The sequence below is a fragment of the Pseudomonas sp. Marseille-P9899 genome (assembly GCF_903166565.1).
GTDB lineage: Bacteria > Pseudomonadota > Gammaproteobacteria > Pseudomonadales > Pseudomonadaceae > Aquipseudomonas > Aquipseudomonas huaxiensis.
Window position 1 is genome coordinate 1,138,084 of sequence record NZ_CAESCG010000002.1, and the last position, 230,686, is coordinate 1,368,769.

A 230,686-nucleotide genomic window follows, 5' to 3' on the forward strand; every position below is an offset into this window, starting at 1 on the left:
CACGGTGAAGGCCTGGGTCAAACGCAGCCTGGCTGCCTTGCGCGAGTGCATGGGATGACGACCGGCGACCTCGACGACAGCAGCGAATCAAGCCCCGACGACAGTGACGCCCTGGCCGCTGAATATGTCCTCGGCACGCTGCCGTTCGACCAGCGTCAGGCCGTCGCCCGACGCCTGGAACACGATGTGCCGTTGCGCGAAGCGGTCGATGCCTGGGAGCACCGCTTGCAGGCGCTGCAGGTGCAGGCCCCGGCGCAGACACCGTCTTCATACCTGTGGCAACGCATTGAGCGCAGCGTTGGCGATCTGCCGTCGTCGCTGTCTGCCGCCCGTCCCGAGCGCTGGTGGCAGCGCCCGACACCCTGGCGCTGGGCGTCGGTGGCGGGTCTGGCGGCCAGCCTGTTGCTGGCGGTGTTGCTGGTGCGCGAACCACCCGCGGCAACGCCGACCTACCTGGTGGTGTTGGTCGCGCCGCAGGACAAATCGCCCGGCTGGGTCGTGCAGGCGAGCAATCACCGCACCGTGCAATTGATTCCGTTGGGCATGGCCGAAGTGCCGGCGGACAAGGCGCTGGAGTTCTGGACCAAGGCCGATGGCTGGAGCGGCCCGGTGTCGCTGGGCCTGATCGCGCCGGGGCAGACCGTGGAAGTGCCGCTGGATGCCTTGCCGCCGCTGCAGGACAACCAGCTTTTCGAGTTGACCCTGGAAAGCCCGACCGGCTCGGCCAGCGGCAAGCCTAGCGGGCCGGTTCAGTTCATCGGTCGTGCAGTGAAGGTGCTCTGAATTTGCACCACTTTGTGACACTGCAAAAAAAATGCACTGAAACAGCACTTTTTTGAATTTGAGCTGACGGTCAGATTTCCTCAGACTGCCGGGCAATCTTTCCATCTCCAAGGAAGGAGCCCTTTGCGTATTGCCCCCTCGCGATACAAAGTCCGTCCGCTGTTGGACGGGCTTCTTTTCTTCAAACAGGTGCCTGGTCCGTCACATGTCTAACCGTGGTCTCAACTGGTTCGATCGCTTCATTCCGGCCGCTTTGCATATTCCCCCTCAAGAATGGTTCCGCGCCGCGATCGGTGCGCTGCTGGCGCTGGTCGTAGCGGGTAGCGTCTGTAGCTACCTGTTCGGTAGCGCAGCGACGCTGCACCTGATGGCGCCGCTGGCGGCCTCGACGGTGTTGTTGTTTGCCGTGCACTCCGGCGCGCTGTCGCAGCCCTGGCCGTTTCTGGGCAGTTACGTGTGCGCGGCGGCGGTGGGGATCAGCCTGCATCACTGGTTCGGTCCGGGCCTGATGGTGGCGAGTGCGGCGCTGCTGCTGGTGATTTTGCTGATGTGCCTGCTGCGCTGCCTGCATCCGCCGGGCGCGGCGCTGGCGGTGAGCCTGGCGCTGGCCGATCCGTCGCTGGCAGCGATGGGCGTCAAGGTGATCGAGCCAGTGATGCTCAATGCCCTGATCGTGCTGGCGCTGGCCGTGCTGTACAACCGCCTGACCGGCGTGCGCTACCCGAAAATCAACGCGCCACGCAAAGCCACTCATGCCACCGCTGACCAGCCGGCCAGCGAGCGCGTCGGGGTCAGCCCGAGCGATCTGGACCAGGCACTGGAAGACATCGGCGAGTTCGTCGACGTGACCCGCAACGACCTCGAACGGATCATCCTCGCCACCCAGCGCCACGCGGTGCAGCGCAGCCTCGGCGGGATCACCGCGGCGCAGGTGATGTCCCGCGACGTGCAGTTCGCCACGCCCGACACCACGCTGGAACGAGCCTGGAAACAACTCGCCAGTCACCACCTGAAAAACCTGCCGGTGCTGGATGACAGCGGGAAACTGGCGGGCATCATCAGCCTCAGCGATCTGGTCGCGCCGGCCATGGCCGCGACCCGTTTCAGCTGGCGCGCGCTGTTTGGCCGGCAGAAACCGGTGCGCCTGGCGCAGATCATGAGCGAGCCGGTGATCACCGTCGACAGCGAGCGTCAGGCCGTCGAACTGATCCCGCTGCTCTGTGACCAGGGCTTGCATTGCCTGCCGGTGTTGGAGAACGGCAAGGTGGTGGGCGTGGTCACCCAGACCGACCTGATCGCCGCGCTGAGCCAGCACCTGCTGGCGCAGGAGCGGCTGGCCGAGGCGGCCTGAGTCAGATCAGCGGATCCCAGCGCTGCGACCAGTCGCTATCACCTGCCACCACCTGGCGCAGCAGTTCGAACGCCTGCTGCAGCACTTGCGAGTCCCGCTCCCGTGGATAGACCAGCCAGGTGGGGTAGGGGAACTCCGGCGCCTGCGGCACCCGTTCCAGCACCCCGCGGTCCAGGTAACTCTGCACCACCCGCGTGCGGAAATAGCCGCTGCCACCGTGTTCCAGAATGAACTGCAAAGCCAGCGGGCCGAGGTTGAAACTCAGGGCCGGGCGGGTCAGTTCCGGCAGGGCTTCATCATGCAGGCGGCGGAAGGTATCGCCCCAGTCGATGTAGACGTAGGGCTCCGGCTTTCTCCGCAGTTGGATGCGGATCAGCTTTTCTTCCAGCAACTGTTCGACTTGCAGGCCGGGGCTGTAGATCGGCTGGTAGAGCAGCGCCGCGTCGAGCGTGCCCATCTCCAGTTTGCGCAGCAGGGCGGCGCTTTCGCCGACTTCACTGCGGATGGCGTGGCTGGGTAGCTGTTCGTGCAGCACCCGCACCCAGTCCAGCACCAGCGGGTTGCACAGGCTGACTTCGCCGCCGATACGCAGCACCTCGCGGCAACCGTCCGGCAGCGGCAGGTCGCGGCGGGCCGATTCCCAGGTTTGCAGCAGTTGATTGGCATAGGGCACGAAGGCCTCGCCATTGCTGGTCAGGCTGGCGCCGTTGCGGCTGCGGATGAAGAGCTGGCAGTCCAGTTGCTGTTCGAGTTTCTGCACTCGCGCGCTGATGGCGGTCTGGGTGACGTGCAGGTGTTCGGCGGCAGCGACGAGGCTGCCGCTGCGCACGATTTCGAGGAAGGTTCGGGCCAGCTCGATGTCCATGGGGCACCAGATTGGGGGCGAGCTGGCCATTCTACCCTGTGGGAGCGAGCTTGCTCGCGAACGGCGGCGAAGCCGTCGTAAATCCTGTTAATTCTGGTGCCCCGCGACGGTTCGGCGCCCCGGCAAGTGCGCCCCCAGACTCAAGGCTGGGCGGCGTGGATCAGTAGCGAATCATCACCGACTTCAGCTCGGTGTAATCCTCGATGAACGCGCCACCGAATTCACGCCCGACACCCGAGGCCTTGATCCCGCCAAACGGCACCGCCGGGTCCAGCAGGGTGTGCATGTTCACCCACAAGGTGCCGGCCTGGACCCGTGGAATCAGGCGCATCGCCTTGCCCAGGTCGTTGGTCCAGAGGCTGGCACTGAGACCGTAGGGGCTGTCGTTCATCAGCGCGATCAGTTCCTCTTCGTCGTCGTAGGCGAGGAAGGTCGCCACCGGGCCGAAGGTTTCTTCGGTCATCAGGCTGTCCTTCGCCGAGTTGGCCAGAATCACGGTCGGCTCGACATAGCAGCCCGGGCCGTCGATCAGCTTGCCGCCATGGAGAATGGTGCTGCCTTCGGCGCGGGCCTTGGCGAACAGCTGGCCGAGCTTGGCCTGGTGCTGCTTGTTGGTCACCGGGCCGAACTCGCTGGCTTCATCCAGCGGCGAGCCGATCTTCAACTGGCTCAGGCGCTCGCTCAGGCGGCGGGTGACCGCGTCGATCTGCGAGCGGTGCACGTAGAAGCGCTCGGCAGCGGCGCAGATCTGCCCGGAGTGCAGGAAGCCCGCTTCGATGATGCCGTTGACCGCGGTTTCCACATCCACGTCCGGCAGGAAGCCCGCAGCGTTCTTGCCGCCCAGCTCCAGGGTGGCGCGGGTCAGGTTGGCGGCCATGGCGGTCTGGCCCACGGCGAGGCCAGTGGGTACCGAGCCGGTGAAGGAGACTTTGTCGGTGTGCGGGTGCTCGATCAGCGCCTTGCCGACGCCGCCGGCACCGGTCACCACGTTGAGCACGCCCGCCGGCAGGCCGGCGTCGATCGCCAGTTCAGCGATGCGCAGGATGGTCAGCGGGGTGAATTCGCTGGGTTTGATGATCACGCTGCAGCCGGTGACCAGCGCCGAGGCCAGTTTCCAGATGGCGATCATGGTGGAGAAGTTCCACGGCACGATGCCCACCACCACGCCGATCGGCTCGCGCAGGGTGAAGGCGGTGTAGCGTTCGCCGTTGAACGAGGGCAGCGACGGGGTGATGGTCTGGCCGCTGATCTTGGTTGCCCAGCCGGCGTAGTAGCGCAGGAAGTGGGCGGCCTGGGCGACTTCGAAGTGGCGCGAAATCTGGATCAGCTTGCCGGACTGGCAGGTTTCGATCTGGGCCAGTTCTTCAGCGTTCTGTTCGATCAGGTCGGCCAGTTTCAGCAGCACGCTGCCGCGCACCGCCGGTGCGGCCTGCGACCACTGGGCGAAGCCCGCGCGGGAAGAGGCTACGGCGCTGTCGATGTCGTGCTGGTTGGCTTCGCCGACGCGGCTGATGACTTCGCCGCTGGACGGGTCGATCACGTCCAGGTGACGGCCGCTGCCGGAGGCCTGCGCGCGGCCATCGATGAACAGGCCGTGGTCACGCTGGAAGAACGCCTGGACGGCAGGCAGGAGAGAAATGGTCATGAGGTGTACCTGTGCAAATAGGCAAAGCCGGCACCCTAGCGCAGGCTCGCGCGGGTGACTTGACTGAGCCTGCCAGCCCTACATGACCGGGTCTGCCAGCGCGTTCTGCGGTTGTCCGACGGCGGGGCATGGTTGGCCATGGAAAGTACAATTTTGTCTCTGGAAGGTGCATTTTCAGCGTGGCGGACGCCTCCCATACTGGCCCCGAATCCGCAGCGGCCTGTGTAGTCACCAGGCCCGATGGACATCCAATAATAAGCAGGGCCACTCATGAAAAAGCCAAACCCGCTGCTCGAAGACCTCAAGTCGGTACTGCCGACCATCGCCGCCAATGCCTCCCGTGCCGAAAAAGACCGCATGGTCCCCGCCGAGAACATCGCCCTGCTCAAGGGGATCGGCCTGCACCGCGCGTTCCTGCCTAAGCCTTACGGCGGCATGGAGATCTCCCTGCCGGAATTCACCGATTGCATCGCACTGCTGGCCGGCGCCTGTGCCAGCACTGCCTGGGCCATGAGCCTGCTGTGCACCCATAACCATCAACTGGCGACGTTCCCTGCCAAGCTGCAGGAAGAAATCTGGGGCGTGAACCCGGACCACACCGCCAGCAGCAGCATCGCGCCGTTCGGTCGCGTCGAAGAGGTCGAAGGCGGCCTGCTGTTCAGCGGCGAAATGGGCTGGAGCAGCGGTTGCGACCACGCCGAGTGGGCCATCGTCGGCTGCCGCCGCGCCAATGCCGAAGGCACCCAGGACTACTGCTTCGCTGTGCTGCCGCGCAGCGACTACGAAATCCGTGACGACTGGTTCGCCGCCGGCATGAAAGGCAGCGGCACCAAGACCCTGATCATCGACAAAGCCTTCGTCCCCGAGCATCGCATCCAGAAAGCCAAGGACATGATGGAAGGCAAGTCCGCAGGCTTCGGTCTGTACCCGGACAGCAAGATTTTCTACTCCCCGTACCGCCCGTACTTTGCCGTGGGCTTCGCCACCATCAGCCTGGGCATCGCCGAGCGCATGCTCGAAGCTTTCCGCGAGAAGACCAAGAACCGCGTGCGCGCCTACACCGGTGTCAGCGTCGGTGCCGCGACCCCGGCGCTGATGCGCCTGGCCGAGTCGACCCACCAGGTCGCCGCCGCCCGTGCCTTCCTCGCAAAAACCTGGCAGGACCACGCCGACCACGGCGCCCGCAAGCAATACCCGGACCGCGAGACCCTGGCGTTCTGGCGTACCAATCAGGCTTACGCGGTGAAGATGTGCATCCAGGCCGTGGATCGTCTGTACGAAGCTGCCGGCGGCACCTCGTGGTTCGAGAGCAACGAGCTGCAGCGCCTGTGGCGTGACTCGCACATGACCGGTGCGCATGCCTACACCGACTACGACGTCTGCGCGCAGATTCTGGGTCGCGAGTTGATGGGCCTTGAGCCTGATCCGAGCATGGTCTGACGCTCGATCTTCTCTCTCACATAAAAACAAATCACGGTTGCCCGTTGCGGGCAGCCGGGGAGTCTTGCATGTCCAATGAAACCGTTGCGGCCTTCGACAGCCGTGCCTTCCGCCGCGCCCTGGGCAACTTCGCCACCGGCGTTACCGTGGTCACCGCCGATGATGGCGCCGGCAACAAGGTCGGCGTTACCGCCAACAGCTTCAACTCGGTGTCCCTCGATCCGGCGCTGATCCTCTGGAGCCTCGACAAGCGTTCCACGAGCCTTGCGACCTTCGAGGCGGCCAGCCATTTCGCGGTGAATATTCTCGCCGCTGACCAGATCGACCTGTCCAACAACTTCGCCAAGCCGCGGGATGATCGTTTCGCCGGCATTGCACACGAAGCGGGTGCGGGCGGGGCGCCGATCCTGCTGGACTGCTCGGCCAACTTTCAGTGCGAGAAGTACCAGATCCTCGACGGTGGCGATCACTGGATCATGATCGGCAAGGTGGTGGCGTTCGAAGATTGCGGGCGTTCGCCGTTGCTGTATCACCAGGGCGCGTATTCCATGGTCCTCCCGCACCCCCGCATGACCCGCCGCGAAGAAGGCCAGCCACCGAGCAGCAACTTCCAGGGGCGCCTGAGCCACAACCTGTACTACCTGATGACCCAGGCCCTGCGTGCTTATCAGACCAGCTACCAGCCACGACAACTGTCCAGCGGCCTGCGCACCAGCGAAGCGCGGATGCTGATGGTGTTGGAGAACGATGCCGGTTTGAGCCTCACTGACCTGCAACGCGAAGTGGCGATGCCCGCGCGGGAAATCGATGAAGCCGTGGCCAACCTGACCCGCAAGGGCCTGGTCAGCGGTAGCGAGGAGGGCGGCAATGTGCGCCTGACCGTAGGCGGCATCGACCAGACCGAAGCGCTGTGGACCATCGCTCGCGAGCAGCAGGACACGGTGTTTGGCGAGTTCAGCGAAGAGCAGATCGAGACGTTCAAGACGGTGCTCAAGGCTGTGATTCGCGGTTGAATCTTGAGGGTCTTATCGCTGGTTTTCCCAGCGATAAGACCCTCAAGTGAGTTACTGAAACCCAATCCCTCACAAACCCGAGGGTGTCATTTCGCTTCTGAATTGTTATGTTATTACATCAATAATTCAGGAGCCCCCATGAACTACCCCATTGGAAGGTTGTACCTCGGCCTGTCTGCCGGCCTGCTGAGCCTGCCTGCGACGGCGCAGGACACGGTGTTGCTCGACGCCGTCAGCGTCACCGAGCGCCGCATCGAAGAGCGCGCCGACGGCCCGGTGCAAGGCTATCGCGCTACCCGCTCGGCCACCGCGACCAAGACCGACACCGATATCCGCGACACCCCGCAAGCCATTAGCGTGGTGCCGGCGCAGGTGCTCGAAGACCTCAACAGCACCCGCATCGACCGCGCCCTGGATTTCGCCGGTGGTGTTTCGCGGCAGAACAACTTCGGCGGCCTGACCTTCCTCAACTACAGCGTGCGCGGCTTCACCACGGGCGAGTTGTACAAGAACGGCTTCGCCATCAACCGCGGCAGCTACAGCGCGCCAGACACCTCGACCATCGAGCGCATCGAAGTGCTCAAGGGCCCGGCCGCCAGTCTCTACGGCCGTGGCGATCCGGGCGGGCTGGTGAATATCGTCAGCAAGAAGCCCCAGGCCGATGCCTTCACCACCTTCAAGGCCAGCGCCGGCAGTTGGGATCGCTACCGCAGCAGCCTGGACGTGAACACCCCGCTGAGCGACGACGGCAGTCTGCTGTCGCGGGTCAACCTGGCGGTTGAAGACAACGGCAGCTTCCGTGACCACGTGGACGGCCGCCGCAAGATCGTCAGCCCGTCGCTGAGCTGGCAACTGAGTCCCGACACCCTGTTGTCCCTCGACAGCGAATTCTCTCGCACCGAATCCGTGTTCGACCGTGGCATTCCGGCGGTGAACAACGAGCTGGGCCCGGTCGCCCGTTCCACCTTCATCGGCGAGCCCAGCGACGGTCGCATCCGCAACGACAACCAGACCCTCGACCTGGCGCTGGAGCATCACCTCAACGACAGTTGGAAGCTGCGTCTGGCCAACCACTACACCCAGGGCACGCTGCGCGGAAACAGCTCGGAGCCGTCGCGGGTGGTGGGCAGCCAGATCAGCCGCTTCTACCGCGAACGCAATTTCGAGTGGAACGACAACATCACCCAGGCCGAGCTGCACGGCCAGTTCGACCTTGCCGGCTGGCAGCACCAAAGCCTGATCGGCCTGGAGTACGAGAACTACCGCAACAGCCAGAAATACCCGCAGAGCGTCACCGGCTTCGGCTATGGCCTGGATATTTTCAATCCGGTCTATGGCCAGCCGAAGCCTGCGCTGGTCAACCCCAACGACTTCTTCGAGCGCACGGAAAGCTATGCGTTGAACCTGCAAGACCAGATCGCCTTCACCGAGCGCCTGCGCGGGCTGGTGGGTGTGCGCCTGGAGCGGATCGAGCAGACCGCACAGAACCGCGCCACTGGCGTCAGCAACCGTCAGGAAAAGGACGTCGCCACGCCGCGCCTGGGCCTGCTCTACCAGCTCACGCCCGAGGTCGGCGTTTTCGCCAACGCCTCCACATCGTTCAAGCCCAATAGCATGGGCACCCGGGGCCAGGTCTACAAACCGGAGAAGGGCATCGGCTACGAGACCGGGCTCAAGCTGGATCTGTTCGACAGCCGGCTCGGCGCCACGCTGGCGCTGTTCCATATCGACAAGGAAAACGTCATCACCACCGACGCCTTTGGCGACAGCATCGCCGCCGGCAAGGCCCGCAGCCAGGGTGTGGACCTGCAGTTCAGCGGCCAACTCAGCGATGCAGTACGGGTGATTGGCGCTTACGCCTACATCGACGCCGAAGTGACCAAGGGCGACGCGGCCCTGCCCAAGGGCAGCGACTTGCTCGGCATTCCCCGGCACAGTGGCAGTCTGATGGCGGTGTATGAGTTTCAGGATGGGGCGCTGCGGGGCTCGGATGTCGGCGCTTCGGCCAATTATGTCGGCGAACGTTCTGGTCAGGCGGGTAGCAGCTTCCGTCTGCCGGCCTACAGCACCGTTGACCTGCTGGCCCATTACAAGGCGAGCGAGCAGCTCACCTTGGGCTTGAACTTGAACAACCTGTTTGACCGCAAGTATTACGAGCGGGGGTATAACGCGGCGTGGAACATGCCGGGGGACCCGCGCAACCTCAGCCTGAGCCTGGCGTTCAGTCTTTGAGGTGAGGCTGAGGGCCCCAAAACCATCCAGCACGAGATGGCTGTCCAAGCCCGGCATTTCTGTCGACCTTGAGGATGCCTGAATGTGAGATTCAGGCCAGCCAGAAACAAGGTGCTGGATGGATCTGGGGCCGCTGTGCGGCCCATCGCGGCTAACGGCCGCTACACGGTTCTGCGTCATGGCTGTGGGATGTGTAAATGCCTATGCAGCGATAGGGCTCGCGGAATCACCCCACCGGCGTACACAACTCCACCAGAATCCCCGCCGGGCAACGCACCCAGGACACGGTCTGGCCCCACGGCTTGGTCTGCGGTGCCTTCAGCTCCACCGCTCCGGCAGACAACGCCCTGGCATGCGCCGCCGCCACATCATCGGTCAGCAGGGCAATCTCCATTCCCAGTGGCCGCTGGCTTTCGCTGGCGGCCAGCACGCCGCCGTCGAAATTCGCCTTGCCCAGTTCCAGCGAGGCGAACGCCAGAGTGGTCGGCCCGGTGTCCAGTTCGCCGTAGTCGCCACCTTCATGCAGAAAGCGCCGGGTCAGGCCGAAGGCGGTTTCGAAGAAGGCCAGCGAGGCCGGTACGTCAGCCACATAGGCGATGGTGTAGCCGAGTTTCATAAGGATCTTCCTTGAGTCGGTAAGAAGGGATCAGGCCTTTTTTGCCCGAGGTTTTCGTGGCCGCTTGGGTGTTGCGGCAGTGCTGCTGCTCTTGCGCTTCTTCTTCCACGGCGAACCGCCACGGCCCGCCGGCGTCGCCGGGCCGGAGATGGTCAGGCTCATGCCGGCACATCGTTCCACCTGCTTGCTCATCCACGCCGACTGTTTGGCGACGAAGGTTTCCAGAGTCATTTCGCCGCTCTGCACCATGTCCAGTGCCTGCTCCCAGATCGCGGTGGTGCCCGGGTCGGCAATCGCGCGGGGCACCGCGTCGATCAGGCTGAAGGCGGCAGGGGTGGCATTGAGCGCCTTGCCGTTCTTCACCATGTAGCCACGGTCCAGCAGGCCCTGGATGATTCCGGCGCGGGTCGCTTCGGTGCCTATGCCGGTGGTGTCCTTGAGTTTCTGCTTGAGCCGCGGATCGTCCACCAGCTTAGCGACGTTCTTCATCGCCTTGATCAGGTCGCCCTCGGTGAAGGGTTTGGGCGGCTGGGTCCAGAGGTCTTTCAGGTTGACCTCGCGCACCTCGCACCATTGCCCCTTGTTCAATGTCGGCAACACCTGCGGCGCCGGCGCCTCGCGGCCTTTTGGCGGGGTCAGGGCCTCGGGCAGGGCGCGGCGCCAGCCCGGTTCGACGATCTGCTTGCCCACCGCCCGCAGGGCCTGGCCGCCACAATCGAAGTCGGCCTGGGTGCGGTCGTATTCATGGTTGGGCAGGAACTGCGCCAGGTAGCGGGCGCGGATCAGGGTGTAGACCGCCTTGTGCTTGCCCGGCAGGCGGTTCGGGTCGATGGCCGCGGCGGTGGGGATGATGCCGTGGTGGGCGCTGACTTTCGCGTCGTTCCAGGCCCGCGAACGGCGTTGCGGCTCCAGGTACGGCTGCAGCGGCGCCAGCGATGAGTCGGCGCGAGCCAGGGCGGCGAGGATTGCCGGGGCTTCGCAGTGTTGGCTCAGGGGCAGGTAGCCGCAGTCGCTGCGCGGGTAGGTGATGACCTTGTGGGTTTCATACAGCGCCTGGGCGATGTCCAGGGTTTCCTGGGCGCCAAGGCCGAGTTTCTTCGAGCAGACTTCCTGCAGGGTGCCAAGGTCGAAGGCCAGCGGCGCCGCTTCGCGCACACGCTCGGTCTTGATCGCCACCACCTGCGCCGAACCCGCGCCATTGATTGCAGCAGCGGCCTGTTGCGCCAGTTCCTGCTTGAGACAGCGGCCCTGGTCGTCGCAGGCATCGTCCGGCGCGCGCCACTGCGCGGTGAAGACGGTTCCGGCGCTGTCCAGTTGCACGTCGATGGCCCAGAACGGTACCGGCACGAAGTCGGCGATGCTGCGGTCGCGGTCCACCACCAGGCGCAGGGTCGGGGTCTGCACCCGGCCCACTGGCAATACGCCCTGGTAGCCGGACTGGCGGCCGAGCAGGGTGAACAGCCGGCTCATGTTCATGCCGATCAGCCAGTCGGCGCGCGAACGGCCGAGAGCCGAGTGGTACAGGCTGAAGGTTTCGGCGCCGGGCTTGAGGCTGGCCAGGGCCTTGCGGATCGAGGCGTCGTCCAGCGCCGACAGCCACAAGCGGCGGATTGGTCCGCGGTAGCGGCAGTGTTCCACCAGTTCCCGGGCGATCATCTCGCCTTCACGGTCGGCGTCGGTGGCGATCACCAGTTCCGCGGCCTCGCCCAGCAGGCGCTTGACTGCCTTGTACTGGCTGGCGGTCTTGGGTTTGACCTGCATTTTCCACTGGCTCGGGACGATCGGCAGGTCGGCCAGCACCCAGCGTTTATAGCGGGCGTCGTAGGCGTCGGGCGGGGCGGTTTCCAGGAGATGGCCGATGCACCAGGTCACGGTGACGCCGGTGCCGACCCAGCAGCCATCGCCGCGGCGGTTGGCGCCGAGGACCTTGGCAATATCCTTGGCCTGGGAAGGCTTTTCACAGAGGAACAGGCGCATGTGCCGGGGCGGAGTCCTGGGGGAAAGAAGGCCCTAGGATGCTCAGGAAGTGCGGTTGAGGCAAGTTTTATCTGTATGGATGTACAGCCATCGCTGGCAAGCCAGCTCCCACAGGGGAGCTGGTTTTGCCGGCGACAAGGTTTCAGGGCGCCGCGTTCACCGTCGCATTGCGCCATGCATTCTGCAGCTTCTGCTCCAGCTCCAGGCTGACGCTCTTGCCCTTCTGCGCCTGCAACGCCAGCTTCAGGCCATTCAGCGAACGCCCGCTCAAGCGGTTTTCACTGAGGTCTTCGCTGAACACCTGCTCCGCGTCCGCCGCCATACCCTGCGCCAGCAGCGCATAGCCGAGGGATTCGCGGACGGTGTAGTACCAGTCTGGCGGCTCGTTGTACCAGAGCCCGTCCTGCACCTCGACCGCCTTGCGCCAGGCCGCGATGATCTGCGCCTTGTTGTCGTCCTGCAGCGCACCGAGGTCATCGGCCAGCACTTTGCCGTGCTCGCCAAGCGCCTTGGCGCTGGCCTGCTGGACGTCCTTGAGCACCAACTTGCCACCTGTGCTGTCCTGGGCCTTGGTGAACAGGATCAGGTTGGCCAGGCGCAGCAGTTGAATGGCGTCGTTGTTGCCGTATTTCAGTGCTGCGTTCCCGTCTTCTTGCAGGACGCTGCCGACCTTGCCCCAGAAATCGCCCAACGCCTCGACGGCCTTGCCGCTGTCCAGGTTGGCGCCGAGCTTCTGGTACGCCGCAGCATAGCTTTCCATGATCCGGGTGTACGGCATGGTCAGCGCCACCCACTTCGGATCGGCCTTGGCGCAGGTCTCGTTGATCTTCGCCAGGCCGCTGCTGATGTTCGGTTTGATCCGCTCCAGCGCGTCCCAGTCCTGGAAGCGCACGGCGTAGTAGTAGGGCACCGCGTAGAAGTAGTCGGACTTGGTTTTCAGCTCCTGCGGGTACTGCTTGCAGAGGAATTCCGACGAGGCATTCAGCGTGGTGTTGTCCACCAGTTCGCTGGCCATGTTCATGGCTTCGTTCTTGCGCCCTTCGATGGACAGGGTCCAGGTCAGGAAGTGGATGTTGTGCCCCAGGTAGTGCAGCAGGTACGGGCTTTGCGGCTGAACCTGATTGGCATAGGCCCGGTCCACCGACACCGCCGCGTAGTTGGTGGCGCTGGACAGCGCGTTGTTGCCGGTGCGCTGGTAGATGTGCGAGGCCATGTGGATCAGGTGACCCACCGCCGGGTTGAGGGTACGGAAGCGGTCGGCCATGGGCAGGCCGCTGTCGGGGAACGGCGACTCTTCAATGGCGTGGATGTAGAAATGGTTTGCGCCGGAGTGGTTCTCGTCCGCCACGAGGATGCGGTTCAGCACCTGCAGCGCCTCGTAGGCCTCGTTGGTCGGGTCGACCTTGTCGGAGGTCGCCTCGACGCCTTTCCACCATTTCCACGGGGCGATGTTGAGCAAGGCGTCGGCGTACAGGGCGGAAGCGTCGAGGTCGTCGAAGTATTTCTCGGACAACGCTTTCATCTTCGCCGCGTAGCGTTTCTTGCCTTCGAGGGACAAGCCGATCTGCTCGCCTTTCTCGTCGTACTGGCTGAGGAAGGCCTCGGCGTAAGCCACTTCGCGTTGCAACTGGTCGTCGGTGAAGCCGGCGGGCTTTTTGGTCAGGCGGGCTTGCGCGTTTTGCAACGCCAGCCGGGCGCTCAGGTTGGCGAGTTGGTCGCAGCCCTGGGTGGCGTCGGTGTTGATGTTGGAGCTGGCCGACAGGGCCACGCCCCACAGCGGCATCGCCGAGCTGTCGTCGAGCTGGTAGGCCTGATAGAAGGCGCGGATCGCTTCGCCAAAGTTGAAGCCGTATTGCAGGGCCATGCCCTGGCTGTAGAAGGCTTGGACCTGTTCGGCGTCTTTCACGGCCACCAGGTCATAGCGGGCGCCGCCGAGGCCGGAGAGCAGATGGTCCTTGTCGGTGTCCGCAGCGCTGACGCATTGCTGCAGGGCTTGCTTGAGGTCGGTGTCGATGGGCAGTTTGGGGAAGAACACTTCTTGTACTTCGGACTGGCTGTCGTTGCCATGCATGCCGTGACCCTTGGCATTGAGCGGCAACGCAGCCAGCAGTGCGCAGGCGATCGCCGTACGCACGCTGGTGTTTCGATCCATGAAACGAACTCCTTACTTGCTCGGTTTTTTCGGCGGCCTTGCCAGCCGGTCGATCTGGATGGCGAGGTCTTTCTCGCTGATTTTCACTTCCACGAGGGCCGGACGGTCCTCCAGCGCCAGCAGTGTCGGCAGCAACGCCTGCAATTCGGCGACGGTGTCGACGCGATAACCCAGCGCGCCATAGCCTTCGGCGAGCGCCGGGTAGTTCAGGCTCGGCAGGATGTCGAACGGCGCGAACTGGCCATCCGGGTCGAACGCGTCGATGTCGACGAAGGCCTGCTCGATGGCATACACCTGGTTGCTCATGACGAACACCAGCGCATTGATCTTGTTGCGCGTCAGCGCCGCCAGCGACTGGGTGACCATCATGAAACCGCCATCGCCCGCCACCACGATCGGCCGCCGCCCGCTGCCCAAGGCCACGCCCAGTGCGCAGCCGGTTTCATGGCCGAGGGAGCCCCAGATGGCGTCGGAAAGGAAGCTGTCGCGGGGCATGCCCTGGATGTTGCTGGACACGTACAACGACGAGCTCTCGCCGAGGATCAGCGTGCTGTTTTCCCAGACGCGGTGTTCCTGGGCGAACTCCACCAGGGTGTCGAAGAAGCTCGCGTAGCTCAGCGCGTCATCCGGGCTGCTCGCGCCCAAGCGGTTTTGCAGGGCAGCCAGCGGAACGTCGTGGCGCGGGAAGCGCCCGTCCAGGTCCAGCGCCTTGAGCAGCGCGTCGACGTAGTCGGGCAGGCGCACGTTGGGGTAGTAGTCCGGGCCGGTGCGGGCCAAGTCGCAGTTGACCTGGATGATCTGGTCGAAGCGGGTGTTGAGCAGGTCCAGGTAGTCGTCGGTGAAGATCACCCCGATCGCCAGGATGCAGTCGCTCTCGGCCACCGCCCGCGAGGTTTCCAGGCGCGAGGCCGGGCCGGCGAAAGTGCCGATGAAGGCGTGCTGGCTTTCGTCGAGCACGGTCTTGGCGTCCAGGGTGCTGCTGAACGGCAGGCCGAGGCCGTCGATCAGCCATTGCACCTGGCCCTGCAGGTCGTAGCGCATGACTTCCACGCCCAGTAGCACCAGTGGTTTTTTCGCCTGACCCAGGCGCTGCACAGTGTTGTCCACCAGCGCCTGCAAGGCGTCCGCGTTGGAAGGCCGCGGCTCCGGGCACAACTGGCCGTGGGGGCGGGCGCATTCCAGGCTCCAGACATCCTGCCAGGCTTCCAGGTAGACCGGCTGGCGATGGGTGATGGCGGCGATCAGCGCGCTGTCGATCTGCCACGGCGCCTGGCGGGCGTCGGAGAGGATCTCGCAGGCCACGGTGACCTGTTCCAGCACATTGCGGTCGGCTTCGAAGTTGCCGGTGGAGTGGTGGAACAGCACGTTCTGGGTTTTCGCCAGTTCGCGGTTTTTGGTGGACGGGCTGGCGGAAATCACCACCACCGGGTTGCGTTCGACGAACGCACCGGCAATGGCGTTGACCGCACTGAAGGTGCCCACGCCGTACTGCAGCGACACCGCGCCGAGGCCGTGAACCCGCGCGTAGCCATCGGCGGCATAGGCGGCGCCCATTTCGAAGACTTCACCGACGGCATCGACGCCTTCGAACGCTTCGAGGGCATCCATGAAGCCGGACACATAGTCACCCGGCACCTGGAACACCTTGGCCAGGCCCAGCTCCTTGAGCCGGGTCAGCAGGTAGTCGGCAACGCTGAACTCGACGCTCATGGCTTGATCCCCGTGTAGGCGAACTCGGTGACGGCTTCCAGGGTGCCCGCGCAGTCTTTGCACGCCAGTGGCGCTGGGTCGGCGATATCGGTCGGGCCGGGCTCCGGCAGCAATTGATAGGCCGCTGGCAGCCAGCTTGGCCGGGCCAGGCCGAAGAAGTCCTGCAGGGTCGATTCGGCGGTGGTCAGCGCGCCTTCGACCCAGCCCTGGCCGTAGGAATAGGCTTCACCGACGATGTACACCGCCTGCTCCTGCACCGGATGGCGCATGTTCTGGATGATCAGGTCGAGGCGGAAGTTGGCCTTCCATTCGTGCCAGCCGCCGCCGTAAGGATCGGCGTCCCAGGCGTGGTAGACGGCGGAGTACGGCGCCGGCAGCTCGACCTGGTCGTGTAGCGAGGTGACCTGGCGCTGAGCGATGCGGACCATCTCTTCGCTGACCTGGTTCTGGGTTTTCGGCACGATTTCGTTGGCATCGACCTCGCCGCGCAAGCTCTTGGGCTGGTAGCCCTGGAACGGCAGGCCGCCTTCCAGGCCTTTCCAGAACGGCACGGTGCCGATGTCGTTGTACGAGGCCATCAGCAGCGAGTTGAGGCTTGGTTTGCCGCCTTCCTGTTCGCACTCGGTGCCCATGTAGTAGCACTGGCGGATCGGCAGGTCGGTGACCGAACGGCCGGCCACCAGGCCGAGGCTGCGCCACCAGGGTTGTTCGTAGGCGAGGAACAGTTTGAACGCCGACTGCACCAGCACCGAGCCGAGGTTTTCTTTCAGCCACGGGTCCTGGAACAGCGGCGACTCGATCAGCTCCAGCGAACGGCGCGGCATGGCCAGGATCACCTGGCGGGCGTGGACGATGACTTCCGGAGCGTCGACGATATCGGTGGTGGTGCCGTCGATGGTCTGGGTCGGCTGGAAGTGCAGGCGGTACGGGTACTCGGTGTCATCGCTGTATTGCAGCGAGGCCAGACGGCGGTTCAACTGCACGCGCTGGTCACTCGGGACCAGACCACCGGGGACGGCCTTGAAGCGCTCGTTCAGGGTCAGCGGCAGGGTCTGGAAACCGGTTTTCAGGGTCAGGAACTTGGTATCGTCACTGTATTCAGTGGCGGGCAACTGGGGCACGGCGCTGGCGTTGGCGACGTTGGCCTCGTAGCCACCCGCGTCCTTCATGAACTGGTAGCCCTCGTTGCTCAGCACGCGGGAGAGCAGGTCCCAGAAGCCATAGCGCCAGATTTCCTTGCCGAACACCTTGACCTGCATCTGGTCGGCCAGGCTGAGCTGGTCGAAGCCGGGATAGATGCTGTTCATCACTTTGACTTGCAGGTCTTCGGGGCCGAAACCGCGTTCGGACCACGCCAGGGCGTAGGGGATCTTGTCCGGTGACTCGGTGAAGTCACGGAAGCGGAAGCGCTGGCCGCGCAGGTAGAACAGGTTGTTCTTGGCGCCGACCGGATCGCCCTCGGGCTGCTCGTTGCCCATCGGGAAGTCTTTCTTGGGCAGTTCGAGGTAATCGACCAGCTTGTCGACCATGACATGGCCACCGGTATCGTCTTCGGTGGCCGGCATCCAGCGCATGCCGCCGACTTCAGCGACGACATTGGGCAGACCGGGGAGGGTGATGCTGAAGAGCCGGCCACCGATGCGGTCGCCGTATTCGAACAACTGGATTCGCTGATGATCGCCTTGCGCCTCTTGCAGGCGCCACGCGCTGTAGGTTCCCGATACACCGCCGCCGATGATGGCGACATCCAATGGCTGGGTCTGACTCATCGCCTATATCCCTATGTTGTGTGGGCAAGGATTTCCATGCGGGAGGCAGTATTGACGAGCCAAGTGACAATGCCAATCTGCTATCACTGATTTTTTTGCAGGTGATCGCGGATGCGGCGAAGGCCAATGAAACCGGGGCTTTGATGGGAAAATTGGTATGCGCGCAAGGTAACGCGAATGAACCGCTCAAGCTCGCGCCCGCCGTCATTATTGGGAGGGGCGCAGCCTGGGGTCGCGTAGGCTTACAGGCGGCTGGCGTCGAGGGCCTGTTGCAGGTCGGCGATGATGTCGTCGCTGTGTTCGATACCGATGGACAGCCGCACCATGTCACGCGGCACGCCGGCTTTTTCCAGTTCTTCGTCGTTCAACTGGCGGTGGGTGGTGGAGGCCGGATGGCAGGCCAGGGACTTGGCGTCGCCGATGTTGACCAGGCGCACCACCAGTTTCAGCGCATCGATAAAGCGTGCGCCGGCTTCCTGGCCGCCCTTGATGCCGAACGACAGGATCGACGCGGGCTTGCCCTCGGTGTAGCGCTTGGCCAGTTCGTGTTCCGGATGGTCCGGCAGGCCGGCGTATTTCACCCAGGCCACCTGATCGTGCTGTTGCAGGTAATGGGCGACCTTCAGCGCGTTCTCGGTGTGGCGTTCCATGCGCAGCGCCAGGGTTTCCAGGCCTTGCAGGATCAGGAAGGCGTTGAACGGCGACAGCGCGGCGCCGGTGTTGCGCAGCGGCACTACGCGGCAGCGACCGATGAATGCGGCGGGGCCGAAGGCTTCGGTGTAGGTCACGCCGTGGTAGGAAGCGTCCGGGGGATTGAGCAGGGCAAAGCGCTGTTTGTGATCGGCCCAGGGGAATTTGCCCGAGTCGATGACGATGCCCCCGATGCTGGTGCCGTGGCCGCCGATGTACTTGGTCAGCGAGTGCACGACGATATCGGCGCCGTGTTCGAACGGCCGGCACAGGATCGGCGTGGCCACGGTGTTGTCGACGATCAGCGGCACGCCATGACGGTGCGCGGCGTCGGCCAGGGCCTGGAGGTCGACGATATTGCCCGCCGGGTTGCCGATGGACTCGCAGAACACCGCCTTGGTGCGCTCGTCGATCAGCGCTTCGAGGGCGGCGATGTCGTCGTGCGGGGCGAAGCGGGTCTGGATGCCGATCCGTGGCAGGGTGTGGGCCAGCAGGTTGTAGGTGCCGCCGTAGAGCTTGGCGACCGAGACGATGTTGTCACCGACTTCGGCCACGGTCTGGATGGCGTAGGTGATGGCAGCCATGCCCGACGCCACCGCCAGCGCGCCGACCCCGCCTTCGAGGGCGGCCATGCGCTGTTCCAGCACATCGTTGGTGGGGTTCATGATCCGCGAATAGATATTGCCGGCCACCTTCAGGTCGAACAGATCGGCACCGTGCTGGGTGTCATCGAAGGCGAAGGAGGTGGTCTGGTAGATCGGTACGGCGACGGCCTTCGTGGTCGGGTCCGGGCTGAAACCCGCGTGAATGGCCAGTGTTTCCAGCTTCATTGCAGTCATTCCTTGAGCGTGGGTGGAGCGGGCGAGCATGGGGTGGCGGGTTTGAATGGTCAATAGCCGCAGGCGGTGTAGGGGATTGAGTGGCGCCTGCAGGGTTCGCGGCGCTGTTGTGAATCCGGTAAGCTCGCCAGCGCTTTTTCCTCGCCTCACCCCACGGAATCCCCGATGTCTCAAACACACCCCAAATCCCGGGCCCTGCGCGTGCGCAGTGATGTCCTGGCTGGCCTGACCACTTCGTTTGCGCTGGTGCCCGAGTGCATCGCCTTTGCCCTGGTCGCCCACCTCAATCCGCTGATGGGCCTGTACGGCGCGTTTATTATCTGCACCCTGACCGCGCTGTTCGGCGGCCGCCCGGGCATGGTCTCGGGCGCGGCCGGCTCGATGGCGGTGGTGATCGTCGCGCTGGTGGTGCAGCAGGGCGTGCAGTACCTGCTGGCGACGGTGTTGCTGGGCGGACTGTTGATGATCGCCTTCGGCCTGTTGCGCCTGGGCAAGCTGGTGCGGCTGGTGCCGTACCCGGTGATGCTCGGCTTCGTCAACGGCCTGGCGATCGTCATTGCCATGGCTCAACTGGAGCACTTCAAGAGCGGTGAAACCTGGCTGCAAGGCCCGTCGTTGTGGCTGATGCTCGGCCTGGTCGGGCTGACCATGGCGGTGGTGTACGTGTTGCCGCGCCTGACCCGCGCCGTGCCGCCTGCGCTGGTGGCGATCCTCGGCGTCGGCATGCTGGTCTACCTGTTCGACCTGCCGACCCGCACCCTCGGCGACATGGCCCATATCGCCGGCGGGCTGCCGTCGCTGGCTCTGCCGCAAGTGCCGTGGAACCTGGAGACGCTGCGGATCATTGCGCCCTATGCGGTGCTGATGGCCCTGGTCGGCCTGCTGGAAACCCTGCTGACGTTGAACCTCACCGACGAAATCACCGAAAGCCGCGGCCATCCGGACCGCGAATGCGTGGCCCTCGGCGCCGCCAATATCGCCTCGGGGCTGTGCGGCGGCATGGGCGGCTGCGCGATGATCGGCCAGACCGTGATCAACCTCAGTTCCGGTGGTCGTGGTCGGCTGTCCGGGGTGGTGGCGGGGGTGATGATCCTGTTGTTCGTGCTGTTCCTCTCGCCGCTGATCGAGCGCATTCCGTTGGCGGCGCTGGTGGGCGTGATGTTCGTGGTGGCCCAGCAGACCTTTGCCTGGGCCTCGTTGCGGGTGCTGCACAAAGTGCCGCTGAGCGATGTGCTGGCGATCATCGCGGTGACGGTGGTCACGGTGTTCACCGATCTGGCCATGGCGGTGATGTTCGGCATTGTCATCGCCGCGATCAATTTCGCCTGGCAGCAAGCGCGGGAGCTTTATGCCGACAGCCATCTGGAGGCCGACGGCAGCAAGCTGTACCGGATTCACGGGACGCTGTTTTTCGCCTCCAGCACGCCGTTTCTCAACCAGTTCGACCCGGCCAATGACCCGGCGCTGGTGACGCTGGATTGTCAGCATTTGAGCTTTGTCGATTATTCGGCGATCGCCGCGTTGAAGACCTTGCGCGAGCGCTATGCCAAGGCTGGGAAGCATTTGCGGGTGGTGCATTTATCGGAGCGGTGCAAGCAACTGCTGAAGCGGGCGGGGGCGGATCACTGAGGTTTATGGAGTGATCGAAGGGCCTCATCGCTGGCTTGTCGGCGCGCCGAACCGCAGCGATGAGGCCCCGGAAAACTACCCCTGCTTCTTGATAATCGCATCGGCAATACTCGCCGGCGCCTCTGCATACCGGATGAACTCCATCGAATAGCTGGCCCGACCCTGGGTCATCGAGCGCATTTCGGTGGAGTAGCCGAACATCTCGCCCAGCGGTACTTCAGCCCGCACCACCTTGCCCGCCGGGGTATCTTCGCCGCCCTGGATCAGGCCGCGACGGCGACTCAGGTCGCCCATGATGTCGCCCATGAACTCTTCGGGCGTCACCACTTCCACCTTCATCACCGGCTCCAGCAGCACCGCGCCGCCTTTCTGCGCCAGTTGCTTGGTGGCCATGGATGCAGCGACCTTGAAGGCCATTTCGTTGGAGTCGACGTCATGGTACGAACCGTCGAATACCGCGGCCTTGAGGCTGATCAGCGGATAACCGGCGACGACGCCGTTGCGCATCTGTTCCTCGATGCCTTTCTGGATCGCCGGAATGTACTCCCGCGGCACCACGCCGCCGACCACTTCGTTGATGAACTCCAGCCCTTCCTTGCCTTCCTCGCCGGGGGCAAAGCGGATCCAGCAATGACCGTACTGGCCACGCCCGCCGGACTGGCGGACGAACTTGCCTTCGATTTCGCAGGTGTTGCGGATCTTCTCGCGGTAGGCCACCTGCGGCTTGCCGATATTGGCCTCGACGCCAAACTCGCGGCGCATGCGGTCGACGATGATGTCCAGGTGCAACTCGCCCATGCCGGAAATGATGGTCTGCCCGGTTTCCTCATCGGTCTTGACCCGGAATGACGGGTCTTCCTGGGCCAGCTTGCCGAGGGCGACGCCCATTTTTTCCTGGTCGGCCTTGGTTTTCGGCTCCACCGCCACCGAGATCACCGGGTCGGGGAAGTCCATGCGTTCGAGGATAATCGGCTTGTTGATGTCGCACAGGGTGTCGCCGGTGGTGACATCCTTCATGCCGATCAGCGCGGCGATATCGCCGGCGCACACAGCCTTGATTTCAGCGCGCTGGTTGGCGTGCATCTGCACCATCCGACCGACCCGTTCCTTCTTGCCCTTGACCGAATTGAGCACCGCGTCGCCGGAACTGAGCACGCCGGAATAGACGCGGGCGAAGGTGAGGGTGCCGACAAAGGGATCCGTGGCGATCTTGAAGGCCAGCGCCGAAAACGGTTCGTTGTCGTCGGCGTGGCGTTCCAGGTGCTTGTCTTCGTGATCCGGGTCGGTGCCGTGGATCGCCGGGATTTCCGAGGGCGCTGGCAGGTAGTCGATCACCGCGTCGAGCATCAGCGGCACGCCCTTGTTCTTGAACGACGAGCCGAGGATTGCCGGGACGATTTCGTTGGCCAGGGTGCGCTGGCGCAGGCCGGCCTTGATCTGTTCGTTGGTCAGTTCGGTGCCGTCGAGGTAGAGGGTCATGAACTCGTCATTGGCTTCGGCGGCGGCCTCGATCATATGGGCCCGCCACTCCAGGGCCTGGTCCAGCAATTCGGCGGGGATCTCCTGCTCGCGGTAGCTGGTGCCGTTATCGTCTTCGTTCCAGTAGATGGCCTTCATCTTCACCAGATCGATCTGACCGAGAAAGTTCTCCTCGGCGCCGATGGCCAACTGGATCGGCACCGGATGGTGGCCCAGGCGCTGGTCGATCTGCTTGACCACTCGCAGGAAGTCCGCGCCCTGGCGGTCCATCTTGTTCACATAGGCCAGGCGCGGCACATGGTACTTGTTGGCCTGGCGCCAGACGGTTTCGGACTGCGGCTCGACGCCGTCGGCGCCGCTGAACACCACCACCGCACCGTCCAGCACCCGCAGCGAGCGCTCCACCTCGATGGTGAAATCGACGTGGCCGGGGGTGTCGATGATGTTGAAGCGGTACTTGTCCGGGAACTGCTTGGTCGAGCCTTGCCAGAACGCCGTGGTCGCCGCGGAAGTGATGGTGATGCCGCGTTCTTGCTCCTGGGCCATCCAGTCCATGGTCGCGGCGCCATCATGCACCTCGCCCATTTTGTGGTTGACCCCGGTGTAGAAGAGGATGCGTTCGGTGGTGGTGGTCTTGCCCGCGTCGACGTGGGCAACGATGCCGATATTGCGGTAAAGCTCGATGGGAGTGGTGCGCGCCATGAGGGGTCACCCGTGCTTCATGCAAGTAGGAAAGACGGGCCGAGAGATGTGGCCCGGGTCTTTCCACGGTAGCAGAGGCTGGGGGTTGTGCTTGGGCGGGCGCCGGGTGGTGGTGTCATCAGCGTCCGGCGTCTTCGATGGACTTGGGGAAGCGTGGCTCGTAGCACAGCAACAAGGACAACCAGTGGCCGGTGGCGTGGATCAGGATGACGGGCCATAGCAGCAGGTTGAGCAGTACGAATACCCGCAATTCGCGGTTGCGCACGAAACTGGTGTCCAGTCCCCAGGCGGCTTTGAGCGAGAGCCATGGCCAGGGGAATTTGCAGATGAGCTTTTCCGGTGCTGGGGCAGCGGCGGGGCCATCTTCCATGTAGCGGCGGATGTATTCCCAGAAGGCCAGCAGTTCTCTGGCGTTGCGGGTGGGTTTGCCGATGAAGGTGACTTCGATGTTATCGGTGGGCGTGCCCCCAAGATCCACGCCGTCACCCTTGTCCCAGACCAGGATGACAAAGCCGCCGGTGCCTTCCAACTCGCTCATCTTCTTGTCGATCAGTATCTCGGTTTTGTCCCAGTCCATGATGCGGATGCCGCCGAGGTGCTTGGGACGGAGCAGGTAAACTTTACGGGTGATGCGGTTGAAACGGACGATAATGCGGCGGGCGGTGAAGGATTCCAGGCGAATGAAACGAGAAGTATATTTCAAAAATATAAAAAGTATTATTGGCCAGAATAACGGAAATAAGGTCAGGATCAAATAGTCAGAGCTATTTAGCTCGGCTCCATTGTGGCCGTATCCAGCGATGATTTTTTCCGCAGAGATGACTCCCATCGCTATAAACATATAAGTGATGAATCCATATGTCCAGCCTAGGAATATCGTAATTACACCTCTTTTTTCATCGCCGGGTGTGCGGAGATCAATGTACTTGTCATTGTGAGAGTAGAGTGACGAATTATCGTGAGTTTGCTCTGATACGGACTCCCTTACGCTTTCCGGCGCATGAAGCTCAGGTTGCCCCGGTTGGCGCTGTTGATTGTTGAAGTCGGTCTTGGCCTCCTCGTAAGTAATTAGCGTCTTGGACCATTGGAGGCCACGCTCCAGATAATACATTAGAACGTTCCCTGTAGTGCGCTCTGCATGATTTGAATTTCTTTCTCTTCAGTTTCGAGAGGGGTATTGGTGCGTTCCTTGCGAAACGTGCAGTTGTCGAGATAGCGCTGTAGTCGGTTAGGGAGTAAAAATATTTCAATTAACATTAGCGCTATGAGCACGACATTTAAACCGAAGAGCATCTGAAGCATTAGAGCCATGCGTAAGGCCAACGCAGTAGATGCTTGCAGGCCTGATCTAACTGCTAAACCTAGAATTGGACGAGATCCGTATTTTTTGAACAGGTATTCCAAGTACGGTTTTGCATACGCCAAGCCGACCGTAATTGACAGGGTTGCTGCGCCCATTTGTGTAGCTGCGCGCAAAGCGTAGACACCAGCAAGCGAGTACCTATCGATACGCCAGTTATCAAGAGCATCCTGACCGTCATACCACGCCCCCACCAACCCCGCCGCCCCTGCCAGAATCCCAGCCCCCAACCGCAACTTCCCCAAACACCTTGGCCCCCTGCCGAAGCGCGGCATTCTCACTGCGCGCACCAAACGCCACCGCCGCAGCAGCTATTTCGAGCCCCGCAGCGGTGAGAGCCACCACCGCAGACACCGCCTCGATGTACTGCCTGCTGTTCTTGTCCTCGACAGAGAGCCGGTTGTACAGGTTCCACAGTTCCAACACCGTCAGGACACTGCCCAGGCGCATCTCGGTCATCGGCCCCTGGCTGCCGCCGCGCAGGGCGTTGTCGAAACTGCGGGTCGCGGCGCGGTCGATGCGCGCCGCCGCGCCTCGGCTCAGTGGCTTGCCTCCGCGTGTTTCGAAATGGATGGTTTTGGCGTAGCGCCCCAGTTGGGCATGCAGGAGGGTCATGGCGACCCGGTTGGCCGACTTGTCCAGCACGGTCGCGGGCTTGTTCTGGAACAGCGAGTTGCCCAGGGTGTTGATCAGCATCGCGCCGCCTACCAGATAGCCGGATGGCGGGCCGCCGGTCCCCTCGGCCAGTGCGTCCATCAGGGCATGACCCCTGTCGTAGAGCACGGCCAGCTTTTTCATCCGGTCCTGCAAGGCCGCGGAGTCGAGGTCTTCGAGGAGGCCGCGCTCGTTGAACAGGGTGCCGACTTCGTCCTCGGCGGCCTGCTGGTTCTGCGCCAGCGACCGCCAGTACAGGTTTTCTCGGGAAACGTCCGCTTCACGCCAGCGCTCGAGCAGGGCCTGGCCGGCCTCGGTGCCGTTCATTCCGGTCATGGCCTTGCCCATCTGGTCTTCGAACAGCAGGGCCTGTTCCGTGTCGTTGCGGTCGAACAGGTCGAGGGCTTGAAGCAATTGCTCACTTTGTAGCCAGAGCAGGTGATCCTCGGTGCGGGCATCGCGAGCCGTATCGGCCTTGTCGACCTCGGCTCGGTAGCGCTTCAGGAAGTCCTGACGCATGTGCTCGTCAATGTAGGGGGCGTACTTGTCCCAGCTCTCGGCGCGCTGGCTCTTGAGTTCGGTTCTGTAGACCTCTTGCTGGTGCGCGGGATTATGGAAGGTCCGGTAGTTGCCCGATGACTGCACCAACACGTGGCGATTGCCCGCCTGATACTCAGGGTCTGTGTAACGTACACCGATGTGCTTCTGGAGCTTCTTATTCTTGTGGTAAGTGACCTCGGCCTCGTCTTCCAGCAGCTTCCTGATGTTGTCGATGGCGAACGCGATGGTGAATTTGCGGTGGTTGTCGACCTTTTCCTCGTCCTCCTGCGCCATGAAGGCTTCGAGCGAATCGCTGCTCGCGTTGCGCCAGGCATTGAGCTCCTGGACGATACCGAGCGCGTCGTTCAAGACGACGGCTACCCCGCGCTGAGCCTTGCGATTGGCATCGGGCCGCATTTCAGCGAGCAACGCCTGGCGTGGCGGCGGGAACAGGGGGGCGAAGGCTTGGGACTTCAGGTGTTCCTTGAGCGCCGGCTTGCTGTCGGAGGCGTATTCCGCGATGAGTTCGAGCTCGTCATGGGAGAGCACGTTATCCATGCGCGGCGGCTCTGCCGATATCAGCCCGGCGACGTCCACCGAGGTCATGGTGCTGCGGTACTTTTGCTGTTGCCGGTATTTGTCGCGCACGTTCCTGGTCAACGGCACAGGGCTGTAGAGAAAGCGCAGGTCTTCGATGCTGTCCATGTCCTGGATCCGCAGCATCCAGCTCAGCCCCTTGACGCCACCGTCCCCGGTAAAGGGCGGTTTAGCCGGTGCCCAGGGCTGGTCGGCATCGATGAACTCGAGGCTGGCGAGGTCGGACACGCGGTACTGGCTATGCCAGGCGTAGTTGGCCTCCTTGCGCCTGATGAGGACATACAGAAAGCCTTCGCGCAGGGGGCGCAGGGCATAGCCGGATTCGCTGAGCCGGCCGACCTTTGACGGTTGGCTGAAATACGCCGACAGGAATGGCAGTTGTCCTCTCTGGCTGGCAGTACCTCCAACCGCGCCATAACGCAGGGGCAGGAAGGAAAAGGTTCGGGTGCAGGAGACGACCGGGCCCGGGTTCAGGTTCGCCACAAACGTGTTGCTTTTGTCGCAGAGTTCGAAGGTTTCCTTCCAGCTGTACATGATGGGAACCACTCAGGAATGTTGGAAAAGGCGTTGTTTGAGCGCTTGTGCGAGGGGCTTGGCATCGTCCCGAGCGTCTGTCAGGGCGGCTTGCCACGTAGCGTTTTGGCGCAGGTCCGGGCCATGTCGGGTCAGGAAGATGGCGTAATCCTTTAGGTCTGCCGGCCGGTGCAAGCCGCACTCCCGTGCCTCGACCAGCAACTGGTGCACCCGTGCCAGCCGGATTGCGTGGCCGTTTTCAGTCTCCCCAGGGGCCAACGCTTGCTGAAGCAGATCGCACAACTGAAAGCGCAGCGGATTTCCCGTCAACGCATCCCAACAGGCTTGGTCCAGCCGGATCGGTGGGATGCCGTAATGATCCGGTCGGTTGTGGCCCCCGTAGTGCCGCCAGGCATTGCGTTCATCGTGAGGCTCCAATGCCCACCATGAATGGATGGGCGCCAGCAATTCGGCGATACCGGACAGGTCCTGGCGAGCGTGCAGCACGGGAAATGCTTGCTCGCTGTAAAAGCGCAACAGGAATGAAGCGCCATCCGGTCCTCGGACGGTGGCGGCCTGGCCGAGATGATTGGCGAGCCTGGACGGCTCCAGAGCGCTCACCAGCCAGGCGCAGGGCATATCGCCTGCGATTTCGACCAAGGTGCAGTGGAAGTCGTACTGGCTATCGAGGCTCAGGTGTTCACCGGAGGAGAACAACCAAGGGCCGATATCCCGAAGATTGGCAAAGCATTGCTGGTAGAGGATCGGGTAGGCCGTTTGCGAGAATCGCTCGATCAAGCGTTGACGCGCCGGGAGCGGTACGCGAGCCATTTCCACGATGGCCGTCAAGCGAAGGTTCGATGCTTTACGGAGCTGGTCCATCAATTCTTCTGCAAAAGGCGACATCAGGCGGTCTCTCCTTCCATGGAAATCAGGCTGCGCCCTTCGGCCATGGCCTTGAGCAGGCATCCCACGCAGACGGGTTCGCCCGTCACGGGAACACCGGTCATGACGATACTGTTGCTGCTCCCGGCTGCACTCATCGTCATGGGGGCAAGCTCGCGGATCGAGATGCCATCGAGGGTTATTCCCGCGCCATCGATACGCAGCGTGCCGCCCGGGGCCTTGATGATCACGGCTTCGGACGCATGGATTTCGTGCACCTTGGTGTGCTGCGTAATGCTCTGGCCGGCTCTCACCGTGACATCCCCTTGCACCTGCTGGCCCAGATGCCCGCCGATTTCAATCCGCTGATTGGCAGCGGTCTTGTCCAGGCGGTCATTGCCAACCTGTTCGGTACGATCCTCGCCGGTGGTAATGGTGTGATGGCGGCCAATGCTCAGCTCGTCGTCCTGGCCGATCTGATGCCGCCGGTTTACGCCAATGACCACCTGTTCGTGATTGCCCACGGTGTCCTTGCGGTCGTGGCCGATGGTCAGGGTTTCGTCGTTTTCAACCTGCTCGCTGCGGTCATGGCCGACGAAGGTGGTTTCGTCATTCTTGACGACGTTGTTCTGGTCCTTCTGGGCATGGATGAAGACTTCTTCCTGTCCCGCTTCATCCTCGAAACGCAGCTCGTTGAAGCCGTCGCCCTTATGGGTCTGGCTCTTGAGGGTCATCCGTGTCTTGTGCGCCGGCAGTTCGTAGGGCTGTCGCTGCAGGGCATTGAAGCCCCGGCCGGTGATGACAGGTTGGTCCGGGTCGCCGTCGAAGTTGCTGACGATGACTTCCTGACCAATACGCGGAATCGCCATATGGCCCCAAAGTGCGCCGGCGATGTTCTGTGACACGCGGATCCAGCAGGAGCTGTGTTCGTCCTCGTTACCTTCGCGGTCCCACGGAAACTGCACCTTCACCCGGCCGAATTCGTCGCAGTAGATTTCCTCTCCAGGCGGGCCAACCACTTTCGCCGGCTGCGGGCCGTCAATACGTGGTTTGGGCAACGCCTCGGCGCGCCATTCGGCATCGTCCGGTACCAGGGTGGCAACGCAGTTGTAGTGAGTGCCTTGGCTGGCGTCGGCGCTGTCCTCGCCCTGGCTGACGTATTGCTTGCCGCGGTGCTCCAGGCGGATTGGGCGCCAGCCGCGGTTCAGGTCTTCGCGTGGGTGGCCGACGAGGTCGAAGTAGATGCCAGGCACCAGCCGCGCGTCGTCACCTTCGGCGATGACCTGACAGGCATCGCCGCGCAGTCCACGCAGGCGATCGCGGGTGAAGGCTTCGCCTGATTCACCTTTGTAACGGCCGGGATAATCGTAGCGCTCGTAGCTCTCGGCCTGGTGCTCCAGGTCGGTGGCTTCGCGCCGGGTTTGCTGGTTGTACAGCGGGTTCTTGAAGCTGTAGTCGCGCTGGGTCTGGCGGGCGCTGCGCACGTTTTCGGTGTAGGCGAAGTTATGCAGCGCCGGGCCCGGCCGGTCGCCGCCGGGTTTGGGGTTGTATTCCCCCGGCAGGCCGGGCTGCTTGCCGAAGATCCACAGGCGGTCGCAATGGACCAGGCGATGGCCTTCGGCGCTGTGCAGGAAGCCGTAGAAAAAACCTTCTTCGCGCATGATGCGTTCGACGAAGTGATAGTCGGTGTCACCCGCCTGCACGCAGTATTCCCGCGTTTCATGGGGGTTGGTGATGCGTTGTTCGTAGTCCAGATTGAGGGCGTGCTTCTTGAGCATCGCGGTGGCGATATCAGGCACGGTAAGGGTCTGGAAAATGCGCCAGTCCGAGGCCAATCGCAGGCGGGCCAGGCGCGGCTCTACGATGGCGCGATAGCGGGTGCGACGAAAACCGGTTTCGCCTTGCTGGAACGAGCTGACCGAGCCGTGCACATAGCGAACGGGCTGGCCGCCTTGCCAGAGCGTAAGCAGCGCAGGGCGATCAAGGACCTGACCAAAGTCGACGGCGGGGTTGGTGCAGCTCAGGTCGACTTCGAGGCGGAAGGTCTCAGAGAGGCCTTCGGTGAGGTGAAACTCGACGACTTCGAAGTCATCGGCGCCGGCGGTGAAGGTGAAACGCAGGTCGGATTGGGCGGGCATGCAGTGCTCCCTGCAACTGCGCCCCCAATGCCAGTTTCAGCGTGGGGGCGCATGTGGATAGGTATCCACCAGGGCGCCAGCCAGGTACTTGCTGGCCGCTGACCGCAGGGGATTGCGTGAGGAATGAATTCCGCAGAAATCCTGAATGCCGGTCAGCGGCGGGTATATAGGAAAAATCCCAATTAAACGGATGAAATAGCTGCGCTTTGGAAACGCGACCTGCATTGCGGGTCAGCGGCAGAGACAATCCTCGCGCAACACTCAGGCGACCTCAGTCCAGCGCCCTTCTGCCCGATCCGACTTCACGCAGGCATCGATAAAGCTCATCCCGCGCAATCCATCCTCGGCCGTCGGGCACAGCAGCGATTGCGCGCTCGGCGCCCGTTGCTCGCGACGGGCGCGAATGCGCTCGGCCGCTTCGCTGTAGATATTGGCGAACGCCTCCAGCAAGCCCTCGGGCTGGCCCGCCTTGATCCGCGTCGACAACCGCGCCGATTCGCTCAACCAGGCTTCGCCACGGCGCAGGATCTGGTGCGGCTGGTCCTGGTAGCGCACTTCCAGACGCTCCGGGTCTTCCTGGTGCCAGTACAGCGAGCCCTTGGAACCGAACACTCGCAGTTGCAGACCATGGCGATGCCCGGCCGCGACGAAGCTGGCCCAGAGCATGCCGCGCGCGCCGTTGCCCAGGCGCAGTTTGACGTGGGCGTTGTCGTCGCTGACGCGGCCCGGCACCAGGGTGCTCAGTTCCGCCGACACTTCGCTGATTTCCTCGCCGGTGACGAAGCGCAGCAGTTGATGGGCGTGAACGCCGACGTCGGCCAGCACCGAGGACGCGCCGGACTGCGCCGGGTCGGTGCGCCACATCAGGGCCTTGGCGCCTTGCTGTTCCAGCGGGTGGGTGCCGAAGGCGCTGGCGTGTTCGACCTGGACCAGGCGCACGTCGCCAATCACACCGCTGGCGATCAGTTCGCGGGCTTCGCGGATCAGCGGATAGCCGCTGTAGTTGTGGGTCAGCAGGTGCAGCGCCGGGCCACGGCGGACCCGCTCCAGCAGGGTCTCGGCTTCAGCGAGGTTAGCCGCCAGCGGCTTGTCGCTGATGACGTCGATGCCCTGGTCGAGGAAGGCCAGGCTGGCGGGTACGTGCACCGCGTTCGGCGCCATGATCGCTACGGCGTGGACGCCGTCTTCGCGGGCCGCTTCGGCCACGGCCATGCTCTGGAAGTCCGGGTAGATGCGGTTTTCGGCGATGCCGTAGGCCTCGGCAGCGGCGCGGTTGCGCGCCGGGTCGCGGGCGAAGACGCCGGCCACCAGTTCGAACTGCCCGTCCAGGTGCGCAGCGTAGCGGTGGGTGGAACCGATGGACGATTCCAGTCCACCACCGACGAAGCCCAGACGCAGGCGTTGAGTGGGATTGCCGAGGGGTTTCATGCTTGGCTTCCTTGGAGTTGACGGGCGAAATGGGTGATGGCCAGCGCGTAGCCGTGGGTGCCGAAACCGGCCAGCACCGACTGCGCGATTAGCGATACATACGAGTGATGACGGAACGACTCGCGGCGATGCACATTGGAGATGTGCACCTCGATCACCGGCACTTCAGCGGCGATCAGCGCGTCGTGGATGGCCACCGAGGTGTGGGTCCAGGCGCCAGGGTTGATGACGATGCCGGCGACTCGGCCGCGCGCCTGGTGGATCCAGTCGATCATCTGGCCTTCATGGTTGGTCTGCTGGAACTCGATGTTCAGGTCGTGGCTGGCGCCGGTCGCGCGGCACAGCGCTTCGACATCGGCGAGGGTTTCGCGGCCGTAGACCTCGGGCTGGCGCAGGCCGAGCATGTTCAGGTTGGGGCCGTTGAGTACGAGTAGGGTTTGCATGGAGAGCATTTCCGGTCAGGGGGTGGTGCGCAGGGCCTGGGCCCGTTGCGCGTCATAAGTGGTTTTGTCGAGGGCCACGGCGTCGTGTTTGCCGAGCTGGTCCAGCGGCGTGCGGAAGGTTTCCGGCGCACTCCAGGCGGCGATCGCCGAGATGGCGGTGACCACACAAGTGATGGCGCCGATCAGCAGCGGCACGTTGTCCGAGCCCGGCGGCGCCACGGCGGTGAACAGCGCCGGGAGCAGGGCGGTGATCATGTAGCCGATGTTCTGCGCCACGGCCATGGCCGACACGCGGTAGTGGGTCTGGAACTGTTCGGGGAAGAAGCTCGGGAAGATCGCGTTGTAGCCCTGGTAGATCGTGCCCCACATCAGCAGCGACGCGGCGAAGGCCAGCGGCACGCTGTGGATGCTGATGGCGTACAGGTAGGCGAAGGACATCAGCCCGCAACCGATGGCCGCGCCGATGATCAGCGGGCGCCGGCCGATGCGGTCGGAGAGGTTGCCGACGAAGGGGATCACCATGACCGCGACGATATTGCCGACCACCGGGATCCACAGGTACACGCTCTTGTCGAAGCCGACGCCGTAGGCCGGCTGTACCGCATAGGCGGCGCCGAACACCGTGGTCACCACTGGGATCACGTTCATCAGCGACACGCCGAACACCACCAGCATGCCGTGCCAGCTGTATTTGAAAGCTTCACGGATCGGCGAGCGGCTGCGAGTGACGTTTTCCACTTTCTGTACGAAGGCTTCCGGTTCCTTGACCTCGCGACGAATGATGAACGCGGCGATCAGCACCGCGGCGCTGAGCAGGAACGGGATGCGCCAGCCCCAGCTATTGAAGGCTTCTTCGGGCATGAAGTAGGCCAGCGGCAGGAAGATCGCCGCCGCCAGCACCTGGCCGGCCTGGACGCCCTGCAGGGTGAAGCTGGCGAAGAATCCTCGGCGTCCGGGCGGCGCGTGTTCGAGGATCATCGAACTGGCGCCGGCGATTTCGCCTGCCACCGCGAAGCCCTGGATCAGCCGCAGCACCACCAGCAGCGCCGGGGCCCAGTAGCCGATCTGGTTGAAGGTGGGCAGCAGGCCGACGGCGAAGGTGGCGATGCCCATCAGGAACATGCACAGCAGCAGGACATTCTTGCGCCCGCGGGTGTCGCCCCAGTGGCCGAGCACGAAGGCGCCCACCGGGCGAGCCAGGTAGCCGACGCCGTAGGTGGCGAGCGAGGCGATGATTGCCAGTTTCGGGTCGCCGGCGGGGAAGAAGATCTGCGGGAAAATCAGCGCCGCAGCCTGGGCGTAGATGAAGAAGTCGTAGTACTCCAGGGCGGAGCCGACCCAGCCGCTGGCGGTGGCTTTTTTGGTTTGGTGGGTGTTGTGGGCCATTTGGGGTCCCTTTCTTGTTGTTATTAGATGGTCTTCAGGGCCTCATCACCGGCAAGCCAGCGATGAGGTCGCCAAGTTGTTACAACTGCTCGGTTGAAACGATCTGCCCCGTCCGGGCCGCTTCACTGATCGCATCGACAATCTGCAGATTACGCAAACCATCCCGCACGCCCACCAGCGGCTCGGCTTCGCCACGGATCACCTGGCAGAAATGCGCCAACTGACGCTCCAGCGGATCCGCTTCATCAAGGCTCGCGACAGCCGTCTCGAACGGCTTCCACCATGAACGGTCTTCGCGTTTGTCGTAGTACTTCAGGCGCATGGTCGGGATCGACAGCGAGCCCTGGGTGCCGGCCAGCACGTAGCAGTCTTCGTCGTCGTAGCTCGGGTAGTCGCGGTTTTCCCGCGAGGTCTGCTCCCAACTGCGGGCGCAGCCAGCAGTGTCGGAGAGCATGAAGGTGCCGAGGGCGCCGCTGGCGAAGCGCAGGCTGATGGAAACCGTGTCCTCCACCGCGAAACCCCGGGTGGCGCTTGAGGCCTGGGCCTGCACGGCGACGATCTCGCCGCACAGCGAACGCAGGTTTCCGATCTCGTGGATCATGTTGATCAGCACCGGACCGCCGCCGGCCTGGCGGCGCCAGGGTGCGGCGTCGAAATAGTCGTCGGGCTTGTAGAACAGCGCGCTGCCCATCACCGCCACCAGATTGCCAAGGACGCCTTCGGCGATCACTTCACGGGCCTTCTGCAGGATTGCGCTGTGGGCGCGGTGATGGCCGACCAGCAGTTTCGCCCCGGCCTGCTCGGCAATGGCCAGCAGACGCTTGCCTTCTTCCAGGGTGTGCGCCACCGGTTTTTCGATCAGTGCGGGAATGCCGTGGGCAACGCAGGTCAGGGCGCCGTCGACGTGTAATTGATTGGGGGTGGCGAGGATCACGCCGTCCGGGCGTTGCGCGGCCAGCAGGCTGTCGAGGTCACTGTACAGCGGCACGCCGAGGTTGTCGGCGAAGGGCGCGGTGGCGGGCAGCGGATCGACGATGGCGGCCAGCTCGCAGGCGTTGCTGGCCTGGATCAGTTCGATATGACGGCGACCGATCAGGCCGGCGCCGGCGACGGCAATGCGAATCTTCTTCATAGGTCTCTCTTGTTGTTCTGGCTTGTGCGACAAGGCAGGTTTTGTGAGAGGCTAAATAAAAAGTCCCAGGAGATAATCGGGCGTAATGAAGAATCAGAATGTGCTCACAGCGAATAATGAGCCGCTGCTGCGGGACCTGCAGTTGTTCTGCGAAGTGGCCCGGCGCTCCAGTTTCATCGCCGCCGCCAGCGAGACCGGGCTATCGCCGGCCCATGTCAGCAAGCGCATCGCGACTCTGGAGGAGCAACTCGGGGTCAAGCTGTTCAATCGCACCACCCGGCGGGTCAACATCACCAGCGATGGCGAGGCGGCGTTTGTCTGGGCGCAGAAGATTCTCGAGGACGTCGGGGCGATGGTCGATGCGCTGTCCGGTGGCCAGCGCGAACCGCAAGGCACGTTGCGGCTGTGCACCAGCCTGCGCCTGGGCCGCGAGCACATCGCGCCGATTCTGTCGCTGTTGCGGCGACAGTACCCGGCGCTTGAGGTGTGGGTGGAGTTGCTGGACCGGCGGGTGGACCTGATCGCCGACAATTTCGACATCGATATCCGCGTCGGCGAAGTGCAGGAAAAGCACCTGATCGCCCACCGCATCGCCGAGAGCACCCGGGTGTTGGCGGCATCGCCGGAGTATCTGGCGCGAAGGGGCATGCCCAAGGTGGCGGCGGACCTGGCCCAGCACGATTGCCTGCTGTTTCGCAGTCGCGATGACCGTTTCGGCGTGTGGCGGCTGATGGGCCCGAACGGCGCGGAGACGGTGAAGGTCACCGGGCCGATGGCCTCGAACCACAGCGACATCGTCCGCCAGTGGGCCCACGACGGCCACGGCATCATCATGGCCTCGCGCTGGGACGTGGCCGGCAGCCTGGCCAGCGGCGCCCTTGTGCGGGTGCTGCCGGCCTGGCATCAGCCGGCGGATATCTGGGCGGTGACGGCGGTGCGCTCGTCCAGTTCGGCGAAGGTGCGGGCGTGTGTGGCGTTTTTGCGGGAGCAGTTGGCGAACGGGCCCTATGCGTTGGAGCGCAAAGAGGCATGATCAGTTGTCTGGTCTTTTCATTCCGGGCGTAAGTCTGTTCCACCGTTCAATGCTGTGGCTCGTCGGGATTGTGGCTTTTTGATATCGTGGTGGGCTGGTTCCACGGAAGGTTACCGTCCCTTATGAAACGATCACTTCATACACTGCTTGGGCTGATGTTCTGCTTTTCTGTCAGCGCTGCCCATGGCGAAGAAACTCAGGTCCTGATCGCCAATGGTCAATGGCGTCAGTTGGCTGACAGCCTCTACCAACAGGCCCTGGAAGTTGGAAGCGCCAAGGCGATGACTGTGGCTTCTATGGCCCGCTATGGCCGTTACGAGCAGGCGTTGGCTCTGGCTCGTGAAGGGTCCTTTCCCGTCACCCAACTGCGCGTGGTACAGGTTGCCGACGATGTGCCGCAGGCTCAGCGCCTGGAGGTTGTCAGCGGCATCAAGTGCGACGATGGCTACCAGACCAATATTCAGTTGGCCAGTACCTACCTGACGTTGAACCGCCAGGATCAGGCGGTGGAGGTCTACAAGCGAATGCTCCAGCGGGGCCGAGACCAGCCACTGCTGGTTAGGATGTTGGCCGGTGAGATCCGCGAGACGGATGACCTGCAGGTTATGCGAGCCATGGCGCCGCTGCTCGAGGTTGCGGCCAAGGACCTATCCAATGACTGGCACGCAGCCGGAACTATGGCTCATCTGGCGTATGTATACGCGAGGCTGGGGCAGATGGAGCGGGCGGAAAATGCCTTGCGTGCGGCCTACAAGACGGCGAGTTGGGGTGATCGTGAACGTATCAGGCCGGAGATCGTCGAGGCAGCCCTAACCATCGGAAGGCCGGACCTGGCAGAAAAGTACGATGGTAACGCCGACTACAGTTGGATGAACTACAAGGTGCGCCAGGGCGATTATCTAGGAGCCATGCAGCGTGCTGAGCGGGTGCCAGACAATGTAGAGGCTGCCGTGCAGCACGTTGAGAACTATGCTGTGCGGCACGGCGCAACATCGCCGAACCTGCCGGCGCTGGTGAGCTTCCTTGAAAGCTTCAAAGCCAAACGGTCCATTTCCTATACGGTGGGGCAGCTTGTTCTGGCTGGCGTGTACGCCGAGCGCGGGGAGGCGGCCTTGGCACACGAGGCGTTACGGCGCGGGGCTGACAGCTTGCCGAAGGACGGCACCGAAACTGGGGCGGATCACATTCAGGCGGCCGTCAAGCTGGGCCTGACGGCCCGCAAGCTGGGTTTCGATGATTTGTCCCGGTCGCTGACCTCCCGTGTCCCGGGGATGCTGGCCACGTTGCAGGGCGACGCCAAAGGGCACGTGCAAGCCTGGTTGAATGCCAGCTATATGTTTTACCACGTCGATGATGAGGTGGCGGCCCGTGAGGATTTTGCGCGTGCCTATCAGGCGATGTCGACCCTCCCCAAAGGCAAGGATGGTGGCAGCCGTTACGAAGCTTCACGGACCCGGGTTGAATTGCTCCTGTCCATGGCCCAGGTCGCCCAGACCATGGCCGATGGGGACAAGCCCGAAAGTCTCTGAATGCGAGCGTAGCGCGTCAGACCCAGCCGCTGTTGCGCTTACGACCGCGGCTCAGCATCGGCAGGATCAACCCCGCCAACAAGCCGGCCCCGGCGATGCCGCCGCCGTAGACCATGTAGCGCATCAGCACCTGTTTGTTCTCGTCACCGAGCCGGGCCTGGGTGTCGCGCAGTTGCGACTGGGCCTCGGTCAGTTCCTCGTTGAGCGACTGGTTGCGGGCCTGCAGTTCGTCGATCAGCGCTTTGCGCGAATCCAGGGTTTCCTGCATGCCCTGGACCCGGGTTTTCCAACTGTCGTCGATGGTCTTGAGTTGTTCATCCAGTTGCGCGACCCGGGCGGTGAGTTGCGGCAGGTGTTCGGCCTGGCCGGGGACGTTCTGCAGGTCGCTGCTGGCGATCCACACGACATCGCCGGATTCGCCACGGACCTGGCTGAAGTTGCCTTGGGTGGTGAGCAATTTGACCTTTTGTCCGGATTTGAGCGTGCCGACCAGCCGATGACCCTCGGTCGGGCCGCTGCGCACGTAGGTGCTGAGGCTGTCGCTGACCCAGCGATCATCGCCGGCAGGCTCTTCGGCGTGGGCGAGAGCACTCATGAACACGCCGGCGAACAGCGCGGGTAGCACGGCAGAGCGTGCGCGGAGAGGGCGAAGCAGGCGCATGGTTATCTTCCCCGAGAAGAAAAAAATGAAAACCGCCAGCCGCATGCCTGCCGCCAGCGCAACGAAGGGTGAGAAAGGGGATAACCGTTGGACGTCCCCGGGGCTTGTCTTTGTAGGAAATCTCGACAAGCCACCAGCGCAAAGACAGTTTTTATCGCATCAGGTTCACTGACCGGCCTGCCATTGGGCGAATCGCAGGTCCAAGCGCGGCTTGAGCAGATCGTAGTGGTCCCAGCTCGCCGCGGGTTCGACGTCGCTATCCAGCAGCTCCTGCAGGTCGCAGGACAGGGACGGAGCTTGCAGGCTCAGGTAGTAGGCGGCGAAGGCATTGCCCTGGCGGTTGAGGTCTTCATCGACCAGAAAACCGTCGCAGCACAACTGGAAAAAGCGCGCGGGGGTCATCAGGCGTTCGCCCAGGGCCTGGATCTCGGCGTCGTAGTCGGCGTTGAAATCGCGGCTGAGCAGGTTGCGGGTCGCGCTCCAGGCGAGGAACAGCCCGGCGTACGGCGCCCGGCGCGGATAAGCGCAAGGCGAACCGTCATCGGCGTGGTGCCTGCAAGCATCAGTAGCAATCATCACAGCGGTCCTTGTTCGGATGGTTGGCTTGGCTGGGGGCTAGCTTACTCCTTCCGGCGATGGCGGGTCGCCATGTGAGACCTAATGACGCATCGAGGTGGACTTTGGTGGGTGTGTTGGAAAGGTAGGACGAGAGCGTTAACATCTGAACTTTCCTACAAAAACAAATCAGGAAACCCATGAACTCCCACGCTCTATCCCTTCAGGACCTGGCTGCGCCGGATGGTGTTTGCTACGGCTGCGGTTCGGCCCATCCCAGCGGGCTGCATCTGAAAAGCCACTGGGCCGATGACGGCATCCACTTGATCTGCACGCATGCGCCCGACAGCACGTTCTGCGGCTGGCCCGGCCTGGTCTACGGCGGCCTGCTGGCGATGCTGGTGGATTGCCATTCCAACTGGGCGGCCATGGCCTATCACTACCGCGCCGAAGGGCGTGAGCCGGGTTCGCTGCCGCGTATCGACTGCGTGACCGGGCACCTTGGCCTGACCTACCTGAAGCCGACGCCGATGGGCGTGGAACTGACGCTCAAGGCCCGGGTCGAGGGCGAGGTGGGGCGCAAGAGCCGGGTGATCTGCGAGGTCTGGGCCGGCGATGTGCTGACCGTTACCGCGGATTCGGTGTTCGTGCGGGTGGATACCGAGCGGTTGAAGCAGAAGGCGCATGGGGAGGGCTGACTGACGCAGTCTCAAAGACATTTGCTCTCAAAGGAAGGACCTGGCAGCCAGCAACAAAACCCCCGGCAGTCTGGGGCAAGACGTGGCATGGAGTGCGGCGCACAGTGACGCACAACCATAACAACGGCTCTTGAGGTCCTTCACCATGTCGCTCAACGACACGCTCAGCGCGCACCTGAACCGGGGCACGATCGGGTTCCCCACCGCCCTCGCCAGTACCATCGGCCTGATCATGGCCAGCCCCGTCATCCTGACCGCGACCATGGGTTTCGGCATCGGCGGTAGTGCCTTCGCCATGGCGATGTTGATCGCGGTGCTGCTGATGCTGGCGCAATCCACCACCTTCGCCGAAGCAGCGTCGATCCTGCCGACCACCGGTTCGGTCTACGACTACATCAATTGCGGCATGGGCCGTTTCTTCGCGATCACCGGCACGCTGTCGGCGTATCTGATCGTCCACGTCTTTGCCGGCACTGCGGAAACCATCCTCGCCGGGGTGATGGCGCTGGTGAACTTCGAACACCTCAATACCCTGGCCGAATCGGCCGGCGGCTCCTGGCTGCTGGGCGTGGGCTTCGTGGTGATGTTCGCGGTGCTCAACGCCTTTGGCGTCAGCGCCTTCGGCAAGGCGGAAATCATCCTCACGTTCGGCATGTGGACCACGCTGATGGTGTTCGGCGTGCTCGGCCTGATCGCTGCGCCGGCGGTGGAACTGGACGGCTGGTTCGGTGAGTCGATGGTCGGCACCGACCTGATCACCGTGCTTTCGCTGGTGGGCATGGCGATGTTCATGTTCGTCGGCTGTGAGTTCGTCACGCCGCTGGCCCCGGACCTGCGTCGCTCGGCGCGGACCATGCCGCGGGCGATGGCGCTGGGCCTGCTGGGCGTGGCGTCCTGCATGTTCATCTATGGCGCGGCAATGAAGCGTCAGGTGGAGAACGTGGTGCTCGACGCCGCCAGCGGTGTGCACCTGCTGGACACGCCGATGGCGATCCCGAAATTCGCCGAACAGGTGATGGGTGATATCGGCCCGCTGTGGCTGGGCATTGGCTTCCTGTTCGCCGGCGCTGCCACCATCAACACGCTGATGGCCGGTGTGCCGCGGATTCTCTACGGCATGGCCGTGGACGGCGCGCTGCCGAAGGTCTTCACCTACCTGCACCCGCGCTTCAAGACGCCGCTGCTGTGCATCCTGGTGGCGATGTTGATCCCGTGCCTGCATGCCCTGTACCTGGGCGGCAACACCGACAACATCATGCACCTAGTGCTGGCGGCGGTGTGCGCCTGGAGTACCGCGTACCTGCTGGTGACAGTGTCGGTAGTGATCCTGCGTATTCGTCGCCCGGACCTGCCGCGTGCCTACCGCTCGCCGTTCTTCCCGCTGCCGCAAATCCTCTCCAGCGTCGGCATCATCATCGGCATGTGGTTCATCACTCCGCCCGGCATGAACCCTGCGGACGTTTACGTGCCGTTCGCCTGGATGCTCGGCGGCCCTGCGGTCTACGCGCTGTTCTGGACGCTGGTGGTGCAGAAGGTCAACCCGTTCAAACCGGCGGTGGTCGAAGAAGTCCTGGCCAAGGAATTCGCCAACGAACCTGGAGCGCATCATGGCGACTACTACGCCGAACCTGTGGCAAAGACTGTTTGATCGTGCACCCTCGGGCTATCGCCCGGGGGTAACCCTGGAGCACCTGCGGCGCAACCTTGGCGTCAAGGAGTGCCAGGTCCTGGAAGTCGGCCGGGCGCGTTTCGCCCTGGCCGGCGGCCTCGAATTCGAAGTGCGCGAGCGCGCCGAAGCGCAACTGCTCATGCACCTCGTGCTCTGCGAGTTTCGCCTGCAATGCCGTGCCAGCTCCGAGGGCACGGTCCGCCTGGATGCGCATCATCGTGGTGCGATTCGCCGCACCGGGATCGGCTGGAAACAGAAGGGCGGGGAAGCGGGGCTGGCGGACAGGATCCGTCAGCGGCTGGAGCAGGACCCGATCCTGTTCCAGGCGCTGATGCCGCTGGATTTCAAACGCCTGCGGCTGGAGCGGGCGGAGGGACAGTGGACTGTTACCCTGGAACACATGGGCGGTAGTGAAGTTGTTAACAGGATGCCGGCTTTTCGGCGGTATATCCGCATCAGTCCGCAGCAGCGGGACCTGCTGCTAACGGCATTGATTGGGTTGAAAAAGCTGCTGGAATCGCTCTGATCTTCAAGTTGGCACTCAATGTGCTTTCACATACAGGCTTACAGAATTGTTGCGTGCATATAGATAACATGTTAACTATTGCGTGACAAAAACAAGATGCCACTGTGGAGGTACGTATGAGTATCCATCAGGCTACCGGCTCGGCCCTGGATCGCTGGAACGCGGCGATGCAGGCTACTTGCGGGTATTTTGAAACCGAACTTGCGTTCAACCGCTCGTTGTTCATCGGCGAGATTTCCACCTGGTCGCGGGGTGGGCTGGGAATGGCCAATCTGCGCACCAATGCCGGCGTCATTCGCCGCAACGGCCTCAAGGCCGACCGCGACAACGACCAGAGCTGTTTCCTGGTCAGCCAGCGCACCGGTTTTTCCCAGGTCACCCAGAACGGCATCAGCCTGCAACTCGCGCCCGGCGAGATGTTGCTGATGGACGCGGTCGGCGCCTGCGAGATCATGCCGTTCGGCCTCATCGAACACGCTTCGCTGTCGCTCTCCCGTGATCAGGTTTGCCGGCAACTGGGCAGCGATCAGCGGATCTTCGGCAAGATCTCCCAGAGCAAGGCTTGCGGACGCATGCTGCACCTGCTGATGGATCAGCTCTGCAAGGAAACCCCGGCCGGCGAAAGCGAGCATGCCGAAGGTGAAGCGCTGCACAGTGCCTTCCTGTCGTTGCTCGGCTCGGCCATCGAGGGCAGCGACCAGGCCAGTCACCTGCCGGCTTCGCTGCAGGGCGCGGACTTGCGCAGTTATGTGCAGAAGGTTATCGATGAGTCCCTCGGCCAACCCGGCCTGACGCCGGTCAGTCTGGCCAGTCGCCTGAATATTTCGGTGCGTCACCTGTACCGCCTGTTCGAAGAGCAGGGCGACAGTGTCTGCCGTTACATCCAGCGGGTGCGCCTGCAGCGCAGCGCGGACGACCTGGCCAACCCGATCCACAAGACCGAATCCATCACCACGATTGCCTACAAGTGGGGCTTCACCGATTCGGCGCACTTCAGCCGCTCGTTCAAGAAACAGTTCGAGCAGTCGCCGAAGGACTTCCGCAGCACCAGCCTGGCCGGCCTGGCCCTGGCGTAAAAAGGACTTTCCAGCACTGACTGACTTGACCCTGAGCAGGGTTGCCTTTAGGCTCGCCCCTGTTGTCTACCTACCGGTCGTTAGGTTGATTTTTAAAATCAACCTGGCGACTGGCGTCGTTGTCACTGCAACCTGGAATGAGCCTTATGCAGACCCTGGAATCAACCCCGACCCCTCACGTCAAATTCGCTGTCGCCCTGGCCCTGATCGGTGCCTTGGGGCCGTCGGCGGTGGACATGTATCTGGCGAGCATGCCGGGTATCGCCGAGGAGTACGGGGTTTCCTATGCCAGGGTGCAGTTGACCTTGACCGTGTTCCTGCTGGCGATGGGCGCGGGGCAGTTGCTGTTTGGCCCGGTGGTGGATGCGCTGGGCCGGCGTCGGCCGATGTTGGCGGGGTTGCTGGTGTTTATCAGCAGTTCCCTGGCCGCGGCGCAGGCCGATTCGCTGGACGCGCTGTTGCTGGCGCGCTTCGTCCAGGGCCTGGGCAGTGCCCTGACCCTGGTGGTGATCATGAGCATGGTCCGCGATGTCGCCGAAGGTGCGCGGGCAGCGCAGATTTTCGCCTTGCTGATGACCATCGAGGGCCTTGCTCCGGTGATCGCTCCGGCGCTGGGCGGTTTCATCGGCGCTCACTTTGGCTGGCGGGCGATCATGCTCACTCTCGCCGGGCTGGGCGTGCTGGTGCTGTTGAATTCGGCCTGGGTGCTCAAGGAAACCCTGCCGCAGGACAAGCGCATGGCGTGGCATCCGGCGGATTTTCTGCGCACCTATGCCCGTATCGCGTGGGATGGTGCGTTTCTGCGTCCGGCGCTGGCGCTGTCGGCGGTGTTCTTCTTCCTGTTCGCCTACATCGGCGGCGCGTCGTTCGTCTACCAGACGCACTTCGGCCTGTCGGTGGAAGCCTTCGGTGCGCTGTTCGGCGCCACCGGCGTGGCCATCCTGCTGGGGGCGATCACCGCCGGCCGGCTGGTGGCGCGCAAGGGCCTGGCGCGCCTGGCGCAGTGGGGCGCGGCGAGCATGCTGGTGGGTGCCGTCATCGCCTTGCTGGGGACTCTGGCCGGTGCTGGCTTGTGGGGCATCGTCGCCGGACTTGCGCTGGCGATGTTCGGACTGGGCGTGGCCGAGGCCACGCTGATGTCTTTGGTGATGTCCTCGCAGAGCCGTGCGCTGGGTTCCACCGCGGCGCTGCTGGGCGCCATGCAGTTGATCATTTCGTCGTCGGCCACGCCGTTGTCAGGCATCATGGCGCCCCTGGGCGCGGCCCACTGGGCCCTGTTGCTGGCATTGGCGGCATTGCTGGTTGCGATATTGGTGCGGGCCAGCACCCGCAACGTCACGGCGACGCTGAACAGCCTCGCCGGTCATTGAATGCCTGTTGATTGGAGACGTGTTGCATGAGAACCCTTTCGCCTTCGGCGGAGAAGATTTGCGGGGTGGCGGTCGAGCAGTTCGCCGAGTCCGGCTATGACGCCGCCTCGCTCAACGACATCGCGGTGGCGGTGGGCATGCGCAAGCCATCGCTGTACGCCCACTTCAGCAGCAAGGACGACCTCTTCGAAGCAGTCTTCGAGCGGGCGCTTGAAGCGGAGCGCTTGTATGTGGAAGGCTGCTTCGCTGCGGATAAAGGGCTGCCGGGCGCGCTGTACGCCCGCTGCCTGTCCGAGCGCTACCTGGAATCGGCGCACCTGCGCTTTCTGTTGCGGGCGGCGTTCTTTCCGCCGGTGGAACTGCGCTCGATGATCTCGGCGGGTTTCGAAGGCTATCTGGAGCGCATGGGCGAGGTGTTCGGCAAGGCTCTGCAGCGGCAGTTGCCGAAGCTGGATGACGAGCGTCAGGAACTGTTCGTCGATGCCTATCTGGGCGTGGTGGACAGCCTGATCGTCGAGCTGATCTATGCCGGGCAGGCGGCGTATGAGCGCCGGTTGAGGGCGATGTGGACGATCTTTGCGGGGTCGTTGCAGGGGGCGGTGTAGGTCTTCAGGAACTCATCGCCGGCAAGCGGGCCGCCCGGCCGGCTTGCCAGCGATGACTGTTCAGGCTACTGCGAAGTAATGCTTCACGAAGCTCTCGCTCAGAATCTCCCACAGCACCGGCGTGCCCTTGGTCACGAACCAGCTGTCACCGGCCTTGTATTCGGTGACCTGGCCGGTGCTTTCGTCGGTCAGGCGCACGGCGCCGGTCACGACCACGGCCTGTTCGTTGAACGGGTAGACCATGCGGAATTTGCCCTGGGTGGTGCCGAAGTAGGCGCTGCTGATGGCGTCGGTCGGCGCGCCGAAGGTCATTTTGCCGAAGGCGCGGACTTCACCTTCGAGGATTTCCGAACCCAGGTCGGCAACGGTGCCCCAGGCGTCCAGTTCGCTCAATTGGATGTTCAGTTGGTTGGCGGTCAGGGTCATGGCAGGTGTTCCTTGAACAATGGAAGAAAGGGTGCTGCGGCGGCCGTGTGTCGGGCGCGTTATGTCGCTCATTAACGCTTCTGGCCGCAGCAATGTCTTGATCGTCTGTGCCGGCCCATTTGATCTACGGTGCCAGGTGCGGTGCGGCACTGTTGTGCGGCATGGTTTTTGTTAAAGTGTTAACAAAATAACCTGAGCAACCTGAATTACCATGTCCAGCCGTCCTCGTCAGTCCCTGACACTGACCCTGCTGCAAGCCCGTGAAGCCGCCATGCGCTTCTTCCGACCTTCCCTCAACGAACACGGCCTGACCGAGCAGCAGTGGCGGGTGATCCGCATATTGCGCCAGCAGGGTGAAATGGAGATTTATCGTCTGGCCGACCTGGCCTGCATTCTCAAGCCGAGCATGACCGGGGTGCTGGTGCGCATGGAAGCGGCCGGTCTGGTCAACCGCCGCCGCGCCGAAACCGACCAGCGCCGGGTGCTGGTGGAACTGGCGGAGAAGGGCGAGGAGATATTCGGCTCGATGAGCCAGTGCATGGAGGCCAACTACCAGCGCTTGCAGGGGCAGTTTGGTGAGGAGAAGTTGCAGCAGTTGTTGGGGTTGCTGGATGAGTTGAAGCAAGTAAGGCGGTAGCTGGCTTTGGGACCGCTGCGCGGTCCTTCGCGAGCAAGCTCGCTCCTACGAGGGCCAGTGAAACCTGTAGGAGCGAGCTTGCTCGCGAAGGGCTGCAACGCAGCCCCCAAAAACTAGTAAACGCCGCCGGAAGTGGGCTGTGCCACCTGCCCATCCTTGAACTTCGCCGCCAACCCTTGCAACCCGCGCATCAGCACGGTGGTATCCACACCCACCGCAACGAATTTCGCGCCCAGTTCGATATAGCGCCGCGCGAGCTTTTCATCCGCGCTGAGAATCCCCGCCGCCTTGCCGGCCTTGTTGATCCGCGCAATGGCGTCTTCGATCGCGGCCTGCACGTCCGGGTGCCCCGGGTTGCCCCGATGGCCCATGGACGCGCTGAGGTCAGCCGGACCAATGAACACACCATCAACACCGTCCACCGCAGCGATCTCGTCCAGGTTGGCCAGGCCTTCCTGGTTCTCGATCTGCACCAGCAGGCACATCTGCGCGTCGGCATGATCGAGGTAGCCGGGGATGCTGTTCCAGCGCGAAGCCCGCGCCAGGGCGCTGCCGACGCCTCGCACACCCTGCGGCGGGTAGTGGATGGCGCGTACAAGCTGGCGGGCCTGCTCGGCGCTTTCCACCATCGGCACCAGCAGTGTCTGCGCGCCGATGTCGAGCACCTGTTTGATCAGCGCGGTATCGCCGATCACCGGGCGGATGATTGCCTCGCTGGCGTACGGCGCCACGGCTTGCAACTGCGCGAGCATGCCGCGCAGGTCGTTCGGCGCGTGTTCGCCGTCGATCAGCAGCCAGTCGAAGCCGGCGTTGGCCGCCAGCTCCGCGCAGTAGGCATCGGCCAGGCCGAGCCACAGGCCGATCTGCGCCGAGCCCTCGCTCAGGCGTTGTTTGAAGCGGTTGACGGGCATGTCCATGGGACTCTCCTGATCAGACGAAACGGCAGGCGATGGAGCCGAGCATGTCGTAGTCGACATGGAAGGTGTCGCCCGGACGCGCCGCCACCGGACGGGTGAACGAACCGCCGAGGATGATCTGCCCGGCTTCCAGGGTGACGTCGTACGGCGCCAGTTTGTTGGCCAGCCACGCCACGCCCTTGGCCGGGTGGTTGAGCACCGCGGCGGAGACGCCGGACTCTTCGATCACGCCGTTACGGTAGAGCACCGCTGGCACTTTGCGCAGGTCGATATCGGTCGGCCGCACGGGGCGGCCGCCCATGACCACGCCGGCGTTGGCGGCGTTGTCCGAGATGGTGTCGAAGACCTTGCGGGTGGCCTGGGTCTGCGGGTCGACCTGCTGGATGCGCGCGTCGATGATTTCCAGTGCCGGGATGACCCACTCGGTGGCGTCGAGCACGTCGAACACGGTGACGTTCGGGCCTTTCAGCGGTTTGCCGAGGATGAACGCCAGCTCCACTTCCACCCGCGGCACGATGAAGCGCTCGAAGGGGATGTCGGTGCCTTCTTCGAACAGCATGTCGTCGAGCAGCGCGCCGTAGTCCGGCTCGGTGATGTTCGACGACACCTGCATGGCGCGGGAGGTCAGGCCGATCTTGTGACCGACCAGCTTGCGCCCGTCCTTGATCTTCTGCGCGACCCAGGCGCGCTGGATGGCGTAGGCGTCCTCGATGGTGATGGCGGGGTGCTCCAGGGAGAACTGGCGCACCTGTTCGCGGTTGCGTTCGGCCCGGTCCAGTTGGGCCGCGGCGCTGAGGATCTGGCTGTGGTCGAGCATGATCGAATCTCTTACTGAGGGTTGACGGTGGCGGCGTTGGTGCGCAGCACCAGCAGGCCGCCGAGTGTGATGAAAACGGCCAGCACGTACAGGGCGAGGCTGGCGCTGTGGGTGGTGTCGCGCATCCAGCCGATCAGGTACGGCGCTGCGAACGAGGCGATGCTACCCAGCGAGCTGATCAGGCCGATGCCCGCCGCCTGGGTGGTGTTGGACAGGAAGGCCGGCGGCAATTGCCAGAACATCGGCAGTGCGGCGCTGGCGCCCATGCCGGCGATGATCAGGCCGCCCATCACCAGGATGGCGTTGTCCGGCGCGATACCGGCCACGGCGATCCCGAAGGCGGACATCAGCAGCGGCACGCAGAGGTGCCAGCGGCGCTCGCGGCGGCGGTCCGAGGAGCGGCCGCAGGCGATCATGAAGAAGCAGCCCGCCAGATACGGCACGGCGCTGAGCAGGCCGACGCGGCCGTCACTGCCGATGCCGGCGCCGTGGATCAGGGTCGGCATCCAGAAGGCCAGGGTGTTCACCGCCAGCATCACTGCGCAATACACAGCGACCAGCAGCCAGACCCGCAGATCGCTGAAAAGGCCGCCGAAGGAGGTGATCGACTTGCGTTGTTCTTCCTGGTTGAGCTCTTCGCGTAGGCCGCGTTTCTGCTCGTCGCTCAGCCAGCTGACGCTGTTGAAGTTGTCCGGCAGGCATTTGAGCACCACCAGGCCGAGCAGGATGACGGGAGCACCTTCAAGCAGGAACATCCACTGCCAGCCGCGCAGGCCGGCGGCGTCATGGAACAGTTCGAGGATGCCGCCGGACAGCGGGCCGCCGACCACACCGGCCATGGGCACGGCGATGGCGAACAGCGCGGTGATCTGCGCGCGGCGACGGGCCGGGTACCAACGGTTGAGGTAGACCAGAATGCCCGGGAAGAAACCGGCCTCGGCCACGCCCAGGAGGAAGCGCAGCACATAGAAACCGGTGGAGGTTTCCACCAGCAGCATGCTGGTGGACAGGGCGCCCCAGACCACCATCAGCGTGGCGATCCAGCGGCGCGGGCCGACACGGTCCAGGGCCATATTGCTCGGCACGCCGAACATTGCGTAGGCGATGAAAAACAGGCCGGCGCCGAAGCCATACACCGTGTCGCTGAAGTGCAGGTCGGTGCTCATCTGCATCTTGGCGAAGCCGATGTTGATGCGGTCCAGGTGGGCGAACAGGTAACACACCAGCAGCAACGGCATCAGCCGCCAGGTGATGGTGGAGTGGGTCGAGTCTTGACACCCGAGTGCTACGGTATCTGCGGTATTGGCTGTGCTCATGATTTTTTCTTTTTTGTCAGAGTGGCCGTGGGTGTTACAGGCGGGAGGGTTCAGCCCGCCTGGTTGTTGAGAAACGCGTGGACGTTGTTCTGCTTGAAGTTCAGTTGCGGGTGCAGCTCGATCATTTCGAACGACAGCGCAAGCAGACGCTCGGCCTGCAGTGCGGCGAAGTGCTCGGTGATGACCGCGAACAGTTGCTCGGCGACCTGGGTACGGGTTTCCAGATCACGGCCGTGGCCGACTTTCAGGGTCATGTGGACGAAGGCGTAATCGTGCTTGCCGTCGGCCATGCGCCAGGTGTCCAGGCGCACCGCGCGGCTGCGGATACCGCCCAGCGGAAACACGCCGCTGGCGCCGAGGGTGGCGTGGACTTTTTCGAACAGGGCGGGCAGGTCGGCCTGCTGTTCGATGTTGTCGGTGATTTCAGCGATGAAGTGCGGCATGGGAACTCCTTGAAAAATCAGACCGGGAAGATTGCGTTGATCTGGCCGGTGCCGGAGCTGCCAAAGGCTTCGGTCAGGACTTCCACCGGTTTGTCGTAGTCGGCGCCGCCGAGCAGGCCGAGCAGCATCGCGGTGTCGTGCATGCCGCCTTCGCCGTAGCAGTGCGCGGCGTAGTCGGGGAGCATTGCGCAGAATTCCTTGAAGCGACCTTGCTTCCACAGCTCCACCACGCGCATGTCGACTTGCTTGTCGAATTCGCGGGTCCAGTTGTGGATGTTGGCTTCGGCGTTGCGGTCGTCGGAGAAGCGGTGGGACAGAGAGCCGGAGGCCAGCACCAGCACCTTGCGGTCACTCTTTTCGATGGCGCGGCGTACGGCGGCGCCGAAGGCGAGGCTGTCTTCGAGGCGGTGCCAGGCGCACCAGGCGGCGATGGAAACCACTTTCAGGCGCTCGTTTTCCGGTACGCCCATGTGCATGTAGCGCATCGGTACCAGGGTGCCGTATTCCAGCTCCAGGCTCGGGATGTTGTGGGCCTGGGTACGCACGCCGGCGGCGTTGGCCTCGACGGCGATCAGCTCGCCCAGTTCGGGGCAGCCGGGGTATTCGAATTCCATGTCCTTGATGAAATGCGGCAGCTCGTTGCTGGTGTAGACGCCTTTGAAGTGCTCGCCACAGTTGATGTGGTAGGCGCTGTTGACCAGCCAGTGCACATCGAACACCACCGCGGTGTCGGCGCCCAGTTCGCGGGCCCGGCGACCGATTTCCTTGTGCCCGGCGATGGCCGCTTCACGGCAGCCGTGGTGCTTGCCCGGCAGTTCGGACAGGTACATCGAGGGGACGTGGCAGACTTTGGCTGCCAGGACGACTTCGCCCATGATGGAACTCCTGATTCTGTTGTTCTTCTTTTGTTCTCGCGCTGCAGTTCCCCTGTGGGAGCGAGCTTGCTCGCGAACGACCGCAAAGCGGTCGCAAATCCAACACCGATTTGGGGCTGCTGCGCAGCCCTTCGCGAGCAAGCTCGCTCCCACAGGTACAGCTCACAGATCCTGTTTCAGCCCAAGGGCCGAAGCGGAATCACACACCCCAACGCGGAATGTGGTGGCTCCCCATCGAGATGCACACGTTCTTGATCTCGGCGAACACTTCGAAGCTGTACTGACCGCCTTCGCGACCAGTACCCGAGCCCTTCACTCCGCCGAACGGCTGGCGCAGGTCGCGCACGTTCTGGCTGTTGATGAACACCATGCCGGCTTCGATGCCGCGGGCCAGGCGGTGGGCCTTGCCGATGTCCTGAGTCCAGATGTACGAAGCCAGGCCGTATTCGGTGTCGTTGGCCAGTTGCAGCGCTTCGGCTTCGTCCTTGAACGGGATCAGGCAGACCACCGGGCCGAAGATTTCTTCCTGGGCGATGCGCATCTTGTTGTTCACGTCAGCGAACACGGTCGGCTGGATGAACTGACCTTTGGCCAGGTGCGCCGGCAGGTTGGCCGGACGCTCCAGACCACCGGCGAGCAGGGTGGCGCCTTCCTCGATACCGATGCGGATGTAACCGGTCACTTTGTCGTAGTGAGCCTGGGTGATCATCGAGCCGACCTGGGTTTTCGGGTCGGTCGGGTCACCGACGATCAGGCGCTTGGCGCGGGCGGCGAATTCAGCGACGAACTGCGGGTACACGCTTTCCTGGATGAAGATCCGGCTGCCGGCGGTGCAGCGTTCGCCGTTCAGCGAGAAGATGGTGAACAGGGCGGCGTCCAGCGCGCGCTCCAGGTCGGCATCTTCGAAGATCAGCACCGGCGACTTGCCGCCCAGTTCCATCGAGTACTTTTTCAGGCCAGCGGTCTGCATGATTTTTTTGCCGGTGGCGGTGCCGCCGGTGAAGGAAATCGCCCGCACGTCCGGGTGACGGACCAGCGCGTCGCCGGCAGTGGCGCCGTAGCCCTGGATCACGTTCAGCACGCCGTTAGGGATGCCGGCTTCAACGGCCAGGCGACCCAGTTCGTTGGCGGTCAGTGGCGACAGTTCGCTCATCTTCAAAACCGCGGTGTTGCCCAGTGCCAGGCACGGCGCGGTCTTCCAGGTGGCGGTCATGAACGGCACGTTCCACGGCGATACCAGGCCACACACACCCACCGGCTGGTACAGGGTGTAGTTGAGCATCTGGTCGTCGACCGGGTAGGTGTGGCCGTCCATGCGGGTGCAGACTTCGGCGAAGAAATCGAAGTTGTGCGAGGCACGCGGGATCAGCACGTTCTTGGTCTGGTGGATCGGCAGACCGGTGTCGAGGGTTTCCAGCTCGGCCAGTTTCGGCACGTTCTGCTCGATCAGCTCGCCCAGCTTGCGCATCAGGCGGGCGCGTTCCTTGGCCGGGGTATTGGCCCATTTCGGGAAGGCTTCTTTCGCCGCGGCAACGGCCTGGGCGACTTCCTCGGCACCGCCGCTGGCGACTTCGCCGATGGCTTCGCCGGTGGCCGGGTTGTAGTTGACGAAGGTGTCTTTGCTTTCGACCTCACGGCCGTTGATCCAGTGCTTGATCATGTCGCTCATGCCTCTTTGTTGTACTGAGCGAAGAACTCGGCTTCGCTGACGATTCGGTTGACCAGACGGCCCACGCCTTCCACTTCCACGACTACTTCATCGCCCGGCACCACGTCGGCCAGGCCTTCCGGCGTGCCGGTGGCGATCATGTCGCCCGGTTGCAGGGTCATGAAGCTGGACAGGTATTCGATCAGGTAAGGGATGTCGAAAATCATGTCCGCAGTGGTGCCTTCCTGCTTCAGCTCACCGTTGATCCAGGTGCGCAGGGTCAGCTTCGTCGGGTCAGGCACGTCGGCCACATCGACGATCCACGGGCCGACCGGGGTGGTGGCGTCACGGTTCTTCACCCGCAGGTTGGGGCGGTAGTAGTTCTCGAGGTAATCGCGGATGGCGTAGTCGTTGCACACGGTGTAGCCGGCCAGGTACTCGAGGGCGTCCTCGCGCTTGACGTTGCGCGCCGGCTTGCCGATCACGGCCACCAGTTCGCACTCGTAGTGCATGTACTTGATGTTGTCCGGGCGCCAGGTGATCTGGTTGTGGCCGGTGTAGGTGCCTGGCGATTTGACGAACGCCAGCGGCTCGGTCGGCGGCGCGAAGGCGAGCTCGGCGGCGTGGTCGGCGTAGTTCAGGCCCAGGGCGAACATGCTGCCGGTGGCAGGCGGCAGCCACTCCACCTGGTCTTCGGCGATCAGGCGGCCATCGGCCAGGCGCACAGCGTTGTCGGCTTCGACGGTGACCGCGTGGACATCGCCCTGGAAACGGATACGAGCGTGTTTCATCAGTGCGACTCCTCCTCGGCAACGATGGGGTTGGCCAGGCGGCCCAATCCGGTGATCTCGATTTCGACGTGGTCGCCCGGCTTGACGTCGGCGCGGCCTTCAGGGGTGCCGGTGATCAGCACGTCACCTTCATGCAGGGTCATGAATTCGGTGATTTCCGCGATCAGTTGCGGGATACCGCGCACCAGGTTGGCGGTGCTGTTCTGCTGGCGGACTTCGCCGTTGATGAACAGGCGGATGTCCAGGCTGTGCGGGTCGGCGATCTGCTCGACGGGCACCAGTTCCGGGCCGATCACGCAGAAACCGTCGCGGCATTTGGCCTTGACCGCCGGGCGGTAGTAGCTCTCTTCCGGCAGGCTGAATTCGTTGACGATGGTGAAACCGGCAACGTGTTCCAGGGCCTGCTCGGCGCTGACGCGGCTGGCGCGCTTGCCGATGACCACGCCCAGTGCCGGACCGGCCTGCAGGTGTTCGACGCCCTTTGGATAGATGACCGGCTGGCCGTGACCATTGCGGGTGTTAGGGGTCTTGATGAACAGCACCGGCTTGACCGGTGGCTTCTGGTACGGCGCCTGTTCGAATTCGGCGAGACGCTGTTCCAGCAGACCCTTGTAGTTCAGCGCAACGCCGAACAGGGTGCCGGTGGCAGCGTCATGCAGGGCACGGCTCATGCTCTTCTCCTGGCAAGGGCAGGGCATCGGGCGCCCCGCGGGAATAATTGTTAATGTGTTAACGTTATAATTAAGATGTTAATGAAATGCAAGCTGCCGTTTCATCCGTGCAGCGGTAAGCTGCGCGCAGAACAACAAGCGGTACGGGTACAGAGCCATGAGCGATCGCACGCCGATCCCCAACATCAACATCGGTCAGGTCTACGACCAGCGCTACAGCGATTCGGAAGTGCACTACGACAAGCTCGGCAACCTGGCGGGCTTCTTCGGTCGCAATATGCCGGTGCACCGGCACGACCGTTTTTTCCAGGTGCACTACGTCAAGTCGGGCACGGTGCGGGTCTATCTGGATGACCGGCAGTACGTCGAATCCGGGCCGATGTTCTTCCTGACGCCGCCGACCATTCCCCATTCGTTCGTCACCGAGCCGGACGCCGACGGCCACGTGCTGACCGTGCGCCAGCAGCTTGTGTGGCAGTTACTCGAAGCCGACCCGGCGCTCGCGCCGGGACCGCAAGTGGCGCCGGCGTGTGTGGCATTGACGGGGCTGGAGGGTAATTTCGCCGTGGAGGCGCAGCGACTGGAACGGCTGTTCGAATTGCTGCATGGCGAAGTGAATGGCGACGAAGCGGGTCGCGGCGCGGCGCTGCACAGCCTGACGCGGCTGATCATGATCAGCCTGTTGCGCCTGTGTGCCCGCTCACTGCCGGCGCGCTCCACGCGGCATGAGGACTTGTTGATTTTCCATCGCTTCAACGAACTGATCGAAGCGCATTATCTGGAGCACTGGCCGTTGTCGCGTTATGCCGAAGGGATTGGCGTGACCGAGGCGCGGCTCAACGACATCTGCCGGCGCATCGCCGACCTGCCGTCCAAGCGTCTGGTACTGGAGCGGTTGATGCAGGAAGCCAAGCGGCTGCTGTTGTTCACCGGTAGTTCGGCGAACGAGATCTGCTACAGCCTGGGGTTCAAGGACCCGGCGTATTTCAGCCGGTTTTTTCTGCGGTATGCGCAGATGACGCCGGGGGAGTATCGGCAGCGGCAGGGTGGGTTGCGTTGAGGTGATGGTGTTGGCCTCATCGCCGCAGTTTGGCGATGAGGCCGGAAAAGCCAGACAGATTTCTCAGCCAGCCACTTTCAGCTCAGGCACCGCCACCCGCCGCAGCTTTTCCCGCTCCCCGCGGAAGTGCGGAAGAATGTGTTCCCCCAACCGATACGCCTCTTCCAGATGCGGATACCCCGCCAGGAAGAACACATCGATCCCCAGTTCGTTGTACTCGCGAATCCGCGCCACCACGTTTTCGTAGCTGCCCACCAGCGCCAGCCCCGGCGGAATCCCGATGTAGCCGAACCCGGCCCAGACATTGGGGTAGATGAAGAAGTCATCGAACTGACGGCTTTCCTCGCGGCTGCCGTATTCCTCTTCATAGCTCAGCTTTCGCGCGCTGCGCAGTCCGGCGTGCGCGGCCGCGGCCTTGATGGTGTTCTTGGCAACGCCTTCATCGAAGAAGCGCTTGGCTTCGACATGCGCCAGTTCCTCGGTCTCGCGGGTGATGACGTCGATGGACAAACCGAAGCGGATATCACTGCGCCCGTACTTCAAGGCCCGCGCGCGGATATCGGCGATCAGCTTGCGAATTTCGTCCGGATGCTCGGCGCGCATCAGGTAGAAGTCCGCGTGCTTGGCGGCGAACTCGCGGCCGGCGTTCGATGAGCCGGCGGTGCAGATCAGCGGCAACTCGGCTTTCTTCTGCGGGCCGCGCAGGCCGCCGCCCTGGGCTTTGTAGAAGTCGCCGTCATAGTGGAAGTCTTCCGAGTGCCAGTAGCCCTTGACCACATCCATGAACTCGGTGGCGCGGGCGTAGCGCTCGTCGTGGTCGCTGAAATCGCCGACCTGGCGCTGCACGGTGTCGGAACCACCGTTGATGATGTTCCAGATCAGCCGGTTGCCGGTGGCGCGCTGGTAGGTGGCGGCCTGTTGCGCGGCCACCCACGGCGTGTAGTGGTACGGCTGGAACGCCGCCACGTAGTTCAGCGTGCGGGTTTCCCGGGCCAGCAGCGAGCACACCGTCCACGGCTCTTCGCCGTAGGGCGCGTTGACCATCAGCACACCGCCGAAGTTGTTGATCTCGGCGGCCCGGGCGATCTGTCCGAGGTAATCGATGTAGGTGAAGTGGTCGCCGACACTGAAGCCGGACACCGCGCCGGTGCTGTCGCTGCCGGCATGCCAGTCGCCGCGGTTGCGCGGGTCGCCGGGGAGGAACTGGGTTTCGCCGTGAAGGGGCAGGCGGGTGAAGAATTCGATACTCATGGCGAAGTCCTTATTGCACGGTGGGGTTGCAGACGGGGGCGACAGGCTGGCCGCTGAACACCTTGCGGGCGAACGGCAGCGAGTCCTTGAGCGAGGCGTTCACCGTCTCGCTGTGGCCCAGGCCCTTGTACAGATGGCCCTCGACCACCGAGCCGGCGTTGCAGGCGTCCTGCATCAGCGCCACCTGGGTGGAGGCGGCGGGCGTCTTGTCCTCGGCTCCGGTACCGATGAAGATCGGCTGCGCCAGTTTCAGCGTCGGGTAGCTGACCTGCGCCTGCCAGGCTTTCAGTTGTGCGCCGTCGTTGACCTTGCGGCTGTTGGCCGGGGTCAGGCCGGTGCCAATGACGTCCGAGACCAGCGACGACAGGCAACTGGTGCGCGCCTGTTCGAACAGCGGCAGGGCCTTGTCGGTGTAGAAGTCACGCGGGTTGATGTCCGGGTTGTACTGCTGCGCCGCGAGCAGGGTGTAGAAGCCGTAGGCGAGGGCGGCGTCGACCTTGTTCGGGTCCTGCTCGCCGACGTTTTTCTCGCCCACGGTGTAGATCACGCCCGTGCCGACACTGCCTTTCAGGCCCAGGTCCGGGGCGTAGGTCGGCGCGTAGGCGGCCGAGGCGAAGGCGCCGGCGCCACCCTGGGACTGTCCGAGCACCAGCACCTTGTTGGCCAGCCCCGGCACGCCGCCGATCACCGCCCGCGCTGCATCGAGGATGCCGTAGGCGGCCATGCGGTTGTTCAGCAGCGGATGTCCGCCGGGGACGCCGAGGCCCTGATAGTCGGTGGCGACGATGGCGTAGCCCTCGCTCAGCCAGCGCGCCAGGTACTGCACGTCACGGTACGAACGCCCGGCCCAGGACGGCGCGCAGATGTCCGCCACGCCAACGGTGCCGTGGCCCCAGGTGACCACCGGCCAGCCGCCTTCCGGCGCCTTGCCCTGCGGAATGAACAGCGCGCCGGACACCGCCACCGGGGTCTTGCCGTCGATGCCGTCGGTGGAGCTGTAGAGAATGCGCAGTTGCTTCGCCGAGCCGGGCAGGGCGAGGGTGTTTTCCAGAGGCTCGCTGCGCAGCAGCTTGCCCGGTGTCGCCGGAATGGCCTTTTCCCAGGTGTAGAACGCCGAGACACGACCATCGCCTTGCTGCGGGTCGGGTTTTGGCGCGTAGGTGTCGGCGGCGAAGGCGCTGAGGGAGAGGGTCAGCAGACTCAGCCCGTAGGCCAGCTTGTGCGGGAGTTTCATGAAGGGTCCTTGAAGAAAAGGCAGTCCCCAGCCCTAGAGCGAAACCCATGCCAATTGTCTGGAAATAGGCTGTAAGCCACGGATCGCAGGGCTTTCAGAAGAAATACGGAAGCGCCACTGTTGCCTGGCGTGCTGGCCGTTGAGCAACGGGTGTTGCCCGGTTGCTGCTGGAGCAGCAGTTTGATCGGTTAGCTTTTTTTAGAATATTCAAATGCAAATTAATAATTATTTGTTCTAATTTGTTTCGTGCACTATGAAGGCGCGCCACCCATGCCAGGAATGCCTTTATGTCGCTGCTTACCCATCCCAACGCTCGCGAGCTGACCAAATCCGTTCGCGCCACCGTACTGGTGTTCAAGGACCCTCGGTCCCAGGAACTGCTCAGCCGCATCGAGCGCCTGGCGCCCAGCGAAGCCAACACGCTGATCATCGGCGAGACCGGTACCGGCAAGGAGCTGGTGGCGCGCCATATTCATCAATTGAGCCGACGCGGTCGCGAGCCGTTCGTCGCGGTCAACTGCGGGGCCTTCGCCGAAAGCCTGGTGGAGAGCGAACTGTTCGGCCACGAGAAGGGCGCCTTCACCGGCGCCACCAACGCCAAGGCCGGCTGGTTCGAGGCGGCCAACGGCGGCACTTTGTTCCTCGATGAGATCGGCGATCTGCCGTTGAACATGCAGGTCAAGTTGCTGCGGGTGCTGCAGGAGCGCGAAGTGGTGCGCCTCGGCTCGCGCACACCGGTGCCGATCAATGTGCGGCTGGTGGCGGCAACCAACGTCAACCTGGCCGACGCCGTGGTGGCGGGCAATTTCCGAGAAGACCTGTTCTACCGCCTGCACGTCGCGACCATCCGCCTGCCGCCTCTGCGCGAGCGGCCGGGCGATATCCTGCCGCTGGCGGAATTCTTCGTCGAAGAGCACTGCCAGCGCCTCGGCTACAGCCGCGCCAGCCTGAGTCTGGAAAGCGAACGCAAGCTGCTGGCGCACAGTTGGCCAGGCAACATCCGCGAACTGGAAAACGCCATTCACCACGCCTTGCTGGTCTGCCGTCAGCAGGTGGTGCAACCGGGCGACCTGCACCTGGTGGACATGCGTCCGATGGGTGTGCGCGTCGAGGAACACGCCTTGCCGCTGCGCCTGCCGGCTGCACCGCCGGATCTGGAAGCGGCGTTGACCGCGCTGTTCGAACAGAACATTCCGGACCTCTACGAGCACATCGAAGAAACCGTGTTCCGCACCGCCTACCGGTTCTGCCACGGCAACCAGTTGCAGACCGGGCGGCTGCTGAACATCAGCCGCAATATCGTCCGGGCACGCTTGGAGAAAATCGGTGAACTGCGCCGCAGCGACACGGCGCAGATCTGATCAGATCAGGCGGGTCAGCAGCCAGTACAGGCTGCCCGACAGCAGGATCGAAATCGGCAGGGTCAGCACCCAGGCCATCGCCAGGTTGAGGATGGTCCGACCCTGCAGGCCCGAACCGTTAGCCACCATGCACCCGGCGACCCCCGACGACAACACGTGGGTGGTCGAGACCGGCAGACCGAAATGGTCCGCCGCGCCAATGGTGCACATCGCCACCAGCTCGGCGGAGGCTCCCTGGGCGTAGGTCAAATGGGTCTTGCCGATCTTCTCGCCCACCGTCACCACGATGCGCTTCCAACCGACCATGGTGCCCAGCCCGAGGGCGATGGCCACGGCCACCTTGACCCACAGCGGAATGAAGCGGGTGGCGTCGTCCACTTGCTTCTGGAACAGGTGCACGGTGCGCCGTGTGTCGGGATCGACATCCAGCAGCTTGTGCTTGTCCATCAGGCGGATCGCCTCGCTGGTCAGGTACATGTCGTTGCGCACGTTTCCCATGGCCTCGGCCGGAATGCCGGCCAGCGAACCGTAGCTGCCCACCTGGCGGCCGATCGTGCCAGCCAGTTCGGCCAGCGCGGGGATCAGTTCCGGGCTCGGAGCGGGGCTGCGGATGAACGCGGTCAGGGTCTGTCGCGCATCGGCGGGCGCTGCTTGCCTGGCATGGCTGGCCAACGCCACGCTAGTGGTCTCGGCCATCGCCACGAACTGCTGCGATTGCTCCTCCGGCATGGTGCGGTTCAGCGCGTAGGCCATCGGCAGGGTGCCGACCAGGATCAGCATGATCAGGCCCATGCCTTTCTGCCCGTCATTGGAACCGTGGGCAAAGGACACCCCGGTGCAGGTGACGATCAGCAGGCCGCGAATCCACCACGGCGGTGGCGTGTTGCCCACTGGTGCCTGGTACAGCGCCTTGTGCTTGACCAGCTTGCGCAAGGCCAGCAACAACAGCGCGGCGCAGGCGAAGCCGATCAGTGGCGAAAACAGCAGCGAATAGCCGACTTTGCTGGCTTGGGTCCAGTCGACGCCACTGGTGCCGTCGCGACTGTGCATCAGCGCATTCGCCACGCCGACGCCGATGATCGATCCGATCAGGGTGTGGGACGAAGACGCCGGCAAACCCAGCCACCAGGTGCTCAGGTTCCAGATGATCGCCGCCAGCAGCAGGGCGAAAACCATGGCAAAGCCGGCCGAGGAGCCGACCTGCAGGATCAGCTCAACCGGCAGCAGGGCGATGATGCCGAACGCCACGGCGCCGCTGGAAAACAGCACGCCGAGGAAATTCCAGCAGCCCGACCAGACCACCGCGAAACGCGCCGGCAGCGAGTGGGTGTAGATCACCGTGGCGACGGCGTTGGCGGTGTCGTGAAAGCCGTTGACGAACTCGAAGCCCAGGGCGATCAACAACGCCAGGCCGAGCAGCAGGAACGGGGTCCAGGTGGTGATCACCGTGCCGCTGGCATCGATGTCGCGAAACAGGCTCCAGGCGGTGTAGAGCAGGGCGCCGATCAACAGGCTGAAGAACAGGACGGTAGGGGTACGGCTCGAACGCGTCTTGAGAGGGGATGCAACGTGCGCGTCCACGGGGGGGATAGCGCTGGTCTGGGTCGTCATGAGAGGGTCCGGGGTGGAATTTCAGGCTCATGCCTGGCACAAAGCCAGCATACAATTGCCTTCAGCAGCCACCCTGACGGGGATCAACGAAACCCCATGGGCAATCGCTAAGCTCAGCGGCAACCAGAAGGACGCCCCGTGAATCTTCGCCTCACTCCCGCCAGCGCTGAACACCTGCCTTTCGCCCGTGACCTGACCCGGCGCGGGATGCTGCGCTACTACTGCCAGTACGACCTGCTGTGGCTGGATGAGGCATTCGACCAGGCCTGGAACTGGCGTGAGCAATGGCGGGTGATGGACGGCGAGGTGCTGGTGGGTTTTTGCAGCCTGAGCCAGGACAGCAAGGCGCTGTATATCCGCGAATTGCATATAGTCGAGTCGGCGCGGGGCCAAGGTATTGGCGCTTGGGTGTTGCGGGAACTTGACGCCTGGGCTGCGCAGCGGCGGTTGCAGTGTCTGCGCTTGACCGTGTTCAAGAGCAATCCGGCCCGCCACCTCTATCTGCGCGAAGGCTTTGTAGAGCAGGGCGAGGACGAATGTTTCGTGCGCATGCAACTAACGTCGCATTGACCCGCATCGAAAGGGGCAGGGCGTCTTGTGCTGCAAATCGCATCCCGTGCATAGTTCAAGATTGTTGACGGCGCAGCGGATGTGCCGGGTTTCCTACCCTTTAGTGGGTGTATTGCAAAGGAATATGTATTCAAATGAAGGGTATAGGATTACGTCTCAGGGCAGAGCGCGAGCGGTTGGGTCTCACCCAGCGAGCTTTCGGTGACATCGGTGGCGTGGAGCCCAACGCTCAAGGCAAGTATGAAAGCGGCGAACGTACGCCGCGGGCTGATTACCTGGCCGCAGTGGCGGCCAACGGCGTCGATGCCCTCTATGTGCTGAGCGGGGTGCCGACCCCGGCAGTGCTGGACAATCTGCGTCCCGGCGAGAATCACCTGTTGGACTGTTATCGGCGGCTACAGCCCGCGGATCAGCAGGCTGTAAGACATTTGCTTGAGAGTCTGGCAGGAACAATTCCAAAGCCTGTAGGCAAAGTAGTATCTGCCTGATCAGACAAGTGGCGTTTTCGTAGTCGAATTTATGTAATTTGACGTCATATTTGTGACGCATTCTGTTAGGTCCACCACGCAATTTTTTGATAAGGTGGCGGGATCCAATTCAGACCGTAAGGCGAGGTGTCTGCTTGATTAGGGTTCTGGTGGTCGATGATCACGATCTGGTTCGTACCGGTATTACCCGCATGCTGGCCGACATCGACGGTCTGCAGGTAGTGGGCGAGGCCGATTCCGGTGAAACGGCACTGAAGGTCACCCGCGAGCTCAAGCCCGATGTGGTCCTGATGGACGTGAAAATGCCCGGTATCGGCGGCCTTGAAGCGACCCGCAAACTGTTGCGCAGCCACCCGGATATAAAGGTGGTGGCGGTGACCGTCTGCGAGGAAGATCCGTTTCCCACGCGCCTGCTCCAGGCCGGCGCTGCGGGTTACCTGACCAAGGGCGCGGGCCTCGACGAAATGGTCCAGGCCATTCGTCTGGTTTTCGCTGGCCAGCGCTACATCAGTCCACAGATCGCCCAGCAACTGGCGCTCAAATCCTTCGAGCCCAAGAACGCCTCGCCGTTCGATAGCCTGTCGGAACGGGAAATCCAGATCGCACTGATGATCGTCGGTTGTCAGAAGGTCCAGATCATTTCCGACAAGCTGTGCTTGTCGCCGAAAACCGTGAACACGTACCGTTACCGGATCTTCGAGAAACTTTCGGTCACCAGCGATGTGGAGCTCACCTTGCTGGCCGTCCGCCACGGCATGGTTGACGCCAACCTCTGAACATGACCCCCGCGTTTGATCCAAGTGCTTTTCTAGCGACCTGCAGCGGCCGTCCGGGTGTCTACCGGATGTTCGACGCTGACGGCCGCCTGTTGTATGTCGGCAAGGCCAAGAACCTCAAGAAGCGCCTGGCCAGCTACTTCCGCAAGACCGGCCTGGCGCCGAAGACGGCGGCGCTGGTTGGTCATATCGCTCAGGTCGAGACCACCATCGTCGCCAGCGAGACCGAGGCCCTGCTGCTTGAGCAGAACCTCATCAAGGAATGGCGCCCGCCCTATAACATCCTGCTGCGCGACGATAAGTCCTATCCCTATGTGTTCCTGTCTGACGGCGCTTTCCCACGTCTGGGTATCCACCGTGGCGCCAAGAAACAGAAGGGCAGGTACTTCGGGCCTTACCCCAGCGCTGGGGCGATCCGTGAAAGCCTTAGCCTGCTGCAGAAAGCGTTTCATGTTCGTCAGTGCGAGGACAGCTACTACGCCAACCGCACCCGGCCTTGCCTGCAATACCAGATCAAGCGTTGCAAGGCGCCTTGCGTCGGTTTTGTCGAGCCAGAAGAGTACGCCGAGGACATACGTCACTCGGTGATGTTCCTTGAGGGGCGAAGCCACCAACTGACCAACGAACTCAATGCCGACATGGAAAAGGCCGCGATGAGCCTGGCCTTCGAAAAGGCCGCCGAGCTGCGCGACCAGATCGCCCTGCTGCGCCGCGTCCAGGACCAGCAAAGCATGGAGGGCGGCAGTGGCGACGTGGACGTGGTGGCGGCGTTCGTCAACCCGGGCGGCGCCTGCGTCCACCTGATCAGCGTGCGTGGCGGGCGCGTGCTGGGCAGCAAGAATTTCTTTCCCCAGGTGGGTATCGAGGAGGAGGTGGCCGAAGTCATGTCGGCCTTCCTTGCCCAGTACTACCTGGGCAACGCCGAGCGCGAACTGCCGTCGGAATTGATCGTCAACGTGGTGCACGAGGACTTCGACGCCCTGCGCTCGGCGCTGGAAACCCTGCGCGGCCGCGAACTGTCCATCAGCCACCGGGTTCGCGGAACCCGCGCCCGCTGGCAGCAACTGGCCGTGACCAACGCCGAACAGGCACTGGGCGCGCGCCTGGCCAACCGCCAGCACATGGCTGCGCGCTTTGAAGCGTTGGCCGAGGTGCTGGGCTTGCCGGAAGTCCCGCAACGCCTGGAATGCTATGACATCAGCCACTCCAGCGGCGAAGCCACCGTAGCCTCCTGCGTGGTGTTCGGCCCGGAAGGTCCGCTGAAGTCCGACTACCGCCGCTACAACATCGAGGGCGTGACTGCCGGCGATGACTACGCCGCCATGCAGCAGGCCCTGACCCGGCGTTTCGGGCGCATCAAGGATGGCGAAGGCAAGCTGCCGGACGTGTTGCTGGTGGACGGCGGCAAGGGTCAACTGAACATGGCCCGCGATGTCATGCAGGCGCTGGCCGTGCCGGACCTGACCCTGCTCGGCGTGGCCAAGGGCGTGACCCGCAAGGCCGGCTTCGAGACGCTGTACCTCAATGACGTCCAGCACGAATTCACCCTGCGCGGCGACTCGCCGGCGCTGCACCTGATCCAGCAGATTCGCGACGAAGCCCACCGCTTCGCCATCACCGGCCACCGTGCCCGGCGTGGCAAAGCGCGGCGCACCTCGAGTCTGGAAGATGTGGCGGGCGTCGGACCAAAACGCCGTCGCGACCTGCTCAAACACTTCGGCGGCTTGCAGGAATTATCCCGCGCTAGCGCGGAAGAAATCGCCAAGGCACCGGGAATCAGCAAAAAGCTCGCCGAGTCGATTTATGACAGCCTGCATAGCGAGTAGAATGCCCGCTCACCTCGCAGCCAGTTGTCCCGATGAATATTCCGAATCTGCTTACCGTTCTTCGTGTCCTGCTCATCCCGATCTTCATTCTGCTGTTCTACGTGCCGTACCACTGGAGCTATGTAGCTGCCAGTAGTGTCTTCGCCATTGCCGCCGCCACTGACTGGCTCGACGGTTATCTGGCCAGGCGTCTGGAGCAGAGCACGCCGTTCGGCGCTTTCCTTGATCCGGTAGCGGATAAACTGATGGTCGCGGTGGCGTTGGTGCTGCTGGTGCAGGTCCACGCCAATCTGTGGCTGACCTTGCCGGCGGCGGTGATCATCGGTCGCGAGATCGTCGTTTCCGCGTTGCGCGAGTGGATGGCGGAGATCGGCGCGAGGGCGCATGTGGCGGTGTCGAACCTGGGCAAATGGAAGACCGCCGCGCAGATGCTCGCGCTGGTAATCCTGCTGGCCAACCCGGCGACGCTCAGCACTTGGGTGGTGTTGGGATATGCCTTGTTGATCATCGCTGCGGGCCTGACCTTGTGGTCGATGGTGCAGTACCTGCGGGCCGCCTGGCCGCACCTGCGGGAAGGTTCAGAAAAAAAATAAAACTTTTTTGAATCAAGGGGTTGACGAAATATTTCAAAACTATAAAATGGCCACCATCAAGACGACGCGGGAATAGCTCAGTTGGTAGAGCACGACCTTGCCAAGGTCGGGGTCGCGAGTTCGAGTCTCGTTTCCCGCTCCAAATATGGCGCTACAGAGTTCTGCAAAGGACTTTGTAGCCAAAGAAAAAGGCCCTTCGGGGCCTTTTTTCGTTTCCGCCGAAAACTGCTGAAAACCACCAGTATCCAGTCATTTTAAGTACACGATTAAGTACACGGATTTTGTGCCTAATCCGGTGGGATGGCCAAGTGATGGCTGGCTACACCTTTGCATCCGTTTATTCGCAGTTGCTGGCGTTTCGTGCGCTTGAGTTGAAGGAGGGGCGGCAAAGCACGCTCTCCCAGATTCGCCGGATCTTCAGGAAAGATGTTCGTCCGCACCTGGGTGGGCGATCAATCTTCGGGATCACCCGGCATGACCTTCTCGATGTGCTCAGTCGAGTCGAACTGCGTGATGCACTGACCACTGCCGAGAAATGCCGCCCCTGGTTCAACCAGCTTTTCCGGTATGCATTGGTCAGAGTGCCCGGGCTCGAAATCAATCCTGCGTTCGACCTGGATGTCGTCGCCATCCCCAAACCTCCCGTGGATCACAACCCCTTCCTGGAAATGCATGAACTCTCGGTGCTGCTGCCCAAGATGCGCGCCTACGGTGGCGCTGTCTCGACGGTGATGGGGTTGTGCCTGTTGCTGCTGACGGGGGGCGAACGGGTGAGCTTCGGTTGGCAACGCCGGACCAGTTCGATTTGAAAAAGCGCTTATGGGTCATACCGCCAGAAGTGGTGAAGCAGTTTCAGGTCCATATGCGCAAGACGCGCAGAAAACCCGCGGCTATCCCTCCCTACATCGTCCCGTTGTCGCACCAGGCGGTTGAGATCGTCCGCCTGATGCTGAGTCTGGTGCGCCCTGGGCAGCGGTATCTTTTCTCGCATCGTTCCAGGCTCAATGAGCGTATCAGCGAGAACACGCTGAACAATGCCTTGCATCGACTTGGGTATGCAGATCGACTCACGGGGCATGGTATGAGAGCAACCATCACCACGGCGCTCACAGAGCTTGGCTACCCTCAGCAATGGATAGACGCTCAGCTCTCGCACAGTGAGCCTAACAAGGTGCGAGCCGCGTATACGCACGCTCAGTACGTTGAGCAGCGCCGAGCAATGATGCAGGACTGGGCTAACCGGCTGGATCAATTGGAGCAGGGCAGGGTAGCGTTAGCGTGTGAGCGATTGACCACCAGCTTGGAAGGGGCGGTTCTGGACTCGTTGAAAGCACGTGTGCTTGAGGCGGTCGGGTCGGAGCCCGGCGAACTGGGAGGCAAGCCACTTCAGGCTCAAGTCGAAAAAATTGCCCGAAAGCCGTCATCTCACCCCCTTGTGCGTGACGCCGCTGAGGTGCGAGGCCCAAAGCCGGTATCCGAGATTCAACGCCAGCGTGCCGAGATGCTTGCAATCTATGAGTCTCCGACAAATTTGACGGTTCCAGCTTTCGCGAAGCTTGCTGGGAAATCTCGTGATCAAGTCAATCGTGATCTGAAAGCTAAGCGGTTGTTGGCGATTGATTTGGGTAATCGGGGAAGGCGGATACCTGAGTGGCAGCTGGATCCGATGCGCCATGAGCTTGTGTTGGCGGTTTTAAAGCATAACCCGGTTGCTGGCTCTTGGGCGGTTTACCGTGCCTTGACAATGGCGGATGCAGATATGGGTGGAGTCGGCGCTATTACCTTCGTGACGTCGGCTAATTTCGAGCGCGTGTTGTCAGCGACTATCAATCGCCTGTGAAGACCATGAAGCTGGCGGAGGCTTTGTCTTCTTTCGTACGAGGTGGGTCTCAGAGCCAGCCTCTTTCCTTACAGTACGAGTTTCTAGGCTCTGTACGAAATCCCGAGAAACCCAATCGGCGCCCTTTGGAAGCTGAGCTTGCGTGGGCGACCTCGTTGGCCTGATGGAATGCTGACGTCGTCCAGCAGTGGTTGGGCGTAACTCATGTCACTGGCTTGACCGCCAGAGAGAAGGAAGCGCAACCGTGTCCCGTTGGCGTCGCAGAGCATGTGAATCTTGGTTGTCAGGCCGCCGCGACTACGGCCTAGAGCGTGATCGGCAGGCTCGTCAGGCCCCCTTTTTTCCCGGCGCCAGAAGAGGCTCGGGTTGCACGTACTGCGGTTGAGTCGATCATCCAGGTTTGCACATCGATCAAGCCTTGCTCATTCAATCTCAGGTGCAAGCGTTTGAGCATCTGATCGAAGGTGCCCTGGTTTCGCCAACCCCGGAACCGTTGATACACCGTTGACCATGGGCCGAAGCGTTCCGGCATATCTCGCCACGCAGCGCCCGAACAGAGTACCCAGAGTACGCCATCGAGCATCAGCCGGTCGCTCAGGCGGGGCCGCCCCCGACCATGGGTTTCAGTGAAGAGATCGGCGACCACTGTCCAGGCCTCATCCGAGAGTTCGTAACGCTTTGCCATCACAGGATTCCTTTCCGTAGATGGCCGGGAATCCTAGTGAATTTCAGCTTCCAAAGGGCGCCGATTGGGTTTCTCGGGATTTCGTACAGAGCCTAGCACTTGGCTCGATTGCAGGCGCGGCTATTGGCGACCATGGTGATTTGGCCGGATGTCCACCGGTAACCCGTAGGCGCTGCAATTGCGTGTGCGCCTCGCCACAGTCCGAAAATGTCGGCCAGCACTTCGTCATGAGACGGCCTGCACGCACCACTTCCGACGTAAGCAGGACTTCGAAAGCAGACAATGCCTACAAGCAGCAGCGAGAACGGGCACCCCCGGCTTTCGCCGCCACGCCAGCCTTAACGGACCTTCTTCACTGAGCAATCCTTGGCGGTCCCCCAGCGGGGGTATACGAAGACTCTGGTCGTACTGCGGGTGCTGAGCCTTGGTCAGCGGGAGTATATGGTGTTGTCGCGCAACGTCGCCTGCACCTCGCGGAGTGTTTCCTCTTTCTCAGCCTGCTGTTTAGCCAGAGAGCTTTTAGGGCCGGTGAATGTGAGGATTACAGGTGTACTTGCTCCGTCGGTGGCATCGCGGGGCAGGTAGGACACCGTCCACTCGCCGTTCGCGACCGCGAGGATTTGGGTGTCGCCTTCGACCTGGACCAAGGGTGGATAGCCTTGGGCAGCCCGCATTTCGTCCGTACGTGAGGTGATCGCGGCACCCCACTGGGCTGGTAACTTCTGCATGTCGCCGAAAGCGTCTTTCATGTGGCTTATCTGCAGCTCGACTTCATCCGGGTCGCCGTCGAATATTTTCATGTAGTAAAGCTTCCCGGCGTCGCTCGCTTCCTGCCGAAGCGCAACAGCCAGTTGTTCGACTTCGTCCTGGACGAGGATCTGTCCACTAGCAGCAACCGCATCAAGAACTGCACGTTCGTTGCCTCCTGACGCTGCGACGGTCAGTGCCGTGATGGCGGCCACGGTCGCTGCCTTCTTAACCTGGCGCATCTGCTCGGTGGGCAGTTGCTCGGTGATGTTGTTGGTAACGCTGGTGATCAGCGAGGCGCGGATGGCGCTTTCTGCGGATTGCTTGTCGTAGGTAGTTACCATCGCCTTGGCACCGGCTATGGACGCATCTGCGAGGGCTTTCTTGAGTGGCGCGTCTTTGAAATTCGGGGGCAGATCGATTAGGCCCTGGGCTGTTTGGGCGCTGATCTCCTGGAAGATCGCTCCCCGGATTGCTTCTTCGCTTCCCGCGCCGGAGGCGGAAGCCTGCGCCGCAGCGAATGCGGCTGAGGCGCTGACCTTCTTTGCGACTTCTGTGGCCGTGCCGCTGGGCATATCGGCGATGCCGCTACCGACAGCCGACACCACCCCACTCAGCACGCCCTGTTTAAGAGCGAGCTCGGCGTCGCCAGTGGCCTTGTAGGTCAGCCAGGCTGTATATGCAGCGCTGCCCGCCGGACCTCCATAGGTCGTGGCGGCGAGTTGTCCCGCGGATGCGATATATTTGTTTTCCAACGCGGCCTGTGCGGCGTTATTGTCGGTGTTCTGGTATTGCTCGATGTTGAGGCCCCAGATAGCATCGACCACCTTGCCTTCGCGAAGTCTGCGCTCGGCGCTTCCAATTGAGTCGCCGATCCCGCTGATCTGCCGGCGGTTGAATCGTTCGATGGCCTTGGCGACATCCAATGCTTCGGACGCCGTTTGCTGGACGAGTGATACCTGCTGGTTAAGCAGGTCCTGCTGGAGCTTAAGAGTAGCCAGATAGGTCTTGCTGGCTTCGGACAGCACTTCTGTGACGGTGCGCGTGCCGTCCTTCAGGATCTGCGTGACGACCTTGTTCCCGTTCGCAAACACTTGGGTGAAGATTTTTGTGCCGTTGGCGGTCTCATCGAAGACGCGAACATAACCATCGCGCAGCGTCTCGGTTATCGTCTTGCTTCCATCGGCCAGCAACTTTGTGATTCGCTTTTCGCCTTCCGGGAACGTTTCCGTGATCAACTTGACACCTAAATCCAGGTCTTGTGTGACTTGAATCACCCCGTTCGGAAACATCACAGTAACCAAAGGCGCGGCACCAGGGATCTGTTCGGTCACTACCTTAACGCCGTTTGTGAGCTCCTGCGTGATCCGTTTGTGACCGTTGGTAAGGATTTCGGTCGAAGTATTGACGACATTCTGAAGCGTATCTCCCGCATCTCCGAGTGGTTTACGGAAGAAAGAGTTACTGCCTCCAAACAGATCGCTTTTGGCCGGCAGCGCGCAGGTCAATGTAGCCAGCAAGATCGAAATTTGAATTCGGTTCATGGCTATGCACTTGTCATGTTGAAGAACATTAGTGTTTATAGAGCTTGGCCGGAGGAATTACAATCCGATGGGTATTTATGTACAGCCACGGGTCGTACAGAGATAGCGGGCCTGCTGCGCCTGGGCGCGCGGGGTGGCGACGCCGGCCGGTGAGATCGAGGAAATGTTACCCGCATCAGTGGGTTCCGGCCTGCCTTGAGCGAGTCTGGCGAACGCTTCGCAGGTTCGAATGAGAATCTGCTAAGGAATAGATTTTGGACCACCATGTGGTCTTTATAGAATGGACGCAGGATTTAAGCTAAATGAAAAACCTTTCGGCATTGGCCAAGCGACTAGGCTCTTTGCGCTTCTGGATCAGCACGTTGGCTCTTGGGGGGCTTGCCTTTTGGTGTGGGCGCAAACTGGTCGATCTGAAACTGACGGATAAGTACCAAGCTCTCGACCCTTCGATACAAGAGTTGCTGTCTGTGCCGGAGTGGTGGCTCGAAACGCTTGCCGGCGCGTGCATCCCCATGTTCGTGATTTTCGCGTTTCAGTTTTACACATTGAAGTTGTTCACTGACAGCGACCTCAAGGAAAAGTTAATAGCCGTGCTGCCGTTCTTGCCGAAGCTTGGCTGGCTGGCCGGAAAGCCGATCATGTTCATGCTGATGACCGGCACATTTCTCATGGGCATGGCATCCCGCCTTAACGGTCTGGCATTAACCTTATCCGGGGGCGCGGGGCTGCTCATCGTGATGCTGGGGTTCGTAGTCAAGTACAACTACAATTTATTGCTTAGTGGCCGTAACTTTGGCAAGTGCACATTCTCCTTGGCTATTTGGCTTGGCCATCTATGTCTACTCATAGCCATCGGCTGTTGGCTATACGCAGATGCTTGGGCACCGTTTAAACAAGTGCTCTGGCTGGCGAAGAAGCTCGCAGTCTGAATGCGCAGTCGGAGGGTCCCATACCCCGCGCGTCCGCTCAGATCAGGAGCCGGCAAGGTCTTGAAGTGATACAGCGCAAAATCATGTAACTGAGTGGAAAGTTTTCTGTGAAAGCCCCAACGAAACCCTTGGCCCTATTGTCCAGCGGGTAACGAGCTCGGACCTCTTAAACCCGCCCCGACGCGCGGAGCAGAGCGTCCACGAGCCGATGACCGACTGGTGCTAAATGGCGTTTTTGGGTGCTGTGCTCCGGTGCGACCTAGCGAGACATGCCTGAGCGATACGGCCTTAGGTCTACGGTTTATCAACGGTTTTGAGACTGGTGAAACCGAGAGCGTAATGTCATCAAACGACTGGCTGGCTGAAGGAGCATCGTCGCCTGGCAACCGGTTACTGCAAGCTTGCAACAAGTTATGCGGCGATGGTCACTTTGGCCTGCTCGCGGAGGTGCTCACGATACTACTTTCCGTACGGTGCCTAGTTTGCCTTTCTAGAATGTCCTGGCCGAAATAGGCCCAGCATCAGCCGGGCCTATTGAACTACTGCTTATCCCAGCACGCTTTGAAGCGCCTGCTCCAGCTGTGCTGCGGCCTCATCGGCTGACCACACCGCGTCGCGTTGACGCCACGCCACATAGCCGTCTGGGCGAACCAGAATCGCACCGGCTTCGTGGACTTCGCGGGCCGTTTGCCAGTCGCAGTACAGATCGGCAGTGTCTCTGGCACCGGTGACCACAGTCTTCAGGAATGGTTTGTCCAGACGCTGTGCCGCCTCGACCCAGGCTTGTCCTGCCAGACCAGTCACCAGCGTCATGCTGCCCTTGCCGACCACATCCAGCGTGGAGACGCGCAGACCACTCTCATTCACCAGCCAAGCGTGAGGGATCTTCGCGCCAGGTCGGGTGGTTGCTTGCAGGTGCAGTTCCTTGTCTTTGGCCCAGACCTCATCACCGTCGTGCTCATCGCGAACGACAGCAGATGACTCATAACGCTGGTTCAACTCCACGCCCTGTCCATTGAACTCGAAGTTTTTGATCTCGAGTGCTTTCTGCAAATTGAGGCGGACCTCAACGCCCGCAGGGCTAGGGTCCCGCATCCGATCCAGAAGCTTGGCAACGGTGTCGACGCCATTGCCGAAGTTGAAACATTCTTTCAGCAAGGCGTAGTCCTTACGGGACTGGTTGGCACGTGCGACGATTTGCTTGCCTACCGGAGCACGCTCAGGGGTGTAGGTTTCCAGCAAGCTAGGGCTCGCAAAGCCCTTGACCACATAGGCCAGTTTCCACGCCAGGTTGAAGCTGTCCTGCATGCAGGTGTTGGAACCCAGTCCGCTAGACGGTGGATGACGGTGTACAGCATCGCCGGCGCAGAACACGCGACCGCGAGAATACTCAGTGGCATGAGCCTGGTTCACATACCAGGTGGACATGCGCTCAACGTCAACCACCAGTTCCGGGTCACCGACGAGGAGGCGAATCTTCTGTAGCACGGTTTCAGGAGAGAGATCAGGTGCACCTTTGGCCATGTCGAAGCCCCAGCCAGCGATCCATTGATCCCATGGGTGAATTGCTCGTAGCAGGCCCATACCGATTTCACCGAAGCCAGCTTCAGGAGTGGCAATCCACTGAAGAATGCTAGGGCGGTGTGCAACGTACTTGGAGAGATCTGCATTGAAGATGACATAGGCGGTACCCGCACGAGCCATTTCGCCAACGATGGGAACATCGATTTCTTTCACGACCTTGGAGTTCGCCCCGTCAGCACCGACAAGATACTTGGCTCGTACGGTGTATTCCTGACCGGTCGACACGTCCTTCATGTATGCAGTAACACCTTCAGCATCCTGCTCATGGCGCAGGTACTCGGTATTGAAGCTCACCTGTGCGCCGCGGGCGGCGGCATGCTTGAGTAGGATGGACTCCATCTCTGGCTGGATCAGGTCGAGCATGGTGCAAGGGCTGCCTTGTACGTAGTCACCCTTGCGTTTGTCACCGGTGCCCCAGGTGCGCAGGCGTGCAATTTCTTCACCGCCCAGGCTGGTGGTGAAGAGCGTGTCGCCCATTTGCTCCCATGGAGTGGCTGCCCGAATGACTTCTTCCTCCAGGCCCAGATCACGCAACACTTCCATGGCTCGTTGATTGGTGATGTGGGCGCGGGGCGAATTAGCCAACCAGTTGAACATGGTCACCATCTTGACCCTTACACCATAGGTGGCAAGCGCTACGGCAGCAGTAGCACCAGCAGGACCAGTACCGATCACCAGCACGTCAGTATCGAAGTTGTTGGAGGTGGTCATTTCTTATTCTCCAGGCATTACATATTGATGCTCTGAACCTGTGTGCAAACTCGGAGCATGGATGGAAACCAGAACACCGACGCAGAAGCAGTCGCTACTGATGAGGTATTCGGGAAAGGGAAATATTCAGGGAGGTGCAGCGTTCAGTCAGAGCTCAGTAGAGCGCCGGACTCAACGGTGGTGGGGGTGGTAATCATGAAACCTCCTGATTTTGTATTTGTTTTCAGGCTATCGATTGAGGGGCTAGCAAGACTGCCTTGACGGATCGAGCATTTTTCCAATTTGTGCTTGCATGCTAGCATGCAAGAATTCGACTCGCAATCATCCGAAATTGCCTTTCGTCCCGCCAAAAAAGCCACGGATAAACCGTGGCCAAGGAGCGCGTCACAACCGAGGAGCAGTGAGACTAAAAATCACCAGAGCGCGAATGAATAGTCGATATTCACTCGAAGCTCGTTGTCATCACGATGAGTTGCACCAGGGCCAAAGTCATTTCGGTACCAGGCATGTCTCACCCGAAAAGCCACGTCCTTGAACGTGCCGCTCTGGACAACGTAGGACAGCTCCAGATCTTTCTCGCTTTCCTTCAGATCGTTGCCACCAAGCTTTGGCAGGTCGATATTGTCGCCGCTCACGTAACGCAGCATTCCCTTTAGACCTGGGACGCCAACGCCCGCGAAGTCGTAGTCATACTTGACCTGCCAGCTTCTCTCTTTTGGATTGAGAAATTCAGAACTCAAGGTCCCCTCGGTAATGACCAAAGGCTCCGTACCGAAGAGATAGGGCATGGCTGTGTCGCCGGTCAGTTGCATGTAGCCTGCGCCAAGGCGGTGAGAGTCCAGTTGATAGCTCAGCATCAGAGCGGTGTTACGGTTGTCCACCTTGCCGGCCTTGGCTGCGCCATGCTCTCTGGAGTCATAGAAGCGGAAGTCGGCAGTCAGTTTTCCTGGGCCGACTTGGCGGCTATCCACGAACCCGAGGTAATTCTTGTGGTAGATGTCCTCCAGCTCGGCGTAGTAGTACTTCAACGTCAGGTTCTTCGACCATGCGTAATCGCCCCCCAGGAAGTAGAACCCATCCGATTCAGCCGCGCCGTTGAAGCGACCGTTAGGCGCTGAAACTCGCATCTTCTGGTAATCGGTCGAGTCCCGAAGGTTGATCCGATCCAGCCAGCCGGCGTGCAGCGAGAGATCCTCAATGTCCTGAGACCTGAGGTACGTGCCGCGGAAGGTTTGAGGCAGCAGTCGGGTGGGGCTCGCAAACGCGATGGGCAAGAAGGTGCTGACGGTACCGAGCTGCAGCTCAGTCTTCGATACTTTGACCTTGCCTGTCAGTCCTACCTCGGAATACTCGTCAGCAGGTTCTCTGGTACGTGCTGAATAGGGCAACAGTCCGGTACCGACGCGGTCACTGGAAGAGTCCAGGCGCACCCCCAGCATCGCTTGGGCATCCAGCCCGAATCCAACGACGCCCCCAGTGAACCCAGACGTGAAGTTCACGATGAAACCCTGGGCCCATTCTCTGGCTGCGGCCTGGGGTGTTTCGTTGATGTAGTTTCGGTCGAAGTAGTAGTTGCGCACGGTGACCTTGGCCTTTGAGTCTTCGATGAAGCCGGCAGCCTGGAGAGAAGCCGCGTGCGCAGCCAGCAGGCCCGCAAAGGCCACTTTCTTGGAGTGTTTCATGTCGATGTCTTCTTTGTTGTTTTTATCGTTGAAGTAGCGCGTCAGTCAGGCGACCGACGTGGTGGGCGCCGGGCCTTTCTTGATCGAAGAGAGGTAAAGCAGAGACATGGCTGCCAACACCAAACCCGGCGCCGATGCGAGCATGACGCCACTTGTCCCAGCTCCGAGTGCCATCATCTTTCCGATGACAAGCGGACCGGTCATTGCACCAATGCGGCCGACAGCCACAGCGGCACCTGTGCCTGTTGCACGGCCATTTGCGGGATAGAACTGAGGCGCCAGCGCGTACAACACGCATTGGCCGCCGGTGGTGAAGATACCTGCCAGGAAGCCCGCAGCCATCATCGCGGGCAACGCGGTAGCCGAGGTCAGGCACGCGAGTGAAATCAGGGTGCCGCCGTACACCAGTAACGACATTACCCAGATTGGCAGACGGTCGGTGGCGACTCCCAGCATCAGGGTGCCAATGGCTGCGCCCAGCTGCATGCTCAGTACCACCATGCTGGCTTCATTTGGCTTGAAGCCTTGCCCGATAAGGATGCTGGGCAACCAGTTGATCAGGATGTAGGTCACCATCAGGGTAAAGAAGAAGCTCACCCACAGAAGCAATGTGATTTTAAGCGAGCCATTCTCAACGAGGATGCTTTTGGTCGAAGGCAGTTCAACAGTGGCGCCGCCTGTTTGTGCTGGCTTGTAGAGGTCTGGGAGATAGAACGCCAGTAGGGGAACGATAACCAGGGGAACAATACCACCCACATAGAAAACGAGCTTCCAACCGACGCCCAGATTCAGAAGGCCGATCGCCGCAGCAAGTGCCGCGCCCAGAGGCACGCCGCAATACATCATGCTCACAGCGGTACCACGCATCCGTTCCCCGGCGGCTTCGGATGCAAGCGCGATGAGGTTTGGCAGTGATGCACCAAGTCCAACGCCAGTGAGGAAGCGCGCAAACAGCAACGCACTGAAACTCCAGGCAACGGTGGTTACCAGCGAGAAGACGCCGAATAACGCGACAGAGGCAATGAGCACTTTCTTCCGACCGTATCGGTCCGCCAGCCGGCCACCTACGAACGCTCCGGGCAACATGCCCAGGACGCCGACGCTGAACACCCAGCCCATATCCACTTTGTCCAAGCCGTAGTCGGCAGACATGCCGTGTGCAGCGATGCCCGGCGCTTGCAGATCCAGGCCTTCCATCAGTGCTACGAGGAAGCACAGCATGATGGTAATTAGAAGTTTGGTTTTATCTGTTTTGACAGTCATAGAGACCCCTTTCCAAAGTCTTCAAGAGCTTCGGAAAACACGTGATTGAGTTACTTCATGCGCTTGGTTGTGCCTGGCGGCGTCGATACCAGCGCTTACAGATTCAGGTGCTTGAAGCGGGGGCGATATGTTCGAGTTGAAGCTATGGGATTCGACAAGGCATACATAGTGGGCAGCTCTTATTGTTGTGATAGATCCCCCTCTCGGAGAAAGGGGGGTAGTACAGCGAACAGCTTGCGTGGAGCTGTAAGCGAACTTCAGCGTTTCAGCAGATCAAGGGCGACATCGACAATCATGTCTTCCTGGCCGCCAACCATTCGGCGCTTGCCAAGCTCGACCAGGATGTCGACAGCCTTGATGCCGTAACGAGCAGCGGCGACTTCTGCATGACGCAGGAAACTGGAGTAGACGCCGGCGTAGCCCAGGGCGAGGGTTTCACGATCAACGCGTACCGGACGGTCTTGAAGCGGCCGCACCAGATCATCCGCAGCGTCCATCAGTGCATACAGATCCGTGCCGTGATCCCAGCCGAGTTTTTCGGCAGCTGCAATGAACACTTCCAGTGGAGCATTACCGGCTCCGGCACCCATGCCGGCGAGGCTGGCGTCAATGCGGTCGCAGCCTTCTTCGACAGCGGCGATCGAGTTCGCAACGCCGAGACTGAGGTTGTGGTGAGCGTGGATACCGGTATGGGTTGCGGGATCAAGTACCGCCTTGACCGCGCGGAAACGGGCTCGGATGTCATCCATGTTCATCGCTCCACCGGAGTCGACGACGTAGATGCAAGTAGCGCCGTAGTTCTCCATCAGCTTCGCCTGTTGTGCGAGACCTTCCGGGGTCTGCATATGGCTCATCATCAGGAAGCCAACGGTGTCCATGCCCAGCTTGCGCGCATACTCGATGTGCTGCTGGGAGACGTCCGCTTCGGTGCAATGGGTCGCGACACGTACCACACGAGCACCGGCGTCATAGGCCGCTTTGAGATCATGGAGCGTACCGATACCCGGCAGTAGTAGCGTGGCGATCTTTGCGTGCTTCACCACATCGGCAGCGGCTGCGATCCACTCGAGGTCGGTATGGGCGCCGAATCCGTAATTGAAGCTGGAGCCCTGCAGGCCATCACCGTGAGCCACTTCGATCGAGTCGACCTTTGCCGCATCCAGTGCTCGTGCAATCGCTTGAACCTGGTCGAGCGAGTACTGATGGCGGACGGCATGCATACCGTCACGCAACGTCACGTCGGAGATATAGAGCTTTTTACCATTCATGTCTGCGCTCCTCAGGCCTTGCTCATCGACTGTGCCATGCGCTCGGCAGTGGCCAATGCGGCAGAGGTCATGATGTCGAGATTGCCGGCGTAAGCAGGCAGGTAGTGGGCGGCGCCCTCAACTTCCAGGAACACGGAAGTCTTCAGTCCACTGAATTTGCCTTGTCCTGGGATGTTCAGCGGAGCAGATTCAGGAATGACCTCGAACTGCACCTCTTGCTTGAGGCGATAACCCGGGACGTAGGCATGAACCGCGGCAACCATCTCAGCGATGGACGCTTCGATCTTGGCTTGGTCGGCGCTCTCGGAGAGTACGTAAACCGTGTCGCGCATCATCAATGGTGGTTCGGCAGGGTTCATGATGATGATGGCTTTGCCTTTAGCCGCACCGCCGATGACTTCGATTGCCTTGGAGGTGGTCTCGGTGAATTCGTCGATGTTGGCCCGGGTGCCGGGACCTGCTGATTTGGAAGCGATCGACGCCACGATCTCGGCGTAGTGCACTTTGGCCACACGAGACACGGCTGCGACCATTGGAATAGTCGCCTGGCCACCACAGGTCACCATGTTGAGGTTTTGTGCCTGAACATGTTCCTCCAGGTTCACCACTGGCACGCAGTAAGGACCGATAGCAGCTGGTGTCAGATCGATAACCCGGATGCCTGGCTTGTGCTGACGCAGGAGAGCATCGTTCTTGACGTGCGCCCCCGCACTGGTCGCGTCGAATACGAAATCGATACCTGCAAATTCAGGCATTTTGACCAAGCCGGCCACGCCCTCATGGGTAGTGCCTACTCCCATGCGAGCGGCACGCGCCAGGCCATCGGAGGCAGGGTCGATACCCACCATTACCGACATTTCCAGGTGCTTGGCATTACGCAGGATCTTGATCATCAAGTCGGTGCCGATGTTGCCGGAGCCAACGATGGCGACTTTACGTTTGGTAGTCATTTTTGAAACTCCATCATTCGACACTGAACGACACACCGACCCGGCCAAGACCTTCGATCTCGGCCTCGAAATGGTCACCTGGGTTAACACCAACCATCGGGCCCAATGCCCCGGTCAGGATGATGTCGCCGGCCTTTAGCGGCTCACCAAATTCCGCCATGGTTCGAGCCAGCCATACGGCAGCATTGAGTGGATGGCCCAGGCATTCGGCGCCACTACCTGAACTCACTACCTCACCATTTTTCGACAGATTCATCGTTGCACCTCGCAGGTCCAGGCCATCGATGCGACGAGCAGGACCGCCCAGCACGAAACAGCCACTGGAGGCGTTGTCTGCTACGGTGTCGGCAAACTTGATGTTCCATCCGGCAATACGGCTGCCCACGATTTCCAGCGCTGGAAGAACCCAGTCGATAGCTGCAACGACATCTGCAAATGTGGTCGATGCGCTTGGCAGGTCGTGTTTGAGAAAAAGCGCGATTTCTGCCTCGATCTTCGGCTGAAGCACACGCTCGAACGGCACAACTTCGTTGTCGCCGTAAGCCATGTCAGCGAACAAACAACCGAAGTCCGGTTGCTCGACGCCCAGTTGGGCTGGGACCTTAGGGTTGGTCAGACCGATCTTGCGACCAACAAGGCGCTGGCCATGGGCGATTGCGTACGCTTGGTTCAAACGCTGGATCGCATAGGCATGTTCCACATTGGTGGCACCGATAGCGTCACGCAGCGGCCCGATGGGTTCGCCCTTTCCTTCTGCCCGGCGTAAATCAGCGGCCAGGCGTTCAAGGGTCTCTTGTGTGGTATCCATGGATGACCTCGATCAGTGGGTGAGGAAATCAACAACCATGCGGTTGAACTTGTCGGCATGCTCCCACTGTGCCCAGTGACCGCATTTGTTGAAGACGTGCAGCTGGGAGTTCGGAATGCCGGAGACCAAGCGAAGGCCTGTATCGAGAGGAACGAAGCGATCGTTGCGGCCCCAGATAACCAGGGTCTCAGCTTGGATTTCGCCGAGGCGATGGCCAAAGTCAGGGAATTGCTTGAGGTTGGCTGCGAGGCTGGCGGTGAAGTTTTCCAGGTGGTCCTTGCGAGCAAGCATGTTGTTGAGACGTGCCTGGAACAGCTCTTCGGTGAGGTCGCTGGTGTCGAACACGAAGATGCTCATCATCTTCTTCAGGTTTTCGATCGTGGGTTCACGGTACAAGCCATTGAGCAGCTTGATACCCTCGCTCGGCATGGGTACGAACGGACTGACACCACCGGTACCGCCGCCCATGAGAACGAGTTTCCCCACGTGCTCTGGCCAGTTCAGGGCGAACGCAACCGCGGTGTGGCCACCCATGGAGTTACCCAGGATGTGGATCTTGTTCAGATCCAGTTGGTCGACCAGACCTTTCAGAACGCGTGCGTTCAGGTCAGAGCGGGAGCCGGTACTGATGATCGAGTCGCTTTTGCTCCAGCCCGGGCAGTCCATCAGAATTACGCGGTAACCGGCATCGACCAGAGGTTCGATGTTGCGGTTGAAGTTTGCCCAGCCGCTTGCACCCGGGCCCGAGCCATGAAGCATGACGACGGTCTCTTTGCCCTGACCGCAGTCGTTGTAATGAATGCTCAAGTCCAGTTCGCCATCTTGGATGCGAACGAATTTGCTGGTGGCTGATTCGGTAATGGCAGTCATGATTCTCTCTCCGTAAAAAGGGTTAGCGCTGGGAGCGCGCACTGATGGATCCGAAGCCTGCAATCCATTCAGGGATCGGCCGGTAGTAGCGGTCGGTTGTTGAGTAAGGACCGTGAGCGGAAAGCGCCGCGAAGGCGGCAACCCAGGCCTTGACCTCATGAGTTGATTTGCCGGCGATTGCCGAAAGGGACGCTGCGGTCACACCGTCGAGTTGGGCCAGATTGTTCTGCTCGACGATGTCCAAGAACTGCTGGTCCCATTCGGGGTTCAGCGGATGAAGGCTGTTTTGGTCTTCAACGAAGCGCTCAGCTGCACTGATAACTCGCTGGGTACGAGCTTCACGCTCATCTACAGGAAGGTTGCGTCCGCTACCCATCAGGCGATCCGCCATGCGGGCATCAACCTTGGCCAGCTCTGGTACTGGTGGTTGGTGCGAAAGCCCACCTGACCCCAGGAACAACACTCGCTTGTCGAGCTGTTGTGTGAAGTGTCCGACCGCTTCGCCCAGCTTGCGCACGCGCTCGAAGGTGGGCAGCGGAGGGGCCACGCAGTTCACGAAGACAGGGAGCACAGGATAGGTATCCAGTCCACCCAGCAGAAACTCCAACGGTTGGGCGAAGCCGTGATCGACCTGCATGCGATAGGAGACAGCGATGTCGATTCCAGAGGTCAGGAGGGATTCGGCCAAGGCCTCCGCGATTGGCTTCGGCACCGGCAAGGTGCCGGCCAAAGAGCCAAAGTCACCGATCGCTTCTGCCGCCATACCCAGGCAGAACGGTGGCATCACGTCGTAGAAGAAGCCGTTGTAGTGGTCGGGCGCGAAAAGTACGACGAGCTCCGGGGCGAATTCAGCGATTCGAGATCGGGCGGCTTGGACGATTCCACTCACCTCATCCAGCACGTCTTGAGGTGGGTCTAAATGACCGATCAGAGGGGTGTGCGACAGGCAATGCAAGAAAGCGCTCATGGATAAGGAACCTTTGCGTCGATGCCGAGTGCAGGCCGTCTCGCACTGGGCGGCATGTGCGTTCTCGGTGCGGCCTTCGGGCTGTCGAGAACGCCATGCAGGTAGATTTGTTGTTGTCTGCCGGATCATCATGCACGCTAGAATGCTAGCATGCAAGTTCATCTCTCGCCGCTCATCACCAAAGGCTTGCAAGGCTATCCAGGGCCAGCGCCGCTGCTCTGAACATTTCGCCGATTTCGAGAAGCCTCGATATTTCAGAATCAAGACAGATGACCACACAAGCGGCACCGCAGTTTTGGTTTACTATGAGAAATTCTAGAATGTAAGCCTCATAATCAGATCCACCGTGCGTAGCCCTAGGGAATGAAATTCAATGCAAGTGGCAAACAAAAAGACCGCTATTTACCAGCATATCCTTGAGCTATTGCTCTCCCGCCGTTATGCGTTTGGCCAGAAGATATTGGTAAAAGAAATTGGTGAAGAAACGGGGGTGAGTCGGCAGCCAATCATGACGGCGCTGAACAGCCTGCAAGAGCGCGGCTTTGTGGTTATCACTGCACAGGTGGGCTGTGAAGTAGTACATCCTACCCATTCCGACGTGGAAGATTTCTACGAGATGTTTGCCAACAATGAAGCACTGATCGCTGGGCTCGCTGCTGATCGTGGCTTGCCGGAAGAGGCTCTTCGGATGGCAGAGATCAACGACAAGATCAGGAATATCAATCCTCAACACAGCGATGCTTCTGAAAGCTACAGAACGCTGAACGTTGAGTTCCACCGGATGCTGCATTCGATGGCCAGGTCTCCCATTCTGTCGGCGCGCCAAATCGCTAACTTCGAGCTGTCCGATTTCTTCATCGTCCAGACCTGCGGCTTCCAGTCTCACCTTGGGGCTGCCACCGATGAGCACGACGAGATTGTGACTGCTCTTCGTACTCGCAATAAAAAGGCCGCGGCCAAAGCGGCGGCGGCCCATATCCATAGCATCGCCAAGGACGTGGCAGCGAAGATGTCCTCGGACGCAGAGCTGGCCCTATAACGGGAACGCGAACTCCAGCCACAGCGAGTCGCCCTTAGGCCCGTTTTTGACCGAGGTCTCATGCATCCACTTGAGGACTACTCCGGATGTCTGGTCAAAGGCATAAAAGACCTGCGGGCCTACCGCAAACTTGCGTAAGCGATTGCCATCTTCCAGCTCCACAAGATCAGAGCGGTCATCGGTTACCTGGTGGGTGTAGTACCCCACAAGACCCAGTTGCACTTTCGGATTGGACTCCAGGCGGTAGCCCAGTAGGTAGTCGATGTTGAAGATGTTGCCAGAGCGATAGTCAGTGTCATCGCTCTTGGCATTCACCGTGAAGGTGGGAGCAATCGACACTTCCCAATTGGGGCTAGGGAACCAGGTAAGGTCGAACTCCTGGGTGTAGCTGGCGTTCGGTGTGGGGCTGTTGGCCAGCTTGCTGCCGTCATAACTGCCCAAGGGCACAAACGCACTGAAACCGGTTAACAGGTGAAGGTTCTCGGAGGGTGAGTACCCGACGTAGAGTGGCGTCAGGTACAACTGCCGGAAGCCGGTATCTGTGTCGCTGTTCCCGAACGCTTCAACCTTGATCTTGTTAGCGGAGCCGATGACGCCGCTGCTAAGGGTAATTCCACTGTCGAGCTTTACATCCCACGTATGGACCACCCGCACAGCCTGGATAAAGTTTTCCAGCTTGAAGTCAGGGATGGCGGAGTCCCCGTGGTTATCACGATAGCTGTTGGCTTTATAGAATGCCGTGTAGCTGTACAGTGATGTCTGCCCTGGTTGGGGCAGAATTGCAGGAAGCACGGTTTGTACGCCCAATGGCCAAACCGTGTCGCCGTTTTCGCTTGAGTAGCTGGTCTCGGGCGCGAGCAAAGCCGATCCAATCGAGCTGACTAACGCAGCCCGAATTACATAACTTTTCATTATTGTTTTCCTATGTAGGTTTCAGCCGTTCAAGCACGCGCCCCGATCAAAACAAAGCAGACAAGCGCAGGCTCTGAACCGGGGTTTCTCCAGGCGTGTGTGTTTCCTTGTTGCACCACCACGTCGCCAGGGTTCAATTCTCTCGATTGCCCATCGTCAAGTTCGAGAATGACCGGTCCTTTGACGACAACCCCGTAATCGACAGTTGGGGTCGCGTGCATGCCCGGGCGCTGAGGGTCAAAGCACTCATAAAGGCCGATCAGATGACGCTGCTGCTCAATGTTGGCCTGCTCTGGATCGAAGGCGGTTGACTGGAAAATGCTGTCTGGGGGAAAACTGACCATCAGCAGCTTCGTTTCGCCCGGTCCAGGCAGTAGCGAGGTGGACGACTGCACCGGGTCGCTGAATCCCTCCGGGATAGACGGCTCCTGCGAAGTGCCCCAGACAAGTGATGTAGCGAAACCTGGTACATGTTTGTATTCGTAGGGGTGAGGGGCATTGCCATCAGCGAGGAATACCGACTTCCCGTTTTGTGTGCCTGCAACTACTCGTCTTGTTTTCATGCTCGAGCTCCAGATGCATGCGCCGCTCGCGAGGAACGGCGCTTCAGATCAGACCAGGCTTGGGTCGATTACGACGTTCGTGAAGCCACCTTTTCGGTCTTCCAACGAGTCCATCGCCTGATTGACCTGCTCGATCGGGAACACTTCCTGATCGAACACTGAAAGGTCGAGCGTTCCTGCAGCAGCCATTTCCGCCATGTCCTGCCCCTCAGCCACGGTGAACCACAGAGAGCCGATCACGCTGATTTGGAAGCACATCAGTTTGAACATCGGCACCGGAAGATCTTCGGACATACCGCCGATATCCACCATGCGGCCACCGCGGCGCAGTGCTCCAATGGCTTCCACAGTGATTGTATGGGGGGCTCCCGGGCCTACCGCATCAATGAAGACGTCAGCGCCCAGTTCTTCGGTGTGCTCACGAACCCAGTCACCTAGCGGCTGATCACCGTGCGACAGCGTGAAGATGCGGTCCGGGGCGATCGCCCGCACGCGTTCCAGAAGTTGCCGGTTACGCGCCAGAGCAAAAATCTTTGTGGCTCCCATCGCCAGAGCCAGCAAGACGGCGCCCAGGCCCAAGGTGCCTGTTGCCCCGCTAATGAGAACCGATTGGCCAGAGCACACGCCGGCTTTACGGAGGGCCGAGTAAGCGGTGCCCAGATAGCCAAAACGGCATCCTTGTTCAAAAGAAATCGCCTCAGGCAGTTTCACCAGGCCAGATGAGGGTGCAGTCATGTATTGGCAGAGACCGCCGTAGGGATATTCCTCAAACACTTCTTGTGAACCTGGCCCGAAGCCGAAGTAGCCCTGGAAGGTGTACGCAGTGCAGTTGATGTGTTGTCCGCGCAGGCACGCGTGGCAGGACCCGCAACTGCGGCCGGGGTTCACATAAACGCGATCACCGACCTTTATCCCGTGAACGTGCGGCCCAACGGCTTTGACGATGCCGGCAGCGTCCAGCCCGTAGATGACAGGCAGCTTTGGCAGCGGCAGGTAGGGGAACCAGGTTGGATAGCTTTCGATCACGTTACGAAGGTTCGGTACCAGATTGCACGCTTTGACCTCCACCAGAACGTCATGGACGCCGGGTGTTGGTACTTCGATCGAGTCGATCTGGAACGTTTTGCCTACCTGATGGAGGCGGGCAGCTTTCATCATGCTCATTTCTTGTTTTCCTTCTTATTGGGCTTCAAGCCATAACGCGGGTCTACTGTTCAAAGGGGGCGTGCGCACCTGCAGGCGCGTTCCGGAACTCTTTGATCGGTATGGGGATAAGCAGGGATTCGCTGGAAGCTAGGGCCAGCTGGGCCGCGGACCTGAGCAGGGGCCGCGCCAATGGAGAGGGTTTCACGCACGCAATGCTGACCATGATGGGCACCGCTTGATTTGTAGTTATGCTCAGATCATGCACTCTAGGATGCTAGCATGCAAGAGGTTCTCTGACGGCCAAAGAGCTTGGTCGTCCTTGACCCGTCCGGTTGCGTTACAGGGTTCATTGGTTATCGATTTGAGGTGTCTAGCACCAATAAATTCGGGGGATGGCTTGAGGCGGTGAGGGACCTACCGCTCATTCACCCCGACGAACACCGTCCGGCACGCCCGGGTCACCGGTACCGCTTACTCCCTCGCTGATGCCTGGGCCGCCTCGCGACGTCTCTTCAGGCTTCCGCTACTAATGGTTTGGCAGGCAGCAACGCATGTCGCTTGGTAGCAATCCGTATGTCGACCCATATGATGATGACTACACCTTCGCATGCGTTTATGCGCAGTGGCTGGCTTTCCATATGCTTGGGTGAATTGGAAGAAACAAGTCTGGCAGATTATTACGATTTCTTTGCATTTTTATGACAAATGCCAGCCTATTGACGCCATTTTCATCGCTATTTAATATCTCGCCGCCATTGATGGCATAGTGATATTGGAGTGGGATTTCGGATCATGTCTGTTCACCACCTCGCGATGAGGTTGTGCGTTGTGGCTTTGAGCCTTGGCGCCGCTGTATCGGCTCTTGCGGCCACCCCGGGCGAGCAAGACCTGATTCGTGATCGCCAGGACCGTCTGTTGCAGGAGCAGCAACGGCGTCTTGAAGAACTGCGCGAACTGCCCGGCAACCAAGCCCCGCCCGTTGCCCCCGAATCTGCGCCCGACACCCGCTGCTTCCCCATCGACAGCATCGAAATAAAAGGTGCCGACCGCCTGTCCCAGGCCGATCGCGAGCGCCTGGCCCAGCCTTATATCGGCCAGTGCCTCGGCGTGCAGCAACTCAACGAACTGCTCAAGGCCATCACCGATCACTACCTCGCCATGGGCCTGGTCACCAGCCGCGCCTACCTGCCGCAGCAGGACCTGAGCAGCCGGCACCTGGAAGTGCAGGTGGTGGAAGGGCGCCTGGAAGGCATCAAGAGCGGCGCCGACAGCGGCCTGTCGTCCCGGGAGCTGGCGATGGCCTTCCCCGGCGCGGTCGGTGAATTGCTCAACCTGCGCGATATCGAGCAGATGGTCGACCAGCTCAACCGCCTGCCGTCCAACCAGGCCAAGATGGAGCTGGTGCCCGGCACGACGGTGGGCGGCAGCACCGTGGAGGTCGGCAACACCCTGAAAAAGCCCTGGCGCGCCAACCTGTCGCGTAACAACGACGGCCAGCTTTCCACGGGCGAACAGCAATGGGGTTACGGCCTGGAATGGGACAGCCCATTGGGCCTGGCCGACCAGTTGATGCTGCGCGGCGGTCGTGACGCGGTCAGCGATCACCAGCGCACCTCGCACAGCGAAATGCTTTTCTACAACCTGCCCTGGGGATGGTGGAACTTCAGCTATTCCTACAGCCAGAGTGCCTACCGCTCACAGGCCGAGGCCAACACCTTCACCTTCAAGCAGACCGGCGACACCCAGAACCACCAACTGCGCGCCGAGCGGGTGATCCACCGCGACAGCCTGTCGAAAACCTCGCTGAGTACCGGCCTGGCCTACCTGCGCTCGAACAACTACATCGAAGACAGCCGCCTGGAAAACAGCAGCAACCGCCTGAGCGAGGCTCAGTTCGGCATCAACCACGGGCGCAGGATCGGCGGCGCGTTCGTCAACCTGGACCTGGGCGTGCAGCAGGGCATCGGCGCCTTCGATGCCCAGGCCGACCGCACCGCCAGCCCCGGCGACCCCGACGCCCGCTACCGCAAATACAGCCTGACCATCAGCTACCTGCAGCCGTTCCAGATCGGCGAAGAGACCTTCAGTTTCAGCAGCCTCGCCACCGGCCAGCGCAGCGAAGACCCGCTGTTCAGCCCGCAGCGCCTGAGCCTGGGCGGGCTGTCTTCGGTGCGCGGCTACAAGGACCAGTCCCTGACCGGCGACAGCGGCGCCTATTGGCGCAACGACCTGCGCTGGACCCGCCCGGTGGCGCTGGAATGGTTGCGCCCGGTGCTGGCCGAGTACGGCGCCAGCGTCGGCTACGACCAGGGCGTGATCCGCGGCGACCGCTACAACGGCGACCAGCACGGGCGTGTCTCCAGCAACGCGCTGGAACTGTTTGCCCGCGGCCAGCACCTGAGCGCCAGCGTGACCTTCGCCCATTCGCTGGAACGCCCCGACGTCATTACCGAGCGCGAAGCGCCCATTTATTTCCGCGTGGAGTTGCTGCTGTAACTCCAGCTTTAGCTGAATCGAGACCACGACATGGATGTCCGTCAATTCGCTTTTCTCCTTCGCCAGCCCTCGGCGACCCTGCACCCGCGCGAGACTTTCTGCGGCCTGCCGAAACGCGCCCTGGCGTTTCTGCTGGCCAACGTCATGTTCTGGCAGCCGCTGTGGGCCCAGGCCGAAGGTATTGCGGTCAGCGCGGCGGGCACCCGCCTGGCGCCGGCGGGCAATGGCGTGCCGATCATCAACATCGCCACACCCAATGCCAATGGCCTGTCACATAACCAGTTCAAGGACTACAACGTCGATGCCCAGGGCCTGATCCTCAACAACACTACCAGTCGCACCCAGAGCACCCAACTGGGTGGAATCATCGTCGGCAACCCCAACTTCAGCGGCCGCGCCGCCGACATCATCCTCAACGAGGTCAACGGCGGCAGCGCCAGCCAGTTGCGCGGCTACACCGAAGTGGCGGGCAAGTCCGCCCACGTCATCGTCGCCAACCCGCACGGCATCAGTTGCGACGGCTGCGGCTTCATCAACACCCCGAAAGTCACCCTCAGCACCGGCAAGGCAGTGATCGAAAACGGTCAGATCAACCGCTACCAGGTCGACCAGGGCAACGTCTCCATCAACGGCGCCGGCCTCAATGCCAGCAACGTCGACCAATTCGAAATCATCACCCGCGCCACCCAGATCAACGCCCAGATCCAGGCCAACAAACTCGACATCGTCGCCGGCCGCAACGACGTCGATGCCCGCACCCTTGCCGCCACCGCACGCGCTGCCGATGGCAGCCAGGCGCCGGCCCTGGCGATCGACTCCTCGGCGCTGGGCGGCATGTACGTCAACACCATCCGCCTGGTCGGTACCGAGGCAGGAGTCGGGGTGAAGCTGGCGGGCAATATGGTTGCTGGCGGCGATATCCAGATCGATGCCAATGGCAAGCTGAACCTGGGCCAGGTGTCGGCGGGCGGTTCGGCGACGGTCAAGGCGCAGGGGATTGATGCGCAGGGGGCGGTGTATGCCGGTAAGGATCTGGCGGTCAGTAGTCAGGGGGATTTGAACAGCCGGCAGAGTCTGGCGGCGCGGGAGAGTGTGGCGCTGGACAGCAGCGGGACGCTCAGCAACCACGGCGTCATCGAAGCGGGCGTCAATGCCGACAACAGCCGTAACAGCGTGGGGGACGTGCGCCTCTCGGCAGCGCGCATCGACAACACTGGTACTACTGTTGTCGCCAGCCGCGACCTTACTGTCAGCACGGCCGAACTGGCGAACCAGGGCGGCACCCTGAATGCCGGGCGCCTCGCACAGATCGACGCCACGCGACTGGATAACCAGAACCGTGGCCGGGTCGTGGCGGGCAGCGTGGTGGGCAATGCCGATCAAGTCTTCAACAGCCAGGGCGGCCTGCTGCTCGGCAACGAAGCGCTGACCCTCAGCGCCGGGCATCTGGTCAACCGCAACGGCGAAGTGTCGGGGCAGGGTGATGTGACCCTGCGGCTGGCGACGCTGGACAACATCACCGGCCTGGTGACTGCTGGCCGCTCCCTGAGCCTGGACGTGAGCGGCGCGGTGAACAACAGCGCCGGTCAGATCGGCGCGGCCCGCAGCCTGAGTGCGCGTGTGGGCAGCCTCGACCAGCACGACGGTGGTCGTTTGCACAGCGACGGCGACCTCAGCCTGGACCTCAACCGTGGCCACCTGGACAACCGCAACGCAGTACTCAACGCCAGCGGCCAGTTGACCCTCAACAACCTGAACACCGTCGATAACCGCCAGGGCGAAATCTCCAGCAGCCGCGCCTTCATCGTTGCTGCAAACAGCCTCGACAACGGCGCCGGCAAGCTGTTGAGCGATCAGGGGCTGACCCTGCGCATCGCCGGGGCGCTGAACAACGGCGCCGGGATGATCGCCGCCAACGGCGTGCAAATCGACGTCGCCAGCCTGCTCGACAACACCAAGGGCGTGTTGTCCAGCCGCGGCGAGCTGGACGCGCGGGTAGGTGGGGCGCTGGCCAATACCAGCGGCACTATCACCGCGCAGGGCGACAGCCGGCTGGCGGTTGGCAGCCTGAATAACAACGCCGGGCGCCTGCTGGGTCAGGCGGCCGTCAATCTCGACCTCAATCGCGGCCATCTGGATAACCAGGGTGGTTTGATCAACGCGCCGGGCCGTCTGTTGCTGAGCAACCTGTCCAGCGTCGACAACCGCACGGGGGAAATCTCCAGCACGCTGGGCTTCGAGCTACGCAGCGACAGCCTCGACAACCGCGACGGCAAGCTGCTCAGCCAACAAGCCCTTGCCCTTGCCATCGCGGGCCTGATCGATAACGGCAGGGGCCGTATCGACGGCGCTTCCTTGTTGATGCGCGCTGGCACCTTCGTCAATGGCGGCGGCCGGATCACGGCGCGGGAGGGTCTGGGACTGACGGTCACCAGCAATCTGGACAACCGTAGTGGCGAGCTACTCGCTGGCAATATTGACCTGGTGCTCGGCGCGCTGGACAACGGCGGCGGCCGTGTCCAGGCAGACAATCTGCTGAGGGTTTCCGGCGGCGCGATCGATAACCGTAGCGGCACCCTAGCCAGTCAACGCGATCTGGAACTGAGCGTAACGAGCCTGGACAACCGCACCGGCGAATTGACCAGCAATGCGGCGCTGACGGCGACGCTGGCCGGCCAGTTGCTGAACCAGAGTGGTCTTTTCAGCGCCGGTGGCGATCTGCGCCTGGTCAGTGGCGACCTGAACAATCAGCAAGGCCGACTGCTGGCCGGCAACGCTCTGGAATTACGTGCTGGCCTGCTCGATAACAGCTCCGGGGGGCGCGTTCATGGGCAGAGTCTTGATGTTAGTGTCAGCGGTCTGGACCAGCGCAATGACGGTCGTCTGTACAGCCGCAGCAGCCTGAGCCTCGATCTCAATCATGGTTATCTGAACAACCAGGGCGGCCTGATTAATGCGCCGGGCCAACTGCTGCTGAACAACCTTGCACAGGTAGACAATCGCCTTGGCGAGCTGTCCAGCAACCAGTCGTTCCTGCTCCGGGCCAGCACCCTCGACAACCGTAGCGGCAAGCTGCTCAGCGAACAGGCACTGACGCTGCGCATCGCCCAAGCGCTGGACAACGCCGCTGGGCAAATCTCTGCATTGCGGCTCGATGCCCAGGCTGGAGGCCTGGCCAATGGCGGCGGCAGCATTGGTGCGACCCAGAACGCCATTCTGCGGGTCGATGGCCTGCTCGATAACCATACCGGCGTGCTGTTGGCACGCAATCTTGAACTGAGCGCCGCTTCGCTGGACAACCGTAGCGGCAAGATCCAGGGCGACCAGACCCTGGCGATCACCAATGGCGGGGCACTGTTCAATAGCGCTGGCAGCCTGAGCGCAGGGGATCAACTGACCCTCGCTACCGGCAGCCTGGACAACAGCGGCGGTAACTGGTCCAGCAAGGGTAGCCTCACGGCCGTGATCGCCGGGCACTTGTCCAACCAGGCCGGGCTGGTGGCGACCAGTGGTGACCTCGACCTGACGCTCGGCAGCTTGGACAACCGGCAGCAGGGCCGGATCGCCAGCCAGGCCAATCTACTGATCCACAGCGGCGACCTTGATAACCGCAACGGCAACCTGACAGCGGATGGCCGGACACAGATCACGGCCAGCCAACTGCTCAACCAGGCTGGCCTGTTGAATAGCACGGGCGACCTGAGCCTGAATGCCACCGCGCTGGACAATAGCGAAAGCGGTCGCCTGTACAGCCAGGCGGGTGTCAGTCTCGACCTGAACGGTGGTCACCTGAACAACCAGACCGGCCTGGTCAATGCCCCGGGTCAACTGCTGCTCGCCAATATTGGCTCGATGGACAATCGCCACGGCGAGCTCTCCAGCAGCCTGGGCTTTGCCCTGGCGACTGCTTCGTTGGACAACCGAGGCGGCAAGCTGCTCAGCCAGCAGTTGTTGACACTGCGTATCGCTCGCGCGCTGGACAACAGCCTGGGACTGATATCTGCCGCGCGGCTGGATGCCCATACGGGCACCCTCGGCAATCTGCGCGGCACCCTGAGCGTCAGCAAGGACCTGGCACTGGGTGTCGATGGCTTGTTCGACAACAGCTTCGGCGAACTGCTGGCCGAAGACATGACGCTGACCCTCGGCTCGCTGGACAACCGTCACGGTCGCATCCAGGTCGATCGCAACCTGACGCTGAGCAGCGGCGGGGCAGTGCTCAACAACGCCGGGCAACTGATTGCCGGCAGCCGCCTGAGCCTGGCTGCCGCCAGCCTGGACAACAGTGGCGGCACCTTGACGAGTAATGGCTACCTGGAAGGCCGGGTCGTCGCGCAGCTACTCAACCAGGCTGGTCTGCTGGCCGCTAATGGCGATCTGGTGCTCGGCCTGGGTAGCCTGGATAACCAACAGCAAGGCCGCATCACCAGCAAGGCCAACCTGCTGATCGAGGGCGGAGTGCTGGATAACCGCAGCGGCTACCTCGCCGCCGACGCGGACGTACACCTGACCGCCAGCAGCTTCGACAACCGCCAGGGCGACCTTTACGCCCGACAGCAACTCGACCTGCGAGCACACGGCGAACTGAACAACGCCAAAGGCACCTTGCGCAGCGACGGCACCTTTGACCTGAAAGCTGGGCAGGTGGATAACAGCGGCGGCGGCCGCATCAGCAGCGCCGGTCAACTGACCGCCAGCCTCAGTGGGCTCGACCAGCACAGTGACGGACAGTTGCTCAGCCAGTCGGCCATCACGCTCGATCTCAACAATGGCCATCTGAACAACCAGGGCGGACGCCTAAATGCTCCTGGCCAACTGCTGCTGAATAACCTGGGCAGCGTCGACAACCGTAGCGGTGAGATTTCCAGCAACCTGGCCTTTACCTTGGCTGCCGAAAGGCTGGGCAACAGCAGCGGCAAGCTTCTGAGCGAACAAGGCCTGACGCTGCGGATCGCGCATGCTCTGGACAACGCGGTGGGTCTGATTTCCGCCCCCGTGCTGGATATTCGCGCGGGCAGTCTGGGCAACCAATCCGGCAGCTTCAGCACCAGTGGTGCGATCAGCCTGGTGGTGGACGGTGCGCTGGACAATCAGGGCGGCAAGCTTCTGGCCCGCAGCGCGACTGTTACCAGCCGCTCAATGGATAACCGTCAGGGCTTGGTGCAAAGCGATACCACCCTCGACCTGAGCAGCCTCGATGGCCTCGATAACCGTCAGGGCACGTTATTCGCGGCGCTGGGTTTCGACCTGAAGGCCGGCAGTGCCGACAACAGCGGCGGCAAACTGAGCAGCGACACCCTTCTGACCGCGCGGATTGCTGGGCAGTTGCTCAACCAGACCGGCCTGTTCAGCAGTGCCGGGACCCTGAGCCTCGCCGCTGGCGCGGTGAACAATAGCGATGGCGGACGTATCAACAGCGTCGGCCAACTGGACGTCTCGGTCTCCGCACTGGACCAACATGCCGATGGCCGTCTGTACAGTCTCGCCGGCGTTACCCTCGACCTGAACAACGGTCATCTGAACAACCAGCGCGGCCTGATCAACGCACCCGGCGCGCTGCTATTGCGTAACCTTGCCAGCGTCGACAACCAGGGCGGCGAAATATCCAGCAGCCAGACTTTCGAGTTGCTGGCCGCGAGCCTGGACAACCGCGCCGGCAAGATACTCAGCCAGCAGACGCTGACTTTTGGCATTGGCCAACTGCTGGACAACGGCAACGGTCAGGTATCAGCGGCGAAGCTGAGCCTGAGCGCCGGCACGTTGAGCAACCGGCTCGGCACTCTTGAGGCTCGCGACAGTCTGCGCGGCCAAGTCAGTGGCGAACTGGACAACCGTGAAGGTCGCATCCTGGCTGCCAGCGCCGTGCTCGCTAGCGCCTCGTTGAACAACGACAAAGGACTGATCCAGGGCGATGCATCGCTGGAGTTGCGTCAGCAGGGCGCTGTGGTCAACCGGGAAGGGCGACTGGTGAGTGGTCAGAGCCTGACCCTGAGCGCCGCCGCCTTCGACAATAGCCAGGGCAGCTTCTCCAGTGATGGCGTCCTGAATGTGACGCTTGTTGGACAGTTGCTCAACCTTGGCGGGGTGCTGGCCTCAGGGAGCAATCTGAGCTTATCGCTGGGCAGCCTGAACAACGGCCAGCAGGGGCGGATCGACAGCAAGGCCAATTTGCTTGTCGACGGCGGTGCGCTGGACAACAGCAGCGGCGGTCGCATCAGCAGTGTTGGGCAACTGACCGCCCGTGTCAGTGGTCTTGATCAGCATGGTGCCGGTCAAGTACTCAGCCAGTCGGCGATCGCGCTCGATCTCAACGACGGTCACCTGAACAATCAGGGCGGGCGTATCAATGCTCCGGGCCAATTGCTGCTGAACAACCTCGGCAGCGTCGACAATCGGGACGGTGAAATTTCCAGCAACCAGGCCTTTACTCTGTCTGCCGGCAGCCTGGACAACGGTGGCGGCAAGTTGCTCAGCGAGCAGGCCCTGACCCTGCGCATCGCCCGTATTCTGGAAAACACCAAAGGCCTGATTTCCGCGCCGGCGCTGAATATCAGCGCCGGCAGCCTGGGCAACCAGTTCGGTAGCCTCAGCACCGCCGGTGCGCTCGTTCTCAACGTGGGCAGCTCACTGGACAACCAAGGCGGTAAGCTCCTGGCCCACAGCGCGACAGTGACCACTGGTTTGCTGGATAACCGTCAGGGTCTGCTGCAAAGCGACACAACCCTGAACCTGACCAGCACCGGCGTTCTCGACAATCGTCAGGGCACCGTGTTCGCCGCGCAGGGCTTCGACCTGAACGCCGGCAGTGCCAACAACGGCGGCGGCAGACTGAGCAGCGATACACGCCTTACCGCCCAAATCGCCGGCCCCCTGCTCAACCAGTCCGGCCTGTTCAGCGCTAGCGAACTGCGCCTGACCGCCAGCAGCCTGGACAACAGTGGCAAGGGCACCGTGCATGCCGGTCAGCAAGTGGTCCTGCAGGTTGACGGTGCGCTGAACAACGCACAAGGCAGCATCGACAGCGACGGCACCCTGATCGTGGCAGCGGGTGAAACCGACAACAGCAACGGTGGGCGCATCAACAGCGACGGCCAGTTGGATGTTTCCGTCGCTGCACTGGATCAGCACGACGATGGCCGTCTCTATAGCCTCGCCGGCGTTACTCTCGACCTGAGAAACGGTCACCTGAACAACAAGGGTGGCCTGATCAACGCACCGGGCGTGCTGTTGCTGCGCAACCTCGCCAGCGTCGATAACCGGGGCGGTGAGATTTCCAGTGCCCAAGCCTTCGAGCTGGCTGCGACCAGTCTCGACAATCAGAACGGCAAGCTGCTCAGCCAGCAGGCCCTGACGTTGCGCATTGCCCAACTGCTGGAAAACGGCAAGGGCACGATTTCCTCCGATGCCGTGGATGTTCGCGCGGGGCTGTTCAACAACCTGGCGGGCAGCCTCGAGGCTCGCAATGGCCTGGCCCTGCAGGTCGCCGGCGCGCTGGACAATCGTCAGGGCAAGCTGCTTGGGATCAGTACTCACCTCGCGAGTGCGAGCCTGAACAACGATGCAGGCCTGATTCAGGGCGACAAGGACCTGACCCTTACCCAGACCGACGCCATCAGCAACCGCGGCGGTCGCGTGTTGGCCGGGCAGAACCTCACCGTGAGCGCTGATCGCCTCGATAACGGCCAGGGACGCTTCGCCAGTGATGACCGCCTGGCGCTGACACTGAGCAGCAGCGCGCTCAATCAGGGCGGTGTGCTGACCGCGGCCGGCGAACTGCAACTGACCGCTAGCAGCCTCGACAATCAATTCGCAGGGCAGATCTCCGGCAAGAGCAACCTGACACTGACCACAAATCGCTTCGATAACCGTGGCGGTCATGTGGTGGCTGTGGAGCAGTTGACGATCGACAGCCTCAGTCTGGATAACCGTCAGGCTGGTTTGCTCAACTCCGGCAAGGCCATGACCCTGCGGGTGGGCACATTGGACAACCGCGCGGGCGAGGTCGCCAGCGTCGGCAACCTCACTGTCAGTGGCAGCCGGTTTGACAACAGCGGCGCCGGTCGCCTGATCGCCAATGGTGATCTGCAACTGAACCTGGCGTACCTGGGTAATCAGTCCAAAGGCGTGATTTCCGCACAGAAGGCCCTCAGCTTCAGCGGCGGCGAACTGGACAACAGCGATCAGGGCAGCCTCTACGCCAAGACCGGCTTGAGTCTGATCTTGCGCGCAGACAACGGTACAAGCGGTCTGCTGAAGAACCGCGTCGGCATCCTGCGTAGCGATGCTGCACTGAGTGTTGAAAGCGTCACCCTGAACAACGACGGCGGTCGTGCCAGCGCTGCGGGTGCCTTGACTCTGGCCGTGGCGGACGCCATCAGCAACCTTGGCGGCGAATTGCTCGGCAGCAGCAACCTGACCCTGTCCGGCGCCAGTCTCGACAACAGCCGAGGTCGCCTTGCCGCCGATGGCCTGCTGCGGGTTACAACCGGCACCCTGATCAACCAGCAGGGCCGCCTGACCAGCGCCGACCGCCTGGAACTGACCGCTGAACAGACTGACAACCGCGCCGGTCGTATCGCCAGCGCGAAGGCCCTGAGTGCCAGCTTCATTGGTCTCGACCAGAGCAACGGCGGTGAACTGTTCAGCAACAGCGCCCTGACTCTGGACATGCACGGTGGCCTGCTCAACAACAATGGTGGCCTGATCAATGCGCCGGGCCCGTTGGTGTTCCGCAACCTGGCCAGCGTGCTTAATCAGCGCGGTGAAATCTCCAGCGAGCAAAGCTTCATCCTGGCAGCGCGCAGCTTCGACAACAGCGGCGGCGCGTTGCTCGGTGACGCGGCATTGGAGCTGCTGATCGAACAGGCCCTGACTAACGTAGGCGGCGAGATTTCCGCTACCGGCCTGACTACCCGCGCCGCCTCGCTGGATAACCGTAACGGCCTGTTCAGCAGCACCGCCGGCCTGACACTCAACCTCACCGGCAACCTGCTCAATGCTGGCGGTGAAGTCTCTGCCGCCACGCTGGCAGTGGTCACCGCTGCAGCGCTGGGTAACGGCAATGGTCAGGTCATGAGCGACAATCGCCTCGACCTTAACCTGAGCGGGGTGCTGTTCAACCAGGCCGGAACCCTTGGCGCCGGTCGCGCTCTGCAGGTAACTGCCGCCAGCCTGGACAACCGCAACAACGGCAGTCTGGTCAGCGACGGCAGCCTGGATCTGACAGTCAATGGCCTGCTGGACAACCAGGCGGGCGGCAACCTGCTGGCCAAGGGCGCCATGCAGTTGCTGATCATGACGCTGGACAACCGGGGCGGTCGCGTTTCCGGCCAGAGCACCCTGACCCTGCGCGGCACCTCGGCTGACAATCGTGGCGGTGTGATCCGCGCGAGCCAGGCCACTACTGTGGGTCTGGCCCAGTTGAACAACCGCGACGGCCTGCTGGGCAGCGCCCAGGTGCTGGAACTCAATGCGCGTCAGCTGGATAACCAGAGCGGCCTGATCAGCGCCACCGGCCTGTTGCGGCTGAGCGCCGACAACGTGACCAACGCCAAGGGCCGTATCGCCAGCCAGAGTGATCTGGAGGCCACGGTGGGTGTGCTGGAGCAGCAGGGCGGTGAGCTGGTGGCCCAAGGCGACCTGAGGCTGAGTGGCAACGAACTGGACAACCGCAATGGCGGTCTGGTCGGCAGCACAAAAGCGCTGAAACTTGAGGTCGCCTCCATCGCCAACGGCGCCGGGGAACTCTCCAGTCAGCGCGAACTTGTCCTCAGCGGCCAGCTACTCGACAACAGCGCCGGCAAAGTGTTGGCCGGGACCCGTCTGGAGCTGACGGTCGCCCGGGTCGTCAACCAGGCGCGCGGCTTGCTCTTTGCTCAACACCTGAGCCTGATGGGCAATCGGCTAGACAATGGTCAAGGCACCCTGGCGGCGCAGGACTCGGTGACTGTGCAACTGAGCGCCACGGCCGCGCCATTGCTCGACGGTGCACTTCGCAACCGCGAAGGTCGTATTACCAGCGAGGGCAGCCTGAGTCTCAGTGCGGAGCAACTGGATAACGCGACCGGTAGCCTGTCCAGTGCCGGCGCGCTGGAGGTACGCAGCGGCACCGCGCTGCTCAATCAAAGTGGCACCGTCGAAAGCGCGCAGACGCTCAGCCTTGTCAGCGGGAGTCTGAATAACAGCGAGCAAGGCCTGATCAAGAGCCAGGGCGCCGCCACCGTCACCACCGGTGCGTTCGACAACAGCCAGGGTGGACGCCTGATCAGCAGCGCCGGGCTCGATCTGACGGCCGGGCAGGTCAACAACGACGGGCGCATTGCCAGCGGCGGCATTCTCAATGCCAGCCTGAGCGGGCTGACGCAGCAGGGCGGGGAGTTGTTCAGCAACACCCAGCTGACCCTCGACCTCAACCATGGCAACCTGAGCAACGCCGGCCTGATCAACGCGCCAGTGCTGCTTCTGAATAACCTCGGCGAGGTGAGCAATCAGGGGGGCGAAATCTCCAGCCAGAACGCCTTCACCCTGGCTGCCCGCGGCCTCGACAACGGCAACGGCAAATTGGTCAGCAACCTCGGCCTGACCCTGCGTCTGGAGCAACTGCTGGGCAACGTCAGCGGCCGTATCAGCGCCGCTAGCCTGGATATCGCCAGTCTCGGCCTGACCAATACCGACGGCCTGCTCAGCAGCCGCGGCATCCTGACCCTGGCAGTGGGCGGTGCTCTAAGCAACCAGCGCGGTACCTTGGTCGCTGACGGCAAACTGCTGGTCAACGCTGCCAGTCTGGACAACCAGTCCGGCGAGATTGCCGCTAAGGCCGCGCTTGAACTGGATGTCGGTCGCATCGATAACCGTGCTGGCCAACTGATCGGTACCCAGACCGTGCGTGTGGGTGCGACCAGCATGGACAACCGCGGCGGCCTGCTCGGTGCCACAAAAGCGCTGAAACTCGAGATCGGCGAGATCGATAACCGGGGTGGCGAACTGACCGGCAATGGTGACGTCAGCGTCAGCGGCCAGACCCTGAAAAACAGCGACAACGGCGTAGTGTTCTCCGGAGCCAGCCTGACCCTGCTGATCCAGCAACTGATCAACCAGACAGGCGGGCAGCTCAGCGGCCAGCGTGTTTCTCTGACCGGTGATGGCCTGGACAACACCGGTGGCGCCATCCTTGCCCAGCAATCGTTGGAGTTGGGCCTCAGTGGTGGCCTCAACAACCTTCGCGGTCTGCTCAGCAGCGAATCCAACCTCAAGGTCAAGGCGCGCAACCTCGACAACAGCCATGGTTCCCTGAACAGCGCCAATGGTCTGACCCTGGAGGTGAGCGAGGCGGTCAGCAACCTCAAGGGCGAACTGCTCACCGATGGCGCGCTGGTACTGGGCAGTGGCACTTTCAACAACGAAGAGGGCAAGCTCAGCGCCAAGGGCGCAGTCAGCCTGTCCACCGGCACCTTGAGCAACCTCAAGGGCCAGCTCAACAGTGGCGCCACACTCGATCTGAGTGCCAATCAGGTCAGCAATGCCGGCGGCCGTATTGGCAGCGTCGATGCCTTGACTGCCAGCATTGGCGGCCTCGATCAGCAGGGCGGCAGGCTGTCCAGCAACACCCATCTGACCCTCGACCTCAACGGTGGCTTGCTGAACAACGACGGCGGCTTGATCAACACCCCTGGCACACTGCTGCTGCGTAACCTCGATAGCGTGCTCAATCATGGTGGTGAGATCTCCAGCAACCGTGCCTTTACTCTTGCGGCGCATAGTCTGGATAACGGCGGCGGGAATCTGCTGAGCAGCCAGGCCCTTGGGTTGGTGATCGCCCAGGCCTTGGGCAACGACAAGGGCCTGATCGGCGCTGCCAGCCTGGATATGGGGGTTGGCTCTTTGAGTAACCTCGACGGTGTCCTGAGCAGCCGTGGCAACCTCGGGCTCACCAGCAACGGCTTGTTGGACAACCGTCAGGGCGGCCTGATCAGCGCCGCTGGTATCTTGAACGTCAACAGCGGCAGCCTGCACAACCAGGGCGGCAACCTGCTCGGCGTTACTGGCGTGACCCTTGGCAGCGGCGTACTGAACAACAGCGATGGCGGTTTGATCAACAGCCGCAGTGGCCTGACCTTGGCTGTTAGCGATCTCGCCAGCGGCAATGGCGGCGAAATCTCGGCCAGAGGCGACCTGGGTCTGACCCTCGGTTCGTTGCTGCTCGGCAACGGTCGTATCGTTGGCGATCAGGCCGTCCGCTTCGATCTCAACAACGGCAACCTCGATAACAGCGGTGGTCTGATCGCGGCCAAAGGTGCCTTGAGCTTCTTGCGGGTTGGTACCTTCACCAATCAGGCAGGGGAGTTCTCCAGCCAACAGAACATCAGCGTCGACGCCAATCGTTTCGACAATAGCAATGGCCGGTTGATTACCAGTCAGGTACTGACGTTGAACGTCGGGACACTGATCAACCAGAACGGCCTGCTGTCCGGCTGGCAGGGTTTGGCCCTCACCGGTGGCAGCCTCGATAACCGTAGCAAGGGCACCTTGTCCAGCCGCAACGGTGCACTGACCCTCGCCCTCAGCGGTGCCGTGCTCAATGGTAACGACGGCGCCCTGGTCAGTCAGGGCCGGATGGACGTCAGTGCCGCCAGCTTCGACAACACCGGTGGCATCGTCTCCAGCAGTGCTGCGCAGACCCTGACGATCAGTGGCCTGCTCGACAACAGCGTTGGCGGACAGATCGACAGCGGCGCTGGGCTCGAGCTGACGGTCGGCAACCTCGACAACCGCAGTGGCCTTGTCACCGGCAGTGCCCAACTGACTCTCGACCTTGCCGGTGTGCTTTACAACCAGAGCGGGACGCTGCTCAGCGCCGGTGCTCTTTGGCTCAAGCGCGCGCTGCAAGTGCACAACAGCGGCGGGCAGATCGTCAGCCAGAACGGCATGAATCTGTCGCTGGGCACACTGGACAACAGCGGAGCGGGCACTATTGCCGCCAGGGGCAATCTGCAGGTCAACGCCGCCAGCGTGATCGACAACAGTGCGGATGGCCGGATCTACAGCCAGGACGCCGATGTCAGCCTTGGCGCCGTTCAACTGCTCAACGAACAGGGCAAGGTGCAAGGGCAGGGCAGCCTGACCCTTCATGCATCGGGAACCCTGAACAATCGCAGCGGCGGGTTACTGTCGCGTACAGGCAACCTGCTACTCGACGCGGGCAGTTTCGATAACGCTGGCGGTACCCTGGCGAGCCTTGCGGGTGCGGTGGACGGCAATGTCACCAACGAACTGCACAACAACGGTGGCGTGATCCAGGGCCAGCAACTCACCCTGTTCGGCGGTTCCCTCGATAACAGCGACGGTCGCATGGCCGCCCAGACCGGTGATGCACGCGTCAGCGGCGGCAATCTCACCAACACCCGAGGTGGGCTGTACGCCAAGGGCCTGGTGCGGGTGGACGGATTGGCCTTGGACAATGGCAGCGGTCAAGTCGCAGGCAATCGTGTCGAACTGGCGCTGCGGGATGACCTGAGCAACCGATCAGGCGTGATCGAGAGCGACAGTCATTTGTTGGTAACGGCGACCGGCGTAGACAACCAGAGCGGTGTGCTGCGCGCGCTTGGCGAGGCAGGGAAGAGCGACTTCCAGGTTGCTGGCGTGTTCAACAACCAGAGCGGCAGGCTGGAGGTCAGCAGCGCCGATCTGATCCTGAAGGCCGCAGGGCTGCGCAACCTGGGCGGCAGCGTTCTGCACGCCGGGCTTGGGACGTTCGACATCTCCACCGCCAATGTCACCAACAGCGGCGGCACCTTGGTCACGCGTGGCGGGCTGACGCTGACTGCAGATAGCTGGATCAACAGCAGTGAGATTCAGGCGGGGCGGTTGACCGTCAATGTGGGCGAATTGACCCAGACGGAAAACGGGAAATTGCTCGCGGTCGAGAGTTTCACCGGCAGTGGTGGCAACTGGAGCAGCGCGGGACGGATCGAGAGCGATGGCACCCTTTCCCTGGACCTGAGCGGCAGCTTCAACAGCACTGGCCGGCTGAGCAGCGTGGGTAACCTGAGCCTCGCTGCGGCCAGCTTGTCACTGTCCGCGGCCGGTCGTCTCATGGCAGGTGGAACCGGTGTCTTGACCCTTGGCGGGCAACTGACCAACAGTGGTCGCCTCACCGCTGCCGGCGATCTGACCCTGAATGCCGCGACCATGAACAATCATGGCACGTTGGGGAGCACCCAGCGCCTGACCTTGAGCGCGTCGAACCTGCTCAACGAGCAAGGCCTGATCTTCAGCGGTGGTGATATGGCGTTGTATGCGGGCGCTTTCACCAACCGGTATGCGGATGTTTACAGTCTGGGCGCGTTGAGCATTGGCAAGGATGCCGCCGGTGGTCGGGCGCTTTCGGTTTTGAATCGGTCGGCGACTATCGAGTCTGTTGGTAATCTGCGGATTGCGGCGGATGTGGTGGAGAATGCCAAGGATCAGTTTGCTCTTGAGTCGAAGTTGCTTTCTGGAAAATTGAGTGCGATTTGTCTGTTCAACTGCTATGTGGACGACGGGTCATACAGGGGGTGGGGGCAATATGTCCTCACTGAAAAATTTAAGTCTGTTGCAGTAATTGATAGTGCGAGCTCTTCCATTTTATCTGGAGGTGATCTCCGGGTGTCCGGAGGAAGGTTTTCCAACCTCTATAGTACGGTTTCCGCTGCCGGTAATATCAATGTTGAGGTTTCGAACTTTCAGAATGAGGGCTCGCAGGTTGGTAACTACAGTGTTCGCAAATATTATGAGCCAGCTCGGGATGCTAATGATGTAAAGAACGGTGCTCAATTCGGGTATGTAGTTACTAACATTTTTTATGATTACAATCGTAGAAATAATCCTGACTTCCCTGTCTTGGAATATACGACTGCAGGCACCAAGGGGCGAGTTGTATCTCTTGAGGAGTATGTGGCCACTGGCTCCATGGATGGGCATGGAGCTGAGGATAAAACCTACCGACTTGTGCCTTACGCGAAAAGTAATACGGACACCGGTGTTATGGCAATCTGGTATCCGGAAGGTTTCGAGCTTGACTCTGATAGAAATATAGCCTCTCAGGGTTATGTAATGGTTAGCAGTGCGCCAGATGAATATTATTTCGGTGGGAAAGGGCTGATATCTCAGTTTGATCCCAATAACCTGATCGCCGCACCAACAGAAATTACGTCGCTTGCATTGAAGAAGACGGAGGTAATTGGCGAGTTTTCAAATTACATGTCCACTGTCCAAGCCGGCGGTGCTGTATCCATTACCGCCAGCAACTCTATCAGCAACGGTTCTGTCACTCCTTTTGCATCCATTACAAAGGGCGCAAACCGGGTACAAACCACATCTGTCAGTTCGGCAAATCCGTCCGTCAATATTCCCGGCAGTCAATTTCCGCCCGACCTGGCCCAACAGCAAGTCAATCCATTGACCCTTCCCGGCTTCAGCCTGCCTGAGGGCAAGAATGGGCTGTTCCGCCTGAGTCAGCAGGCCAATACCGTCGGCCAGATCACGCAGGCCGATAGCGGCTTGCAAAACTGGACGCTGAGCGGAGCCACCATCGATCTGACCCAGCGTGAGCGAGCACTGCCGGAAAGCCAGGGCCGCAACCTCCAGCTCGATGACATCGATCAGCTGTCTGCCAACACCCGACAGCTCACCATTGCTGCACGTACAGCCGAAACCATTGGCGCCACCGCCACCTCCATCAGTGTTTCCAATGTTGGTGCCGTGGACAACGGCACTTGGCAGTCCGGTCGTAGCAATGGCGGCGACATTACCCGCAGCGACGGCATCGGCAGTCAGGGCGCAACTGGTGCTGCTGGCGGCGCGGTCAGCGCTTCGGGCCCGAACGTAAACGCCGGTCTGGCAGCGACCGACCGTGATACCCGAATCACCTTGACGACCCCTGGTGGGCAGTCGGGCAACGGTGGCCTCCAACTGAGTGTTCCAGGCCTGTCGACTGGGGATCGCAGCACAACGGTGGGTCAGGTTGGAGGCAACCCTGCCGATCCGCAGACGCCTGGTCTGACGCCGGGTAGCCGCGATACACAGATCACACTCACCACTCCGGGTGGTGCCGGGCAGCCAGGCTTGAATGTGCCCGGCCTCTCCACTGGTAGCCGCGATACTTCAGTCATCTCCGGCCAGCCTTCAGGCACTCGCCCAGACCTGCAACTGCCGGGGCTGAGCCCGGGCGAGCGTAATACTCAAGTGGCTGTGACCACCCCCGAGGCCTCCGGCACCAATCTGCCTGGTATGACGTTGCCTGAACTGACGCCGCAGGCAGCACAGGTCAGTGTGACCGCGCCAAAAGTCGCCAACGCTGCCACCGTTGCGTCGCTGGTGCGCGAGCCTCTGGCGGCTACCGCGAACGTGCAGCAGCCCGCTGTCCCGGCAGTCGATAGCCATGCCACTACTCAACCGACCACTGCCCAGACCATCGAGCGCGTACAGGGTCTGCCAGACCGCAGTGGCGTATCGCAGCCGCATAAATACCTGATCGAAACCAACCCGGTACTCACCGAACTCAAACAGTTCATGAGCTCCGACTACCTGCTCTCCGGCCTCGGCTACAACCCAGATGACAGCGCCAAACGTCTGGGCGACGGCCTCTACGAGCAGCGGCTGATCCAGCAGGCGATCGTTGCAAGGACCGGCGAGCGCTTCATCGGCGGCCTGAAAACCGACGACACGATGTTCAAGTACCTGATGGACAACGCCATCGCCAGCAAGCAGCAGCTCAACCTGGCGATCGGTGTGGGACTGACGGCAGAGCAGGTTGCGGCGCTGACCCACGACATCGTCTGGCTGGAAGAAATGGAGGTGAACGGCGAAAAGGTGCTGGTGCCGGTGCTGTACCTGGCCAACGCCAACAACCGTCTGGCACCCAATGGTGCACTCATCGCCGGCAATGACGTCACCCTGATCGCAGGCCAGGACCTGCTCAACGCAGGCACTTTGCGCGCGACCAACAACCTCTCGGCGATGGCTGGCAACGACATCATCAACAGTGGCCTGATCGAAGCAGGTAATCGTCTCGACCTGCTGGCCGGCAACAATATCGTCAACAAGGCCGGGGGCATCATCAGTGGGCGCGACGTCAACCTGACCACCGTGCTGGGCGATGTGATCAATGAGCGTTCGATCACCAGCGTCGATCGCAATACCAACCTGGTGAACCAGCGCACCGACTATGTCGGCAACGCTGCGCGAATCGAGGCGGCCAACGACATGAGCATCAACGCCGGTCGCGACATCCTCAACGTCGGTGGTGTGCTGCAAAGCGGTCGTGACATGGGCCTGCAGGCCGGTCGCGACGTGCAACTCATTTCTGCCGAAGCCACCAGCAGCACCAGCTATGGACGCACCACTACCCAGGTCATAACCCAGAACGGCTCGACGGTTTTAGCTGGTCGTGACTTCAGCGCCGTTGCAGGTCGCGACTTCACTGCCATTGCCAGCCAAATCGATGCACAGCGTGATATCGACATCTCGGCGACCGGCGACATGACCATTGCCTCGGCGGCCAATGAAGATCACTACGCCTACACCTCTAAAACCATCAAGAAACAGGAAGACCAGATCAGTCAGGTCTCCAGCACCCTCAAAGCGGGTAGCGACCTCGCTCTGAGTGCTGGTCAGGATCTCATCCTGAGCGCCAGCCGGGTCACGGCGGGTGATGAAGCCTACCTGGTAGCGGGCGGGAATCTTGCCCTGCTCGCGGCCGAAGACAGCGACTATTCGCTGTACGACATGAAGAAAAAGGGGAGCTTCGGCAGCAAAAAGACCAAGCGCGATGAAGTCACTCAGATCACCAATATCGGCAGCGAGATCACCACGGTTGGTGATCTGGTTCTGAAGAGTGGTAACGACCAGTTGTATCAGGCCGCCAAGCTCACCAGCGGTGGCGACCTGACCATAGGCAGCGGCGGCGATCTGACATTCGAAGCAGTCAAAGACCTGCATCAGGAAAGTCACGAGAAGAGCAGCTCTGATGTCGGCTGGTTCAGCATGAAGGGCAAGGGTAGCACCGATGAAACCGTGCGCCAGAGCGAGATGGTGGCCCAGGGTGAACTGGTCATCAAGGCGGTTGGCACCATCCACACGGACGTGTTGCAGGTCAACCAACAGACCGTGCACGAATCCATCGACGCCATGGTCAAGGCCGATCCGAAACTGGCATGGCTGAAAGAGCTGGAGGCGCAGGGCGGAGTCGACTGGCGGCAGGTGCAGGAGATTCATACCAGCTTCAAGTATTCGAACTCGGGGTTGGGGCCGGCGGCGCAGATCATTATTGCGATCATTCTGGCGGCGGTTGCCGGGCCGATGTTCAGCGGGCTCATCGGTACCGGCGCAACAGCGGGTACGGCCATGGCGTCTGCAGGCTTCACTGCGACTGGAACTGCCGTTAGTGCCGGCTGGGCGAACGTCGCACTCTCTGCCGTGGCTACCTCCGCAGCTACGAATGCAACTGTTAGCACTATCAACAACCGAGGCAATCTCGGGGCGGTATTCAAGGATGTGACTTCTACAGATGCCATGAAGGGATATGTGGTTTCTGGAGTTACGGCCGGGCTGACGGCTGCGTATTTCGATGGCTGGACCGGTACCAAGACGGACCTGGCAACTTCGAAGGTCATCGGACCCAAGCTCTATACCCTAGAGGGCATCGGTCAGTTCGCCGCTAACCAGACGTTGCAGAGCGGTACGTCGATGCTGCTCGGCAAGGCGCTGGGACAGGACGTTAGCGCAAGCGATGCACTCAGAAGTGCGATGTTCAACACCTTGGCAGCGGCCAGCTTCAATGCCATCGGCGACTACACCAAGCAGTTCGGGATAGAAAACGGCTCGATGGAGAAAATTGCCATTCACGCCTTGGCGGGGGGGCTGTTGTCCAAGGCAACAGGTGGTGATTTCCGGACCGGGGCGCTGGCGGCAGGGGCCAACGAAGCTCTGGTTGTGCAACTCAATAAATGGGTGAACGGCGACGAAAACCTGTTGACGATGAGTTCACAAATTGTCGGTGTGCTGGCGGCGGCTACTCAGGGTGATGCTGATGCTACGAGCCTGGAAAAAGGCGCATGGATTGCGAAGAACGGCACGCAATACAACTTTCTCGGAGACCACTCGGCCAAGCAACGTGACGAGGCTCGGGACAGTTACTCCAAGGATGGGAACCTTGCGGCTGCAAAAAAACTGTTCGGCTTGGAAGGTAGCGATCAGCGCAGTAATGGTTTACTGGATGCCTACAAGAAAAACCCTGCTTCGCTGAGCAACGCCGAGAGGGTGGAGCTCCAGGCTTATTTACAGGTATTTATCTACGAGCAGACTCAAGCGTTGGGGGTGGCGGGAGCGAAGGCGAGTCTTGATAAGTTGCTTTACGGAGATGTGGCTCGTGGTTACGACTATGCGTATGCCGGCCGGAAGGAAGAGCAGACGGCCTGGGCCAACGAAGCCCGTAGTCAGATGGGACTTTGGGAGAACCTTGTCTGGCAGCGCGACAGGACGGAAAACGAGCAAATCTACTTTGATGCGCGCAGCACGTTGCTTCTTGCACAGCAACAGTCGGGACTGAGCTCTATTGGTGAGCCAGTAATTTACTTCTTGCCTGGTGGTCTCGGTAAAGCGATCACTTCTATTGCAGCGTTGAATGGTGCGGGTCAGGTTGGCTATGGCGTAGGACAGGCGTCGGATGGCGACCTCTGGAATGCTGCGGGAAATATCGCGCTTGGTGCTTTGCAGATGCTGCCTTATGGGGTTGGCAAGGGTGGTTCGAGCAGCGCAGGGGCTAAAGGGGAGGTCGCTGGACTAGAGAAGCCCGGAGCTGTTCTGGTTGGTGGCAATGATAATAAATCTCCGGTATCTTCTATCGATACATTGCTAGTTGATGGTAGTAAGGCAACTGTATTTGATACAGCTTCGCTGGCTCAAAGAATCGCTGATATTCGAACGTCGTTGCCTTCAAAGCTGAAAGGGGAGGGGAATATGGCTGTTGCTGAAATTAATATCGACGGATTGCCATCTCAACTGGCGGCCCATAGCCGGATTAACAATCCTACCGCTGCTCAACAAGCACAGGGTATTGTCGGTGAAGGGAGTGGTTTATTTCAGACTCAGAGTGTGCCTAATAATTCTGGAGTCTTGGTGCCAAGGGCTGGCGACTCAGAGGCGAAAATACTGGATAGTATCGCGCAAAAGCTTGGTGAGAATTATAGTGCGGTAGGTGCCGTCACTATATTTACAGAGCGTCCAGCGTGTAGTAGCTGTTTGGGCGTGGTTGAGCAATTCAAAGTTAAGTATCCTCTGGTTACAGTCGATGTTCTAGATAATAATGGAGTGGTTATGCGCCCTCTTAAGGTAAGGCAGTGATATGGGACAGGATCGAGTTTCTTATTCGGAAATTAAAGCATGGGTCCTAGAGAATTTTTGGGATGGATGCAGGGATCATGGCCCTCTGGCAAAAGCAAAGGGCGGTAATGTTTGGAGCTTGGAGCAAATATCCTCAGACGTTTATGATGGATATGCTGGTGGTGTTGGAAGCTTTAACTCGCCGCTTGAATATTTGATGTTGGAAGTGGTTAGTTTGGTTTTGTCGTGTTGGTATCCGAGCCAAGTCAACTATCATGAAGCGCGCATTAAGACTTTGCTTTCGGAAAATAATTTAACTCAAATGCTTCAGGGTATTCCCACTGCTGAGGTTGAGGAATTTATGCAGGATCTTAAGATTCTGAATATTTCTTTGGGTAATTGACAATGTGTTTCATCTGTCGTGCACGGGACAGTTTCAGGTCTATGAGTTGGCGGTTGATGACTTGCTCAGGTTCGGGATTTGGTATTTTCCAATGGATGGTTTGGTCGAGTATGAACTGACTGTTCGGCCTGTTTTCAAAGAGAATGAGGTCCGTGATTTTCAAGTCGTTGTACGTGCTCGTTTTTCAGGCGAAGATGGATCGGAGTACCTTGGTTGTCTGTATTGGAGTAATGATGAAATTGTGGAATATTTGAAGCCAGTTGTGTTACTCGACGATGGGGCGGCGGTTTTTTTTGGAATGGAATGGTAGATCCGAGCTGGGGCGACGGTTCTCTACATTCTCAGCGTGTTTGATTGGCATTTCCTATCTCTTACAGTTCTGAGTCGGCGTTTGGGCTTCCATCGATAGCTGGCGAGCTTGAGGGGCTTTACTATTTACATGGGAATGACGTTCTTTTTATTCCATAACGGTCGCATGTTCTGCGGAGTGCTTGCCGATTTTGGTAGAGAAGAGGTGGACATATATTTCTCCTGCAATACCAGAAAGTTAATGGTTGCCAGTTCTACTGAGCGTTCAGGGGTTTGAGAATATTTTTCGAGTACAGGATGTCTCATGAAGAAAATAATGTTGGCTGCATGTCTATTATTATTGGTCGGCTGCAACACTACACCTCGTGACAGGGCCACCATCTACTACGATCGAACGCAGTTCCCGTCTCAGGTTCGTAGCGACTTTCCGGATATCAAAGGGCCGATCGTGCAGCATGGTCGATGCTCATTGCTGATTTCAACGCCGGGCTCCACCACCGGGGCTTACCATTTCTGCACCTTCGCGCTAACTCAAGATGAGCTTTATGTTCAGACGTGGGACGCCAAGGCGTTGAAGTACACCGAATTGTTGAGGGTTGATTTCTCGACCTTGAGCAAGGTCGCCATCGATTCGTTTTTTCGCACCAACCAGGTACAACTGATCGAGCCGCGCCGCCAGAGCGCGTTGACCGTGGTGATCGATGAGGGCGGTTACAACGACTCGGCAGCGACTGAGCGGGTGTACGAAACCATCAGGAAGCGAGGAGTAAGCGTGGTGAAAAGTGAAGGGATGATGATGCCGCCCGCGCCACCGACGCCCATGATCATTCCAGTCATCGTTCCTCGATGACCATGGAAAGGAGGTCACGATAAGAGCCGGTCGGGTGCTCAGCTAGCAGTTCCGGTCCAGCTTCTGAGGAGGAGTGGTTGCCTCAGCTTGACGGTTACCCGTGTAGCGGATCACGGGGGGAGGCGCGGTGCAGGTCCATCCGTTTGCACAATGTCAACGGGCCCGGACCAGCAACAGCTTGTAAAACGCCAAACCCTCACTGAACGTTGATGCCACACGTGAACAAGTACACAATTAAGGCCATCCCTCGCTGAGGGAGTTGAATAAAACCTTATTTTTCAACGGGTAGGACACCGGATGTGAGTCTCGTTTCCCGCTCCAAATATGGCGCTACAGAGTTCTGAAAAGGACTTTGTAGCCAAAGAAAAAAGGCCCTTCGGGGCCTTTTTTCGTTTCCGCCGAAAACCGCTGAAAACCACCAGTATCCAGTCATTTTAAGTACACGATTAAATACACGAATTTGGTGCCTGATCCGGTGGAGTGCTGAAGCGGATCTACGCTGGAGCTGCTTGGGCGATATGACAGGCATCTGGTTCCTGACCCAGTTCAGGAGCTTGTCATGGCACTTTCTGATATGGCCGTCCGGCATCCCCGTGCAACCGGCACCGCTTACAGACATCAAGAAGTGTCAAAAAGCAGCTCCAGAATCAGGTAGCCGTTGTGTCTTCCCTGTCCAGACTATCCCTAGCACGAACGCCACCATCTGCTCGCGCGCCGTGCCGAGGGTTCCCCATTGTCCTTGCCCGCACAACAGGCTCAGCACCGCCTGAGCGATCAGCCGCGCCTGCGGCACGGACGCCGGTCCGCATTCCGCCACGACGATTTCACTGAGCAGGGCGCTGTAGTCCGCCTTTAGCTGTTCCACGTGTTGCGTCTGCTCGTCACTGAGGTTGACCGCTTCGCGGGTCAGCAGGGTGAGCTTGTCGGGGTGCGCCTGGCTGAAAGAGATGAACGCCTGTACGAAGCGCTGCAGCCGTTCACTGGTGCAGCGACTGCCCTTGAGGCACTGCCGCGTCTCGTACAGAAGATCGGTCAAGCTCGACTCGATCAGCTCGAACAGCAACCCCTGCTTGCTTTCGATATGGTGATAGAGCGATCCGGCGCGCAGCCCCAGGTGGCTGGCCAGGTCGCGCAAGCCGATGGCCTGGTAGCCGTGACTGGCAAACAGGCTGCTGGCCGCCTCCAGCAGGCGATCGCGGGCATCGGGTGAAGGCACGGACAAGCGGCTGGAGGTGGGCATTGGAGTGACCTGTGAACGATTTGATGTTTGACCAAATGTAAGACAACAGGCATCTTACGTAAAGACTCAATCGCGGAGGTGGTTCATGGAAAATCAAACGGTGGTGGTGGTCGGTGGTGCGTCGGGCCTTGGCCTGGAAACCGCACGCCTGATGGTCAAGCGCGGGGCGCGGAAAATCGGCCTGATCGACCGCAACGAGCAGTTGCTGGTTCAGGCCGCGCAAGAGCTGCGCGAGCTGGGCGCGGAGGTCGCGCTGGCGGTAGGTGATATCGCCCGCAAGGACACCGCCCACGGTGCGTTCGAGGAAATCGTCGGGGCGCTGGGGCGCGTGCATTGCCTGGTCAACAGCGCGGCAATCTACCCGCGCAAGGATATCTTCGAGATCACCGACGAGGAGTGGGACCTGGAGAACGCGGTGAACATCAAGGGCACCTACCACATGATGGTGGCGGCCGTACGGCACATGCAGCAGTACGTGGCGGCGCCGGCGGTGACCGGGCGTATCGTCAATGTTACCTCGGTGGATGCCTTCAAGGCTCATCCGCAGAACGCCCACTACGCCGCCACCAAGGCTGCGGTGGTCAGCCTGACCAAATCCTTCGCCCAGGCCTGTGCCAAGGACCAGATTCTGGTCAACTCGGTCGCTCCGGCCGGGTTTGCCACCGAGCGCGCCCGGCAACTGGGCTTCCTCGGCGAGCTGGCCGCTGCCAACCCGCTGGGCCGGGCCGCTGAACCTGCGGAAATCGCCGAATGGATCGTCATGATGGGCAGCAGCCGCAACAGCTACGCCACCGGCGAGAACGTCATCGTCAGCGGAGGTTACATCTATGCCTGAGGTCGCATTTCCTGCCGGTTACCAGCGGGCGCTGGTCACTGGTGCTACCAGCGGCATCGGCAAGGCCATCGTGCTGGCACTGCGCGATGCTGGTCTGCAGGTGGTCGCGGTCGGGCGCAGCCCCGAAGCGCTGGCCGAGCTGGCCAGTGAGCCGGCTGTGGTCACGCTGCAGGCGGATGTCCGGGATTTCCGCGCGCTGAATGCGGCGCTGGAAGGCCAGGCGGTGGATGTGCTGGTGAATAACGCCGGCATTCTCTCGACCCGTGCCGCCTTCCAGGAGATCGACGAGGCGGAGATCGACAACATGCTCGACATCAACCTCAAGGCGCCGCTGCATCTGGCCCGGCATGTGCTGCCAGGGATGGTCGGTCGGGGCAGGGGGCATCTGTTCTTCATCGGCTCAAGCGCCGGACGGGCGCCTCATCCCGGAGCGGCGGTGTATGGTGCTTCGAAGGCCGGCGTCAGTCTGTTCTGCGATGCCTTGCGTTGCGATCTGCTTGGCACTGGCGTGCGGGTGACCGAGATTGCGCCGGGGCGGGTGCAGACCCAGTTGTACAAGACGGCGATGGGGATGCAGGCGGCGGGCAGTGAGTTGTACGAAGGTTACGAATCGATCCAGCCGGGCGATATCGCCGAGCTGTTGCTGGCAGCATTGAAGATGCCGGCGGCGGTGGATGTGTCGCGGCTGGAGGTGTTCCCCACGGCGCAGGCGGTGGGTGGGTCGCGGATGGTCAAGACGTTGGAGTGACAGGTCCGACGCCATCGCCGGCTTCCGCAGGGTTTGGGCTGGGCTCGGATCCTGTGGGAGCTGGCGTTGCCAGCGATGAGGTCGGCAAAGGCAGTAGATTTCTCTCCACAGGTGCTTGACCACCTGTAAGACAACATATAACTTACATTAAAACCGCTCGCCAGGGCGGAGTCGTACAACTACAAAGCATTGCAGGGGATATGACGATGACTGCGACATCATGCCGGGTCGGCGTGGACATAGGCGGAACCTTCACCGATATCGCGCTGGACGTGGACGGGGTTCTGCATTCGACCAAGATACTGACCGACTACGAGCTGCCCGAGCGGGCGATCCTCACTGGCGTCCGCCAGGTGGTGGAGCAGGCCGGCCTGCAGCTGTCGGATATCCACCAGCTGATCCACGGCACCACCCTGGCGACCAACGCCTTGATCGAGCGACGAGGTGCCCGCACCGCCTTCATCACAACCGAAGGCTTTCGTGACACCCTGGAAATGCGTACCGAGAACCGCTTCGAGCAGTACGACATCAACATCGCGCTGCCGCCGCCGCTGATCGACCGCGAACACCGCTTCACCCTGCGCGAGCGCCTGGATGTCAAAGGCCGCGTTCTGATCGCTCCGGTCCAGTCCGAGATCGATGCGCTGGTCGAGCGCATCGCCAATGGCAACTACGAAAGCGTCGCCATCGGCTTCATCCACAGCTATGTCAACGGTGCCCACGAGCGTCTGCTGCGCGATGCCCTGCAGGCGCGCCTGCCGCAAGTGTCGATCTCGATCTCCAGCGAAGTCTCGCCGCAGATGCGCGAGTTCGAACGCTTCAACACCGTGTGCGCCAACGCCTACGTCAAGCCGCTGATCAAGTCCTATCTTGATCGTCTGGTCGTCACCTTGAAGCAGTCCGGCGCCGATTGCCCGGTGTTTATGATCCACTCCGGCGGCGGCATCATCTCGGTCGAGAGCGCCGCCGAATTCCCGGTGCGCCTGGTGGAGTCAGGCCCGGCCGGTGGGGCGATATTCGCCGCTGATATCGCCCGCCGTTACCAGCTGGAAAACGTGCTGTCCTTCGACATGGGTGGCACCACGGCGAAAATCTGCCTGATCGAAGACCAAGTGCCCAAGACCGCCAAAACCTTCGAAGTTGCCCGCACCTACCGCTTCAAGAAGGGCAGCGGCATGCCGATCTCCATCCCGGTGGTGGAGATGGTCGAGATCGGTGCAGGCGGTGGCTCCATCGCCAGCATCGACAGCATGCGCCAGATCCGTGTCGGCCCGCACAGCGCTGCCTCCGAGCCGGGCCCTGCCTGCTATGGCCGTGGCGGTCTGGAGCCGACCATCACCGACGCCAACCTGCTGCTGGGCCGGCTCGACGCCGACAACTTCGCCGGTGGCGCCCTGCGCCTGTCCAGCGATAACGCTGCCAGCGCCATGAGCCGGGTCATCGGTCAGCCGCTGAACCTGCCGGCCGATACCGCCGCCTTCGGTGTCTGCGAAGTGGTTGACGAGAACATGGCCAACGCCGGTCGCGTGCATGCCGTGGAAAGCGGCAAGGACATCGCCGACTACACCATGATCACCTTCGGCGGTGGTGGCCCGCTGCACGCTGCACGGCTCTGCGAAAAAATGGGCGTCTCGCGCTTCTTGGTGCCGGCGGGCGCGGGCGTGGGGTCGGCCATCGGCTTCCTGCGGGCGCCCTTCGGCTACGAGGCGGTGCGCAGTGCCTTCGTGCGGCTGTCCGAGTTCGACGCCAATGCGGTCAACGCGCTGATCGAAGAAATGAAGGCCGAGTCCCTGGGCTTCCTGCGTCAGGGCATGACGGAGGGCGAGCCGGAAATGGACTGCACGGCCTTTATGCGCTACGTCGGTCAGGGCTGGGAAATCCCCGTGGCGCTGCCGTTCAAGGCCTTCAGTGCAGCGGACACCGTCGAGTTCAAGGCGCGCTTCGAAGAGGCCTACACGCGCTTCTTCGGTCGCCCGATCGAGGGGCCGGACATCGAGATCGTCAGTTGGTCGGTCAGGGCCAGTTCGCCGCTGCCGCCCGTGGAGCAGGTGGAGGAAGTCGCGGCTTCGTACCGTGCCCGTGAAGTCGCCACCCGTCAGGTGTTCGACGTGGCTGCAGGCGGCTTCGTCGAGGCCGGCATCCATCCTCGTGAAGAGCTGCAGGTCGGCGCCCGCGTCGATGGCCCGGCGGTCATCGTCGAGCGGGAAACCTCGACCTTCGTCACTTCGAACTTCACCGCCACGGTCCAGCCTGACGGCTGCCTGCTGGTCGCCCGTCGCTAATCCCAGATTCGGAAGCATTCACCATGAGCGAAACCTTGATCGACATTCATATGCAGGTGATGTGGAACCGCCTGGTCTCGGTGGTCGAAGAGCAGGCCCTGACCCTGATCCGCACCGCCTTCTCCACCAGCGTGCGTGAGGCGGGCGACCTGTCCGCCGGGGTGTTCGACCGCGCCGGCAACATGCTCGCCCAAGCGGTCACCGGCACGCCGGGGCACGTCAACACCATGGCCGAGGCGGTGGTGCACTTCATCAACGATATCGGTGAAGACAACATCTTCGAAGGCGATGTCTACGTGACCAACGACCCGTGGAAGGGCACCGGTCACCTGCACGACATCACCATCGTCTCGCCGTCGTTCTACAAAGGCCGGCTGATCGGCTACTTCGCCAGTACCGCCCACGTGGTGGACATCGGCGGCCGCGGCTTTGGCCCCGATGCCCGCGAGGTGTACGAGGAAGGCCTGTTCATCCCGATCATGAAGCTGTTCGAGCGCGGCAAGGTCAATCGTGACTTGATCAACATCCTGCGCAACAACGTGCGCGAGAACGATCGTGTGGTCGGCGACTTCTATGCCCTGTCGGCGTGCAACGAGACCGGGCACAAGCGCCTGCTGGACATGCTTGAAGAGTTCCAGCTGGACGACCTGGAGCACATCGGCGGCTTCATTCTCGAGCACAGCCGTCGCGCCACCCTGGAGTGCTTCAAGTCGCTGCCCTATGGCACCTACAGCAACAGCATGACCCTGGACGGCTACGACGTGCCGGTCACCCTGGCGGTGACCCTGACCGTCGGCCCGGACGGCATCAAGAGCGACTTCACCGGCACCTCGGGCATGAGCCAGTTCGGTATCAACGTGCCGCTGGGCTACGCCAAGGCATACGCCTGCTATGGCCTGAAATGCATCGTTGCACCGGAGATCCCCAACAACTCGGCGTCCCTGGCGCCGTTCGAAGTGACCGCGCCGGAAGGTTGCATCCTCAATGCCAAGCACCCGGCGCCGGTGTCGGTGCGCCATGTGCTGGGGCACTTCGTCCCGGACCTGGTGCTGGGGGCGCTGCACAAGTGCCTGCCGGGCAAGGTGCCGGCCGAAGGCGCCAGTGCCCTGTGGAACCTGCACCTGAGCGTGCGTCCGCTGGAGAGCAATCCGAACGGCCGCAATGCCGAGATGCTGATGTTCAACAGTGGTGGCATGGGCGCCCGTTCGGCGATGGACGGCCTGAGCGCCACGGCTTTCCCGAGCGGCGTGCACACCATGCCGGTGGAAGCCACCGAGCATGCCGGGCCGGTGGTGGTCTGGCGCAAGGAGCTGCGTGAAGGCTCCGGCGGTGCGGGCTTGCTGCGCGGCGGCCTGGGCCAGGAGATCGAGGTCTCGGCGGCCGAGGGCTACAGTTTCCGTTTCAGCGCCATGTTCGACCGTATCCAGTACGCCGCCCGCGGCCTGGAAGGCGGTCAGCCGGGCGCGGTCGGCTATGTCGGTCTGGATGACGGCAGCCTGCTGCGCGGCAAGGGCCAGCAGTTCGTGCCGGCGGAGCGGCGCCTGGTGCTGCGCCTGCCCGGTGGTGGTGGTTATGGCGATCCGCGTCAGCGGGATCACCAGCAGGTCGAGCGCGACCTGCGTTTCGGCTACATCAGCGCCGAACAGGCGCGGGACGACTACGGCTTCGAAGCCGGCGGGGAGCGTTGAGATGGAGATCCAGAGCAGCCGCGTGCGCGCGGTGAAGAGCTCGCCAAGCATGGCGGTATCGGTCCTGGCCAAGCAGATGCTGGCCCAGGGCGAATCGGTGATCAACCTGGCGCTCGGCGAGCCGGACTATAACGTCCCGGCCCATGTGATCGAGGCGGCCCATCAGGCGATGCTCGCCGGCAACAACCACTACACCGGGCCCAACGGTCTGGAGTCGCTGCGCCAGGCCATCGTCGACAAGTTCGCCCGCGAGAACGACCTGGTCTACGGTCTCGACGAGATCTGCGTGGGCAACGGTGCCAAACAACTGCTGTTCAACGCCTTTCTCGCCACACTGGAGCCAGGCGACGAAGTCATTACTCCGGCGCCGTACTGGGTGTCCTACACCGACATGGCGATCCTCAACGGCGGCGTGCCCAGGGTGATTCCGTGTGATGCCGACCAGGGCTTCAAGCTCAGGCCGGAGCAACTGGAGGCGGCCATCACCCCGTGCACCCGCTGGGTCATGCTCAACTCGCCGAACAACCCGAGCGGGGCGATCTTCACCCGTGAAGAGCTGGCCGCCCTCGGCGCGGTGCTGGAGCGTCACCCCCACGTGCTGGTGATCTCCGACGAGATCTATGAACACATCGTGCTGGGCGATCAGCCCTTCGTGTCCTTCGTCACCGCGTGCCCACAACTGCGCGATCGCACCCTGCTGATCAACGGCGTGTCCAAGGCCTATGCCATGACCGGCTACCGCCTGGGCTACGCGGCCGGGCCGAAGAACCTGATCGTGGCGATGAACAAGACCCAGTCGCAGACCACCACCTGCCCGTCGAGCATCTCGCAGCTGGCGGCCGTGGCCGCGCTGAACGGCCCTCAGGATTTCGTCCGCGAAGCCAATCGCGAGTACCAGGCGCGAGGTGAGCTGGTGGTGCGTGGGCTGGCGCAGATTCCCGGACTGCAACTGCAGATGCCGCAAGGCGCCTTCTATGCCTTCCCCAACGTCGCCGCCTTCATCGGCAAGCGTACGCCGGACGGCGAGCTGATCAGCAATGACGCCGACCTTTCGGCCTACCTGCTGCGGGTCGGCAAGGTGGCCACGGTGCCAGGTTCGGCATTCGGCCTGGAACCTTATGTACGGCTGTCGTTCGCTACATCGCGGCAGGAACTGGAACAGGCCCTGGGGCAGTTGCGCGATGCCTTCGCGGCCCTGGTCTGACTAATCGGAATTCGAGGTAACCATGAGCAAACCCTTCAAACGCCTGCTGATCACCGGCGCCGCCGGGCGCCTGGGCTCCGTGCTGCGCAAGCATCTGGCGGCCTTCGCCGACGAGCTGCGCCTGACCGATATCGCCGACCTGGGCCAGGCTGCGCCCCATGAAGAGCTGATCCGCTGCGACCTGGGCAACTTCGACGACGTGCTGCCGCTGACCGAAGGCGTCGACGCCATCGTGCATGCCGGTGGCGTACCGGTGGAGGACACCTTCGCCAAGATCCTCAACGGCAATATCGTCGGCACCTACAACATCTACGAAGCGGCGCGGCGCAATGGCGTCAAGCGCGTGGTGTACACCAGCTCCAACCACGCCATCGGCTTCTACGACCGCACCGAAACCATCGATGCCACCGCCGCGCATCGCCCGGACAGCCTGTATGGCGTGAGCAAATGCTTCGCCGAAGACCTGGGTCGCTACTACTGGGACAAGTTCGGCATCGAGTCGGTCAACCTGCGGATCGGCTCGTCGTTCCCCGAGCCGCTGGACCGGCGCATGCTCGCTACCTGGCTGTCGTTCGACGACTTCGCCCAGCTCACCGAGCGCTCGCTGCTGGCGCCGCGGGTCGGCCACATGATCGTCTACGGCATGTCCGCCAACCGCGAAAGCCTGTGGGACAACCGCCTGGCCTCGTCCATCGGTTACGTGCCGCAGGACAGCGCCGACGCCTTCCGCGAAAAGGTCCTGGCCGAGCATCCGCCCCTGGACCCCAATGAGCCGGCAGCGCGCTTCCATGGCGGCAACTTCGCCGGCGCCGGCCACTTCGAAGACCCGAAATGACCTCCACATCCCAAGAGTGCTGAGCCATGGCTTCTACGGCAAAACAACAGAATTACGATGTGGTGATCGTCGGCGGCGCGGTAAATGGCAGCTCCACCGCTTACTTCCTCGCCAATAACCCGGACTTCAAGGGCTCGGTGCTGGTCATCGAGCGCGACTGGACCTACAACAAGTCGGCCACTGCGCTGTCCAGCAGTTCGATCCGCCAGCAGTTCTCCAATCCGATCAATATCGAGATCTCGAAGTTCGGTGCCGAGTTCGTGCGCAACTTCCCCGAGGTCATGGAAGTGGACGGTGACAAGCCGAACCTGGCCTTCCACGAGAACGGCTACCTGTTCCTCGGCGACGACAAGGGCTACGAGGTGCTGCGCCGCCTGCACGATACCCAGGTGTCCCACGGCGCCGATGTGCACCTGCTCGACCCCGAGCAACTGGCCCGGCAGTTCCCCTGGGTCAATATCGACTCCCTGGCCGGTGCCAGCTACGGCAAGACCGGCGAGGGATGGTTCGACAGCCTCGGTATGCTCAACGGTTTCCGGCGCAAGGCGCGTTCGATGGGCATCGAGTACATCGAGAATGACGTGGTCGGCATCCAGCGCGAGGGCGATCGCATCACCGGCGTGCAACTGGCCAGTGGCGAGCGCATTGGTTGCGGCGTGCTGGTCAACTGCGCCGGTACCCGGGGCACCCAGGTGGCCCGTCTGGCCGGCCTGGATATCCCGGTGGAGCCACGCCGCCGCTCGCTGTTCGTCTTCGATTGCCGCACCCCGCTGCAAGGCACGGTGCCGCTGACCATCGACCCGACCGGCGTGTTCTTCCGTCCCGAGGGGCAGTTCTACCTCGGCGGCACCTACCCGAAGAACGATCCGGAAGTGGATTTTGACGACTTCGACGTGATGCACGACGAGTTCGACGAAGAGGTCTGGCCGATCCTCGCCGAGCGCGTGCCGGCGTTCGAAGGCATCAAGGTGGTGAACTTCTGGGCCGGGCACTACGACTTCTGCGTGCTCGACCACAACGCCATCGTCGGCCCGCACAACGAAGTGAGCAACTTCCTGTTCTGCAACGGCTTCAGCGGCCATGGCCTGCAGCAGGCGCCGGCCATCGGGCGTGGCCTGTCCGAGCTGATCACCTACGGCGGCTATCGCTCGCTGGACCTGGGCGCGCTGTCCTATCAGCGGGTCATCGACAACAAGCCATTCCTCGAAGACTCGGTTATCTGAGCGCGCTGCCTGAAGGAGAACAACAATGAGCGACAACACAGCGGTACGCAGCGGCGGCCAGGTTCTGGTGGATGCCTTGCGGGTCAACGGGGTCGAGCGCGCGTTTTGCGTGCCCGGAGAAAGCTACCTGGCGGTGCTCGATGCGCTGCATGACGTGCAGGATGAAATCGACCTGATCGTCTGCCGCCAGGAGGGCGGGGCGGCCTACATGGCCGAGGCCTATGGCAAGCTCACCGGCAAGCCGGGGATCTGCATGGTCACCCGCGGGCCGGGGGCGACCAATGCCTCGGTCGGCGTGCACACCGCGTTCCAGGACTCCACGCCGATGATTCTGTTCATCGGCCAGGTGGCCCGCGACCAGATCGAGCGCGAAGCCTTCCAGGAAGTGGATTACCGACGCATGTTCGGCCAGATGGCCAAGTGGGTGGTGCAGATCGATGACGCGGCGCGGATTCCCGAGTTGGTCAACCAGGCCTTCCAGCGCGCCATCAGCGGTCGTCCGGGGCCGGTGGTGGTGGCGCTGCCGGAAGACATGCTGACCGACTTGGTAGAGGTCGCGGATGCCCGTCCGGCGCAGCGTGTCGAAGCGGCGCCGGCACCGGCCGCGCTCGCCGAGTTGCAGACACTGATCGGCAAGGCCGCCAAGCCGCTGGTGATCGCCGGTGGCGGTGGCTGGAATGCGCAAGCCGTGGCCGATCTCAAGCGTTTCGTCGAGGTGCATAACCTGCCGCTGGCAGCCTCGTTCCGCTGCCAGGACCTATTCGACAACACCGACCCGCACTATGCCGGCGACCTCGGCCTGGCGGCGGGCCCGGCGCTGGTGGAGGCGGTGAAAGCCTGCGACCTGTTGATCGTGGTCGGTGCCCGTCTCGGCGAAATGACTACCGGTGGCTACGCCCTGGTGGATATTCCGACGCCGAAACAGGCGCTGGTCCATGTGCACGCCAGTGCCGAGGAAATCGGCCGGGTCTATCAGCCGACCCTGGGCATCAATGCCGGCCCGGCGAGCTTCCTGGCCCAGGCGGCGGCGTTGCCGGCGGTGGCGCCCGCAGCCTTCGAAGACTGGGTCGCCAGCCTCAATCGCGGTTATCGCGGCAACTTCGAGACCCCGCGTTCGCCTGGTGATGTGCAGATGAGCGAAGTGATCGCCTGGCTGAACAAGACCCTGCCGGCCGACAGCATCCTCACCTGTGGCGCCGGCAACTACACCGGCTGGGTACACCGTGGCTACCAGCACCGGGTGTTCCGCACGCTGCTGGGACCGACCAACGGCTCCATGGGCTACGGTGTGCCGGCGGCGGTGGCGGCCAAGCTCACTTATCCGCAGCGCACCGTGATTGCCTTCGCCGGCGACGGCTGTTTCATGATGAACGGCCAGGAACTGGCCACGGCGGCGCACTACGATGCGCGGCTGATCACCATCGTGATCAACAACGGCATGTACGGCACCATCCGCATGCACCAGGAGCGCAGCTATCCCGGGCGGGTTTCCGGCACAGAGCTGCACAACCCTGACTTCGCCGCCCTGGCCCGGGCCTATGGCCTGCATGGCGAGACGGTCACCCGCACCGAAGACTTCGCCGGCGCCTTCGAGCGCTGCCAGGCCTCGGGCAAGGCGGCGCTGATCGAGATCCAGGTGGATCCGGAGGCCCTGACCCCGCGCATGACCCTCAGCCAGATCCGCGAGAAGGCGTTGCAGTCCGCGCGCTGATTGACCTCGGGTGGGGCGCGGTACGGCCCCACCTTTTTCCCTTCTTCGAACGAGCCAATCGACATGAAACTTGCCGATCACGATCTGCTGCGTGAGAGTTGCTACATCGACGGGCAATGGCTGGCGGCCGACAGCGGCCAGCGCATTGCCGTGACCAATCCGGCCAATGGCGAGGTGCTGGGGCACGTGCCACGCATGGGCGCGCAAGATACCTGCCGCGCCATCGCAGCCGCCGAACGCGCCCTGCCGGCCTGGCGTGCGCTGACCGCCAAGGAACGGGCCGCGCGCCTGCAAGCCTGGTTCCGCGAAATCCTCGCCCACCAGGAAGACCTAGCGCGCATCATGACCGCCGAACAGGGTAAGCCCCTGGCCGAATCCCGTGGTGAGATCGCCTTTGCGGCGGCCTATCTGGAGTTCTATGCCGAAGAGGGCAAGCGCATCTACGGCGATGTGATCCCATCGCCGAGTGCCGATCGCCGCCTGCTGGTGACCAAGGAGCCGATCGGTGTCTGCGCGGCCATCACGCCGTGGAACTTCCCCTCGGCGATGATCACCCGCAAGGCTGCGCCGGCCCTGGCGGCGGGCTGCACCCTGGTGCTCAAGCCGGCTTCGCAGACGCCGTTCAGTGCCCTGGCGCTTTGCGTGCTGGCGGAGCGGGCGGGAATTCCGGCCGGTGTGATCAGCGTGGTGACCGGGGATTCCGCCGCCATCGGTGGCGAGCTGACTGCAAGTCCTGTAGTGCGCAAGCTGTCCTTTACCGGCTCCACGCCTATCGGCATCCAGTTGCTGCAGCAGTGCGCGGCGACGGTGAAGAAAGTCACCATGGAGCTGGGAGGCAACGCTCCCTTTATCGTCTTCGACGATGCCGATCTGGAAAAGGCGGTGGACGGTGCGCTGATCGCCAAGTTCCGCAATAGCGGGCAGACCTGTGTCTGCGCCAACCGCTTCTACATCCAGGACGGGATCTACGAGCGCTTCGTGCAGCGCTTTGCCGAACGGGTGAAGACGCTTGTGGTGGGCGAGGGCGATCAGCCGGGAACGCAGGTCGGGCCGATGATCGACGGGCGAGCGGCCACTGGCGTCGAGCGCATGGTCAGCGAGGCAGTGGAGGCGGGTGCCCGGGTGGTGGCGGGCGGGCGTCGGCATACCCTTGGCGAAGCGTTCTTCGAGCCGACCCTGCTGGCGGATGTCACCGCTGAAATGCGCGTTGCTCGGGAGGAGATCTTCGGGCCGGTGGCGCCGATCTTCCGCTTCGGCAGCGAGGAGGAGGTGATCGCGGCGGCCAACGCTACCGAATTCGGCCTGGCCTGCTACCTGTATGCGCGGGACGTGGGGCGGATCTGGCGGGTGTCGGAGGCGCTGGAGTACGGAATGGTCGGGGTCAACGTCGGCGTGGTGGCGACCGAGGTGGCGCCGTTTGGCGGGGTCAAGGCGTCGGGGCTGGGTCGTGAAGGCTCGCGGTACGGGATCGAGGATTATCTGGAGATCAAGTACGTCTGCCTGGGGCTATGAGGGCAGATTGCCTGCACTGTTGAAACCCCGTAGGAGCAGGCTGTGCCAGCTCCTACACAGGCGGTTGCGGGGAATCCTCAATTCTTGCTATCAAGCACCCGCTGATACCGCGACAAACTCTCTTCCAGATGCTTGCGCAGCGCGGACCGTGCGCTGTTCACATCGCCCATGGTGATCGCCGACAAAATCGCCCCGTGCTCGCGCCCGATCTTCTTGATGTGGGTCTGGCGGTTCTTGCCGGTCACCTGGCCGTGCTTGAGGTTCAGGTCGAGGATGATGTCCGGCCCCAGGGCTTCGAGCAGTTGAGTGAAGTGCGGGTTGTTGGTGGCTCGGGCAATCGCCAGGTGGAATTCGAAGTCGGCCTTGGCTTCTTCTTCCAGGCTGGCGCCGTCCAGGGCATTGAAGCGGTCAAAGGCTTCGGTGATCTGCGCCATGCTGGTCGGGCTGCGCCGTTCCGCGGCACGGGCCACCGACTCGGTCTCGATGCCCAGGCGCAGTTCGAGAATGTGCGCCGCTGCGCGGACGTCATCCACCACGCTGTCGATGGCAAAGCCGATGCGCTTCACATCCTGCTCGACCACGAACACGCCGACACCCTGGCGGGCGATCAGGCGTCCGCCCAGGCGCAACGACGCAACCGCCTCGCGGATCACCGGGCGGCTCACCCCGAACTCCTTGCACAGCTCCTGCTCGGACGGCAGTTTGTCGCCCGGCCGGTAAGTGCCATTGTCGATCCGGTTGGAGAGCTCCTGGATCACGGTTTCCGCCAGATTGGCGCGGCGCGTACCTAACGACGCATTCATCGAATTGCTCCTGAAACTGATTGGCTCATCACGGTTGATTCTCCGCCAGGTCATGCGCAGCCCGTAAGCCCCATGCGGTCGGGATCCGTAGCCAACCAGCGGTAATTGTGTGGCCATATGTTATCAAACATCTGGCCGGGCAGGTGGCGACAGCCGATTTGCGGCCCGGTCCGCTTCGTCTGCTCGCCAGGCTTTTTTACATTTTTCCCAAGCATACACCCATTGACAGTTGCCTGCTGACTGTTATCTTACAAGTGCGATGGCGATCTGGCCAATCGCAAGCGGTAAGCAATGACGAGATGCTCGCTCTGCTTGCGTGCATCCCCGTGGCTTGCCCTGTATTTCGCTGGTTCGTCCGACCACTACTGGGAGCAAAAAATGAAAAAGAATAAGGGCGGGCGTACAGCCCTCGCGACCGCGGTAACGTTGTTCATGGCCATGGGGGCCGCGCAGGCGGAGGTGGTCAAGATCGGTTTTGCCGGCCCCCTCACCGGGCCTTCGGCGCATCAGGGGCAGGATGTCGAGCACGGCATCCAGATCGCCATCGATGAGGCCAACCAGCAGCAACTGAAGATCGGCGGCCAGGTGGCCGAGTTCAAGCTGCTCTCCGAGGACGATGTCGCCGACCCCCGTACCGGCACCGCCGTGGCCCAGCGCCTGGTGGACTCGAAAGTGGCGGTGGTGATCGGTCACTACAACTCCGGTACCAGCATCCCGGCGTCGAAAATCTACGCCGCCGCCGGCATCCCGCAGATCTCTCCGTCGGCCACCAACCCGACACTCACCCAGCAAGGCATCCCGTCGGTGTTCCGCGTGGTCAACGACGACGCCACCCTCGGCCGCTATGCCGGCAATTACCTGGTCAGCAAGCTGGAAGCCAAGCGCATCGCCATCTTCGACGACCGCACCGCCTACGGCCAGGGGCTGGCCGATGAAGTGACCAAGGCGGTCAAGGCGGCCGGCGGCAACGTGGTGGTGCGCGAGTACACCAACGACAAGTCCACCGACTTCAACGCCATCCTCACCACGGCCAAAGCGCAGAAGGCCGACGCGGTGTTCTTCGCCGCCCTCGACTACCAGGCCGCGCCCATGGCCAAGCAGATGAAGAACCTGGGCCTGAAAGCGCGCTTCATGAACATCGGCAACCTGCCCAACGATTCCTTCAAGCAGATGGCCGGCAGCGCCGCTGACGGCGTCTACGCCTGGAACTACGGCACGCCGTTGCTGGACATGCCCAAGGGTGCGGCGTTCGAACAGAAGCTCAAGGACAAGTTCGGCGTCGGCGTGGTGCAGTCCTCGCCTGCGGCCTACGACGCCACCTGGGCAGCGATCAACGCCATGGTCAAGGCCGGTTCCGCCGACCCCAAAACCTACCTGCCGGTGCTCAAGAGCGAGAGCTACGAAGGCGTCACCGGCACCATTGCCTTCGATGACAAGGGCAACCTGAAAAGCCCTGCCGCCACGGTGTTCCAGTTCGCCGACGGCGGCTGGAAAACCCTGTCGGTCGAACGCAACTGAGTTTCACCCCAATAACAAGCGGGCCCGCGAGGCCCGCCGCATAACAAGAAGATTTTTTCCCACCTGCCAGGCCAGTCGCGCGTGCGGTCAATCCACCGCCGTGGCGACCTCAATGCAGTTTCGAGGATTCAGCTCGTGGACGGTACTTTCGATATTTTGTTGCAACAGGTCCTCAACGGCCTGGTGCTGGGCAGCATCTACGCCCTGGTCGCGCTGGGCTACACCATGGTCTACGGGATCATCGGCCTGATCAACTTCGCCCATGGTGAGGTAGTGATGGTCGGCGCCATGGTCACCATCTCGGTCCTTTCCATGCTCGCTGGCGCCGGCTTCGCCCCGGGCATCGTCACCTTGCTCCTGGCGATCATGGTCGCGGCAGTGGTGTGCATGCTGCTGGCCCAGGGCATGGAGAAATACGCCTACCGGCCGCTGCGCAAGGCGCCGCGGCTGACCCCGCTGATCCTCGCCATCGGTATCTCCATCGCCCTGCAGAACCTGGCGATGATGATCTGGGGCCGTGGCTACAAGACCTTCCCTGAAGTGGTCGAGACCCGGCCGGTGGAGGTGTTCGGCGCGACCCTGACCAACGTGCAGATCGCGATCATGCTGATTGCCGTCGTAATCATGCTCGGCCTCTGGCTGCTGGTGGACAAGACCCGCATGGGCAAGGCCATGCGCGCCACCGCGCAGAACCAGGAAGTGGCCGGGCTGATGGGCATCAATATCAACCGGGTGATTTCCGCGACCTTCCTGATCGGCGCGAGCCTCGGCGCGATCGCCGGGGTGATGCGTGCCATCAACTACGGCCAGGCCGACGCCTACATGGGCCTGCTGCTGGGGCTCAAAGCCTTCTCCGCGGCCGTGCTCGGCGGCATCGGCAACCTCTTCGGGGCCATGGCCGGCGGTCTGCTGCTGGGCCTGATCGAGTCCCTGGCGGCGGGTTACACCGGGCAGATCACCGGTGGCTTCCTCGGTGCCAACTACCAGGACATCTTCGCCTTCGCGGTACTGATCCTGGTCCTGCTGTTTCGTCCCAACGGCCTGCTTGGCGAACGCCAGGCCGACCGTGCCTGAAGGGGGCGTCATGAACAATCACAAGACCCAATACCTGTTGCTGATCCTCGGCTTCATCGCCTTGCCGTTCTTGGTCGAAGCCATCCCCATGCTCGGCCCGACCTGGGTGCGCATCCTCGGTTTCGCCATGCTCTACGTGCTGCTCGCACTGGGGCTGAACATCGTGATCGGCTACGCCGGCCTGCTGGACATGGGCTATATCGGCTTCTATGCCATCGGTGCCTATCTGTATGCCTTGCTGGCCTCACCCCATCTGAACATGGCGGGGCTGGTCGGTGGCGTCCTGGACTGGCCGTTGTGGGTGATCATTCCGCTGGCGGCGGTGGCCGCGGCGATCTGCGGGGTGCTGATCGGTGCCCCGGTGCTCAAGCTGCGCGGCGACTACCTGGCGATCGTCACCCTCGGCTTCGGCGAGATCATCCGCATCTTCATGAACAACCTGGACCAGCCGGTGAACCTCACCAATGGCCCGCAGGGCATCAGCAACATCGCCCCGCTGCACCTGGACTTCGGTGCCTGGAGCCATGCGCCAGGCGCGGGCTCGACGCCGGTGCTGTCGCTGCAGGAAAGCTGGAGCCTGTTCGGGCTGAACGTCTCGCCGGTGATCAGCTACTACCTGTTCTTCCTGTTTATCGTGATTCTCTGCATCGTCCTGTCCAAGCGCCTCGAAGTGTCGCGTATCGGCCGCGCCTGGATGGCCTTGCGCGAAGACGAAGTGGCCGCCGAGGCCATGGGCCTGAACAAGCGCAATCTCAAGCTGCTGGCATTTGCCATGGGTGCGACGTTCGGTGGTGTGTCCGGCGTGCTGTTCTCCAGTTACCAGGGCTTCGTCAGCCCCGAGTCGTTCACCCTGATGGAGTCGATCATGGTCCTGGCCATGGTGGTGCTCGGCGGCATGGGCTCGATTCGTGGCGTGGTGCTGGGGGCGCTGATCCTGTCGGTCATGCCCGAGCTGTTCCGCGACCTGGTCAACTGGATCCAGCCCTGGGTCATGGACAACGTCACCTTCGTCAGCCGCGACATCCTGCGCAACGTGCTGGATGCCTCGACCCTGCGCATGCTGGTGTTCGGCCTGGCACTGATCCTGGTCATGCGTTTCCGCCCCGAAGGCCTGTGGCCGTCCGACCGCCGTCGTGCCGAACTGCATGACGCCGACCCCGAACCCGCGCCCGTCCCGGCCGCGCTGAGCACCGCCGTGCACGCGCCGGCCAGCGAAGCGTCCTTCGAATACCCGGCCAAAGAGGCGAACAAGGCATGAGCGATATCCTTCTCGAACTGCATCAGGTGAGCAAGTTCTTCGGCGGCCTGCAGGCGTTGCACGGTATCGACCTGAAGATCCGGCGTGGCGAGATCCGCGGCCTGCTCGGCCCCAATGGCGCCGGCAAGACCACCCTGTTCAACGTGCTCACCGGCCTGTACCAGGCCGAGCAGGGCAGGGTGATGTTCGACGGCAAGCCGCTACGCATCAGCAAGCCGGACAAGGTGGTGGAAGCCGGCATCTCGCGGACCTTCCAGAACATCCGCCTGTTCCACAACATGACCGCGCTGGAGAACGTGATGATCGGCCGGCATGTGCGCACCCGCAGCGGGGTGTTCGGCGCCATTCTGCGCACCGCCGCCTGCGTGCGTGAAGAGCGCGAGATCCGCCAGGCCGCGCGTCACTGGCTGGACTACGTCGGCATTGCCCACCTGGGCAGCGAGCTGGCGAAGAACCTGTCCTACGGCGACCAGCGCCGTCTGGAAATCGCCCGTGCCCTGGCCACCGAGCCTAAGTTGATCGCCCTCGACGAGCCGGCGGCCGGCATGAACGCCTCGGAAACCGAAGGGCTGCGCAAGCTGATGTGCAAGATGCAGGCGGACGGCAAGACGGTGCTGCTGATCGAGCACGATGTGAAGCTGGTGATGGGGCTGTGCGACCACGTCACCGTGCTGGAATTCGGACGCAAGATCGCCGACGGCCTGCCGGCCGACGTGCAGAAGGATCCCAAGGTCATCGAGGCCTATCTCGGTGCGGAGGTAGTGGCATGAAGAACATTCTCGAAGTGAACGACCTCAAGGTGGCCTACGGCGCCATCCAGGCGATCAAGGGCATCGACCTCAAGGTGCGCGAGGGTGAGATGGTTGCCCTGGTCGGTGCCAACGGCGCAGGCAAGACCACCACCCTCAAGACCCTCGCCGGCCTGCTCACCCCGAGCGCGGGACAGATCACCTTCGATGGCAAGGCCCACTCGACGATCAAGGCCTATGACCTGATTCGCGAAGGGCTGGCGCTGGTGCCGGAAGGTCGGGGCATTTTCCCCAAGCTGACGGTGCACGAGAACCTGGAGATGGGCGCCTTTTCCCGGCGCGACGGCAAGGATGCGATCAACGCCGATATCGAGCGCATGTACGGCATCTTCCCGCGCCTCAAGGAGCGCGCCTTTCAACTGGCCGGGACCATGTCCGGCGGCGAGCAGCAGATGCTCGCCATCTCCCGCGCGTTGATGGGGCGCCCCAAGTTGCTGCTGCTCGACGAGCCGTCCATGGGCCTGGCGCCGATCATCGTGCAGAAGATCTTTGAAACCATCCGCGAGGTGGTGAAGGGCGGCGTGACCTTGCTGCTGGTCGAGCAGAACGCCCGCCTGGCCCTGCAGACCTGCGACCGGGCCTACGTGATCGACTCCGGGCGCATCGCCCTGACCGGCAATTGCCATGACCTGCTGCACGACGAGCAGGTGCAGAAGGCCTACCTCGGCGAATGAGGGGGCGTAAATCCAATGAAGAGGGTGTGTTGTGAGTGACATTGAACGCTACGGATTCGATACCCGGATCCACCACGGGGTGAAGCACAACGGCGTGGTCTACCTGACCGGGCAGGTGGGCACGCCGGGCACCTCGGCCGCGGCGCAGACCCGCGAAGTGCTGGGCAAGATCGACGAACTTCTGGCCCAGGCCGGCACCGACAAAAGCCGGGTTCTCAACGTGATGCTGTGGCTGGACGACCTGCGCGACTTCGACGAGGTCAACCAGGTCTGGGATGCCTGGGTCGACAAGGCGCATGCCCCGGCGCGCTCCACCGGCCAGGTGCGCATGACCCGCCCCGGCATGCTGGTGGAAATCATCGTTACCGCCGCGACCTGACGGGACGGTATTGGCTTGATTTCGCCGCCGCGCGTGCGGCGGCGATCCAGCATCAAATCCGCCTCAGCTCAGATGCCCACGTCGAACGGTCAGATGGAGGTCAGGTCGTTGTGAGATTGACCGGTTCAAGCTACACAACTTTGTGACGAAGCTTCCAGTCTCCTGGATAAACCACATAACCGAACAGTGCATGTCCTCCGTAGATCAGCTCAGTCCCTTCGGGAATCCACAGAACCTGACCAGGTTCGACCCGGTACATCTCTCCATTCGCCCGCAACTCAAAGCAGCCTTCGATCACGAAAATCACTTCGTCATAGAGCACGGTCCAAGGAACCTCAGCCCCGCTCCATCGGGCAAAGCCGACACCCAGATTCGGTGACACCTCGTTGCTGAGCGCTCTGGCAACGCTCGAACTGCCAGGTGGCCCTCCGCGGTGGGTGAACGCGAGGTCACGATGATCAATCCGTAATACGGGACCTTTGCCGGTGACTCTGCTCTTGCTCATAGCTCGCTCCGACTGTTCCAGGCTGCCCAACGGATTCGCGTGCGAACCCCAAGGCCAAGAAACGGCTCTGGCGGATTCAGCGAGGGCATACCCGTTACTGACTGGATGTCGTCAAGTTGTTGTGAGCCGGCCCCCACTGCGAGGTCAGCCAGCAAGCGTCCCGAAATCGTTCCCCACGCCGCACCCACACCGTTGTCGCAGGCGCTGGCATACACCCCCTCACTGATCTCGCCAAAGAAGTTGGTGAAGTTGCGCGAGATCGCGTACGTCCCGCCCCAGGTGTGAGTGAAGGCCACGTCGGCAAGCTGCGGATAGCGCGCCAGAAACGCCTTGCGATGGTCTTGCTGGATCTTGCGTCTCACGGTTTCGCTGACACTGCTGCCGTAACGTGGCACGTGCTTGTAGGTGTTGCGAATGATCAAGCGACGGTCCTGAGTCATGCGCACGGTGGTGCCGGCGTGGTCGGCGGGGGTTAATCCCCAATCTGCCTGGATACCGGTCCGGGACATCTCTTCGTCGGACAGCGGGCGAGTCCAGCTGGCAAAGGTCATGACCGGCAGCAGGCGGTTGCGCAAATAGCCGAACTCTCGGGTGAAGATGCTGGTACCCAGCAGCAATTTCGGCGTGCGAATCACACCGTTGTTGCCTTGCAGCAACCAGTTCCCGGCGCTGTCTCGCTCCAGCCCGGAGATGGGCGACTCCTCCAGCACTTCGACATTTTCCGGCAGCGAGGCGCCGAGGCCGCGTACCAGCGCGGCCGGCTGCATCAGGTAGCAACCAGGGGTGAAGATCGCCCGGCTGTAGTGATTGGTGCCGAGCACGCCGTTCAACTCATCCCGTTCCACCACGCGATAGGGCTCGCCGAGGTTGTCCAGCAAGCCGCGGAAATGGTCGAGATAGGCCAGGCCGCGTTCTCCTACCGCGCCTTGGTACTTACCGGCGTGGGACCACTGGCACTCGATGCCGTGGCGTTCTATCAGGCCTTGCAACTGGTCGATGGCCGAGCGGTTGAGGCCCAGCAGGCGCTGTTTGTGGCGAGGATCCGGGTGTTCAAGGGCGAACTTGTGCGGCAGGTCGATGACAAAGCCGGAGTTGCGGCCTGACGCGCCGTACGCGATGCGCTGGGCGTCCACCAGCAGAATGCGCGCTTGGGGGTAATGCTCGGCCAGGCGCCGGGCAGCGGAGAGTCCGGCGAAGCCGGCACCTATGACCGCGTAATCGGCGCTCTGCTCACCTTGCAAGCGGCGTGGTTCAGGCGGGTTGGGCAGAGCGGCGTACCAGCCGCAGTTGGTGTCGTCGTTGGGCAGATTTACAAGACTGGTCATGGTTCGGCCCTCAGGCCACGTTCTGTTGATTGGCCTGGCAGCTTTGTAGCCAGGCGGAGCGTTGGGTCTGGGCCTGACGGCCGAGCAGGACGAAGCCGTGAATCGCGCCGCGGGCATCCTCGAACACGGCACTCATGCCATCGTCGGTGGCCGTGCAGTTCCAACGACCCTCTACACCATTGGGCGGTGGCAGCAGGCAAAGCGGCGCGACCGGTGTCTTCACGGTGACCGGCATCAGCGGATAGCTCACTGCTGCACGCTGGCCCAGCAGGGTTTTCGCCAGGGCCTGAATGCCTTGGTTGATCGGCGCCAGATACGGCAGCAGCTGGCCGTCGATCTCGATGCAGTCGCCGATGGCATAGATATGCGGGCTGGACGTCTGCAGGTGGCTGTCCACAAGGATGCCCCGGGCGCAATCCAGTCCGGCATCCCGTGCCAGCTCCAGATTGGGGCGCAGACCGATGGCGGACAGCACCATGTCGACTTGCAGGCGCTCGCCATTGGCCAGTTCCAGGTGGTAGCCCTGCGCTGTGCGCTCGAAGCGTTCCAGGGTGGTGCCGAGGTGCCAGCGCACGCCGAGACCTGAAAGGCTGTCCTGCAGTTGCTGGCCGACGGCTTGTGGCAGCAAACGCTCCATCGGCCAGTTGCCGAGGCCGATCACGCTGACCTCGAAACCGCTGGCTGCCAGGTCGTTGGCGAATTCGCAGCCGATCAGCCCGTCACCGAGGATCGCGACTCGTCTCGCGCCCGTGAGGCGTTCGCGGAAGGTGTGATAGTCATGGAGGTTGTTGACGCTCAGCAGCGCATCGTCCGCGCCTGCGATCGGCAGGCGCACGGGGGAGGCGCCACTCGCTAGTACGAGTTGGCCGTAGCTCATTTCACCGAAGTTGGTGTAGAGCCGACGCTGCTGGCTGTCGATTCTTTCCACGTGACAGTGGCTGTAGACACGGATGCCCAGCCGTTGCTCTACCGCCAGTGGCGATTCGCTTGCCAGCGCTGCGGGCTCACGGCCTTGGGCGAGAGCGATGGACAGGGCCGGTTTGGAGTAATTACGACCGTCTTCCCGCGTCAGCACGCGGATGTCCAGTTGCGGATCAGCGTTGCGCAGGGCCTGGGCAAGACCGTAGCCAGCGTAACCGCTGCCGATGATGACCACCGGGCCTTGCGGGAAGGCCTGGGCCAGTGGTTGCAGGGCGGCGGCGGGGGTAGCGACTGCCACCACCGGTTCGCTGATTTCGAGCATTTCGAAATCGGATTTGCCGACTTTGCACTCCGGGCACAGCCAGTCTTCGGGCACCTCTTCCCAGCGTGTGCCGGCTGCGATGCCGTCATCCGGCCAGCCGAGGGCTTCGTCATAGATCAGGCCGCAGATGATGCAGAGCCACTTTTTCATGACGCGCTCCCTTCTTCGCCCTTGATGCGCACGGCCAGGTTCTTGGTGCGCACGTAGCTGTACAGCGCTTCCTGACCCTTTTCCCGGCCATAGCCGGAGAGGCCGACGCCACCGAATGGCGTCTCGATACCACCGGCGTACCACTCGTTGACGAACACTTGGCCAGCACGCAGGCGTCGGGCACACCGCAGCGCGCGGTTGAGGTCCTGGGTAAAGACACCCGCCACCAGGCCGAAGTCGGTGCCATTGGCGATGGCGATGGCCTCTTCCTCGGTATCGAAGACGATCGCCGCGAGCACTGGACCAAAGACCTCCTGCTGGGCGATGGTCATGTGCGAGGTGACATCGCGAAACACCGTGGGGCGCATGAAGTGACCGGCTACGCCACTCAGCGCTTCGCCGCCGGTTGCGACCACTGCGCCTTCCGCTTGCGCGGTACGGCACAGTGCTTCGATACCGGCGAGCTGCCCGGCAGAAATCACCGGCGTCAGATCGGCGTTGTCTTCGCCTGCCCCAAGGTGCAGGCCCTCGGCCAGTTGCACGATGGACTCGACCACTTCGTCATAGATCGAGCGATGGATCAGGATCCGCGAAAGCGCCGAACAGACCTGGCCGGCATTGAAGAAGATCCCGTCGCGCACGCTGCTCAGCACCTGCTCGCGGTCAGCATCGGCGAACACCAGGGCTGCGGACTTGCCACCCAGCTCCATCACGCTGGGTACGGCATTTTCTGCCGCCGCGCGCAGGATGCTCTGGCCGGTCGGCACCGAACCGGTGAAGACGATCTGGTCCACCTGCTTGCTGGCGGCCATGTGCGCACCCACTTCACGGCCGCGGCCGCACAGCAGGTTGACCGCGCCTTGCGGCAGGCCGGCGCGCTCGATGGCCTCGACCAGCACGCACAGACCCAGCGGCGACAGCTCCGGCGACTTGATCACAACCGCATTGCCGCCGGCGAGGGCCGGGGCCAGGGAGCGGGCGCAAATGGACACCGGGAAGTTCCACGGCACGATCTGCAGCGAAACACCCATCGGGTCATAGACGGTGAAGTCCATGTAGCCGTTGCCCAGCGGAATCGAGCGGCCCTCGATCTTGTCGGCCATCCCCGCGTAGTACTCGAAGTAGCGCGCGGCTTCGACGAACTCGGTCCTGGCGTCACGCAGGGTCTTGCCGTTTTCCGCACAGAGGATGCGCGCGCCTTCGTCGGCGATAGCGCGGATCTCCTCGGCGATGCGCAGTAGCCAGGTCACCCGTTGCGCCGGCCGGGGCCGTGTCAGCGCGCCGCTGTCGGCACAGCGCCGGGCTGCGGCCAGGGCCAGGTCAGCCTGGGCCACGGTGGCCTGGGCGATGGTTGCCATTGGCTGGTTGGTGGCGGGGGCAAGGATGGTCAGGCGCTGTTCGCTGTCCAGCCATTGCCCGTCGATGTAGTTGAGCCAGTTACGAATATTCATTGTGTGCTCCCCGCCTCAGGCTTTCTTGGCGCTGTCGAGCAGCTGTTGCGCGGCCCACTTGTGGAAGTAGTGGGTGGGCAAGTCCATCTCCGGCGAGAATGCGCCGCCGTTGTAGCCAGGCGAGCTGCGACCCTGTTGCATGCCTTCAACCGAGGCGATGTCTTCAGCGAACACCACCCGCCACGACTCCATCACCGCCTTGCGCGCGGCGTCGTAGTGCGGTTCGAGGGCCTGGTCACCGACATAGAACAGGCGAAGGTGCTCGACGGTTTTTCCTGGAGCGATGGGTTCGAGCATCATCGCGAAGGCGTGGTCAGCCTGGATGCCCAGCAGCACGTTGGGGAAGAACGACACGTATTCGGCGTTGCGCATGCGGTCCGCCGGCCAGGACGGGAAGGTCGGCAGGTGAGTACCGGCTACGTCCGACAGGTTGTAGGCATAGCTGCCTTGCCCGGCAAACTGGTCGAACATGATGTTGTAGTGGTCTTCCAGACGCGAATAGCTGTTCAGGCTCGGGTGTACCCACGGCAGGTGGTACGCCTCGCAGTAGTTCTCCACTGCCAGCTTCCAGTTGCACTTGACCTCGATGGCCATGGCGCCGCCGTTGGCCTCACGGCGCATCAGGCCCATGCCGTCATTGCCGAGGAACTGGGCCCAGCGTTCGGTCAGCGGAGCAAGCATCTCGCTCAGCGCCGGGGCATCGCCGGAGAGGTTGATGAACACCATGTCCATCCAGATTTCACTGCGCAGCGGCTTCAGACCGTGCTTCTCGCAGGCGAAGCGCTCGTCTTTGTGCTGGTTGATCCCGCCAACGTGGGGAGTGCCGCGCAGGGCACCGTTCAGGTCGTAGGTCCAGGAGTGGTAGGGGCAACGAATCACGCCTTGGACTTCGCCGGCTTCCTGCACCAGCTTGACCCCGCGGTGGCTGCAGACGTTGTGGAACACTTGCACCAGGCCTTCTCGGTTGCGCATCAGCAGCAGCGGCAGGCCCATGAAGTCGACCGGTTTGACGTAGGACTTGGCCGGCAGGTCCGAGGCAAAACCAATGCAGGCCCAGTTACGACCCAGGACGTGGTCACGGTCCAGTTCGAAGTAGCTCTGCTCGGTGTAGAAGGGGTTGGTCAAACCGTGGGCCTGCTCGATGGGGGCCAGGACGGTTTCGAGGGTATTCACGGGAATGAGGTTCGCGGTGCCCATTATTGTTATCTCCGAATCGCACGTTGATGGCCTTTGCGGCCTTTTTGGCTGTGCAATTCTTTCGATCCGGGCGTAGCGCAGACAAACGATTTATCCGGGCCAATTAATGAGAAAAACTCATTTATGAGTTGCCGTGACAGGCCTCATTTTGCTCATGCGAAATTCTCATCAATCGTCGAAATTAAATGATTTGTCGCCCTTGGGCACCCCCCGCATTGTTGAGGCCGCGATTCCTTTCGGAGCGCGCTCCGGCGCCGTGGACGCCGTACTACAACAACAAAGGGAGAAACCCTCCATGCGTGCATCCAGTGGCCTGTTCAAAGGCCTCAATCCAACCGTGACCGTCGTTTCCGTCACCATCGTCCTGGCTTTCGTGATGTTCTGCGCCACCTTGGGCGATCAGGCGACGCCAGCGTTCAAGTCCGCTTCGGACGCTATTCTCGACAACTTCAAATGGTTCTACCTGGCCCTGGTCAGTGGCCTGCTTGGCGTCCTGGCACTAATCGCCATGAGCCGTTACGGCACACTGAAACTTGGCCGAGAAAACGACCAGCCAGAGTTCAGCTTTCCGGCCTGGATCGCCATGCTGTTCAGTGCCGGCATGGGTATCGGTCTGATTTTCTGGTCAGTGGCCGAGCCCGTCTTGCACTATGCCAGTAACCCTTTCAGCGCCGGTCTCAGCGACGAAGCCGCAACCGTGGCCATGCGCCTGACCCTGTTCCATTGGGGGCTGCACCCTTGGGCGATCTTCACCATGATCGGCCTGGGCCTGGCTTACTTCGCCTATTGCAAGGGCCTTCCCCTGGCGCTGCGCTCGATTCTCTATCCGCTTATTGGCGAACGCATCTACGGTCCCATCGGGCATGTCATCGACATTCTGGGCGTGTGCATCACTGCGTTCGGTGTTTCGCAATCCTTGGGGCTGGGCGTAGTGCAGATCAATACCGGGCTACACCAGGTGTTCCAGGTCCCGGTGAACATCGGTCTGCAGTTGTCGATCATTGCCGTGGTCAGCGTGATCGCCGCCGTATCGCTGGTGGCCGGGGTATCCCGGGGCATGAAGCGCCTGTCCACCTTCAACATGTGGCTGTCGTTCGGCTTGATGCTCGTGGTATTGCTGCTCGGGCCTACCCGCTACATCCTCGATTTCCTCTTCGAGTCCACGGGTGACTACGTCCAGCATCTGGTCGGTCTGAGCCTGTGGACTGACACTCAGGCCAACAGCCCGTGGCAGAAAAGCTGGACCGCGTTCTACTGGCCGTGGTGGATGACCTGGGGGCCATTCGTAGGCCTGTTCATCGCGCGGATTTCAAAAGGCCGAACCATCCGTGAGCTGGTGATTGGCGCGCTGGTGGTGCCGACGCTGGTGACCATTCTGTGGATGTCCGTCTTCGGCGGCGCCGCGCTGAAGGATGAGCAAGACGCACGTAAAGCACATGCCGCTCAGGCAGTGGCGGAGCAACGCATCGATAACGAAGCGTTCAAGGGTGGTCCGTTGTTGCAATCCACTCAGAAAGAAACCACGGCGGCAATGTTCACCTTGCTCGAGCGTCTGGACGGCCCGCTGATGGGGGGCATTCTTTGTGTGGTGGTCTGCCTGCTGCTGGCAGTGCACTTTGTCACTGCCGCCGATGCTGGAACTCAGGTGCTATGCATGCTCAATTCGGTGGGCAGCATCAACCCGCCGAACTGGATACGAGTGCTTTGGTGCTTCCTGGAAGGTGCGATTGCCGCTGGGTTGCTGCTGGCCGGCGGGTTGATCGCCATCCAGATGGCAAGCATCGTTGTCGGCTTGCCGATCGCCTTGTTCCTGCTGGTCACCGCTTACAGCCTGCTTCGCAGTCTGCGGGCCGACACGGTGTGGCCTGCGCAGGCGTTGCTGATGCGCCCTACGGCGAACGACACGTTGATCGATCCTCTGCGGGTGCACGAGCAGGGCGGATTTGGCGCGGTGCGAGAGCGCGCGTGATTTCTGCCAATGATCGTCGCTATCGGCAACTTGAGTGCGCGAAGTGGCAACCGTTGAGTATCGATGGTCAAGTGCTGGAGGGTGTCGAATGGTCGACACTCGCCGGCACTGCCAGTTGGGTCTGCTACTGGATGCGCATGGCACCTGGTAGTCGCTCTCCCTCGCATCAGCACACCGGGTTGGAGTTGGTAGTGGTACTGGAAGGCGAGGTTCAGGACAGTGATGGGGTTTGTTTCAGCGAGGGTGCTAGCCTTGTATATGACGCGGGCTCGCAGCACTGGCTGACCTCTCTTTCTGGTTGTGTCCTGTTGGTTATCGAGACAGGGCCGGCAACGCTGGCTAGCTCGATCGAGGCAGTCGAGAATCACTTACCTGCGACAGCAACCACTCGCGAAAGCGATTGACACTTTGTCGGTTGCCAGCACGACCGGCAGGTTCCAGAAGACAGAAATTCGCCGTCGTACGAAGCACCTGATCCACCGGGCGTACCAGCGCACCTGTCTCCAGGTGGTCATTCACCAGGTTCGACCAGGCCAGGGCAATACCCTGGCTTGCCAGAGCTGACTGGATCAGCATCGAATAGCTATTGATATTGATTCGGTGCCGTGGCTCGGGTGCGCGGTGCCCCGTCCGTTGAAACCACTCTTGCCAGCCTACCCAGTCGCTTTGAGGGTCTTCGAGCCACAGCCAGGTGCAGTCCCCCAGTTGCTCTGGATCGCGCAATTGGGGATGGCGCTCCACGTAAGAAGGGCTGCAGACGGGGAATATTTCCTCGGAAAACAGGGGCGTGGCCTTGATGTTTTTCGGTTGAGCGCTGCAGTAATAAAGCGCCAGATCACAATCGAGTCGTGAGAAATCATTGGTTTGGTCAGTGGCGATAATACGCAGGTCCACCTCTTCGTTTTCCTGCTTGAATGCTGATACCCGCGGCAGCAACCAGAGCGACGCCATGGCGGTACTCGTGAGCACAGTCACCTGTTGTGTTCCATGCCAATGGCGGATATCGCCGGTAGCGTTTGCCACCTGTAGCAGCGAGTCCCTCACGACAAGGTGATACTGCTTGCCTACCGAGGTCAGATTGATTTCTCGGGTGGTACGAGTGAAGAGAGCCTTTCCTAGATAATCCTCCAAAATCCGAATTTGCCGGCTGATAGCGCCTTGAGTGACATTCAGCTCGTTAGCGGCCAAGGTAAAGCTCAGATGTCTGGCGGCAGCTTCGAAGGCAACGAGGCTGTTCAACGGAGGGAGCGGCTGGAGTTTCATTGGGCACGGTCATCATTGTTTTTCTTCTTGGGCCTGAGTCTGTCGCAGGTTGTGCTTTCAAGCTCAGGGATGCATCTAGGATAGCGAGGTTGGTGGCTGCTTTCCCAGTGCCCGCTGTCAAACGGTCAAACTCGCTGGGAGAAGAGGCAGCGGCTGATGGCTATCGATTTGCGTTGGCTCAACCCCACGCGTTGAAACTCAGTGCCTGGGTGATCTTGTGAGCTGCCGTGTGGAGCAGCGGGATGAAATCGAGAATGTCGCTTGAACTATGCCGAACGCTCGGCGCATGAAAAGGGGGCCATGAAAAAGTGAAAAGGGGACGGACTGAAAAGGGGACAAATTTATTTTTCTGGGACTGAAAAGGGGACAAATTTATTTTTCTGAGATGGCAAAACGTTACGAACGCATTGTCCCGTCCCGGTGGAGACACGGGAAAAATCATGTTATTGCTAGCCCCCTCCACGGTCCTCCCGGATCGTCTGGACCGCGCCTGAAAACCATAAAAAAGGGGGCTGCAATCCATGGCTCAGCATGGCCACTCCCTGGACATCGTCCAGGCCCGACGTTCCTTCTTCGATGGGCAACTGCCGCCCGGGCTGGTTCCGCAGCCGCTGCTGCGCTCGTGGGAGCGCACCTTCGCCACCGGGCTGCGGCCCGCGGACCGCATGCTGTTCGGCCAGGCGGTGAGCCGCGCCGAAGCCCGCCGGGTCGGCGAGGAGCACCGAAGTTTCGTCGACCTGGCGACACCCGACATCCTCAACCTGTGGCAGTCGATGCAATCTCCCGCCTGGGTGGTGCTGCTGACTAATGCCGATGGCACCATCGTCCACAGCGTCGGCAACCATGACCTGGCCCCGCGTGAATTGCGCCTGCCGCTGCAATGCGGCCGCCGCTTGCCCGAGTGCGAACTGGGCACCAACGCCCCGGCAGTGGTGTTGAGCGAAGGCGAAGCATCAGTCGTGCTGGGGGGCGAGCACTTTCTCGACGAACTGAGCCATTTCAGTTGTGTCGCCGCGCCGGTGTTCGGCATCGATGGTGCGCTGGTCGGCGTGCTCGATGCGACGGGGTTCGACGCGATGCTCGACCCACGGGCGTTGCAGCGGGTCAATCTGGCGGCCCGCTCCATCGAGAATCGCCTGTTTGCCGACTGCAAGGACGGCCTGCTGGTCGGCCTTCACGAAGACCCGCGGATGCTCGGCACACCGCTCCAGGGTCTGCTTCGGTTGCGTGACGACGGTCGTGTGCTGGGCGCGAACCGCTGCGCCCGGCAGATGCTCGGGCTTGATCGAACCGTCATGGCGAACGGGCTGGGTCCTACCGTCGACGAACTGCTGCAACAGCCATTCCAGAGGCATTCGGGCTCCACGACGGTCCAGGCCGTGCGTACCCGCACGGGGGCGATGCTCTACCTGTCGGTGCTGCAGTCGCCACCTTCGGGCGCGGCGCAAACGAAGCAGGTCGTAACTTCGCCGGCCGCCAGGCCGCAGGACCCTGCGGACACCTTGCTCAGCCGGGCGTCGCGGGTGCTCCAGCGCCGGATTCCGGTGCTGCTGCAGGGCGAGACGGGTACCGGCAAGGAATGGTTTGCGCGCCGGCTGCATGAGGCGACCCGGCCGGGCAAACCCTTCGTCGCAATCAACTGCTCGGCCATCGCCGAAAGCCTCGTCGAAGCGGAGCTGTTCGGCTACGAGGACGGCGCCTACACCGGCAGCCGCAAGGGCGGCGCTGCCGGCAAGATCGAGCAGGCCAATGGCGGCACGCTGTTCCTCGACGAGATCGGCGACATGCCGCTGCACCTGCAGACACGCTTGCTCAGAAGTCTGCAGGAGCGCAGCAATGTGCGCCTGGGCGGGAGCAAGGAGATCAGGGTCGATATCCAGGTGGTGTCGGCGACGCACCGTGACCTCGCCGGGATGATCGCGACCGGCGCGTTTCGCGAGGATCTCTATTATCGGTTGAGCGGCTTCCGGGTCGAACTGCCGCCGCTGCGTGAGCGCGGCGACCTGCAGCAGATGATCCATGCCGTGCTGGCTGAGGTGCAGGAAGGCCAGCAGCCGTGCCACCTGCCCGAGGACGTGGAAGCGCTGCTGCTGGGGTATCGCTGGCCCGGCAATATCCGCCAGTTGCGCCACGTCATCGAAGTCGCCTGCGCGTTGAGCGAGCCTTGCGGGGAGATCCGGCTGGAGAACCTGCCCGACGATATTTCAAGGCCGCGAGCGCCGGTTGATTGCCTGCCCGAAGCGGTTTCGCCCGCGTCGGGCACATCGCTGTCCCACCTCAAGGAAGAATGGGTGGCAAGCAGCCTGGCCGCACACAACGGCAATGTCAGCGCGGCGGCCAAGGCCCTTGGCGTGTCCCGGTCGACCCTCTATCGCAACCTGCAGCGCCTGTCCAAGTCCTGAAACGCGACAGTCGCGAACGCTGCCCCGTCCCGCTCTGCGACAGCCGCGGGGCGCAGGTTTTTCCCTGACAAGGCCGCAGAGCACCGGAATCCGTGCCCTGCGGCCTTTTTGTCGATATTGGCGCAGCGCTTGCTATCTCCGAATCTCTAACAAGAACAACGGCCAAAGGCCCGGGAGATCTCGATGAAAGCCCTGGATTTCGCACTGTCCATCAACGGACGCCTGGTTCGCAGCGCTGAAACGGGCACTGCGATCAACCCTGCCACCGAAACCGTCATCTGCGCTTTCCCGCTGGCGACCAGAGCGCACCTGGACGAGGCCGTGCAGGCCGCACAGGCGGCGTTTGCACGCTGGCGCGACACGCCGCTGGCCGAGCGCCAACGCCGGGTCAGCGCGTTGGGCGATGCCCTGGAAAAGCACCATGACCGTTTCGTCGAGCTGTTGATCACTGAGCAGGGCAAGGCCCGCAGCGGCGCCGAATGGGAGATCGGCGGGGCGATCCACTGGTGCCGGGAGATCGCCACCCAGTCCCTCGAAGATCAGGTGATCCATCAGGACGGTGACGAGCAAGTGGTATCGCGCCATGTGCCCATCGGCGTGATCGGTGCCATCACGCCGTGGAACTTCCCTATCCTCCTGGCCATCTGGAAGATCGCTCCCGCGCTGGTTGCCGGCAACACCATGGTGCTCAAGCCGTCGCCGTTCACGCCGCTGTGCACGCTGCTGCTGGGTGAACTGGCCAATGACATCCTGCCGCCGGGTGTGCTCAACGTGCTGTCCGGCGGCAACGAGCTGGGGCAGTGGATCACCGAGCACCCGGGCATCGGCAAGATCTCCTTCACCGGTTCCACCGCCACCGGCCAGCGAGTGATGCAGAGTGCCTCGGTGAACATCAAGCGCCTGACCCTGGAACTGGGTGGCAACGATCCCGCTATCGTGCTGGCCGATGTCGACGCCAAAGCCATCGCCAAGGACCTGTTCTGGGCGGCGTTCTCCAACAGTGCCCAGTTCTGTGTGGCGTGCAAGCGCCTGTATGTCCATGAGGCCGTGTACGACGACGTCGCCCGTGAACTGGTGGCGTATGCCCGCACAGTGAAAATGGGTAACGGCACCGAGCCCGGTGTCGAGCTCGGCCCCCTGCAGAACCGCATGCAGTTCGAAAAAGTCAAAGGCCTGCTGCGCGACTGCCAGGCCAACGAGCAGCACTTCCTGATTGGCGGCGAGGTCACTGCCGAGCGCGGCTACTTCATCCCGGTCACCCTTGTCGACAACCCACCTGAAGACGCGCGCTGCGTCACCGAAGAAGCCTTCGGCCCGGTGCTGCCGCTGCTGAAATTCAACGACACCGAGGACGTGATCCGCCGCGCCAATGGCACGGAGTACGGCCTGGCCGCCACTGTCTGGTCACGGGATCTGGAACAGGCCCAGCGGATTGCCAGGCGCCTGGAGGCGGGCACCGTGTGGATCAACCATGCCCATCAGTTTTCCCCGCACATCGCGTTCGGCGGTCACAAGACTTCGGGGCTGGGCATCGAGAACTCGCTGCACGGGCTGGCGGAGTACACCAATGTGCAGACCGTTCTGCAGAAAGCCGGCCACTGAGGGAGGCGCACCATGCAAGCATCCATTGGCGCGCTGATCGCTCAGGCAGCGCGGCGTTTCGGCGACAAGACCGCACTGGTGTTCGAGGGCCGAACCTGGAGTTTTGCCCAGCTCGATCACCGGTCGAGTCTCGTTGCCCAGGCATTGATCGACAGGGGCGTGAGCAGGGGAGCGGTGGTCTCGCTGTACTCGCCGAACTGCCCGGAGTGGATCATCGCCTACTTCGGCATTCTCAAGGCCGGTGCGGTGGTCAATCCGCTCAACCTCATGCTGACGCCGTCCGAGGCCGCGTTTGCCATCGCCGACTGTGGCGCGGTGGCGGTGTTCGGCAGCGCCGAGAAGATCGCCGGGCTCCAGGCGCAGGCTGGCGCGACCGGCGTGCGCGATTACATCCAGTTCGACGGCGTGCCGCTGGGCGGTGCGCTCCACCTGGAGCGGTTGCTGGAGCAGACCTCGGGCCTGGGCGACTATCCGCGTGCCGGGATCGGTCCTGACGACGTCTCGACCATCGGCTACACCTCAGGCACCACGGGACATCCCAAGGGAGCGGTGCTCAGCCACCGGTCGATCCTGATGAACGTGGCCATGACGGCGACTTTGCATGTGCGCAACCCGGGCGACGTGGTGGTCAGCGCGCTGCCGCTGTCCCACGTCTATGGCAACGTCGTGATGAATGCCGCCATGGGCTACGGCATGACGCTCGTCCTGCATCGGCAGTTCGACGCCGAGGCCATCCTGCACAGCATCCAGACCTGGCGCGCCACCCTGTTCGACGGCGTGCCTACCATGTACCACTACCTGCTCGACCACCCGCGCTTGGCGGACTTCGACCTGTCATCCCTGACCCGTTGCACCGTCGGTGGCCAGACCATGCCCGAGGCGAAGATGGAGCAGGTCGAAGCCCGCTTCGGCTGCCGCCTGCTCGAACTCTGGGGCATGACCGAACTGGGCGGCCTGGGCGCGACCCATTCGCTGTATGGGCCGCGGCGCCTGGGTTCCATTGGCATTCCCTTGCCCCACCAGCAGGCCCGGATCGTCGACCCAGCAACCGGAGAGACAGTGGCCGCGCCCGGAGTCGTTGGTGAGTTGCAGATGCGCGGCCCCATCGTGATGACGGGATACCACAGCCGCCCCGAAGCGACCCGCGAAGTGCTCGGTACGCAGGGCTGGCTGCATACCGGAGACCTCGCCCGCATCGACGAAGACGGGTTCATCTTCGTTGTCGACCGGCTCAAGGACATGATCATCACCGCCGGCTTCAACATCTACCCCGCCGAACTGGAACGGGTCATCAGCGAGCATCCGGGGGTGGCGATGGTGGCGGTCGGGAGCGTCCCCGATGCGAGCAAGGGGGAGTTGGCGAAGGCCTATATCGTCAGGCGCCAAGGCATTGAGGTCGAACCGGGGACGTTGGAGCAGCATTGCCGCGAGCGGCTGGCGGCGTACAAGGTCCCACGGAGTTTCATGTTTGTGGACGATTTGCCCAAGACCGCGAGCGGGAAGGTGATGAGGCGCAGGCTCAGGGAGTGTTTCGAGCAAGGGGAATAGCGCGGGGGGCTGACGGACGTCGATGAGCGACGTGTTCTTTCTGATTGAAATGAATCAGGTGTTGCCGTGGCTGGGGCTCGGTCGCTTTGATCGAGCCGCGCATAAGATCGACGCTGCAAGACATACCAACCTTTTCAGTCGCCCCCTAGTTTCTTTCGCACACAGCAGGTGATAATAGGAAATATTATCATTAAAGACTTGCATCGGAAGGATCAGCATGCCCGGCGCTAATTCAATTGAAGACATCTACGTCAGCCATCACGGCTGGCTGCAAGGCTGGCTTCGTCATCGCCTGAAAAATGCGGAAGATGCTGCGGATCTCGCCCAAGACACCTTCGTCCGTGTGATGCAGCGTCGCCAATTGCAAGCAATATGTGAGCCGCGCCCCTACCTGCGCACCATCGCCAGGGGCCTGGTCATCGACCTTTGGCGTCATCGCGATATCGAGCGTGCATGGTTGGAAACCTTGGCCCAATTGCCCGAGGCACATGTACCGTCGCCGGAGATCAGCTCGCTGGCCATTGAGGCGCTGGTGGCGATTGACCGGCTTCTGGATGAACTGCCTGAGCGCGCCCGCACTGCGTTTCTCATGGCAAAACTGGATGGCATGTCTTGTCCGCAGATTGCCGAACGGCTCGCCGTTTCGCTGGCCACCGTGGAGCGCGATATCGCCAAGGCACTGCGCCATTGCTACCGGCTGGAATTCGAGGATAGCCAATGACCGAGGCCGCGTTGACGTCGTTACCGGCCAAGGTGGTGGATCAGGCAATCGAGTGGTCGATACGGGTGACGTACAGCCAGGCGGATGACGCAACCCTCCAGGCATTTGAGCGCTGGCTGGCCGCTGCTGAAACACATCGTCTGGCATGGGCCCGCATGCAGAGCCTGGGCGGGCGGTTCGACGCAGTGCCTGCCAGCCTTACCCGCAAGACTCTGGAAAAGCTGCCAGAGACCCGCCTGCAGCGGCGTCAGATGATAAAGCTGCTGTCGTTGCTCAGTGCGACGGGGATAACGGCCTGGACCACTCACGCAACCAAGCCGTGGCAACGTCTGATGGCCGATTTCGACACGCAGGTCGGAGAGCGCCGTCAGTGGACGCTGGCGGATGGCAGTCTTCTCGAGCTCAATACCGACAGCGCCGTGCGGGTGCGCTTTGACACGCAGGTTCGCGATATCGAACTGCTGCGCGGCGAGCTCTATCTCATCAGCGGCAAAGATCCCGCCGCCCCTCACCATCGCCCCCTGCGCGTGACCACCTCCCTTGGCCAATTCGAGGCATTGGGTACGCGTTTCAACGTGCGTCTTTATGAGCTGACCTGCCGCCTCGGTGTCACCGAAGGCGCGGTGCGCATGCAACCGGAAACAGGTGACGCTGCCACCGCCCATGTGGGGGAAATCTGGGAACTGAGCAGATTCGACGTTCAGCGACGACCCGGCACTGCGCAAGAGGCCGCCACGTGGAGAGACGATTTACTGGTCGCACGCGACATGCCCCTGGCCGATGTGCTGAGTGAACTCGGCCGCTATCGCGCAGGGTATTTGGGGTGTGAGCCAAACATTGCCCAACGCTCCATCAGCGGCAACTTCAACTTGAAAAATACCGATGCCACCTTGGCATTCCTGGCACAGGCCCACGGTTTGCAGCTTCATTCGATGACACGCTATTGGGTGCGCCTAAGCGCCTGACCCAAGCCAGCAAAAAAGTCTCGGACCGTGAGGGGAATTCAGATCTGGCCCGGCATACAGATCAGACCCCTCCATCTTTCCTTGAGATTTATCGTGACCCACCACTCATCTTTGCGTATCGCTGTTCGCCAGGCAGTCATCTGTCTGGGGCTTGGTCTCGCCACTCTGTCGAGCGCCAATGCTGCCGATCCCTCTCCGACCGGCTCGGCTTATGATCTATACGTTCCTGCCGGTTCGATGGATGCTGCCTTGACCGAACTCAGTCGGGTCACCGGCCTGAATATCGTCTTCAACCCAGCCGATCTGGCCGCAAAGCACAGCCAGGGGTTGCGCGGCCATTACCGTATCGACCAGGCATTGAACCTGATACTCCTCGGCACCGGCTTGCAGGCCCAAGCCCTGAGCGATGGTGGGTATCAGTTGGTGCCGGTTCCTGAACATGTCGAGGGTGGCGGTATCGCCCTGTCGCCAACTAACGTGGTGGGTGTAGCCACGCTGGGCGAGATGACCGAGAACAATGGCTCATACACCACGGGTGCGGCGCAGGTCGGCGGCAAGACCGAGCAAAGCCTGCGTGAGATTCCGCAGTCCGTCACCGTCATGACCCAACAGCGCCTCAAGGACCAGCGTCTGGATACCCTTCGGGACACTCTGGATCAAATCACCGGCATCACGCTGACGGGCGGCAACGACGCAAACACCAGCATTTTCTCCCGCGGTTTCGCACTGACCAACGTGCAGACCGACGGCGGTGCCGCCGGCCTTCGCCAACAAAGCTACGACAGCCTGCCGGACATGCTGCCCTATGACCACGTCGAGGTGTTGCGCGGCTCCGATGGCCTGTACGGCGGCACCGGTGATCCGGGTGGCACCATCAATCTGGTCCGCAAGCGCGCGCTGGACCACAACCAGGTCATCGTGCAGAGCTCCGCCGGGAGCTGGGACAACTATCGCCAGGAAGTCGATGTCACCGGCCCCATGGGCTTTGACGGCAAACTGCGCGGTCGCTTGGCAATGGCGTATGAGGACAAGAAAGCGTTCTACGACAACTACGGCAGCGAAAAGCACGTGGTTTTCGGGACCGTAGAAGCCGACGTCACGCCGGACACACTGGTGACCGTGGGTGGCAGCTACGAATGGCGCGACATCGACGGTTACTGGGACGAAGGCCTGCCACGCTATGTCACCGGTGATCCGCTGAAGCTGAGCCGCCACACCTCCACCAGCGCAGACTGGTCCACCGGCAACTTCAAAAAGACCGAAGGCTTCTTCAAGCTGCAACACCAGATCAACGACGACTGGAAGTTCAACACCAGCTACACCAAGAGCAAATTCGACAGCCATGCGGACCTCGGTCAACTGGAAGGGCCGATCGACCCGACCGTGACCAACGGCGGTACGTTCCAGCACTTCGTGCGTGACTACTCCAACAATCAGGACCTGCTGGACGTCAACTTCGACGGCAAGTTCGATGCGTTTGGCCGCACTCATGAATGGATCGTGGGCAGCGACTACACCCAGAGCCGCCGCACCTACACCGACCACAGCGACTTCGCTTCGGCGCCTGCGGTCGATCCCTACTCGGACATCACATCGATGCCCAAAGGCGCGACCCCGCCGCTGTACTACGACACCCCGTCGTGGGTGGCGCGTAAAACCGGCGTCTACACGACACTCAAGGCGCAATTGGCTGATCCGTTGAAACTGATCATTGGTGCGCGTTACACCGACTACAACGGCTTCAACCAGGTTCTCGTACCGTCAGTCGATGGCGACACGACACGTGGCGGCAAGGAAAGCGGGATTATCACGCCTTACGGTGGCTTGGTTTACGACCTGGGCAACGAATGGTCGCTGTACACCAGCTATGCGGAAATCTACAAGCCACAGACCGAGTTCATCGACAACACCTTCACCCCACTCAAGGCCATCACCGGCAACACCTACGAATTCGGTACCAAGGGTGAGTTGTTCAATGGTCGTCTGAACATCTCTTCCGCGCTGTACTACATCAAGCGCGAGAACGAAGCCATCGTGGACTTCTATGGTTCAGGCCCTGCCGGCAACCAGAACAACTGCTGCTACAGCGCTTCCGGCGAGATCATCAGCAAGGGTGTCGATACCGAAGTCAGTGGTGAGCTGTTGCCGGGGTGGATGATCAGTGCAGGCTATACGTTCAACATCAACCGTCAGACCAACGCCGCCAACTCTGCCAACCAGAACAAGCCGGCCAGCACCCAGACGCCAAAGCACCTGTTCAAGTTCTTCACCACGTACCAACTGCCAGGCGAGCTGGAGCGCTTCAAGGTCGGACTTGGCGCCACCATTCAGAGCGCCAACTACGTCAGTGGCTCGGTGCAGCGTCGCCTGGCCGACGGCTCGCTCAGCGATGCGGTCGACGACTACAACTACATCCAGCCTGGCTACGCGGTCTGGAACAGTCTGGTCGAGTACCGTATCGACAAGAACTGGACGGCTGCCGTCAATGCCAACAACCTCTTCGACAAGAAGTACTACCAGACCGTAGAGTCCAGTTCGTACGGCAACTGGTACGGCGCGCCACGCAACTTTGCCCTTACCCTGCGCGGTACTTTCTGATTCGCCGCTAATCACGCCACAGAAAAAAACTGGACCGGTTAACCGGTCCAGTTTTTTCGTTCGACAGTGGCCCTTGGGGAACAACCGCCATAGGGCCATAGTGGAGCCACTGCTTACTCACTCACTGACGCCAGTGAGCTAGTCCCTCAATCATGCTCAAGCTGGACGTACTCCAGCATTTTCTGACTTCCATCCAGAATGTCACTACAGATTGCTTCTCTCGCGGCCACACCATCCTTTTTCTTCAGCGCCGAAAGCACATCCCAGTGGTGATCAATGGCCATGCGCTCGTTGAAGCTCCCGTAGGCACTGGCAATCAACGGTCCCGTACGCATCCACAAACCATCCAGCAGACCGGACAGCACTGGCATGTCAGCGATCTGCGTCAGGGCGTAGTGGAATTCATGATTGTGGGTGAGGGCTGAGGCCAGATTGTTGTCCTGGATGGCCGCGAGATTACTTTGAATACAGGTTTCCAATTGCTCCAGTTGCTGCGGCGTAACAAGTGACGCCGCAGTTTCTGCCGCCAATCCTTCCAGCGACAGGCGGATGCTTCGAATCTCCAGGTATTGCCTGGAGGTCAGCATTGGCACCCGTATGTCTCTCGGGGTTTTGAGAATCAAAGCCTGTTCTTTGGCGAGCTGCAGGATTGCGTCGCGGACAGGTGTGACACTGGTGCCCAGTTGCTCGGCCAGATCGCGAATGCGCAATCTGTCATTGGGTTTGAAGCGACCAGTGATCAAAGCCTCTCGCAGCAGGCCATAGATACCGCTGCCCAGATAGGAGTGCTTCAGATTCTCGATGGGGTAATTCATTGCTTACTCGTGTGCGACACGTGCCCGAATGGGGTGGGAGACCTTCCCGGACAGAGTATCGGATAACTCAAACATGTTGCCCACCATTCACGTGTATCTCGGCGCCATTCACATAAGAGGCGCCATGGGTACACAGGAAGTGAATCAGAGCCGCGACTTCCTCCGGTTTGCCCATTCGTTTCATCGGGATGGATCGCTCAACGATAAGCTCCGTGCCGGCAGACAGGATCGAGGTGTCAATCTCCCCTGGCGCGATAGCGTTCACCCGGACGCCATGAGCGCCGAAGTCATGCGCCATTTCCCGCGTCAGCGCCGACAGAGCAGCCTTTGAGCAGGCGTACGCGACGCCAGCGAAAGGGTGGACGCGGGAACCGGCGATGGAGGTGACGTTGATCACCGAGCCTTTCGCCGCTTTCAATTCTGCGAAAAGGCCCTGAGCCAGCAGGGCCGTCGAGAACAGGTTGACGTTGAACACATTCAGCCAGGTGGCGTAGTCGGACTCCAGAACGCCAAGGCGTTCGCCATTCGCGCCTTTTGGAGAGATCCCGGCATTGTTGACGAGCGCATCCAGTCTGCCGCCGAGCTTCTCGCGAATCTCGGGAAGCATTCTCTGGACGTCCTCAACACTCCCCAAATCAAGATGGATGTGATTGGCCAGACCCTCCGCCCAGGGACAACCTTCGCCCAGGTCCTGTCTGGAGGCTGTGAACACCCGCCATCCCGCAGCATTGAAATGCTTCACGGTGGCGTGGCCAATACCGCGGCTTGCGCCGGTGAGAAGCAAGGTACGTTGGTCGGTCATGGTGCGATCCCTTTGGCTGGTAGGGCCAAGCGTAGCTTAAAAATATGATGCATCATATTTTTATTGTGGTTTAATGGCTCACCCCTATAGCCGGGGGGAGACGTATTTCCATCAATAAGGAAGCGTCTTGCTCGACCTGTTGCTGCCACTACAAAAAAACTGCCATCCCTTGATGCTGCCCACGACCCCGTAGCTCACCTGGAGAGACGCATGAACATAAAAATCGCAGCTGTACTGGTGCTTGGAGCACTCGCAGGACCGTTGAACGCCGCTGAAAAACTCACCGTGGTTTCGTTTGGTGGCAACAACCGCCAGGCCCAGGAAAAAACCTTCTATCAACCCTTCACCGCGAAAAACGGCGTGACCATCACGGCCGATGACTACAACGGTGAGATGGCAAAAATCAAAGTGATGGCCGACACCGGCACAACCACTTGGGATGTCATCGAGGTTGAATCACCGGAGCTTATTCGCGGCTGTAGTGAGGGGCTGTTCGAGCCTTTGGACTGGGATCGAATTGGAAAGAAAGAAGACTTCATACCGGCGGCAGTCAGTGACTGTGGCGTGGGCATTTTCATCTGGTCGACCGTACTGACGTACGATCCCAAGAAAGTTGCCTCTGTCCCGCAGAGTTGGGCTGATTTCTGGGATGTGAAAAAAATTCCAGGAAAGCGTGGCCTGCGGCGCGGCGCCAAGTTCACCATGGAATTTGCCTTGCTTGCCGATGGCGTTGCCAACCAGGATCTGTACAAAGTGCTTGGCACTGAAGAGGGAATCAAGCGCGCGTTCAAGAAGCTGGATGAGATCAAATCCAACATTCAATGGTGGGATTCTGGCGCCCAGCCCTTGCAGTGGCTGGCGGCTGGCGATGTGGTCATGACATCGGCCTATAACGGTCGCGTTACCTCTGCACAGGACGAAGGCCAGTCGTTCGCAATGCAATGGAACGGCAGCCTCTACGACCTCGACCACTGGGCGATTGTCAAAGGCACCAAGAAAAAGGAACTGGCAGAGAACTTCATCGCCTTTGCCAGCCAGCCTGTTCAGCAGAAAAACTTCGTCGAAGCGATTCCCTATGGTCCCAGCAACAAAAATGCGATGGATCTGGTGGACAAGAAGATTGGTGAAAAGCTTCCAACGGCTCCCGACAATCTGAAGAATGCCCGTGCGACCGACGCGGAGTTCTGGATTGATCACGGTGAAGACCTGGAAGAGCGTTTCAACGCTTGGGTTAATAAGTGATTGATGGCGCCTGCCTGGTTGGGGGCGCCAATTGTAAGTCGGAAGAGGGTGTGAGTTATGCCGCTTGAGAATTTATCTATTGATGACAGCTTGCTGGAAATCGCTCCTGCTCACGTTAGCGATGCGCAGGCGTGCGAAATACTCGAGCGACATTATGGTTTAAGCGGCAGACTCGAAAAGTTGGGCGGCGAGCGCGACCTGAATTTCCGCGTAATGCTCGACGATGGCTCTTCCCGCCTGTTCAAGCTTTCTCACCCGCTTGAGAATCCCGACGTCGTCGACTTCCAAAACCAGGCAATGAGACGGATTGAGCTGCGTGATCCCGAGTTGCCGGTGCAGCGGGTGCAGCGGTCGTTAACCGGCGAGTACGCCACCGCCGTTGAGGTGGATGGCCAACGCATGCTGGCCCGTCTCCTGTCCTTCGTGGATGGCATTCCGCTTCATAAGGTAGAGAGCACGACCACGGCGTTCAGAAAGGTGATTGGGCAGTCCCTTGCCCGGCTCGACCTGGCGCTGGAGGGCTTCAATCACCCCGCGGCCGGACATGCTTTGCTGTGGGACATGCAACATGCCGAGCATCTTCGACCGCTGCTGGTTCACATCGAGGACCAGGGAGGGCGAAGCATCGTCGAGCGAAGTCTCGATCAATTCGAGACGCTCGTGTTGCCAAGGCTATCTCGCCTTCGCAAGCAGGTTATTCACAATGACATGAACCCGCACAACATTATTGTCGATGCCGAGAACCCCGATATCCTGCGAAATATCCTGGATTTCGGCGACATGGTTTTTGCGCCGCTCGTTAATGAAATCGCCGTCGCTGCTTCTTATCACCTGGGTCAACGAGGTGATGTTCTGGATCCTGCCCTTGATGTGATCGCCTCGTATCATCAGCTTAATCCACTGACCAATGAAGAGTTGACGCTACTTCCCGAGCTGCTGAGCACGCGTCTGGCGTTGGCGCTCTGCATCAATTCGTGGCGTGCTCAATTGCACCCTGATAACCGTGCGTATATTCACCGCAACTCTCAGCGTGCATGGGCGAATATAAAAGCGCTGTCGGCTCTATCCCGATCGGAAATTGAAGATCGAATTTCTTTGGCATGTGTCCGGACGATTAAAGCATGAGCATGATCAATGGATTTACTTCAGAAGATGCAACCCGACTGTCAGAAACCGAACGGCGCCTTATCGAGCGCAGAGAGCGCTTGCTAGGTCCGGCCTATCGCCTGTTCTACGAGCGGCCGCTGCACACCGTTCGCGGCGAAGGTGTCTGGCTCTTCGATGAACAAGGGCGTCGATACCTCGATGCCTACAACAACGTTGCCTCCATCGGTCACTGCCACCCGCAGGTAGTGGAGGCCATGTACCGCCAGTCGCTGCAACTCAACACCCATACCCGTTACCTGCAGGAAGGCATTCTCGATTATGCCGAGCAACTGCTGGGGACCTTCTCCGATGATCTGGATCGGGTCATGTTCACCTGCACGGGCAGCGAAGCGAATGACCTCGCACTTCGCATCGCCAGACAGTACACCGGCGGTACCGGCGTAATCATCACCCGGTTTGCCTATCACGGTGTGACCGGGGATATCGCTGAACTCTCGCCATCGCTTGGACCTTGCATCGTGTTGCCCGAGCATGTGCGCACAGTACGTGCGCCAGATGCATACCGTCTGGGCGCCGACAATGTTGCCTCGATATTCGCCGCTGATGTGCGAGCAGCGATCGATGACATGAAAAAGCACGGCATCCGACCGGCCGCAATCATGCTCGATGGCATCTTCTCCAGCGACGGCGTTCTGACCGGGCCCGAGGGCTTTCTTGCCGAGGGCATTGCATTGGCCCAAGCCGAAGGCATGTTGTACATCGCCGACGAAGTACAGCCTGGCTTTGCTCGTACCGGCCTGAATATGTGGGGCTTCACTCGACATGATGTGCGGCCGGATATCGTCACGCTTGGCAAGCCAATGGGTAATGGTCAGCCGATTGCCGGTATCGTCGGGCGATCCGAGGTGGTCGATCACTTCGGGAAGAACATGCGGTATTTCAATACATTCGGCGGTAACCCGGTGTCGTGTGCCGCCGGTAAAGCGGTATTGGATGTCATCCAGCAGGACCAGTTGCAGCAGCGCTCGCATGACATCGGCAAGTACTTGCTGGAGGGGCTGACCAGGCTTTCGGCGCGGCACGAGATTATCGGCGATGTCAGAGGAGCCGGACTCTTTATCGGTATAGAGCTTGTCACCGACCGCAGCAGCAAACGACCGGCAGCCGAACAGGCTCGACGGGTTGTCAACCACATGCGCGAGAACGGCGTGCTGATCAGCGCAGCCGGCCCGCTTGAAAACGTCCTCAAGGTTCGACCGCTTTTGACGTTTACGACTGAGCATGCAGACATACTCATCGAGGCGGTCGATTCGGCAATGCAACACGCAACTTGAGAGGCGGCGGGGGCTGAACGTCAGTGCGCTGCAGTCCTTAGCCAGACCGAAACATACAGCCCACGCTGCTGCTGTTCATCCGAGAAACCGATTTCGATCCGGGCTCCGCTGCGGTCGGTGATGGCCTTGACGATTGCAAGTCCGAGCCCCGAGCCGGTTTCAGCCGACTCCAGGCTGCGATAGAACGGGTCGAATACACGTTCTTGTTCGGCCACTGCGATGCCTGGACCGGAGTCCTTGATTTGCAGCCGTGCGGTTGCCTGTGTCCGTTGCACCGAAAGATCGATTCGTCCGCCGTCAGGGGTATGGCGGATTGCGTTGTCCAGCAGGTTCTTGACCAGCGTCAGCAGGTCCATTTCATTGATGAGGACGTGCACGTCCTCGGCCCCCTCGACCCCTACATCCAGGTGTTTGCGCTCGGCGAGCGGCCAGAGGTCCTCCAGGGCGCGGCGATAGATGTCATGCACTGAAACAGCGACTACCGGGTGGTTCAAGGCCGATTGCGCCGCCGCCAGGGTCAACAGTTGGTCGATCAGTTTCCTTGCGCGCTCAATGCCTCGGGACAGCGGCAACAACCGTTCCCGGGCCGCTTCCGGCATCTCGGCGGCGTCCAGGCGCTCGGCCTGCAACGACAGCGCCGTCATGGGCGAGCGCAGTTCGTGCGCCGCATCGGCAACGAAGCGCCGCTGGGTCTCCATGGATTGCGCAACCCGTTCCAGCAGGCGGTTGATAGCGATCACGAAGGGCCTGATTTCAGTGGGCAGGTGCTGTTCGTCCAGTGGGTGGAGTTCTTGCTCGGCACGCTGGTCGACTTCTGCGGCAAGGGCTGCGATGGGACGAAAAAGCTTGCGCACCAGATCGCCGACCACCAGCAGCAGAACGGGTAACAAGATCAGAAAAGGCAGCAAACTGCGCCAGGCGCTTTCGCGGGCCTCTTTGTTACGGGCATCGATTTCCTGGGCTACGGCAATCCGCTCGCCGCGTGCGGTGGTCCTGACCAGCACGCGAAAGGCCTCGCCGGCGACGTCCACCGTGGAGAGACCATCGGCGAGGGTGGTGGGGAACGGTAACGGCATGAGCTCATCCGTGGTGGCGCTGGATTGCTTGCCATCGGCCAGGTACTGGATGATCACCCGGGATTCTTCATCATCACCTTCGATGGCCTTGCCCTCGGGGTACTGCAGCGTCATGTGCTGGCGGTCAAACAGTACGGCGACCTGACGCAGGGTCTCGTCTTGCTGTTCGTGGGCTTCGTCCAGGGCGGAAACGAACGCAAAAATGCTGGCGACCACCGCCACCAGCAGGATCGCCAGTGACAGCACCAGCGACAGCCTGAGCTGAACCGACTCCCTCAAACGCTTTTTGAAACCATCCATCCCAGACCCCTGACGTTCTTGATTACCTGACTCCCCAGCTTGCGTCGCAGCGAGTGAATCAGGAATTCGATGGCGTTGCTCTCCACCTCATTGCCCCAGCCATAGAGACGCTCTTCGAGGTCGCTGCGCGAGAGAATGGCGCCCGGGCGGATCAACAACGCTTGCAGCAGGGCGAACTCGCGATTGGAGAGGGGCACCGCGGGCTGTTCGTTGGTGCTGGCCTCTTTTGACACCAGGTCCAGGGACACCACGCCGTTGCCAAGCACGGGGACTGCGCTTCCACCCTTGCGCCGCAGGACCGCGCGCATGCGCGCCAGCAACTCGGCCATGGCGAAGGGCTTGAGCAGGTAGTCGTCGGCGCCGCCATCGAGTCCGCGCAGCCGGTCATCAAGGCTGTCTCGCGCAGTGATGATGAGCAACGGCACGGGGTTGTCGCGCGCGCGGATACTGCTCAGTACCTCCAGGCCATCCTTGCCGGGCAGCCCCAGGTCCAGCAGCACCAGGTCGTAATGATGAGTGTCGAGCGAGGCCAGGCCGGTGAGACCGTTCTTCACCCAGTCGGCGGCATAGCTCGCATCGGTGAGTGCGCGCTGGATGGCGTCGCCAATCATCGGGTCGTCCTCGACCAGCAATATCCGCATGACCCGCTCCGATAGAAATGAGGCGCGAGGGGGAGACCGTCGCGCCTGTAGTGAAGCACCTTGGCAGCGGTTTGTCCGCTGTCGGCGTCAGGGTTTGCCGTTCATCGAGTCAAAGGCTTGCATCAGGTTATCCATGGCCGCCTTGCAGTCGCTGAGGTTCGGGTTGCTGCTGCGCAACGCATCAAGGGCGTGGTCGATGGCTTTGTCCAGCACATGCCAGTCGCTCGCTGCGCGTGGCTTGATCCCGGCTTCGGCGGAGTCCCAGGTGGTTTCCAGATCCTTGATCCGGGTTTTCGCACCTGGCAGGTCGTTGTTATTGACCAAGGCGCTGACGTCGGCGGCGATGCTGCGGAACGCCGACAGATCGCCCAGTTTTGAGCCCGTCTGGTGCTGGGTCGTTACTGAATCCCCAGCAGTTGCGGCCTGTTTGTCGGCAGGTTTCGAACAGCCGGCGGCGATGCTCAGCAACACGATCGACGAGACGATGGCAACGTGACGAACAAGCTTGTGTACGTGGTTCATGGTGATGTCCCTTGATGATTTATTACGCAATGGATTTGCGATTGCCAACGCTGATCTGGGCGACGGTCACCAGCAGCACAATGACGCAGAGGAAGATTGCACTGGTCCAGGTGGCCCCCATGCCCAGGCCGCCATAGGTCTTGGCCTGGGTCAGCAAGTCGCCGAGAGAGGCGCCGAAAGGGCGGGTAAGGATGTAGGCGATCCAGAACATCAGCACGGTATTGGCGCCCAGACGCCAGGCGATCAGCGTGCCCGCGATCAATGCAGCGAAGATCATTGCGCCGAGGGTGAAGCCCAGGCCCAGAGCCTCGGTGGCCAGATCACCGGCGGCGGTGCCCAATGCGAAGGTGCAGAGCACCGTGGCCCAATAGAACAGCTCACGTCGCGGGGTGACGATTTCGCGAATCGACAGGCTGTGCTCCATCCGGTACCAGACCAGGAAGTTGATCACCAGCAGTACGGAAAAGACGGCGGTACTGATGTACAGACTGACGTCCAGGTTGTCGGTGAGAATGTCCGTTATCTGCGTGCCGACAATGCTCACTAGCACCACGGTCAACCAATAGATCCAGGGCGTGTAGGCCTTGGTACGCAGTTGGCAGAACAGGGCGATTGCAAGCAGCGTCGCCATGCCAATGCTGGTTGGCCCGGCGCCGAAGCCGGCATCGACCGCAAGAAAGTCGGCGCCGGTTTCGCCGACGGTCGTGGACAAGATCTTGATGACCCAAAATGACAGCGTCACCTCGGGCACTTTGTTCAGCCAACGGGCTGCTGTGGCATTCATCTGGGGCACCTCTCCTGACTGCGCGCTGATCGGCGCAGGAGAAAAGGTACGGCACGAAACTTAGCTGGGACTGAGGGCGGCGTTATCCGTCATGAGGAGTGGATAACGCCCTCGGCTGCACCGGATGCGAACCTGGCAATCAGCCCTGCAGCGCCTGATGAGTGAGCACATTGCGCGTGGTGGTCTGGTAATGCTCGGCGAGCAGCGCGCACGCCTTGTCGACATCGCGGGCCAGGGCGGCCTCCAGCAAGGCGCGGTGTTCGCCCGGGACATCGCGTTTGTCGCCACTTTCGTAATGCACCGAGAGCATGCGGTAGCGTGCGGTCTGGTCGCGCAGCATGTGCGACAGGCGCAGCAGCCAGGGCGAACGGCAGTTCGCAATCAGCGTCTGGTGAAAGACTTCATGGGCCTTTTCCCACTCCGGCTTCATCAACCGCTCGGGGCCTTCGATGATGGGCAGGCGGTCGAGGCGGTGATGGGCAGCGATCAATTGGCTTTCCCATTCCAGGTCACCCTGGCGAATGGACTCCGCCAGCGCCTGGCACTCGATGAGCAGGCGGGTGCGGGTGATATCGAGGATTTCTTCGGCGGATATACGCCCGACACTGAATCCTTTCTGGTCTTCCGAGGCGACGAAACCGCTGGTGGCAAGACGCGACAGTGCCTCGCGCAGAGGGATGACGCCGGCGTCATAGTGTTCGGCCAATTCCTTCAGGCGCAAACGACTGCCCGGCGCGAGGCGGCCATTGATGATGTCTTCGCGTACCTGGGCCTCCAATTGCGAGGCCATGGTGCGTTTTTCCGAGGCTACGGGCTGCTGTGCCCAGCGTTCGGCTTGGTTCATGGGCCATACCACCGTTGATAGCTGATGGGCAAGATCATACACAATCGGGGTATTTATCAATAATTCGATAAAAATATATTTTTCGATTGACGATATATTTTCTCGGGATTAGCTTAGCCGTCATGCCGCGCTGCCTGGCGGTCGTCACGAATTACAACAAGAGGTGAGGTCCATGCGTTACGTTCGTTTCCATCATCAAGGCCGCCCGGTACTGGGCGTTCGCACTACCGAAGGTGTCCGGGTTCTGGGCGAGGAGTCGCTGGAGTCGTTGCTGGCTCGCGGCGTGGACCTGGCAACCTACGGCGCCGAGGCGCAAGGTGCGCTGGTGGTGATCGGTGAGCAGGATTACCTGTCGCTGATGAGCCGGCCCGGCAAGATCGTCTGCGTAGGCTTGAACTACGCCGACCACACCAAGGAATCGCCGTACGCCCAGCCGGACTACCCGACCCTGTTCCCGCGCTTCAACAGCAGCCTAACCGCGCACAACAAACCGCTGATCCGCCCACGCGTTTCCGACACCCTCGACTATGAGGGCGAGATGGCCGTGGTGCTCAAGAGCGGCGGGCGTCATATCGCGAAAGACGAGGCGTTGCAGCATGTCGCCGGCTATGCGCTGTTCAACGAAGGTTCGGTTCGCGAGTATCAGTTCAAGTCGCCACAGTGGACCGTCGGCAAGAACTTCGATGACACCGGCGCCTTCGGCCCCGATCTGGTGACGGCGGACGAACTGCCGGCCGGTGGCAAAGGCCTGTTGCTGGAGACCCGGGTCAACGGCAAGGTGGTGCAGTCGGCCAATACCGATGACATGCTGTTCGACGTGGCCACGATCATTTCCACCCTCAGCGAGGCGGTGACCCTGGAAGCGGGGGACGTGATCGTCAGCGGCACGCCGGCAGGCGTCGGTTTCGGCATGAACCCCAAGGTTTATCTGAAAGCCGGCGATGTCGTGGAAGTGTCCATCGAAGGCATCGGCACCCTGGTCAACCCCATCGTCGACGAAGCCTGACTGATTCCGGGCATTCCCGGCCAGATCGAAGCCTCTCGCTCCGAGGCTTCGACGAAAGAACAAGAACGGGAGGCGATCATGACTATCACGACCCGTGGTGTGCATTCGATCGATCATTACGCGCTGTTTGTGCCCTCGCTGGCCGAGGCGCGCGCTTTCTTTACCTGCTTCGGTCTGGATGTTGACCAGACCCCGGACGGCCTCGAACTGCGGGCCGCCGATCAACACCGCTGGGCGCGGATGCTGCCCGGCCAGGGCAAGAGCCTGGCCTACCTGAGCCTGAACTGCTTCGCCGAAGACTACGCCGCCCTGCGCGAGCAGGTCGAGGCCGCTGGTGGCCGGTTCGAAGAGGGCAACGGCGAGGGCTTCTGGTTCCGCGATCCTGACGGCAATCTGCTGCAAGTGAAGGTCGGCGCCAAGTCCATGCCCGATGGCAAGCGCCCACTGACCTCGTCGGAAGCTGCCGTACGCGGCGTTTCCACCCGCGACGCGGTGAGCCAGGTCCGCCCACGGCGCCTGTCCCATGTGCTGTTGTTCAGCCCCGACGTTCCCCGTGCTGTCGAATTCTATGGCCGCGGCCTGGGGCTGCGGCTGTCCGATCATTCCCAGGACATCATCGCCTTCACTCACGCCCCGCATGGCTGCGATCACCACCTGGTGGCGTTCTGCAAGAGCACCGCCAAGGGCTTCCACCATGCTGCCTGGGAAGTCGACAGCGTCGACGATGTCGGCAACGGTGCCGAGCAGATGGCCGGCGCCGGTTACCGGGAAGGGTGGGGCACCGGGCGGCATTGCCTGGGCTCGAACTACTTCCACTACATCCGCGATCCCTGGGGATCGTTCTGCGAGTACTCGGCGGACATGGACTACATCGACGCCGGCAGCCAGTGGCCGGCGGGTGATTTCCCTCCCGAGAACTCGTTGTACCTGTGGGGCCCCAGTGTCCCCGAGTACTTCATCCTCAACACCGATACGGACAGCGCGCCAGTAGAACGCTAGCGCTCCAGCGACGCACGCAGCTCTTCGCCCCGGCACTTCCCTGGTTTTTCAGGGAGGCGGGGAGCGGCTTGCCCAAACCAACCCGGTTCAGGTCAGAACAGATGAACGAAAACAACAAGATTCATGACGTCGCCATCGTCGGCTACGGTCCTGTCGGACAGACCCTCGCCATCCTCCTCGGCCGCATGGGCTACAGCGTTGCCGTGTACGAGCGCTGGCAATCCCTGTACCCGCTGCCGCGCGCGGTGTTCCACGATCACGAGATTCGCCGCGTGTTTCGCATGATGGGCCTGGAGGACGAGCTCAAGAACATTTCCCAGCCGTCGGCCTGCTATCAGTGGTTCAACGCCGACTGGAAAGTGCTGGTGGAGATCGACTGGTCCGCCGAATCGATCAGTGACGGTCCCTTCGGCTACCTGTTCAACCAGCCGGCGCTGGAAGAGATTCTCGACCGCCGGGCCAAGGCCATCGCTGACGTCGAGATCCATCAGGGCTGGGAACTGCTGGCGCTGAGTCAGGATGCCCAAGGCTGCGACCTCCACGTTCAGCGCACCCCGCGCAGCGGCGAGACCGAGTCGGGCGAACAGCGCCAGGTGCGGGCCCGCTACGTGATCGGCGCCGACGGCGCCAACAGCCTGGTCCGCCGCCAGTGCGGCATCGGCTGGCAGGACCTGGGTTTCCAGGAAGACTGGCTGGTGGTCGACCTGCAACCCAAACCGGGCGTCGAACTGGAGGTGCCGGACATCGGTCAGTGGTGCAATCCGGCGCGGCCGACCACCATGGTCCCCGGTGGGCCGGGTTACCGCCGTTGGGAGTTCATGCGTCTGCCCCACGAAACCCTGGAAGAGCTGCAAAACCTGGACAAGGTTTGGGAACTGCTGGCGCCCTGGGTCACCCCGGACACCGCCACGCTGGTGCGCCATGCCGTCTATCAGTTCCGCTCGCGCATCGCCGAGACCTGGCGCCATGGCCGGGTGTTGCTGGCCGGCGATGCCGCGCACCTGATGCCACCGTTCATGGGCCAGGGCATGTGCTCGGGGATCCGCGATGCCTGGAACCTGTCCTGGCGCCTGGACCTGATCTTCAAGGGTTTGTGCGCCGACACCTTGCTGGACAGTTACACCCTGGAGCGCAAGCCGCAGATCCGCGCGGTGATCGACGCTTCGGTGGAAATGGGCAAAGTGGTCTGCGTGGCCGATCCGCAAAAGGCCGCCGAGCGCGACGCCGCATTCCTCGCCGGGGAAGTGCCGCCATTGCCGCCATTCCCGGGCCTGGTTGAGGGCGCGGTGTTCAAGGATCCGCGCACGGGCAGCGCACTGGGCATTGCCGGCACGTTGGGCGTGCATGGCGAAATCGAGCATCAGGGGCGCAAGCAGCGCTTCGACGATGTCTTCGGCCACGGTTTCCACCTGCTGAGCATTGGCGACGATCCGTTGGCCGGCTTGAGCCCGGCACACCTGGCCGTGCTCGAACATCTGCAGGTCCAGAGCGTGCGCCTCAGCCTCGACGGCGCGCCGGGCACCTGTCGCGACCTGTCCGGCAAGTACCACCGCTTCCTCGCCGAGGCCGGGTTGCAGTGCGTGGTGGTCCGCCCGGACTTTTACCTCTATGGCGGCGTGAGTGATCAGGCCGCGTTGCCGCAGTTGCTGGAGGCGCTGGGGCGCGATCTGCAGATCCAGCACGCCCGAGGCGCAGCCCCGCGGCCGAACCAGCCGCTCGCCGCGCAGGTGTAGGTCCCGCTGCCGCAGGGGCGTGGCCCCTGCGGCAACTTTCTGAAAACAACAACAAGAGACAGATCGATGCACAACATCAAGGTGAAAGCGCTTGGTGCGGTTCTGGCCGCCCTCGCGATGGTGGAATGTCATGCGGCCGAGGCGCCGGCTGCCGGAGAAGGTGCCCTGTTCAAGGGGCTGTTCGGGGACAGTCTGGAGCGTGACTACGGCATCACCGTTTCCGGCCTGCTGGACATTGCCTACGTGCGCAACAACCGCTCCAGCCATGACGAACGCAAGGATGGCCTGAGCAACCTGCCCCTCACTGGCATGTCCGACGAAGGCCTGGAGTGGGGCAGCCTGCACCTGTTCGTCGACAAGACGCTCAACGGCACCTTCGTGCCGCGCATCACCCCGCTGCCCGGCCCCAAGCCCGAGGCGTTCGCCTTCGGGTTTACCTTCGAGGCCAACTACGGGCGCAATGCGCAGTTCGCCCGCACCTTTGGCTGGGACATGCACTGGGGCATGAACGAGGACGACAACGGCAAAGCGCAGAGGGACAAGGAGCGCTTCCTGGCGATCCCCAACATCGCCGCCACCGCCTATGTCCCCTATGGCCCGGGTTTCAACTTCATGGTCGGGGTGTTCGGCCCGGCGCTCGGCTACGAAATTCCCCCGAACGTCCGCCAGGCCCGCAACCCCTTTGCCAGCAAGACCTACGCCTTCGTCAGCGAACCGGGGACGGTCTCCGGGGTGCTGGTCGGCACCCGTCTGCTTGACGGCGACCCCGGCATCCTTGGCCTGGAGCTGGGCGTGGTGCAGGGCTGGAACAACCTGCGCGACAACAACGATGGCAAGTCGCTGATGGGCGCGTTGCGCTGGCGCACGCCGGACATGAACACCTGGATCGACTACGAATTCATTGTCGGCGACGAACAGAACGACAGCGTCAGCGATGTCCAGGCGCCGACCTCACGCTTGATCGCCGACAGCGGCCAGCTCAAGCAGCAGCACTCCCTCAATGGCTGGCACACGTTCGACGAGCGCTGGTCGATGGGCGCCGAGCTGGTCTACGGCCGTCAGGACGGTGATGGCAAGGCCTCGACCGTCGATGTGGTGACCGGCCCGGGCTTTGCCGGCGCCCATTGGTGGGGCGCAAATGCCGTGCTGACCTACCAGTACCGCCCGGACCTGTCGTTCTCGGTTCGCGGCGAGCATTTCAGCGACCCGGACGGTTTCATCCTGTTCCCCACCAGCACCAGCCGCGGCGACTTCAACGCCCTCACCACCGGTCTGCGCTGGGACGTCAGCAGCAACCTCTCTTTGCGCCCGGAACTGCGTTACGACTGGTTCGACGCCCGCGGTCAGGACCGGCCCTACGGCAACGGTCGGGATCGCTCGCAACTCACCACCCTGATCGAAGCGCTGTTGTACTTCTGATCGCCTGCCACTGCCACGAGTACCCATGCCATGCACAACAATGACAAGAAGTGGAATGCGCGTTACGAATACATGGCCGTCGCCATGCTTGCCTTGGGCTTTGGCCTGGTCGGCCTGGATCGCTTCATCATCCTGCCGCTGTTTCCGGTGATGATGGCGGACCTGCAACTGGACTATCAGGACCTCGGCAATATCTCGGCGGTCCTGGCCATCGCCTGGGGGATTTCCTCGATCTTCATGGGGCGCCTGTCCGACCGGATCGGCCGCCGCAAAGTGTTGATCCCGGCGGTGCTGCTGTTTTCCCTGCTGGCCGGTTTTTCCGGGTTGGCCAACGGGGTTGCCGCGCTGTTACTGATCCGTGCGGTCATGGGGGTTTCCGAAGGGGCATTCACCCCGACCGCCATCGCCGCCACGGCAGAGTCCTCCCATCCCTCCCGGCGCGGGCTGAACATTGGCATTCAGCAGGCGTTCTTCCCGATCCTCGGCCTTGGCCTGGCGCCGATTCTCGCGACCCAGTTGCTGCTGGTGCTGCCTTCCTGGCGCTGGGTGTTCGTGGTGGTCTCGCTGCCGGGCTTCATCCTCGCCTGGTTCATGTACCGCTATCTGCGGGAAACCCGCGTGGCACCAGCCGCCACCCCGGTGGACGGCGCGGCGCAAGGTCGCTGGCTGGATGCGCTGCGTTATCGCAACGTGCCGCTGAACATCCTCGGCATGTTCTGCATGCTCACCAGCCTGTTCGTGCTGAGCGTGATGATGCCCAACTACCTCACCGACTACCTGCGTCTGGACCTGCAGCAGATGGGCTTTGTCATGTCCGCCATCGGGCTGGGCGGCTTTATCGGTCAGTTGGTGCTGCCCGGCCTGTCCGACCGGATCGGGCGCAAGCCCGTGGTGCTGGGCAGCTTCGTCGCGACCGCGCTGTGCATTGGCCTGTTGATGCGCACCGGTGCCGAGCCGCTGACCCTGTTCGTGCTGCTGTTCCTGACGACCTTCTTCAACTTCAGCATGATTTGCATGACCGTCGGGCCGATCACCAGCGAGTCGGTGCCGCTGCCGCTGGTGTCCACCGCCACCGGGCTGGTCGTGGGCATCGGTGAGGTGTTCGGTGGCGGCGTGGCGCCGGCCCTGGCCGGATTCATCGCGCAGCAGCATGGCATCCAGTACACCCTCTATTTGGCGCTGGGCGGCGCAGTGCTCGGGCTGCTCGTCGCCAGCATGCTTCGCGAGACCGCTCCGGCGCGGCGTGCCACGCCGGCCAGCCAGGCGGGAGACACGGCCTGACTCCTGACTGTTGGTTGCGCTGACTGGACGTCGGCATGACCAGGCCAGGTTTATCGCCTGGCCTGGTTACCGTCATGCACCGGACGCGCATGCCGTCGCGGGTGCTACCCGCACCTTGTGGCGTCTTTCCCCCCTACGGAGTTCGGCGGCGTCGGTCACGAGCCGGCGCCGTCCGCTCTTCATTTCGTTTTTCAGGGTTTTGCACATGCTGTTTCTGCGTAATTTCAACCTTGCCACCCGTTCTGCATTGGGTTTCGGCCTTATCGGTGGGTTGGTTCTGATGCTCGGGCTACGCGAGGTGGTCGGGATTTTCTGGCGCGAGCAGTTGTGAAACCATGGGGCGAGCTGCCTTGCTCTCCAGCCCACCTTTGATAATCCAATGGAGTCTGTTCATGAAAGCCGCCATCGTTCACGCCTTCGACCAACCGCCGCGCTACGGCGAGATCGAAGCCCCGCACGCCGCGCCCGGTGAAGTCCTGGTGCGTGTTCGTGCCGCCGCGCTCAGCCAACTGGTGCGTGCCCAGGCCAGTGGCAAGCACTACAGCAGCGGCAAGACGCTGCCGTTAGTGCCCGGCGCCGATGGCGTCGGCCTGCTTGAAGACGGCAGCCGCGTGTACTTCGCCTTTCCCCGGGCGCCCATCGGCGCGATGGCCGAGACCGTGGCCGTGGATGCGCGCAATTGCGTGGCCGTGCCGGATGATATCGACGACATCACCGCCGCCGCGATCGCCAACCCTGGCATGTCCTCCTGGGCGGCCCTGCAGGCACGCGCAGGCTTTAAGCCGGGCGAGCGGGTGTTGATCAACGGTGCTGCCGGCACGTCCGGGCGGCTGGCGATCCAGGTGGCCCGGCACCTGGGCGCCTCGCGGATCGTGGCGACCGCGCGTAACCCGGCGGTGGAGGCAGAACTGCGCGAACTCGGCGCCGACGACTTCATCCGCCTGGACCAGCCGGCCGACCAACTGACCGCTGCGTTTCGTGAGGAAATCCAGGGCAGGGGGATCGAAGTCGTACTCGACTACCTCTGGGGGCAACCGGCGGCCTGCATTCTCGACGCGTTGCTCGGCCACGGTGGTGGCGGTGCTGCGCCGCGCCTGCGCTTCGTCAACATCGGCACGCTGGCCGGGGCAACCTTGCCGATGAGTCCGGGCGTGCTGCGCAGCTCCGGCCTGGAAATGATGGGCAGTGGTCTGGGAAGTGTCTCCAACGAAGACCTTGTAAAGATCGTTGGACAATTGCTCCGGGCGATCAAGCCGGCGAATCTGCACGTCGAGGCCGAGGCCGTTCCTTTGAGCGAAGTGGAATCGACCTGGCAGCGCAGCGCTGCGGAACGGATTGTGTTTACTGTTTAAGTGGGGCAGGGCGACACGACTCACGTCGTGTCGCCCGTTCCCTGCGTGCCTGGAATCATATTCGGTTGTTACAGACTCGCACAGGCATTGAGCCTGGCAACGCCGCCCCACTGTTCAAAAATCTCGGTACCGTATTGATCAATTTTGTCTTGGGTTATGGTCTCGGTTTTACCGAAATGCCTGACTACGTCACTGGCCGGGAACACAAGGTAGTCAACAGAGGCCAAGGACAGTTTCTTGATTTCCTTGTAACTGTCCGTCGAAAGAACCGGCGTTCCGGATAAGTTGGAGGTCAGGGCTATACTGCCTTCTCCAAGTTTTCCTTCCGGTCCCCTGTCACCATGAATTGCATAGGCAATCTTTCCGTTATTCCGGTTTCTTAAAACTACTAGATCCCCGCCGTCCGTAACGATGCCTTGGGACGACCATTTTGTCAGGCGAGGATGAACCACAGCATTTATTGAAAGGCTATCCACATAAATACTGGGGTCGCACGTAGATCCGGCGCTCAGCCTGAGCGACGTTTGAGATACAAAAAAGCCTTTGTTGGTACCCTCTGCGATCTGACAAGGTCTGGGCCAGTCTATTGAGCCGGTCTTAAGCCACGGAATGATGCTGCCCGTTTCAACTCTGGGATATTTACCGGGGTTGTAGTCAACGTCGCGGGCCCCTTCGAACGATTGGATGAACTCCGCGTAGCACTTTCCTTTACGATTTTCAGCCTTTCCTCCATCACAGGTTATCCGCTGCCCCGAGGCATTCCAGGCGGCGGTAATAGCGTTGGCCATGTTGTTGTAAGCGATGTTTGATCCATTAGGGTCATCAGGATGATAAGACCTGCTCGCACCATCCGTATTAACGTTCATTTTCGTACGGTAGTAGAGCGAGGGGGTTCCTTTGCTAGCGCTCAGTATCTTGGTATGACTGCCGTTGTGCGTGAATGAATGAGACATTTCACAGGCGTTATCGTTGGCGTGCACCTGAGAAAATGAGCCGAATGCGGTCAACGTAAAACTATAGATGAGTGGTTTTGATACGCGCATTTATCTCTCCATGAAATTAGCTTGCGTGGGCTGCTTGAACTACTAGGCGCGCATGTTTTCGGCAGCACACGATAGTTTGCGTGCATATCAAAACAGGGCTCGCAGAGTATTTCGTTATTCAAGCAATCAGGGTTTAGCGCAGTTGATGGCCAAGCGCTAGCGTTCCGTTTTCAGTGCTCTGGCAGAGGCTGATCGGCGTTCGCTCCCGTAAAACAAGGAGGTTGAAATATCTGCTTTACCATATATTTGATTAGGCATATATTCGCGTTTCCAGATATTTCACGCCCAAGCATTGCCCAGGAATCCACATGCAGGAAACCTTGACCCCCCCCGTCGTTTTCAAGTGCCTGGCTGATGAAACCCGAGCCCGGATGACCTTGCTGATTGCCCGTGAAGGTGAGCTTTGCGTCTGTGAACTCACCTGCGCGCTGGACCTGAGCCAGCCGAAAATTTCCCGGCACCTGGCCCAACTGCGCGAAGCCGGCATTCTCATGGACCGGCGCCAGGGGCAGTGGGTCTATTACCGCCTCAACCCGTCCTTGCCGGAATGGGTGCAGGTGATGCTCAAGAGCGTTGTCGATACCAACACGCAATGGCTGAGCCCCGATGCGCTGCGCCTCGCTGAAATGGGCGCGCGGCCACAAAGCCCGGCGGCCTGTGCTTGATCCTGACGCCGATTTGCGCCTGAGCTTTTGAACCGGAGATACCTGATGAACGTCTTGTTCATGTGCACCCACAACAGTTGCCGCAGCATCCTGTCCGAAGCACTGTTCAATCACCTGGCCCCCGAGGGGATGCAGGCTGTGAGCTCGGGCAGCTTCCCCAGCGGCAAGGTCAATGAGCGGGCACTGCAGACCCTGGAAGCCGCCGGCATCTCGACCGCTGGCCTGTCGAGCAAAGCATCGGATGCTTTCGAAAGCGCTCCCCCTGACATCGTCATCACCGTGTGCGACCGCGCTGCCGGCGAGGCCTGCCCGATCTTATTCGGCCCTTCGCTCAAGGCCCATTGGGGCCTGGCCGACCCTTCGGCGGTCACCGGGAGCGAGGCGCAAATCGAACAAGCCTTCCAGGCCACCCTGGCAAAGATCGATGAGCGCGTACGCGCCTTTATTGCGCTGCCTTTCCCGCAACTGAGCCAGGACGAGCTGAAAGCCGAACTTGCCCGCATTGGCGCGCTGTAAGCCCTGGATCAATGGAGACCGAAATGAACGACCACCTGCCAAACATCCAGCCAGACCAGATCGACCTGCCGTCGCTGGAGCGACTGGAACCGAAGGATCCTTCCACGCACAAACCGCGCATCCTGCTGCTGTATGGATCGACCCGCGAGCGTTCATTCAGCCGCTTGATGGTCCAGGAAGCCGCGCGGCTGCTGGAGACGTTCGGCGCCGAAACCCGCATTTTCGATCCTTCGGGATTGCCACTGCCGGATGACGCCCCGGATTCCCACGAAAAGGTGCGTGAGCTGCGCGAACTGATGCAGTGGTCCGAAGGGCAGGTATGGTGCTCGCCCGAGCGTCATGGCTCGATGAGCGCCGTGTTCAAGGCGCAGATCGATTGGGTGCCGCTGGCCATGGGCGCGGTTCGTCCAACCCAGGGCAAGACCCTGGCGGTGCTGCAGGTGTGTGGTGGCTCGCAGTCGTTCAACGTGGTCAACCAGCTGCGTGTGCTGGGCCGTTGGATGCGCATGTTCACCATCCCCAACCAGTCCTCGGTACCTAAGGCGTTTCTGGAGTTCGACGACGCTGGCCGGATGAAACCGTCTTCCTTCTACGACCGCCTGGTGGATGTGATGGAGGAGCTGACCAAGTTCACGCTGCTGCTGCGCGATCGCCAGGATTATCTGGTGGACCGCTATTCCGAGCGCAAGGAGTCGGCGGAGGAACTGTCCAGGCGGGTCAACCTTCGCTCCATTTGACTGAAGCGATCCACGCCAACTGCGCGCACGGCAGTGCTCAACACGGCGATCTCATTCTTGACCTCACCGCGCATGAACCAGAAGATGCCTCCCTTCCAACGGTGCAGCCGGAGCTCGCATGCAGGCCAAAAGTGATTATTTTCGTGTTGACCCCGAGATGTTCGAGGGCAAGACGCTGACTGATTTTATTGGCATCCAGCCCCTGCCGCTGCAGTGTGTCGGGCTCGACTTGAGTGGTCAGGATCTGGCCAGGGCCAATCTGGAAGGGGCGCAGTTTGAGCGGTGTATTTTAACCGGCGCCGACTTCACCGCCGCCAACGTGATGGGGACCCAATGGGTCAGTTGCCGGGCGGCGGAAGTCAATTTTCGCTCTGCGGTGCTCACCGATGCCAGCTTTGAGCGGTGTGACCTGAACAACAGCAAGTGGCAACGCAGCAAGCTGGCCCACGTGCGTTTTGACGGCTGCAAGCTCACCGGCGGCAACTTTGGCGACCTGGCCTCTTCACTGGGCCTGAGTTTCTCTGATTGCCGGCTGAACAGCGCAATGCTTTCGGGGATCTCCTTTTACAAGTCCGAGTTGCACAACATCGATTTCAGCGAAGCCGACCTGACCTACTGCGACTTCCGCAAGGCGGTGTTTGTCGAGGGCGGCAGTCTGTCGATGGCGCGGGTCAATAACGCACGCTTCGATGACGCCGACCTGCGCGAGGCCAGCCTGCAAGGGCTTCGGCTGGTCGACGCGAAATTGTTCAAGGGCGCGATCATTTCGCGAAGCCAGGCCGGCATGTTGCTGGCCGGGTTGGGATTGACGGTGCTCTGAGCAAAGGTTGATAGCGCGACGTTGCAGTTCAGGCGCAAGGCTAGCCGGCCCTCCTTTTAGATTGCAATGAGTTCCACTTGATTGAAGAATCAGCGCACCCGGCCGCTGGGCCATCGGCATCGATGTCATCAAGGAGAATTTGTGGATCTGCGCCAACTCGAGGCTTTCGCAGCCGTTATGTCCGCCGGCAGCGTGACGGGCGCCGGGCAAATGCTCGGCCGCTCCCAGCCCACCATCACCCGGTTGATCCAGGAGCTGGAGCAGGAGCTCGGCTTCGCCCTGTTCGAGCGCAGCGGCCCGAAAGTCACGCCGACGCAGAAGGCCTTCCTGCTCACCGCCGAGGTGGAGAGCGCCCTGCAGGGCATCCGCCATGTGCAGCAGCGGGCGCAGAGCATCGCCCGCAACGAGAACAGTTCGCTGCGTATCGTCGCCACCGCAGCGCTGGCCACCGGGCTGATTCCGCAGACCCTGGCCAACCTGCCCGAGGCGCTGCGCCCGCAACAATTGCAGGTGCACAGCATGCTGCCCGGCCCCGCGATCGAGGCGGTGCTGTCCAAGACCGTCGACCTGGGCGTGGTCAGCCTGCCGCTGGAGCACCGCGGGCTGGAGCTGCACTGGATCGCCCAGGCGCCGTGCGTGGCGGTGCTGCCCGTGGATTCGCCGCTGGCGGACGAAGCGGTGATCAGCATGGAGCGCCTGGCGGCCCATACCCTCGCGAGCATTTCCAACCCGTTCCGCTTCCGCCGACGCATCGACAAAGCCTTCGAAGCCGCCGGGGTGAAGCCTGCGCACATCATCGACACCAACTCTTCGCTGATCGCCATCCAGATGGCCCGGGTCGGATTGGGCATCGCCCTGGCGGACCCGTTCACCGCCCTTGGCGTGCCGCTCAATGGCGTGGTGGTGCGGCCGATCGAGGTGGATATTCCGTTCTTCTTCGGCCTGGTGACGCCGTTCGCCAGCCCGCTGTCCGATGCCGCCCGGCAATTGGTGGTGGCGCTGGAAGCGGCCTGCCACGAGCTGATGCCCGGGGTTATCGTCCATCCGGCCAACCGTCATGACGCGCTGATGCAGTCGATCTATGCCAGTCAGTGACTGAACCTGCGGGCATATGAATAGCGTTTTTTAGTCTTTGGAGAAATTAAGTCTCGCCCATAGTATTCGATTTAAGAATTCAAATGCCGTATGAATACATAAAGTGAATTCATCGGCCACGGTCTTTCATCGAGTACCTACATGTCCCTATCTTCACCTTCCCCGGGCCTGGATGCCCTTGAACAGCGGCTTGCCGAAGACCTCGAATGGTTGGGACTGCCCGCCAGGGAGTGGATCCCGGAGCAGACGCTGGAGGGTCAGCCCGTGCTCCCGGTTGTGATCGTCGGCGGTGGCATGGCCGGCCTTGCGCTCGCTGCCGAACTCAAGCATCTGGGCGTGCCGGCCTGCCTGTTCGACAAAGCCGACGAAGGCCTCGAAGGCCCGTGGATCACCACGGCGCGCATGGAAACCCTGCGCTCGCCCAAGCAATTGAGCGGCCCGGCCCTGGGCCTGCCCGCATTGACGTTTCGCGCCTGGTTCCAGGCGCAATTCGGCGTCGCCGCCTGGGACGCCCTCGACAAGATTCCCCGTCTGCAATGGGCGCAGTACCTGCGCTGGTATCGTCAGGTGCTCAAGCTGGAGGTGCGCAACCGGCACCGCGTCGCCAACGTCGACGCCAGTCGCGAAGACCATGTGCGCCTGCACGTCGAATCGCCGGGCGGCGACTTCATCGTGCTTGCCCGCCATGTGGTCCTGGCGACCGGCCGCGATGGCTTGGGTGGCCCCTGGGTGCCGGAGATTGCCACGGCGCTGCCCCGGCACCTGTGGGCGCATTCGGCCGACGGCCTGCACGACGAGCACTTTGCCGGCAAGCGCGTGGCGGTGGTCGGCGGCGGGGCCTCGGCCATGGACGCGGCGGCGACCGCCCTGGAAGCCGGCGCGCAGCGCGTCGATCTGCTGATTCGCCGGGCGCAGTTGCCACGGGTGAACAAGGGCAAGGGCGCCGGCAGTCCGGGCATGACCCACGGTTACTGGCGCTTGCCGGACGCGTGGAAATGGCGGATCCGCCGTTACTTGGAAGTCCAGCAGGTGCCGCCGCCGCAGGGCAGCACCCTGCGCGTCTCGAAACACGGCAATGCCCGGTTCCTGTTCGACAGCCCCCTCGAATCGGTGGTGGTGGGCGAGGGCGACGAATTGCTCGTGCGCACGCCGCAGGCGAACCTGACCTATGACTTCATCGTGTTCGCCACCGGGTTCCGCAACGACCTGGCGACGCGTGCGGAGTTCGCGGGGCTTGCGCCCCATGTGCGGGTCTGGTCGGACCATGCCGGCTTCGCTAGCAACGAGGGCGCCAGCGAGCTGGCGCAGTTACCGGACCTTGGCGCCCAGTTCGAATTCCAGGAGGCCCATCCCGGCAGTTGTCCGGGGCTTGGCCGGGTGCATTGCTTCAACTACCCCGCAGCGCTCACCTATGGCGGTGTTTCCGGGGATATCCCGGCCATCAGCGATGGCGCCAAACGCATCGCCCAGGCGCTTGCCGGGCAGTTGTTCGGCGAGGACATCACCTGGCATTTCGCGCAGATGCAGGCCTACGAAGAACCTGAGTTGCAGGGGGACGAATGGACCGCCGGTGTCCTCGCACCTGAAGAGCTGCTGTGAACCCGTGATTCCCGCCCATCCTCCGAGGTAGTGCCATGACCGTTTCCCTTTCATCCGGGCCGGATCTGTTGTCCGTTCTGTTGCCGGCCAGCCCGTACCTGCATGACCTGCGCGCCAGCCGCGACAAGGTCGTGCAGGCGACCCGGGACAGCCACGCCGCGTTGTTCGATCCCGGCCTCGACCAAGCCCTCGACCTCCACACCCGCCATGCGGTCGCCCTCTACGTCGCGGTGCTCAATGCCCAGCCTGCGCTGGCCGAGTATTACCGCAGCCAACTGCTGGACGACGGCCTCGCGCCGGTCTGGCGGGCGGCGATCGAGGCCGACGACCTTGAAGGCGTGGGCGACCCACGCTTGCAGCGGATTCTGGGCTATGCCCGGGTGCTCACGCTGGCGCCCGAACAGGGTGATCGCGAAGCCCTGCACGGTCTGCTCGAACAGGGTCTGGGGCCGGTCGAGGCGGTGAGCCTTGCGCAATTGGTCGCGTTCCTGGCGTTCGAAGCGCGCCTGCTGGGCGGTTTGTCGCTGATCGGTGAGAAGAGGGAGCCGGCATGAATGAATTGATCGAAGAACAGGGCTTCACCAACGCCAGCCTCATCTGGAAAAGCTGGCTGCCGCTGGTGGACAAGGACACCGCCAGCAGCGAGCAACTGAGCGTGCTGAAAGAGAGCCATCCCCGCGCGCTGGTCTCGGAGTACTACCTGACCCTGGCCCATCAGCCGGAGATCCTGCGTCACCGCTCGCTGGCCTTCAACGCCATCATGTACGCACCGGGCGGCCTGTCCCGGGCCGAGCGGGAGCTGGCCAGCGTGGTGGTGTCGCGGGTCAACCGTTGTGTCTATTGCGCCTCGGTGCATGCCCAGCGCTACGAACAACTGGCCAAGCGCAACTCGGTCATCGCCCAGGTCTTCGCCGACCCGTGGACGGCCGGCGACACCGACCGCGAGCGGGCGATCATCCGCTTCGCCATCGCCCTGACCCTGCAACCCGCCGGCACCCATGAGGAACAGGTGCGTGACCTGCGTGCGCAGCTCAGCGATGGCGAAATACTCGATCTGGTCCATGTTGTGGCGATCTTCGCCTGGGCCAACCGGCTCATGCTCAACCTGGGCGAACCGCAGCCCGATACGGCGTCGGCATGAACGCGGCCAGCGGAGGAACCTGCTGATGTGGCATCGCCTGGCCAGTGCGCTGGTTGCCGTCTGGGGCGCCGTGACCCTGGTATTCGTGATTACCCGGTTTATTGGCGACCCGTCGGCGCTGTTGCTGCCCATCGGCGCCAGCGCTGCGCAGATCGATGCGCTGCGGGGCCAGTTGGGGCTGGATCTGCCGCTCTGGGAGCAATACCTGCATTACCTCAGCCAGGCGTTCGAGGGCGATTTCGGCCAATCGTTTATCAGCGGCAAGCCGGCGCTCGCCCAAGTGCTGGAGCGGCTGCCGGCGACCTTGCTGCTGGGCGGTTCGGCGCTGGCGTTCGGCGTGCTGAGTGGCGGTCTGGCGGCGATTGCGCTGGCGACCCGGGGCGATCGCCTGACGCGCTTCATTCTGCAACCGCTGGTGCTGCTGGCCCAGGCCACTCCCGGCTTCTGGCTGGGAATGCTGCTGGTGATGCTGTTTGCGGTAAACCTCGGCTGGCTGCCCAGTGGCGGCTACGGCAAGGCCAGCCATCTGGTGCTGCCGGCGGTGACCCTGGGGGCGTTCATCGCCGCCAGCGTCGCGCGTTTCCTTCAGGCCAGCCTGCTTGAAGCGCTGCACGGCGAGCACGTGCGTACCGCGCTGGCGGCCGGTCTGCCATGGAACCATGTGTTTCGCTGGCATGTGCTGCGCAACGGGCTGGTGCCGGTGATCACCTTCCTCGGCATTGTCGCCGGCGAACTGCTAGGCGGCGCGGTGGTGGTGGAGACGGTGTTCTCCTGGCCGGGCAGCGGGCGCTTGCTGGTGCAGTCGATCAACAGCCAGGACTTTCCGGTGATCCAGGCCGCCGTGTTGGTCGCGGCGGTGCTGTTCGTGGCGATCAACCTGCTGGTCGATCTGCTCAATCAGTGGTTGGACCCACGCATTGCCCATGGGGGGCGTCGATGATCAAGGCTGCCTTGAACAACCTGCGCCCGGTCTGGGTGGCGGGGCTATTGCTGATGCTTGCCGTGCTCTGCGTGCAAGGGCTGGTCGACCCTGCGCATATCGACCTGGGCCAGCGCCTGCGCGCGCCCGATGCGCAGCACTGGCTGGGCACCGATCAACTGGGCCGTGATCTGCTCGGGCGGATCATCCAGGGCGCGGCGCTGACCTTCGCTGTGGCGCTGGTTTCGGTGTGCCTGAGTGGCGTGCTGGGGATCACCGTCGGCATGCTCGCCGGCTATGTCGGCGGCTGGCTCGATACGCTGCTGATGCGCCTGGTGGACATGCAACTGGCGCTGCCCGGCCTGCTTCTGGCCTTGCTGGTGGCGGCGGTGCTGGGGCCGGGGCTGGGCAATCTGGTCTGGGTGCTGGTGCTGACCGGCTGGACCGGTTTCGCCCGGGTGATCCGCGCCCAGGTCATGCAGTTGCGCGGCATGGAATTCATCCTCAGCAGCCACGCCATCGGCGCGGGAGACGGGCGCATCCTGTTGCGCCACATCCTGCCCAATATCGCCGGGGCGTGCCTGGTGATCGCCACCCTGGAAGTGGCGCGGGTCATTATCGTCGAGGCTTCGCTGAGTTTCCTTGGCCTGGGTGTGCAGCCGCCGCTGGCAAGCTGGGGACGGATGCTGGTCGAAGGGCAGATCTACATGGCCCAGGCCTGGTGGGTCGTGGCCTTTCCCGGGCTGGCGATCCTGCTGGCCGTGCTCAGCGTCAACCTGCTGAGCCGGGCGTTCAAGCGCCGCTTCGATCAACACCAACCGGGGAGAGGGCGATGAGCGCGTTGCTGGAAATCGATAACCTCAGCATCGGTTTCGACACCGCCCAGGGTCTGCTGCTGGCAGTCGACCACATGAGCTACCGCGTAGAAGCCGGCGAAACCCTCGGTATCGTCGGCGAAAGCGGCAGCGGCAAAAGCGTCCATGCCCTGGCCATCGCCGGCCTGCTCGACCATCCCGGCGCGCGCATTCTTGGCGGTAGCATCCGCTTCGAAGGCCGCGACCTGCGCGGCCTCAGCCGGCGTGAGTGGACGCAGATCCGCGGCCGCCATATCGGCTTCGTGTTCCAGGACCCGATGACGGCGCTCAATCCGCTGCTGACCATCGGCCAGCAACTGAAAGCGCCGCTGAAATACCACCTCGGCCTGAGCGAGCGCGAGGCCCGCCAGCGCTGCCGGGAGTTGCTCGATCAGGTCGGTATCGGCGAGGCGGAAAAACGCCTGCGCCAGTTCCCCCATCAACTGTCCGGCGGCCTGCGCCAGCGGGTGCTGATCGCCATGGGGATTTCCCTCGGGCCGAAGCTGCTGATCGCCGACGAGGCCACCACGGCACTGGACGTCACGGTCCAGGCCCAGATCGTCGATCTGGTCATGGCGCTCAAGGCGCAACTGGGCCTGAGCCTGATCTGGATTTCCCACGACCTTGGCGTGGTCGCCCGGCTGGCCGACACGGTGCAGGTGATGTATGCCGGGCGCATCCTCGAGCGCGGCCCGGTCGATGCGCTGTTCTACGATCCGCGCAACGCCTACACCCTGGGCCTGTTGCGTTCGCTGCCGCGCCCCGAGCGCCAGCGCTTGCAGGCTATCCCCGGCCAGCCGCCGGACCTGCGCACGGCGCGGCCGGGCGACCCGTTCGCGGCGCGCAATCGCTACGCCACGCCGCGCTGTTTCATCGAGCAGCCGCCCCTGCGCCAGGTGGCCGAGGGCGCTGCCGGGCACCTGTCCGCCAGTTGGTATGACTTGCGATCGATCATTGCCCGGGAGGGCGGTATATGAGCCTGCAACCCTTGCTTCGGGCCGAAGGCCTGTCGCGGACCTTCCGCCAGGGCGGATGGCTGCGCCAGACCAGCACCCTGGCGGTGCGCGATGTCAGCCTGCACATCATGCCGGGAGAAACCCTGGCGCTGGTGGGCGAGTCCGGCTCGGGCAAAAGCACCCTCGGGCGCTTGCTCAGCGGCCTGGACCGGGCCGATTCCGGCCGCGTCGAATTCGCCGGCCAGCGCATCGACGGCCTGGACGCGGCGCGCCTGCGGGCGGTGCGACGGGATCTGCAAGTGATCTTCCAGGACCCCTACAGCGCCATCGACCCGCGCATGGCGGTGGCCGATTTCGTTGCCGAGCCGCTGCGGGTGCACAAGGCGTTCTTTGACGCGGATGACCTGCAACGCCAGGTCGCCGGGCTGATGCGCAAGGTCGGGCTCGACCCGGCCATGGGCGATCGTCGTGCCCGCGAGTTTTCCGGCGGTCAGCGCCAGCGCCTGTGCATCGCCCGGGCCATCGCGCTGAAACCGAAACTGATCGTTGCCGACGAGCCGATCACCGCGTTGGACGTGTCGATCCAGGCCCAGATCATCAACCTGCTGATGGACCTGCAACAGGAGCTGGGCGTCACCTACCTGTTCATCAGCCATGACCTGAGCATGGTCCGCCACGTCAGCCAGCGGGTGGCGGTGATGCGCGAGGGGCGGATCGTCGAACTGGCGCCCACCGCGCAACTGTTCAGCGACCCGCGCCACCCTTATACCCAGGCGCTGCTGTCCGCCGTGCCGGTGCCCGACCCGCGCATCGAGCGGGCCCGCCAGCGGTTGTACTTCGACCCGCAACAACACCCCATCGGCGACGACGCGAGCCTGCGTCTGGTGGGGCCTGACCACTATGTTCTCGGATAAGCCATGCGTGCCTTGCTTGCCCTGCTGATTGCCCTGGCGCTGCCGGCCCAGGCCGACAGCCATGTCGATATCGCCCTGAACGGCGATGTGAACACCTTCGACCCGCACATGTCCGCGACCATCGCCACCGACCTGAGCGTGGCCAGCCACCTGTACAACGCGCTGATCCTGCGCGGGCCGGACCTGCGCCTGCAGCCGTCGCTGGCCTTGCGTTGGCGCAACCTGGAGCCGACCCGCTGGGAGTTCGACCTCGCGCCGCAGGCGCGCTTCGCCAACGGCGAGCCGCTGGATGCCGAGGCGGTGGTGTGGAATCTGAACCGGGTGCGAGACCCCGCGACCAAGTCGCGCATCGCGCCGTGGTTCCGGCAGATCGCCAGTGCCCATGCCGAAGGCCCGCATACGTTAGTGATCGTCACCGACGGCGCGTTTCCCACCTTGCCGGCCCAGCTGTCGATGCTGTTCATGCTGCCGCCCCGCTGGACCGCCAGCCACGACCCGGCCCGCGAGGTGATGCCCAGCGGCCCGTACCGGATCGGCTCGCGGCAACAGGGTGATGTGCTGACGCTGGTGCGCAACGAACAGTCCTGGCAGTCGCGCCCGGCGTTCGATCAGGTGCGCCTGCATAGCCTGCCGGATGCCTCGGCGCGGGTGTCGGCGCTGCTGGCCGGCGAGGTCGACTGGATCAACGCCATCCCGCTGAGCGAGGTGCGGCGTATCCAGGGTAGCGGCAGGGCGCTGGCCGGCGTCAGTGCGCCGGGCACTCGCTCGGTGTTCATCAAGCTCAATACGCTGCGCCCACCGTTGAACGATGTGCGGGTGCGGCAGGCGCTCAACTATGCGATCGACAAGCAGGGCATGACCTCGGCGCTGTTCGATGGTCAGGCGGCGGTCAGCGCTTGCCAACTGCTCACGCCGGTCTATTTCGGCTACAACGCGGACCTGCGCGCCTATCCCTATGATCCGGCGAAGGCCCGGCGCCTGCTCGCCGAATCGGGCGTCGCCCCAGGCACCCGCCTGCGTCTGGAGGTGCCGGCCAACACCTACCTGCAAGGCGACGAGGTGACCCAGGTGATCGCCTCGCAATTGCAGGCTGTCGGCCTGGATATCGAGCTGGTGCAGTACGACTTTTCCACCTGGATCAATCGCTACCTCAAGGCGCAGAAGCTCGGCGACATGGCCTTGCTCGCCTACGCCTGGCCCAGCCTCGATGCCGACGGCGTGCTGTCGCTGCTGCAAAGCGACAGCATCTACGCCTATTACCGCGACGCGAAGCTCGACCGCCTGCTCGCCGCCGGGCGCAGCGTGCTCGATGAACCCACACGCCGCGCCACGTACCAGGAGGCCACCGCCCACCTGTGCGAGCAGGCGCCGGTGTTGTACCTCTACGAGCAGCCGTTCACCTACGGCGCCTCGCCGCGCATCCAGTGGCAGGCTCGCTCCGATGACTGGATCCGCGCCTACGACATGCAGCCCGCAGCGGCTGCAAAGCCCGCCGATTCCGGCTCCTGAACCCGATATAACGATATGCGATTAAACCATTGGTGAACCTTCACTTTGCTCTTTAGTATTCATATTAAGCATTCATGGCGTGCAATCATGTCAAAAGAGAATTTTAACGGGAGAGGCGGAAATGACTGAAAATCGCAACGCGCTACCCGCCCGGGGCCTGCGAATAGGCGTGGACACCGGCGGTACCTTCACGGACATCTGCCTCTACGATCCGGCCAGCGGCACCCTGCAAGTCTGGAAAATCAGCAGCAGCAACGCCGACCCGTCGGAGGCCATAGTCGCCGGCATTCGCGAGGTGTTGCAGGTGAGCGGGCAGTCCGCAGGCGACGTGGCCTACGTCGGCCACGGCACCACCGTCGCGACCAACGCCCTGATTGAAGGCCGCACCGCGCGCACCGCCTTGCTGACCACCGCAGGCTTTCGCGATGTGGTGGAAATCGGCCGCCAGACCCGGCCCACGCTGTACGACCTGCAAGTGCGCAAGGTGACCCCGCTGGCTTCCCGCGACCTGCGTCTGGAGCTGGACGAGCGGGTGCGTTTCGACGGCTCGGTGGCCAAGGCGCTGAACCCGCGTCAGGTGCTGGAGCGCGTCGCGCAGCTGGAGGCGGCGGGTGTGGAAGCGGTGGCGGTGGGCTTTCTGTTTTCCCACCTGGCGCCGGAGCATGAAGCCACGGTCGCGAAGATCCTCGAAGAGCGCCTGCCGAACGTGTTCGTCAGCACCTCGCATCAGGTCGCGGCCGAGTACCGCGAGTTCGAACGCTTTTCCACCACCCTGGTGAATGCCGCCCTCGGCCCGGTGATGCGCGATTACCTCGGCCGCCTGCAACCGCGGCTGGCCGCGCTGGGCGTTGCCGCGGCGCCGCGCCTGACCCAGAGCAACGGCGGCATCATCTCCGCCAGCCATGCCGCGCAATACCCGGTCAAGACGGTGCTGTCCGGCCCGGCAGCCGGGGTCATGGGCGCGGTCGAAGTGGCGCGGGCTGCGGGGATCGGCGACATCATCACCTTCGACATGGGCGGCACCTCCAGCGATGTCTCGCTTACCCGCCACGGCGCCGCGTCGCTGTCGACCCGCGCCAGCGTTCACGGGCACCCGCTGAAAGTGCCGCAACTGGATATTCACGCCGTTGGCGCCGGTGGCGGTTCCATCGCCCGGGTCGATGCCGGTGGCTTGCTCAAGGTCGGCCCGGCCAGCGCCGGCGCCTGGCCGGGGCCGGTCTGCTATGGCCAGGGCAATCTGCAACCGACCGTCACCGACGCCAATGTGGTGTTGCAGGTGCTCAACCCGACCCACCTGCTGGGCGGGCGCATGCCGATCGACCGGGGCCAGGCCGTCGAGGCCATCGACCGCCTGGCGCAGTCGCTGGGCATGGACCTGTTCGAAACGGCCCAGGGCATCCTGTCGGTGGTCACGGCCAACATGGCCAAGGCAATCCGGGTGATTTCCATCGAGCGCGGCCACGATCCGCGGGACTTCGTGCTGATGGCCTTCGGCGGCGCCGGACCGCTCCACGCCGCGCGCCTGGCCCGCGAACTGGACATCCGCCGGGTGCTGGTGCCGCGTAATCCGGGGATTCTCTGCGCCATGGGCCTGCTGCTCAGCGACGCCCGCACACATTTCGCCAAGGGCTGCCTGTTGCGCCTGGACGAGGCCGGGGTGGCTGCGTTGGAGCAGGGCTTCGACGGTCTGGAGCAACAGGCCCGCGACTGGTTCGCGCAGGAGTCGATCGCCGTGGAGGCCCGGCAGGTGAAGCGTTTTGTCGATGCGCGCTACGCCGGCCAGGCCCATGAGCTGTTGATCGAAAGCCCGCAAGGTCCGATCGCTGCGGACTGGCTGGCGCAGGTGCGGCAGGCGTTCGAACTGGAACACCGGCAGATCTACGGCTTCGATGCGGCCAACGAGCCGATCCATGTGATCGCCATGCGCGTCGAGGCGACCGGCAAGGTCGACAAGGCGGTGCTGGTCGAGCAGCCGCTGGCAGCGGGCGATGCCGCCGATGCCCTGGTTGGCCAGCGCGAGGTCTGGTATCCGCAGGTGCGCGGCTTCGTCGCCACACCGATTTACGACCGCGAGCGACTGGGTGCCGGGCACTCGCTCAGCGGGCCCGCAATCATCGAACAGATGGACAGCACGACGCTGGTGCTGGAGGGCCAGCGGGCCACGGTGGACCGCTATCTGAACATCCTGATCGAGGAGCAAGGCCAATGAGCGCCGCGTCCGTTACCCCTGTCGCCCGCAAGGTCGATCCGATCACCGTCGAGGTGATCGGCTGCGCCTTGTCGACCATCGTCGAGCAGATGGGCGAGGCGATCATCCGCGCCGCCTATTCGGCCAACATCAAGGAGCGGCGCGACTGCTCCGCGGCGATCTTCGACACCGAGGGGCTGATCATCGCCCAGGCCGAGCAGATCCCGCTGCACCTCGGGTCGCTCCTGGGTATCGTCGCCGAAACCCTCAAGCGCGCCGACCTCAGTGCGGTGCGCGAGGGCGATGTATTTATCGGTAACGATGCCCACACCGGTGGGGGCACCCACCTCAACGACATCGTCCTGCTGGAGCCGGTGTTCGTCGAAGGGCGGCTGTTCGCCTGGGTCGCCAACCTCGCGCACCACTCCGATTTCGTCGACCGCGGCCATGCGCATATTTATCAGGAAGGCCTGCGCATCCCGCCGATCAAGCTCTACCGCGAGCGCCAGGTGCAGCAGGATGTTTTCGACCTGATCCTGCTCAACTGCCAGGTGCCCCACGAGCGCATCAACGACCTCAGCGCGCAGATGGCGTCGAACAAACTCGGCGTCGAGCGGGTCAAGGCGTTGTGCGAGCGCTACGGCGCCGCCACTGTGGCCGAGGCCAGCACGCTGCTGATGGACTACAGCGAGCGCAAGGCCCGCGCCGGCATAGCCGCGATCCCGGATGGCCGCTATGTGTTCGAGCACGACTTCGACACCAGCCTGTGGCCGGACATCCTCACCCTCAAGGTGGCCATCGAGGTGGCGGGGGAGGAGATCCTTTTCGATTTCGACGGCTGCCCGCCGCAGACCCGCTCGGGGCTGAACATGGTCTCCACGGTGCTGCGCGCGGTGGTCTATTACGTGGTCAAGACCCTGATCGACAGCGACACCCCGGCCAACGCCGGGCTGCATCGACCGATCCGCATCAGCGCGCCCTATGGCTCGATCGTCAACGCCGCACCGCCGGCCGCGGTGTACAGCCGTCACGATATTGCCCAGCGCCTGACCGACATGCTCTTCGCCGCCCTGGCCCAGGCCATTCCCGAGCGGGTGCTGGCCGGTTCCACCGGCGTCACCGTGCTGACCATGAGCGGCGTGCACCCGCGTACCGGCCAGTTCAACGTTTACAACGAGAGCATGGGTGGTGGTCTCGGCGCACGATTTGCCCAGGACGGTATCGACGGCGTGCACGTGCACGGCACCAATTCGGCGAACATTCCGGTGGAGGCGCTGGAGAGCGAACACCCGCTGATGATCCACGCCTACGAACTGGTCCAGGACTCCGGCGGCGCCGGCGAGTTTCGCGGTGGCATGGCCATCCGCCGGGTCGTTTCGCCGGTCGACCATGTCGCCACCGTCAACCTCGGCGGGCCGCACAACCGGGTTCCGCCGTGGGGCCTTGCCGGTGGCTTGCCGGGCAGCACGTCGCGGATCGAACTGGGCGCTGGCGTCGCCGCGCTGCGCAACCGCACCGGCACTTTACAGCCGGGCCAGACCGCGGCCGCCATCACCTCCGGTGGCGGCGGTGTCGGCGACCCGAGGCAGCGCGACCGCGAAAAAGTGCTTCAGGACCTGCGCGAAGAGCGTATCTCGCCGGATGCCGCCCGCGACATTTACGGACTGGATATCTGAGCAGCAGACCCGCTCCGCCTTACCGAACCCAAGAACCCCAAAAGCCAACGTGCGCCCAAGGCGCACACGCCGTCAGCCGACCACGGTACGCGGTATCCACTTCAGTAAAACTGGATGCCTATAACGATGCCAACACATAACCGCACCCCTCATCCTTACTCACCGCTTGCCTTGTGCATCTTCGCCAGCTTCGGGCTGCTCGCCGAGAGCGCCCTGGCGGCCAATAGCGCCGATCCGGCGCTGGAAACCGTGACCGTCACCGGGACCCGGGGCGAACAGCGCACCGTCATCAGCAGCCCGGCGCCGATCGACGTGATCCCTGCCGAGCAGCTCAAGACCGTGGGCCGCGACGGCCTGATGGAAACCCTCAACGCACTGCTGCCGTCCTACAACCTGCCGGCCATGAGCGGCGCCGGTGCCAGCGGCGTGATCCGCGCCGCCGGCCTGCGCGGCCTCAACGCCGACCAGGTGCTGGTGCTGGTCAACGGCAAGCGCCGCCACAACAGCGGCCTGTTGCAGAGCGGCTCCTGGACCAGCAGTGGCTCGACCCCGGCCGACCTCGACCTGATTCCGGCCAACCTGATCGAGCGCATCGAAGTCCTGCGTGACGGCGCCGCAGCGCAGTACGGCTCGGACGCCATCGCCGGGGTGATCAACATCATCCTCAAGCAGCAAGACAGCGGCGGCCAGGCCTCGGCCAGCTACGGCCAGAACTACCTGGGCGACGGCTCCACCCGCCAAGAAAGCGTCAGCCACGGCTTCGCCCTGCCCAACGACGGCTTCGTCCACCTGGCCCTGGAAAACCGCAACCAGGACCGCTTCACCCGGGCCGAACCGGTGGTCCGCGAAGGCTTTGCCGCCAATGGCGTGACCCGTGTGCCCAAGGCCTACGAAGTGGTCAACGAAGGCTACGGCAACCCCGAGAGCAAGATCACCAACTTCGCCTACAACGCCGAGTTGCCGCTGTCGAACGGCACCTCGCTGTATTCGTTCTCGACCCTCAGCCACCGCGACGGCTACAAGCACGCCAACTTCCGTCAGGCCACGGCCAACGGCAACATCACCGAAATCTACCCGGATGGCGCCTCGGCCAAGCGACCGTTGGACGAAGACGACTTCCAGGTGGTGTTCGGCGGCCGTGGTGAACTGGCCGGCTGGAACACCGACCTGAGCACCAGCTACAGCCGCGACTACATTCGCCTAACCACTTCGCGCAACCTCAACGCCAGCTTCGGCCCCGCGAGCCCGACCACGTTCTACATGGGCAGCCAGACATTCAAGCAGTGGGTCAACAACCTCGATTTCACCCAGGCCTTCGACACCGGATTGGCCAAGCCGACCCAGGTCTCGTTTGGCGTCGAGCATCGTTATGAGGACTGGAAACTGGGGCAGGGCGAGTACCTGTCCTGGGCCCGCGGCGACTACGTCTACACCAGCGGCCCGTTCGCCGGCCAGGAGCCCAACACCTCGTCCAGCGTACGTGGTGTCAGCCCCGACGATGCCGGCCAGGCCGACCGCAATGTCTACGCGGGCTACGTTGACGTCGGCTTCTACCCGACCGACAAGCTCTACACCGCCGTCGCCCTGCGTCATGAGCGCTACGACGACTCCGCCGGCAGCACCACCAACGGCAAGTTGACCACGCGCTACGACTTCACCCCCGAGTTCGCCCTGCGCGCCACCGTCAGCAATGGCTTCCGCGCGCCATCGCTGGCGCAGAGCGTGTACCAGCAGAGTTCGGTGAGTTCCTACCAGGCCACCACCAACGGCTACACCCAGTACTACTACAAGCACCTCGCGCCTGATTCGGCGGTGGGCAAGGCACTCGGTGCCAAGGAGCTGAAACCGGAGAAATCGCAGAACTTCAGCGTCGGTTTCACCTGGCAGCCGCTGCCGCAGATGACCACCACCCTGGACGTCTACCAGATCAATATCGACGACCGCCTGGTGCTGTCCGACATCCTCACCGGCCGCGATGTGGTCGCGGTGATGGAGTCCTACGGCCTGCGTGATTTCAACGGCGCGCAGTTCTACACCAACGCCGTCGATACCCGCACCCGTGGCGTCGATCTGCTCACCGACTACCGCGCCGACTACGGCCAGTTCGGCACGGTGCGGTGGAGCGCCGCACTCAACCACAACGAGACCAAGATCGAGAACATCAAGGACGACATCACCACGCCGTCCGGCGCTGGCATCTTCGGTCACTCGGCCCAGGGCTACCTGCTGCGTGGCAACCCGCGCGACAAGATCATCCTCGGTGCCGACTGGCGTGTCGGCCAGTGGCGCAGCAACCTGCGGGTGACCCGCTTTGGCGAAGTGACCCAGCCGGGCTCGACCCAGGACACCGACCGCAGCTTCGGCGCCAAATGGATCACCGACCTCAACGTCGGCTACGACTTCAGCAACGGCGTGTCGCTGGAGGTGGGGGCCAACAACCTGTTCGACGTGGTCCCCGACAAGAACGGCATCACCAGCAGCACCGGGCTTGGCCAGTACGGCTACATCTCGCCGTTCGGCTTCGGTGGCGGCTACTGGTACACGCGCCTTGCCTACAACTTCTGAGGTCCGGTCGATGCACAGGAGAACCGTGCTCCAGACCCTCGGCACACTCACCGCGAGCGCCGCACTGGCGCCGCTGCTGGCGGGTGCCGCCCAACCCGACAACCGCAAGGCGAGGCACATGCCGGACATCAAGCGCAATCAATCCATCCTCATCAACGGCGCGACCCTCAACTACTCGATCGCCGGTGAAACAAACGAACAGCCGCTGATCGTCCTTCATGGCGGCCGCGGTCAAGGCCAGCACGATGGCGTATTCGCCGCCCACGCGGCGTTCGGCGACCGTTACAAAGTCATCGGCTTCGACATGCGCGGCCATGGCCATTCGAGCGTGACGCCGCCATTCACCTTCGACCAGATTGTCGAAGACATCGAGCAACTGCGCCTGACCCTCGGCGGCGGGCGCAAGCTGATCCTCCAGGGCGGCTCGTTCGGCGGCTTTATCGCCCAGGCGTATGCGGTGCGGTATCCGCAACACCTGTCGCACCTGATCCTGCGCGGCACCGCGCCCAGCTACCGGCACGAGGTCGAGGCCACCGCCAACCTCAAGGCACGGGCGGCGAAGAAAGCGCCGATGGCCACCGAGGCCATGCTGCAGAAAATCTTCACGCCTACGCTTGTGGACGACGAAGAGTTCCGCCTGATCATGTTCGCCCTGGCGCCGATGTACGTGCCGGAGGGTGTTGCCTCGGACCTGGATGGCCTGCTGGAACGCAGCCGCACCGGTATCTACCGGGCGAAAGTGCACAACGACCTGTACGAGCCCGAGGTGTGGCATGCGTTTGATGTGGTAGAGCAACTGCAGAAGGTGAAATGCCCGGCGCTGGTGATCTGCGGTGCTGAAGACTGGATCTGCGATCCGGTGCAGTCGAAGATCATCGCCGAACACCTGCCGGCTGCGCGGTTGGTGGTGGTGCCCGGCGCTGATCACGCGATTCCGGCGGAGGTGCTGTACCGCGAGACGGATCGGTTTCTGCATGGTTAGGTGTTGAGTGTTGCGGGACAGGTCGAGGGCCTCATCGCTGTCTCGCTTTTTGCACATCTCGGGACTGTCTGAAGACCATGAAACGTCAGTCAGGAAACCGGGTAATGGCGACCAGGTGCTAGCCGTCAGTTGTTTCGCGCCTTTGAGATCGAGCGCCGCCCGCGCGGCGCATCGCGAGCAAGCTCGCTCCTACGTTGGTTGCAACGTGCCATGGCTTGTGAGAGTTGTGTTGCCAGCCCTTGGCGCTTGGCGATGAATTACGGGGAAGCTATTGAGGCCGCCTCGATACCGCGCTGTACAAACAAAGCGGTCAACCATGGCCTGATAGACATAGGTACGTTGCAACCGACTAGTAGGAGCGAGCTTGCTCGCGATGCGCCGCGCGCGGCGCTCGATCTCAAGGGCGCGAAACAACTGTTGGCTAGCGCCTGTCGCGATTACGCGGTTTCCTGACTGGCGCCTAATGGCCCTCACACAGCCAGAAGATGTATAGACACCCGTGCTCCGCCTTGGCTACGAAGTAAAATCAGCCACTGTTTTCAGCGTTGCTCTTACAACCCGTCACTTGCGGATAAATCTGACAAACCAGCATCAGCTTGTTCTTCGGTTCGAAGCCGTGATCAATCATGCAGCGTTGCACTGTCGCTGCTTGCCCGATGCTGGCGACAGCGCGATTCGACCCGAGCGGTTTCGGATAGCCGCAGGCGTACATTACCGGCAGCGCCTCCTGGTTATTGGCAAGTTGCACCGAGAAATGGCGTGATGCGCCCGCTTTACGCCAGGTGACCTGCATGTCTTCATCCCGGCCCGAGTCAGGCTTGATTGGAAAGAAGCCTTCATCGGCTTCAAACGGCAATGCTTCGAGTTGGGCCAAACCCAGTGGATGCCCGATTCTTTCTTCAACGCAGGCCGGAAGATCCTTCATCACTTTGCAAAATTCCAACCCGTCCTTACGCGTAAAGCCGAGACGTTGCATGCATTGAAATTGGAGCACCTGTTCGTTTGCGGGTAGCTCGCGCAATGAACCTCCAGCGGGCTCGCCACACTCCGTCATGGCCGCTCTAACACCGTCCGTTGAAGTGGAAATGCGTTGCCACTGTGTGAATTCGGCAGGTGGCGGGCAGCCGGTGAGCAAAAGGCACGAAGCGAGCAGGGCGGGGAGGGTAATGATCTGACGTTTGCGGAGCATGGTGATCCTTGTTTGGGTCAGGCTGCGGCAATGCGGTCTAAATCTTTGGGTGCACTAACGGAGAGACAGCGGCCGCTTGAAGATATGCCTGTCCCACTTTTACTCTCAAAACAGATTGAGCAACGTTCGTACTCGTTGAGCAATCTCGTCGGCGCCATCAGGAACAAACACTGAAATACCCAAATAGTGCTCAAGGTGCAGCGTAAGAACCTGCTCTTCCACCTCCAAGTCCCAGTAGCGCTGGTCCAGTCCGTCGATCTTTTCTTTCCAGCAACCGCCAAGACCCTGCTCAAGAACCTGGGCCACGTTCTCGAAAAGCTGCCAATCGGAGATCTCTGATATTTCTATCGTCGCCATAGGTCACCTATATTAAGGGGGCGCAGGTTTTCGTGGTCCCTACGAACAGCTGCTATGAGTTGATTGCAGCTGCTCGTACGGTTGACAGCTTCCGATCCCAAACTATCCTTCGCAGAGGGCTGCTAACAGCAGCCTTTCAAATAAGTTAAAAAATAAAGGCGATTGTTAATTGTCATCATGTAGAGAGGTCACCCCTTCTCTTCTATTGGCGATACGGCTATAGAGTCCAGGCGTATTTTTTGGCTAAAGACGTCGATGGAATTCACTAGGAACTCCATTTTATCGCCTCGACTATATCTCTTCTCAATATAATCTTTTGGTAGTTGGTTGGGATGAACAAAAACTGTCATTCCTAACGGCATTTTAACAATCAACCCCTTTTGAGCGTACCTAACTACTTCGCAGGTGTGCTGAGTGCCTGGAATATAATGTATCTCTGCTTCTTGCCAGGTTGGCGGTAGGGCATTTTTTTTGAACATTTTCAAGCTTGGCTCCATCTCGGAGACAGAAGCCAAACTAGCAAGACTGCTTTTTTCCAAATAGCTAGAAGTGCTAGCAAGCAAAGATTCGTATTGTTTTTTTATGTAGTTATAAAAATCCATTGCGTTTTGATATGCAGTGCGTTGATTGTACTGTACATCCAGCGATTTTATTCGCTCTGCAATTTCCCTGGCAGGTTTTTCTTCAGTGTATAAAGTATCTTCGGCAAGCGCCGCCATATAACTCACGTTGGTGAGTAAGTCTAGGTGCACAAAACCGGCCGGTGCGAGCTTAATCAGGTCGTCATCAGAGATTTCTGAAATGGTAAAATCTTCAGAAACAACACAGTGCCCAGCAAGCAAAAACTCCAAATCTCTGACAATTACGTCGGACTCAACTCCCAAGGGAATTAGATCTGCTTTCAATTCAATTACTGGGAAGTAACCTTGAACGCCAGATGGCCCAATGTTGTGAAATTTTTGCTTTAACCATCTCAAGATCATTAATCGAGAAAAGTAGTTTCCTTTTTTTCCGAATGACAATGTGGTGAATAAGTTTTTTACATGCGAGTGATCACCGTCATAGTACCTTCTGTTCATTCGCAATAGGACCCGAGATACTATGTGCAGCGGGAGAGTATGCATCCCTTGGCTCTGCCGTATCTTGAAGATTTCATCCTCTGCAATATGCCCGCTAGTGCAGAATTCAAGAAATATTTCCAATGCCCTTCTGATGTTTCTAGCCGACAGGCCTACAATTATGCGGCGCACATATTTGTCGTTCTCGAAGATGGATTTTAAGATGCATGTCAAGTAATAGGACGTGTCATTTTTGCTGTATTCAACTGTATAGCCATTTGGTAGTTCATAAGTAAGCATGTTTTGGCCGCCATTTCTATCTAGTGCTCTTAATGCAAGTTGTACTCGCTTCGCTAGTACACTTTGAAATAGCGGAGGCTCTATTCGAAATACCAGATCTTTCAGCGCAGTATCCAGCGGTGGGTGATCACGGTGGTTGTCGTAAGTTTCTTCTCTCAGCGGGAGTATCACAAGCGAACGAAATTCTTTTTGTAGCCACTGAGCTGCTTGAAACATTAAAAGTTGTTCATCTAAAGTTCGCTTGTCACAATTATCAAGAACTATTATTAACAGTTTACCCCTTTCAGTAGAGCAAAACCTTGTGTAGGCCAGCGCGGAAAGGTGTAAGTCTGACTCTAGCTCTTCAATTTTTTCTCCGAGCTTTACGTTGTATTCTGGTGTGCCTTCATATAGCGGCTTGTAAAGTTTGTCGAAGCGATTGAGTTCAACTGAGTAAACCTTTTTAATGCCTTCTAATGTGTCGAAATCATATTGTGGAGTGTTGGTTTTGCATCCTTCAATTATTTCACGTCTAAGCCATCCGTAAATTTCATCAGGTGATATTGGTGATTCGTTCATGTTTATACGAACCCATGAGGTTCTTTCAATAACTTCAGATGGTAAAGCGACTTCTTTTAGGTAGTCAATGAACGTCGTTTTGCCTGAGCCAACACTTCCTACAAGTAGGATGACTTTCCGCTCAAGAAATTTGCTTTGCTTTGCGAGAACAGCAACCAACTCTCGCGGCGCCGAAGTGTCTTCAATTGTTGTTGCGTTGATTTCACTTGGAGGCTTTGCAGCTCTAATTAGTCTATCAATGGGCTCAATGAATCTCTCGCGCCTTTTTGACGGGATGTAACCATTTTTCGCAATAAATATTCTATCTTCTATAGTGGCAGGGTTGAAAATGTGGCCTAAGTCAGAAGCAATATTTGCCCCAAAAGAATTATGTCCTATTTCTTCATCTTGAACAGCTCTTCCACCGACCAGTCGGCGTGGTTTAGATAGATATCCAGACGAAAGTTCTTGATTGAATTTGTTTACTAAGACCTCCAATGAGTCTCTGGAAAAGTCCTTAAATAGATCATGGTATTTTTGAGAGGATGCGACTAGCTCTGAAACACTCATGGTGAGTTGCGGCTTAATGCTGTCGTTTGAGCCTGCTAAGAGAGTCAGCCCATTTGTCGCAATCACTTTTCTAACTGGATTAATTCCGGTGGGAAAGTAAGCATTAAGCTCATTGGCGTAGAGCCTGGCTTCTCTAAAAGCCTCTTCAATGTCTAAGTCTTCAGGTTTTTTTGCTTCAATTACGAGCAGGGGGAATCCCCCGATAACCACCATGTAGTCTGGGTAATAAATTTTCTTTTTTGTAAGTTTGTCGATAGAAAGTTTTCGAATATCACCCTTGGTGATGATTTCGGCGGATTCATACTGAAGTCCGACATCCGCGGCGGCTACAAGCAGCGGGTAAATTATTTTTTGCTCGACGTCGCTCTCCGTAACAATTGCACCTTCAACTGGTAATTCAAATTTTATCGCCATTTTTCAGTCCCTTAAATCACGATTTCAATGAGCGAGCTGTCGCAAGAGGATGCCAGTTAAACTGTCTGACGCTTTCCGTATCGAGCTTTTCAGCCAATAGAATAGGCCATCAGATCACTGGCAAGAAGCCCGTTTGCTGGTCGGTATCAACGCGGGCTCAAGCTCGACAACTACAGTCTGGGGAGCGATCTCGGAAAGAGGTATCTTTCGAGGTTCGCTAACCGAACAATCTGATCGCCCATTGTTTTGCCGCGCCGAATGAGCGCTTTTGGCCGAAAACCGCCAGTTGTGATATTTTTCCTGACCCCGCTGCTGCCTTAACCTCAGGCAACTAAATTTACCCGCCCCGGTTACTGGCTTGGCGACTTACCCGGTAACGGGCGCATAGCGCCCTGTATGGCTAATTCAACTACTCAATTTCACCCCAAGGCTCTGTCATGGCCCGTCATTCCATCCTCAACGGGTCAAGACCGCGTCAACCAAAAAGCGCATTCAAAAAAACCTTAACCTTCTCCGAATCCTCCCGATGACGCAGAGACGCCGCAAACACCTCATAGTCGGCAAACTCCAACCCAGGCAACACCTCGACCAACTCTCCCGCCTCGAGATCGGCTTCAATCAGATAGTTCGGCAACACCGCCAGTCCCGCCCCGGCCAAGGTCAGCGTGCGCAGCGACGTCGAGTCGCTGACGCTGATTCGTGGGTTGATGCGCAAGGTGGATGGCTGGCCCTGCCACGTGATCGGGAAGCTGATCAGCGGCGCGTACACCCGCTGGGCGAGGCAGCTATGGGCGGCAAGGTCATTCATGTCCAGCGGTTGGCCGTGTTCGCGCAGGTAGGCGGGCGATGCGCAGAGCGTCAGGGTGAAGGTGTGGATCTTCTGGTAGCGGACGCCGGACTGTTCGGGCGTGCTCATGCGGATCGCGACGTCATATTCGCCGTCGAGCAAGTCGACATAGCGGTCCGATAGGTCGACTTCGAAACGCAAGCGCGGGTACTCGGCCGACAATCTGGCGATGCGCGGCAGGACGAAGGCACGGCCAAACGAGGTGGGCAGGGTGACCCGCAGCACGCCTTCCGCCACGCGCAAGCCTTTCTGCAGGCGCGCATCGGCGTTCTCCAAACCGGTCAATACCTGCCGTAGTTCGCTGGCATAACGGGTGCCGATGTCAGTCAGGGCAACCTTGCGGGTGGTTCGCAGCAGCAGTTGGTGGCCAAGGCGCGACTCCAGGTTGGTGAGGCGCCGGCTGACTGTTGACTGGGCGATACCCAACTCCCGCGCGGCGGCGCTGAAGCTCTTGCTGTCGACCACGGCGAGAAAGGCTTCCACCTCGGCGAGGGAGGTTATTTTCATCGGTTTTTCGCATAAGTGAAATCGGATGTTTTCTATTCTAATGCGAAAAACGCAAGGATAGGATGAGCCGACCTGTAACGAAAAAGGCGCTCTCCATGTCATCAGTGATGCACGCGGTAATGAATCGGCGCTCCACCCGGGCTTTCCTCGACCGCCCGGTGGCTGAGGCGCTCCTGCGGGAGATCGTCGAAGGCGCCCGCCATTCGCCATCCAGCGGCAACCTGCAGCCGTGGAAGTTGTATGTGCTGGCGGGCGCGCACCTGCGCCGCCTGAAGGACGAAGTGGCACTGACCCTGTCGCAGCATCCGCGCGGCGAGGGCATGGGGTACGCGATCTATCCCCAGGACCTGAAGCCTCCTTATCAGACGCGCCGTGCCAAATGCGGCGAAGACCTCTATGCCACCTTGAATATCGCCCGCGAGGATCGGCAGGGCCGGCAGCAGCAGTTCGCCCGCAACTTCCGTTTTTTCGATGCGCCGGTGGGTCTTTTTCTCGCCGTCGATCGCGGCATGGGCCAAGGGCAGTGGGCGGACTTGGGGATGTTCTTGCAGAGCCTGATGTTGCTGGCCCATGAGCGAGGCCTGGCGACCTGCGCGCAAGCCTGTTGGACCCTGGTTCACCAGACCGTGGGGCGACAGCTCGAACTGCCCGATGAGTTGATGCTGTTTTGCGGTCTGTCATTGGGCTACGCCGACCCCGAGCATCCGGTCAATACCTTGCGCACCGACCGCGAGCCGCTCGCCGCTATCGCCGAGTTCCGTGGATTCGGCGCTTGAACCTTGTACGTCCTATGAATCGGAGAGGCTGATGAGACGGGTAGAAACCAACAATCTGGATTCGATCGACCACTATCGGCTGCTGCACGCCGCGGATCCGGTCGCGGCTGCGGGGGAGGTGCTGATTCGCGTTGCAGCGTGCGGCGTAGGCTATGTCGATGCGCTGGAATCCTTTGGCCGTTATCAGGTCAGGCCACCGTTGCCCCACGTGCCCGGCCAGGAAATCAGCGGCTGGGTGGAAGCCTTGGGGCCAGGCGTGGACGGGCTCGCCGTGGGCGACCGGGTGATCACCCAGACCCACGGCGGCTTCGCCGAGTTGGCGGTGGCCTCGGCGGAGACGCTGGTAAAGATCCCGGACGGGATGGACTTCATTCAGGCGGCCGGCTTCAAGATCAACTACCTGACGGCCTACCACGGGCTGCATGACCGGGCGGCGCTGCAACCTGGCGTAACCCTGCTGGTCATTGGCGCCGCGGGCGGTGTCGGCAGCGCTGCGGTGCAGATCGGCAAATGCCTGGGCGCCACGGTGATCGGCGTAGCGTCGACGGCGGAAAAACGCGCCTTCGTGCAGGCGCTGGGCGCGGACCATGTGATCGATGCCAGCGCGGATACCTTCCGTGACGTGGTCAAGGAACTGTGCGGGCAGAAGGGGCCTGATGTGGTGTTCGATCCGGTGTGCGGGCCGTTGTTCGAGCCGGCGTTCCGCTCGATGACCTGGGGTGGCCGGCATTTGGTGGTGGGCTTCGCGGGTGGGCCGATTCCGGCGCTGCGGGCGAATCTGCCGCTGCTCAAGGGGGCGTCGCTGGTGGGGGTGGATGTGCGTCAGTTCCAGATTTATGAGGCCGGGAAGGGCGCGGCGCATTTGCGCGAGTTGCTGGGCTGGGTCGCACAAGGGCGACTGGCGCCGCCGATCGGTAAGGTGTTCGCGTTCGACGCGTTTGCCCAGGCGTTGGAGTACGCGCTGTCGGGGCAAGGGCTGGGCAAGACGGTGATTCGGGTGTCTGAGGACTGATCGCTTGGGTTCTCCGACAGGCAAGGGCGTTCATCGCGAACGCCCTTGCTTATACGGAGTGCGACTCAGCCGTTCCAGCGCCGCAACAACTCCTCCAGCGATGCACCATAAGCGGGTCGCGGAACGTCCGGCGCAGTCCGCGAAAAACGCGGCGCCGGGGCGGGTTGAGTAACGCCGTCAAGGTTGATGAAGGTTTCCCTGGCCCGGTTGTGCGCATGCTGCGGCGCCTCATCCCAATCCAGCACGGGCGCGAAGCAGGCGTCGCTGCCTTCGAGCAGCACGCACCATTCATCCCGCGTGCGGGTCGCGATGATTCCCGCTAACGCCTGCTTCTGCGTGAGCCAGGTTGCCGGGTTCATCTGCTCGTCAAACAGGCTGCCTTCCAGCCCGCAGCGTTCGCGCAACAGCGCGTAGAACTGCGGCTCGATGGCGCCCAGGGAGATGAAGCGGCCGTCGGCGCAGCGATAGGTATCGTAGAAAGGCGCCGCACCATCGAGCAGGTTGGCGCCACGCTCATTGCGCCAATGTCCGGTGGCCCTGAGCCCGTGTATGAAACTCGTCAGCAGCGCGGTGCCGTCGGTCATGGCGGCATCGATGACCTGGCCCATGCCGGAACGCGCGGCTTCATGCAGCGCCGCCAGCACCCCCACCAGCAACAACATCCCGCCACCGCCGAAGTCGCCGATGAAGTTCACCGGCGGCGGTGGCGTTTCGCCCGGGCGACCGATGCCATGCAAGGCGCCGGTCAGGGCGATGTAGTTGAGGTCATGGCCGGCCGCCTGCGCCAGCGGCCCGTACTGGCCCCAGCCGGTCATACGCCCATAGATCAGCCGTGGATTGATGGCCTGGCATTCGGTCGGGCCGAGGCGGTTTTTTTCCATGACCCCGGGGCGGAAGCCTTCGATCAGGATGTCGGCCTGCGCCACCAGGGCCAGGACGGCGGCTTGCCCTGGCGCGCTGCGGATGTCGATTTCCACGGTGGGGCGGTTGCGGCTGAGCACATCGGCCGGGTCCACGCCGGTGCCGGGGCGTACGATGCGCACCACGTCCGCGCCCATGTCAGCCAACACCATGGCGCAGAACGGGGCGGGTCCGATGCCGGACAATTCAACGACTTTGACGCCTTGCAGGGGTCCCATATCAAATCCTCAAACGGGGCGATGCTCAGCCAAGCACGGCGCGAGCGATGATTTCTTTCATGATTTCCGAGCTGCCGGCGAAGATCCGCGACACCCGGGCGTCCTGGAAGCGTTGGCAAATCTCGTATTCCTGCATGTAGCCGGCGCCACCGTGCAGTTGTACGCCGGCATCCATGACCCGGGATTCCAGCTCGCTGGCAATCAGCTTGGCCTTGGCCGCCGACGGCACGCTCAGCGCGTTGTCGTTGTGCAGGGCGACGCAATGGTCGACATAAACCTGGGCCATTTCCAACGCCGCCGCCAGTTCTGCCAGCACGAAACGGGTGTTCTGGAAGTCGGCGATGGTCTTGCCGAACGCCTTGCGCTCCAGCACGTAATCGCGGGTCAGGTCGAAACCGCACTGGGCGTTGGCCAGCGAGCCGACGGCGCAGATCAGGCGCTCTTCCACCAGCGAGGTCTTCAGGTAGCTCAAGCCTTGCGCGGCGTCACCCAGCACATTGGCCTTGGGGACGCACACGTCGTTGAAGAACAGCTCGGCGGTGTCCTGGGCATGCAGGCCCATCTTGGCCAGCTTGCGGCCGCGCTCGAAGCCCGGCATGCCGCGTTCGACAAGGAACAGGCCGATCCGGCGCGGGTTGTCCGGGTCGGTCCTGGCGGCGACTAGTACCACGTCGGCGTTGATGCCGTTGGAAATGTAAGTCTTGGCGCCATTGAGCACCCAGTGGTCGTCCTGCGCCTGGGCGCGGGTCTTGATGCCGGCCAGGTCGCTGCCGGCATCGGGCTCGGTCATGGCGATCGCCAGGATGCTTTCGCCCTTTGCACACGCGGGCAGGTAGCGGGCCTGTTGCGCCGGGCTGCCGAAATGCTGGAGGTAAGGCGCGACCAGGCGGCTGTGCAGAGTGTGATAGAAGCCCACCTCGCCGAAGCGGTTGTCTTCCTCGATCATGATCTGCTGATAGCGGAAGTCCCACAGGCCAAGGCCGCCGTGTGCTTCGTCGGCCCACACCAGCAGGTAGCCGAGGTCGCCCATTTTCCGGAACATTTCCCGCGGGACGATGCCCGCTTCGCGCCACGCCTGTTTGTGTGGCTGTACTTCTTTTTGCAGGAAAGCCCGATAGCTTTCGCGGAAAATCTCATGTTCTGTGCTGAAGCCGGGACGTTGCATTAAACCTCCTGAGCGGGGCGCGGCAGGCGCCCCGCGCTGTTCACCAGAGTTTCCAGGAATAGACGATATTGACCCGCAAGTCGTTGTTGTCGCGGAAGGTCGCGGCCTGGGTGAAGTCGTTGCGGTACCAGGCGTGGCGAACCTTGACGCCCAGCCCCTGCAACGGCCCGGACTGGATGACGTAGGCCACCTGGGCCTGGCTTTCGCGCTCGTAGAGGCCGCTGCCGCCCATGCGCTCGGGCAGCTCGATGTTGTCGCCGCGCATGTGCCAGAGCATAGCCGTCAGCCCGGGGATGCCCTGGACCGCGAAGTTGTAGTCCCAACGCACCTGCCAGGTGCGTTCCTTGGCGTTGAGGAAGTCGGTGGCGATGGCCCCTTCGACAGTCGGCGACGGCTCGCTGCGGCCCATGTACGGCTGGGCGGTGTCGCCGAACAGCGCCATGTAGCCGGTGCTGAAGGTGTGCCCGCCGAGGGCGTACCTGAAGACCACGCCGAGGTTTTCGTTGTCGACGTTGCCAGCGTTGGCGGCGCCGTCCTCAGCGGACTTCACCCAGCGGAAATCGGTTTTCAGGCTGCCCGGCCCCAGCGGCAGGTCGTGCACCAGCCATACGTAATCCTGGCGATAGATGTCGTTCAGCGTGGCGTGGTAGTAGCTGGCGGTGAAGTTGGGGGCGACCTTGTACTTGGCGCCGACATAGCTGAAACCGCTGGAGTCGACATCGCGGAAACGGCCGTTCTGCGCGGTCACGCGGATGTTTTCGTAGTTGCTCGAATCGCGGAACTTGATGCGGTCGAGGTAGCCGCCCATCAGCGTCAAGCTGTCGAAATCGTCCGACTGGAAGGTCGTGCCCTGGAAGGTCTGCGGGAGCAGGCGGCCGGGGCTGGAATAGGCGATGGGCAGGGTCAGCACCATCCTGCCGGTATTCAATCTGGACTGGGCGAAGCGCACTTTGGCGACACCGCCGAAGCTGCTGAAGCTGTCCTCGGCGCGGCCCTGGGAGTCGAGTGGCAGCAACTGGGTGCCGGCGCGGCTGCGGGAGGAGTCCAGTTTGAGGCCGGTCATGCTGGTCAGGTCCAGGCCGAATCCGACCGGCCCTTCGGTGTAGCCGGACTTGAAGTCCAGGGTCACGCCCTGGGCCCATTCCCGCAGTTCACGTTTCAGCGCGGGGTTGGCGGGGTCTTTGTAGTCGCGGTCGAAGTAGTAGTTGTGCAGCAGCACGGAGGCTCTGCTGTCGGTGATGAAGCTGGTCTGTGCTTGTGCCGGGAGAGACAGGGGCAACGAGCAGGCGAGCAGGGTTGCGGTGCGCAAATTCATGGCGGCTCCGGTTCTTGTTTTTGTAGGGAGTAATGGCGGCCTCGCGGCCGCGGGTGACGCTCAGTCTTTTTGCGCGTTCATCATCTGGCCGAAGTGGCGGCGGGCGAAGAGGAAGCCGAGCAGGGCGCCGGGGCCGATGATCGCCGCCATGGTGGCGAGTGCCGAGGCGATGGCCGTCGGGCCGCTGAATACCCGGTCGGCCAGTACGCCGCTGAGGAACGGCCCGACGGTGTAGCCGAAGAGGTTGATCACCAGCAGATTGACCGCCACGGTGCGCGCCCGCAGCCGGGACGGGCTGATCATCTGCATGCCCAGGCAGGTCATGACCGAGATGCTCGGCAGGAACATCATGCACACCGCAAACGCAGCAACCAGCAGCCAGTAATCGCCCACCAGCAAGCCGGCGATGATCGCGGGCACCGGGATGGCCACCGCTACCATCAGAATCAGCGCAATACCGTCCGCCCGACCGGCCTTTTGCAGCCGGCTCGCCAGCCACGGCAGGCACAGCGTGCCCAGCACCGAGGTCGGCAGGCCCACCGAACCGAACACGAAGCTGGCTTGGGCGGCGCTCAGGTCATGCAGCCGGATCAACAGCGTGGGCGCCCAGGAAATCACCCCCAGGGTCAGCGATGAAATCAGCCCGGTGGCGATGAAGAAGGGGATGAACATGGCCTTGTTGCCAACCAGGAACGGCAGCAGTGCGTCGATGCCGGCGCCCGCCGTGGACGAGGGCGTTTCGACCCGCGCCGGTTCGCGGACGGCCAGGGCGAACACCACCATCATCAGCAGCCCCGGCAGGCTCACGGCGAGCAGGGTGAAGCGCCAGGGTTCCATGCCGGGAATGATTTGTTGCCCGCCGGCGAACTGGTACACCGCGCCGCCAATAATGAACGCACCGGTAGCCATGATGTTGCCGGTGGCCATGTAGAAACTGGTGGGCAGCGCGCGCTCCTTGCGCTGGAACATATCGCCAATCAGCGACATCGCCGCCGGGGTCAGCACCGCTTCGCCGATCGCAACGCCGGCGCGGCAGATGATCAGGGTGGTGAAATCGACGGTGAAGGCAGACGCCGCGGTCATCAGCGACCAGAGCAGCACGCCGGCGAGGATCACCCGGGTGCGGTTGCCCTTGTCGATCAGGTAGGCCACCGGAATCCCGGCGATGGAATACAGCACGGCGAAGCCTGCGCCCAGCAGCAGGCCCATCTGCGTGTTGGACAGTTCCAGGCTCTGGGTGACCGGTTGGGCGACGGCGGAAAGGATGAAGCGGTCGACCATCGAAATCGCGTAGAAGATGATCAGGCAGACCACGGCCGTCCAGCGTCCGGGGTGGATCTTGCTTTCGGTGTAGGGGAGGGTGGTGCTTTGCTCGTTCATTGCTCAATCCCGTTAATTATTGTTGTTGGATCTGTCAGATGACCGACGGCGGCCCTGACGACCGGACTGCAATCGCAAGCCTGCTGCACGTGGCGCGGGATAGCGGGTTTCGGGATCAGTCTATGGGGCGGGGGGAGGGGAAAAATCGTCACAAAAGACGATTTTTCCTCGTCGTTACGAGACCAGCCCCATCTTCCTCGCCACTGCCAGCGCCTGGTTGCGGCTGCCGGTCGAGAGCTTGGCGTTGATGTTGCGCAGGTGGGTGCGCACGGTACTCAGCGACACGTGCATGCGCCCAGCCAGGTCGAGGTTGGAGCAGCCGTCGGTGAGCAGCACCAGGACTTCGATTTCCTTGCGCGTCAGCGGCTCGGGCAGCGGCGCGGCGGAGGCGGGTCTGGCCTGCTCGGGGGGCAGCGCCGGGCCGAAACCGATCAGCAGCGAACGCAGGTAATCCAGCAGCAGCGGCGTGCGCGAACTGCGCGCCTCGTACAACTGCTTGAACTCCAGCACCACCTGGCCGAGCGCCGCCCCTTCATCGAGCACGGTGCGCACGTAGCCTTCTCGCGCGGCGAACGTCAGCGCCTCTTCCAGCGTTTTGTGCGCGGCGAGCAGGTTGTCGCAACGCTGCAGCGCCAGCACCTGCAACAACTGCAGCACCAGCGCACGGTGGCGGCGGCCCGAGGCGTTGGCTTCTTCGAGGTCGACGGCCAGTTGCTTGAGGGCGGCGACCGGGTCACCAAAATGAATGTCCCAGCGCAGCCGCGCCAGGCGCAGGTAATGGCTGTCATGGGCAAGCAGCCGCTGCCGGCATTCCCGCGCCCAGATCACCGGGTCATCGGCCCGGCTCAACTCATCCCGCGCCGCCTCGCCCTCGCCCTGGATCAGCAGGATCTTTGCCCGCTCCAGTTGGGCCGCGGCCACCGCGCGGGGCAGGCTGCGGCGGTGGCCGAGGGATTCGAGTTCGGTCAGCGCGTGCAGCGCGGTTTCCAGGTCGTTTTCGGTGAACGCCAGGCGGCATTTGAGCAGGTAGATCAGGATCAAGTGGTCGGGAATGCCGACTTCACGGGCCAGCGGCAGGTAGACGTTGATCAGGTGCCGCGTCTGGGCGAGGTCGTTGGCTTCGTACACCGTCGCGGTGTGCAGAACCCCGGCCCAGGCGTTGCCGTGGACGTGCCGATGGTGGCTGGTGCGGGTGACATCGACGGCCAGGCGGAACCTAGCGGAGGCGTGGCGCAGACGACCGTGCAACAGGTCGATCAGGCCCTCGGTGGTTTCCGAATACATGCGGTTGAAGTGGCTTTCGCCGCCGTGCAGGCGGCGCGCGGCATCGACCATGCGCTGGGCATCGCGGGTGTCGCCGATGATCAGGGTCTGGTGGGCGATGGCATTGAGCAGGGTGGTGCTGGCGAAGGTGTGCCGGGCTTCAAGATTGTTCAGGGTGCGCATGCCGACCGTCACCGCTTCTTCGCAGTGGTCACGCATGCCCAGCAGGGTTGGGTAAAGCGCGGCGCCGTGGTTGCGCACGTGTGGGTCGGGGCTGTTGCGCCAGTCGAGCCGCTCCAGTTCCTGCCACGCCAGGTGCGCGCCCTCGGTCAGCGCCAGCGCCCACAGCGACATCACATGCAAGCGCGGTCGGGCGGCCACCAGGTGTTCGGGAATGGCGGTGAACCAGCGCCGCAGCAAGCGCATCCGGCCTTGTTCCAGCAGCGATTCGGTGTGGTGTTCGAGCAACAGAATGGCCTGCTCGTACTGCTGGCCGAGCACGGCGTGATCGATGGCCTGCACCGCCTGGCCTTGACTGTCGAACCAGCGCGAGGCGGCAAGGTGCAGACGGGCGTTTTCGCCGGGGCTTTCGCGGTCGAGCTGGTCACGGAGGAATTCCGCGAACAGGCTGTGGAAACGCCACAACCCGTGTTTCGTTTCAACCGGCACGGCCAGGCCCTGGGCCTGGAGCTGCTCGATCATTTCCCGTCCGTCGACCCCCGGATTCAGCGCCTCGCACAGTGCCGGGTTGAAGTGCCTCGGCACGCTCATGCGCAGCAGCACCCGGCGCACGGTCGGCGATTGCTCCGCCAGCACCACTTCGCTCAGGTACTGGGCTACGGTGCTGGTGGAGCCGGAGAAGCGGGCGATGAACTCCAGCCGCGACTCGCTGCGCTTGAGCGCAATCGACGCCAGCCACAACGCCGCAGCCCAGCCCTCGGTCTTGCCGTGCAGGTGCTCGACATCGGCGCGGGACAGGGACGCGGCGCCAAGCTGGCCGTCGAGCAGGGCCTGGCTTTCTTCGATATCGAAACGCAGCTCGCCGGCGCCGATTTCCGTCAGCCGGCCACTGGCCCTCAGCCTTGCCAGGCCCAGGGCCGGGGTCAGCCGGGTGGTGGCGATCAGGTAGGCGCGATGGGGCAGGTGAAGGGCCAGTTCCTGGAGCAGGGCGAGTACCGATGGCTCCTGGATGGTTTCCAGTTCATCGATGAACAGCGCGTATGAGGCGGTGGGCATCGTCAGGCAGGTGATGGCATCGCAGCCGGGCCGGGCGATGCCGAGATGGCTGGTGATCCTGTCGAGGCTGGCGAGCCAACGCGGCAGGTCGTTGTCTGCCGCATGGGTGTTGAGCCAGGCGGTGGCGATGCCGGCCTGGCTCAATTGCGCGCAGGTCTGGGCCATTACCGTCGACTTGCCGAAACCGGCGGGCGCGCTCAGCAGGGTGAGCGTGCCGCCCGCGCGGGCGATCAGCGGGAGCAGCCGAACGCGTTCGATCTGCTGCGACAGTGGTACAGGTCCGATGAACCTCGTGTCAGGGCAATCAAGCACGTTGAGCATGTTGCAACACCCTCCTTCCTTCGCCGCTTGCGACAGTTGCGTTGCGTTGCGTGGCTCAGCGCGGCGCGAATCCGCTGGTCAGCAGGTCGACCATTTGCGCGGCCACCTCTTCCTTCGTCTGCTTGCCATCCGGGGAGAACCAGCGCGCGGGCCAGTTGAGCGCGCCGGCCAGGGTGAAGGCCAGCAGCCGCGCGTCGCAGGGCGCGACGGAACCGTCGGCGATGGCTTCTTCGATCAGCCCGCGCATGGCCCGGTCGATATCACTTTTCAGGGCGCGGAAGCGGGTCCGGCCTTCCTCGGACAGGGCTTCGTCGCCGGTGCGGATCACGCAGCGGCCGAAGTCATCCATGTTGATTTCCGCGTAGCGCCGCAGGTAGCTGCGCAACCGGTCGATGCCTTGGCCGGGCTCCTGGCGCGCCTTGTCCGCGGCGTCGATCAGTTGTTCCAGGCCGTGGATGACGCACTGCAGCAGCACCTGTTCCTTGTTGCCCAGGTAGTGATAGATCGTCGGTTTGGAGATGCCCAGGCTGACGGCCACATCGTCGAGCAGGGTGGCGTGGAAACCACGCTCGTTGAAGATCCGCACCGCCGCGCGGAGCACGGCCTGGCGCTTGGCTTCGCGCTCCTGTTGCTTCTGCGTTGCGCTGGTGAAGGGGGAGGTTTCGGTCACGGTGTTCATTCCATTTTTCGGGTGTGGGGTGCGGCGTCTGTTGGAAGCTCGCTTTCCACTTTCAGGGATTTTCGACCTTGACAGGCCAGTGATCGGAATTCTAGCCTACTGACGAGTAGATATTCTACCGATGAGTTAAATCAGTGGTTTTCCTGCTCGCGGCAGAGCTCGCTGTCCCAACAAGAACAAGCAAGAGGATGTGCTCGATGAAGATTCAAGATGTGGCTGCAGTAGTAACCGGCGGCGCGTCCGGCCTCGGTGGCGCGGTGGCCTCGCGGCTGGCGGCGGCCGGCGCCAGGGTGGCGATTCTCGACCTCAACCAGGAACTGGGCGAAGCCCACGCCGCTGCGATCGGCGGCCTGTTCATCAAGGCCGATGTCACCGACGAGGCCGGCGTCCGGCATGCCCTCGAAACCGCCGAAGGGGTGCACGGCAAGGCGCGCATCCTGGTCAATTGCGCGGGCATCGGCCCGCCCGGCAAGGCGCTATCCCGCGACGGTTCGGCGCTGCAGCTGGCCGACTTTGCGCGAATCGTGAACATCAACCTCAACGGCAGTTTCAACGTGCTGTCGAAGTTCGCCGAGCGCCTGCACCTGGCTGATGCCGACGGGGAAGAGCGCGGCGTCATCATCAACACCGCGAGCGTCGCCGCCTTCGACGGGCAGATCGGCCAGCCGGCCTACGCCGCGTCCAAGGCCGGGATTGTCGGCATGACCCTGCCGCTGGCGCGGGAGTTCGCCCGCTACGGCATCCGCGTGATGACCATTGCACCGGGGATTTTCCTCACCCCGTTGCTGGCGTCGCTGCCCCAGGACGTACAAGACTCCCTCGGTCAGCAGGTGCCGTTCCCGAGCCGTCTCGGCCAGCCGGACGAGTTCGCCTTGCTGGTCCAGTCGATTGTCGAAAACCCCATGCTCAACGGCGAAGTCATTCGCCTGGACGGCGCAATCCGGATGGCCGCCCGATGAGCTTCCACGATCTGCAACGGGCCACGGAGATTGCCGACCGGGTCGAGCGTTTTGTTCGCGACGTGGTGGTGCCTTACGAAGCCGACAACCGCCGCGATCACCACGACTGCCCCACCGACGAACTGGTGTTGGAACTGCGGGAGCTGGCCCGCGAAGCGGGGGTTCTGACCCCGCATATCCTTGCCGATGGCAGCCACCTGAGCCAGCAAGGCACGGCGCTGGTGCTGGCCAAGACCGGCCTGTCGCCCCTCGGACCGCTGGCCTGCAATACCTGCGCGCCGGATGAGGGCAACATGTATTTGCTCGGCAAGGTCGGCAGCCCGTTTATCAAGGAGCGTTTTCTCGAGCCGCTGGTCCAGGGCACCGCGCGCTCGGCCTTTTTCATGACTGAACCCGCCGAGGACGGCGGCGCCGGATCCGATCCGTCGATGATGCAGACCACCTGCCGGCGCGACGGAGACCACTGGGTGATCAACGGCCGCAAGGCCTTCATCACCGGTGCCCAGGGCGCGCAGATCGGCATCGTCATGGCCAAGGCCGAGGAGGGCGCCTGTATGTTTCTCGTCGCCCTGCCTGACCCGGGCATCCGCATCGAACGCATTCCGCGCACCATCGACAGCTCCATGCCCGGCGGCCATGCCATCGTCGCGCTGGACAACCTGCGGGTGCCCGCCGAGCAGATGCTGGGCGAGGCCGGCGAAGGTTTTCGCTACGCGCAGATCCGCCTGGCGCCGGCGCGGCTGTCGCATTGCATGCGCTGGTACGGCGCCTGCCTGCGGGCCAACGAAATCGCCACCGACTACGCCAACCGGCGCATGGCGTTCGGCAAGTTGCTGATCGACCACGAAGGCACCGGTTTCAGCCTGGCCGAAAACCTGATCGACCTGAAACAGGTGGAATTGCTTATCAACTGGTGCGCCAGCGTGCTGGACAGCGGCGCGGCGGGCGGCACCGAGAGTTCGATGGCCAAGGTCGCCGTCAGCGAAACCCTGATGCGCGTCGCCGATCGCTGTGTGCAGGTCATGGGCGGCAGCGGCCTTACTGAGGACTCGATCGTCGAACAGGTGTTCCGCGAAATCCGCGCGTTTCGCATCTACGACGGCCCCACCGAAGTGCACAAGTGGTCGCTGGCGAAAACCATCAAGCGTGAATGGGCGAGGGCACGGCAATGACGGCAGTGGAGCAAAAGGCCAATGCCGGCGCGGGTGAAGTGCGCGCCGACATGACGTTCGATGAGCGCGCCCTGGCCCACTGGCTGCGGGACAACGTGGACGGATTCGCCGGCCCTATGACCGTCCTGCAGTTCAGGGGCGGGCAGTCGATTCCCACCTACCAGATCACCACGCCGACCAGCAGTTACGTGCTGCGGCGCAAGCCTTCCGGGGTCTTGCTCAAAGGCGCCCACTCGATCGAACGCGAGGCGCAGGTTCAGCAGGCGTTGGGCGGCGTGGGGTTCTGCGTGCCGAAGATCTTCGCGGTGTGCACCGACGCTTCGGTGGTGGGCACGCCCTTCTATGTGATGGAACGCGTCGAAGGACGGATCTTCTGGGACGCCACTTTTCCAGAGGTCAGCGCCGAAGAACGGCCGCGCTATTTCGATGCCATGAACCAGACCCTGGCGGCCTTGCACAGCATCGAGCCCGATGCGGTCGGGCTGGGTGATTTCGGCAAGTCGGGCAACTACTTCTCGCGGCAGATCAGCCGCTGGACTTCCCAGTACCTGGCGGACGAAGCCGCAGGCCGCGATCCGGACATGGACCTGCTGGTGGAATGGCTGCCGGGGATGATCCCGCCCGGCGACGAGACGCGGATCGTGCATGGCGACTTCCGTTGCGACAACATGATCTTTCACCCGCGCGAGCCGAAAGTCCTGGCGGTGCTGGACTGGGAACTGTCGACCCTCGGTCATCCGCTGGCCGACTTCGCCAACCACGCGATGATGTACCAGATGCCCCCCGACATCGTTGCCGGCCTGGCCGGTGCCGATCTGCAGCGCCTCAACATTCCCGCGCAATCGGCGTATGTCGAGCGCTACTGCGAACGCACCGGCCGCGCGTCCATTCCGGCCTGGGAGTTCTACATCGCCTTCAACCTGTTCCGCATGGCGGCGATTTTCCATGGCATCAAGGGGCGGGTGATTCGCGGCACGGCCGCCTCGGCCCACGCCCGTGAGCGGGCCAAGAGTTTCCCCGTGCTGGCCGGGCTGGCACGCCGCGCGCTGGAGGAGTGCCGATGAACGATTCAGTGCTGCTGGATATCCACGAAGGTGTCGCCACCCTCACGCTGCACCGCCCCGACCAGGGCAACGCAATCGACCTGCCGATGGCCCAGGCATTGCTTCGCGCAGCCATCATCTGCGACCAGACGCCGGACCTGAAATGCGTGGTGCTGACCGGCAGCGGCAAGCTGTTCTGTGCTGGCGGTGATCTGCAAGCCTTCACCGAGGCGGGTGACGGGATTTCCGGTTTTCTCAGCGAGTTGGCGGGCACCCTGCACCTTGCCATCTCGCGCCTTATGCGCATGGACAACCCCTTGGTTACGCTGGTCAACGGCGCGGCGGCCGGCGCTGGCCTGAGCCTGGCGCTGATTGGCGACGTTGTTCTGGCTGAGCCCGCCGCGTCCTTCACCCCGGCCTACGGCGCGATTGGCCTGAGCCCTGATGGCGGCCTGAGCTGGATCCTGCCGCGGCTGACCGGCCTGCGCCGGGCGCAGGAACTGATCCTGCTCAACCAGCGTTTGACGGCGGCGCAGGCGCACGGCCTTGGCCTGGTTTCGCGGGTGGTCGACGCCGGCCAGTTGCAGGCCGAAGGCGCGAGCGTGGTGGCAACGCTGACCGCAATGAACCCTGCGGCGCTCGGCAGCGTCAGGAAGCTGTTGCTGGAAAGCCACGGCACCCCGTTGGAAACGCAACTGGAAAACGAGGCCCGCAGCATCGCGGCCCTCGCGACACAGCCTTGTGTCCGTGACAAAGTCGCTGCCTTCGTTGCGCAGCGGCTCCCTAAAAACAAGAAGGAGTTGAGTCATGGCTGATGCCTACATTGTTGCAGCCGTTCGCACTGCGGGCGGGCGTCGTAACGGCAAACTGGCCGGCTGGCATCCAGCGGACATGGGCGCCGAAGTACTCGACGCACTGGTTGAGCGCTCGGGAATCGACCCGGCTGCCGTCGATGATGTGATCCTCGGCTGCGTGACCCAGGCCGGTGAGCAGGCGTTCGCCTTCGCCCGCAACGTGGTGCTGGCGTCGCGGCTGCCACAGAGCGTGCCGGCGGTCACCATTGACCGCCAGTGCGGCAGCTCGCAGCAGGCGGTGCAATTTGCCGCGCAGGCGGTCATGTCCGGGTTCCAGGACGTGGTCATAGCAGGCGGCGTGGAAAGCATGAGCCGGGTGCCGATGTTCTCCAACCTGTCCTTCCACGAAAAGGAAGGCATCGGCATCGGTCCGTTCAGCGCCCGGATTCAGGAGCGCTTCAAGGTCAGCAGCTTCAGTCAGTTCGCCGGTGCGCAGATGCTGGCGGAGAAGTACGGCCTCGACCGCCTGTCCCTCGACCGCTTCGCGCTGGCCAGCCACCAGCGGGCGGCGCGGGCGACCGAAAACGGCGCCTTCCGCGATGAAATCATCGGTCTGGCGACGGCGGACGGCCTGCACCTGATCGACGAAGGCATTCGCTTCGATGCGTCGCTGGAAGGCATCGGTTCGGTTAAGCCGTTGCAGGAAGGCGGCGTGGTCACCGCCGCCAACGCCAGCCAGGTGTGCGACGGCGCTTCCGGGGTCCTGGTGGTCAGCGAACGCGCCTTGAAAGCCCATGGCCTGACGCCCATCGCGCGGATCATCGACATGACCGTTACCGCGGGCGACCCGGTGATCATGCTCGAAGAGCCGATCTTCGCTACGCGTAAGGCCCTGAAGAAAGCCGGCCTGAGCATCGCCGATATCGATCTGTATGAAGTCAACGAGGCGTTCGCTCCCGTTCCGCTGTCCTGGCTGGACGCGCTTGACGCCGACCCCGAGCGGTTGAATGTCAACGGCGGGGCGATTGCTCTCGGCCATCCGCTGGGATCGTCCGGGACCAAACTGATGACCACCCTGATCCACGCCCTGAAAGCCCGCGGCAAGCGCTATGGCCTGCAAACCATGTGCGAGGGCGGCGGCATCGCCAACGTCACGATTCTGGAGGTGCTGTGAGATGAGCTTTCGTAACCGTGTGACCGAATTGCTCGGCATCCGCCACCCGATCGTGCAGGGCGGCATGATGTGGGTCGGCCGGGCCGAGCTGGCCAGCGCCGTCTCCAACGCCGGCGGCCTGGGAACGCTGACCGCGCTGACCCAGCCGACCCCCGACGCGCTGCGGCGGGAAATCGACCGCTGCCGGAGCATGACCGACAAGCCATTCGCGGTGAACCTGACTCTCCTGCCCTCGGTCAACCCGCCGCCTTACGCGGAGTACCGCCAGGCGATCATCGATTCCGGCGTGCGTATTGTCGAAACCGCCGGCAACAAGCCGCAGGAACATGTCGAAGCGTTCAAGGCCCACGGCCTGACCGTCATTCACAAATGCACGGCGGTGCGCCATGCGGTGTCGGCGCAGCGCATGGGGGTCGACATCATTTCCATCGATGGCTTCGAGTGCGCGGGGCACCCCGGTGAGGACGACATTCCCGGCCTGGTGCTGATTCCCGCCACTGCCGACAAGGTGACCATCCCGATCATCGCCAGCGGCGGCATTGGCGACGGGCGCGGCCTGGCTGCGGCCATGGCCTTGGGCGCGGAAGGGGTGAACATGGGCACGCGCTTCTGCGCGACCCGTGAGGCGCCGATTCATGAGGCGATCAAGCGCTTCCTGGTGGAGAACGATGAGCGTGCCACCCACCTGATCTTTCGCCGGTTCCACAACACCGGGCGGGTCGCGCGCAACAGCGTGTCGGATGAAGTGGTGCGCCTGTCCCAGGCAGCCGAAGCCACGTTCGAGGACATCCGTGGCTATGTGTCCGGCGCCAAGGGCCGCGAGGCGCTGGAGACCGGTAATCTCGACGCCGGGTTGGTCTGGGCCGGACAGATCCAGGGGCTGATCCGTGACGTGCCCAGTTGCGAAGAACTGCTGGAGCGCATGGTCAGTGACGCCCGCGACATCATCAATCGCCGTCTCAGCGGCATGCTGGCCTAGGTCGGGAGAGAGAACGATGGAATATCAATTCATCCGCGTGGTCCGCGAAGGGCACCTGACAATCGTCACCCTGCAGCGGCCGGATGCCTACAACGCCATGAACTACGCAGCCCATGAAGAGCTGCAGCGCGCCTTTGACGACTTCGCCAGCGACGATGAGCAGTGGCTGGCGATCCTTACCGGTAGCGGGAGCAAGGCGTTTTGCGCCGGGCATGACCTCAAGCAGCAGGCCAATGGCGGCGATCTCGGTACCCCGCCGGCGGGGTTCGGCGGGCTGACTGCTCGGTTCGACCTGCACAAACCGGTGATCGCCGCCGTCAACGGCGTGGCCATGGGCGGTGGCTTCGAGCTGGCGCTGGCCTGCGACATCATCGTCGCGTCGTCCAATGCCGCCTTCGCACTTCCCGAGGCCAGGATTGGCCTGGCCGCGCTGGCCGGCGGCATGCTGAGGCTTCCCGCGCTGATCGGCCTCAAGCGCAGCATGGGCATGCTGCTCACCGGGCGTCGCGTCAGCGCCAGCGAAGGGGTACAGCTTGGTTTCGTCAACGAAGTGACGGAAGGTGACGTGATGGACCTCGCCCGGCGCTGGGCCGATGACATCCTCACGTGCAGCCCGCTGTCGGTCCGGGCGACCAAGCAAACGGTGATGCGCGGCCTGGATGTGTCGGTGGAGCAGGGCATGGGCGATCAGTGGGACTATCCGCAGGTCCGCGCCATGCTTGCCTCGGCGGACGCCGTCGAGGGTCCGAAAGCCTTTGCCGAGAAACGTGCCCCGGTCTGGTCGGGGCGTTGAATCCGCGTGCTGTACGCCCTGACAACGACAATAAGAGAAAACGCCATGCACCCGTTGATTCACGCCCGCACCAACCCCGACAAGCCTGCCTGTGTCCTGGTTTCCAGCCAGGAGGTCCTGACCTACGGCGAACTTGATGCCCTCGCGAACCAGGCCGCCCATCTGTTTCGCAGCCTTGGCCTCACGCGCGGAGACACCGTCGCGGTGGTGCTGGGCAACGATTTCGAGATATTCGTGGTGGCCTGGGCCACTCAGCGCATCGGGCTTTATCTGACTGCGGTATCGACCAAGACCTCCGTGGGCGACCTCGCCTACGTGTTGGAAAACTCCGGTGCCAAGGCGCTGATGGCCGGCCGCGCCTATGCCGACGTCGCCGAACAGGCGGCGAAGCAGGTCGGCTCAGCTACCCTGCAGGTCTTCAGCAGCGCCCCTGGCCGCCGTTCATTGCGCGAAGCTTGTGAAGGCCTGCCGACCACACTGGTGTGCGACCCCAGCCCGGGTTCCGACATGCTCTATTCCTCCGGCATGACCGGCCGCCCCAAGGGCGTCAAACCGCAGTTGCCGGAAGGCTCGATCGAAGCGCCGATCCCGCTGATGCGTCTTGGCGAGGCGCTTTACGGGATGAATGGCGACAGCCGCTACCTGTCGACGTCGCCGTTGTACCACGCGGCGCCGCTGCGCTGGGCGATGGTGATCCAGCGTTTCGGCGGGACGGTGTTCATCATGGAGCGCTTCGACGCGGAGCAGTCACTGGCGCTGATCGAGCAGCAGCGCATCACCCACTCGACCTTCGTCCCTACGCACTTCGTGCGCATGCTCAAGCTCGATCCGGCGGTTCGGCAACGCTATGACTACGGCTCGCTGCAGGCGGTGATCCATGCCGCGGCGCCGTGCCCAGTGCCGGTCAAGCACGCCATGATCGACTGGTGGGGGCCGGTCATCCACGAGTACTACTCCGGCACGGAAACCTGCGGCATCACCGCCCTGGATTCGGCGCAGTGGCTGAGCAAACCGGGCTCGGTGGGGCGCGCGGTGCTGGGCACGATAAAGATCCTCGGTGCGGACGGCGAAGAACTGCCGCCGGGTACCCAGGGCGATGTCTACTTCGCCGACGGCCCTCGTTTCGAGTACCACAACGACCCGGAAAAAACCCGCCAGGCGTACAACGACAAAGGCTGGGCAACGCTGAACGACATTGGCTGGGTCGATGATGACGGCTACCTGTTCCTGACCGATCGCAAGAGCTTCATGATCATTTCGGGCGGCGTGAACATCTACCCGCAGGAAATCGAGAACCTGTTGATCACCCACCCCGACGTCGAGGACGCGGCGGTGATCGGCGCGCCTGACGACGAGATGGGCGAGCGGGTGGTGGCGGTCGTACAGCCCCGGGCGGGCACGGCCGGGAGTGCCGAATTTGCGGAGACGCTTCGCCGCTTCGTCCGTGACGGCCTGGGTGGGGTCAAGTGTCCGCAGCAGTTTGATTTCCGCAGCGAGTTACCGCGTGAGCCTACGGGGAAGCTGATGAAGCGGTTGTTGAAGGCTGAGTATGAGGCGGCTCATCGCGGGTTTTAGGTGCGCTTGAACCAATTGGGGCTGCTTTGCAGCCCTTCGCGAGCAAGCTCGCTCCCACTGATCCAAGGTTCGGCAGGGGAGCTGTGGGAGCGAGCTTGTCGGGGCGCCGAGCCGTCGCGAAGGGCCGCAAAGCGGCCCCAACATAGGCGCGAAAACGCCAACTGACTGGCATCAGGCTTGGTGTTGGTTTTTATATTACGTGCGCGGCTCGGAAGGAATGAGCCCAACCAAATCAGTATCACCAACGTCGACACCCGCTTGTGAAAGCAACGTAGTAACTTGGCCTCGGTGATGAGTCTGGTGGTTGAAGAAATGCATGACCAAGCCATAAAAGCTCTTGTCCGCGGGGACCCCTTTCATGCTTGTGTAATTGAGCGTGTAATCCAGATCCGGCTCTGTAATGGCGCGGGACCACTCGACAATTACCTGATCGAGCCAAACGCGATGTGCTGAAAGTTCGCGGATATTCGAGAACAGTAATTGGTCGAGGCTTTGCGGGGCAGGGAGCTGTCGAATCGGCTCCAGAGCCAGGTGATTCGCTGGGTGCCCGGCAAAGCGCTTCAACCAGATAGTGTCCCCGGCCACCAGATGGTTCAACGTCCCGAGGATAGAACCAAAGAACGCTTTCCTGTCCACGGACAGCTCTTCATCTGTCAGCCTTCGGGCGGCCTCATAAACCTTGGCGTTCATCCAATCGTTGTAGGTCGCCATCAGGCAGATGTGAGTGGTGCGGTCCATCGTGTTCGTCCGGTGAGTGAAAACTTGATAAGCGATCCACGCTTATCTGAAGGTGCGGCCATTCTAGAGCAGAGCTTTTTGACGTGCCCCCGGTTTTGTGGGTGCATCGCTGGCTGCTTTGGATTGACTGCGGATAGTGGTGAGCGATTGCTTTCGTCCCATTGTTATTTGGCAAACACGTGCATCCGAACTCGCCCACGCCGCGTGGAAAACAGACTTGTGCGCGAGCCCGGTCGGAATGCCCGAAACGGCAAGCCCGGCGAAACGTCGAGCCATGTGGCTGACCCGACGATTGATGCCGGACTTGAAAACCATCGCGAGCTTCCGAAAGGACAACAGCAAGGTCATCCGAGGCGTCTGTCGCCAATTCGTTGTACTGTGTCAGCAGTTGGATTGTTCGGTGAAAATCTGGTCGCCATTGATGGCAGAAAATTCAAAGCCGTTAACAACTGCGCCCGTAACTTTACCAGCGCCAAACTGAAGTGGCGCATGGAAAAAATCGTATCGAGCATCAACCGTTACGCGCTGGATGATATGCAATAAAAGGCGTAGTGATGGTGGCATCAGAAACCTAAGGACAGTTAGATTTCTATGAGATTGATTGAAGAAATTGCTCACGCATGGGCTTGGGCTGGGCTCAAACCTACTGAAATTGTTGGCGAAAACGATTTCGGCAATCTTATCATCAAAGATATTGCGGGTAGCTATTGGCGCTTGTGCCCTGAAGATTTGTGTTGCAATCGTATCGCCAATAATCGCTCAGAGCTTGATGCTCTCTCCCAGAATCAGGAATTTTTGCAAGATTGGTACATGGAAGCATTGGTCAAACAGGCGAGGGATAAACTCGGTCTCCTTCGGCCAGGGTACAAGTACTGTCTGAAGATTCCCTCCGTTATGGGAGGGCAGTATGAAGAGGGCAATATGGCGATAATCTCACTTCATGAGCAGGTGACAATTTCAGGATACCTTGCCAAGGAGATTAACGACTTACCAAATGGTGCACAGATTCGTCTGAATGTGGCGGAGTGAAGTTTCTTACATAGCATTCCGTCCGCACGCCAAGACACACCCGAACGCAAGAATTTAACAGTCAGCTCTCCGCCCCTTGCTGGTAAATATCGAACGGATAGCGCATGCGATGCCAGTGAGTGTGGTCTTCTTTAAAGCGGCCGCTAAAGCCGCTTGAAAGTCGTTCACGCTCCTGGGCAATGAGGCGGCCCTCACCTGAGGAGCAAGGCCGTTGAGGCGATAGGCGGAGTGACAACGGAAACTGATCTGAACCGCCTGTATCAAGGCAGCAACTGATGCTCCTCGGGACTAGTTCTCGTAGCGCAGCGTGACGGCAAAGTTGCGGGGTTCGCCGTAATAGTTTCCGGTGTCCTGGCTGAAAATCGCGGTGTAGTACTTCTCGTCAAAAATGTTGTTGAGGTTCAATTGAACGCTCAGGTTCTGGTCAACCCGGAAGTTGGCGTTCAGGTCCACAAGGTTGTAGGCACTCTGCGACAGGCTGTTCAGGTACAGCTTGCTCTGGTGGTAGAAACTGGTACCCACTCGCCATTGATCCAGCTCGCCTGGCAACTGATAGCTGGTGGCGGCTTTGAACAGTCGCTGTGGCGAGTTTTCCGTGCCATAGGTGTCACCCTTGTTCGTACCCGCTACGTATTTTGGATGGCTGTAGGTGTAACCCATCGACGCATTCCAACCGGGCAGCAACTCGCCTGAAACCTCCGCATCGAACCCGCGGTTTCGTACTTTGGCCCCCTCAACGTAGCACCGCGAATCGCGAGTTGGCCCACAGACACGCCCAGCCTCCGGAACCACCTGTGGAAGGCCGGTCTGATCAACCTGGAACAGCGCCAGGGAGGTATTCAACCTGCCATCGAACAGCTCGTTTTTCACGCCGATTTCGTAGTTGCTGCCCGTAGTGGGTTCCAGCAGTTTGTTGTCGACGCTGTAGTTGCTTTGCATTTTGTAGATCTCGGTATAGCTGGCGTAGACCGAGGTGGTGTCATTGAGGTCATAGACGATGCCGCCGTAAGGAATGACCTTGCGGTTTTCCTTGAAACGGTCAGTCTCCCAGGGACCTTGGGTGTCATAGTCCACCCAGCTCAAGCGGCTGCCGAGAATGACGTGCAGGTCATCGGACGGGTTGAGGCGAGTGGCGGCGTACACCCCCTTGTCCTTGCGCACATGTCGGCTGGGCGTCAGGCGGCCAACTATTTCCGGTTTAGGGAACGCCGAGGTGTCGAAGTCGAGAATGTCGACTTTAGGGTTCACGCTGGATGACCCGGTTACGTACTGCAGTCTGTCGCGCCGCATGTTGGTACCTATCACGACTTCATGTTTCTGGCCCAGTAGGGTGAAGGCACCGTTAAGCGCGGCGTCGAGATTGATCTGCTCGTCATCGTAACGGGCGCTGTTCGGCCAGTACTGCATCGTCGAATCAGTGGCGTTGGTGTGATACCCAACCTGAGCGAGGAAGTCGGCGTTGGACCAGATCAGATTGGTGGCGACGGTAAGGTTCCAGTCCTCGTTGAAGCTGTGTTTGATATCGGCGAAAACGTTGCGGTTGATCTTGTCCAGGTGGGCCCATTTCCCGGCGAACGACGTCGAGCGCGAGAAATTGTAAGGGCTGCCATCCAGGTGCGTAGGCAATCCGCCCCAGTCGTATCCGCCGTTTTTTTCCTGCTGGAAGGACGCGCCCACGGCGACCGTGGTCGAGTCGCTCAGGTCGGCTTCGCCTATGGCGTAGAACAGCTGATTGTCCTTGTCGGCGTAGTCCTGGTAGCTATTTCGATTGTTGTACATCAGTACCGTGCGGCCACGCAGGGTGCCTTCTGCGTTGAGCGGGCCGCCGACATCGAGTTGGGTGCGGTAGTTGTCCCACGAGCCCGCGCTTATTTCCGCCTTGAGCTGGTAATCACGCGTCGGTCGTTTGCGAACCATATTAATCGCCGCAGACGGATTACCTGCGCCTTGCATCAGGCCGTTTGCGCCTCGGACAATTTCCACCCGGTCATACATGGCCATGTTGTTCACTGACATGACGTCCATCGAAAAACTTTCCGTGACGCTGCTCGGTAGGCCATCGAACTGCAGGTCGTCGACCTGGAATCCTCGTGAGTAGTAGAGCGGACGCTCTGTACCGAACCCTTTGACCGTGCTGATGCCGGTCGCTGCCTTGGCAACGTCTTCCAGGGATTGCATGTTCTGGTCGTCCATCTGTTGTCGGGTGACGACGCTGATGGACTGAGGCGTTTCACGCGGCGAAAGCCCCAACCTTGTTGCCGTGCTGGTGAGACCCGTGGTGTAGGAGCCCGTCCCCTCGGTTGTCTGCCCCAAGCGTGCCCCCGAAATGCTGGTTGCCCCGAGCTCAACGCTTCCCGCCGGCGCAGCCTGCACCAACACGTAGACGTCATTCGCACCGGCAATCGCCTGTAATCCGGAGCCTGCAAGCAACGCCGAAAAACCCTGCGCGACGCTGTAGCGCCCGTTGATGCCCGGGCTTTGTTTGCCTTGGGCCAGGGCCGTGTCAAACGACAGTACGACGCCCGCTTCGGTAGCAAACCGGTTCAACACCGTGACCAGTGGCCCCGCGCTGATGGCGAAGTTCTTTTGCTGGGCTTCGCCCTGCGAGGACGGCGTTTGGGCGGCGTGTGTCATCACGGGGGCGACCATCAAGAGCGAGGCGCCGAGTATTGCGAGGGTGAGCGTGCTTGGGGCTTTCAGGCCACTCTTGCGTGGGCTTGAGGGGATGTACAGCATGTTGTCTCCTGTTGGCGGGTGCAGGCATTTTTTTGAGTTTCTGCTAAGGGAGTCGCAGTGCTGCCGGGAAACCGACAACGCCCTTGAGAATTTTTTTTGCCATCGCCATTACGGCTGAAGCGCATTGCCGCGAGCCGCTCATTTGAATATATTGCGACTCATTCTTATCTACGCATTAGCACGTTCATGTCTACCCGCAATCCAGTAGAAACGCTCTACAGCGACCATCAGCGTTGGTTGGTGAGTTGGCTACACAAGCGAACGGGCTGTTCGCAGCAGGCGGCTGACTTCGCGCAGGACACGTTTTTGCGCGTCCTGCTCGCCGAGCACCGTCAGCCGGTGGCGGCCACGCTCAGCGAGCCGAGGCACTTCCTGGTCACCATCGCCAAGCGGGTGATGATTGACAGTTTTCGCCGCCAATCCGTGGAGCGCGCCTATCTGGAAGTGCTGGCCCGTCAGCCGGAATCTTTTGAGCTGTCTGCCGAAGAGCGGCTGATCATCTTGCAGACCTTGCAGGCGCTTGACCGGATGCTCGACGGTTTGGGGCGGCGGGCTAAAGCGGCGTTCTTGATGTCGCAGTTGCAGGGGCTGACCTACCCGCAGATTGCCGAGCAGTTGCAGATTTCCGTCAGCTCGGTCACCAAATACATGGCTCGCGCGACCGAGCATTGCTTGCTGTTCGTCATGGATAACCCTTTGTGAGCGTTGACCCTAAACGCCAGGCCCTGCGCGATGCGGCCCAGTGGTTCGCGCAGATGTGCGCCAACCCTGACGACCCGGCCCTGCAGATGCAATGGAAGGCCTGGCATGGCGACCGCCTTGAGCATCAATGGGCCTGGCAACACCTCACCTCGTTGCAGACACATATCGGCAAAGTGCCGCAGCAACTGGGCTGGCAGGTCATGGAGCAGGTCAACCTGCAGGGCGCGGGAGTGAGCCGCCGCAATCTTCTCGGCGGCCTGGTGCTTGGCACGGGGTTGGGGGCGTTGAGTTGGCGGGGGATCCATTCCGCACCGGTGTGGATGGCTGACCTGCGTACCGCCACCGGTGAGCAGCGCCGGGAGCGGTTGTCTGACGGCACGGTGCTGGTGCTGGACACGTCCACTGCGGTGGACGTGGCTTTTGATGCCGGCACGCGTTTGCTGATCCTGAGGTCCGGGAACATCCATGTGGTTACCGGCAAAGACCCTCGGCCTTTTATCGTGCGCAGCGCCCAAGGCAATATGCGCGCGCTCGGCACTCGCTTTGCGGTACTCGAACGGGAGGGGCAAACCCGCTTGAGTGTTTATGAACATGCCGTCGCTGTCCGTGCCGGAACTCAGGTCAGCGAAGCCGTTATTACCGAGGGGCATTCGGTCACTTTTGATCGTCAGGGCGTGTTGGACGCCCGTCCCCCGAGAGCGGACGAAGAGTCCTGGTCTCAAGGGCGTCTGACAGTGGATGACTGGAGCCTGGGTCAGTTGATCAACGAACTGCAGCGCTATCGTCCGGGGTACCTCGGGTGCGCGCCTGAGGTGAGTCACTTGAGCGTTTCCGGCACTTATCCGTTGAACAACATCGACGTGGCGTTGAGCGCTGTGGCGCTTTCGTTGCCTGTCAGGCTCCAGCAGTACACCCGGTTCTGGACGCGGATCATTCCAGCCTGACGGCTTGGCAGTGCTGTGGCCAGACTCAACTGCACCGAGCTGCCCATCGGATCGACAATTCGCCCGCAGAAGAGCGAGCCCCACGCGATGCTCACCTGGACCAAGGTGATGAACAGTGGCATACCGCGTTCGACGTCCTTGGGCGCTACGATAGCGGCCGCGCAAGAGAACTCACTACGCCTGGAAGAACCGAGCCGGGCGGCATGGGTAAAGGGCACTGGACACTTTGCCGTCAATGATCTCCTCGCTCGCCAGGCGTCCGACTATCGCCGCCAACGTAATTCCAGGGTGCATTGCGCACACATAGACACCGCCCACATTGGGCAGGAAGCCGACGATGGGAATGCCATCGGCGGGCATGGGCCTGAGGCCGATACATGCACGCCCTGGCGCTATGGAAACAACCCCCTGAAGTTCGTTGCAGATTGCCTTGGCCGTTCGAAGCGCTATCGCCGCAGGCTGATTTTCCGGGGCGTCGTCCAGGTAATCTTCGGCCGCGAGCAACGTACCATCCGGACCTTGCCTCACCTCCATTTCCGGACTGGAGATCAGGGTCTGCACAAGATTGGGCTGTGCCGTGTAACGGATGAAAATGGCAGGCGAGGCCTCGATCGGCAGGGACACTTGAAGCAGTTGTGCCAGTGTGTTGATCCCTGTTCCGGCGGCCAGGACGACACTATCGGCATCGAGGACGCCCCGTGTCGTCTCGACGCCAGTCACCTTCGCACCCTGGGTGACAAAGCCCAGAACTCGCGTATGGGTGAGAACCTTCGCTCCACATGCCTGGGCGCCGGCGACTAACGCATGCGTCGCTGCCACTGCGTCCAATGCGCCTTCTTCCGCGGCATATACAGCAGACTCGGGAGGATGCTTGAGGTTGGGTTCAAGTTCGCGAATCCGGGATCGAGATACCCTGTTTGCCACGGCCCGGCTCTCTGAAGGCGGCGGCGCTTCACTTGAATGGCTGCTGTAAGACAAGGCGCCTGTCCAGCGTATCTTCAGGTCAGGCAGTCGGGTTTCGAGGCGGCGGTATTCCGTGATCGCAGCACCGCGCAGCTGCGCAATGGGGTCAGGTTCGCGATGTGAGGCGTTGATCCATGCGAATGAACTTCCAGTCACTCCTGACGCGATACCTTCAGCCTCGATCAATGTGACCTTCGCGCCTTTATCCGCCAGGTGATACGCCATTGAGGCGCCCACGATGCCCGCACCGATGACAATGACTCGCTTGCCCTGACCATTTTCCATACCAGCCTCCGTTCTGTAGACGCGGCAGATGGTACGCCAGATGGATGAGCTCACGACATCGGAAGGTAATCGAACGGGCTTAGCCGCGCCTGTTTGCAGCCAATCAATTGTCCGGCAGGTATTGCGTGAACAGATCAATCAGGCCCTGGGGCGCAGTCTCGTTGAAAAACAGTTTGAGGTTGCTGTCCGTTTCCGCAGCAACCTTGGCACTGCGAGGGAACAGCTGCGCCTCATAGGTCGTCAGCGCGGTTTCCACGTTGTCGGGGTTGGCGATAATTGCCTCTGCGAGCAACGCCCCGTCGTACAGGGCAAGGTTGGCGCCTTCACCGGCAAATGGCGACATCAGGTGCGCAGCATCGCCGAGGAGGGTCACACCGGGTAGGCGGTCCCATTGGTAGCCGATCGGGAGCGCATGGATCGGGCGCAACACCGGGTCGCGATCGGCGTCGGTAATCAGGGCTTTCAGGGCCGGCGCCCAGTCTTCGAATTCCTCGGCGAGCCTGGCCATGGCCAGCCCTGGATTGGTGAGGTCGAGGCGGGCAAACCAGTCTTCAGGCCTGTTCAGTGCCACGTAGGTTTGCAGGGGACCGTTCGCATGCCGGTGGGCCAGGATGCCTTGATTCGGCATGACCGCCATCAAGGTGCCGTCGCCGATCACCTCGGCACTGGCCGGGTGGCGATGGCCGGCATCATGCAGAAAGGTTTCGACGAAAGAGAGGCCGGTGTAGGCGGGTTTTACAGCGCTGAGCAGGGGGCGGACTCTCGACCAGGCGCCATCGGCACCCACCAGCAGGTCGGTGGTCACGGTTGCACCGTTGGCGAAAGTCAGGCCATGCCGGCCGCCGCCAAGCGGGGCCGCCGTGGTGAGTTTGTGTCCCCAACGGATGGTGTTTGCCGGTAGAGACTCAAGCAAGATTCTGCGCAGTTCGCCGCGCTCCACCTCAGGCCGACCACCGTTGTCCGGGCTCGGCCAGTCCAGCAGCACGTTGCCGTGCTTGTCGCAAATCCGTTTGGCATCGGCGCCCTCGATAATGAGGCCGAGAAACTGATCGAACAGCCCCGCGGCTTTCAGCGCGAGCTGTCCGTTGTATTCGTGAATATCGAGCAGGCCACCTTGTGCACGCGCATCTGCCGAAGGTTCCGCCTCGTAGACCGTGGCCGCAATCCCATGGACATGCAGCACCCGCGCAAGGGTCAAGCCACCGAGTCCGGCACCGATGATCGCGATTGGAGTGTTCATCTGCCTGTCTGCCTGTGATTGAAAGTTTGCGGTGAGTATTTATCACAGGCAAAAGCGGAAAGGGGACGGATGCCCCTTTTCTCTCTATGCAGTTCCGGCGCAGATCCGGTATCGCGAAACGGATTTTTTCTGCACCGGAGTGGTCACCGTTTGCTACCTGAATCACGGCTTAGCAGGGCTGCGCCACCGCGCTATTACTGACGTTACGCCCCAGCACCAGCACCGTGACAAAACCGCAGCCCACCAGGGCCGTGGCCAGGCTCAACAGCACCGAGCTGCCCATCTGGTCGACGATGCGCCCGCCGAAGAACGAGCCCAGCGCGATGATCACCTGGAACAAGGCGACGAACAGTGGCATGCCGCGTTCGACATCCTTGGGCGCCACGACAAACATCCAGATGCTGGCGCAGGCCGGGAACGCACCGAAAGCGAAGCCCCAGAGGGCGATCAGCATCGCGGCGCCGGTCATGCCGGTGGCGAAGTGGGGGAACAGGGCGGTGCTGATGCCGATGGTCAGTGCCACCAGCAACAGCGTGTGGCGCACGCTGCGGTTGGCGGCAAACCCCGCGAAAATATTGCCGATAACCCCGGCCACGCCATAGAGCAGCAGGAGCGAGCCAATCGTTGGCCCATCGAAACCGGCGCTCTGTTTGAAGAAGGGGGCGACATAGGTGTACGCGGCAAAGTGCGCCAGGCCAATCAGCAATACCGCGATCAATCCAACCCGGGCTTGTGGATTGATAAACAAGGCGGGCAGGTCACTGATGCGAATGGCCTTGTCCGGGTTGAGCCGCGGCAGCAGGAAGACCTGCGCCAGCAGCACCGGAATGCCCAGCAGGGCGGTAACCAGGAAGGTCATGCGCCACCCCATCAGGCCACTCAGCCAGGTGCCTACCGGCACGCCCAACACAGTGGCCAGGGTCACCCCGACCATGATGATCGACGTGGCCTGGGCAACACCAACTCCCTTGGGCGCCAGACGGCCGCTGAGGGCAATGGCCGTCGCCCAGAAACCGCCGATGCTGATACCCAGCAAAACGCGGCCGAACAGCAGCAGACTGAAGTCGGTGGCATAGGCCACGACCGAGTTGGCGATGATCATGATCAGCGTCAGGCCGATCAGCAGGTAGCGCCGGTCCAGAGCGCCAATCCCCACCGACAGCAACGGCGCGGCGAGGGCGGCCATGATGCCGGGGAGGGTAACCATCAGGCCGGCGTGGCCGGCACTGATGCCGAGGTCGCTGGCGACATCGTTGAGCACGCCTACCGGGAGAAATTCACTGGTCACCAGGGCGAAAGCGCCCACGGCGACTGAAAGGATCGCCAGCCACTGCTGTTTGACGCTTTGCTGACTATGTTCGGGGAGGCCGCTAGGGGCCTGGCTGGCGCTTGGCATGGGTGCTGGGTTCCAAGGGGTGAATGTCGCCTGAAGGCAGGCGGGGGAGAGGGGAAAAGCTGGGAGGGGATTATAGGAGCCGGTTTTGGGAGTCAGACAGGCGAGCACTTCGATAGTAATCATCAGTGCAATCGATGGGATGGGCGGGGGAGGCAGCTGTACGCGGGTTCGCGGACCGAGGCAAAAGGAACCCGGCAGACCCGAGGGTCTCCCACGTACAGCCGCCATAGCATGAAAAGCGGATGCGAAAAACGCCTGTAATCGCGGTCCAATCCCACAGATTCTCGCGCCGCTTTTCAGAGATCACCGCAACAAATGCAGGCACTGCAAATTCACAAGACTTTTCGCCTTATTCGAAATAAATGCTTAGGCTCCCACTCTGTAGGAATAGCAAAGCAATGAAGAAAAATACAAGCGAGCGCAACCCACTCAATCACTGGATGACTCTTGGTTAGGTCCGGGAAGCACTTGAAGAACAGCACACAGTCATTCTGGGTCAGCTCTATATAAAAGAATGCACAAGCGCTGTTTGTGAACACGAGAGCAACCGTCAGTAATTTTCTGTAGTTTGCCCCTGAAAATCTGAACTTAAGGTAGTAGGCCGTGAATACGCCTGAAGCAGCACAGATTACGAAGATCCAATTAGTCATTTTTTAGCCTCTTCGTAAACCTGGCTTGCCGTCCAGGCGCTCATGATTGCTTCAAATAGAAGCGCTCCTTTATTCATAAGCTTATAGGCAGGAACGTAGTCTGTTTTTATGGGCCTGAATAGCTGCCACGTGCCTGGCTTTGGTAATGGCCTATAAAATCCATAGATCGACAACAAGACGTCTACACTGCCGTACGCAACACTTCCATTGCTTTCGCTTCCTCCCGCAGCGACAGCGACACCTTGATAGAGTTTTTTCAACGGTCCTACTGCATCAGAGCGGCCAGAAGAGAGATTGGTGCCATTTTCATAGATATTATTTGCACCGTGAGCAACCATTGGTGCGCCCGCAACAGCACATAAGGTCATAGCTGAGCCGTAGCAGACACCAACGCCAGTTGCCATCATTGATGCGCCTGCTATTACACCACCCACTTCCAGTCCTATTCTGGAAATGCTCTTATGCTCCACCTCAATCTGCTTTAAACCTTCTTCCGCCCTGATCTTCCCATTCCGTACATCCGCCAAAATCTGCCGCACGTAATACGCCATCGTCCGATTAAACCGCCCCCGCAACACCCCGTCCTTGATATGGCGGGAGCTGACGATGCAGGCATATCGAGTCAGGTTCGCCGCACTTTGATGAAGCGCCGAAAGCTGGTTATCCAGCCGATAGGGCGAGGGCCGCGTACTCATTCGGTCATCCCCCATAAGATGTAGCCACGGGCGCTGGCGGTGTGGTGAATCCAGGTGATGCTCAGGTAGCGGTGATTGGCCATGCTCGAACTCCTTGTAGGTTGGAGTTCGCAGCCTAGAGAGGTGACACGGCAGAGTCTGTGAGACGTTTCTGAAAGATCTAAGGGAAATTAAGCAAGTTCGCGGAAGGGCCGAACGGCCATCCCGCGAACTCGTGTCCTCAACGCGCCAGATGTAAATACTGCAAATGTCGTTCGTACTGCTCGAGAATGTCGTAGATGGTCTGTTCCTTGCTTCAACCCGATATGTCGAGGGGCCACATGCGTGGCCCTTCAACGGATCAGCCTGTCACCCTTGAGCCTGGGCCTGCTCGCCTCTATTACGCAACGCTTCAGTCAACGCCTGACAGATTTCCAGTGATTGCCAAGTCGCCCAAGCCAGATCTTCCAAAGGCCGGGACAGCATTTCACAGAGTTGCGCGTTGGTTTCGAAGGCCGATGTCAGCGCTGCCGAAAGATGCACCAGCGCGTCGTCGATATCGGCAGCCGGATGTACGGAAAACACGGGTGGATGAGCGCCGTTGCATGAACCGAAATGGATGTGGGGAACGGTTCTGCGGAGGGTGGAGGCGGGTGGGTCGGGAACGATCTTTTTCATTGTTTGGCTCCTGGAGAAGTGGAGCCGACACCCATCGCTACCAAACGAATGGGCGGCGGCCGTGCGCAGGTTGGTAGACCGGACTCCAGGTCCCGGCGCACCCGAAGGCGCCCCACGCACAGCCGCCATGACGCACCTCAGCAGGCAGCAAAACCACTTGCTGGATTGAGTGAAGCGCTTGCACGTCTGAAGTAGCGGGCTACCAAACCCGATCGCTGATTGGGCAGCGACCGGCGAAGACTAGGTAGCGCGTCCCAAGTGCGCAACGACTGATGGGGCGGAAAAGTATGATTGGGAAATTGCCTACAAGAATGTCGGAAAACAGAGAGGCTTTGTAGCCTGAGGCAGCAACTGCGGTGGGTTTTCGCCGGGGTGGTTGTCGGGAAAGTCGGGGGTCGTCAGAGAGGCAGGCTCTCGTGGTTTGCGCGAACGGCCGAGATGGGATGTTTGCTGGCTCCCCACGGCTGGCAGCCTTCGGCCAGAAGCAGCCGCTCATGAACGACCGCTCCGACCCAAAAGCGGACGGGGTGATCCCGTCCGCAAAGTACGATTAGCTTTGGCAAAACCGGATTCGATTGCCGAATGGGTCATACACTTCTAGAACTTGGCCCCAGCCCTGCTGAACAATATCCGGACGTCCATATCCGTAACGTTTGCCCTGCAATTCGTCGCGGAGCAATTCAATGTTTTGCATCGGGACAAATATCGTCGATCCCGGGCTCGCATCGCCATGATGTTCAGAAAGATGGAGGTGCAGACCGTTTCGGCTGATACCGAGGTAGAGCGGTAGATCAGTTTCAAATCGGTGCTCGAATTCGACGCTGAAGCCCAGAAAATCAAGATAGAACTCGCGCGCCTTGATTTCGTCAAACATCCGCAGTATCGGAATGGTTTTGTCGAATGTAATCGCGGGCTTAGTGTTTTCCTGAGGAAGAATCGCTGACGCAGTGTTCCAGTCCTTGTACCCCAGCTGGTGCGCTACTGTTTCCAGCGCCGTGGAATGAGTCACGGCTTGATTGCGCGACTCTAGCGAGGCACGCAGCCTCTTCGCCATCTGCTTGGCTTGCTCGATTGAAAACATAGTTTCTCCTGTAATCGAGGCATTTTGGTGCTCGCGTTGCCAAACCTCGACTCTCAAGAGATGCGACTGGATTTGGGAAGAGAAAAAAATGCTTTCACCTTTCCTTTCGGAAGCGAGCGGCAGGCAGCATCAGCCTGCGCAGATGATACATACCGGCTTAGGCCAGCGAAAGCTCTCTCGGTTGCAAGTCTCCTGTGCGACTCGTCGTCCCTATGGGTCGCTTTTAGTCGATCGCGAGCGGCAGCTATGGGTCGATAGCAGTCATTTGCGACTAACCACTTCCGACCCAAATCTACCCGTCAAGGAGCGCTGCAAACGGCCAAAAGCAGCCCCTCGCTCAATTCAACTCAGCTTCAGGTGGCAGCCGACTGCCTCAACCTCCGACTCAACCCAGGCGTCTTGCCCGTAACACGCTTGAACGCCCGACTGAACGCCGCCTGAGACGTATAGCCCAAACGCTGCGCGACCTCTTCAATGGGCATCCTTTCCAGCGTCAGCCATTGGCTGGCAAGCCGCATTCTCACTTCGGTGACGTAACGCAGCGGGGTCATGCCAAGCGTCAATTGAAAACGCTCCGCAAAGACCGAGCGGGACGTATTGCATTGCTCCGCCAACTGCTCGACGGTCCAGTCGCGGCCCGGTTGTTGATGCAGCGCCAGAAGTGCACCTGCCAGCCGCGGATCGCGCAGGGCGGCAACCAGGCCGGAGGCGTTGCCGCAGGCGCACTCGACCCAACCTCGAACGACCATGGCGGCGACCACGTCGGCCAATCGCGCGAGGATGCCGGCGTAGCCGACGCGTGCGGCGCTGACCTCACGCTCCATGGTGCTGAGAATAGGTACCAGCCCGGGGTAACGCTGGCCCCCGGCATCAATCAGCATCAGGCCCGGCATCAGCTTGCCAAGGCCATGAAGACTGCCCAATTCGAATTCCATGCATCCGCTGAACAAAAGCGTCGCCGGCATGGGGCCGGCATCGGTTCCGGTGTCCACCGCGCTGACTGTGTCGCCTAGAGGTTCGCCGTCCAGAAGGTCGATGTCCTGCACGGGCACGTGCGTATGCGAGAGCAATTGATGGGCCGCGCCATGGGCGATGAAGACGGCGTTACCGGCCGACAGCGCATAGGTTGTCCCGTCCTCCATGCGCAGCACCGTGTTGCCGACCGCCAGAAAATGGAACCAGGCATGCCCGGGTTTGGCAGCGAAGCCCAAGCCGAAGGCCGGGCCTGCCTGGATACGCCGGTACTCGACACCGCGCAGGCGCATGCCGCGCAACAGCTCGTTGATGAGATCGGAAGAGAGGGCAAATGGGTCTGTCGGCATTGTTCAGGTGTTTTGGTCAAAAAGTTGAGCTTTTTGATCATAGATCATCCGAATTCTCGCGCCTAGACTGCGGGTCGCACTTGACGATTGGGAGATCCGTGCAATGACTGACCTTGTATGCAACGCCGTACCCGACAGCCGTTCCGGCGCCGGGCCGGATGCAGAACCTGCAACCCCCGCGTGGATGGCCGTATTCTCGTTGGCCATGGGCGTGTTTGGCTTGCTGACCGCTGAGTACCTTCCGGCCAGCCTGTTGACGCCGATGGCGATCGAGCTGGGGGTATCCGAAGCGCTGGCTGGCCAAGCGGTCACGGTGACAGCCGTGGTGGCGCTGTTCGCCGGCCTGTTGGTGCCAGGCCTGACTCGCAGTATCGATCGCCGCTGGGTGTTGCTGGGTTTTTCCACGCTGATGATCGCTTCCAATCTGTTGGTCGCCGTTTCCTCCAGTTTTGCGGTGCTGTTGTTGATGCGTATCTTGCTGGGCATCGCACTTGGCGGTTTTTGGAGCATGGCGGCGGCGGTGGCGATGCGCCTGGTGCCCGGGGCTTTGTTGCCGCGAGCGCTCTCGATCATTTTCAGCGGCATCGCCATCGGGACGGTGGTTGCGGTCCCGCTGGGCAGTTATCTGGGCGGGCTGTATGGCTGGCGCAGCGCGTTCTTTGCAGCGGCGGCGGTGGGGGTGGTGACCCTGGCTTTCCAGTCACTCACGCTGCCGAGCCTTGCGCCGCGTCGGCCGGCACGCCTGCGCACGGTGCTTGAGGTGTTGCAGCGGCTAGGCATTGCCATGGGAATGTTCGGTTGTGTGCTGGTGCACAGCGGCCACTTCGCGATGTTCACGTATGTTCGGCCGTTCCTCGAAGGTACGACTGGGATTGGCCCGCAGGGGCTGTCGCTGATGTTGCTGGGTTTTGGTGTGGCGAACTTTGTCGGCACATTGGTGGCCGGGTGGATGCTTACCCGTCACCCGTTGGCCACCCTGGTGTTGATGCCCGCGCTGGTGGGCGTTGCGGCACTGGCGCTGGTCCTGTTGCCGGCGTCTGTGCCAGGGCAAGCCCTACTGCTGGCGCTCTGGGGCCTGGCCTTTGGCGGTGTGCCGGTGGCGTGGTCGAACTGGGTCGCCAGCGCGGTCCCTGATCAGGCGGAAAGCGCCGGGGGCATGGTGGTAGCGTCTGTACAGTCGGCCATCGCCACAGGCGCGGCCGCTGGTGGAGCAATGTTCAGCCTCGGTGGCAGCGCAGGCGTATTCGTGGCGGCGGCCGTGCTGATGCTGCTGGCCGCGCTGCTGATTGCACTGCGTGTGCGAGTTCCGTCGGTAGATGGCGCTGTGCAGAACGGGTCGGCATTTCACTTGTGATTTAGCTCTCCAGGCGGCGCCGATCCGCCATAGCGACCTATCGACTCCGCCAGCTACCGGCAGCCTGGGTTGAAAGCTGCCGGCCGGGGGAGGCTGTAATTTCATGGAAAGAGGACTGCGCAAACCAAGACCGCCCTAGCGCCCCCCAACCCCAAACGCCTCAGAAACCAACCGATAACTCCGCAACCGATCCTCAAACCGATACGTCACCGTCACCAGACCAATTTCCTCACAGCCGTACTCCTCAGTAATCTGCCGAATTCTCGCCCGGCAAGTCTCAGGCGAACCCACCACCATGTCGCCCAGCGTGTTATCGAACTCAAGCCGTTCCTGCGCTGTCATCCGCTCGTATCGCCGCTGTACTTCTTCAGGCGACAACAATGGCTCGCGGGGCATGCTGCCGGCCATCATTTTTCTGTAGACCGCAGTGCCGGCGACGAAGCGCGCTTCGTCATCCGACGCGGCGCAGATCACGGCCAGTGCGACAAGACGAGGAGGGGGCGTGGTGATCCCCGACTGGCGATACGCTTCGGCATGTTGCCGAAAGATCGCCGGCGAGCAGGTCGCGGGCGCGATGAATTTTGCCAGCGCCAGGCCCATTCCCAACTGTCCGGCCAGGGCTGAGCTGCCGCCACCCGATCCGAGCATCCACAACGAAGGCAGGGTCGACGGGCTGGCGCCGCAGGCCAAGGCTGCATAAGGATGGTTAGCCGGGAAGTCGCCGCGCAGAAAAGCACAAAGCTCCGCGGCCTGTTGGGGGAAATGATCGTGTTGCGCAACGCTGCCGGGGGCGGCGAGGGCAACCGAACTCAGGTGGCTGCCGCCAGGCGCCCGTCCTATTCCCAGGTCGATGCGACCGGGGAAAAGCCCGCCGATAAGGGCGAAGGTTTCAGCCACTTTGTAGGGGCTGTAGTGCGTAAGCATGATCCCGCCGCTACCGACTCGCATCGTGGTGGTTGCGCTGGCGATCCGCGTGAGCAGGATCTCCGGCGCCGTACCGGCGAACTGAATGCTGTTGTGATGTTCGGCAACCCAGTAGCGGTGGTAACCAGGCGTTCGCAGGCGCTGGCAAGGTCCACTGACGCGGCAGCGGCCGTTGCTGCGGTTCGGGCTTCGTGGATGGGCGTCTGATCGATTACGGTTAATTTCAATGACACTGCACGTGGTTCCGAAAAGGCCAGTTGGGGCAACTGAGAGGAAAGGGCGGAATATTTGTGCAGATGTTAACTAATTGGCGCGGTGAAGTGTGACTGGTAATGGGCTTTATCCGGCACAGCGCGAGGTGGCGTTGTTTCTGGTTTTGAATCACCTTTGGGGATTGTGCAATCATCGCGCCATGATGATAATGAGACAAATTCCCATTCGCGCGCTTATATTGTGTCCGACCTCGCCCAGTTGTATATCGAGCATCACCGTTGGCTGTGCAACTGGCTTCAGCGTCGCTTGCATTGCCGGCACGATGCCGCCGACATCACCCAAGACACCTTCATGCGCCTGCTGCGCTCGCCTGAAAACAGTCCCATCGACGAACCGCGGGCCTACCTGGCGACGGTAGCGCGCCGGCTGTCGAGCAACCTTTACCGGCGTCGTGCACTTGAGCAGGCGTATCTCGAAGCTTTGGCGCTGTTGCCTGAGCAGGCCCACCCATCGCCCGAAGACATCCACCTGGTTCGCGAAGCCCTGGCGCAGATCGACCGTCTGCTGGATGGCCTCCAGCCGCGGATGCGGCAGGTCCTGTTGATGCATCGGCTTGAGGGGCTGACCCAGCCCGATATCGCTGAGCGTTTGGGTGTTTCCCTGTCCACGGTTGAACGCGACTTACGCTTCGCATTTCTCCATTGCTTAAGGGCACAGGATTTATGAACAGTGACCCGTCCCTGGGCGAAGCTGTCGATTGGCTATTGCGCCTGGAGTCTTCGCAATCCGGTGACCCTGATTGGCAAGCCTTCCAGCAGTGGCTGAACGCGAAGCCATCCCATGGCGTCGCCTGGCAGCGGGTCAATAACCTGTTCAGCGCGCCCATGGCGGATCTGGCGGCAGTTGATGCCCGCGCTCCCGGACAACGCGCTCTGGCCAGTCAGATGTTGAACCAGCCGCTGCCACGCCGGCGCTTGTTGGGTGGCAGTGTGGCGGCGCTGCTGCTTGGGGTGACCGGGGCGACTTTCGGCAACCGCGTAACGCCTCTGACGCAAATGCTGGCCGACTTGCACACCCCCACAGGCGAGCGGCGCAACGCGACTCTGCCCGATGGCAGCCGCGTGACCCTGGATGCACGCAGCGCGGTCGACCTTATGTTCATGCAAGCCCTGCGCCGGTTGCGCTTAGGGGAGGGGGCATTGCCCCTGACGATTGCCGATCAGGGACGGCGAGTGCTGCAACTGGATACCCGCGATGCCCGCCTCTACAGCCAGGATGGCCGGTTTCTTTTGCGGCAGATGGCGGAAAGCAGTCTGCTCAGTGTGTTGCAGGGCCGGGTGCGGATTGCACCGCTCAAGGGTGACGTTCGTTGGGCGCAAAGTGGTGAGGTGCTGCGCTTCGACCAGCACACCGTTCGCATCGAAGCCCCCTCACTGTGGTCGCGAGGTGACTGGATGGAAGGCCGCGTCGATGCGCATGACGAGCCACTCGGCGAGCTTATCGGCGCGTTACGCAACTACCACGCCGGCTGGCTTCGCATCAGTCCCGAGGCGGCGCGGCAAAGGGTGTATGGCAGTTTCATGCTCGCCGACCTTCGGCGCACCCTCAGGGCACTGGAAGAGTCGTTGCCGATCCGGGTCCAGAATGCGGGCGGTTGGCTGGTGAATATTGATTTGAGAAATTCGTGAAGGGATTCGACGGCTGGCGTGTCCTCTTGGCTGAGATCAACTAACCAAGAGTGCCTCCAATGTCGCTGTACTGCTTGCGTCCCTGTCTGCTCGCCCTCGCTTTGGCCACCGCCCCGTGGCCAACACTGGCGCTGGCCGCTTCCGAAACCACCCAAGAGGCATTCGATATTCCAGCCGGTCCTCTGGGCGAGAGCCTGGCGCGCATCGCCCGACAGAGCGGGCAGATTCTTTCAGTCGAGCCTGGGCTGATCCAGGGTCAGAGTGCGCCAGCCATCCGCGGCCAGTTCACCGCCGATGAGGCCGTTCAGCAGGTACTGGCTGGCAGCGGGTTGGTGCTGGTGATCAATCCCGGGGGAAGCTGGAGCTTGAAGCCGCAACCGACTGGCGCTGGCCTCGAACTGGAAAGCACATCGATTACCAGTAACCAGCTCGGGACCATCACCGAAGGCTCCGGGTCGTACACCCCGGGAACGATTGCGACGGCGACTCGCCTGGTGCTGACGCCGAAAGAGACACCGCAGTCGATCAGTGTTGTAACCCGGCAAGAAATGGACGACTTCAACCTGACGGCCATTGATGACGTGATGCGTCGCACGCCGGGCGTCAGTGTGGCCACGCTGGACAGCGAGCGCACGGACTACTATGCCCGTGGCTTCGCGATAAACAACTTCCAGTACGACGGCATTCCCATGCAACGCAATATCGGCTACTCCGCAGGGAATACGCTGAGTGATATGGCTATCTACGATCGCGTCGAAGTACTCAAGGGCGCTACCGGCCTGCTGACCGGTAGCGGTGATTCGGGAGCAACCATCAACCTTATTCGCAAGAAGCCGACTCACGAGTTTCAAGGGCACGCGACCCTGGGCGCTGGTTCCTGGGACAACTACCGAACCGAGTTGGACTTCAGCGGTCCGCTGACCGACAGTGGCAATGTGCGTGGGAGGGCGGTTGCGGCTTATCAAGACAAGCAATCGTATCTGGACCATTACCAGCGCAAGACGTCAGTTTTTTATGGTGTTGTAGATATCGATGTTTCCCCGGACACCGTATTAACCGTCGGGGCCGATTATCAGGACAATGAGCCCGAGGGTTCCAACTGGTTTGGTATCCCCGTCTACAACAGCAATGGCCAATTCAACAAGGTATCCCGGTCGTTCAACTCGGCAGCGAGTTGGAGTAGCTGGGAACAATATACCCGCACGGTATTTGCGACGCTGGAGCACACCCTGGCGAATGGCTGGGTGACCAAGCTTCAGTTGAACCATCAGATCAATGGCTACGACCTGCGGGCAGGATCAGTTGGCGCAGGTTTTCCAAACCCTGTTACGGGCAAGGGCGCCAGTATCTGGCGAGGAAGTTATGTCGGCGAGGTCACGAGCGACGCCGCCGACCTCTATGCCAGCGGGCCATTCGAGCTTTTCGGTCGAACCCACGACCTCGTCGTCGGCGCGAGTGTTTCCCGAAGCCAAATGGTCAGCGACGGGCAGTGGGTGGGTGCGAACGCCATCGACAATTTTTACGCGTGGACAGGGGACTACGCTGAGCCCAATTGGGCCCGGGTGGACAATGCTGACCAGATCACCCGAGAGAAGGGCACCTATATCGCTTCCAGGTTCAACCTGCGGGACGATTTGAAGTTGCTGCTGGGCGCGCGTCTTACCAACTACAAGAGCACGACTGCGACAGAGTCTGGCGTTGTCGTTCCCTATACCGGCTTGGTGTATGACCTGAATGATGTCTTGTCCGTCTACGGAAGCTACACCAGCATTTTCAAGCCGCAGACAAACCAGGATGAGCAAGGCCGTACGTTGCAGCCCTTGGAAGGCGACAACAAGGAAGTGGGGTTGAAGGCCGCATTCTTTGATGGCCGGCTGAATGCGAGCATCGCCTATTTCCAACTGAATCAGGACAACTACGCTCAAAGTACCGGTAACCGCACTCCGAGCGGGGCCTCGGCCTATCGAGCGGTCAGTGGCGTTGAAACCAAAGGCTATGAACTGGAAGTCTCGGGCCAACTGACGCCGCAGTGGCAAGTGCATGGTGGCTTCAATCATCAGACCCCTCGCCGTAACGGCGAACGCGTGGCAACCCTTGCCCCTGAAACACAGTTCAGCCTGTACAGCAGCTACAAGCTGCAAGGCTTGTTCAATGGCCTGACACTGGGCGGTGGGGCGCGCTGGCAGGATTCAACCTGGAACTCGGTGAGCCACCCGACCTTGGGCAAAGTGCAACACACCACAGACAGTTATTGGCTGGTTGACGCCAACGCTCGTTATGCCTTCGACGATCACCTCTCCGCCATGCTGACGGTGAATAACCTGCTGGATAAGAAGTACTACTCGCTCTTCGACAGCACTTACGCATGGGGAGAACCGCGTAACGCGACAGTGACGCTGCGCTACGATTTTTGATAGCGGTGTTGAGGGCGCAGACGTGCGCTTGAACGAGGGCACCTGCAGCAATGTGGATCAGGCGCTGGCGTGACTCCCGGCCTGCGCAGTCACGCCAGCGACCGGCCTACGCAACGATCGGCTCACCATGAATGGTCGCGATCAGTTGAGTTTCACCCGGGCGGGACTCGATCCACAGTTGCCCGCCCATCCGCTCGATGCGCATCCGCATGCTGCTCATGCCCACACCGGTGCCCACCGCCAGCACGTTGTTCACGTCGAAGCCACGACCGTTGTCGCGTATCCACAGGCTCAGGCCATGCTTTTCATCCGCCCTCACGCCGACTTCCAGGCGGGTGGCGCCGGCGTGTTTGAGGACGTTGGTCAGGGCTTCTTCGAGAAAACGGGTGAGGGCCAGCAACTGCGGCGGGGTGAACACGCCGGGCCAGCGTTCGGGCAGGCTCCAGTGCGACTCGATGCCCAGATCATCAAACAGGTCGATGAAGCGCCGCCGCAACGGCGCCAGCCATTCCTGGGGCGATTGCCAGGCGGGCACTGCGGACGAGCCGTCGATGACGTCGCGCAGATCACTGCGCAGTGTCTTCAGCACGGACAAGAACTGGCTGTCTTTCAGGCCGTCACCGTGTTCCATGCGGGCGATCGAACGCATCAGTGAACTGCCCAGGCTGTCGTGCAGGTCATGGGTCAGCCGCAGGCGTTCGTTGAGGCGAATGTTGTCGGCTTCCAGTTGATGCTCGCGTTGCAGCGTCTGGGTCAGCTCTGCACGCGTGCTGTCCACGGTTGCCAGGAGGTCATCGTTGAAGCGTTCTATGCGTTGCAGGCTGTTGGAGAAACGGGTGGCCAGGATCAGGAACATCAAAACCGACATCAGGGGCGTCGACAGCAGGGCATAGGACCCTGGAATGCCGAGCACGCCGGTGAGCGTCAGAAACTCGAAGATGGACAAAGCCGCCATGCCGACCGCGAGCACGATCAGGTACGTCTTGCGGGTACGGCAGGCATGCCACAAGAGTTGCAGGCACACCACGAAAAACGCCAGCCGGAGCGAAAACGCAGAGATCACTTGCAGCGATGATATGTCCGTCTTCGGCACCAGCATCGCCGCCAGGCTCAGCAGGATCGCCCAGCCCCAGAGCAGGCGCTCGAAACGCACGAAGCGCAGGCCGCCAAACGACCAGATGAACATGCAGAACGCCGGGCAATACAGGGAGAACGCCGCCAGGCTCAGGCGGTCCCAGATTTCGCCATTGCTGAATGGCCAGGATGACGTCACCAGCATATTGAGGATGGCGAACGACCACAGCAGCGAGGCCAGCGCGAACCAGCCGAAGGCGCGCTCCTGGCGGCGGAACAGCCAGAACGTCATGAACAGCACGCCCAGCACCAGGGAAATCAGCAGGCTGAGGAAGCTGAGTTCACGCTGCTGCAACAACTGCTGGCGGTACTCGGGCCAGACCTGGGCGGGCGTGCCCACCTGCACCGTGCCCAGGCCCGGTGCCGCATGCTCCGAGCCCACCAGACGAATCCACAACGTGTTGCTGCTCTGCTGCATGGAGAACGGCAATAGCCAATAACGCGGCAGGTTCCAGCTCCGCGACAGGGGTTCGATCAGGTGCTCGTCCCGCCAGAGCAGGTTGTCGTTGAGCCACACTTCACCGGCCATGGCCATGCGATCGATATTCAGCGCAAGCGGCTCGCCCGGGCAGTCGGCCTGCCAGTCCAGCCGATACCATGCCGGCCCCAGAAAACCGGGCCAATGCCGCTGCCACATGTCCGGCAGGCTCACCGGCTGCCAGCCTTCCAGCGGGCGCACGCCGTCGCCGGCCCGCTCAGGGGCTACCAGGACGCGGGTGATGGTCGGTTGGCAGCTCGCTTGCGCCAGGCTCGAAAGCCACGGCAACAGGACGAGCAGCAGGGTCAGGACAACAAGCCGCGTTGCCGGGCTTCGTTCACCGCGCGAGTGCGCGAGGAGACGGCCAGCTTGCGGTAAATCCGTTTGATATGGCAT

Annotated in this window: 182 protein-coding genes, 1 tRNA gene and 5 pseudogenes (2 of these 188 running past the window's edge); 103 read left to right on the top strand and 85 right to left on the bottom strand. The window is 61.8% G+C overall.

Annotated elements, in window-relative coordinates; translation table 11 throughout:
• From HWV67_RS14555 to HWV67_RS14565, 3 genes are all read left to right on the top strand, one after another.
• Window positions 1-58: the 3' end of a sigma-70 family RNA polymerase sigma factor gene (locus HWV67_RS14555; RefSeq protein ID WP_175651720.1), read on the top strand. The gene continues 476 nt to the left of window position 1, outside the view; only the last 58 of its 534 coding nucleotides appear in the window; its start codon lies off the left edge, out of view; it ends in the stop codon at window positions 56-58.
• Window positions 55-783: an anti-sigma factor gene (locus HWV67_RS14560; protein ID WP_175651721.1), complete on the top strand. Its 729-nt coding sequence runs from the start codon at window positions 55-57 to the stop codon at window positions 781-783. Before HWV67_RS14555 ends, HWV67_RS14560 begins: the two co-directional genes overlap by 4 nt.
• Before the next feature lie 205 nt (window positions 784-988).
• Complete coding sequence (locus tag HWV67_RS14565; RefSeq protein ID WP_175651722.1) at window positions 989-2,134, top strand: HPP family protein; 1,146 nt, start codon at window positions 989-991, stop codon at window positions 2,132-2,134.
• Window position 2,135: 1 nt separating this feature from the next.
• On the opposite strand, the gene HWV67_RS14570 is transcribed toward HWV67_RS14565, so the two are convergent.
• Complete coding sequence (locus HWV67_RS14570; protein WP_175651723.1) at window positions 2,136-2,999, bottom strand: LysR family transcriptional regulator; 864 nt, start codon at window positions 2,997-2,999, stop codon at window positions 2,136-2,138.
• 160 nt (window positions 3,000-3,159) lie between these two features.
• Window positions 3,160-4,644, bottom strand: a complete 1,485-nt coding sequence (locus HWV67_RS14575) for an aldehyde dehydrogenase family protein (RefSeq protein ID WP_175651724.1) — start codon at window positions 4,642-4,644, stop codon at window positions 3,160-3,162.
• A 270-nt stretch (window positions 4,645-4,914) separates the two neighbouring features.
• Here HWV67_RS14575 and HWV67_RS14580 point away from each other — a divergent pair, with 270 nt between their 5' ends.
• From HWV67_RS14580 to HWV67_RS14590, 3 genes are all read left to right on the top strand, one after another.
• Window positions 4,915-6,084, top strand: coding sequence for a p-hydroxyphenylacetate 3-hydroxylase oxygenase component (locus HWV67_RS14580; RefSeq protein WP_175651725.1), 1,170 nt, complete (start codon window positions 4,915-4,917; stop codon window positions 6,082-6,084).
• A gap of 68 nt (window positions 6,085-6,152) precedes the next feature.
• Window positions 6,153-7,097 carry a p-hydroxyphenylacetate 3-hydroxylase reductase component gene (locus HWV67_RS14585; RefSeq protein WP_175651726.1) on the top strand — a complete coding sequence of 315 codons (945 nt, stop codon included), beginning with the start codon at window positions 6,153-6,155 and terminating at the stop codon, window positions 7,095-7,097.
• Between the two features lie 138 nt (window positions 7,098-7,235).
• The gene (locus tag HWV67_RS14590) at window positions 7,236-9,329 is read left to right on the top strand and encodes a TonB-dependent siderophore receptor (protein WP_175651727.1); all 2,094 of its coding nucleotides are present in this window, start codon (window positions 7,236-7,238) and stop codon (window positions 9,327-9,329) included.
• A 226-nt stretch (window positions 9,330-9,555) separates the two neighbouring features.
• On the opposite strand, the gene HWV67_RS14595 is transcribed toward HWV67_RS14590, so the two are convergent.
• The 6 genes from HWV67_RS14595 to HWV67_RS14620 all read right to left on the bottom strand — a co-directional run bounded on the left by HWV67_RS14595 (window position 9,556) and on the right by HWV67_RS14620 (window position 19,073).
• Window positions 9,556-9,945, bottom strand: a complete 390-nt coding sequence (locus tag HWV67_RS14595; protein WP_175651728.1) for a VOC family protein — start codon at window positions 9,943-9,945, stop codon at window positions 9,556-9,558.
• A gap of 30 nt (window positions 9,946-9,975) precedes the next feature.
• The gene (locus tag HWV67_RS14600) at window positions 9,976-11,922 is read right to left on the bottom strand and encodes a DNA topoisomerase III (protein WP_175651729.1); all 1,947 of its coding nucleotides are present in this window, start codon (window positions 11,920-11,922) and stop codon (window positions 9,976-9,978) included.
• Window positions 11,923-12,064: 142 nt separating this feature from the next.
• Window positions 12,065-14,074 (bottom strand): hypothetical protein, encoded by a 2,010-nt coding sequence (locus tag HWV67_RS14605; RefSeq protein WP_175651730.1) that lies wholly within the window; start codon window positions 14,072-14,074, stop codon window positions 12,065-12,067.
• Between the two features lie 12 nt (window positions 14,075-14,086).
• A complete protein-coding gene (locus HWV67_RS14610) occupies window positions 14,087-15,784 on the bottom strand; it encodes a thiamine pyrophosphate-binding protein (RefSeq protein WP_175651731.1) in 1,698 nt (565 codons plus the stop codon).
• Entirely contained in the window at window positions 15,781-17,553 is a 1,773-nt protein-coding gene (locus HWV67_RS14615; protein ID WP_175651732.1) for a flavin monoamine oxidase family protein, read from the bottom strand. Before HWV67_RS14615 ends, HWV67_RS14610 begins: the two co-directional genes overlap by 4 nt.
• 242 nt (window positions 17,554-17,795) lie before the next feature.
• Window positions 17,796-19,073, bottom strand: coding sequence for a bifunctional O-acetylhomoserine aminocarboxypropyltransferase/cysteine synthase (locus HWV67_RS14620; RefSeq protein ID WP_175651733.1), 1,278 nt, complete (start codon window positions 19,071-19,073; stop codon window positions 17,796-17,798).
• A gap of 174 nt (window positions 19,074-19,247) precedes the next feature.
• On the opposite strand from HWV67_RS14620, the gene HWV67_RS14625 reads away from it, so the two are divergent.
• Entirely contained in the window at window positions 19,248-20,711 is a 1,464-nt protein-coding gene (locus HWV67_RS14625; protein ID WP_175651734.1) for a SulP family inorganic anion transporter, read from the top strand.
• A 75-nt stretch (window positions 20,712-20,786) separates the two neighbouring features.
• Here HWV67_RS14625 and fusA read toward each other — a convergent pair whose 3' ends face one another.
• The 10 genes from fusA to HWV67_RS14675 all read right to left on the bottom strand — a co-directional run bounded on the left by fusA (window position 20,787) and on the right by HWV67_RS14675 (window position 33,968).
• Window positions 20,787-22,892 (bottom strand): elongation factor G, encoded by a 2,106-nt coding sequence (fusA, locus tag HWV67_RS14630; protein ID WP_175651735.1) that lies wholly within the window; start codon window positions 22,890-22,892, stop codon window positions 20,787-20,789.
• A 118-nt stretch (window positions 22,893-23,010) separates the two neighbouring features.
• Window positions 23,011-24,003 carry a DUF6708 domain-containing protein gene (locus HWV67_RS14635; RefSeq protein WP_175651736.1) on the bottom strand — a complete coding sequence of 331 codons (993 nt, stop codon included), beginning with the start codon at window positions 24,001-24,003 and terminating at the stop codon, window positions 23,011-23,013.
• Window positions 24,003-24,350, bottom strand: coding sequence for a hypothetical protein (locus tag HWV67_RS14640; protein ID WP_175651737.1), 348 nt, complete (start codon window positions 24,348-24,350; stop codon window positions 24,003-24,005). The genes HWV67_RS14635 and HWV67_RS14640 overlap by 1 nt, the downstream gene beginning before the upstream one ends.
• 79 nt (window positions 24,351-24,429) lie before the next feature.
• Window positions 24,430-26,577 carry a T6SS effector BTH_I2691 family protein gene (locus tag HWV67_RS14645; protein WP_175651738.1) on the bottom strand — a complete coding sequence of 716 codons (2,148 nt, stop codon included), beginning with the start codon at window positions 26,575-26,577 and terminating at the stop codon, window positions 24,430-24,432.
• Window positions 26,578-26,589: 12 nt separating this feature from the next.
• A complete protein-coding gene (locus tag HWV67_RS14650) occupies window positions 26,590-27,462 on the bottom strand; it encodes a DUF4123 domain-containing protein (protein WP_175651739.1) in 873 nt (290 codons plus the stop codon).
• Window positions 27,462-29,579, bottom strand: a complete 2,118-nt coding sequence (locus HWV67_RS14655) for a type VI secretion system Vgr family protein (protein WP_175651740.1) — start codon at window positions 29,577-29,579, stop codon at window positions 27,462-27,464. The genes HWV67_RS14650 and HWV67_RS14655 overlap by 1 nt, the downstream gene beginning before the upstream one ends.
• A 261-nt stretch (window positions 29,580-29,840) precedes the next feature.
• Window positions 29,841-31,007 (bottom strand): Gfo/Idh/MocA family protein, encoded by a 1,167-nt coding sequence (locus HWV67_RS14660; RefSeq protein ID WP_175651741.1) that lies wholly within the window; start codon window positions 31,005-31,007, stop codon window positions 29,841-29,843.
• Entirely contained in the window at window positions 31,004-31,450 is a 447-nt protein-coding gene (gene aroQ / locus HWV67_RS14665; protein ID WP_110973073.1) for a type II 3-dehydroquinate dehydratase, read from the bottom strand. Before aroQ ends, HWV67_RS14660 begins: the two co-directional genes overlap by 4 nt.
• Before the next feature lie 15 nt (window positions 31,451-31,465).
• On the bottom strand, window positions 31,466-32,836 hold the full coding sequence (locus tag HWV67_RS14670) for an MFS transporter (RefSeq protein WP_175651742.1): 1,371 nt from the start codon (window positions 32,834-32,836) through the stop codon (window positions 31,466-31,468).
• A gap of 79 nt (window positions 32,837-32,915) precedes the next feature.
• On the bottom strand, window positions 32,916-33,968 hold the full coding sequence (locus HWV67_RS14675; RefSeq protein ID WP_175651743.1) for a Gfo/Idh/MocA family protein: 1,053 nt from the start codon (window positions 33,966-33,968) through the stop codon (window positions 32,916-32,918).
• Window positions 33,969-34,053: 85 nt separating this feature from the next.
• Here HWV67_RS14675 and HWV67_RS14680 point away from each other — a divergent pair, with 85 nt between their 5' ends.
• Both HWV67_RS14680 and HWV67_RS14685 read left to right on the top strand, forming a co-directional pair.
• Entirely contained in the window at window positions 34,054-35,001 is a 948-nt protein-coding gene (locus HWV67_RS14680) for a LysR family transcriptional regulator (RefSeq protein ID WP_175651744.1), read from the top strand.
• Between the two features lie 122 nt (window positions 35,002-35,123).
• Entirely contained in the window at window positions 35,124-36,530 is a 1,407-nt protein-coding gene (locus HWV67_RS14685) for a tetratricopeptide repeat protein (RefSeq protein ID WP_175651745.1), read from the top strand.
• A 16-nt stretch (window positions 36,531-36,546) separates the two neighbouring features.
• Here the strand turns inward: HWV67_RS14685 and HWV67_RS14690 are convergent, their stop codons facing one another.
• Window positions 36,547-37,125: a TIGR04211 family SH3 domain-containing protein gene (locus HWV67_RS14690; protein ID WP_256680135.1), complete on the bottom strand. Its 579-nt coding sequence runs from the start codon at window positions 37,123-37,125 to the stop codon at window positions 36,547-36,549.
• A 64-nt stretch (window positions 37,126-37,189) separates the two neighbouring features.
• Here HWV67_RS14690 and HWV67_RS14695 point away from each other — a divergent pair, with 64 nt between their 5' ends.
• Window positions 37,190-37,363, top strand: coding sequence for a hypothetical protein (locus HWV67_RS14695; protein ID WP_175651747.1), 174 nt, complete (start codon window positions 37,190-37,192; stop codon window positions 37,361-37,363).
• Here the strand turns inward: HWV67_RS14695 and HWV67_RS14700 are convergent.
• On the bottom strand, window positions 37,357-37,767 hold the full coding sequence (locus tag HWV67_RS14700; protein ID WP_175651748.1) for a DUF7832 domain-containing protein: 411 nt from the start codon (window positions 37,765-37,767) through the stop codon (window positions 37,357-37,359). The genes HWV67_RS14695 and HWV67_RS14700 overlap by 7 nt on opposite strands.
• 179 nt (window positions 37,768-37,946) lie before the next feature.
• Between HWV67_RS14700 and HWV67_RS14705 the strand changes: the two genes are divergently transcribed.
• From HWV67_RS14705 to HWV67_RS14730, 6 genes are all read left to right on the top strand, one after another.
• Window positions 37,947-38,444, top strand: a complete 498-nt coding sequence (locus tag HWV67_RS14705; RefSeq protein WP_095159806.1) for a PaaI family thioesterase — start codon at window positions 37,947-37,949, stop codon at window positions 38,442-38,444.
• 145 nt (window positions 38,445-38,589) lie between these two features.
• Window positions 38,590-40,092, top strand: a complete 1,503-nt coding sequence (locus tag HWV67_RS14710) for an APC family permease (protein ID WP_175651749.1) — start codon at window positions 38,590-38,592, stop codon at window positions 40,090-40,092.
• Window positions 40,052-40,639: a DUF3156 family protein gene (locus HWV67_RS14715; RefSeq protein ID WP_175651750.1), complete on the top strand. Its 588-nt coding sequence runs from the start codon at window positions 40,052-40,054 to the stop codon at window positions 40,637-40,639. The genes HWV67_RS14710 and HWV67_RS14715 overlap by 41 nt, the downstream gene beginning before the upstream one ends.
• Window positions 40,640-40,755: 116 nt before the next feature.
• The gene (gene feaR / locus HWV67_RS14720; RefSeq protein ID WP_175651751.1) at window positions 40,756-41,715 is read left to right on the top strand and encodes a transcriptional regulator FeaR; all 960 of its coding nucleotides are present in this window, start codon (window positions 40,756-40,758) and stop codon (window positions 41,713-41,715) included.
• A 146-nt stretch (window positions 41,716-41,861) separates the two neighbouring features.
• Window positions 41,862-43,085 carry a multidrug effflux MFS transporter gene (locus HWV67_RS14725; protein ID WP_175651752.1) on the top strand — a complete coding sequence of 408 codons (1,224 nt, stop codon included), beginning with the start codon at window positions 41,862-41,864 and terminating at the stop codon, window positions 43,083-43,085.
• 26 nt (window positions 43,086-43,111) lie between these two features.
• Window positions 43,112-43,690: a TetR/AcrR family transcriptional regulator gene (locus HWV67_RS14730; protein ID WP_175651753.1), complete on the top strand. Its 579-nt coding sequence runs from the start codon at window positions 43,112-43,114 to the stop codon at window positions 43,688-43,690.
• A 60-nt stretch (window positions 43,691-43,750) separates the two neighbouring features.
• On the opposite strand, the gene HWV67_RS14735 is transcribed toward HWV67_RS14730, so the two are convergent.
• Window positions 43,751-44,116, bottom strand: coding sequence for a cupin domain-containing protein (locus tag HWV67_RS14735; protein ID WP_095159801.1), 366 nt, complete (start codon window positions 44,114-44,116; stop codon window positions 43,751-43,753).
• Window positions 44,117-44,327: 211 nt separating this feature from the next.
• Between HWV67_RS14735 and hpaR the strand changes: the two genes are divergently transcribed.
• The gene (gene hpaR, locus HWV67_RS14740) at window positions 44,328-44,753 is read left to right on the top strand and encodes a homoprotocatechuate degradation operon regulator HpaR (protein WP_175651754.1); all 426 of its coding nucleotides are present in this window, start codon (window positions 44,328-44,330) and stop codon (window positions 44,751-44,753) included.
• A 113-nt stretch (window positions 44,754-44,866) separates the two neighbouring features.
• Here hpaR and hpaI read toward each other — a convergent pair whose 3' ends face one another.
• The 8 genes from hpaI to HWV67_RS14780 all read right to left on the bottom strand — a co-directional run bounded on the left by hpaI (window position 44,867) and on the right by HWV67_RS14780 (window position 52,231).
• Window positions 44,867-45,670 carry a 4-hydroxy-2-oxoheptanedioate aldolase gene (gene hpaI / locus HWV67_RS14745; RefSeq protein WP_175651755.1) on the bottom strand — a complete coding sequence of 268 codons (804 nt, stop codon included), beginning with the start codon at window positions 45,668-45,670 and terminating at the stop codon, window positions 44,867-44,869.
• A gap of 13 nt (window positions 45,671-45,683) precedes the next feature.
• On the bottom strand, window positions 45,684-46,487 hold the full coding sequence (hpaH, locus tag HWV67_RS14750; protein ID WP_110973086.1) for a 2-oxo-hept-4-ene-1,7-dioate hydratase: 804 nt from the start codon (window positions 46,485-46,487) through the stop codon (window positions 45,684-45,686).
• 11 nt (window positions 46,488-46,498) lie between these two features.
• Window positions 46,499-47,803 (bottom strand): MFS transporter, encoded by a 1,305-nt coding sequence (locus tag HWV67_RS14755; RefSeq protein WP_175651756.1) that lies wholly within the window; start codon window positions 47,801-47,803, stop codon window positions 46,499-46,501.
• A 50-nt stretch (window positions 47,804-47,853) separates the two neighbouring features.
• Window positions 47,854-48,246 carry a 5-carboxymethyl-2-hydroxymuconate isomerase gene (locus tag HWV67_RS14760; protein WP_175651757.1) on the bottom strand — a complete coding sequence of 131 codons (393 nt, stop codon included), beginning with the start codon at window positions 48,244-48,246 and terminating at the stop codon, window positions 47,854-47,856.
• 17 nt (window positions 48,247-48,263) lie between these two features.
• The gene (gene hpaD / locus HWV67_RS14765) at window positions 48,264-49,121 is read right to left on the bottom strand and encodes a 3,4-dihydroxyphenylacetate 2,3-dioxygenase (RefSeq protein ID WP_175651758.1); all 858 of its coding nucleotides are present in this window, start codon (window positions 49,119-49,121) and stop codon (window positions 48,264-48,266) included.
• A 199-nt stretch (window positions 49,122-49,320) separates the two neighbouring features.
• On the bottom strand, window positions 49,321-50,781 hold the full coding sequence (gene hpaE, locus HWV67_RS14770; RefSeq protein WP_095159794.1) for a 5-carboxymethyl-2-hydroxymuconate semialdehyde dehydrogenase: 1,461 nt from the start codon (window positions 50,779-50,781) through the stop codon (window positions 49,321-49,323).
• 5 nt (window positions 50,782-50,786) lie between these two features.
• Window positions 50,787-51,560, bottom strand: a complete 774-nt coding sequence (locus tag HWV67_RS14775) for a fumarylacetoacetate hydrolase family protein (RefSeq protein ID WP_110973090.1) — start codon at window positions 51,558-51,560, stop codon at window positions 50,787-50,789.
• Window positions 51,560-52,231: a fumarylacetoacetate hydrolase family protein gene (locus HWV67_RS14780; protein ID WP_110973091.1), complete on the bottom strand. Its 672-nt coding sequence runs from the start codon at window positions 52,229-52,231 to the stop codon at window positions 51,560-51,562. The genes HWV67_RS14775 and HWV67_RS14780 overlap by 1 nt, the downstream gene beginning before the upstream one ends.
• 157 nt (window positions 52,232-52,388) lie before the next feature.
• Between HWV67_RS14780 and hpaA the strand changes: the two genes are divergently transcribed.
• Window positions 52,389-53,291, top strand: coding sequence for a 4-hydroxyphenylacetate catabolism regulatory protein HpaA (gene hpaA, locus HWV67_RS14785; protein ID WP_175651759.1), 903 nt, complete (start codon window positions 52,389-52,391; stop codon window positions 53,289-53,291).
• Between the two features lie 63 nt (window positions 53,292-53,354).
• On the opposite strand, the gene HWV67_RS14790 is transcribed toward hpaA, so the two are convergent.
• Complete coding sequence (locus HWV67_RS14790) at window positions 53,355-54,542, bottom strand: LLM class flavin-dependent oxidoreductase (RefSeq protein ID WP_175651760.1); 1,188 nt, start codon at window positions 54,540-54,542, stop codon at window positions 53,355-53,357.
• A 10-nt stretch (window positions 54,543-54,552) separates the two neighbouring features.
• Window positions 54,553-55,776 (bottom strand): lipase family protein, encoded by a 1,224-nt coding sequence (locus HWV67_RS14795; RefSeq protein WP_175651761.1) that lies wholly within the window; start codon window positions 55,774-55,776, stop codon window positions 54,553-54,555.
• 287 nt (window positions 55,777-56,063) lie between these two features.
• Here HWV67_RS14795 and HWV67_RS14800 point away from each other — a divergent pair, with 287 nt between their 5' ends.
• Entirely contained in the window at window positions 56,064-57,137 is a 1,074-nt protein-coding gene (locus tag HWV67_RS14800) for a sigma-54 interaction domain-containing protein (RefSeq protein ID WP_175651762.1), read from the top strand.
• Here the strand turns inward: HWV67_RS14800 and HWV67_RS14805 are convergent, their stop codons facing one another.
• Window positions 57,138-58,748: an inorganic phosphate transporter gene (locus tag HWV67_RS14805; protein ID WP_175651763.1), complete on the bottom strand. Its 1,611-nt coding sequence runs from the start codon at window positions 58,746-58,748 to the stop codon at window positions 57,138-57,140.
• Between the two features lie 138 nt (window positions 58,749-58,886).
• Here HWV67_RS14805 and HWV67_RS14810 point away from each other — a divergent pair, with 138 nt between their 5' ends.
• From HWV67_RS14810 to HWV67_RS14840, 8 genes are all read left to right on the top strand, one after another.
• Window positions 58,887-59,318, top strand: a complete 432-nt coding sequence (locus HWV67_RS14810) for a GNAT family N-acetyltransferase (RefSeq protein WP_175651764.1) — start codon at window positions 58,887-58,889, stop codon at window positions 59,316-59,318.
• 134 nt (window positions 59,319-59,452) lie between these two features.
• Window positions 59,453-59,806, top strand: a complete 354-nt coding sequence (locus HWV67_RS14815; RefSeq protein ID WP_095159786.1) for a helix-turn-helix domain-containing protein — start codon at window positions 59,453-59,455, stop codon at window positions 59,804-59,806.
• Window positions 59,807-59,940: 134 nt separating this feature from the next.
• Complete coding sequence (gacA, locus tag HWV67_RS14820) at window positions 59,941-60,582, top strand: response regulator transcription factor GacA (protein WP_095159785.1); 642 nt, start codon at window positions 59,941-59,943, stop codon at window positions 60,580-60,582.
• Between the two features lie 2 nt (window positions 60,583-60,584).
• Entirely contained in the window at window positions 60,585-62,408 is a 1,824-nt protein-coding gene (uvrC, locus tag HWV67_RS14825; protein WP_110973100.1) for an excinuclease ABC subunit UvrC, read from the top strand.
• Between the two features lie 32 nt (window positions 62,409-62,440).
• A complete protein-coding gene (gene pgsA, locus HWV67_RS14830) occupies window positions 62,441-63,001 on the top strand; it encodes a CDP-diacylglycerol--glycerol-3-phosphate 3-phosphatidyltransferase (protein ID WP_095159783.1) in 561 nt (186 codons plus the stop codon).
• A gap of 66 nt (window positions 63,002-63,067) precedes the next feature.
• Window positions 63,068-63,143 (top strand) — tRNA-Gly (locus HWV67_RS14835).
• Between the two features lie 169 nt (window positions 63,144-63,312).
• Window positions 63,313-63,810, top strand: a complete 498-nt coding sequence (locus HWV67_RS31715; protein WP_256680118.1) for a tyrosine-type recombinase/integrase — start codon at window positions 63,313-63,315, stop codon at window positions 63,808-63,810.
• Complete coding sequence (locus HWV67_RS14840; protein ID WP_256680119.1) at window positions 63,783-64,841, top strand: tyrosine-type recombinase/integrase; 1,059 nt, start codon at window positions 63,783-63,785, stop codon at window positions 64,839-64,841. Before HWV67_RS31715 ends, HWV67_RS14840 begins: the two co-directional genes overlap by 28 nt.
• Before the next feature lie 137 nt (window positions 64,842-64,978).
• Here the strand turns inward: HWV67_RS14840 and HWV67_RS14845 are convergent.
• Together HWV67_RS14845 and HWV67_RS14850 are read right to left on the bottom strand one after the other, a co-directional pair.
• Window positions 64,979-65,526: pseudogene (locus tag HWV67_RS14845) on the bottom strand (IS5 family transposase); the annotation flags it as partial.
• Window positions 65,527-65,954: 428 nt separating this feature from the next.
• Window positions 65,955-67,817 carry a hypothetical protein gene (locus HWV67_RS14850; protein ID WP_175651765.1) on the bottom strand — a complete coding sequence of 621 codons (1,863 nt, stop codon included), beginning with the start codon at window positions 67,815-67,817 and terminating at the stop codon, window positions 65,955-65,957.
• 302 nt (window positions 67,818-68,119) lie between these two features.
• On the opposite strand from HWV67_RS14850, the gene HWV67_RS14855 reads away from it, so the two are divergent.
• Together HWV67_RS14855 and HWV67_RS32115 are read left to right on the top strand one after the other, a co-directional pair.
• On the top strand, window positions 68,120-68,746 hold the full coding sequence (locus HWV67_RS14855; protein ID WP_175651766.1) for a hypothetical protein: 627 nt from the start codon (window positions 68,120-68,122) through the stop codon (window positions 68,744-68,746).
• Window positions 68,747-69,101: 355 nt separating this feature from the next.
• Window positions 69,102-69,227 (top strand): annotated as a pseudogene (locus tag HWV67_RS32115) (IS5/IS1182 family transposase); the annotation flags it as partial.
• Window positions 69,228-69,292: 65 nt separating this feature from the next.
• Here the strand turns inward: HWV67_RS32115 and HWV67_RS14865 are convergent.
• From HWV67_RS14865 to mhpB, 8 genes are all read right to left on the bottom strand, one after another.
• On the bottom strand, window positions 69,293-71,041 hold the full coding sequence (locus HWV67_RS14865; RefSeq protein ID WP_175651767.1) for an FAD-dependent oxidoreductase: 1,749 nt from the start codon (window positions 71,039-71,041) through the stop codon (window positions 69,293-69,295).
• 413 nt (window positions 71,042-71,454) lie between these two features.
• Window positions 71,455-72,723, bottom strand: a complete 1,269-nt coding sequence (locus HWV67_RS14870) for an OprD family porin (protein ID WP_175651768.1) — start codon at window positions 72,721-72,723, stop codon at window positions 71,455-71,457.
• Between the two features lie 45 nt (window positions 72,724-72,768).
• A complete protein-coding gene (mhpT, locus tag HWV67_RS14875) occupies window positions 72,769-73,986 on the bottom strand; it encodes a 3-(3-hydroxy-phenyl)propionate transporter MhpT (RefSeq protein ID WP_175651769.1) in 1,218 nt (405 codons plus the stop codon).
• A 257-nt stretch (window positions 73,987-74,243) separates the two neighbouring features.
• Complete coding sequence (gene mhpE / locus HWV67_RS14880; RefSeq protein ID WP_110973418.1) at window positions 74,244-75,254, bottom strand: 4-hydroxy-2-oxovalerate aldolase; 1,011 nt, start codon at window positions 75,252-75,254, stop codon at window positions 74,244-74,246.
• Window positions 75,255-75,265: 11 nt separating this feature from the next.
• The gene (locus HWV67_RS14885) at window positions 75,266-76,204 is read right to left on the bottom strand and encodes an acetaldehyde dehydrogenase (acetylating) (RefSeq protein WP_175651770.1); all 939 of its coding nucleotides are present in this window, start codon (window positions 76,202-76,204) and stop codon (window positions 75,266-75,268) included.
• Window positions 76,205-76,217: 13 nt separating this feature from the next.
• The gene (gene mhpD, locus HWV67_RS14890) at window positions 76,218-77,012 is read right to left on the bottom strand and encodes a 2-keto-4-pentenoate hydratase (protein WP_175651771.1); all 795 of its coding nucleotides are present in this window, start codon (window positions 77,010-77,012) and stop codon (window positions 76,218-76,220) included.
• Window positions 77,013-77,024: 12 nt separating this feature from the next.
• Entirely contained in the window at window positions 77,025-77,882 is an 858-nt protein-coding gene (locus tag HWV67_RS14895) for an alpha/beta fold hydrolase (RefSeq protein ID WP_175651772.1), read from the bottom strand.
• 22 nt (window positions 77,883-77,904) lie between these two features.
• The gene (gene mhpB, locus HWV67_RS14900; RefSeq protein ID WP_175651773.1) at window positions 77,905-78,849 is read right to left on the bottom strand and encodes a 3-carboxyethylcatechol 2,3-dioxygenase; all 945 of its coding nucleotides are present in this window, start codon (window positions 78,847-78,849) and stop codon (window positions 77,905-77,907) included.
• 373 nt (window positions 78,850-79,222) lie between these two features.
• Between mhpB and HWV67_RS14905 the strand changes: the two genes are divergently transcribed.
• A complete protein-coding gene (locus tag HWV67_RS14905) occupies window positions 79,223-79,888 on the top strand; it encodes a GntR family transcriptional regulator (protein ID WP_175651774.1) in 666 nt (221 codons plus the stop codon).
• Here the strand turns inward: HWV67_RS14905 and HWV67_RS14910 are convergent.
• From HWV67_RS14910 to HWV67_RS14920, 3 genes are read right to left on the bottom strand one after another with little or no spacing between them, the layout of a single operon-like run.
• Window positions 79,883-80,800 (bottom strand): SphA family protein, encoded by a 918-nt coding sequence (locus tag HWV67_RS14910; RefSeq protein ID WP_175651775.1) that lies wholly within the window; start codon window positions 80,798-80,800, stop codon window positions 79,883-79,885. The genes HWV67_RS14905 and HWV67_RS14910 overlap by 6 nt on opposite strands.
• A gap of 29 nt (window positions 80,801-80,829) precedes the next feature.
• Complete coding sequence (locus HWV67_RS31725) at window positions 80,830-81,363, bottom strand: cupin domain-containing protein (protein ID WP_175651776.1); 534 nt, start codon at window positions 81,361-81,363, stop codon at window positions 80,830-80,832.
• A gap of 48 nt (window positions 81,364-81,411) precedes the next feature.
• Complete coding sequence (locus HWV67_RS14920) at window positions 81,412-82,527, bottom strand: alcohol dehydrogenase catalytic domain-containing protein (RefSeq protein ID WP_175651777.1); 1,116 nt, start codon at window positions 82,525-82,527, stop codon at window positions 81,412-81,414.
• A gap of 774 nt (window positions 82,528-83,301) precedes the next feature.
• Between HWV67_RS14920 and HWV67_RS14925 the strand changes: the two genes are divergently transcribed.
• The 5 genes from HWV67_RS14925 (at window position 83,302) to HWV67_RS15070 (ending at window position 106,925) form a co-directional block, all read left to right on the top strand.
• Window positions 83,302-85,005 carry a ShlB/FhaC/HecB family hemolysin secretion/activation protein gene (locus tag HWV67_RS14925; protein WP_175651778.1) on the top strand — a complete coding sequence of 568 codons (1,704 nt, stop codon included), beginning with the start codon at window positions 83,302-83,304 and terminating at the stop codon, window positions 85,003-85,005.
• Between the two features lie 30 nt (window positions 85,006-85,035).
• Window positions 85,036-105,384, top strand: a complete 20,349-nt coding sequence (locus HWV67_RS31530) for a two-partner secretion domain-containing protein (RefSeq protein WP_178126921.1) — start codon at window positions 85,036-85,038, stop codon at window positions 105,382-105,384.
• 1 nt (window position 105,385) lies between these two features.
• The gene (locus HWV67_RS15060) at window positions 105,386-105,766 is read left to right on the top strand and encodes a hypothetical protein (RefSeq protein WP_175651779.1); all 381 of its coding nucleotides are present in this window, start codon (window positions 105,386-105,388) and stop codon (window positions 105,764-105,766) included.
• A gap of 91 nt (window positions 105,767-105,857) precedes the next feature.
• Window positions 105,858-106,076, top strand: coding sequence for a hypothetical protein (locus tag HWV67_RS31730; protein WP_256680120.1), 219 nt, complete (start codon window positions 105,858-105,860; stop codon window positions 106,074-106,076).
• Between the two features lie 303 nt (window positions 106,077-106,379).
• Window positions 106,380-106,925, top strand: coding sequence for a hypothetical protein (locus HWV67_RS15070; RefSeq protein WP_110973267.1), 546 nt, complete (start codon window positions 106,380-106,382; stop codon window positions 106,923-106,925).
• A gap of 628 nt (window positions 106,926-107,553) precedes the next feature.
• On the opposite strand, the gene HWV67_RS15075 is transcribed toward HWV67_RS15070, so the two are convergent.
• A complete protein-coding gene (locus tag HWV67_RS15075; protein WP_175651780.1) occupies window positions 107,554-108,165 on the bottom strand; it encodes a TetR/AcrR family transcriptional regulator in 612 nt (203 codons plus the stop codon).
• Between the two features lie 85 nt (window positions 108,166-108,250).
• On the opposite strand from HWV67_RS15075, the gene HWV67_RS15080 reads away from it, so the two are divergent.
• From HWV67_RS15080 to HWV67_RS15120, 9 genes are all read left to right on the top strand, one after another.
• On the top strand, window positions 108,251-109,000 hold the full coding sequence (locus tag HWV67_RS15080) for an SDR family NAD(P)-dependent oxidoreductase (protein ID WP_175651781.1): 750 nt from the start codon (window positions 108,251-108,253) through the stop codon (window positions 108,998-109,000).
• Complete coding sequence (locus HWV67_RS15085) at window positions 108,993-109,748, top strand: SDR family oxidoreductase (protein WP_175651782.1); 756 nt, start codon at window positions 108,993-108,995, stop codon at window positions 109,746-109,748. Before HWV67_RS15080 ends, HWV67_RS15085 begins: the two co-directional genes overlap by 8 nt.
• A 206-nt stretch (window positions 109,749-109,954) precedes the next feature.
• Window positions 109,955-112,030, top strand: a complete 2,076-nt coding sequence (locus HWV67_RS15090; protein ID WP_175651783.1) for a hydantoinase/oxoprolinase family protein — start codon at window positions 109,955-109,957, stop codon at window positions 112,028-112,030.
• Between the two features lie 23 nt (window positions 112,031-112,053).
• Window positions 112,054-113,718, top strand: a complete 1,665-nt coding sequence (locus HWV67_RS15095; RefSeq protein WP_175651784.1) for a hydantoinase B/oxoprolinase family protein — start codon at window positions 112,054-112,056, stop codon at window positions 113,716-113,718.
• 1 nt (window position 113,719) lies between these two features.
• Window positions 113,720-114,922, top strand: a complete 1,203-nt coding sequence (locus HWV67_RS15100; RefSeq protein ID WP_175651785.1) for a pyridoxal phosphate-dependent aminotransferase — start codon at window positions 113,720-113,722, stop codon at window positions 114,920-114,922.
• A gap of 22 nt (window positions 114,923-114,944) precedes the next feature.
• Entirely contained in the window at window positions 114,945-115,757 is an 813-nt protein-coding gene (locus HWV67_RS15105; RefSeq protein WP_175651786.1) for an NAD-dependent epimerase/dehydratase family protein, read from the top strand.
• Between the two features lie 26 nt (window positions 115,758-115,783).
• Window positions 115,784-116,980 carry an NAD(P)/FAD-dependent oxidoreductase gene (locus tag HWV67_RS15110; RefSeq protein ID WP_175651787.1) on the top strand — a complete coding sequence of 399 codons (1,197 nt, stop codon included), beginning with the start codon at window positions 115,784-115,786 and terminating at the stop codon, window positions 116,978-116,980.
• Between the two features lie 25 nt (window positions 116,981-117,005).
• Window positions 117,006-118,691 carry a thiamine pyrophosphate-binding protein gene (locus tag HWV67_RS15115; RefSeq protein ID WP_175651788.1) on the top strand — a complete coding sequence of 562 codons (1,686 nt, stop codon included), beginning with the start codon at window positions 117,006-117,008 and terminating at the stop codon, window positions 118,689-118,691.
• 63 nt (window positions 118,692-118,754) lie between these two features.
• The gene (locus HWV67_RS15120; protein WP_175651789.1) at window positions 118,755-120,203 is read left to right on the top strand and encodes an NAD-dependent succinate-semialdehyde dehydrogenase; all 1,449 of its coding nucleotides are present in this window, start codon (window positions 118,755-118,757) and stop codon (window positions 120,201-120,203) included.
• A gap of 77 nt (window positions 120,204-120,280) precedes the next feature.
• Here HWV67_RS15120 and HWV67_RS15125 read toward each other — a convergent pair whose 3' ends face one another.
• Complete coding sequence (locus tag HWV67_RS15125; RefSeq protein WP_175651790.1) at window positions 120,281-121,006, bottom strand: FadR/GntR family transcriptional regulator; 726 nt, start codon at window positions 121,004-121,006, stop codon at window positions 120,281-120,283.
• 378 nt (window positions 121,007-121,384) lie between these two features.
• Here HWV67_RS15125 and HWV67_RS15130 point away from each other — a divergent pair, with 378 nt between their 5' ends.
• From HWV67_RS15130 to HWV67_RS15155, 6 genes are all read left to right on the top strand, one after another.
• A complete protein-coding gene (locus HWV67_RS15130; protein WP_256680121.1) occupies window positions 121,385-122,524 on the top strand; it encodes a branched-chain amino acid ABC transporter substrate-binding protein in 1,140 nt (379 codons plus the stop codon).
• 135 nt (window positions 122,525-122,659) lie between these two features.
• The gene (locus HWV67_RS15135; protein ID WP_175651791.1) at window positions 122,660-123,598 is read left to right on the top strand and encodes a branched-chain amino acid ABC transporter permease; all 939 of its coding nucleotides are present in this window, start codon (window positions 122,660-122,662) and stop codon (window positions 123,596-123,598) included.
• A 10-nt stretch (window positions 123,599-123,608) separates the two neighbouring features.
• Window positions 123,609-124,856, top strand: a complete 1,248-nt coding sequence (locus tag HWV67_RS15140) for an ABC transporter permease subunit (protein WP_175651792.1) — start codon at window positions 123,609-123,611, stop codon at window positions 124,854-124,856.
• Entirely contained in the window at window positions 124,853-125,626 is a 774-nt protein-coding gene (locus tag HWV67_RS15145; protein WP_175651793.1) for an ABC transporter ATP-binding protein, read from the top strand. The genes HWV67_RS15140 and HWV67_RS15145 overlap by 4 nt, the downstream gene beginning before the upstream one ends.
• Entirely contained in the window at window positions 125,623-126,339 is a 717-nt protein-coding gene (locus HWV67_RS15150) for an ABC transporter ATP-binding protein (RefSeq protein ID WP_175651794.1), read from the top strand. Before HWV67_RS15145 ends, HWV67_RS15150 begins: the two co-directional genes overlap by 4 nt.
• A 31-nt stretch (window positions 126,340-126,370) precedes the next feature.
• Window positions 126,371-126,718 carry a RidA family protein gene (locus tag HWV67_RS15155; RefSeq protein ID WP_175651795.1) on the top strand — a complete coding sequence of 116 codons (348 nt, stop codon included), beginning with the start codon at window positions 126,371-126,373 and terminating at the stop codon, window positions 126,716-126,718.
• A gap of 130 nt (window positions 126,719-126,848) precedes the next feature.
• Here HWV67_RS15155 and HWV67_RS15160 read toward each other — a convergent pair whose 3' ends face one another.
• From HWV67_RS15160 to HWV67_RS15180, 6 genes and pseudogenes are all read right to left on the bottom strand, one after another.
• Entirely contained in the window at window positions 126,849-127,223 is a 375-nt protein-coding gene (locus HWV67_RS15160) for an ethanolamine utilization protein EutQ (RefSeq protein ID WP_175651796.1), read from the bottom strand.
• The gene (locus HWV67_RS15165; RefSeq protein WP_175651797.1) at window positions 127,220-128,548 is read right to left on the bottom strand and encodes an NAD(P)/FAD-dependent oxidoreductase; all 1,329 of its coding nucleotides are present in this window, start codon (window positions 128,546-128,548) and stop codon (window positions 127,220-127,222) included. Before HWV67_RS15165 ends, HWV67_RS15160 begins: the two co-directional genes overlap by 4 nt.
• Before the next feature lie 10 nt (window positions 128,549-128,558).
• Window positions 128,559-129,791, bottom strand: a complete 1,233-nt coding sequence (locus HWV67_RS15170) for an NAD(P)/FAD-dependent oxidoreductase (RefSeq protein WP_256680137.1) — start codon at window positions 129,789-129,791, stop codon at window positions 128,559-128,561.
• Window positions 129,780-129,941: pseudogene (locus HWV67_RS31735) on the bottom strand (rubredoxin); the annotation flags it as partial. The gene HWV67_RS15170 and the pseudogene HWV67_RS31735, both read right to left, overlap by 12 nt.
• Window positions 129,938-131,392 (bottom strand): aldehyde dehydrogenase family protein, encoded by a 1,455-nt coding sequence (locus HWV67_RS15175; protein ID WP_175651799.1) that lies wholly within the window; start codon window positions 131,390-131,392, stop codon window positions 129,938-129,940. The gene HWV67_RS15175 and the pseudogene HWV67_RS31735, both read right to left, overlap by 4 nt.
• A gap of 15 nt (window positions 131,393-131,407) precedes the next feature.
• Entirely contained in the window at window positions 131,408-132,589 is a 1,182-nt protein-coding gene (locus tag HWV67_RS15180) for an aromatic ring-hydroxylating oxygenase subunit alpha (RefSeq protein ID WP_175651800.1), read from the bottom strand.
• Window positions 132,590-132,884: 295 nt separating this feature from the next.
• Here HWV67_RS15180 and HWV67_RS15185 point away from each other — a divergent pair, with 295 nt between their 5' ends.
• Window positions 132,885-134,558 carry a BCCT family transporter gene (locus HWV67_RS15185; RefSeq protein ID WP_175651801.1) on the top strand — a complete coding sequence of 558 codons (1,674 nt, stop codon included), beginning with the start codon at window positions 132,885-132,887 and terminating at the stop codon, window positions 134,556-134,558.
• The gene (locus HWV67_RS32120; protein ID WP_175651802.1) at window positions 134,555-134,962 is read left to right on the top strand and encodes a cupin domain-containing protein; all 408 of its coding nucleotides are present in this window, start codon (window positions 134,555-134,557) and stop codon (window positions 134,960-134,962) included. Before HWV67_RS15185 ends, HWV67_RS32120 begins: the two co-directional genes overlap by 4 nt.
• Here HWV67_RS32120 and HWV67_RS15195 read toward each other — a convergent pair.
• A complete protein-coding gene (locus HWV67_RS15195) occupies window positions 134,898-135,821 on the bottom strand; it encodes a LysR substrate-binding domain-containing protein (RefSeq protein WP_175651803.1) in 924 nt (307 codons plus the stop codon). The genes HWV67_RS32120 and HWV67_RS15195 overlap by 65 nt on opposite strands.
• A 521-nt stretch (window positions 135,822-136,342) precedes the next feature.
• Between HWV67_RS15195 and HWV67_RS15200 the strand changes: the two genes are divergently transcribed.
• From HWV67_RS15200 to HWV67_RS15225, 6 genes are all read left to right on the top strand, one after another.
• Window positions 136,343-138,223 carry a sigma-54-dependent Fis family transcriptional regulator gene (locus HWV67_RS15200; RefSeq protein WP_175651954.1) on the top strand — a complete coding sequence of 627 codons (1,881 nt, stop codon included), beginning with the start codon at window positions 136,343-136,345 and terminating at the stop codon, window positions 138,221-138,223.
• 183 nt (window positions 138,224-138,406) lie between these two features.
• Entirely contained in the window at window positions 138,407-139,825 is a 1,419-nt protein-coding gene (locus HWV67_RS15205; RefSeq protein WP_175651804.1) for an aldehyde dehydrogenase family protein, read from the top strand.
• Window positions 139,826-139,837: 12 nt separating this feature from the next.
• A complete protein-coding gene (locus tag HWV67_RS15210) occupies window positions 139,838-141,373 on the top strand; it encodes a class I adenylate-forming enzyme family protein (RefSeq protein ID WP_175651805.1) in 1,536 nt (511 codons plus the stop codon).
• A 217-nt stretch (window positions 141,374-141,590) separates the two neighbouring features.
• On the top strand, window positions 141,591-142,094 hold the full coding sequence (locus HWV67_RS15215; RefSeq protein WP_175651806.1) for a sigma-70 family RNA polymerase sigma factor: 504 nt from the start codon (window positions 141,591-141,593) through the stop codon (window positions 142,092-142,094).
• Window positions 142,091-143,059, top strand: a complete 969-nt coding sequence (locus tag HWV67_RS15220) for a FecR domain-containing protein (RefSeq protein WP_175651807.1) — start codon at window positions 142,091-142,093, stop codon at window positions 143,057-143,059. The genes HWV67_RS15215 and HWV67_RS15220 overlap by 4 nt, the downstream gene beginning before the upstream one ends.
• A 249-nt stretch (window positions 143,060-143,308) precedes the next feature.
• Window positions 143,309-145,657 (top strand): TonB-dependent siderophore receptor, encoded by a 2,349-nt coding sequence (locus tag HWV67_RS15225; RefSeq protein ID WP_175651808.1) that lies wholly within the window; start codon window positions 143,309-143,311, stop codon window positions 145,655-145,657.
• A gap of 146 nt (window positions 145,658-145,803) precedes the next feature.
• Here the strand turns inward: HWV67_RS15225 and HWV67_RS15230 are convergent, their stop codons facing one another.
• Both HWV67_RS15230 and HWV67_RS15235 read right to left on the bottom strand, forming a co-directional pair.
• Window positions 145,804-146,472: a GntR family transcriptional regulator gene (locus HWV67_RS15230; protein ID WP_175651809.1), complete on the bottom strand. Its 669-nt coding sequence runs from the start codon at window positions 146,470-146,472 to the stop codon at window positions 145,804-145,806.
• A 67-nt stretch (window positions 146,473-146,539) separates the two neighbouring features.
• The gene (locus HWV67_RS15235; protein ID WP_095156609.1) at window positions 146,540-147,274 is read right to left on the bottom strand and encodes an SDR family NAD(P)-dependent oxidoreductase; all 735 of its coding nucleotides are present in this window, start codon (window positions 147,272-147,274) and stop codon (window positions 146,540-146,542) included.
• A 210-nt stretch (window positions 147,275-147,484) separates the two neighbouring features.
• Here HWV67_RS15235 and HWV67_RS15240 point away from each other — a divergent pair, with 210 nt between their 5' ends.
• Genes HWV67_RS15240 through HWV67_RS15250 form a run of 3 tightly spaced genes read left to right on the top strand, consistent with a single transcriptional unit; the run spans window position 147,485 to window position 150,957 of the window.
• The gene (locus HWV67_RS15240; RefSeq protein WP_175651810.1) at window positions 147,485-148,516 is read left to right on the top strand and encodes an ABC transporter substrate-binding protein; all 1,032 of its coding nucleotides are present in this window, start codon (window positions 147,485-147,487) and stop codon (window positions 148,514-148,516) included.
• Between the two features lie 57 nt (window positions 148,517-148,573).
• Window positions 148,574-149,641, top strand: coding sequence for a phosphotransferase (locus HWV67_RS15245; RefSeq protein ID WP_175651811.1), 1,068 nt, complete (start codon window positions 148,574-148,576; stop codon window positions 149,639-149,641).
• A complete protein-coding gene (locus HWV67_RS15250; protein ID WP_175651812.1) occupies window positions 149,638-150,957 on the top strand; it encodes an aspartate aminotransferase family protein in 1,320 nt (439 codons plus the stop codon). Before HWV67_RS15245 ends, HWV67_RS15250 begins: the two co-directional genes overlap by 4 nt.
• A 20-nt stretch (window positions 150,958-150,977) precedes the next feature.
• Here the strand turns inward: HWV67_RS15250 and HWV67_RS15255 are convergent, their stop codons facing one another.
• The 5 genes from HWV67_RS15255 to HWV67_RS15275 all read right to left on the bottom strand — a co-directional run bounded on the left by HWV67_RS15255 (window position 150,978) and on the right by HWV67_RS15275 (window position 155,124).
• The gene (locus HWV67_RS15255; protein ID WP_175651813.1) at window positions 150,978-152,333 is read right to left on the bottom strand and encodes an ATP-binding protein; all 1,356 of its coding nucleotides are present in this window, start codon (window positions 152,331-152,333) and stop codon (window positions 150,978-150,980) included.
• Window positions 152,309-152,974 carry a response regulator gene (locus tag HWV67_RS15260; protein ID WP_175651814.1) on the bottom strand — a complete coding sequence of 222 codons (666 nt, stop codon included), beginning with the start codon at window positions 152,972-152,974 and terminating at the stop codon, window positions 152,309-152,311. Before HWV67_RS15260 ends, HWV67_RS15255 begins: the two co-directional genes overlap by 25 nt.
• Before the next feature lie 87 nt (window positions 152,975-153,061).
• On the bottom strand, window positions 153,062-153,496 hold the full coding sequence (locus HWV67_RS15265; protein ID WP_175651815.1) for a hypothetical protein: 435 nt from the start codon (window positions 153,494-153,496) through the stop codon (window positions 153,062-153,064).
• Between the two features lie 22 nt (window positions 153,497-153,518).
• Window positions 153,519-154,280 (bottom strand): COG4705 family protein, encoded by a 762-nt coding sequence (locus HWV67_RS15270; protein WP_175651816.1) that lies wholly within the window; start codon window positions 154,278-154,280, stop codon window positions 153,519-153,521.
• A gap of 139 nt (window positions 154,281-154,419) precedes the next feature.
• Window positions 154,420-155,124, bottom strand: coding sequence for a GntR family transcriptional regulator (locus HWV67_RS15275; protein ID WP_225422606.1), 705 nt, complete (start codon window positions 155,122-155,124; stop codon window positions 154,420-154,422).
• A 172-nt stretch (window positions 155,125-155,296) separates the two neighbouring features.
• Here HWV67_RS15275 and HWV67_RS15280 point away from each other — a divergent pair, with 172 nt between their 5' ends.
• The 7 genes from HWV67_RS15280 to HWV67_RS15305 all read left to right on the top strand — a co-directional run bounded on the left by HWV67_RS15280 (window position 155,297) and on the right by HWV67_RS15305 (window position 162,914).
• Window positions 155,297-156,130: a fumarylacetoacetate hydrolase family protein gene (locus HWV67_RS15280; protein WP_175651817.1), complete on the top strand. Its 834-nt coding sequence runs from the start codon at window positions 155,297-155,299 to the stop codon at window positions 156,128-156,130.
• Window positions 156,131-156,208: 78 nt separating this feature from the next.
• Window positions 156,209-157,129, top strand: a complete 921-nt coding sequence (locus HWV67_RS15285; protein WP_175651818.1) for a VOC family protein — start codon at window positions 156,209-156,211, stop codon at window positions 157,127-157,129.
• A gap of 101 nt (window positions 157,130-157,230) precedes the next feature.
• A complete protein-coding gene (mhpA, locus tag HWV67_RS15290) occupies window positions 157,231-158,862 on the top strand; it encodes a bifunctional 3-(3-hydroxy-phenyl)propionate/3-hydroxycinnamic acid hydroxylase MhpA (RefSeq protein WP_175651819.1) in 1,632 nt (543 codons plus the stop codon).
• 66 nt (window positions 158,863-158,928) lie between these two features.
• Entirely contained in the window at window positions 158,929-160,281 is a 1,353-nt protein-coding gene (locus HWV67_RS15295; protein WP_175651820.1) for an outer membrane beta-barrel protein, read from the top strand.
• A gap of 30 nt (window positions 160,282-160,311) precedes the next feature.
• Window positions 160,312-161,562, top strand: a complete 1,251-nt coding sequence (locus tag HWV67_RS15300; RefSeq protein WP_110972753.1) for an MFS transporter — start codon at window positions 160,312-160,314, stop codon at window positions 161,560-161,562.
• Window positions 161,563-161,767: 205 nt separating this feature from the next.
• Window positions 161,768-161,893: a hypothetical protein gene (locus HWV67_RS31740; protein WP_256680122.1), complete on the top strand. Its 126-nt coding sequence runs from the start codon at window positions 161,768-161,770 to the stop codon at window positions 161,891-161,893.
• A gap of 61 nt (window positions 161,894-161,954) precedes the next feature.
• Window positions 161,955-162,914, top strand: a complete 960-nt coding sequence (locus tag HWV67_RS15305; protein ID WP_175651821.1) for a quinone oxidoreductase family protein — start codon at window positions 161,955-161,957, stop codon at window positions 162,912-162,914.
• 68 nt (window positions 162,915-162,982) lie between these two features.
• Here the strand turns inward: HWV67_RS15305 and HWV67_RS15310 are convergent, their stop codons facing one another.
• Window positions 162,983-163,957 carry a glycoside hydrolase family 75 protein gene (locus tag HWV67_RS15310; RefSeq protein WP_175651822.1) on the bottom strand — a complete coding sequence of 325 codons (975 nt, stop codon included), beginning with the start codon at window positions 163,955-163,957 and terminating at the stop codon, window positions 162,983-162,985.
• A gap of 308 nt (window positions 163,958-164,265) precedes the next feature.
• On the opposite strand from HWV67_RS15310, the gene HWV67_RS15315 reads away from it, so the two are divergent.
• The 17 genes from HWV67_RS15315 to HWV67_RS15395 all read left to right on the top strand — a co-directional run bounded on the left by HWV67_RS15315 (window position 164,266) and on the right by HWV67_RS15395 (window position 183,093).
• Window positions 164,266-164,622, top strand: a complete 357-nt coding sequence (locus HWV67_RS15315) for a metalloregulator ArsR/SmtB family transcription factor (protein WP_110972755.1) — start codon at window positions 164,266-164,268, stop codon at window positions 164,620-164,622.
• A gap of 45 nt (window positions 164,623-164,667) precedes the next feature.
• On the top strand, window positions 164,668-165,138 hold the full coding sequence (locus HWV67_RS15320; RefSeq protein ID WP_175651823.1) for an arsenate reductase ArsC: 471 nt from the start codon (window positions 164,668-164,670) through the stop codon (window positions 165,136-165,138).
• Window positions 165,139-165,161: 23 nt separating this feature from the next.
• Complete coding sequence (arsH, locus tag HWV67_RS15325; RefSeq protein WP_175651824.1) at window positions 165,162-165,875, top strand: arsenical resistance protein ArsH; 714 nt, start codon at window positions 165,162-165,164, stop codon at window positions 165,873-165,875.
• A 118-nt stretch (window positions 165,876-165,993) separates the two neighbouring features.
• A complete protein-coding gene (locus tag HWV67_RS15330) occupies window positions 165,994-166,695 on the top strand; it encodes a pentapeptide repeat-containing protein (RefSeq protein ID WP_175651825.1) in 702 nt (233 codons plus the stop codon).
• A gap of 141 nt (window positions 166,696-166,836) precedes the next feature.
• Entirely contained in the window at window positions 166,837-167,790 is a 954-nt protein-coding gene (locus HWV67_RS15335) for a LysR family transcriptional regulator (RefSeq protein ID WP_095155107.1), read from the top strand.
• A 141-nt stretch (window positions 167,791-167,931) separates the two neighbouring features.
• The gene (locus HWV67_RS15340; RefSeq protein ID WP_175651826.1) at window positions 167,932-169,389 is read left to right on the top strand and encodes an FAD-dependent oxidoreductase; all 1,458 of its coding nucleotides are present in this window, start codon (window positions 167,932-167,934) and stop codon (window positions 169,387-169,389) included.
• Between the two features lie 35 nt (window positions 169,390-169,424).
• A complete protein-coding gene (locus HWV67_RS15345; RefSeq protein WP_175651827.1) occupies window positions 169,425-169,943 on the top strand; it encodes a CMD domain-containing protein in 519 nt (172 codons plus the stop codon).
• The gene (locus HWV67_RS15350; RefSeq protein WP_175651828.1) at window positions 169,940-170,530 is read left to right on the top strand and encodes a peroxidase-related enzyme; all 591 of its coding nucleotides are present in this window, start codon (window positions 169,940-169,942) and stop codon (window positions 170,528-170,530) included. The genes HWV67_RS15345 and HWV67_RS15350 overlap by 4 nt, the downstream gene beginning before the upstream one ends.
• A gap of 25 nt (window positions 170,531-170,555) precedes the next feature.
• A complete protein-coding gene (locus tag HWV67_RS15355; RefSeq protein ID WP_175651829.1) occupies window positions 170,556-171,470 on the top strand; it encodes an ABC transporter permease in 915 nt (304 codons plus the stop codon).
• Complete coding sequence (locus tag HWV67_RS15360) at window positions 171,467-172,285, top strand: ABC transporter permease (protein ID WP_175651830.1); 819 nt, start codon at window positions 171,467-171,469, stop codon at window positions 172,283-172,285. Before HWV67_RS15355 ends, HWV67_RS15360 begins: the two co-directional genes overlap by 4 nt.
• Window positions 172,282-173,280, top strand: coding sequence for an ABC transporter ATP-binding protein (locus HWV67_RS15365; protein WP_175651831.1), 999 nt, complete (start codon window positions 172,282-172,284; stop codon window positions 173,278-173,280). Before HWV67_RS15360 ends, HWV67_RS15365 begins: the two co-directional genes overlap by 4 nt.
• Complete coding sequence (locus HWV67_RS15370; RefSeq protein WP_175651832.1) at window positions 173,277-174,173, top strand: ATP-binding cassette domain-containing protein; 897 nt, start codon at window positions 173,277-173,279, stop codon at window positions 174,171-174,173. The genes HWV67_RS15365 and HWV67_RS15370 overlap by 4 nt, the downstream gene beginning before the upstream one ends.
• Before the next feature lie 3 nt (window positions 174,174-174,176).
• Entirely contained in the window at window positions 174,177-175,682 is a 1,506-nt protein-coding gene (locus HWV67_RS15375) for an ABC transporter substrate-binding protein (RefSeq protein ID WP_175651833.1), read from the top strand.
• Window positions 175,683-175,803: 121 nt separating this feature from the next.
• The gene (locus tag HWV67_RS15380) at window positions 175,804-177,891 is read left to right on the top strand and encodes a hydantoinase/oxoprolinase family protein (protein WP_175651834.1); all 2,088 of its coding nucleotides are present in this window, start codon (window positions 175,804-175,806) and stop codon (window positions 177,889-177,891) included.
• Window positions 177,888-179,546 carry a hydantoinase B/oxoprolinase family protein gene (locus HWV67_RS15385; protein ID WP_175651835.1) on the top strand — a complete coding sequence of 553 codons (1,659 nt, stop codon included), beginning with the start codon at window positions 177,888-177,890 and terminating at the stop codon, window positions 179,544-179,546. Before HWV67_RS15380 ends, HWV67_RS15385 begins: the two co-directional genes overlap by 4 nt.
• A gap of 126 nt (window positions 179,547-179,672) precedes the next feature.
• Window positions 179,673-182,111, top strand: a complete 2,439-nt coding sequence (locus HWV67_RS15390; protein ID WP_175651836.1) for a TonB-dependent receptor plug domain-containing protein — start codon at window positions 179,673-179,675, stop codon at window positions 182,109-182,111.
• A 10-nt stretch (window positions 182,112-182,121) separates the two neighbouring features.
• Entirely contained in the window at window positions 182,122-183,093 is a 972-nt protein-coding gene (locus HWV67_RS15395) for an alpha/beta fold hydrolase (RefSeq protein WP_175651837.1), read from the top strand.
• 526 nt (window positions 183,094-183,619) lie between these two features.
• On the opposite strand, the gene HWV67_RS15400 is transcribed toward HWV67_RS15395, so the two are convergent.
• The 4 genes from HWV67_RS15400 to HWV67_RS15415 form a co-directional block, all read right to left on the bottom strand.
• A complete protein-coding gene (locus tag HWV67_RS15400; protein ID WP_175651838.1) occupies window positions 183,620-184,282 on the bottom strand; it encodes a hypothetical protein in 663 nt (220 codons plus the stop codon).
• A gap of 105 nt (window positions 184,283-184,387) precedes the next feature.
• Window positions 184,388-184,639, bottom strand: a complete 252-nt coding sequence (locus HWV67_RS15405; RefSeq protein WP_175651839.1) for a DUF3630 family protein — start codon at window positions 184,637-184,639, stop codon at window positions 184,388-184,390.
• Between the two features lie 188 nt (window positions 184,640-184,827).
• Entirely contained in the window at window positions 184,828-187,518 is a 2,691-nt protein-coding gene (locus tag HWV67_RS15410) for a type I restriction endonuclease (protein WP_175651840.1), read from the bottom strand.
• A gap of 475 nt (window positions 187,519-187,993) precedes the next feature.
• On the bottom strand, window positions 187,994-188,872 hold the full coding sequence (locus HWV67_RS15415) for a LysR family transcriptional regulator (protein ID WP_175651841.1): 879 nt from the start codon (window positions 188,870-188,872) through the stop codon (window positions 187,994-187,996).
• A 95-nt stretch (window positions 188,873-188,967) separates the two neighbouring features.
• Between HWV67_RS15415 and HWV67_RS15420 the strand changes: the two genes are divergently transcribed.
• The gene (locus tag HWV67_RS15420; protein WP_175651842.1) at window positions 188,968-189,648 is read left to right on the top strand and encodes a nitroreductase; all 681 of its coding nucleotides are present in this window, start codon (window positions 188,968-188,970) and stop codon (window positions 189,646-189,648) included.
• A gap of 31 nt (window positions 189,649-189,679) precedes the next feature.
• On the top strand, window positions 189,680-190,660 hold the full coding sequence (locus HWV67_RS15425) for an NADPH:quinone oxidoreductase family protein (RefSeq protein ID WP_175651843.1): 981 nt from the start codon (window positions 189,680-189,682) through the stop codon (window positions 190,658-190,660).
• 65 nt (window positions 190,661-190,725) lie between these two features.
• Here the strand turns inward: HWV67_RS15425 and HWV67_RS15430 are convergent, their stop codons facing one another.
• The 6 genes from HWV67_RS15430 to HWV67_RS15455 form a co-directional block, all read right to left on the bottom strand.
• Window positions 190,726-191,799, bottom strand: a complete 1,074-nt coding sequence (locus HWV67_RS15430) for a CaiB/BaiF CoA transferase family protein (RefSeq protein ID WP_175651844.1) — start codon at window positions 191,797-191,799, stop codon at window positions 190,726-190,728.
• A 25-nt stretch (window positions 191,800-191,824) separates the two neighbouring features.
• Entirely contained in the window at window positions 191,825-192,964 is a 1,140-nt protein-coding gene (locus tag HWV67_RS15435; RefSeq protein ID WP_175651845.1) for an acyl-CoA dehydrogenase family protein, read from the bottom strand.
• Between the two features lie 40 nt (window positions 192,965-193,004).
• Window positions 193,005-194,279 (bottom strand): OprD family porin, encoded by a 1,275-nt coding sequence (locus tag HWV67_RS15440; RefSeq protein WP_175651846.1) that lies wholly within the window; start codon window positions 194,277-194,279, stop codon window positions 193,005-193,007.
• A 60-nt stretch (window positions 194,280-194,339) separates the two neighbouring features.
• Complete coding sequence (locus HWV67_RS15445; RefSeq protein WP_175651847.1) at window positions 194,340-195,659, bottom strand: MFS transporter; 1,320 nt, start codon at window positions 195,657-195,659, stop codon at window positions 194,340-194,342.
• A 174-nt stretch (window positions 195,660-195,833) separates the two neighbouring features.
• Complete coding sequence (locus HWV67_RS15450) at window positions 195,834-198,479, bottom strand: LuxR C-terminal-related transcriptional regulator (RefSeq protein WP_175651848.1); 2,646 nt, start codon at window positions 198,477-198,479, stop codon at window positions 195,834-195,836.
• Between the two features lie 55 nt (window positions 198,480-198,534).
• On the bottom strand, window positions 198,535-199,149 hold the full coding sequence (locus tag HWV67_RS15455; RefSeq protein ID WP_110971170.1) for a TetR/AcrR family transcriptional regulator: 615 nt from the start codon (window positions 199,147-199,149) through the stop codon (window positions 198,535-198,537).
• A gap of 206 nt (window positions 199,150-199,355) precedes the next feature.
• Here HWV67_RS15455 and HWV67_RS15460 point away from each other — a divergent pair, with 206 nt between their 5' ends.
• The 8 genes from HWV67_RS15460 to HWV67_RS15495 are packed head-to-tail and all read left to right on the top strand — an operon-like array spanning window position 199,356 to window position 207,647.
• The gene (locus tag HWV67_RS15460) at window positions 199,356-200,117 is read left to right on the top strand and encodes an SDR family NAD(P)-dependent oxidoreductase (RefSeq protein WP_175651850.1); all 762 of its coding nucleotides are present in this window, start codon (window positions 199,356-199,358) and stop codon (window positions 200,115-200,117) included.
• Window positions 200,114-201,289: an acyl-CoA dehydrogenase family protein gene (locus HWV67_RS15465; protein ID WP_110971168.1), complete on the top strand. Its 1,176-nt coding sequence runs from the start codon at window positions 200,114-200,116 to the stop codon at window positions 201,287-201,289. Before HWV67_RS15460 ends, HWV67_RS15465 begins: the two co-directional genes overlap by 4 nt.
• On the top strand, window positions 201,286-202,353 hold the full coding sequence (locus HWV67_RS15470; RefSeq protein ID WP_175651851.1) for a phosphotransferase: 1,068 nt from the start codon (window positions 201,286-201,288) through the stop codon (window positions 202,351-202,353). The genes HWV67_RS15465 and HWV67_RS15470 overlap by 4 nt, the downstream gene beginning before the upstream one ends.
• Entirely contained in the window at window positions 202,350-203,147 is a 798-nt protein-coding gene (locus HWV67_RS15475) for an enoyl-CoA hydratase/isomerase family protein (protein ID WP_175651852.1), read from the top strand. The genes HWV67_RS15470 and HWV67_RS15475 overlap by 4 nt, the downstream gene beginning before the upstream one ends.
• Window positions 203,140-204,300 carry an acetyl-CoA C-acetyltransferase gene (locus HWV67_RS15480; protein ID WP_175651853.1) on the top strand — a complete coding sequence of 387 codons (1,161 nt, stop codon included), beginning with the start codon at window positions 203,140-203,142 and terminating at the stop codon, window positions 204,298-204,300. The genes HWV67_RS15475 and HWV67_RS15480 overlap by 8 nt, the downstream gene beginning before the upstream one ends.
• 1 nt (window position 204,301) lies before the next feature.
• On the top strand, window positions 204,302-205,279 hold the full coding sequence (locus HWV67_RS15485) for an NAD(P)H-dependent flavin oxidoreductase (protein ID WP_110971164.1): 978 nt from the start codon (window positions 204,302-204,304) through the stop codon (window positions 205,277-205,279).
• 16 nt (window positions 205,280-205,295) lie between these two features.
• Window positions 205,296-206,072, top strand: coding sequence for an enoyl-CoA hydratase-related protein (locus HWV67_RS15490; protein WP_175651854.1), 777 nt, complete (start codon window positions 205,296-205,298; stop codon window positions 206,070-206,072).
• A 45-nt stretch (window positions 206,073-206,117) separates the two neighbouring features.
• Window positions 206,118-207,647, top strand: coding sequence for an acyl-CoA synthetase (locus HWV67_RS15495; protein ID WP_175651855.1), 1,530 nt, complete (start codon window positions 206,118-206,120; stop codon window positions 207,645-207,647).
• A gap of 195 nt (window positions 207,648-207,842) precedes the next feature.
• Here the strand turns inward: HWV67_RS15495 and HWV67_RS15500 are convergent, their stop codons facing one another.
• Window positions 207,843-208,385, bottom strand: a complete 543-nt coding sequence (locus tag HWV67_RS15500) for a DinB family protein (RefSeq protein ID WP_175651856.1) — start codon at window positions 208,383-208,385, stop codon at window positions 207,843-207,845.
• Between the two features lie 245 nt (window positions 208,386-208,630).
• On the opposite strand from HWV67_RS15500, the pseudogene HWV67_RS15505 reads away from it, so the two are divergent.
• Both HWV67_RS15505 and HWV67_RS15510 read left to right on the top strand, forming a co-directional pair.
• A pseudogene (locus HWV67_RS15505) lies at window positions 208,631-208,916 on the top strand (transposase); the annotation flags it as partial.
• Between the two features lie 60 nt (window positions 208,917-208,976).
• A complete protein-coding gene (locus HWV67_RS15510) occupies window positions 208,977-209,414 on the top strand; it encodes a T6SS immunity protein Tdi1 domain-containing protein (RefSeq protein ID WP_175651857.1) in 438 nt (145 codons plus the stop codon).
• Between the two features lie 288 nt (window positions 209,415-209,702).
• Here HWV67_RS15510 and HWV67_RS15515 read toward each other — a convergent pair whose 3' ends face one another.
• Window positions 209,703-212,150 (bottom strand): TonB-dependent siderophore receptor, encoded by a 2,448-nt coding sequence (locus HWV67_RS15515; RefSeq protein ID WP_256680123.1) that lies wholly within the window; start codon window positions 212,148-212,150, stop codon window positions 209,703-209,705.
• A gap of 186 nt (window positions 212,151-212,336) precedes the next feature.
• On the opposite strand from HWV67_RS15515, the gene HWV67_RS15520 reads away from it, so the two are divergent.
• Window positions 212,337-212,852: a sigma-70 family RNA polymerase sigma factor gene (locus HWV67_RS15520; protein ID WP_175651858.1), complete on the top strand. Its 516-nt coding sequence runs from the start codon at window positions 212,337-212,339 to the stop codon at window positions 212,850-212,852.
• The gene (locus tag HWV67_RS15525) at window positions 212,849-213,796 is read left to right on the top strand and encodes a FecR domain-containing protein (RefSeq protein ID WP_175651859.1); all 948 of its coding nucleotides are present in this window, start codon (window positions 212,849-212,851) and stop codon (window positions 213,794-213,796) included. The genes HWV67_RS15520 and HWV67_RS15525 overlap by 4 nt, the downstream gene beginning before the upstream one ends.
• A gap of 8 nt (window positions 213,797-213,804) precedes the next feature.
• Here HWV67_RS15525 and HWV67_RS31745 read toward each other — a convergent pair.
• The 8 genes and pseudogenes from HWV67_RS31745 to HWV67_RS15560 all read right to left on the bottom strand — a co-directional run.
• Window positions 213,805-213,948: pseudogene (locus HWV67_RS31745) on the bottom strand (MFS transporter); the annotation flags it as partial.
• 22 nt (window positions 213,949-213,970) lie between these two features.
• Complete coding sequence (locus HWV67_RS15530) at window positions 213,971-215,044, bottom strand: NAD(P)/FAD-dependent oxidoreductase (RefSeq protein ID WP_175651860.1); 1,074 nt, start codon at window positions 215,042-215,044, stop codon at window positions 213,971-213,973.
• A 103-nt stretch (window positions 215,045-215,147) separates the two neighbouring features.
• Entirely contained in the window at window positions 215,148-216,284 is a 1,137-nt protein-coding gene (locus HWV67_RS15535; RefSeq protein ID WP_175651861.1) for an FAD-dependent oxidoreductase, read from the bottom strand.
• 169 nt (window positions 216,285-216,453) lie between these two features.
• Window positions 216,454-217,680, bottom strand: a complete 1,227-nt coding sequence (locus tag HWV67_RS15540; RefSeq protein WP_175651862.1) for an MFS transporter — start codon at window positions 217,678-217,680, stop codon at window positions 216,454-216,456.
• 646 nt (window positions 217,681-218,326) lie between these two features.
• Window positions 218,327-219,025, bottom strand: a complete 699-nt coding sequence (locus HWV67_RS15545; protein WP_175651863.1) for a DUF4225 domain-containing protein — start codon at window positions 219,023-219,025, stop codon at window positions 218,327-218,329.
• A gap of 348 nt (window positions 219,026-219,373) precedes the next feature.
• Window positions 219,374-219,682, bottom strand: coding sequence for a hypothetical protein (locus HWV67_RS15550; RefSeq protein ID WP_175651864.1), 309 nt, complete (start codon window positions 219,680-219,682; stop codon window positions 219,374-219,376).
• Between the two features lie 550 nt (window positions 219,683-220,232).
• The gene (locus HWV67_RS15555; RefSeq protein WP_175651865.1) at window positions 220,233-220,763 is read right to left on the bottom strand and encodes a glyoxalase superfamily protein; all 531 of its coding nucleotides are present in this window, start codon (window positions 220,761-220,763) and stop codon (window positions 220,233-220,235) included.
• Window positions 220,764-221,116: 353 nt separating this feature from the next.
• Entirely contained in the window at window positions 221,117-222,085 is a 969-nt protein-coding gene (locus HWV67_RS15560; RefSeq protein WP_175651866.1) for an AraC family transcriptional regulator, read from the bottom strand.
• A gap of 103 nt (window positions 222,086-222,188) precedes the next feature.
• On the opposite strand from HWV67_RS15560, the gene HWV67_RS15565 reads away from it, so the two are divergent.
• Window positions 222,189-223,439: an MFS transporter gene (locus HWV67_RS15565; RefSeq protein ID WP_175651867.1), complete on the top strand. Its 1,251-nt coding sequence runs from the start codon at window positions 222,189-222,191 to the stop codon at window positions 223,437-223,439.
• 135 nt (window positions 223,440-223,574) lie between these two features.
• Here HWV67_RS15565 and HWV67_RS15570 read toward each other — a convergent pair whose 3' ends face one another.
• Window positions 223,575-224,651: an MsnO8 family LLM class oxidoreductase gene (locus HWV67_RS15570; protein WP_175651956.1), complete on the bottom strand. Its 1,077-nt coding sequence runs from the start codon at window positions 224,649-224,651 to the stop codon at window positions 223,575-223,577.
• A gap of 165 nt (window positions 224,652-224,816) precedes the next feature.
• Here HWV67_RS15570 and HWV67_RS15575 point away from each other — a divergent pair, with 165 nt between their 5' ends.
• Genes HWV67_RS15575 through HWV67_RS15585 form a run of 3 tightly spaced genes read left to right on the top strand, consistent with a single transcriptional unit; the run spans window position 224,817 to window position 228,678 of the window.
• Window positions 224,817-225,302, top strand: coding sequence for a sigma-70 family RNA polymerase sigma factor (locus tag HWV67_RS15575; protein WP_256680124.1), 486 nt, complete (start codon window positions 224,817-224,819; stop codon window positions 225,300-225,302).
• The gene (locus HWV67_RS15580) at window positions 225,299-226,264 is read left to right on the top strand and encodes a DUF4880 domain-containing protein (protein ID WP_175651868.1); all 966 of its coding nucleotides are present in this window, start codon (window positions 225,299-225,301) and stop codon (window positions 226,262-226,264) included. The genes HWV67_RS15575 and HWV67_RS15580 overlap by 4 nt, the downstream gene beginning before the upstream one ends.
• A gap of 59 nt (window positions 226,265-226,323) precedes the next feature.
• On the top strand, window positions 226,324-228,678 hold the full coding sequence (locus tag HWV67_RS15585) for a TonB-dependent siderophore receptor (protein ID WP_175651869.1): 2,355 nt from the start codon (window positions 226,324-226,326) through the stop codon (window positions 228,676-228,678).
• 106 nt (window positions 228,679-228,784) lie between these two features.
• On the opposite strand, the gene HWV67_RS15590 is transcribed toward HWV67_RS15585, so the two are convergent.
• Both HWV67_RS15590 and HWV67_RS15595 read right to left on the bottom strand, forming a co-directional pair.
• Window positions 228,785-230,578, bottom strand: a complete 1,794-nt coding sequence (locus HWV67_RS15590) for a sensor histidine kinase (RefSeq protein WP_175651870.1) — start codon at window positions 230,576-230,578, stop codon at window positions 228,785-228,787.
• A 17-nt stretch (window positions 230,579-230,595) separates the two neighbouring features.
• A protein-coding gene (locus HWV67_RS15595) for a response regulator (protein WP_175651871.1) crosses the window boundary here: on the bottom strand, window positions 230,596-230,686 show its final stretch. 599 nt of this gene lie beyond the right edge of the window; only the last 91 of its 690 coding nucleotides appear in the window; its start codon lies off the right edge, out of view — the gene reads right to left on this strand; the stop codon is at window positions 230,596-230,598.

Coding starts and splice junctions, on each gene's coding strand:
- HWV67_RS14755 (WP_175651756.1), bottom strand. CDS start 47,803: ATGAGCACAGCCAATACCGCAGATACCGTAGCACTCGGGTGTCAAGAC.
- HWV67_RS15340 (WP_175651826.1), top strand. CDS start 167,932: ATGTCCCTATCTTCACCTTCCCCGGGCCTGGATGCCCTTGAACAGCGG.
- HWV67_RS15315 (WP_110972755.1), top strand. CDS start 164,266: ATGCAGGAAACCTTGACCCCCCCCGTCGTTTTCAAGTGCCTGGCTGAT.
- HWV67_RS15585 (WP_175651869.1), top strand. CDS start 226,324: ATGTCGCTGTACTGCTTGCGTCCCTGTCTGCTCGCCCTCGCTTTGGCC.
- hpaA (WP_175651759.1), top strand. CDS start 52,389: ATGAGCGATCGCACGCCGATCCCCAACATCAACATCGGTCAGGTCTAC.
- HWV67_RS15255 (WP_175651813.1), bottom strand. CDS start 152,333: ATGGATGGTTTCAAAAAGCGTTTGAGGGAGTCGGTTCAGCTCAGGCTG.
- HWV67_RS14605 (WP_175651730.1), bottom strand. CDS start 14,074: ATGGATCGAAACACCAGCGTGCGTACGGCGATCGCCTGCGCACTGCTG.
- HWV67_RS15535 (WP_175651861.1), bottom strand. CDS start 216,284: ATGAACACTCCAATCGCGATCATCGGTGCCGGACTCGGTGGCTTGACC.
- HWV67_RS15365 (WP_175651831.1), top strand. CDS start 172,282: ATGAGCGCGTTGCTGGAAATCGATAACCTCAGCATCGGTTTCGACACC.
- HWV67_RS15280 (WP_175651817.1), top strand. CDS start 155,297: ATGCGTTACGTTCGTTTCCATCATCAAGGCCGCCCGGTACTGGGCGTT.
- HWV67_RS15070 (WP_110973267.1), top strand. CDS start 106,380: ATGAAGAAAATAATGTTGGCTGCATGTCTATTATTATTGGTCGGCTGC.
- HWV67_RS15080 (WP_175651781.1), top strand. CDS start 108,251: ATGGAAAATCAAACGGTGGTGGTGGTCGGTGGTGCGTCGGGCCTTGGC.
- HWV67_RS15555 (WP_175651865.1), bottom strand. CDS start 220,763: ATGTTTTCAATCGAGCAAGCCAAGCAGATGGCGAAGAGGCTGCGTGCC.
- HWV67_RS31715 (WP_256680118.1), top strand. CDS start 63,313: ATGGCTGGCTACACCTTTGCATCCGTTTATTCGCAGTTGCTGGCGTTT.
- HWV67_RS15160 (WP_175651796.1), bottom strand. CDS start 127,223: ATGAGCAAGAGCAGAGTCACCGGCAAAGGTCCCGTATTACGGATTGAT.
- HWV67_RS15470 (WP_175651851.1), top strand. CDS start 201,286: ATGACGGCAGTGGAGCAAAAGGCCAATGCCGGCGCGGGTGAAGTGCGC.
- HWV67_RS15125 (WP_175651790.1), bottom strand. CDS start 121,006: ATGAATGCGTCGTTAGGTACGCGCCGCGCCAATCTGGCGGAAACCGTG.
- aroQ (WP_110973073.1), bottom strand. CDS start 31,450: ATGCAAACCCTACTCGTACTCAACGGCCCCAACCTGAACATGCTCGGC.
- HWV67_RS15560 (WP_175651866.1), bottom strand. CDS start 222,085: ATGCCGACAGACCCATTTGCCCTCTCTTCCGATCTCATCAACGAGCTG.
- HWV67_RS14650 (WP_175651739.1), bottom strand. CDS start 27,462: ATGTCGCCTTTTGCAGAAGAATTGATGGACCAGCTCCGTAAAGCATCG.
- HWV67_RS15165 (WP_175651797.1), bottom strand. CDS start 128,548: ATGACCAGTCTTGTAAATCTGCCCAACGACGACACCAACTGCGGCTGG.
- HWV67_RS14905 (WP_175651774.1), top strand. CDS start 79,223: ATGCAAGTGGCAAACAAAAAGACCGCTATTTACCAGCATATCCTTGAG.
- HWV67_RS15355 (WP_175651829.1), top strand. CDS start 170,556: ATGTGGCATCGCCTGGCCAGTGCGCTGGTTGCCGTCTGGGGCGCCGTG.
- HWV67_RS15415 (WP_175651841.1), bottom strand. CDS start 188,872: ATGAAAATAACCTCCCTCGCCGAGGTGGAAGCCTTTCTCGCCGTGGTC.
- HWV67_RS14725 (WP_175651752.1), top strand. CDS start 41,862: ATGCAGACCCTGGAATCAACCCCGACCCCTCACGTCAAATTCGCTGTC.
- HWV67_RS14585 (WP_175651726.1), top strand. CDS start 6,153: ATGTCCAATGAAACCGTTGCGGCCTTCGACAGCCGTGCCTTCCGCCGC.
- HWV67_RS14560 (WP_175651721.1), top strand. CDS start 55: ATGACGACCGGCGACCTCGACGACAGCAGCGAATCAAGCCCCGACGAC.
- HWV67_RS15140 (WP_175651792.1), top strand. CDS start 123,609: ATGAACAATCACAAGACCCAATACCTGTTGCTGATCCTCGGCTTCATC.
- HWV67_RS15265 (WP_175651815.1), bottom strand. CDS start 153,496: ATGAACCACGTACACAAGCTTGTTCGTCACGTTGCCATCGTCTCGTCG.
- HWV67_RS14700 (WP_175651748.1), bottom strand. CDS start 37,767: ATGATTGCTACTGATGCTTGCAGGCACCACGCCGATGACGGTTCGCCT.
- HWV67_RS14790 (WP_175651760.1), bottom strand. CDS start 54,542: ATGAGTATCGAATTCTTCACCCGCCTGCCCCTTCACGGCGAAACCCAG.
- HWV67_RS14595 (WP_175651728.1), bottom strand. CDS start 9,945: ATGAAACTCGGCTACACCATCGCCTATGTGGCTGACGTACCGGCCTCG.
- HWV67_RS14625 (WP_175651734.1), top strand. CDS start 19,248: ATGTCTCAAACACACCCCAAATCCCGGGCCCTGCGCGTGCGCAGTGAT.
- HWV67_RS15330 (WP_175651825.1), top strand. CDS start 165,994: ATGCAGGCCAAAAGTGATTATTTTCGTGTTGACCCCGAGATGTTCGAG.
- HWV67_RS15205 (WP_175651804.1), top strand. CDS start 138,407: ATGAAAGCCCTGGATTTCGCACTGTCCATCAACGGACGCCTGGTTCGC.
- HWV67_RS15485 (WP_110971164.1), top strand. CDS start 204,302: ATGAGCTTTCGTAACCGTGTGACCGAATTGCTCGGCATCCGCCACCCG.
- HWV67_RS14885 (WP_175651770.1), bottom strand. CDS start 76,204: ATGACTACCAAACGTAAAGTCGCCATCGTTGGCTCCGGCAACATCGGC.
- mhpB (WP_175651773.1), bottom strand. CDS start 78,849: ATGAGCGCTTTCTTGCATTGCCTGTCGCACACCCCTCTGATCGGTCAT.
- HWV67_RS14850 (WP_175651765.1), bottom strand. CDS start 67,817: ATGAACCGAATTCAAATTTCGATCTTGCTGGCTACATTGACCTGCGCG.
- HWV67_RS14760 (WP_175651757.1), bottom strand. CDS start 48,246: ATGCCGCACTTCATCGCTGAAATCACCGACAACATCGAACAGCAGGCC.
- HWV67_RS15215 (WP_175651806.1), top strand. CDS start 141,591: ATGCCCGGCGCTAATTCAATTGAAGACATCTACGTCAGCCATCACGGC.
- HWV67_RS14635 (WP_175651736.1), bottom strand. CDS start 24,003: ATGTATTATCTGGAGCGTGGCCTCCAATGGTCCAAGACGCTAATTACT.
- HWV67_RS15175 (WP_175651799.1), bottom strand. CDS start 131,392: ATGAATATTCGTAACTGGCTCAACTACATCGACGGGCAATGGCTGGAC.
- HWV67_RS15500 (WP_175651856.1), bottom strand. CDS start 208,385: ATGGACCGCACCACTCACATCTGCCTGATGGCGACCTACAACGATTGG.
- HWV67_RS31730 (WP_256680120.1), top strand. CDS start 105,858: ATGGATGGTTTGGTCGAGTATGAACTGACTGTTCGGCCTGTTTTCAAA.
- HWV67_RS14735 (WP_095159801.1), bottom strand. CDS start 44,116: ATGACCCTGACCGCCAACCAACTGAACATCCAATTGAGCGAACTGGAC.
- HWV67_RS15545 (WP_175651863.1), bottom strand. CDS start 219,025: ATGAGTACGCGGCCCTCGCCCTATCGGCTGGATAACCAGCTTTCGGCG.
- HWV67_RS15390 (WP_175651836.1), top strand. CDS start 179,673: ATGCCAACACATAACCGCACCCCTCATCCTTACTCACCGCTTGCCTTG.
- HWV67_RS15435 (WP_175651845.1), bottom strand. CDS start 192,964: ATGCAACGTCCCGGCTTCAGCACAGAACATGAGATTTTCCGCGAAAGC.
- HWV67_RS15540 (WP_175651862.1), bottom strand. CDS start 217,680: ATGCCAAGCGCCAGCCAGGCCCCTAGCGGCCTCCCCGAACATAGTCAG.
- HWV67_RS15350 (WP_175651828.1), top strand. CDS start 169,940: ATGAATGAATTGATCGAAGAACAGGGCTTCACCAACGCCAGCCTCATC.
- HWV67_RS14870 (WP_175651768.1), bottom strand. CDS start 72,723: ATGAAACACTCCAAGAAAGTGGCCTTTGCGGGCCTGCTGGCTGCGCAC.
- HWV67_RS15130 (WP_256680121.1), top strand. CDS start 121,385: ATGAAAAAGAATAAGGGCGGGCGTACAGCCCTCGCGACCGCGGTAACG.
- mhpE (WP_110973418.1), bottom strand. CDS start 75,254: ATGAATGGTAAAAAGCTCTATATCTCCGACGTGACGTTGCGTGACGGT.
- HWV67_RS15430 (WP_175651844.1), bottom strand. CDS start 191,799: ATGGGACCCCTGCAAGGCGTCAAAGTCGTTGAATTGTCCGGCATCGGA.
- HWV67_RS14570 (WP_175651723.1), bottom strand. CDS start 2,999: ATGGACATCGAGCTGGCCCGAACCTTCCTCGAAATCGTGCGCAGCGGC.
- HWV67_RS15075 (WP_175651780.1), bottom strand. CDS start 108,165: ATGCCCACCTCCAGCCGCTTGTCCGTGCCTTCACCCGATGCCCGCGAT.
- HWV67_RS15405 (WP_175651839.1), bottom strand. CDS start 184,639: ATGGCGACGATAGAAATATCAGAGATCTCCGATTGGCAGCTTTTCGAG.
- HWV67_RS15385 (WP_175651835.1), top strand. CDS start 177,888: ATGAGCGCCGCGTCCGTTACCCCTGTCGCCCGCAAGGTCGATCCGATC.
- feaR (WP_175651751.1), top strand. CDS start 40,756: ATGAGTATCCATCAGGCTACCGGCTCGGCCCTGGATCGCTGGAACGCG.
- HWV67_RS15245 (WP_175651811.1), top strand. CDS start 148,574: ATGCCGCTTGAGAATTTATCTATTGATGACAGCTTGCTGGAAATCGCT.
- HWV67_RS14800 (WP_175651762.1), top strand. CDS start 56,064: ATGTCGCTGCTTACCCATCCCAACGCTCGCGAGCTGACCAAATCCGTT.
- HWV67_RS15425 (WP_175651843.1), top strand. CDS start 189,680: ATGAGACGGGTAGAAACCAACAATCTGGATTCGATCGACCACTATCGG.
- pgsA (WP_095159783.1), top strand. CDS start 62,441: ATGAATATTCCGAATCTGCTTACCGTTCTTCGTGTCCTGCTCATCCCG.
- HWV67_RS14565 (WP_175651722.1), top strand. CDS start 989: ATGTCTAACCGTGGTCTCAACTGGTTCGATCGCTTCATTCCGGCCGCT.
- HWV67_RS15360 (WP_175651830.1), top strand. CDS start 171,467: ATGATCAAGGCTGCCTTGAACAACCTGCGCCCGGTCTGGGTGGCGGGG.
- HWV67_RS15180 (WP_175651800.1), bottom strand. CDS start 132,589: ATGGGCACCGCGAACCTCATTCCCGTGAATACCCTCGAAACCGTCCTG.
- HWV67_RS14775 (WP_110973090.1), bottom strand. CDS start 51,560: ATGAAACACGCTCGTATCCGTTTCCAGGGCGATGTCCACGCGGTCACC.
- HWV67_RS15380 (WP_175651834.1), top strand. CDS start 175,804: ATGACTGAAAATCGCAACGCGCTACCCGCCCGGGGCCTGCGAATAGGC.
- HWV67_RS14590 (WP_175651727.1), top strand. CDS start 7,236: ATGAACTACCCCATTGGAAGGTTGTACCTCGGCCTGTCTGCCGGCCTG.
- HWV67_RS14690 (WP_256680135.1), bottom strand. CDS start 37,125: ATGAGTGCTCTCGCCCACGCCGAAGAGCCTGCCGGCGATGATCGCTGG.
- HWV67_RS31530 (WP_178126921.1), top strand. CDS start 85,036: ATGGATGTCCGTCAATTCGCTTTTCTCCTTCGCCAGCCCTCGGCGACC.
- HWV67_RS31740 (WP_256680122.1), top strand. CDS start 161,768: ATGCTGTTTCTGCGTAATTTCAACCTTGCCACCCGTTCTGCATTGGGT.
- HWV67_RS15370 (WP_175651832.1), top strand. CDS start 173,277: ATGAGCCTGCAACCCTTGCTTCGGGCCGAAGGCCTGTCGCGGACCTTC.
- HWV67_RS14895 (WP_175651772.1), bottom strand. CDS start 77,882: ATGACTGCCATTACCGAATCAGCCACCAGCAAATTCGTTCGCATCCAA.
- uvrC (WP_110973100.1), top strand. CDS start 60,585: ATGACCCCCGCGTTTGATCCAAGTGCTTTTCTAGCGACCTGCAGCGGC.
- HWV67_RS15090 (WP_175651783.1), top strand. CDS start 109,955: ATGACTGCGACATCATGCCGGGTCGGCGTGGACATAGGCGGAACCTTC.
- HWV67_RS14780 (WP_110973091.1), bottom strand. CDS start 52,231: ATGAGCCGTGCCCTGCATGACGCTGCCACCGGCACCCTGTTCGGCGTT.
- HWV67_RS14670 (WP_175651742.1), bottom strand. CDS start 32,836: ATGGCCCACAACACCCACCAAACCAAAAAAGCCACCGCCAGCGGCTGG.
- HWV67_RS15120 (WP_175651789.1), top strand. CDS start 118,755: ATGAAACTTGCCGATCACGATCTGCTGCGTGAGAGTTGCTACATCGAC.
- HWV67_RS15260 (WP_175651814.1), bottom strand. CDS start 152,974: ATGCGGATATTGCTGGTCGAGGACGACCCGATGATTGGCGACGCCATC.
- HWV67_RS14715 (WP_175651750.1), top strand. CDS start 40,052: ATGGCGACTACTACGCCGAACCTGTGGCAAAGACTGTTTGATCGTGCA.
- HWV67_RS15250 (WP_175651812.1), top strand. CDS start 149,638: ATGAGCATGATCAATGGATTTACTTCAGAAGATGCAACCCGACTGTCA.
- HWV67_RS15275 (WP_225422606.1), bottom strand. CDS start 155,124: ATGAACCAAGCCGAACGCTGGGCACAGCAGCCCGTAGCCTCGGAAAAA.
- HWV67_RS15220 (WP_175651807.1), top strand. CDS start 142,091: ATGACCGAGGCCGCGTTGACGTCGTTACCGGCCAAGGTGGTGGATCAG.
- HWV67_RS15530 (WP_175651860.1), bottom strand. CDS start 215,044: ATGGAAAATGGTCAGGGCAAGCGAGTCATTGTCATCGGTGCGGGCATC.
- HWV67_RS14655 (WP_175651740.1), bottom strand. CDS start 29,579: ATGCCCGCCCAATCCGACCTGCGTTTCACCTTCACCGCCGGCGCCGAT.
- fusA (WP_175651735.1), bottom strand. CDS start 22,892: ATGGCGCGCACCACTCCCATCGAGCTTTACCGCAATATCGGCATCGTT.
- HWV67_RS31725 (WP_175651776.1), bottom strand. CDS start 81,363: ATGAAAACAAGACGAGTAGTTGCAGGCACACAAAACGGGAAGTCGGTA.
- hpaI (WP_175651755.1), bottom strand. CDS start 45,670: ATGGACATGCCCGTCAACCGCTTCAAACAACGCCTGAGCGAGGGCTCG.
- HWV67_RS14675 (WP_175651743.1), bottom strand. CDS start 33,968: ATGAAGAAGATTCGCATTGCCGTCGCCGGCGCCGGCCTGATCGGTCGC.
- HWV67_RS14660 (WP_175651741.1), bottom strand. CDS start 31,007: ATGAAACCCCTCGGCAATCCCACTCAACGCCTGCGTCTGGGCTTCGTC.
- HWV67_RS15095 (WP_175651784.1), top strand. CDS start 112,054: ATGAGCGAAACCTTGATCGACATTCATATGCAGGTGATGTGGAACCGC.
- HWV67_RS15300 (WP_110972753.1), top strand. CDS start 160,312: ATGCACAACAATGACAAGAAGTGGAATGCGCGTTACGAATACATGGCC.
- HWV67_RS15310 (WP_175651822.1), bottom strand. CDS start 163,957: ATGCGCGTATCAAAACCACTCATCTATAGTTTTACGTTGACCGCATTC.
- HWV67_RS15235 (WP_095156609.1), bottom strand. CDS start 147,274: ATGACCGACCAACGTACCTTGCTTCTCACCGGCGCAAGCCGCGGTATT.
- HWV67_RS14680 (WP_175651744.1), top strand. CDS start 34,054: ATGAAGAATCAGAATGTGCTCACAGCGAATAATGAGCCGCTGCTGCGG.
- HWV67_RS14805 (WP_175651763.1), bottom strand. CDS start 58,748: ATGACGACCCAGACCAGCGCTATCCCCCCCGTGGACGCGCACGTTGCA.
- HWV67_RS15100 (WP_175651785.1), top strand. CDS start 113,720: ATGGAGATCCAGAGCAGCCGCGTGCGCGCGGTGAAGAGCTCGCCAAGC.
- hpaR (WP_175651754.1), top strand. CDS start 44,328: ATGTCCAGCCGTCCTCGTCAGTCCCTGACACTGACCCTGCTGCAAGCC.
- HWV67_RS15565 (WP_175651867.1), top strand. CDS start 222,189: ATGACTGACCTTGTATGCAACGCCGTACCCGACAGCCGTTCCGGCGCC.
- HWV67_RS14795 (WP_175651761.1), bottom strand. CDS start 55,776: ATGAAACTCCCGCACAAGCTGGCCTACGGGCTGAGTCTGCTGACCCTC.
- HWV67_RS15495 (WP_175651855.1), top strand. CDS start 206,118: ATGCACCCGTTGATTCACGCCCGCACCAACCCCGACAAGCCTGCCTGT.
- HWV67_RS15230 (WP_175651809.1), bottom strand. CDS start 146,472: ATGAATTACCCCATCGAGAATCTGAAGCACTCCTATCTGGGCAGCGGT.
- HWV67_RS15345 (WP_175651827.1), top strand. CDS start 169,425: ATGACCGTTTCCCTTTCATCCGGGCCGGATCTGTTGTCCGTTCTGTTG.
- hpaE (WP_095159794.1), bottom strand. CDS start 50,781: ATGATCAAGCACTGGATCAACGGCCGTGAGGTCGAAAGCAAAGACACC.
- HWV67_RS15410 (WP_175651840.1), bottom strand. CDS start 187,518: ATGGCGATAAAATTTGAATTACCAGTTGAAGGTGCAATTGTTACGGAG.
- HWV67_RS14575 (WP_175651724.1), bottom strand. CDS start 4,644: ATGACCATTTCTCTCCTGCCTGCCGTCCAGGCGTTCTTCCAGCGTGAC.
- HWV67_RS15550 (WP_175651864.1), bottom strand. CDS start 219,682: ATGAAAAAGATCGTTCCCGACCCACCCGCCTCCACCCTCCGCAGAACC.
- HWV67_RS15450 (WP_175651848.1), bottom strand. CDS start 198,479: ATGCTCAACGTGCTTGATTGCCCTGACACGAGGTTCATCGGACCTGTA.
- HWV67_RS15145 (WP_175651793.1), top strand. CDS start 124,853: ATGAGCGATATCCTTCTCGAACTGCATCAGGTGAGCAAGTTCTTCGGC.
- HWV67_RS15480 (WP_175651853.1), top strand. CDS start 203,140: ATGGCTGATGCCTACATTGTTGCAGCCGTTCGCACTGCGGGCGGGCGT.
- HWV67_RS15490 (WP_175651854.1), top strand. CDS start 205,296: ATGGAATATCAATTCATCCGCGTGGTCCGCGAAGGGCACCTGACAATC.
- HWV67_RS14620 (WP_175651733.1), bottom strand. CDS start 19,073: ATGAAGCTGGAAACACTGGCCATTCACGCGGGTTTCAGCCCGGACCCG.
- HWV67_RS14925 (WP_175651778.1), top strand. CDS start 83,302: ATGTCTGTTCACCACCTCGCGATGAGGTTGTGCGTTGTGGCTTTGAGC.
- HWV67_RS14855 (WP_175651766.1), top strand. CDS start 68,120: ATGAAAAACCTTTCGGCATTGGCCAAGCGACTAGGCTCTTTGCGCTTC.
- HWV67_RS14920 (WP_175651777.1), bottom strand. CDS start 82,527: ATGAGCATGATGAAAGCTGCCCGCCTCCATCAGGTAGGCAAAACGTTC.
- mhpT (WP_175651769.1), bottom strand. CDS start 73,986: ATGACTGTCAAAACAGATAAAACCAAACTTCTAATTACCATCATGCTG.
- HWV67_RS15240 (WP_175651810.1), top strand. CDS start 147,485: ATGAACATAAAAATCGCAGCTGTACTGGTGCTTGGAGCACTCGCAGGA.
- HWV67_RS15395 (WP_175651837.1), top strand. CDS start 182,122: ATGCACAGGAGAACCGTGCTCCAGACCCTCGGCACACTCACCGCGAGC.
- HWV67_RS15115 (WP_175651788.1), top strand. CDS start 117,006: ATGAGCGACAACACAGCGGTACGCAGCGGCGGCCAGGTTCTGGTGGAT.
- HWV67_RS14865 (WP_175651767.1), bottom strand. CDS start 71,041: ATGACCACCTCCAACAACTTCGATACTGACGTGCTGGTGATCGGTACT.
- HWV67_RS15085 (WP_175651782.1), top strand. CDS start 108,993: ATGCCTGAGGTCGCATTTCCTGCCGGTTACCAGCGGGCGCTGGTCACT.
- hpaD (WP_175651758.1), bottom strand. CDS start 49,121: ATGGGCGAAGTCGTCCTGGCAGCCAAAGTCTGCCACGTCCCCTCGATG.
- HWV67_RS15420 (WP_175651842.1), top strand. CDS start 188,968: ATGTCATCAGTGATGCACGCGGTAATGAATCGGCGCTCCACCCGGGCT.
- HWV67_RS14610 (WP_175651731.1), bottom strand. CDS start 15,784: ATGAGCGTCGAGTTCAGCGTTGCCGACTACCTGCTGACCCGGCTCAAG.
- HWV67_RS14640 (WP_175651737.1), bottom strand. CDS start 24,350: ATGGGCGCAGCAACCCTGTCAATTACGGTCGGCTTGGCGTATGCAAAA.
- HWV67_RS15320 (WP_175651823.1), top strand. CDS start 164,668: ATGAACGTCTTGTTCATGTGCACCCACAACAGTTGCCGCAGCATCCTG.
- HWV67_RS14730 (WP_175651753.1), top strand. CDS start 43,112: ATGAGAACCCTTTCGCCTTCGGCGGAGAAGATTTGCGGGGTGGCGGTC.
- HWV67_RS15170 (WP_256680137.1), bottom strand. CDS start 129,791: ATGCTCGAAATCAGCGAACCGGTGGTGGCAGTCGCTACCCCCGCCGCC.
- mhpD (WP_175651771.1), bottom strand. CDS start 77,012: ATGGATACCACACAAGAGACCCTTGAACGCCTGGCCGCTGATTTACGC.
- HWV67_RS15270 (WP_175651816.1), bottom strand. CDS start 154,280: ATGAATGCCACAGCAGCCCGTTGGCTGAACAAAGTGCCCGAGGTGACG.
- HWV67_RS15105 (WP_175651786.1), top strand. CDS start 114,945: ATGAGCAAACCCTTCAAACGCCTGCTGATCACCGGCGCCGCCGGGCGC.
- HWV67_RS14580 (WP_175651725.1), top strand. CDS start 4,915: ATGAAAAAGCCAAACCCGCTGCTCGAAGACCTCAAGTCGGTACTGCCG.
- HWV67_RS15060 (WP_175651779.1), top strand. CDS start 105,386: ATGGGACAGGATCGAGTTTCTTATTCGGAAATTAAAGCATGGGTCCTA.
- hpaH (WP_110973086.1), bottom strand. CDS start 46,487: ATGCTCGACCACAGCCAGATCCTCAGCGCCGCGGCCCAACTGGACCGG.
- HWV67_RS15305 (WP_175651821.1), top strand. CDS start 161,955: ATGAAAGCCGCCATCGTTCACGCCTTCGACCAACCGCCGCGCTACGGC.
- HWV67_RS15580 (WP_175651868.1), top strand. CDS start 225,299: ATGAACAGTGACCCGTCCCTGGGCGAAGCTGTCGATTGGCTATTGCGC.
- HWV67_RS15465 (WP_110971168.1), top strand. CDS start 200,114: ATGAGCTTCCACGATCTGCAACGGGCCACGGAGATTGCCGACCGGGTC.
- HWV67_RS15185 (WP_175651801.1), top strand. CDS start 132,885: ATGCGTGCATCCAGTGGCCTGTTCAAAGGCCTCAATCCAACCGTGACC.
- HWV67_RS15400 (WP_175651838.1), bottom strand. CDS start 184,282: ATGCTCCGCAAACGTCAGATCATTACCCTCCCCGCCCTGCTCGCTTCG.
- HWV67_RS14710 (WP_175651749.1), top strand. CDS start 38,590: ATGTCGCTCAACGACACGCTCAGCGCGCACCTGAACCGGGGCACGATC.
- HWV67_RS14695 (WP_175651747.1), top strand. CDS start 37,190: ATGGTTATCTTCCCCGAGAAGAAAAAAATGAAAACCGCCAGCCGCATG.
- HWV67_RS15475 (WP_175651852.1), top strand. CDS start 202,350: ATGAACGATTCAGTGCTGCTGGATATCCACGAAGGTGTCGCCACCCTC.
- HWV67_RS14645 (WP_175651738.1), bottom strand. CDS start 26,577: ATGTACAGCTGGAAGGAAACCTTCGAACTCTGCGACAAAAGCAACACG.
- HWV67_RS14615 (WP_175651732.1), bottom strand. CDS start 17,553: ATGAGTCAGACCCAGCCATTGGATGTCGCCATCATCGGCGGCGGTGTA.
- mhpA (WP_175651819.1), top strand. CDS start 157,231: ATGAACGAAAACAACAAGATTCATGACGTCGCCATCGTCGGCTACGGT.
- HWV67_RS14910 (WP_175651775.1), bottom strand. CDS start 80,800: ATGAAAAGTTATGTAATTCGGGCTGCGTTAGTCAGCTCGATTGGATCG.
- HWV67_RS15110 (WP_175651787.1), top strand. CDS start 115,784: ATGGCTTCTACGGCAAAACAACAGAATTACGATGTGGTGATCGTCGGC.
- HWV67_RS15195 (WP_175651803.1), bottom strand. CDS start 135,821: ATGAAACTCCAGCCGCTCCCTCCGTTGAACAGCCTCGTTGCCTTCGAA.
- HWV67_RS14685 (WP_175651745.1), top strand. CDS start 35,124: ATGAAACGATCACTTCATACACTGCTTGGGCTGATGTTCTGCTTTTCT.
- HWV67_RS15515 (WP_256680123.1), bottom strand. CDS start 212,150: ATGCTGTACATCCCCTCAAGCCCACGCAAGAGTGGCCTGAAAGCCCCA.
- arsH (WP_175651824.1), top strand. CDS start 165,162: ATGAACGACCACCTGCCAAACATCCAGCCAGACCAGATCGACCTGCCG.
- HWV67_RS15510 (WP_175651857.1), top strand. CDS start 208,977: ATGAGATTGATTGAAGAAATTGCTCACGCATGGGCTTGGGCTGGGCTC.
- HWV67_RS15150 (WP_175651794.1), top strand. CDS start 125,623: ATGAAGAACATTCTCGAAGTGAACGACCTCAAGGTGGCCTACGGCGCC.
- HWV67_RS15440 (WP_175651846.1), bottom strand. CDS start 194,279: ATGAATTTGCGCACCGCAACCCTGCTCGCCTGCTCGTTGCCCCTGTCT.
- HWV67_RS15295 (WP_175651820.1), top strand. CDS start 158,929: ATGCACAACATCAAGGTGAAAGCGCTTGGTGCGGTTCTGGCCGCCCTC.
- HWV67_RS15210 (WP_175651805.1), top strand. CDS start 139,838: ATGCAAGCATCCATTGGCGCGCTGATCGCTCAGGCAGCGCGGCGTTTC.
- HWV67_RS14600 (WP_175651729.1), bottom strand. CDS start 11,922: ATGCGCCTGTTCCTCTGTGAAAAGCCTTCCCAGGCCAAGGATATTGCC.
- HWV67_RS15520 (WP_175651858.1), top strand. CDS start 212,337: ATGTCTACCCGCAATCCAGTAGAAACGCTCTACAGCGACCATCAGCGT.
- HWV67_RS15445 (WP_175651847.1), bottom strand. CDS start 195,659: ATGAACGAGCAAAGCACCACCCTCCCCTACACCGAAAGCAAGATCCAC.
- HWV67_RS15285 (WP_175651818.1), top strand. CDS start 156,209: ATGACTATCACGACCCGTGGTGTGCATTCGATCGATCATTACGCGCTG.
- HWV67_RS14705 (WP_095159806.1), top strand. CDS start 37,947: ATGAACTCCCACGCTCTATCCCTTCAGGACCTGGCTGCGCCGGATGGT.
- HWV67_RS14815 (WP_095159786.1), top strand. CDS start 59,453: ATGAAGGGTATAGGATTACGTCTCAGGGCAGAGCGCGAGCGGTTGGGT.
- HWV67_RS15200 (WP_175651954.1), top strand. CDS start 136,343: ATGGCTCAGCATGGCCACTCCCTGGACATCGTCCAGGCCCGACGTTCC.
- HWV67_RS15375 (WP_175651833.1), top strand. CDS start 174,177: ATGCGTGCCTTGCTTGCCCTGCTGATTGCCCTGGCGCTGCCGGCCCAG.
- HWV67_RS15460 (WP_175651850.1), top strand. CDS start 199,356: ATGAAGATTCAAGATGTGGCTGCAGTAGTAACCGGCGGCGCGTCCGGC.